General features: G+C 70.9%; 199 protein-coding genes, 3 pseudogenes and 2 riboswitches (2 of these 204 only partly in view). Of the genes and pseudogenes, 113 read left to right on the forward strand and 89 right to left on the reverse strand.

What is annotated here, in order from left to right:
* The 9 genes from ABZT93_RS01740 to ABZT93_RS01780 all read left to right on the forward strand — a co-directional run.
* Positions 1-416, forward strand: partial view of a serine/threonine-protein kinase gene (locus tag ABZT93_RS01740; RefSeq protein WP_356098396.1) — the 3' end only. 1,735 nt of this gene lie to the left of the window's left edge; only the last 416 of its 2,151 coding nucleotides appear in the window; its start codon lies beyond the left edge, outside the window; it ends in the stop codon at positions 414-416.
* A gap of 174 nt (positions 417-590) precedes the next feature.
* Entirely contained in the window at positions 591-3,329 is a 2,739-nt protein-coding gene (locus ABZT93_RS01745; RefSeq protein WP_356097321.1) for a protein kinase, read from the forward strand.
* 152 nt (positions 3,330-3,481) lie between these two features.
* The gene (locus ABZT93_RS01750; RefSeq protein WP_356098399.1) at positions 3,482-5,251 is read left to right on the forward strand and encodes a protein kinase; all 1,770 of its coding nucleotides are present in this window, start codon (positions 3,482-3,484) and stop codon (positions 5,249-5,251) included.
* A gap of 275 nt (positions 5,252-5,526) precedes the next feature.
* Positions 5,527-7,185 (forward strand): serine/threonine-protein kinase, encoded by a 1,659-nt coding sequence (locus tag ABZT93_RS01755; RefSeq protein WP_356097324.1) that lies wholly within the window; start codon positions 5,527-5,529, stop codon positions 7,183-7,185.
* 75 nt (positions 7,186-7,260) lie between these two features.
* Positions 7,261-8,832 (forward strand): serine/threonine-protein kinase, encoded by a 1,572-nt coding sequence (locus tag ABZT93_RS01760; RefSeq protein ID WP_356097327.1) that lies wholly within the window; start codon positions 7,261-7,263, stop codon positions 8,830-8,832.
* A gap of 77 nt (positions 8,833-8,909) precedes the next feature.
* On the forward strand, positions 8,910-9,839 hold the full coding sequence (locus ABZT93_RS01765; RefSeq protein ID WP_356097329.1) for a DUF3710 domain-containing protein: 930 nt from the start codon (positions 8,910-8,912) through the stop codon (positions 9,837-9,839).
* A 46-nt stretch (positions 9,840-9,885) separates the two neighbouring features.
* Positions 9,886-10,848: a serine/threonine-protein kinase gene (locus tag ABZT93_RS01770; RefSeq protein WP_356097332.1), complete on the forward strand. Its 963-nt coding sequence runs from the start codon at positions 9,886-9,888 to the stop codon at positions 10,846-10,848.
* 126 nt (positions 10,849-10,974) lie between these two features.
* Positions 10,975-12,588 carry a succinic semialdehyde dehydrogenase gene (locus ABZT93_RS01775; protein ID WP_356097334.1) on the forward strand — a complete coding sequence of 538 codons (1,614 nt, stop codon included), beginning with the start codon at positions 10,975-10,977 and terminating at the stop codon, positions 12,586-12,588.
* Positions 12,589-12,616: 28 nt separating this feature from the next.
* On the forward strand, positions 12,617-14,395 hold the full coding sequence (locus tag ABZT93_RS01780) for a GMC family oxidoreductase (RefSeq protein ID WP_356097336.1): 1,779 nt from the start codon (positions 12,617-12,619) through the stop codon (positions 14,393-14,395).
* Between the two features lie 98 nt (positions 14,396-14,493).
* Here the strand turns inward: ABZT93_RS01780 and ABZT93_RS01785 are convergent, their stop codons facing one another.
* Positions 14,494-15,525: an LPXTG cell wall anchor domain-containing protein gene (locus ABZT93_RS01785; RefSeq protein ID WP_356097338.1), complete on the reverse strand. Its 1,032-nt coding sequence runs from the start codon at positions 15,523-15,525 to the stop codon at positions 14,494-14,496.
* A gap of 214 nt (positions 15,526-15,739) precedes the next feature.
* On the opposite strand from ABZT93_RS01785, the gene ABZT93_RS01790 reads away from it, so the two are divergent.
* On the forward strand, positions 15,740-16,846 hold the full coding sequence (locus ABZT93_RS01790) for a hypothetical protein (protein WP_356097339.1): 1,107 nt from the start codon (positions 15,740-15,742) through the stop codon (positions 16,844-16,846).
* A 607-nt stretch (positions 16,847-17,453) separates the two neighbouring features.
* Here ABZT93_RS01790 and ABZT93_RS01795 read toward each other — a convergent pair.
* Positions 17,454-17,624, reverse strand: a pseudogene (locus tag ABZT93_RS01795) (chorismate mutase); the annotation flags it as partial.
* Between the two features lie 261 nt (positions 17,625-17,885).
* Between ABZT93_RS01795 and guaA the strand changes: the two are divergent.
* Complete coding sequence (guaA, locus tag ABZT93_RS01800; RefSeq protein ID WP_356097341.1) at positions 17,886-19,463, forward strand: glutamine-hydrolyzing GMP synthase; 1,578 nt, start codon at positions 17,886-17,888, stop codon at positions 19,461-19,463.
* 14 nt (positions 19,464-19,477) lie between these two features.
* Here the strand turns inward: guaA and ABZT93_RS01805 are convergent, their stop codons facing one another.
* The gene (locus ABZT93_RS01805) at positions 19,478-19,945 is read right to left on the reverse strand and encodes a pyridoxamine 5'-phosphate oxidase family protein (RefSeq protein WP_356098402.1); all 468 of its coding nucleotides are present in this window, start codon (positions 19,943-19,945) and stop codon (positions 19,478-19,480) included.
* Positions 19,946-20,110: 165 nt separating this feature from the next.
* Here ABZT93_RS01805 and ABZT93_RS01810 point away from each other — a divergent pair, with 165 nt between their 5' ends.
* Complete coding sequence (locus tag ABZT93_RS01810; RefSeq protein ID WP_356097344.1) at positions 20,111-20,917, forward strand: class II aldolase/adducin family protein; 807 nt, start codon at positions 20,111-20,113, stop codon at positions 20,915-20,917.
* Here the strand turns inward: ABZT93_RS01810 and ABZT93_RS01815 are convergent.
* Entirely contained in the window at positions 20,914-21,819 is a 906-nt protein-coding gene (locus tag ABZT93_RS01815; RefSeq protein ID WP_356097347.1) for a DUF4429 domain-containing protein, read from the reverse strand. The two genes, ABZT93_RS01810 and ABZT93_RS01815, sit on opposite strands and share 4 nt — an antisense overlap.
* Before the next feature lie 232 nt (positions 21,820-22,051).
* Between ABZT93_RS01815 and ABZT93_RS01820 the strand changes: the two genes are divergently transcribed.
* Entirely contained in the window at positions 22,052-23,341 is a 1,290-nt protein-coding gene (locus ABZT93_RS01820) for a hypothetical protein (protein WP_356097350.1), read from the forward strand.
* An 82-nt stretch (positions 23,342-23,423) separates the two neighbouring features.
* On the forward strand, positions 23,424-23,954 hold the full coding sequence (locus ABZT93_RS01825; RefSeq protein ID WP_356097353.1) for a DoxX family protein: 531 nt from the start codon (positions 23,424-23,426) through the stop codon (positions 23,952-23,954).
* A 66-nt stretch (positions 23,955-24,020) separates the two neighbouring features.
* Here ABZT93_RS01825 and ABZT93_RS01830 read toward each other — a convergent pair whose 3' ends face one another.
* Complete coding sequence (locus ABZT93_RS01830; protein WP_356097356.1) at positions 24,021-24,281, reverse strand: hypothetical protein; 261 nt, start codon at positions 24,279-24,281, stop codon at positions 24,021-24,023.
* Positions 24,268-25,794, reverse strand: a complete 1,527-nt coding sequence (locus ABZT93_RS01835) for a PspC domain-containing protein (RefSeq protein ID WP_356097359.1) — start codon at positions 25,792-25,794, stop codon at positions 24,268-24,270. The genes ABZT93_RS01830 and ABZT93_RS01835 overlap by 14 nt, the downstream gene beginning before the upstream one ends.
* A 142-nt stretch (positions 25,795-25,936) precedes the next feature.
* Between ABZT93_RS01835 and ABZT93_RS01840 the strand changes: the two genes are divergently transcribed.
* Both ABZT93_RS01840 and ABZT93_RS01845 read left to right on the forward strand, forming a co-directional pair.
* On the forward strand, positions 25,937-27,265 hold the full coding sequence (locus ABZT93_RS01840) for a PspC domain-containing protein (protein ID WP_356097362.1): 1,329 nt from the start codon (positions 25,937-25,939) through the stop codon (positions 27,263-27,265).
* Complete coding sequence (locus tag ABZT93_RS01845) at positions 27,262-27,972, forward strand: response regulator transcription factor (protein ID WP_355741718.1); 711 nt, start codon at positions 27,262-27,264, stop codon at positions 27,970-27,972. Before ABZT93_RS01840 ends, ABZT93_RS01845 begins: the two co-directional genes overlap by 4 nt.
* Before the next feature lie 32 nt (positions 27,973-28,004).
* Here ABZT93_RS01845 and ABZT93_RS01850 read toward each other — a convergent pair whose 3' ends face one another.
* Complete coding sequence (locus ABZT93_RS01850) at positions 28,005-29,066, reverse strand: NlpC/P60 family protein (protein ID WP_356097365.1); 1,062 nt, start codon at positions 29,064-29,066, stop codon at positions 28,005-28,007.
* Positions 29,067-29,520: 454 nt separating this feature from the next.
* Between ABZT93_RS01850 and ABZT93_RS01855 the strand changes: the two genes are divergently transcribed.
* Positions 29,521-29,874: a hypothetical protein gene (locus ABZT93_RS01855; RefSeq protein WP_356097368.1), complete on the forward strand. Its 354-nt coding sequence runs from the start codon at positions 29,521-29,523 to the stop codon at positions 29,872-29,874.
* On the opposite strand, the gene ABZT93_RS01860 is transcribed toward ABZT93_RS01855, so the two are convergent.
* Both ABZT93_RS01860 and ABZT93_RS01865 read right to left on the reverse strand, forming a co-directional pair.
* On the reverse strand, positions 29,852-30,835 hold the full coding sequence (locus ABZT93_RS01860; RefSeq protein WP_356097370.1) for a tellurite resistance/C4-dicarboxylate transporter family protein: 984 nt from the start codon (positions 30,833-30,835) through the stop codon (positions 29,852-29,854). The two genes, ABZT93_RS01855 and ABZT93_RS01860, sit on opposite strands and share 23 nt — an antisense overlap.
* Before the next feature lie 88 nt (positions 30,836-30,923).
* Positions 30,924-32,057 carry an NlpC/P60 family protein gene (locus ABZT93_RS01865; protein ID WP_356097373.1) on the reverse strand — a complete coding sequence of 378 codons (1,134 nt, stop codon included), beginning with the start codon at positions 32,055-32,057 and terminating at the stop codon, positions 30,924-30,926.
* Positions 32,058-32,064: 7 nt separating this feature from the next.
* A riboswitch (cyclic di-AMP (ydaO/yuaA leader) is annotated at positions 32,065-32,226 on the reverse strand.
* A gap of 546 nt (positions 32,227-32,772) precedes the next feature.
* Here ABZT93_RS01865 and pcrA point away from each other — a divergent pair.
* On the forward strand, positions 32,773-35,256 hold the full coding sequence (pcrA, locus tag ABZT93_RS01870) for a DNA helicase PcrA (RefSeq protein ID WP_356097376.1): 2,484 nt from the start codon (positions 32,773-32,775) through the stop codon (positions 35,254-35,256).
* 39 nt (positions 35,257-35,295) lie between these two features.
* Here the strand turns inward: pcrA and ABZT93_RS01875 are convergent, their stop codons facing one another.
* Both ABZT93_RS01875 and ABZT93_RS01880 read right to left on the reverse strand, forming a co-directional pair.
* Positions 35,296-36,837, reverse strand: a complete 1,542-nt coding sequence (locus ABZT93_RS01875; RefSeq protein WP_356098404.1) for a M23 family metallopeptidase — start codon at positions 36,835-36,837, stop codon at positions 35,296-35,298.
* Between the two features lie 292 nt (positions 36,838-37,129).
* Positions 37,130-37,999, reverse strand: coding sequence for an alpha/beta fold hydrolase (locus ABZT93_RS01880; RefSeq protein WP_356097379.1), 870 nt, complete (start codon positions 37,997-37,999; stop codon positions 37,130-37,132).
* A gap of 563 nt (positions 38,000-38,562) precedes the next feature.
* Between ABZT93_RS01880 and ABZT93_RS01885 the strand changes: the two genes are divergently transcribed.
* Complete coding sequence (locus tag ABZT93_RS01885) at positions 38,563-38,979, forward strand: cobalamin B12-binding domain-containing protein (protein ID WP_356097382.1); 417 nt, start codon at positions 38,563-38,565, stop codon at positions 38,977-38,979.
* Between the two features lie 281 nt (positions 38,980-39,260).
* Here ABZT93_RS01885 and ABZT93_RS01890 read toward each other — a convergent pair whose 3' ends face one another.
* Positions 39,261-40,871, reverse strand: coding sequence for a DUF5691 domain-containing protein (locus ABZT93_RS01890; protein ID WP_356097385.1), 1,611 nt, complete (start codon positions 40,869-40,871; stop codon positions 39,261-39,263).
* 107 nt (positions 40,872-40,978) lie between these two features.
* Positions 40,979-42,334, reverse strand: a complete 1,356-nt coding sequence (locus ABZT93_RS01895) for an SWIM zinc finger family protein (RefSeq protein WP_356097388.1) — start codon at positions 42,332-42,334, stop codon at positions 40,979-40,981.
* Between the two features lie 157 nt (positions 42,335-42,491).
* On the opposite strand from ABZT93_RS01895, the gene ABZT93_RS01900 reads away from it, so the two are divergent.
* From ABZT93_RS01900 to sucD, 7 genes are all read left to right on the forward strand, one after another.
* Positions 42,492-43,622, forward strand: a complete 1,131-nt coding sequence (locus ABZT93_RS01900; protein ID WP_356097391.1) for an AAA family ATPase — start codon at positions 42,492-42,494, stop codon at positions 43,620-43,622.
* A gap of 707 nt (positions 43,623-44,329) precedes the next feature.
* Positions 44,330-47,032 (forward strand): DUF5682 family protein, encoded by a 2,703-nt coding sequence (locus ABZT93_RS01905; RefSeq protein WP_356098407.1) that lies wholly within the window; start codon positions 44,330-44,332, stop codon positions 47,030-47,032.
* Complete coding sequence (locus tag ABZT93_RS01910) at positions 47,029-48,321, forward strand: VWA domain-containing protein (protein ID WP_356097393.1); 1,293 nt, start codon at positions 47,029-47,031, stop codon at positions 48,319-48,321. Before ABZT93_RS01905 ends, ABZT93_RS01910 begins: the two co-directional genes overlap by 4 nt.
* Positions 48,322-48,628: 307 nt before the next feature.
* Complete coding sequence (locus ABZT93_RS01915; RefSeq protein ID WP_356097396.1) at positions 48,629-49,609, forward strand: hypothetical protein; 981 nt, start codon at positions 48,629-48,631, stop codon at positions 49,607-49,609.
* Positions 49,610-49,782: 173 nt separating this feature from the next.
* A complete protein-coding gene (locus tag ABZT93_RS01920; RefSeq protein ID WP_356097398.1) occupies positions 49,783-50,010 on the forward strand; it encodes a hypothetical protein in 228 nt (75 codons plus the stop codon).
* A gap of 423 nt (positions 50,011-50,433) precedes the next feature.
* Positions 50,434-51,612: an ADP-forming succinate--CoA ligase subunit beta gene (gene sucC, locus ABZT93_RS01925; RefSeq protein WP_356097401.1), complete on the forward strand. Its 1,179-nt coding sequence runs from the start codon at positions 50,434-50,436 to the stop codon at positions 51,610-51,612.
* Positions 51,613-51,633: 21 nt separating this feature from the next.
* Positions 51,634-52,518, forward strand: a complete 885-nt coding sequence (sucD, locus tag ABZT93_RS01930; protein ID WP_356097404.1) for a succinate--CoA ligase subunit alpha — start codon at positions 51,634-51,636, stop codon at positions 52,516-52,518.
* 206 nt (positions 52,519-52,724) lie between these two features.
* On the opposite strand, the gene ABZT93_RS01935 is transcribed toward sucD, so the two are convergent.
* On the reverse strand, positions 52,725-53,609 hold the full coding sequence (locus ABZT93_RS01935; protein WP_356097407.1) for a sigma factor-like helix-turn-helix DNA-binding protein: 885 nt from the start codon (positions 53,607-53,609) through the stop codon (positions 52,725-52,727).
* A gap of 96 nt (positions 53,610-53,705) precedes the next feature.
* Between ABZT93_RS01935 and ABZT93_RS01940 the strand changes: the two genes are divergently transcribed.
* On the forward strand, positions 53,706-55,397 hold the full coding sequence (locus tag ABZT93_RS01940) for a DUF6350 family protein (RefSeq protein ID WP_356097409.1): 1,692 nt from the start codon (positions 53,706-53,708) through the stop codon (positions 55,395-55,397).
* A gap of 34 nt (positions 55,398-55,431) precedes the next feature.
* Here ABZT93_RS01940 and ABZT93_RS01945 read toward each other — a convergent pair whose 3' ends face one another.
* Positions 55,432-56,253, reverse strand: a complete 822-nt coding sequence (locus ABZT93_RS01945) for a hypothetical protein (protein ID WP_356097412.1) — start codon at positions 56,251-56,253, stop codon at positions 55,432-55,434.
* A gap of 292 nt (positions 56,254-56,545) precedes the next feature.
* Here ABZT93_RS01945 and purN point away from each other — a divergent pair, with 292 nt between their 5' ends.
* Both purN and purH read left to right on the forward strand, forming a co-directional pair.
* Complete coding sequence (purN, locus tag ABZT93_RS01950; protein ID WP_356097415.1) at positions 56,546-57,193, forward strand: phosphoribosylglycinamide formyltransferase; 648 nt, start codon at positions 56,546-56,548, stop codon at positions 57,191-57,193.
* The gene (purH, locus tag ABZT93_RS01955) at positions 57,190-58,755 is read left to right on the forward strand and encodes a bifunctional phosphoribosylaminoimidazolecarboxamide formyltransferase/IMP cyclohydrolase (protein WP_356097418.1); all 1,566 of its coding nucleotides are present in this window, start codon (positions 57,190-57,192) and stop codon (positions 58,753-58,755) included. Before purN ends, purH begins: the two co-directional genes overlap by 4 nt.
* A gap of 22 nt (positions 58,756-58,777) precedes the next feature.
* Here the strand turns inward: purH and ABZT93_RS01960 are convergent, their stop codons facing one another.
* Entirely contained in the window at positions 58,778-60,442 is a 1,665-nt protein-coding gene (locus ABZT93_RS01960; RefSeq protein WP_356097420.1) for a protein kinase, read from the reverse strand.
* A gap of 233 nt (positions 60,443-60,675) precedes the next feature.
* Entirely contained in the window at positions 60,676-61,347 is a 672-nt protein-coding gene (locus ABZT93_RS01965) for an RDD family protein (protein ID WP_356097423.1), read from the reverse strand.
* Positions 61,348-61,586: 239 nt separating this feature from the next.
* On the opposite strand from ABZT93_RS01965, the gene ABZT93_RS01970 reads away from it, so the two are divergent.
* From ABZT93_RS01970 to ABZT93_RS01990, 5 genes are all read left to right on the forward strand, one after another.
* Entirely contained in the window at positions 61,587-62,441 is an 855-nt protein-coding gene (locus ABZT93_RS01970) for a bifunctional methylenetetrahydrofolate dehydrogenase/methenyltetrahydrofolate cyclohydrolase (protein WP_356097425.1), read from the forward strand.
* Between the two features lie 418 nt (positions 62,442-62,859).
* Positions 62,860-63,330: a DUF3017 domain-containing protein gene (locus ABZT93_RS01975; protein ID WP_356098410.1), complete on the forward strand. Its 471-nt coding sequence runs from the start codon at positions 62,860-62,862 to the stop codon at positions 63,328-63,330.
* A gap of 260 nt (positions 63,331-63,590) precedes the next feature.
* Positions 63,591-64,067: a helix-turn-helix transcriptional regulator gene (locus ABZT93_RS01980; RefSeq protein WP_356097428.1), complete on the forward strand. Its 477-nt coding sequence runs from the start codon at positions 63,591-63,593 to the stop codon at positions 64,065-64,067.
* A 217-nt stretch (positions 64,068-64,284) separates the two neighbouring features.
* Positions 64,285-65,520, forward strand: a complete 1,236-nt coding sequence (locus ABZT93_RS01985) for a DUF2690 domain-containing protein (RefSeq protein ID WP_356097431.1) — start codon at positions 64,285-64,287, stop codon at positions 65,518-65,520.
* 391 nt (positions 65,521-65,911) lie between these two features.
* Positions 65,912-66,901 carry a malate dehydrogenase gene (locus tag ABZT93_RS01990; RefSeq protein ID WP_356097432.1) on the forward strand — a complete coding sequence of 330 codons (990 nt, stop codon included), beginning with the start codon at positions 65,912-65,914 and terminating at the stop codon, positions 66,899-66,901.
* A gap of 144 nt (positions 66,902-67,045) precedes the next feature.
* Here ABZT93_RS01990 and ABZT93_RS01995 read toward each other — a convergent pair whose 3' ends face one another.
* The gene (locus ABZT93_RS01995; protein ID WP_356097435.1) at positions 67,046-67,267 is read right to left on the reverse strand and encodes a hypothetical protein; all 222 of its coding nucleotides are present in this window, start codon (positions 67,265-67,267) and stop codon (positions 67,046-67,048) included.
* A gap of 34 nt (positions 67,268-67,301) precedes the next feature.
* Here ABZT93_RS01995 and ABZT93_RS02000 point away from each other — a divergent pair, with 34 nt between their 5' ends.
* Positions 67,302-67,937 carry a hypothetical protein gene (locus tag ABZT93_RS02000; protein WP_356097438.1) on the forward strand — a complete coding sequence of 212 codons (636 nt, stop codon included), beginning with the start codon at positions 67,302-67,304 and terminating at the stop codon, positions 67,935-67,937.
* 453 nt (positions 67,938-68,390) lie between these two features.
* Here ABZT93_RS02000 and ABZT93_RS02005 read toward each other — a convergent pair whose 3' ends face one another.
* Positions 68,391-69,278, reverse strand: a complete 888-nt coding sequence (locus tag ABZT93_RS02005; protein ID WP_356097440.1) for a helix-turn-helix domain-containing GNAT family N-acetyltransferase — start codon at positions 69,276-69,278, stop codon at positions 68,391-68,393.
* A gap of 148 nt (positions 69,279-69,426) precedes the next feature.
* On the opposite strand from ABZT93_RS02005, the gene ABZT93_RS02010 reads away from it, so the two are divergent.
* The 8 genes from ABZT93_RS02010 to ABZT93_RS02045 all read left to right on the forward strand — a co-directional run bounded on the left by ABZT93_RS02010 (position 69,427) and on the right by ABZT93_RS02045 (position 80,122).
* Positions 69,427-71,211: a hypothetical protein gene (locus ABZT93_RS02010; RefSeq protein WP_356097442.1), complete on the forward strand. Its 1,785-nt coding sequence runs from the start codon at positions 69,427-69,429 to the stop codon at positions 71,209-71,211.
* Complete coding sequence (locus ABZT93_RS02015; protein WP_356097446.1) at positions 71,198-71,554, forward strand: hypothetical protein; 357 nt, start codon at positions 71,198-71,200, stop codon at positions 71,552-71,554. The genes ABZT93_RS02010 and ABZT93_RS02015 overlap by 14 nt, the downstream gene beginning before the upstream one ends.
* Positions 71,555-71,650: 96 nt before the next feature.
* Positions 71,651-72,832, forward strand: a complete 1,182-nt coding sequence (locus ABZT93_RS02020) for a hypothetical protein (RefSeq protein WP_356097449.1) — start codon at positions 71,651-71,653, stop codon at positions 72,830-72,832.
* 187 nt (positions 72,833-73,019) lie between these two features.
* Positions 73,020-74,546, forward strand: a complete 1,527-nt coding sequence (locus ABZT93_RS02025) for an aldehyde dehydrogenase family protein (protein ID WP_356097451.1) — start codon at positions 73,020-73,022, stop codon at positions 74,544-74,546.
* A gap of 45 nt (positions 74,547-74,591) precedes the next feature.
* The gene (locus ABZT93_RS02030; protein WP_356097454.1) at positions 74,592-76,121 is read left to right on the forward strand and encodes a GMC oxidoreductase; all 1,530 of its coding nucleotides are present in this window, start codon (positions 74,592-74,594) and stop codon (positions 76,119-76,121) included.
* Positions 76,121-77,227 (forward strand): glycine betaine/L-proline ABC transporter ATP-binding protein, encoded by a 1,107-nt coding sequence (locus tag ABZT93_RS02035; protein ID WP_356097457.1) that lies wholly within the window; start codon positions 76,121-76,123, stop codon positions 77,225-77,227. The genes ABZT93_RS02030 and ABZT93_RS02035 overlap by 1 nt, the downstream gene beginning before the upstream one ends.
* On the forward strand, positions 77,227-79,173 hold the full coding sequence (locus tag ABZT93_RS02040) for an ABC transporter permease subunit (RefSeq protein ID WP_356097459.1): 1,947 nt from the start codon (positions 77,227-77,229) through the stop codon (positions 79,171-79,173). The genes ABZT93_RS02035 and ABZT93_RS02040 overlap by 1 nt, the downstream gene beginning before the upstream one ends.
* Position 79,174: 1 nt before the next feature.
* Positions 79,175-80,122, forward strand: coding sequence for an ABC transporter substrate-binding protein (locus tag ABZT93_RS02045; RefSeq protein ID WP_356097462.1), 948 nt, complete (start codon positions 79,175-79,177; stop codon positions 80,120-80,122).
* On the opposite strand, the pseudogene ABZT93_RS02050 reads toward ABZT93_RS02045, so the two are convergent.
* A pseudogene (locus ABZT93_RS02050) lies at positions 80,123-80,500 on the reverse strand (isocitrate lyase/phosphoenolpyruvate mutase family protein); the annotation flags it as partial. It abuts the gene before it with no gap.
* A gap of 211 nt (positions 80,501-80,711) precedes the next feature.
* Between ABZT93_RS02050 and ABZT93_RS02055 the strand changes: the two are divergent.
* On the forward strand, positions 80,712-81,197 hold the full coding sequence (locus ABZT93_RS02055; RefSeq protein WP_356097465.1) for a carboxymuconolactone decarboxylase family protein: 486 nt from the start codon (positions 80,712-80,714) through the stop codon (positions 81,195-81,197).
* A 52-nt stretch (positions 81,198-81,249) separates the two neighbouring features.
* On the opposite strand, the gene ABZT93_RS02060 is transcribed toward ABZT93_RS02055, so the two are convergent.
* The 7 genes from ABZT93_RS02060 to ABZT93_RS02090 all read right to left on the reverse strand — a co-directional run bounded on the left by ABZT93_RS02060 (position 81,250) and on the right by ABZT93_RS02090 (position 90,282).
* Positions 81,250-82,044, reverse strand: a complete 795-nt coding sequence (locus ABZT93_RS02060; protein WP_356097468.1) for an aminotransferase class IV — start codon at positions 82,042-82,044, stop codon at positions 81,250-81,252.
* A 12-nt stretch (positions 82,045-82,056) separates the two neighbouring features.
* A complete protein-coding gene (locus tag ABZT93_RS02065; RefSeq protein ID WP_356097471.1) occupies positions 82,057-83,226 on the reverse strand; it encodes an FAD-dependent oxidoreductase in 1,170 nt (389 codons plus the stop codon).
* Positions 83,223-84,785, reverse strand: a complete 1,563-nt coding sequence (locus ABZT93_RS02070) for an AMP-binding protein (RefSeq protein ID WP_356097474.1) — start codon at positions 84,783-84,785, stop codon at positions 83,223-83,225. The genes ABZT93_RS02065 and ABZT93_RS02070 overlap by 4 nt, the downstream gene beginning before the upstream one ends.
* 88 nt (positions 84,786-84,873) lie before the next feature.
* Positions 84,874-86,400, reverse strand: a complete 1,527-nt coding sequence (locus tag ABZT93_RS02075; protein ID WP_356097477.1) for an AMP-binding protein — start codon at positions 86,398-86,400, stop codon at positions 84,874-84,876.
* Positions 86,397-88,667 carry an aminodeoxychorismate synthase component I gene (gene pabB, locus ABZT93_RS02080; RefSeq protein ID WP_356097480.1) on the reverse strand — a complete coding sequence of 757 codons (2,271 nt, stop codon included), beginning with the start codon at positions 88,665-88,667 and terminating at the stop codon, positions 86,397-86,399. The genes ABZT93_RS02075 and pabB overlap by 4 nt, the downstream gene beginning before the upstream one ends.
* A gap of 29 nt (positions 88,668-88,696) precedes the next feature.
* Positions 88,697-89,275 (reverse strand): hypothetical protein, encoded by a 579-nt coding sequence (locus tag ABZT93_RS02085; protein WP_356097483.1) that lies wholly within the window; start codon positions 89,273-89,275, stop codon positions 88,697-88,699.
* Between the two features lie 143 nt (positions 89,276-89,418).
* Positions 89,419-90,282, reverse strand: a complete 864-nt coding sequence (locus ABZT93_RS02090; RefSeq protein ID WP_356098413.1) for a hypothetical protein — start codon at positions 90,280-90,282, stop codon at positions 89,419-89,421.
* A gap of 319 nt (positions 90,283-90,601) precedes the next feature.
* A riboswitch (ZMP/ZTP riboswitch) is annotated at positions 90,602-90,691 on the forward strand.
* A 41-nt stretch (positions 90,692-90,732) separates the two neighbouring features.
* On the opposite strand from ABZT93_RS02090, the gene ABZT93_RS02095 reads away from it, so the two are divergent.
* Positions 90,733-92,184: a glycine hydroxymethyltransferase gene (locus ABZT93_RS02095; RefSeq protein ID WP_356097486.1), complete on the forward strand. Its 1,452-nt coding sequence runs from the start codon at positions 90,733-90,735 to the stop codon at positions 92,182-92,184.
* A 38-nt stretch (positions 92,185-92,222) separates the two neighbouring features.
* Here the strand turns inward: ABZT93_RS02095 and ABZT93_RS02100 are convergent, their stop codons facing one another.
* The 3 genes from ABZT93_RS02100 to ABZT93_RS02110 all read right to left on the reverse strand — a co-directional run bounded on the left by ABZT93_RS02100 (position 92,223) and on the right by ABZT93_RS02110 (position 94,724).
* Entirely contained in the window at positions 92,223-92,867 is a 645-nt protein-coding gene (locus ABZT93_RS02100) for a hypothetical protein (protein WP_356098416.1), read from the reverse strand.
* Between the two features lie 389 nt (positions 92,868-93,256).
* Positions 93,257-94,171 (reverse strand): hypothetical protein, encoded by a 915-nt coding sequence (locus tag ABZT93_RS02105; protein WP_356097489.1) that lies wholly within the window; start codon positions 94,169-94,171, stop codon positions 93,257-93,259.
* Complete coding sequence (locus tag ABZT93_RS02110; RefSeq protein ID WP_356097491.1) at positions 94,164-94,724, reverse strand: RNA polymerase sigma factor; 561 nt, start codon at positions 94,722-94,724, stop codon at positions 94,164-94,166. The genes ABZT93_RS02105 and ABZT93_RS02110 overlap by 8 nt, the downstream gene beginning before the upstream one ends.
* Before the next feature lie 142 nt (positions 94,725-94,866).
* Between ABZT93_RS02110 and trpS the strand changes: the two genes are divergently transcribed.
* Complete coding sequence (gene trpS / locus ABZT93_RS02115; RefSeq protein WP_356097493.1) at positions 94,867-95,880, forward strand: tryptophan--tRNA ligase; 1,014 nt, start codon at positions 94,867-94,869, stop codon at positions 95,878-95,880.
* A gap of 187 nt (positions 95,881-96,067) precedes the next feature.
* Positions 96,068-96,652, forward strand: coding sequence for a 2'-5' RNA ligase family protein (locus ABZT93_RS02120; protein ID WP_356097496.1), 585 nt, complete (start codon positions 96,068-96,070; stop codon positions 96,650-96,652).
* A gap of 71 nt (positions 96,653-96,723) precedes the next feature.
* On the opposite strand, the gene ABZT93_RS02125 is transcribed toward ABZT93_RS02120, so the two are convergent.
* Positions 96,724-97,479, reverse strand: coding sequence for a decaprenylphospho-beta-D-erythro-pentofuranosid-2-ulose 2-reductase (locus ABZT93_RS02125; RefSeq protein ID WP_356097499.1), 756 nt, complete (start codon positions 97,477-97,479; stop codon positions 96,724-96,726).
* 250 nt (positions 97,480-97,729) lie between these two features.
* Here ABZT93_RS02125 and ABZT93_RS02130 point away from each other — a divergent pair, with 250 nt between their 5' ends.
* Together ABZT93_RS02130 and ABZT93_RS02135 are read left to right on the forward strand one after the other, a co-directional pair.
* Complete coding sequence (locus tag ABZT93_RS02130) at positions 97,730-97,864, forward strand: hypothetical protein (RefSeq protein WP_356098486.1); 135 nt, start codon at positions 97,730-97,732, stop codon at positions 97,862-97,864.
* Positions 97,865-97,979: 115 nt separating this feature from the next.
* Entirely contained in the window at positions 97,980-98,891 is a 912-nt protein-coding gene (locus ABZT93_RS02135) for a YihY/virulence factor BrkB family protein (protein WP_356097502.1), read from the forward strand.
* Here the strand turns inward: ABZT93_RS02135 and ABZT93_RS02140 are convergent.
* A complete protein-coding gene (locus ABZT93_RS02140; protein ID WP_356097505.1) occupies positions 98,836-100,131 on the reverse strand; it encodes a D-alanyl-D-alanine carboxypeptidase in 1,296 nt (431 codons plus the stop codon). The genes ABZT93_RS02135 and ABZT93_RS02140 overlap by 56 nt on opposite strands.
* Positions 100,132-100,222: 91 nt before the next feature.
* Between ABZT93_RS02140 and ABZT93_RS02145 the strand changes: the two genes are divergently transcribed.
* The 4 genes from ABZT93_RS02145 to ABZT93_RS02160 all read left to right on the forward strand — a co-directional run bounded on the left by ABZT93_RS02145 (position 100,223) and on the right by ABZT93_RS02160 (position 103,961).
* Positions 100,223-100,483 (forward strand): hypothetical protein, encoded by a 261-nt coding sequence (locus tag ABZT93_RS02145; protein WP_356097508.1) that lies wholly within the window; start codon positions 100,223-100,225, stop codon positions 100,481-100,483.
* 6 nt (positions 100,484-100,489) lie between these two features.
* Positions 100,490-101,782, forward strand: a complete 1,293-nt coding sequence (locus ABZT93_RS02150; protein WP_356097510.1) for a metallophosphoesterase — start codon at positions 100,490-100,492, stop codon at positions 101,780-101,782.
* A 196-nt stretch (positions 101,783-101,978) separates the two neighbouring features.
* A complete protein-coding gene (locus ABZT93_RS02155; RefSeq protein WP_356097513.1) occupies positions 101,979-103,535 on the forward strand; it encodes an ABC transporter substrate-binding protein in 1,557 nt (518 codons plus the stop codon).
* 27 nt (positions 103,536-103,562) lie between these two features.
* On the forward strand, positions 103,563-103,961 hold the full coding sequence (locus ABZT93_RS02160; protein ID WP_356097516.1) for an ATP-binding protein: 399 nt from the start codon (positions 103,563-103,565) through the stop codon (positions 103,959-103,961).
* A gap of 61 nt (positions 103,962-104,022) precedes the next feature.
* Here the strand turns inward: ABZT93_RS02160 and ABZT93_RS02165 are convergent, their stop codons facing one another.
* Positions 104,023-105,477: a HAMP domain-containing sensor histidine kinase gene (locus tag ABZT93_RS02165; RefSeq protein ID WP_356097519.1), complete on the reverse strand. Its 1,455-nt coding sequence runs from the start codon at positions 105,475-105,477 to the stop codon at positions 104,023-104,025.
* Positions 105,474-106,175 (reverse strand): response regulator transcription factor, encoded by a 702-nt coding sequence (locus ABZT93_RS02170; RefSeq protein WP_356097522.1) that lies wholly within the window; start codon positions 106,173-106,175, stop codon positions 105,474-105,476. The genes ABZT93_RS02165 and ABZT93_RS02170 overlap by 4 nt, the downstream gene beginning before the upstream one ends.
* Positions 106,176-106,341: 166 nt before the next feature.
* Here ABZT93_RS02170 and ABZT93_RS02175 point away from each other — a divergent pair, with 166 nt between their 5' ends.
* Positions 106,342-108,753 carry an MMPL family transporter gene (locus ABZT93_RS02175; protein WP_356098419.1) on the forward strand — a complete coding sequence of 804 codons (2,412 nt, stop codon included), beginning with the start codon at positions 106,342-106,344 and terminating at the stop codon, positions 108,751-108,753.
* A gap of 10 nt (positions 108,754-108,763) precedes the next feature.
* Here the strand turns inward: ABZT93_RS02175 and ABZT93_RS02180 are convergent, their stop codons facing one another.
* From ABZT93_RS02180 to ABZT93_RS02195, 4 genes are all read right to left on the reverse strand, one after another.
* Positions 108,764-109,501, reverse strand: a complete 738-nt coding sequence (locus ABZT93_RS02180) for a TetR family transcriptional regulator (protein ID WP_356097524.1) — start codon at positions 109,499-109,501, stop codon at positions 108,764-108,766.
* 11 nt (positions 109,502-109,512) lie between these two features.
* A complete protein-coding gene (locus ABZT93_RS02185) occupies positions 109,513-110,031 on the reverse strand; it encodes a DCC1-like thiol-disulfide oxidoreductase family protein (protein ID WP_356097527.1) in 519 nt (172 codons plus the stop codon).
* On the reverse strand, positions 110,028-110,423 hold the full coding sequence (locus ABZT93_RS02190) for a hypothetical protein (RefSeq protein ID WP_356097530.1): 396 nt from the start codon (positions 110,421-110,423) through the stop codon (positions 110,028-110,030). Before ABZT93_RS02190 ends, ABZT93_RS02185 begins: the two co-directional genes overlap by 4 nt.
* 119 nt (positions 110,424-110,542) lie before the next feature.
* Positions 110,543-110,953, reverse strand: a complete 411-nt coding sequence (locus ABZT93_RS02195) for a VOC family protein (protein ID WP_356097533.1) — start codon at positions 110,951-110,953, stop codon at positions 110,543-110,545.
* 126 nt (positions 110,954-111,079) lie between these two features.
* On the opposite strand from ABZT93_RS02195, the gene ABZT93_RS02200 reads away from it, so the two are divergent.
* The 4 genes from ABZT93_RS02200 to ABZT93_RS02215 are packed head-to-tail and all read left to right on the forward strand — an operon-like array spanning position 111,080 to position 114,871.
* Positions 111,080-111,544: a TM2 domain-containing protein gene (locus tag ABZT93_RS02200; protein ID WP_356097536.1), complete on the forward strand. Its 465-nt coding sequence runs from the start codon at positions 111,080-111,082 to the stop codon at positions 111,542-111,544.
* Positions 111,516-111,962 (forward strand): DUF2752 domain-containing protein, encoded by a 447-nt coding sequence (locus ABZT93_RS02205; RefSeq protein WP_356097539.1) that lies wholly within the window; start codon positions 111,516-111,518, stop codon positions 111,960-111,962. The genes ABZT93_RS02200 and ABZT93_RS02205 overlap by 29 nt, the downstream gene beginning before the upstream one ends.
* A gap of 51 nt (positions 111,963-112,013) precedes the next feature.
* On the forward strand, positions 112,014-112,406 hold the full coding sequence (locus ABZT93_RS02210; RefSeq protein ID WP_356097541.1) for a hypothetical protein: 393 nt from the start codon (positions 112,014-112,016) through the stop codon (positions 112,404-112,406).
* Between the two features lie 2 nt (positions 112,407-112,408).
* On the forward strand, positions 112,409-114,871 hold the full coding sequence (locus ABZT93_RS02215; protein ID WP_356097544.1) for a DUF4132 domain-containing protein: 2,463 nt from the start codon (positions 112,409-112,411) through the stop codon (positions 114,869-114,871).
* Between the two features lie 21 nt (positions 114,872-114,892).
* Here the strand turns inward: ABZT93_RS02215 and ABZT93_RS02220 are convergent, their stop codons facing one another.
* The 6 genes from ABZT93_RS02220 to ABZT93_RS02245 all read right to left on the reverse strand — a co-directional run bounded on the left by ABZT93_RS02220 (position 114,893) and on the right by ABZT93_RS02245 (position 119,978).
* Complete coding sequence (locus ABZT93_RS02220; RefSeq protein WP_356097547.1) at positions 114,893-115,678, reverse strand: hypothetical protein; 786 nt, start codon at positions 115,676-115,678, stop codon at positions 114,893-114,895.
* Between the two features lie 111 nt (positions 115,679-115,789).
* On the reverse strand, positions 115,790-116,569 hold the full coding sequence (locus ABZT93_RS02225; protein WP_329266536.1) for a succinate dehydrogenase iron-sulfur subunit: 780 nt from the start codon (positions 116,567-116,569) through the stop codon (positions 115,790-115,792).
* Positions 116,569-118,323, reverse strand: a complete 1,755-nt coding sequence (gene sdhA / locus ABZT93_RS02230) for a succinate dehydrogenase flavoprotein subunit (protein WP_356097550.1) — start codon at positions 118,321-118,323, stop codon at positions 116,569-116,571. The genes ABZT93_RS02225 and sdhA overlap by 1 nt, the downstream gene beginning before the upstream one ends.
* 19 nt (positions 118,324-118,342) lie before the next feature.
* On the reverse strand, positions 118,343-118,825 hold the full coding sequence (locus tag ABZT93_RS02235; RefSeq protein ID WP_037718879.1) for a succinate dehydrogenase hydrophobic membrane anchor subunit: 483 nt from the start codon (positions 118,823-118,825) through the stop codon (positions 118,343-118,345).
* Between the two features lie 5 nt (positions 118,826-118,830).
* The gene (gene sdhC / locus ABZT93_RS02240) at positions 118,831-119,211 is read right to left on the reverse strand and encodes a succinate dehydrogenase, cytochrome b556 subunit (RefSeq protein ID WP_007384241.1); all 381 of its coding nucleotides are present in this window, start codon (positions 119,209-119,211) and stop codon (positions 118,831-118,833) included.
* A 254-nt stretch (positions 119,212-119,465) separates the two neighbouring features.
* Positions 119,466-119,978 carry a 2-oxo-4-hydroxy-4-carboxy-5-ureidoimidazoline decarboxylase gene (locus ABZT93_RS02245; protein ID WP_356097553.1) on the reverse strand — a complete coding sequence of 171 codons (513 nt, stop codon included), beginning with the start codon at positions 119,976-119,978 and terminating at the stop codon, positions 119,466-119,468.
* A gap of 155 nt (positions 119,979-120,133) precedes the next feature.
* Here ABZT93_RS02245 and ABZT93_RS02250 point away from each other — a divergent pair, with 155 nt between their 5' ends.
* The 4 genes from ABZT93_RS02250 to ABZT93_RS02265 all read left to right on the forward strand — a co-directional run bounded on the left by ABZT93_RS02250 (position 120,134) and on the right by ABZT93_RS02265 (position 123,957).
* Positions 120,134-121,789 (forward strand): glycoside hydrolase family 20 protein, encoded by a 1,656-nt coding sequence (locus tag ABZT93_RS02250; RefSeq protein WP_356097556.1) that lies wholly within the window; start codon positions 120,134-120,136, stop codon positions 121,787-121,789.
* Between the two features lie 122 nt (positions 121,790-121,911).
* Positions 121,912-122,676: a DUF4328 domain-containing protein gene (locus tag ABZT93_RS02255; protein WP_356097559.1), complete on the forward strand. Its 765-nt coding sequence runs from the start codon at positions 121,912-121,914 to the stop codon at positions 122,674-122,676.
* Positions 122,677-122,762: 86 nt separating this feature from the next.
* On the forward strand, positions 122,763-123,266 hold the full coding sequence (locus tag ABZT93_RS02260; RefSeq protein ID WP_356097561.1) for a hypothetical protein: 504 nt from the start codon (positions 122,763-122,765) through the stop codon (positions 123,264-123,266).
* A 76-nt stretch (positions 123,267-123,342) separates the two neighbouring features.
* Positions 123,343-123,957, forward strand: coding sequence for a hypothetical protein (locus ABZT93_RS02265; RefSeq protein WP_356097564.1), 615 nt, complete (start codon positions 123,343-123,345; stop codon positions 123,955-123,957).
* A gap of 43 nt (positions 123,958-124,000) precedes the next feature.
* Here the strand turns inward: ABZT93_RS02265 and ABZT93_RS02270 are convergent, their stop codons facing one another.
* Entirely contained in the window at positions 124,001-124,462 is a 462-nt protein-coding gene (locus ABZT93_RS02270) for a DUF1877 domain-containing protein (protein ID WP_356097567.1), read from the reverse strand.
* Between the two features lie 224 nt (positions 124,463-124,686).
* On the opposite strand from ABZT93_RS02270, the gene ABZT93_RS02275 reads away from it, so the two are divergent.
* On the forward strand, positions 124,687-125,079 hold the full coding sequence (locus ABZT93_RS02275; RefSeq protein WP_356097570.1) for a hypothetical protein: 393 nt from the start codon (positions 124,687-124,689) through the stop codon (positions 125,077-125,079).
* Positions 125,080-125,186: 107 nt separating this feature from the next.
* On the opposite strand, the gene ABZT93_RS02280 is transcribed toward ABZT93_RS02275, so the two are convergent.
* On the reverse strand, positions 125,187-127,406 hold the full coding sequence (locus ABZT93_RS02280) for a peptidoglycan recognition protein (protein ID WP_356097572.1): 2,220 nt from the start codon (positions 127,404-127,406) through the stop codon (positions 125,187-125,189).
* Between the two features lie 267 nt (positions 127,407-127,673).
* On the opposite strand from ABZT93_RS02280, the gene ABZT93_RS02285 reads away from it, so the two are divergent.
* The 4 genes from ABZT93_RS02285 (at position 127,674) to ABZT93_RS02300 (ending at position 131,203) form a co-directional block, all read left to right on the forward strand.
* Positions 127,674-128,291 (forward strand): RNA polymerase sigma factor, encoded by a 618-nt coding sequence (locus ABZT93_RS02285; protein ID WP_356097575.1) that lies wholly within the window; start codon positions 127,674-127,676, stop codon positions 128,289-128,291.
* Entirely contained in the window at positions 128,288-129,163 is an 876-nt protein-coding gene (locus tag ABZT93_RS02290; protein ID WP_356097577.1) for a hypothetical protein, read from the forward strand. Before ABZT93_RS02285 ends, ABZT93_RS02290 begins: the two co-directional genes overlap by 4 nt.
* A 325-nt stretch (positions 129,164-129,488) precedes the next feature.
* Positions 129,489-130,151, forward strand: coding sequence for an RNA polymerase sigma factor (locus ABZT93_RS02295; RefSeq protein ID WP_356097580.1), 663 nt, complete (start codon positions 129,489-129,491; stop codon positions 130,149-130,151).
* A complete protein-coding gene (locus ABZT93_RS02300) occupies positions 130,151-131,203 on the forward strand; it encodes a hypothetical protein (protein ID WP_356097582.1) in 1,053 nt (350 codons plus the stop codon). The genes ABZT93_RS02295 and ABZT93_RS02300 overlap by 1 nt, the downstream gene beginning before the upstream one ends.
* 221 nt (positions 131,204-131,424) lie before the next feature.
* On the opposite strand, the gene ABZT93_RS02305 is transcribed toward ABZT93_RS02300, so the two are convergent.
* A complete protein-coding gene (locus ABZT93_RS02305; RefSeq protein ID WP_356097585.1) occupies positions 131,425-132,258 on the reverse strand; it encodes a L,D-transpeptidase family protein in 834 nt (277 codons plus the stop codon).
* Between the two features lie 123 nt (positions 132,259-132,381).
* Here ABZT93_RS02305 and ABZT93_RS02310 point away from each other — a divergent pair, with 123 nt between their 5' ends.
* Complete coding sequence (locus ABZT93_RS02310; protein WP_356097588.1) at positions 132,382-133,962, forward strand: methylmalonyl-CoA mutase family protein; 1,581 nt, start codon at positions 132,382-132,384, stop codon at positions 133,960-133,962.
* 26 nt (positions 133,963-133,988) lie between these two features.
* The gene (gene leuE, locus ABZT93_RS02315; protein WP_356097590.1) at positions 133,989-134,639 is read left to right on the forward strand and encodes a leucine efflux protein LeuE; all 651 of its coding nucleotides are present in this window, start codon (positions 133,989-133,991) and stop codon (positions 134,637-134,639) included.
* Between the two features lie 157 nt (positions 134,640-134,796).
* Here leuE and ABZT93_RS02320 read toward each other — a convergent pair whose 3' ends face one another.
* Positions 134,797-135,669 (reverse strand): class I SAM-dependent methyltransferase, encoded by an 873-nt coding sequence (locus ABZT93_RS02320; protein WP_356097592.1) that lies wholly within the window; start codon positions 135,667-135,669, stop codon positions 134,797-134,799.
* Between the two features lie 63 nt (positions 135,670-135,732).
* Complete coding sequence (locus ABZT93_RS02325) at positions 135,733-136,854, reverse strand: acyltransferase (protein WP_356098422.1); 1,122 nt, start codon at positions 136,852-136,854, stop codon at positions 135,733-135,735.
* A 240-nt stretch (positions 136,855-137,094) separates the two neighbouring features.
* Here ABZT93_RS02325 and ABZT93_RS02330 point away from each other — a divergent pair, with 240 nt between their 5' ends.
* Genes ABZT93_RS02330 through ABZT93_RS02340 form a run of 3 tightly spaced genes read left to right on the forward strand, consistent with a single transcriptional unit; the run spans position 137,095 to position 142,587 of the window.
* A complete protein-coding gene (locus ABZT93_RS02330) occupies positions 137,095-138,558 on the forward strand; it encodes a glycosyltransferase family 29 protein (protein ID WP_356097594.1) in 1,464 nt (487 codons plus the stop codon).
* On the forward strand, positions 138,555-140,888 hold the full coding sequence (locus ABZT93_RS02335) for a glycosyltransferase (RefSeq protein WP_356097597.1): 2,334 nt from the start codon (positions 138,555-138,557) through the stop codon (positions 140,886-140,888). The genes ABZT93_RS02330 and ABZT93_RS02335 overlap by 4 nt, the downstream gene beginning before the upstream one ends.
* A 7-nt stretch (positions 140,889-140,895) precedes the next feature.
* Positions 140,896-142,587: a hypothetical protein gene (locus tag ABZT93_RS02340; protein WP_356097600.1), complete on the forward strand. Its 1,692-nt coding sequence runs from the start codon at positions 140,896-140,898 to the stop codon at positions 142,585-142,587.
* Here ABZT93_RS02340 and ABZT93_RS02345 read toward each other — a convergent pair.
* The 6 genes from ABZT93_RS02345 to ABZT93_RS02370 all read right to left on the reverse strand — a co-directional run bounded on the left by ABZT93_RS02345 (position 142,577) and on the right by ABZT93_RS02370 (position 148,697).
* A complete protein-coding gene (locus ABZT93_RS02345) occupies positions 142,577-143,845 on the reverse strand; it encodes an NAD(P)/FAD-dependent oxidoreductase (protein WP_356097603.1) in 1,269 nt (422 codons plus the stop codon). The genes ABZT93_RS02340 and ABZT93_RS02345 overlap by 11 nt on opposite strands.
* Positions 143,842-144,264: a GtrA family protein gene (locus ABZT93_RS02350; protein ID WP_356097607.1), complete on the reverse strand. Its 423-nt coding sequence runs from the start codon at positions 144,262-144,264 to the stop codon at positions 143,842-143,844. The genes ABZT93_RS02345 and ABZT93_RS02350 overlap by 4 nt, the downstream gene beginning before the upstream one ends.
* Entirely contained in the window at positions 144,254-145,276 is a 1,023-nt protein-coding gene (locus tag ABZT93_RS02355) for a glycosyltransferase family 2 protein (protein WP_356097609.1), read from the reverse strand. Before ABZT93_RS02355 ends, ABZT93_RS02350 begins: the two co-directional genes overlap by 11 nt.
* Positions 145,277-145,378: 102 nt before the next feature.
* Positions 145,379-146,221, reverse strand: a complete 843-nt coding sequence (locus tag ABZT93_RS02360) for an FkbM family methyltransferase (RefSeq protein ID WP_356097612.1) — start codon at positions 146,219-146,221, stop codon at positions 145,379-145,381.
* Between the two features lie 134 nt (positions 146,222-146,355).
* A complete protein-coding gene (locus tag ABZT93_RS02365; protein ID WP_356097615.1) occupies positions 146,356-147,711 on the reverse strand; it encodes an alpha-2,8-polysialyltransferase family protein in 1,356 nt (451 codons plus the stop codon).
* On the reverse strand, positions 147,711-148,697 hold the full coding sequence (locus tag ABZT93_RS02370) for a glycosyltransferase family 2 protein (protein WP_356097618.1): 987 nt from the start codon (positions 148,695-148,697) through the stop codon (positions 147,711-147,713). Before ABZT93_RS02370 ends, ABZT93_RS02365 begins: the two co-directional genes overlap by 1 nt.
* Before the next feature lie 198 nt (positions 148,698-148,895).
* On the opposite strand from ABZT93_RS02370, the gene ABZT93_RS02375 reads away from it, so the two are divergent.
* The 8 genes from ABZT93_RS02375 (at position 148,896) to ABZT93_RS02410 (ending at position 159,735) form a co-directional block, all read left to right on the forward strand.
* Positions 148,896-150,239, forward strand: coding sequence for a DUF6716 putative glycosyltransferase (locus ABZT93_RS02375; protein ID WP_356097621.1), 1,344 nt, complete (start codon positions 148,896-148,898; stop codon positions 150,237-150,239).
* 35 nt (positions 150,240-150,274) lie between these two features.
* Positions 150,275-151,540: an N-acylneuraminate cytidylyltransferase gene (locus ABZT93_RS02380; RefSeq protein ID WP_356097626.1), complete on the forward strand. Its 1,266-nt coding sequence runs from the start codon at positions 150,275-150,277 to the stop codon at positions 151,538-151,540.
* 14 nt (positions 151,541-151,554) lie between these two features.
* Positions 151,555-152,496, forward strand: coding sequence for an N-acetylneuraminate synthase family protein (locus ABZT93_RS02385; RefSeq protein ID WP_356097629.1), 942 nt, complete (start codon positions 151,555-151,557; stop codon positions 152,494-152,496).
* A gap of 104 nt (positions 152,497-152,600) precedes the next feature.
* Positions 152,601-153,674: a hypothetical protein gene (locus ABZT93_RS02390; protein ID WP_356098425.1), complete on the forward strand. Its 1,074-nt coding sequence runs from the start codon at positions 152,601-152,603 to the stop codon at positions 153,672-153,674.
* A gap of 88 nt (positions 153,675-153,762) precedes the next feature.
* Positions 153,763-154,119 (forward strand): SseB family protein, encoded by a 357-nt coding sequence (locus tag ABZT93_RS02395; protein ID WP_356097632.1) that lies wholly within the window; start codon positions 153,763-153,765, stop codon positions 154,117-154,119.
* Positions 154,116-154,712: a hypothetical protein gene (locus ABZT93_RS02400; protein ID WP_356097635.1), complete on the forward strand. Its 597-nt coding sequence runs from the start codon at positions 154,116-154,118 to the stop codon at positions 154,710-154,712. Before ABZT93_RS02395 ends, ABZT93_RS02400 begins: the two co-directional genes overlap by 4 nt.
* Positions 154,712-159,496 (forward strand): putative T7SS-secreted protein, encoded by a 4,785-nt coding sequence (locus tag ABZT93_RS02405; RefSeq protein ID WP_356097638.1) that lies wholly within the window; start codon positions 154,712-154,714, stop codon positions 159,494-159,496. The genes ABZT93_RS02400 and ABZT93_RS02405 overlap by 1 nt, the downstream gene beginning before the upstream one ends.
* Positions 159,497-159,555: 59 nt before the next feature.
* Complete coding sequence (locus tag ABZT93_RS02410) at positions 159,556-159,735, forward strand: hypothetical protein (protein WP_356097641.1); 180 nt, start codon at positions 159,556-159,558, stop codon at positions 159,733-159,735.
* A gap of 531 nt (positions 159,736-160,266) precedes the next feature.
* Here ABZT93_RS02410 and ABZT93_RS02415 read toward each other — a convergent pair.
* From ABZT93_RS02415 to ABZT93_RS02435, 5 genes and pseudogenes are all read right to left on the reverse strand, one after another.
* Positions 160,267-161,643, reverse strand: a pseudogene (locus ABZT93_RS02415) (IS1380 family transposase).
* A 121-nt stretch (positions 161,644-161,764) separates the two neighbouring features.
* Complete coding sequence (locus ABZT93_RS02420) at positions 161,765-162,208, reverse strand: nuclear transport factor 2 family protein (protein ID WP_356098427.1); 444 nt, start codon at positions 162,206-162,208, stop codon at positions 161,765-161,767.
* Positions 162,209-162,517: 309 nt separating this feature from the next.
* On the reverse strand, positions 162,518-163,177 hold the full coding sequence (locus ABZT93_RS02425) for a class I SAM-dependent methyltransferase (RefSeq protein ID WP_356097644.1): 660 nt from the start codon (positions 163,175-163,177) through the stop codon (positions 162,518-162,520).
* Positions 163,178-163,252: 75 nt separating this feature from the next.
* Complete coding sequence (locus ABZT93_RS02430) at positions 163,253-163,453, reverse strand: DUF397 domain-containing protein (RefSeq protein ID WP_356097647.1); 201 nt, start codon at positions 163,451-163,453, stop codon at positions 163,253-163,255.
* Positions 163,454-163,461: 8 nt separating this feature from the next.
* The gene (locus ABZT93_RS02435; protein WP_356097649.1) at positions 163,462-164,313 is read right to left on the reverse strand and encodes a helix-turn-helix transcriptional regulator; all 852 of its coding nucleotides are present in this window, start codon (positions 164,311-164,313) and stop codon (positions 163,462-163,464) included.
* A 195-nt stretch (positions 164,314-164,508) separates the two neighbouring features.
* On the opposite strand from ABZT93_RS02435, the gene ABZT93_RS02440 reads away from it, so the two are divergent.
* The 9 genes from ABZT93_RS02440 (at position 164,509) to ABZT93_RS02480 (ending at position 174,719) form a co-directional block, all read left to right on the forward strand.
* Positions 164,509-164,916 carry an ATP-binding protein gene (locus ABZT93_RS02440; protein ID WP_356097652.1) on the forward strand — a complete coding sequence of 136 codons (408 nt, stop codon included), beginning with the start codon at positions 164,509-164,511 and terminating at the stop codon, positions 164,914-164,916.
* Between the two features lie 678 nt (positions 164,917-165,594).
* A complete protein-coding gene (locus ABZT93_RS02445) occupies positions 165,595-166,815 on the forward strand; it encodes a M20 family metallopeptidase (RefSeq protein WP_356098430.1) in 1,221 nt (406 codons plus the stop codon).
* Positions 166,816-167,102: 287 nt separating this feature from the next.
* Complete coding sequence (locus ABZT93_RS02450) at positions 167,103-168,158, forward strand: BMP family ABC transporter substrate-binding protein (RefSeq protein WP_356097654.1); 1,056 nt, start codon at positions 167,103-167,105, stop codon at positions 168,156-168,158.
* Between the two features lie 166 nt (positions 168,159-168,324).
* Entirely contained in the window at positions 168,325-169,929 is a 1,605-nt protein-coding gene (locus ABZT93_RS02455) for an ABC transporter ATP-binding protein (protein ID WP_356098433.1), read from the forward strand.
* Complete coding sequence (locus tag ABZT93_RS02460) at positions 169,926-171,053, forward strand: ABC transporter permease (RefSeq protein WP_356097657.1); 1,128 nt, start codon at positions 169,926-169,928, stop codon at positions 171,051-171,053. Before ABZT93_RS02455 ends, ABZT93_RS02460 begins: the two co-directional genes overlap by 4 nt.
* Positions 171,053-172,336, forward strand: a complete 1,284-nt coding sequence (locus ABZT93_RS02465; RefSeq protein WP_356097660.1) for an ABC transporter permease — start codon at positions 171,053-171,055, stop codon at positions 172,334-172,336. The genes ABZT93_RS02460 and ABZT93_RS02465 overlap by 1 nt, the downstream gene beginning before the upstream one ends.
* Positions 172,333-172,734 (forward strand): cytidine deaminase, encoded by a 402-nt coding sequence (locus ABZT93_RS02470; protein WP_356097663.1) that lies wholly within the window; start codon positions 172,333-172,335, stop codon positions 172,732-172,734. Before ABZT93_RS02465 ends, ABZT93_RS02470 begins: the two co-directional genes overlap by 4 nt.
* 27 nt (positions 172,735-172,761) lie before the next feature.
* The gene (locus ABZT93_RS02475; protein WP_356098435.1) at positions 172,762-174,039 is read left to right on the forward strand and encodes a thymidine phosphorylase; all 1,278 of its coding nucleotides are present in this window, start codon (positions 172,762-172,764) and stop codon (positions 174,037-174,039) included.
* 95 nt (positions 174,040-174,134) lie between these two features.
* Entirely contained in the window at positions 174,135-174,719 is a 585-nt protein-coding gene (locus ABZT93_RS02480) for a Uma2 family endonuclease (protein ID WP_356097666.1), read from the forward strand.
* 1 nt (position 174,720) lies between these two features.
* Here the strand turns inward: ABZT93_RS02480 and ABZT93_RS02485 are convergent, their stop codons facing one another.
* The gene (locus tag ABZT93_RS02485; protein ID WP_356097669.1) at positions 174,721-175,644 is read right to left on the reverse strand and encodes an AEC family transporter; all 924 of its coding nucleotides are present in this window, start codon (positions 175,642-175,644) and stop codon (positions 174,721-174,723) included.
* Between the two features lie 133 nt (positions 175,645-175,777).
* Between ABZT93_RS02485 and ABZT93_RS02490 the strand changes: the two genes are divergently transcribed.
* Entirely contained in the window at positions 175,778-176,164 is a 387-nt protein-coding gene (locus ABZT93_RS02490; protein WP_356098438.1) for an STAS domain-containing protein, read from the forward strand.
* On the opposite strand, the gene ABZT93_RS02495 is transcribed toward ABZT93_RS02490, so the two are convergent.
* Together ABZT93_RS02495 and ABZT93_RS02500 are read right to left on the reverse strand one after the other, a co-directional pair.
* On the reverse strand, positions 176,048-177,064 hold the full coding sequence (locus tag ABZT93_RS02495; RefSeq protein ID WP_356097672.1) for a sigma-70 family RNA polymerase sigma factor: 1,017 nt from the start codon (positions 177,062-177,064) through the stop codon (positions 176,048-176,050). The two genes, ABZT93_RS02490 and ABZT93_RS02495, sit on opposite strands and share 117 nt — an antisense overlap.
* Before the next feature lie 190 nt (positions 177,065-177,254).
* Positions 177,255-178,523 carry an MFS transporter gene (locus ABZT93_RS02500; RefSeq protein WP_356097673.1) on the reverse strand — a complete coding sequence of 423 codons (1,269 nt, stop codon included), beginning with the start codon at positions 178,521-178,523 and terminating at the stop codon, positions 177,255-177,257.
* A 63-nt stretch (positions 178,524-178,586) separates the two neighbouring features.
* Between ABZT93_RS02500 and ABZT93_RS02505 the strand changes: the two genes are divergently transcribed.
* On the forward strand, positions 178,587-179,537 hold the full coding sequence (locus tag ABZT93_RS02505) for a LysR family transcriptional regulator (RefSeq protein WP_356097676.1): 951 nt from the start codon (positions 178,587-178,589) through the stop codon (positions 179,535-179,537).
* A gap of 1 nt (position 179,538) precedes the next feature.
* Here the strand turns inward: ABZT93_RS02505 and ABZT93_RS02510 are convergent, their stop codons facing one another.
* The gene (locus ABZT93_RS02510; protein ID WP_356097679.1) at positions 179,539-180,294 is read right to left on the reverse strand and encodes an alpha/beta hydrolase; all 756 of its coding nucleotides are present in this window, start codon (positions 180,292-180,294) and stop codon (positions 179,539-179,541) included.
* A gap of 113 nt (positions 180,295-180,407) precedes the next feature.
* On the opposite strand from ABZT93_RS02510, the gene ABZT93_RS02515 reads away from it, so the two are divergent.
* Entirely contained in the window at positions 180,408-181,571 is a 1,164-nt protein-coding gene (locus ABZT93_RS02515; protein WP_356097682.1) for an adenosine deaminase, read from the forward strand.
* A 137-nt stretch (positions 181,572-181,708) separates the two neighbouring features.
* Positions 181,709-182,071, forward strand: a complete 363-nt coding sequence (locus tag ABZT93_RS02520; RefSeq protein ID WP_356097685.1) for an ATP-binding protein — start codon at positions 181,709-181,711, stop codon at positions 182,069-182,071.
* 79 nt (positions 182,072-182,150) lie between these two features.
* Here ABZT93_RS02520 and ABZT93_RS02525 read toward each other — a convergent pair whose 3' ends face one another.
* The 5 genes from ABZT93_RS02525 to afsQ1 form a co-directional block, all read right to left on the reverse strand.
* Positions 182,151-182,351 carry a PspC domain-containing protein gene (locus ABZT93_RS02525; protein ID WP_007384301.1) on the reverse strand — a complete coding sequence of 67 codons (201 nt, stop codon included), beginning with the start codon at positions 182,349-182,351 and terminating at the stop codon, positions 182,151-182,153.
* Positions 182,352-182,444: 93 nt separating this feature from the next.
* Entirely contained in the window at positions 182,445-182,996 is a 552-nt protein-coding gene (locus tag ABZT93_RS02530; protein WP_356097688.1) for a VanZ family protein, read from the reverse strand.
* Between the two features lie 93 nt (positions 182,997-183,089).
* Entirely contained in the window at positions 183,090-183,677 is a 588-nt protein-coding gene (locus ABZT93_RS02535) for a hypothetical protein (protein WP_356098441.1), read from the reverse strand.
* A 62-nt stretch (positions 183,678-183,739) separates the two neighbouring features.
* A complete protein-coding gene (locus ABZT93_RS02540; protein ID WP_356097691.1) occupies positions 183,740-185,317 on the reverse strand; it encodes a HAMP domain-containing sensor histidine kinase in 1,578 nt (525 codons plus the stop codon).
* Positions 185,314-185,991 carry a two-component system response regulator AfsQ1 gene (gene afsQ1, locus ABZT93_RS02545; protein WP_020118753.1) on the reverse strand — a complete coding sequence of 226 codons (678 nt, stop codon included), beginning with the start codon at positions 185,989-185,991 and terminating at the stop codon, positions 185,314-185,316. Before afsQ1 ends, ABZT93_RS02540 begins: the two co-directional genes overlap by 4 nt.
* 229 nt (positions 185,992-186,220) lie before the next feature.
* Here afsQ1 and ABZT93_RS02550 point away from each other — a divergent pair, with 229 nt between their 5' ends.
* The gene (locus tag ABZT93_RS02550) at positions 186,221-186,958 is read left to right on the forward strand and encodes a SigE family RNA polymerase sigma factor (protein WP_356097694.1); all 738 of its coding nucleotides are present in this window, start codon (positions 186,221-186,223) and stop codon (positions 186,956-186,958) included.
* 181 nt (positions 186,959-187,139) lie between these two features.
* Here the strand turns inward: ABZT93_RS02550 and ABZT93_RS02555 are convergent, their stop codons facing one another.
* Positions 187,140-187,844 carry a uridine kinase gene (locus tag ABZT93_RS02555; RefSeq protein ID WP_356097696.1) on the reverse strand — a complete coding sequence of 235 codons (705 nt, stop codon included), beginning with the start codon at positions 187,842-187,844 and terminating at the stop codon, positions 187,140-187,142.
* Positions 187,845-187,904: 60 nt separating this feature from the next.
* On the opposite strand from ABZT93_RS02555, the gene ABZT93_RS02560 reads away from it, so the two are divergent.
* Positions 187,905-188,300: a hypothetical protein gene (locus ABZT93_RS02560; protein ID WP_356097699.1), complete on the forward strand. Its 396-nt coding sequence runs from the start codon at positions 187,905-187,907 to the stop codon at positions 188,298-188,300.
* 140 nt (positions 188,301-188,440) lie between these two features.
* Here ABZT93_RS02560 and ABZT93_RS02565 read toward each other — a convergent pair whose 3' ends face one another.
* From ABZT93_RS02565 to deoC, 3 genes are read right to left on the reverse strand one after another with little or no spacing between them, the layout of a single operon-like run.
* Complete coding sequence (locus ABZT93_RS02565) at positions 188,441-189,343, reverse strand: aldehyde dehydrogenase family protein (RefSeq protein WP_356097702.1); 903 nt, start codon at positions 189,341-189,343, stop codon at positions 188,441-188,443.
* Positions 189,336-190,799, reverse strand: coding sequence for an aldehyde dehydrogenase family protein (locus ABZT93_RS02570; protein ID WP_356097705.1), 1,464 nt, complete (start codon positions 190,797-190,799; stop codon positions 189,336-189,338). Before ABZT93_RS02570 ends, ABZT93_RS02565 begins: the two co-directional genes overlap by 8 nt.
* Positions 190,800-190,804: 5 nt before the next feature.
* The gene (gene deoC, locus ABZT93_RS02575; protein WP_356098444.1) at positions 190,805-191,764 is read right to left on the reverse strand and encodes a deoxyribose-phosphate aldolase; all 960 of its coding nucleotides are present in this window, start codon (positions 191,762-191,764) and stop codon (positions 190,805-190,807) included.
* A gap of 110 nt (positions 191,765-191,874) precedes the next feature.
* Between deoC and ABZT93_RS02580 the strand changes: the two genes are divergently transcribed.
* Positions 191,875-192,546 carry a PH domain-containing protein gene (locus tag ABZT93_RS02580; protein ID WP_356097707.1) on the forward strand — a complete coding sequence of 224 codons (672 nt, stop codon included), beginning with the start codon at positions 191,875-191,877 and terminating at the stop codon, positions 192,544-192,546.
* A gap of 333 nt (positions 192,547-192,879) precedes the next feature.
* Here ABZT93_RS02580 and ABZT93_RS02585 read toward each other — a convergent pair whose 3' ends face one another.
* The 3 genes from ABZT93_RS02585 to ABZT93_RS02595 all read right to left on the reverse strand — a co-directional run bounded on the left by ABZT93_RS02585 (position 192,880) and on the right by ABZT93_RS02595 (position 196,227).
* Entirely contained in the window at positions 192,880-194,511 is a 1,632-nt protein-coding gene (locus ABZT93_RS02585) for a phospho-sugar mutase (RefSeq protein WP_356097710.1), read from the reverse strand.
* A 340-nt stretch (positions 194,512-194,851) separates the two neighbouring features.
* Positions 194,852-195,676, reverse strand: a complete 825-nt coding sequence (locus tag ABZT93_RS02590; RefSeq protein WP_356097712.1) for a purine-nucleoside phosphorylase — start codon at positions 195,674-195,676, stop codon at positions 194,852-194,854.
* A 113-nt stretch (positions 195,677-195,789) separates the two neighbouring features.
* A complete protein-coding gene (locus ABZT93_RS02595; protein ID WP_007384315.1) occupies positions 195,790-196,227 on the reverse strand; it encodes a gamma-glutamylcyclotransferase in 438 nt (145 codons plus the stop codon).
* A 96-nt stretch (positions 196,228-196,323) separates the two neighbouring features.
* On the opposite strand from ABZT93_RS02595, the gene ABZT93_RS02600 reads away from it, so the two are divergent.
* Together ABZT93_RS02600 and ABZT93_RS02605 are read left to right on the forward strand one after the other, a co-directional pair.
* Positions 196,324-197,772, forward strand: coding sequence for an NAD(P)H-quinone dehydrogenase (locus tag ABZT93_RS02600; RefSeq protein ID WP_356097716.1), 1,449 nt, complete (start codon positions 196,324-196,326; stop codon positions 197,770-197,772).
* Between the two features lie 166 nt (positions 197,773-197,938).
* Positions 197,939-198,901: a DeoR/GlpR family DNA-binding transcription regulator gene (locus ABZT93_RS02605; protein WP_356097719.1), complete on the forward strand. Its 963-nt coding sequence runs from the start codon at positions 197,939-197,941 to the stop codon at positions 198,899-198,901.
* Positions 198,902-199,798: 897 nt separating this feature from the next.
* On the opposite strand, the gene ABZT93_RS02610 is transcribed toward ABZT93_RS02605, so the two are convergent.
* Complete coding sequence (locus ABZT93_RS02610; protein ID WP_356097721.1) at positions 199,799-201,571, reverse strand: biotin carboxylase N-terminal domain-containing protein; 1,773 nt, start codon at positions 201,569-201,571, stop codon at positions 199,799-199,801.
* Between the two features lie 364 nt (positions 201,572-201,935).
* Between ABZT93_RS02610 and ABZT93_RS02615 the strand changes: the two genes are divergently transcribed.
* On the forward strand, positions 201,936-202,448 hold the full coding sequence (locus ABZT93_RS02615; protein WP_356097724.1) for a hypothetical protein: 513 nt from the start codon (positions 201,936-201,938) through the stop codon (positions 202,446-202,448).
* Here the strand turns inward: ABZT93_RS02615 and ABZT93_RS02620 are convergent.
* Entirely contained in the window at positions 202,417-203,037 is a 621-nt protein-coding gene (locus ABZT93_RS02620; protein WP_356097727.1) for a nucleoside triphosphate pyrophosphatase, read from the reverse strand. The genes ABZT93_RS02615 and ABZT93_RS02620 overlap by 32 nt on opposite strands.
* An 18-nt stretch (positions 203,038-203,055) precedes the next feature.
* Positions 203,056-203,184, reverse strand: coding sequence for a hypothetical protein (locus ABZT93_RS02625; RefSeq protein WP_356097730.1), 129 nt, complete (start codon positions 203,182-203,184; stop codon positions 203,056-203,058).
* 103 nt (positions 203,185-203,287) lie between these two features.
* On the opposite strand from ABZT93_RS02625, the gene ABZT93_RS02630 reads away from it, so the two are divergent.
* Positions 203,288-204,400: an SGNH/GDSL hydrolase family protein gene (locus tag ABZT93_RS02630; RefSeq protein ID WP_356097732.1), complete on the forward strand. Its 1,113-nt coding sequence runs from the start codon at positions 203,288-203,290 to the stop codon at positions 204,398-204,400.
* Here ABZT93_RS02630 and ABZT93_RS02635 read toward each other — a convergent pair.
* Both ABZT93_RS02635 and ABZT93_RS02640 read right to left on the reverse strand, forming a co-directional pair.
* Positions 204,397-204,606, reverse strand: coding sequence for an acyl-CoA carboxylase subunit epsilon (locus tag ABZT93_RS02635; protein ID WP_356097735.1), 210 nt, complete (start codon positions 204,604-204,606; stop codon positions 204,397-204,399). The genes ABZT93_RS02630 and ABZT93_RS02635 overlap by 4 nt on opposite strands.
* 17 nt (positions 204,607-204,623) lie before the next feature.
* Complete coding sequence (locus tag ABZT93_RS02640) at positions 204,624-206,216, reverse strand: acyl-CoA carboxylase subunit beta (protein ID WP_356097738.1); 1,593 nt, start codon at positions 206,214-206,216, stop codon at positions 204,624-204,626.
* A gap of 111 nt (positions 206,217-206,327) precedes the next feature.
* Here ABZT93_RS02640 and ABZT93_RS02645 point away from each other — a divergent pair, with 111 nt between their 5' ends.
* Positions 206,328-207,191 carry a biotin--[acetyl-CoA-carboxylase] ligase gene (locus ABZT93_RS02645; protein WP_356097739.1) on the forward strand — a complete coding sequence of 288 codons (864 nt, stop codon included), beginning with the start codon at positions 206,328-206,330 and terminating at the stop codon, positions 207,189-207,191.
* Positions 207,192-207,306: 115 nt separating this feature from the next.
* A complete protein-coding gene (locus ABZT93_RS02650) occupies positions 207,307-208,401 on the forward strand; it encodes an adenylate/guanylate cyclase domain-containing protein (protein ID WP_356097742.1) in 1,095 nt (364 codons plus the stop codon).
* On the opposite strand, the gene ABZT93_RS02655 is transcribed toward ABZT93_RS02650, so the two are convergent.
* Positions 208,398-209,069, reverse strand: a complete 672-nt coding sequence (locus tag ABZT93_RS02655) for a hypothetical protein (RefSeq protein ID WP_356097745.1) — start codon at positions 209,067-209,069, stop codon at positions 208,398-208,400. The two genes, ABZT93_RS02650 and ABZT93_RS02655, sit on opposite strands and share 4 nt — an antisense overlap.
* Before the next feature lie 199 nt (positions 209,070-209,268).
* Between ABZT93_RS02655 and ABZT93_RS02660 the strand changes: the two genes are divergently transcribed.
* From ABZT93_RS02660 to hutH, 3 genes are all read left to right on the forward strand, one after another.
* Complete coding sequence (locus tag ABZT93_RS02660) at positions 209,269-210,069, forward strand: enoyl-CoA hydratase-related protein (protein WP_356097748.1); 801 nt, start codon at positions 209,269-209,271, stop codon at positions 210,067-210,069.
* 286 nt (positions 210,070-210,355) lie between these two features.
* Complete coding sequence (locus ABZT93_RS02665) at positions 210,356-211,504, forward strand: GGDEF domain-containing protein (RefSeq protein ID WP_356097750.1); 1,149 nt, start codon at positions 210,356-210,358, stop codon at positions 211,502-211,504.
* A 110-nt stretch (positions 211,505-211,614) separates the two neighbouring features.
* Complete coding sequence (hutH, locus tag ABZT93_RS02670) at positions 211,615-213,153, forward strand: histidine ammonia-lyase (RefSeq protein ID WP_356098447.1); 1,539 nt, start codon at positions 211,615-211,617, stop codon at positions 213,151-213,153.
* A gap of 113 nt (positions 213,154-213,266) precedes the next feature.
* Here hutH and ABZT93_RS02675 read toward each other — a convergent pair whose 3' ends face one another.
* Positions 213,267-213,548: an LPXTG cell wall anchor domain-containing protein gene (locus ABZT93_RS02675; protein ID WP_356098450.1), complete on the reverse strand. Its 282-nt coding sequence runs from the start codon at positions 213,546-213,548 to the stop codon at positions 213,267-213,269.
* A 130-nt stretch (positions 213,549-213,678) separates the two neighbouring features.
* Between ABZT93_RS02675 and ABZT93_RS02680 the strand changes: the two genes are divergently transcribed.
* From ABZT93_RS02680 to ABZT93_RS02705, 6 genes are all read left to right on the forward strand, one after another.
* Complete coding sequence (locus ABZT93_RS02680; protein ID WP_356097753.1) at positions 213,679-214,023, forward strand: hypothetical protein; 345 nt, start codon at positions 213,679-213,681, stop codon at positions 214,021-214,023.
* 206 nt (positions 214,024-214,229) lie between these two features.
* Positions 214,230-215,495 carry an Ig-like domain-containing protein gene (locus tag ABZT93_RS02685; RefSeq protein WP_356097756.1) on the forward strand — a complete coding sequence of 422 codons (1,266 nt, stop codon included), beginning with the start codon at positions 214,230-214,232 and terminating at the stop codon, positions 215,493-215,495.
* Between the two features lie 173 nt (positions 215,496-215,668).
* Positions 215,669-217,123, forward strand: coding sequence for an ABC transporter permease (locus ABZT93_RS02690; RefSeq protein ID WP_356097759.1), 1,455 nt, complete (start codon positions 215,669-215,671; stop codon positions 217,121-217,123).
* Positions 217,124-217,358: 235 nt separating this feature from the next.
* Complete coding sequence (locus ABZT93_RS02695) at positions 217,359-218,042, forward strand: ABC transporter ATP-binding protein (RefSeq protein WP_356097762.1); 684 nt, start codon at positions 217,359-217,361, stop codon at positions 218,040-218,042.
* Positions 218,043-218,242: 200 nt separating this feature from the next.
* A complete protein-coding gene (locus tag ABZT93_RS02700; protein ID WP_356098453.1) occupies positions 218,243-221,578 on the forward strand; it encodes a S8 family peptidase in 3,336 nt (1,111 codons plus the stop codon).
* Between the two features lie 119 nt (positions 221,579-221,697).
* Positions 221,698-222,468, forward strand: a complete 771-nt coding sequence (locus ABZT93_RS02705; RefSeq protein WP_356097765.1) for an antibiotic biosynthesis monooxygenase — start codon at positions 221,698-221,700, stop codon at positions 222,466-222,468.
* Positions 222,469-222,474: 6 nt separating this feature from the next.
* Here the strand turns inward: ABZT93_RS02705 and ABZT93_RS02710 are convergent, their stop codons facing one another.
* A complete protein-coding gene (locus ABZT93_RS02710; RefSeq protein ID WP_356097768.1) occupies positions 222,475-223,377 on the reverse strand; it encodes a helix-turn-helix transcriptional regulator in 903 nt (300 codons plus the stop codon).
* 180 nt (positions 223,378-223,557) lie between these two features.
* Between ABZT93_RS02710 and ABZT93_RS02715 the strand changes: the two genes are divergently transcribed.
* Positions 223,558-224,598, forward strand: a complete 1,041-nt coding sequence (locus tag ABZT93_RS02715) for an NAD(P)-dependent alcohol dehydrogenase (RefSeq protein ID WP_356097771.1) — start codon at positions 223,558-223,560, stop codon at positions 224,596-224,598.
* 204 nt (positions 224,599-224,802) lie between these two features.
* Here the strand turns inward: ABZT93_RS02715 and ABZT93_RS02720 are convergent, their stop codons facing one another.
* The 3 genes from ABZT93_RS02720 to ABZT93_RS02730 form a co-directional block, all read right to left on the reverse strand.
* A complete protein-coding gene (locus ABZT93_RS02720; RefSeq protein WP_356097774.1) occupies positions 224,803-225,858 on the reverse strand; it encodes an iron ABC transporter permease in 1,056 nt (351 codons plus the stop codon).
* Positions 225,859-225,967: 109 nt separating this feature from the next.
* Positions 225,968-226,954: an iron ABC transporter permease gene (locus tag ABZT93_RS02725; protein ID WP_356097777.1), complete on the reverse strand. Its 987-nt coding sequence runs from the start codon at positions 226,952-226,954 to the stop codon at positions 225,968-225,970.
* A 4-nt stretch (positions 226,955-226,958) separates the two neighbouring features.
* On the reverse strand, positions 226,959-227,999 hold the full coding sequence (locus ABZT93_RS02730) for an iron-siderophore ABC transporter substrate-binding protein (RefSeq protein WP_356097780.1): 1,041 nt from the start codon (positions 227,997-227,999) through the stop codon (positions 226,959-226,961).
* 93 nt (positions 228,000-228,092) lie between these two features.
* Between ABZT93_RS02730 and ABZT93_RS02735 the strand changes: the two genes are divergently transcribed.
* Positions 228,093-228,476: a VOC family protein gene (locus tag ABZT93_RS02735; protein ID WP_356097783.1), complete on the forward strand. Its 384-nt coding sequence runs from the start codon at positions 228,093-228,095 to the stop codon at positions 228,474-228,476.
* Between the two features lie 48 nt (positions 228,477-228,524).
* Here the strand turns inward: ABZT93_RS02735 and ABZT93_RS02740 are convergent, their stop codons facing one another.
* Both ABZT93_RS02740 and ABZT93_RS02745 read right to left on the reverse strand, forming a co-directional pair.
* Positions 228,525-229,115, reverse strand: coding sequence for a hypothetical protein (locus ABZT93_RS02740; RefSeq protein WP_356097785.1), 591 nt, complete (start codon positions 229,113-229,115; stop codon positions 228,525-228,527).
* A protein-coding gene (locus ABZT93_RS02745; RefSeq protein ID WP_356097788.1) for a DUF4291 domain-containing protein crosses the window boundary here: on the reverse strand, positions 229,112-229,493 show its 3' portion. The gene runs 215 nt beyond the window's last position; only the last 382 of its 597 coding nucleotides appear in the window; its start codon lies off the right edge, out of view; the stop codon is at positions 229,112-229,114. Before ABZT93_RS02745 ends, ABZT93_RS02740 begins: the two co-directional genes overlap by 4 nt.

A 229,493-nucleotide genomic window follows, 5' to 3' on the forward strand; every position in this document is an offset into this window, starting at 1 on the left:
ACAAGGGGAGCCAGGGGTACTCGATCGGGCTGCCCGAGGGGTGGAAGTTCCAGACCAGCAGCTCCGCGGGCGACCGGTTCACCGGGCCCGACGGGCAGAAGCTGCTCGTCGCCTGGACCAGCACGCCCAAGGGCGACCCGGTGGCGGACTGGGAGAACCAGGAGCGGGGCATGCGCCGCTCGCAGTACACCAAGATCCGAATAGAGAAGGTGGGCTACCGGAGCTGGAACGCGGCCGACTGGGAGTTCACCTATGTGGATGGCGGGACGAAGTACCGGACGATCGACCGTGGATTCGTCGTCAACGACCATCTCGGATATGCCTTGATGTACACCGCGAAAGCCGCGAACTGGGGCACTGAGCTGCGCAAGGACACATGGCAGACACTCGCTCGCACCTTTGAACCGAAGTCATGAAGCGCTGTGCCGTAAACGGTCATGTGTTTGAGCTCTGATATCTGGAATCCCCTCTTTGCGGGTTGCCTCCGGCACGTATCGTGAGTGTTCGTGGACCGTCCGCATCCAGGTTCGGGTAAGGAACGGGCCGCGAGGCGAACGGAATTGACCAACCGGGCGGCCGGGGGAGGCAACGTGGACGACTATGCGGGTCGGGTACTCGCCGACCGCTACCGCCTGCCGCTGCCTCCGTCCGACGAGTACGAACTCACCGAGACGCGCGCCTTCGACACCTACAGCGGGCAGGAAGTCCTGGTCAGGCAGGTCCCGTTGCCCGAGGTCGTCGAGGCGGAGGTGCTCGACGCGGAGGGGCTGCCCGACGGGTTCACGGCCCGGGACCCCCAGGGGGCGCGGCGGGCCCCCGGGCGGCGCGGCGGACGCCGGCCCACCGAGCCTGCCGTGCGGAGGGCCGTGGAGGCCGCGCAGGCCGCCGCCCGGATCCCCGACCATCCGCGCCTCGACCAGGTCTTCGACGTGTTCGCCGAGGGCGGTTCGCTGTGGGTCGTCAGCGAGTTGGTGCCCGCACGGCCGCTGGCGGCACTGCTCGCCGAGAAGCCGCTCACTCCGTACCGGGCGGCCGAGGTCGCCTCCGACGTACTCATGGCGCTGCGGGTGCTGCACGCGCACGGCTGGGCGCACCGCAACATCACCGCCCGCACGGTGCTGGTCTGCGACGACGGCCGAGTCATGCTGACCGGCCTCGCGGTCGGCGCGGCCGAGGAGGCACTGTGCGGCTATGACCCGGTGCCGCCCGAGGCGGGCGAATGGGGCGCCGGGGGCGGGGAGTTCGGGGCCGGGTCGGACGACGGGCCGGACGGTGGGCCCGACGGGCGTGGGGGAGTTGGCGGACATCACGTCCCCGGGCAGTCGACGGGTCCGGCCGGGGGGTTCGGCGCCGCGGGCAGGGTCGGCGGTGCCGGGGGACCCGGCGGTGCGGGTGGCGCTCGTACGGCTCTCGGGAACGGCGGCGCCGGTGCGGCCTTCGGGCTGGGCGCCCAGAGCGCCGTACCCGGCCCGGGTGGTGCTGTGACCTTCGGTGGAGGTGACCCCGAGGCCGCCCGACGGGCCGCGATCGAGGCGCGGGAGGCCCGCGGGCTGCCCAGCGCAGGAGTGGAGGGGGCGAGCGGCGCCGGGGCGTCGGCCGAGCTCGTCCGCCAGGAGCCCGACGGCGGTACGGACATCCGGGCGGCGCGGGCCGGGGCGATCGCCGCCTACCGCGCGGGCGCACGGGCCGCGGCCCGGGTCCAGGAGGCACAGAACAGCAGGGCCGCCCTGCCCGGAGCCCGCCCGGCACCGGAGGCCGACCCCGCCGCACGGACGCGCGGCGCCGACCCCGCCGTACAGACCAACGGTGGCGTGCCGCAGTCGCCGTATCCCGCGGCCAACGGCCTTGCGCAGTCGCCGTATCCGGCCCCGGGCGGTGTCGAGCAGGCGCCCGGTGGCGGTGCTCCGGGGGGGATCGCCGACCCCTATGGAGTGCGCCCCGCTCCCTGGCACGGTGCGGTGCCGCGTGCTGGAAGCGCGGGGCCCGTGGACGCGGTGCCCGCTTTTGACGCGGTGCCCGCCGTCGATCAGGCATCCGCGCCCACCCGCTGGGAGGACCTCGCGCCCACCGACGCCCCCGCCCGCCGCGGCCCCGCCACCGCGCTGGCCGCCGAGCGGGCGCGGCAGGCGCGGATGGCCGTGGTGGGGCCCGTCACCGAGCGCTGGGCACCCGAGCAGGCCGGTCCGGTGCACGAGAACTGGCAGCTGGCCCCGCCCATCGGGCCCGCGACCGATCTGTGGGCGCTCGGAGCGTTGTTGTTCCGGGCCGTCCAGGGGCATGCGCCCTATCCTGAGGAGTCGACGGCCGAGCTGGTGCAGCTGGTGTGCGCCGAGCCGCCCGCCTTCGCGGAGGAGTGCGGGCCGCTGAGGCCGGTCGTGGAGTCGCTGCTGCGGCAGGACCCGACCGAGCGGCTGGACTTCGAGGAACTGCGCGGCTGGCTGCGGTCGCTGGTGCGGTCCGCGCCCGAGCCGGAGGCCGGTGCCCATGTCGTCGCCGCCCCGCCCGTGGACGCGAGCCGGCTGCCGATCGTGCGGCGCCGGGGCGAGTTGGTGCGCAGGCGGCGTGCCGGGCTGCCCGCGACGCACGGACGGCACAAGCGGGCCCGGGAGGATGCCGCCGCTTCACCGCGCCGCCTCGGCCGCAATCTGCTGCTGCTCATCCTGCTGGTGATGGCAGCGGCGATCGCGTACGCCATGTACTTCATGCCGAAGGCGGACTCCGACGACAAGGGCACCGGCCGGAAGACGGGTTCCACCAGCCAGGCCGGTCCGGCGCAGTCCCCTGAGGCGGGCAGTGAACCCCGGCCCGAGCCGACCTCCCCCGAGCCGTCCCAGTCGAGCGGTGCCGCCGAGACCCAGACCGCCGGGCCCGAGGTCGCCGACGGCTTCACCCTGCGCACGGACGCCGAGGGCTTCAAGGTCGCCGTGGCAAACGGCTGGGACCGCACCCCTCGGAACGGCCGCGGCCAGGTGGTGTACTCGCAGGGCGACTTCGAGCTGATCGTCGTCCCCGGGCGGGACACCTCGGCGGCCAACGGCGGCGATCCGATGGTCTACCAGCGCGAGAAGGAGCCCGAGCTCCAGCCGTACCGCGACTCCAGCTGGGCCACCGCCACCGGGCTGAAGTCGATCCAGGTGGGCACCAGGAGCATGGCCGAGGGGCAGTTCACCTGGACCGACGGCGACGGGCGCGAGCTGTACGTGCGCAATGTCGCGATCCTGATCGGCGGGAAGTACCACGTGGTGCAGGTGCGTGGGCCCGAGGCGGAGCGGGACGAGGTGACCCGGCTGTACGAACAGGCGTCGGCCACGTACCAGGTGACCGGCTGACGGACGCCGTACGGGCGACGCGGGTTCACTCGTCCTTCGCGGAAGCGACAACCGTCACAGTGAGGTCTCCTTGACGCCCCCCTGGTTCCCCTCGGCGCGGGCCGGTCCTTAGTCTGACTGCGTCAAGAGCATTGCGGGGAAACGTGAATCAGATGCAGGGCCTGCTCCTCGCGGGGCGCTACCGGCTCGCCGACCCGATAGGCAAGGGCGGCATGGGCCGGGTCTGGCGTGCCCACGACGAGGTGCTGCACCGGGCCGTGGCGATCAAGGAGCTGACCGCCGCGCTCTACGTTTCCGAGAGCGACCAGGCCGTTCTGCTCGCCCGTACCCGTGCCGAGGCCCGCGCGGCCGCCCGGATCAACCACTCGGCGGTCGTCACCGTGCACGACGTGCTCGACCACGACGGGCGGCCCTGGATCGTGATGGAGCTGGTCGAGGGCCGCTCCCTGGCCGACGCCGTCAAGGAGGACGGCCGGATCGAGGCGCGTGAGGCGGCCCGGATCGGGCTGTGGGTGCTGCGGGCCCTGCGCGCCGCGCACTCCGCCGGGGTCCTGCACAGGGATGTGAAACCCGGCAACGTCCTCCTCGCGCGGGACGGCCGCGTCCTGCTCACCGACTTCGGGATCGCCCAGATCGAGGGCGACACCACCATCACCCGCACCGGAGAGGTCGTCGGCTCGGTCGACTACCTCGCGCCCGAGCGGGTCCGCGGCGCCGACCCCGGCCCGTCCGCCGACCTGTGGGCGCTCGGTGCCACGCTGTACACGGCGGTCGAGGGACGGTCGCCGTTCCGCCGGACGACCCCGCTGACAACGATGCAGGCCGTCGTCGACGAGGAACCCGCCGAGCCGGTGAGCGCCGGTCCGCTCGGGCCCGTCATAGCCGCCCTGCTGCGCAAGGACCCCGCCGTGCGGCCCGGCGCGGCCGCGGCCGAGCAGATGCTCGCCGAGGCGGCGGAGGGACGGCGGCCGAACGCGGCCCAGGCGTATGTGCCGACGCAACATGGGGGTTCCCACCAGGGGCCGGGGGCGCACAGCGGCTCCCGCAGTGGGCTCGGCACACCGACCGCGGGCACACCGGTCGGCGGAACGTCGTACCCGTCAGCCGCGGGACCGTCGTACACCTCGGCCACCGGGCCGTCCTACCCGTCGGCCACGGGACCGTCGTACTCCTCGGGCTCGGGCCCGACGTACCACTCGGGTACGCCGTACGGCCAGGTCGCCACTCCCACGGTCGCCGGCCCGCCGAACCACACCGGCAGGCCCCCGGCCGCGCCGCCCAGGCGCCGTCGGCTGCGTTCCGTCGCGCTCATGATCGCGCTCGCCGCGGTCGTCAGCGCCGGGACCGCGGTCGCCCTGCAGAAGTGGGACGAGGGGCGGGACACCGGCGGTACCTCGGCCTCGTCGAGCACCTCGCCCAGCCCCACGCCGAGCCGGGCCACGGCTGGGGTTCCGGCCGGTTGGGAGCGGCGCAACGACCCCGTGGGGTTCAGTGTCTCCTTGCCCAAGGGGTGGAAGCGGTCCGTCTCCATCGACCAGGACGGCCTTCGGCAGGTCGACTACTCGCCCGACAAGGGCAAGCACCTCGTGCGGATCGCCGTCGACACCGCGCCGGACTTCAGCACCGCGTACGAGCACATGAGCAACTTGGAACAGCGGGTCTCAAAGCTGCAGCATTACAAGCGGCTGAGCCTCAAGGAGGAGCTTTTCCGCGACCTGCCGGGCGTCCGTTGGGAGTACAAGTGGGACGCACTGGCCAAAGACCCGCCGCACTACTTCGCGGGGCCCTACCGTGCGATCGACGTCGGGTACGTGGACGGTGACGGCACCGAGTACGCCATCTACGCGGCTTCGCCGGCCGACGACTGGCCTACCACCAGAAAGCAGTTCGACTGGATCCTGCGGGGTTTCCAGGAGGGGTGATCTGCGTGGAACAGAAGGTTCCGCTGTCGGGTGGAGGGGGCGTCAAACGTCTCTGTCCGCCCGGCCCGACGGGTCACGCATGCCGACGAACCGACCGCACGGCGGCGGGCGTCGTGGCGCCGCGCCATTGCGGTGGCCGTGTCGAGCCGGTCCAGCACGGTCCGCGCGCCTGGGCCTGAGTCCCCTGGAGTGTGCATCTGCTGTCCCGGGGCGGAGGCGTACTTGGCCGGTCACCGCCCCGGAAGGCGTCCGTACGTTGCGGCATGATGAGGCGCATGGGGACCGAGGGGGCCAACTTCCTTGTGATCGCGGGGCGTTACCGTCTCGAAGCGAAGCTCGGTCATGGTGGCATGGGTGTCGTGTGGCGGGCCACGGACCAGTTGCTCGGGCGAGGTGTGGCGGTCAAGGCGCTTCCCCTGGACGAGACGTTCTCCGCGGAAGAGGCCAGGTGGCAGCGTGAGCGCACCCTGCGGGAGGCGCGTGCGGTCGTGCAGTTGCGCCACCCGAACATCATCGTCGTCCACGATGTCATCGAGCACGACGAACGCCCCTACATGGTCATGGAGTTGATCGACGGAGGCTCCCTCGCCGACCGTCTCGCGGCGAACGGCCCGGTCGACGCCGCCGAGGCCGCCCGGGTCGGCGGCGACCTGCTGAGCGCGCTGCACACCGCCCACGCGGCCGGGGTTCTGCACCGCGACATCAAGCCGGCGAACGTCCTCATCGAGTCCGGCACCGGCCGGGTCGTCCTCACTGACTTCGGTATCGCTCAAGTCGCAGGCGCCACCACGCTCACCGAAAGCGGATCCTTCGTCGGTTCGCCCGAGTACACCGCCCCCGAGCGGATGACCGGCGTCCGGACCGGACCCGAGTCCGACCTGTGGTCGGTGGGTGCGCTGCTATGTGCGGCGCTGAGTGGGGAGTCGCCGTTCCGCCGCGACTCGTTGGGCGGCACCGTGCACGCCGTCGTCATCGACGAGATCCGGCCGCCCGCGCAGGCCGCGCCCCTGCTTCCGGTCGTACGGGGACTGCTGGAGCGGGATCCCGAGCGCCGGCTGGACGCCGTGGAGGCGGAGCGGATGCTGCGGGCCTTCCTGGAGACGGGCCGCACGCCGCCGCGCCGGGCCCCTGAGCGGGCGTACACGCCGACCCGGCGGGATCTTCCGCTACGGCGTTCCCCCGAGCCGGAGCGGTCGAGGAGCCGGGGGTTCATTGCGCCGGTGCGGTCGAGGCGAGGCGTGCTCACGGCGGCGCTGCTGGTCGCCGTGATGGTGGGAGCGGGGGTGTCGGCGGCGGTGCTGCTGACGGACCGGGGCGGCCGGGACGGGGGTACGACGGCGGGCAGTTCGGCACCCGGTACGCCCGGTACGCCCGGTACGCCCGGGACGGCCGGTGGTCCGGTGCCGGGGACGCCCGGCAGTTCGGCGCCCGGGACGTCCGCGAGCGGCACCACCGGAACGGCGAAGCCCGCACCCACCGCCACCCTGCCCTCCGCCCCCTCCGGCTACCACGTCGCCCGGGACCCCGCCGGGTTCGCGCTCGCCGTGCCCGACGGGTTCACCCGTGAGCCGCAGGGGGAGCGGGTCTTCTACCTGTCCTCCGGCGACACCTTCCGCCTCGGCGTCAAGGTCACCGATCCCCGACCCGGCGGCCCACTGGGTGTGATGCGGCGCGCGGCCGCCAAGGGCCCCGAGGCCAATCCCGGTTACCGCGACGGCCGGGTCACCTCGCTCACGCACCGCGGACACCCCGCCGCGCTCTGGGAGTTCACCTGGGACGGCTTCAGCGCGGCCGAGGGCGCCCGGCACACCTACGACCTGTGCTGGGAGGAGGGCGGGCGGCTGTACGACGTGTGGGTGTCTGCTCCGGTCGGGAAGGTGCGGGAGGCCAAGGAGCACTTCGACGTGGCGGTCGACACCTTCACGGCGCCGTAGGGATACGTCACGGGTGTGTGACCGGAATGCATCACCTCTGGATGCCTGCGTGCCTGGCGCGATATGGATGAACCCATGAGCAGCAGCGGGGGAGTCGGCCACGAGTCCGACGAGACGACGAGTTATGTTCTGCAACCTCCCAGGCCCCCTCAGCAGGAGTCGGGCGTCGGCCGGCTCATCGCGGGCCGGTACCGGCTGCTCGCCAAGCTCGGGCACGGTGGCATGGGTACGGTGTGGCGGGCCAAGGACGAGACGGTGGACCGCGAGGTGGCCGTGAAGGAGCCCCGTGTCCCGGATCATCTTCCTGAACGCGAACGAGGCAACGCCTTCGAGCGCATGCGGCGGGAGGCGCGGGCCGCGGCCCGGCTCGATCACCCCTCGGTCGTGAACGTGCATGACGTGGCCGTCGTGGACGGCCGGCCGTGGATCGTGATGGAGCTGGTGCAGGGCCGTTCGCTGGGCGACGCCTTGCAGGAGGGCACCCTCGGGGCGCGGGAAGCGGCGAGAATCGGCCTCGAGGTGCTCGGCGCGTTGGAGGCCGCGCACGCGGCGGGCATCCTGCACAGGGATGTGAAACCGGACAACGTCCTGCTCGGCCGTTACGACCGGGTCGTCCTCACGGACTTCGGCATCGCGCAGATCGAGGGCGAGACCAACCTGACCGACACCGGCGGCTTCGTCGGCTCGCCCGAGTTCATCGCCCCCGAACGGGTGCTGGGCCAGCGTCCTGGTCCCGCCTCCGATCTCTGGTCCCTCGGCGTGGTCCTGTACGCGGCGACGGAGGGCGTCTCGCCGTTCCGCCGCAGCAACACCCCCGCGACCCTCCAGTCCGTCCTCAACGCCACGCCCGCCCCGCCCGCCTCGGCGCTGGGCCCGCTTGCCGACGCCATCAACGGGCTCCTCCAGAAGGACCCGGCGCGGCGGCCGAACGCGGCGCAGGTCAGGGCGCTCCTGGAGGCCACCGCCAATCCGCCCGTCCCGGAGCCCACCCAGATCGTGCGGACCGTCGAGGTGCCGGGGGGCGGGGGTCTCCGGCTGGGCCGCAAGACGTGGCTGGGGCTCGGCGCCGCGGTCGTCGTGGCAGCGCTGGCGGCGTACCTGGTGATCGCGGACCCCTTCGCGGGACCGCTGCCGGACGGCTGGACGAAGAAGCACACCAAGGACGTGGCCGCGACGGCGGTGGTGCCGAAGGACTACCAGCCCACCACGCCCGACCGGAAGACGGACAAGACCCACTGGATCACGTACTCCGACTACAGCGGCAGCATATGGATCGGCCTGCGCCTGGACCGGAAGGCCGAGGACACCGCGAACAACATCGCGGGCTCCGCGGCGGCCGAGATGTACGACGACGACAGCAGGTTCAAGGAGAGCGGCGACTACGACCTCGGCATGCCGGAGGCGCCGAAGACCCGCCCCGAGGAGAAGACGTACCAGGGCAGGAAGGCCGCCGGGACCACGGTCACGTACACCACCACGGACAGCCAGAACCCCCGCCCGCGCGAAGTCCAGATCTTCTACTACCGGACCACCACCGGCGACATGTACAAGCTCACGGTCAGCTATCCCGGCAAGGGAGACTTCACGGAGAGGGGGCGGGAGGTGGCACGGACGGCCATCGCGAACCTGGGGGTGGACCGCCTCTGACAGGATTCCGATCGATCTGAGCGGTCGCAGAGTTCGTCTCCGCTCGCAGGCCGAGGCAGCGGTTCGGGGGTTGTGCCATGGGCGAGGCAAGTAGCGCGGCACGCGCCGTCGTTGCGCAGTTCCGGCGCGACGGGTTCGTCGGGCCGGAGAGCGCGGAGCGTGCGGAGTTCGACGTCTGGGACCGGATGACCGCGGGCCGGGTCCTGCTCCTCGCCGTTCAACTATTGCTCAAACTGCGTGAGGAGGACGGGCGGAACGATCTCGGCCGTCCGGTGCCCGGACTGGACGAGGAAGAAGCGGGGCTGATGATCAGGGCCCTGCTGAAGGACGCGACGGCCGTTCCAGAGACCTCACGACGTGAGCTGATCACCCTCGACAGGCTGCTGGGGCTGCTGGTCTCCGTGATCGCCGAGGAGTCGCTGTCCGAGGAAGATGTGGACGCCCTGCTGGAGGCCTCGGAGGAGAGCCGGCTTGACGTCGGACCGTGGGACGTGAGTGACGACCGTCGGCCGCAGAGCGGCGAACTGCTGGATCTCGGGGGCCTGTTGGTGCCGACGGAGCCCGGTCTGAAGATCGAGCTCATGTCGTCGCGACGGGACGGCTCCCTCGTCGGCGTCACTCTCATCCGCGGCCGGACCGCGATCCAGCTCCAGGCGTTCCGAGCGCTCGGAGACACCTCCTGGGCGACCGTCCGTGAGGATCTGGCCCGCAAGATCCGCGGCTGGGGCGGCACCGCGGAGGTACGCGTCGGCCCCGCAGGGGCCGAACTCCAGGCCGTCGTGCGGATCCAGGGACCTCCCGGCAAGGACCGTCAGACCGCGCGGGTGCTGGGCCACGACGGTCCGGGGTGGATTCTGCGCGCCTTCGTGACGGGCGTCGGCGCGGAGCCCGACAGCACCGAGGAGTGGCCCTACGACACCCTTCAGGGGACCGTCGTCCGTATGTCCGCCGAGCACCAGGGCACCGACACCCCCATCCGGTTGCGCCGGCCGGAGTCCGGTGTCTGAGCCCGCCGCTTAGACAAGGGCATGACGCGCACGGTACTCATGTGCCATGAGCGAAGACGGCGAACAACCGCCCGACGGACGTCTGGTCGGGGGGCGGTACCGGCTCGCCGAGCGGGTCGGCTCCGGGGTGAACGGCACCGTGTGGCGGGCTTTCGACGAGCAGGGCGAGCGGTACGTCGCCGTCAAGGAGCCCCGTCCGACCGGGGATCCGCAGGACGAGGAAGGGCGGCGGGCCGTGCACCGGGTGGTGCATGAGGCGCGGGCCGCGGCACGGGTCGACCATCCGGCCGCCGTCGCCATCCACGACGTACTCCTCGACGACGAACTGCCCTGGATCGTCATGGAGTTGGTGGAAGGCGAGCCGCTGGACGCGGCTCTGGCGCGGCGTGGGCCGCTGGCGGACGCCGAGGCCGCCCGGATCGGGCTCGCGGTCCTCGGTGCGCTGCACGCCGCCCACGGCGTCGGCATCGTCCATCGCGATCTCAAGCCGTCCAACGTCCTCCTCGAAGCGGTGAGCGGACGCGTCGTCGTCACCGACTTCGGGATCGGCGGTGCCGGGCACGCGGATGGGCGGGAGACCTCTGCCGGGTTCGCCGCCCCGGAGTGCGTGTCGGGGCCCGGCGCCGGGCCCGCTTCTGATCTGTGGTCGCTCGGCGCGGTGCTCCGGACGGCGGTGGCGGACGCGCGGTCCGGTCTGCTGGGGCCGTTACTGGAGCGGCTCCTCGACTCCCGCCCGGAGGGTCGGCCGACGGCTCAGGAGGCCGCCCGGGTGCTGGCCGAGGCCGCCGGGGCGAGCTCGCCGGAGTGGGCCCTGGAAGCGGCCGCGCCCGGTGCCGGACAGGGCTTCGGCGGACGGACCACGACCACGGCCCCCGCAACAAACCCCGCGGTCTCCGCGGCCGACCTCCACGACCCGTCCGGCGATCCGGTGACCGCTCCCGAACCGCGGCGCCTCTCCGCCCTGTCCGCCTTCGCCCTCCTCCTCCAGAAAAAACCCGAACGCGGCTGATCATCCCCACCCAACCCCCTGATCAGCACATTCATCGCCAGCTATCACTGGCAAGGTGTGTGTACGTCGTGAACGCCCGTTACCGACGGGTACCCAAAGGCTCCCGTCCCGAATACCCTGCGGCTCATGACGGACGCGCAGGCCCCGGCCAAGACCGGCACGAACCCCCTCGCCCCCGCCCCGGAGGGCGCCCGTACCGCGGCCGACGTGGTCACCCCGGAGCTGGTCGCCCAGCTCACCAAGGGGGTGACCGGGTCCGGCCGTACCGCCAACCACACGCCGTTCACCGGCGAGAAGCTGGCCGACCTGCCCGAGTCCACCCCCGAGGACGTGGAGAAGGCCTTCGAGGCGGCCCGCCGGGCGCAGGCGGTGTGGGAGCGGACTCCCGTACGGCAGCGCGCGGCCGTCCTGCTCCGCTTCCACGACCTGATCCTGGAGCGCCAGGCGGAGGTCCTCGACCTCATCCAGCTGGAGACCGGCAAGGCCCGCCTGCACGCCCACGAGGAGGTGCAGGCGGTCGCCGTGGCGGCCCGGCACTACGGCCGCAAGGCACCGGCCTATCTGAGGCCGAAGCGGCACACCGGGGCCGTGCCCACCCTCACCAAGGTCACCGAGCTGCGTCACGCGCGCGGTGTCGTCGGCCAGATCGCCCCCTGGAACTACCCGCTGGAGCTGTCCGTCGGCGACGCGCTCCCCGCCTTCGTCGCGGGCAACGCCGTGGTGATGAAGCCGGACACCGAGACCTGCCTGACCGCGCTGTGGGCCCGTGACCTGCTCGTCGAGGCCGGGCTGCCCGCCGAGGTCTTCCAGGTCGTCCTCGGTGAGGGTCCCGTCGTCGGCCCCGAGGTCGTCCGGCACGCCGACTACGTCTCCTTCACCGGCTCCACCCGCACCGGGCGCGAGGTCGCCCAGGGCGCGGCCGCCCGCCTGGTCGGCGTCTCCCTCGAACTCGGCGGCAAGAACGCCATGCTGGTCCTGGAGGACGCCGACATCGAGAAGGCCGCCGCCGGTGCCGTCCGCGCCTGCTTCTCCTCGGCCGGCCAGCTCTGCATCTCCATCGAGCGGTTGTACGTCCACGAGTCGATCGCGGACGCGTTCGTCGAGCGTTTCGCCACCCGTACCAAGGCCATGCGGCTCGGTACCTCCCTCGCCTACGGCGCCGACATGGGCTCCCTGGTCGGGGAGCGGCAGCTGGAGACCGTCACCCGGCATGTCGAGGAGGCCGTCTCCAAGGGGGCGAAGGTCGTCGCCGGTGGGGTCGCCCGCCCGGACGTCGGCCCGTACTTCTTCGAGCCGACCATCCTCGACGGCGTCACCGAGCCGATGGCCGTGTGCGCCGAGGAGACCTTCGGGCCGGTCGTCTCCATCTACCGGTTCAAGACCGAGGATGAGGCGGTCGAGCTCGCCAACTCCACGCCGTACGGGCTGAATTCGTCGGTGTGGACGAAGGACGGCAAGCGGGGCCGTGAGATCGCCTCCCGGGTGCGGGCCGGCACCGTCAACGTCAACGAGGGATACGCCTCCGCCTACGGCAGCGTCCAGTCCCCGATGGGCGGCATGAAGGACTCCGGCCTCGGCCGCCGGCACGGCTCCGAGGGCATCCTCAAGTACACCGAGGCCCAGACGGTCGCCCAGCAGCGGCTGCTGCCGATGGCGCCCTCGCTCGGGATGGACGACGAGAAGTACGCGCAGTTCATGAGCCGGAGCCTGAAGGTGATGAAGGCCCTCCGTTTCAAGTAGAAACCTCCGTTCTCGACGAGGAGAGCACGTGCCACAGGACACCTACGACTACGACGTCATCGTCGTCGGCTCCGGCTTCGGCGGCAGTGTCACCGCCCTTCGCCTGACCGAGAAGGGCTACCGCGTAGGTGTCCTGGAAGCCGGTCGCCGTTTCACCCGCGAGACCCTCCCCAGGAACTCCTGGGACCTGAAGAACTACCTCTGGGCGCCGAAACTCGGCATGTTCGGTATCCAGCGCATCCATCTGCTGGGCAACGTCATGGTCCTCGCGGGGGCGGGCGTCGGCGGCGGCTCCCTCAACTACGCCAACACCCTTTACGTCCCCCCGAAGCCCTTCTTCGAGGACCCGCAGTGGCGTGACATCACGGACTGGCAGGAGGAGCTCAAGCCGTACTACGACCAGGCCCGCCGCATGCTCGGGGTACGGCTCAACCCGACGATGACCCCCTCCGACGTCCACCTGAAGGCGGCCGCCGAACGGATGGGCGTCGGCGACACCTTCCACATGGCCCCGGTCGGCGTGTTCTTCGGGGACGGCGAGGACGCGGACGGCACCGCCAAGGCCACCCCCGGTGAGCAGGTGAACGACCCCTACTTCGGCGGCGCGGGCCCGGCCCGCAAGGCCTGCATCGAGTGCGGCGAGTGCATGACCGGCTGCCGGCACGGCGCCAAGAACACCCTGAACGAGAACTACCTCTACCTCGCCGAGAAGGCGGGCGCGGTCGTCCACCCCCTCACCACCGTCGTGTCGGTCACCGACGACTCCCAGGGCGGCTACGCGATCGCGACCCTGCCCACCGACGACCGCCGCAAGGCGGAGGGCCGCACCTTCAAGGCCCGCAAGGTCGTCATCGCAGCCGGCACCTACGGCACCCAGACCCTCCTGCACCGCATGAAGGAGGGCCGCCAACTGCCGTACATCTCGGACCGGTTGGGCGAGCTCACCCGCACCAACTCCGAGGCCCTGGTCGGCGCCCAGACCGACAACCGCCGCTACCGCAGGGCGACCGGCGTGCCGAAGGTCGACTTCACCCAGGGCGTCGCCATCACCTCGTCCATCCATCCGGACGAGAACACCCACATCGAGCCGGTCCGCTACGGCAAGGGCTCCAACTCGATGGGCGGCCTCTCCATCCTCCAAGTGCCCTACGCCGAGGGCTCGTCGAGGGTCATGGCCTGGCTGGCGAACGCCGCGAAGCACCCGCTGCTCGTGCTGCGCTCCCTGTCCAACCGCCGCTGGTCGGAGCGGACCATCATCGGACTGGTCATGCAGTCGCTGGACAACTCCCTGACGACGTACCTGAAACCGGACGGCGTCGGCAAGGGCCTGCTCACCGCACGGCAGGGCCACGGCGCCCCCAACCCCAAGCAGATCAGGGCGGCTTCGGAGAGCGCCTCCGTGATCGCCGCCGACATCAACGGCTTCGCCGGCTCGAACGTCGGCGAGCTGATGGGCACCCCGCTCACCGCCCACTTCCTCGGCGGCTGCCCCATCGGCTCCTCCCGCGACACCGGCGTCATCGACCCGTACCACCGGCTCTACGGCCACCCCGGGATCTCGGTCGTCGACGGCGCCGCGGTCTCCGCGAACCTCGGCGTGAACCCCTCGCTGACGATCACCGCGCAGGCCGAGCGGGCGATGTCGTACTGGCCCAACAAGGGCGAGGAAGACCCGCGTCCGGCGCAGGGCGAGGCGTACGTCCGTCTCGGCGCCGTCGAGCCCAAGTCGCCGGCGGTCCCTGCGGAGGCCTTCGGCGCGCTGAAGCTGCCGTTCCTGGGGATGCCGGCGGTCCCGAAGAAGTCGTAGCGCCGAAAGGGCGGAGGAAAAGGAGAAGGACCCGCACCCCCCTCCGAGTGCGGGTCCTTCTCCTTTCCTGCGTCAGGCCGTGCTCACCGCGCTACGACTCAGGCGTGGGCGCCGGCCGCACCCTTGCGCCGCTTCACCGCGAAGACCACACCGGTGCCGGCGACGACGGCGAATCCGCCGACGAGGCCGAGGACCGGCAGGGCCGAGCTCGAACCGGTCTCGGCGAGCTGGCCGTCCACGTCGACGTCGTTGACGTCGGAGATGGGGCTCTTGCCGCCGGTCTGCGGCTTGGCGTCGCCCGGCTTGCCGGCGTCGGAGCCGGCCGGCAGGACCTCGAAGTAGTAGATGCCCATGTTCTCGTCGTCGGAGATCCAGCAGCCCTGGTCGTCCGAGTACTCGGCGAGACCGATGGCGATGCCGATCGCGCTCGGAACCTCACGGTCGACCTTCACCCGCAGCTGGTAGCTGAGGGAGTCGCCGCCGTCGAGGTCGAAGGCGTTGAACGAGCCGCCCTCGCCGAACTGCGTGGCCACGTCGACCCAGGCACCGCCCTGCTTCACCTGCACGGTGACCAGGTCGCTGTAGTCCTTCTCGAAGTCCCAGTCGACCGCCCCGACACCGACGATGGGCTGAATGTCCTTGATCGTCTCGTCGCCGGAGTTGCTGACGTTGAACTTGAAGTTCGTCCAGCCGCTGCCCGCCACGATGCTGTCGGGCAGCCCGGTCAGCGAGCTGTGCAGCACGTCGCTGTCGTTGATGACCGGGGCGTCCTCCTCGTCGTCGATCTCGCACTCGTCGATCGGCTCGCCGCTCTCGCTCGCGGAAGGGCTGGCGCTGGTGGTGGGCGAGCCGGACGCGGTGGTGGACGGGCTGCTGCTGGCGGTGGCCGAGCTGGACGCGCTGGTCGTCGGGCTGCTGTCGGCGGGCGTGGTCGCCGGGTCCGCCGGGGTCGACGCCGGGTCCGCCGGAGTGCTCGCCGGGTCCGTCGGCGTGTTCTCGCCGGCGGGCGTGCTCTCGGTCGCGGTCGGCGTGGGGGACTCGTCCGCGAAGGCGCTCGGCGCGGCGAACAGGGCCAGCGGCGCTATCGCGGCGGTCGCGGCCGCGGCGGCCAGTGCACGACGAAGCTTCATGAAGACCTCGGAAGTCAGGTGTGCCGCACTGTCCGCGGCACGCGTCAGGGAGAGGCCTCCGCGTGTGGGGCGCGGGTGGGGCCCGTTGTTCGTGAGGTTTGATCCACGACACCTGTGAAAGGTTGTGCAGGCATTCACAGAAAACTTATGTGGGCTGAGTCACACATGGGTTCTCCTTGTGAACGGGCTTTCCCAGGCCCTAGAACTGACCGACGTGTCAGAAGACCCCAAGATCCCCGACGACGTCTGGGAACAGTTCGCCCGTGACTCCGAGCGGGACATCCGAGCCTCCGCCCCCAAGGAACCCTCGGCGCGGGCCCGTGAGGTGACGGAGCGTCTGCGGCGACAGGAAGCGCGCGGCGAACTGCCGGAGGGCTGGCGTACCGGGCCGGCCCGGCAGGAGAAGAAGAGCCGAAGGGGTCTGTGGGGGGTCCTCGGGGTCGCCGTCGCGGTCGTGGTCGCCGTCGTCGCGGTGAAGCCCTCGCTGGTGCCGGGCGACCCCTTCGGTGGGGGGACCTCCTCCGAGGCCGCGTCCTCCCCGTTGCCGCAGGAGACGGCGGCGCCGACCGTCGCGCCCTCCGCCGAGCCGTCCCAGGTCCCCACCCTGGACGACCCGTTCGCCGGCTCGCCCGCCAAGCGCTGGGCCGACGGTGCCGCCGGGATCGCCGTACCGAAGGCGAAGGCCGTCGGCGGCCGGTCCGAGGCGACGGTCGAACAGGCGCTGAAGCTGACCAGGAAGCTCCTCGTCGAGTCCAACCTCGACCCGGCGACCCTGCGCGGCGCACGCCCCGAGGCGGCGCTCGATGTGCTGGACCCGCTGCAGAAGGACGTCCGCGGACTCCTGGAGGCCGGTCTGCGCAAGCCGGACGACAAGCACGATCCGCTGTGGATGTTCAGCCGCTTCGACCCCAAGGAGGTCCGGCCGGTCGGTGACGTGGTGAAGACCCGGGGCCGTATGACCTTCAAGGCCGGCGAGCACTCCTCGGTCGCCGTGCACGCCGACTACACCTTCGTCTACCCGGTCGTGCAGACCAACGGCTCCCCCGAGGTCACCCGCGCCATCATCCGACGCGTTCTCGACGTCGAGCTCCCCGACCCGGCCAAGTACCAGGTCACCCCGGGCAAACTCAGCGTCGTGCACTGGGACCAGGACATCAACAACTCGGCCTGCGAGGTGTACGACGGCTATCTGCACCCGTCGTTCAGCTCGGCCGAACCCTCGGGACCGGACCCCACCGGACCGACCTCGGACCCGTACGACCGCAGCAAGCCCCTCGACGCGACCCGCGACAAGAGCTGCGGAACGGTCTCCCGGCTCTGACCGTTCCTGGGCGTGTGTGCTCCTCGGCGAGCAGTTGCGACCCCTGGATCCGGGCGTGCGAAGGGCCCCGCGGGACGGATCCGCGGGGCCCTTCTTTCGTCAGCACCGACGTCAGGGCAGCGCCGGTGCCTGGGAGCGGCGCCGGGGGGTTGCGCCGCTTGCTCTGTGTGCCGTTGCCACCCGATGTGCCCTCGGTCGGCGCCCCGGCGCACAAGGGGCGCACGGTTGGTCTGGACCTCTGGCAGTACGGTGACGCAGGACGAATGCGGTTGTCTGCGGAGGGACTTGGGGGCTTTCTAGGCATCGTGCTGGATGGACGCGGCCTCCGCAACCGTTTGACCCAGCCTTGTGCCGGTACTTGCCCCGCCGGTCGGCCCCGGGCGTCCCCGGAGCCGGCCGTCTCTTGGGTGACCGGGCTGCTGTCCCCTGCCGTCCGGTCACTTCCTGGAGCGAGGTCCCACGGCGCACGGCGTGATCCGTACGCCTCATCGCTCCAGCGAGCCACGCGTGGTTCTGTCGGGCCCGCCCCTGGCTGGCACGGACACCACCACCAACGAGGCGGTGCGCGACGCGGTCACGCGCCGTACGGGTGAGGTGTGGTCCGAACTCAGATGCGACCGCGGCACAGTTCGAGCAGCGTCATGGCGAGGGAGGTGCCGGGCCTGCCGAGGGCCTCGCGGTAGCGGCCGAGGATCTCCATCTCGCGGGCGAGGTGGACCCGTCGGCCGCCGGAGCCGATACGGGTCCGCTGGACGACGGACGAGACGGCCATCCGTTCAGGCGCCCCGGACCTTGTCGGCCCGGGGCGCCTGGGAAGTCGCTTGTCAGTTGCTCAAGCAGCACGACCATGGCAGCCGGCGGGCCGGGTGCCATAGGTAAACAGGAAGGTCGTCTGCGGAAGCATGGCAGCAGTATGCCGGGCCTGCGGGGGCTGTCCAAGCGGGTTCGTATCCTGAGACGCGCTCGGCCCCGAACCGGCCCCGCGGCTCCCGGTAGACTCGGCAGCACACACACCTTGCTCACCGCCGGAAGGCAACCCGTGTCATCAGCGAACCCCGCCGCCGCCCCCGACACCGTCCTGGTCGTCGACTTCGGTGCGCAGTACGCCCAGCTCATCGCCCGTCGTGTCCGCGAGGCCCGGGTCTACAGCGAGATCGTGCCGAGCACCATGCCGGTCGCGGAGATGCTCGCCAAGAACCCGGCGGCGATCATCCTCTCCGGCGGTCCCTCGTCGGTGTACGCGGAGGGCGCCCCGCGCCTGGACCGCGAGCTGTTCGAGGCCGGCGTCCCGGTCTTCGGCATGTGCTACGGCTTCCAGCTGATGGCCACCACCCTCGGCGGCACCGTCGACAACACCGGCGCGCGTGAGTACGGCCGTACGCCCCTGCACGTCTCGAAGTCCGGCTCCACCCTGTTCGAGGGCACCCCGGACGAGCAGTCGGTGTGGATGTCCCACGGCGACGCCTGCTCCGCCGCCCCCGAGGGCTTCACCGTGACCGCCTCCACGGACGTCGTCCCGGTCGCCGCCTTCGAGAACGACGAGAAGAAGCTCTACGGCGTCCAGTACCACCCCGAGGTCATGCACTCCACGCACGGCCAGCAGGTCCTGGAGCACTTCCTGTACCGCGGTGCCGGTCTGAAACCGGACTGGACCACCGGCAACGTCATCGAGGAGCAGGTCGCCGAGATCCGCTCGCGCGTCGGCGACAAGCGCGCGATCTGCGGTCTCTCCGGCGGTGTGGACTCCGCGGTGGCCGCGGCCCTCGTCGCACGCGCCATCGGCGACCAGCTGACCTGCGTGTACGTCGACCACGGCCTGATGCGCAAGGGCGAGACCGAGCAGGTCGAGAAGGACTTCGTGGCCGCGACCGGCGTGAAGCTGGTCGTCGTCGACGCGGAGGAACGCTTCCTGACCGCGCTCAAGGGCGTCTCCGACCCCGAGCAGAAGCGGAAGATCATCGGCCGGGAGTTCATCCGGGTCTTCGAGCAGGCCCAGGCCGAGATCATCGCGGACGAGGGTCCGGCGGTGGAGTTCCTCGTCCAGGGCACGCTCTACCCCGACGTCGTCGAGTCCGGCGGCGGCACCGGCACCGCCAACATCAAGTCCCACCACAACGTGGGCGGCCTTCCCGAGGACCTCGAGTTCCAGCTCATCGAGCCACTGCGGAAGCTGTTCAAGGACGAGGTGCGGATGGTCGGCCAGGAGCTCGGGCTCCCCGACGAGATCGTCCAGCGCCAGCCGTTCCCCGGTCCCGGCCTCGGTATCCGCATCGTCGGCGAGGTCACCAAGGAGCGCCTGGACCTGCTGCGCGACGCCGACGCCATCGCCCGCGAGGAGCTCACCGCGGCCGGGCTCGACCGCGACATCTGGCAGTGCCCGGTGGTCCTGCTCGCGGACGTCCGCAGCGTCGGCGTCCAGGGCGACGGCCGCACCTACGGCCACCCGATCGTCCTTCGCCCGGTGTCGAGCGAGGACGCCATGACGGCCGACTGGTCGCGACTGCCGTACGACGTCCTCGCGAAGATCTCGACGCGGATCACCAACGAGGTGGCCGACGTCAACCGCGTGGTGCTCGACGTGACGTCGAAGCCGCCGGGGACGATCGAGTGGGAGTGAGCCCGCTGTGAGGCTCAGGCGCGTTTGATCGTGCGCAGGGGCTGACCGGGCTTCCAGACCCGGAGGACCAGGTACTTCTCGTCCTCGACGTAGGTCCGCACGACCTCCGTCAGCTCGGCACGGAAGAGGTGGAACGGCTCCGGCGGTTCCACCTCTGTCGTGTACGCCCCCTTGGTGTCGGCGTCCTCGACCTCGATCGCCCGCCCGGCGATCCGTACATCGCCCCCGCCCATGGACTGCCCCTCCCCGGGGTTCGCCTGGAGCGCGAACCGCGGATCTCTGCGCAGGTCCAGGGCCTTGAGCGAGTCCGGCATCATGCCGAACCACAGCTCACCGTTCAGGAAGCGGACCTCCAGGCCGGTGGTGCGGGGGGAGCCGTCCTTGCGGAGCGTGGCGAGGACGTGATGGGTGAAGGCGCCGAAGCGTGCCTCGACGGTCTTGGCCAGGTCGGGTTCCGTGGAGCTGAAAGCCGCCCAGTTCATGCCGGTGTTCATGCCGGTGTTCATGCCGATCAGTCTTCCGTCGATACCCGACATCTGCTGTCTGGTATCGACTGCGTGCGCCATCTTTACAAACCAACCCTGTTCTCTGGCGCTGACCGACGGTAACTTCCGCCCCGTAAAGCAACCCCAGTGCTGGAGGAGCACATGCACGAGACGCCCCTCGGGCCCACTCCGCCGATGCCGCTGCCCACCGACAAGCTGCAGTTCGCGATGCCGCCGATGCACGACTCCGTCGAGGAGGAACGCCGGCACCGCAAGGAGCGGCTCGCCGGCGCGCTGCGGATCTTCGGCCGGCTCGGCTTCGAGGACGGGGTGTCCGGGCACATCACCGCACGCGACCCGGAGTTCACCGACTGCTTCTGGGTCAACCCCTTCGGCATGCCGTTCAAGCACGTCACCGTGAGCGACCTCGTGCTCGCCAACTCCGACGGTCAGGTGCTCGACGGCCGCTACCACGTCAACCAGGCGGCCTTCACCGTGCACTCCCAGGTGCACGCCGCCCGCCCCGACGTCGTCGCCGTCGCCCACTGCCACTCGGTGCACGGGCGGGCACTGTCCGCCCTCGGTGAGCTCCTCGACCCGATCACCCAGGAGAGCTGCGCCTTCTACGAGGACCACGCCCTGTACGAGGCCTACACCGGCGTCGCCGTCGACGCCGAGGAGGGCCGCCGGATCGCCGCCGCACTCGGATCCCGGAAGGCGCTGGTGCTGCGCAACCACGGGCTGCTGACCGTCGGGGACTCGGTGGACGCGGCGGCCTGGTGGTTCCTGTCGATGGAACGGTCCAGCAAGGTGCAGCTGCTGGCCCGGGCGGCGGGACGGCCCGTGCTCATCGACCACCGGGCGGCCGTGGCGACCCGGGAGCAACTGGGCGGGGACCTGGTGGCGTGGATCAACTACCAGCCGATGTGGCAGGACATCAGCCGCAGCGAGCCGGACCTGTTGACCTAGAGCTGGAAACCCCGCAGCACCGCGGCCTTCGTCATCGCGAACTCCTCGTCCGTGAGCACTCCGTCCCGGTGCAGCTCGCCCAGCTCCCGCAGCCTGCGCAGGAGCACGTCGTGATGGTCGGCCGAAGGGGGAACGGCGGCCGCGGTGAGCCGGCGGCGGTGGGCGCGTTCGTCGTCGTAGGAGATGTCCCCGCGGGTGGACGGGTGCGGCAGCCGGGCCGTGACCGCCGTCGCGACTAGGGCCGTGAGCAGGTCGCGGCGGGTGCTGCCCCACAGGTCGAGGGCGTACGGGTCCTTCCCCGGCGGAAGTTTCGAGAAGGACGTCTCGCGGGTCACGAACCGCATGAAACCGTCCTCGTAACCCGAGTTGGGCAGCCACTCCACCTGGACGAGGTCACCGACATCGATGATCCGCGGGCCCGTCGCCCGCTTGACGCGGTCGGAGGTCTCCGCCCAGTCGATGCGGACCTGGCTGCCGTCGAAGGAGACCGTGCCGTCGGAGGAGCGCACCGAGACCGGGACCGGTGGGCCGGACAGCAGATATGTCTTCGTCGGCTCCTTCGGGATCTGGTCGAGGAGGAGGGCACGGCGGATCTCCTCGGCCACGTACTCGGCGACCCCGGCGCGGTCGACGTCCACGATCAGGCGGTACGGATCGGCCGGGTCCGGCAGGCGTCCGCCGGTCGCGTGCAGCAGCGGGTCCGCGCCCTCACGCAGCCGCATCCGCAGCCGGCCGCGCCTGCGTTCCGGCTCGAACGCCACGCCCGAAATGGCCTCCAAGGGCACGGCGACCTCGCCGTACGTCTGCCGGAACAGCGGCACGGAGCGGTGGAGTCCCGGCGTGATTCTGACCGTTGTGCCGTCGAAGACCCAGGTCCCGTCACGCTGGATGATCTCGGCCATACGGAAATTCTCGCAGCCGGGTCAACACGGCGGGCCCCCCTTCACCCGCGCTGACCACACCTGCCGGACGCGGGTGGTGTGCCGTAGGGCACAATTCGCTGTCATCGTGGGGGAGTTGTCCGGGGTTCTTCGTGGGGCGCGGGGCGCGGGAGCTTGAAGGTCCTGCGGTCAGTCGGCCGTGCGGTCATATGGGGCCAGAGGGCCAAGGATTGTGGGAAGGCAGGCGTCGGTCGTGGCGGTGCAGGAAGCGAGACAGAGCGCGGCCGGGGGCGTGCCCGGAGGTGTGCACGAGGGCGGCTGCACCTGTGGGGACTGCCCGCACGGGGCGCGGGCCGGACATCGGCGGGCGGTAGCCGAATTCCTGCTGAAACGGGACGAGTTCGCCGCCGGGCAGGGCCTGCCCGCGGCCGTGGCGCACTCCGCGTCGGCCTCCCGGCAATGGGTCTCGGAGGAACTGACCCAGTCCGCGGAAGCCGTGGCCGAGCGGGGGCGGGCGGAAGGCGCCGCCTGGCTCGCACGGCTGTGGCGTCGTACCGCGTACGCGGTGTGGGCCGCCGTCGTGGTGCTGCTCCTCGTCCAGGCGCTGACGGCCATCGGGGCGGGGTGGACCGCGGCGCGTACGGCCGGGCTGGTGGCCGCGCTCGTGGTCGCGGGTTCGCTGACCGCGGCGTCCTGGTTCCACCGGGCCCGGGGCGGGGTGCTCGCGCCGGTCATCGGCGAGGACAACCGGCTGTCCACCTCGCGGGCCGTCGCGGTGGCGTGGGTGCTGTTCGTCGCCTACGCGGTGCTGGTACTCGTGGGCCGGCTGGCCGCGGCCTCCGACAGCCGTGAGCGGGACACGCTGATCTCCGGGCTCGAACTGGCCCGGGGCGCGGGCGTCGTGACCGTCCTGGCCGTGGTGTGCGGGATCGCGGTGCTGGTGCGGCGGGTGATCGGGCTGCGGGTGCTCGGACAGCGGCTGCAGAAGGTACGGGCGGACCGGCCTCGCGCCGCCGACCTGCTGACGGACGACTCCGGGCGCGGAGCCTTCGCCGATATTCAGTACGTCGTGATCGGCGGGGTCGCCCTGCTGTTCGCGGGTGTGCGGCTGGCCCGGCGGCCGGATCAGCTGCCGGATCTGCCGTGGGGGCTGGCGGTGGTGGTGCTGGTGTCCGCGGCCACCTATGTGGCGGGGAAGTACGCGGAGGGCGGGCGGCCGGTGATCCTGTCCGTGGTGCGGTCACGGGAGGCCGGAGACCTGGACGGGCCCATCCGCACCGGCGACGACATCGAGATCCGGGGTGCCGGGTTCGTGCCCCCCGGGGCGCAGCGGGCGGACCGGCTGTCCCGGATGGTGGTGCGGATCGGGCCGGTGAACGTGCATGTGCCGTTGGTGCCGGTCGCCGGGGGCTTCAGCAACCCCACGGACGAGGTGCTGACCGTGCCGGTACCGGCGGATGTGGAGCCGGGACGGGTGGAGGTGCAGGTGGTGACGGCCGCCGGGGTGGAGACGAACCGGTACGCGATCGACGTGACGGATTGACATCGCATTGAGCCCCGCCGCCCTGCCGTACGTATCGTCTTGTGAGGGGTCTCGGCACGCTGTTGAGAGGCGGCTCGAAGCGATGACTCACAGTTTTCGTACAGACACGCACGCCCCCTACTACGACGAAGAACCGTCCTGGCGGGACAACATCAGCCAGTACGCCCTGCTGCCGTTGCGCATCTTCCTAGGTGTCACCTTCATCTACGCCGGCCTGGACAAGCTGACCGACAGTGCCTTCATGAAGGGCTCCGGCTCGGGCTCCATCGGCGACATGATGCGCAGCGTCCGGGACTCCTCGGCCATCCCCGCACTGGTCGACCTGTCCCTGAAGAACCCCGTCGGCTTCGGCTACGCCATCGCCTTCGGTGAACTCGCCGTCGGTATCGGCACCCTGCTGGGCATCCTCGCCCGCCTTGCCGCACTCGGCGGTGCGCTGATCTCGCTCAGCCTGTGGCTGACCGTGAGCTGGGCGTCCGACCCCTACTACTACGGCAACGATCTCGCCTACCTGATGGCCTGGCTGCCCCTCGTCCTCGCGGGTGCGTCCGTGTTCTCCGTGGACGCCGCCCTGCGCGCCCGACGACGGCAGCGGGCGGGGGGTTACCGGTAGCGCCGGTCGGCAGAGCTAGCGGAGGGGGAGCGGCCGTGGTCCGGTGCGGGCTGCCCCCCTCGGTGATCAGTGGGGCACGGGCGGCCGGGGCGCCTGGTCGTCGACCTCCGGTGGTGTCCCCGTACGTCGGCCGGCGCGGCGGTTGCGTACGGTCCTGGCCAGCAGGCCCACCGCGCCCGCGAGGCAGAGGCCGCCGACGACCATGGGGATCACCGCGAACCACGGGGTCTCCCAGGCGCCGCCCGCGTCACCGGCGTAGGTGATGCCCGCGACGGTCACGAAGAAGCCGGCGACCAGTTTTCCCGGTCGGAACTCATGACGCAGCACGGCTCACCTCCGCCTGGCCGATGCCGACCCGCAGGTCGAGGTCGAGGGTGGCGGTGTTCTTGGTGCCCGGAGCCGGTTTCAGGGTGATCTCCTTGCGCTTGCCCGGTGCCACGTCCACGTCGGCCTGGTCGTCGCCCGGCAACTGGATGTCACCCACTCCCACGTCGATGACGGCTTTCACGGTCACGTCCGAAGGCACGATCACCACCAGCCGGCCCACCCCCACCTCGGCCTCGGCCGTCACCGGCCGGCCCTTGGTGAAGTCGACGCCGGACAGGTCCAAGGTGCCTACTCCGGTGCCGAGTTCGTAGTGCTCGCGGATGTTCTGTGTCGCCGCCGGTGTCCAGTTCGTGCGGACCCAACGGGTGGTGATGTCCTTCGGCAGTGCGGCCGAGGTGGCGAGCAGGCCGGCCGTGATGATCGCCAGGAGGATCGAGCCCGCTCCGGTGCGGCCCAGGAAGGAGCTGATCGCTATGCCCAGGCCCAGGACGATCAGCGCGCAGGACAGACCGGTCTGCAGGCTGGTGCCCAGGGCGTGGTCCTGCCAGGTCGCCCCGGTGCCGAGGCCGCCCGCCAGCAGTGCGAGCAGGAAGACCCAGCCGCCGATCCAGCGGGGGCCGCGGGGCTTCGGTGGCTGGGTCCGGGCCGCCTGGAGGTCCTCGCGTCGGCTCCAGGAGGTGCCCCGGCCGATGTTGACGGCCGCCGCGATGTCACGGTCGCGGGAGTCGCTCGGGCCCCACAGATAGCCCGTGCCGCCGACGTGGGTGCCGTCCTTGACGATGGGGTCGCGCCACCAGGACGGGTAGCCGGCGGCCACCGGCGGGGCCTGTGCCTCCGGCGGAGCGTCGGCGACGGCCTGCGCGGAGAGCGGGTCGGGGTCGGGGGTGCCGCGGTTGCGCGACCAGTACCCGGCGCCCGCGAGGAGCAGGGAGAGGACCACGGCGAAGGTCAGCACGCTGGTGTTGCTCAGCATGGTGAGGAAGACCCCGCAGCCCACCAGGGCGAAGAGGACGCCGGTCAGGGCCTGGCCGTCCACCCGGCCGGTGAGCAGCTTGCGCACCTCGTTCTCGTCCTCGTCCTCGTACGGGACGAAGAGCCAGGCGAAGCCGTAGAAGATCAGGCCGATGCCGCCGGTCGCCGACAGCACGGTGAGCGTGATCCGGAAGATCACCGGGTCCATGTCGCACTGCCGCCCGAGTCCGGTGCACACCCCGGCGAGCAGCTTGTGCCGTCGGTCGCGCCGGAAGCGCAGGGGGGCCGGGGACGTGCCCTCGTCGGGGGTCGTGTCCCGGGGTGTGACGGGCGGGTCGGAGGGCGCGGTCGTCGTCCGGTGCCCGAGGGGCTCGGTGTGCGTGTCCGCCGGTGTGCCTCCTTCTTCACGCGTGCCCGCCCGCCCGTGCGCGCGCGAGGCCTCGCCGGCGTCGGCGGACGCGCCCGCGCCGGGCCCGGGGCCGGTGCCCGGGTCCGGGCCTCCGCCGGGTCCGGCGCCCGCGGCGTGCTGGTGATCTGTCATGGGTCCATGGTGACGGGCGCGAGGGCGGGACGGGAGTCGGAACGACCCTGGCCGGACCCTGATATCGGCCCTGAGAGGGCGGAGGGAAGCGTTCGGGAGGCGCGCCGTTCGAAGATCAGGGGAGTCTCGGGGGCCAACCCTGATGCCCCCGCATCCTGGCCGTGTGACCATCGATGGCATGCCGGAAGCCGCAGCAGCGCCACTCGTCGAACCGCGGCCGCCGCGCAAGCTCTACCGCAGCAGTGACGGACGCTGGCTGGGTGGTGTGGCGCGGGGGCTCGCCGGGCATCTCGGGCTGCCCGTGATCTGGGTGCGGCTGGTCTTCGTCGGCCTGTTCATGGCGGACGGCCTCGGCGCGTTGCTGTACGCCGCGTTCTGGTTCTTCGTGCCGCTCGGCGTCGGCGGGGTCGGCGGGCAGAAGCCCCCCTCCCTGGTCACCACCGAGACCTCGCCCGACGGCCGCCGCAGACTGGTCGCCCGCCGCCCGGACCGGGGCCAGATCGTGGCCCTGCTGCTCATGGTCGTCGTGGCCATGGTCTTCGTCGGTAATGTCAACGTGGGCAATGGAGCCAAGGCCTACCTCTGGCCCGCCGTGCTGGTCGGCGCGGGCGTCGCCCTGGTCTGGCGCCAGGCGGACAACGCCCGCCGGGCCCGCTGGATGGAGGTGGGCCGCCGTCGGCGCACCCTGACGCTGCTGCGAGCCGCGGGCGGCGTCCTCCTCGTCACCGCCGGTGTCTCCGGGGTCTTCGTCCTCCAGGGCTCCGCCGCCCACCTAGGCTCCGTTCTCCAGGCGGCTCTCGCGGTCCTCGTCGGGATAACGCTCCTCGCGGGGCCGTATCTCGTCCGCATGACCCAGGACCTCTCCGAGGAGCGCCTGATGCGCATCCGTGCCCAGGAGCGCGCGGAGGTCGCGGCCCACGTCCACGACTCGGTGCTGCACACCCTGACCCTGATCCAGCGCAATGCGGAGAACGCGTCCGAGGTGCGCCGCCTCGCCCGCGCCCAGGAGCGCGACCTGCGCACCTGGCTGTACAAACCCGAGGGCACCGGCAAGGACGAGGCCGACGAACCCACCGACCTCGCCGACGCCGTCCGGCGCAACGCGGCCGAGGTCGAGGACAAGCACGGCGTCCCCATAGAGGTGGTCGTCGTCGGAGACTGCCCGCTCGACGAGAGAACCGGCGCGCAGATGCAGGCCGCGCGTGAGGCGATGGTCAACGCCGCCAAGTACGGTGGCGAGGGCGGCGCCGTACAGGTCTACGCCGAAGTCGAGGGCAGGACGGTCTTCGTGTCCGTCCGGGACCGCGGCCCCGGCTTCGACCTCGACTCGATACCCGCCGACCGGATGGGTGTCAGAGAATCGATCATCGGCCGCATGGAGCGCCATGGCGGCACGGCCCGGCTGCGTGCGGTGCCGGGCGGCGGCACGGAGGTCGAGCTGGAGATGGAGAGGGCGGAGAAGACGTCATGAGCGACGAGGCGAACGGCACGGCGGAGGTCACGGGGGGCGCGGACGGGCGCCGGGTGCGTGTGGTCCTCGTCGACGACCACCGCATGTTCCGTACGGGCGTCCAGGCCGAGATCGGCCGGACCGAGGAGACCGGCGTCGAGGTGGTCGGGGAGGCCGCGGACGTCGACCAGGCCGTCACCGTCATCACCGCGACCCGTCCCGAGGTCGTTCTCCTCGACGTCCATCTCCCGGGCGGCGGTGGGGTCGAGGTCCTGCGCCGGTGCGCCCCGTTGATGGCCGACGCCGAACAGCCCGTCCGCTTCCTGGCCCTGTCCGTCTCGGACGCGGCCGAGGACGTGATCGGAGTGATCCGGGGCGGTGCGCGCGGCTATGTGACGAAGACGATCACCGGCACGGACCTCGTCGACTCCGTCTTCCGGGTCCAGGAGGGCGACGCGGTCTTCTCGCCGCGCCTGGCCGGCTTCGTCCTGGACGCCTTCGCCTCCACCGACGCCCCGCCGGTCGACGAGGACATGGACCGCCTCACCCAGCGCGAGCGCGAGGTGCTGAGGCTCATCGCGCGCGGTTACGCGTACAAGGAGATCGCCAAGCAGCTGTTCATCTCGGTGAAGACGGTCGAGTCCCATGTCTCGGCGGTGCTGCGGAAGCTGCAGCTGTCGAACCGTCACGAGCTGACGCGGTGGGCGACGGCGCGACGGCTGGTCTGACGCACGCCCTCGCCCGCTCACACCCCGCCCGCTCACACCACGCGCGTGGCCCCCGCGAACGGCATCTCGTCGATCGGTGCCACCCGCACCGGTGCCGAGGGGTTCGGGGCGTGGATCATCTGCCCGTTGCCGATGTAGAGGCCGACGTGGCTGATGCCCGAGTAGAAGAACACCAGGTCGCCGGGGAGGAGTTCGGAGCGGGAGACCCGCCGGCCGGCGTCGATCTGGGCGTAGGTCGTGCGGGGCAGGGAGACACCGGAGGAGCGGTACGCGGCCTGGATGAGGCCCGAGCAGTCGAAGGCGTCCGGCCCGGTGGCACCCCAGACGTAGGGGCTGCCCAGCTTGGCGTAGGCGTACGAAACGGCAGCCGCGGCACGGGAGTCGGGGGCTCCCGTGGCGGCCGCTCCGGGGCCCGTCAGTTCCTCGCGTGCGCCCGTCGTGGCCCGTGAGGCGCGATCCTGGCCGCTCCCGAGCACCGACCGTTCCTCGGCCGACAGCTGGGACATCAGTCGGCGGACCGCGCCCAGTTTGCCGGTGATCGTCTTCTTGTGCCGTTTCAGCTCCGTCTGACGCGACTTCAGCGAGGCCAGCTCGATGTGCGCGGCCCCGCGCAGCTGCTCGATCTCCCGCAACTGCCGGCGTACGTCCGCCACGGAGGCGGCCTGGCGCGTACCGGCTCGCTCGACGAACTCGGCGCTGTCCAGGTACCGGTCGGGGTCGTCCGTCAACGCGAGCTGCATCGCGGGGTCGAGGCCGCCGCCCCGGTACTGGGCCGCGGCGATCGTGCCCAGCGTGTCCCGCGCCTCGTTGAGCTGCTCCGTCCTGCGGGCCGCCTCGTCCCGCAGGGTGTCCAGCCGGGTCTCGGCCGCCTCCGCCTTCTCCTTCGCCCCGTTGTACTTCTCCGTGGCGGCCTCGGCCTCCTGGTACAGCCGGTCCACCTTCGCCTTGACCTGCTCCGGAGTGAGCTGCGGCTCGGCGTGTCCGATCCCGTTGAACCCCGTCGCGCTCGCGGCCCCCGCGAGGGCGATCGTCGCTGCCGTACGGACCGTGTGACCGCCGGCCGAGCGGCTGTGGGGCTTGCGGTGTGCTGCCAAGTGGACTGCACGTCCCTTCCTACGATCGGCCGCCCCGGGGCTCACGGACGTACGAACGCCAGGGGGAGCGGCCGTACGACCGCCCGGGGCGGTGTGCGCGTCCGGCGACGGCCTGCACAGGGGGAGCGGGCCGCCGCCGGACCTTCTCGGCGGTGGTGGCCGACTGCCGCCCCTGGCCCGGGCGGCGGTGGGGAGCCGGTCACCTGGTGGAGGACGCTAAACCGACCGTGTCCGGGAGGTAACGCGTTGTGCGGAAGTGCCGCCAGGGGACCGCCGGGTGACCGAAGGTGACCGTGATCCCGGGGTGGCATCGTCGACTTCGCGCGGTGCGCTGACCGAAGTAAGGATTCCGGGACCCGTGACCGGCGGGGAGTGCTATGGGTCGCATATATGCAACATCTGCTCAAGGGGCCGGTGCGAGTGTCCCTCGCGCCCCGGCATAGGCTCCGGCCCCATGGACGTACTCATCCATCTCTTCGTCGGCCTGCACATCATCGGTATCGCCTCGCTCCTCGGAGGCTTCCTCACCCAGATGAAGGCGATGGGCCAGGGCGCCGCCCGGTTCGTTCCCGCGATGCTGCACGGCGCCGCGACGATGCTGGTCACCGGGGTGATCCTGGTCGGCCTCAACCAGGCCGACGACCAGCACGTCAACAACATCAAGATCGGCGTGAAGCTGGCCCTGCTGATCGTGATCCTCGGTCTCGTCTATGTGAAGCGGGACGACGAGAAGGTGGACAAGAGCCTGTTCGGCCTGGTCGGAGCGCTGACCACGGCCAATGTCTTCATCGCGGTGCTGTGGACCTGACGGCGGCACGAGCGGAGTCGGCCGCCCCGGCCGCGACGGCCAGCCAGGCCGCCACGGAGATCCACAGCAGCACCTCACCCGGTGTCCGGAGCGACGGGACGTCCACGGCGGCGGAGACCGACAGAGCCGCCACCGCGGCCATGCCCATGGGGAACACGGTGGCCCAGCGGCGCACGTCGTAGCGCAGACGCGGCCGTACGAACTCGGCCGCCAGCAGGACGGCGTACCAGGCCAGGTCGAGCACCAGCAGGGCGACGGTCACCGCGCGCAGGACGCCGAGGTCGTCATCGTTCCACAGGTACAGGCTTGCGCTGTCCGCGGCGATCAGCTTCGAGCCGGCGAGCGCCGAGATGGCGAGCGCGCCGCCCGCGATCCACTGGTCGCCCGGTCCCTCCAGCACCTGGCGCAGATCGAAGCGGAAGAGCGCGACAACGTAGAGGACCAGGCCGAGCCAGAACAGCACGAGCGCCGCGTGCGCGAGCCAGGCCGCTGACTCTGCCGGGGCGAGCGTGGCGCCGAGGACCGCGAGGCCCTGGGTGGCGACACAGCAGAGGAACACCCCGCCGGGCATCCGCCGCGTCCAGCGCCCCACGACGAGCACGAGCAGCACCGGCCACAGCAGCGCGGACAGGGCCAGCAGCGCCTCGGCGAGGGTCTGCCGGCCGAGTGCCGAGAACCGGGTGCCGAGGACGGTGGTCGCCGCCACGGCCGTCAGGGCGCCCGGTGTTCCGGCGTCCACGGCCCATCGCGAGCGCTCCCGCAGCAGTAGTACGGCGAACTCGGCGGCCAGCCCGAGCCAGGCCGCGCAACCGAGCACCAGGGCGATCCGGGACAGCGTCTCGTGCCCGGTCAGACCGAGCCCGAGCGACACGATGCCGGTCGCCATCACCGCCGCCCCGGCCGCGGGCGGGCGCCGCGTCCACCAGGCGCGCAGGGGGGAGTGGGGGGAGGTACCGGACATGTGCCGATGCTAGGAAGTTCCCCGTGCCGTGCGGACGGGGCGCGCACGCGCGCGTGCGGAAATGCACGCGAGTGCGGGCTGTGCGACCTCAGGCCGGGCGGACCACGCTGTGGATCCCCGACTCGCCGTCGTAGTAGATCGACTCCTCGCGGACGTACGCGCCCGGCTTGGGGGCGTGGATCATCATGCCGTTGCCGATGTAGAGGCCGACGTGGCTGATGTCGTCGTAGAAGAAGACCAGGTCACCGGGTTGGGCGTCGGCCAGGGAGACCGTGGTGCCGGCGTTGACCTGGTCGTAGGTGACGCGGGGGAGGTCTACGCCCGCCGCCTTCCAGGCGGCCTGGGTGAGCCCCGAGCAGTCGTAGGAGTCGGGGCCGGTGGCGCCCCAGACGTACGGCTTGCCGATCTGCGCGCGGGCGAAGGCGAGGGCCTTGGCGGCCTTGGTGGCGTACGAGGAGTCGGGCGCCGTCGACGTGCTCTGCTGCGGGGCGGCGGTCTCCTGTGCGGCCTTCTCGGCCGCCGCCTGCTGCTGCGCCAGCTCCGCCGCCTTGCGGGCCGCCTCCTGCTGCTTGCGCTGCTCGATCGCCGCGAGCCGCGCCTTCTCCTGGGCGGTCAGCTCCGACAGCAGCTCGCGCGCGTCGGCGAGCTTCTTCTGGACGGTCGCCTTGGCGGTCTTCAGGTCGCTCTGCGTCTCGCTGAGCGACTGAAGGCTCTGCGAGGCCTCCTGGCGCTTCTTCATCGTCGCGGACTGCTCGGAGACGAAGTCGTCGACCGCGCCCTTCTGGCGGCTCGTCAAGCGGCCCATGAGCTGTGTCTGGTCGAAGTAGTCCTGCGGGGTGTCGGCGAGCAGGAAGGTCGCCGTGTCGGGCGCGGAGGCACCGGTGCGGTACTGGGCCGCGGCGAAGGACCCGAGTTCCTCGCGTGCCTTGTTGAGCTTCTGGGTGCGCTGGGCGACGTCGTCGAGGAGCGTGTCGACCTGCTTGCGCTGCTTGGCCGTCTTCTCCTTCGCCGCGTTGTAGCCGTCGGTCGCCGACTCGGCCTGGCGGTAGAGGTCGTCGACCTTCTTCTCGACCTCTTCGAGACTCGGCTTGTCATCGGCCGGCGCGGCGTTCGCCGACTGGGACAGCAGGGCCACGGAGGTGAGGGCGGCCGTCGCGAGGGCCGGGGTCCGTATGCCTGCCATGCGCGTACCGACGGGACGCGACTTGCGGTGCGACGCCAAGGGAGGCGACTCCTTCCGATGCTCCGCCTACCGGGTTAGCTGTCGGGTTCGGGCGGGAAGGGTTGCCCTACGGCGCTCCCCTGCGCGGGAGTCGGCCGATTCACCCCGGGTTCGGTGGGTCCCCGGCTCCGGGCGCGCGGCGGCGCTGCGGACTCGGCGGAGGCCGTGCGGCCCGGCGAGGTTCGCCGGAGGGGGTCGTACGGCCTGTCCGGAACGGTAACCAACTGGTGTGGCCCCTGTGAAGGTTGATGTTCGATATGCCCGATACATTTTCGTGACCTTCGTCCCAGGGGGCGCTTCGCCTCGCGAATTCGCGGCGATCTGGGATGCCTTGGGGCTATTTTCGGTGGCGCGATGCCGTCTGCTCGCCTTTTGGGGCTGGTTTCAGGGGCCGGTTTCAGGGGCCGCCGTAGCCGGGGGCGGGTTGGTCTTCACCTGGCGGTCGGCCGGGCCTGTGCCTGTGCCGTGACGAAGGTCTCGCACGGCAGGCGCAGGGACGTGAGGGTGGCCGGTCCCGGCGGGCGTGGCCGTCGGCCAGGAGGCCAGGAGGCCAGGAGGCCAGGAAGCCAGGAAGCCAGGAAGTCCGGAGGTCCGGAGGTCCGGAGCCCAGGAGGGCGCCAGGAGGTCCGGTCGGAAGATCATCGGGTTCTGGTACGGGTGGATGTTCTCGGGGCGGCGGCGGGCTGTCAGTGGGGAGCCCTAGACTCGGAGAGCGATGAGCAGCCTCTTTGACGACAGCTTCCTGGCGGACCTCCAGGCCCCTCGCGGGCATGGGGAGGAACCCCCGCCGCCGCCCGAGGACGAGCACGGACCGGAGCAGGTTCCGGACGACCTGTTCGGTGGGAAGTTCGACGTGCCCCCCGACCGGGACGCCTACTACCGCGACGGCGCCCCGCGCCCGGTGGTGGACCCGGCCACGCTCCTGGAGGGGCTGAACGAGAACCAGCGCGCGGCCGTCGTGCACTCCGGCTCCCCGCTGCTCATCGTGGCCGGTGCCGGCTCCGGCAAGACCCGGGTGCTCACCCACCGCATCGCCCACCTCCTCGGCGAGCGCAATGTCCACCCGGGCCAGATCCTCGCGATCACCTTCACCAACAAGGCCGCGGGCGAGATGAAGGAGCGCGTCGAGCAGCTCGTCGGCCCGCGCGCGAACGCGATGTGGGTCATGACCTTCCACAGCGCGTGCGTGCGGATCCTGCGCAGGGAGTCGAAGAAGCTCGGGTTCACCTCCTCCTTCTCGATCTACGACGCCGCCGACTCCAAGCGGCTCATGGCGCTGGTCTGCCGTGACCTGGACCTCGACCCCAAGAAATTCCCGCCGAAGTCCTTCAGCGCCAAGATCAGCAACCTGAAGAACGAGCTGATCGACGAGGAGGACTTCGCCGCCCAGGCCACCGACGGCTTCGAGAAGACCCTCGCCCAGGCCTACGCGATGTACCAGTCGCGCCTCCGCGAGGCGAACGCTCTCGACTTCGACGACCTGATCATGACGACGGTCAACCTGCTCCGGGCGTTCCCCGATGTCTCCGAGCACTACCGCCGCCGCTTCCGGCATGTCCTCGTCGACGAGTACCAGGACACCAACCATGCGCAGTACGCGCTGGTCAGGGAGCTGGTAGGGACCTCCGAGCATCCGGTGGACGTACCGCCGAGCGAGCACGACCTGCCGCCCGCCGAGCTCTGTGTCGTCGGTGACGCCGACCAGTCGATCTACGCCTTCCGCGGCGCGACCATCCGCAACATCCTCCAGTTCGAGGAGGACTACCCCAACGCGACCACGATCCTGCTGGAGCAGAACTACCGCTCCACCCAGACGATCCTCACCGCCGCCAACGCCGTCATCGAGCGCAACGAGTCCCGCCGCCCCAAGAACCTGTGGACCAACGCGGGCGCGGGTGCGCGCATCACCGGCTATGTCGCCGACACCGAGCACGACGAGGCGCAGTTCGTCGCCGACGAGATAGACCGCCTCACGGACGCGGGCGACGCGAAGGCCGGCGATGTCGCCGTCTTCTACCGCACCAACGCCCAGTCCCGTGTCTTCGAAGAGGTCTTCATCCGTGTCGGCCTGCCCTACAAGGTCGTCGGCGGCGTCCGCTTCTACGAGCGCAAGGAGGTCCGGGACGTCCTGGCCTACCTGCGCGTCCTCGCCAACCCCGAGGACTCGGTGCCCCTGCGCCGGATCCTCAACGTCCCCAAGCGCGGCATCGGTGACCGTGCCGAGGCGATGATCGACGCCCTGTCCCAGCGCGAGAAGATCAGCTTCCCGCAGGCCCTCAAGCGCGTCGACGAGGCGTACGGCATGGCCGCGCGCTCCACCAACGCCGTGAAGCGGTTCAACGTGCTGATGGAGGAGCTCCGTACGATCGTCGAGTCCGGCGCGGGCCCGGCGACCGTCCTGGAAGCGGTGCTCGAACGCACCGGCTACCTCGCCGAGTTGCAGGCCTCCACCGACCCGCAGGACGAGACCCGTATCGAGAACCTTCAGGAACTCGCCGCCGTGGCCCTGGAGTTCGAGCAGGAGTCGGGCGAGGGCGAGGAGCCCGGCTCGCTCTCCGACTTCCTGGAGCGGGTCGCGCTCGTCGCCGACTCCGACCAGATCCCCGACGAGGACGAGGACGGCTCCGGAGTCATCACCCTGATGACCCTGCACACCGCCAAGGGCCTGGAGTTCCCGGTCGTCTTCCTCACCGGCATGGAGGACGGCGTCTTCCCGCACATGCGCGCCCTCGGCCAGACCAAGGAGCTGGAGGAGGAGCGGCGCCTGGCGTACGTCGGGATCACGCGCGCGCGTGAGCGGCTGTATCTGACCCGGTCCTCCCTGCGCAGCGCGTGGGGGCAGCCGTCGTACAACCCGCCCTCCCGCTTCCTCGAGGAGATCCCGGCGCAGCACGTCGACTGGAAGCGCACGGGCGCGGTCGGTTCTCCCGCGGGGCCGGTCTCCGGGGTCGCCGCGTCGCTGTCGTCGTCCCGTTCCCGCTCCTCGGCGTCGGGCGCGTCCGGCTTCGCGACGCGCCGGACCTCGGAGAAGCCGGTGGTGGCCCTGGCCGTCGGCGACCGTGTCACCCACGACCAGTTCGGTCTCGGCACGGTGGTCGGGGTGAAGGGCACGGGCGCGAACGCCGAGGCGACCATCGACTTCGGGGAAGCGAAGCCGAAGCGGCTGCTGCTGCGGTACGCGCCGGTGGAGAAGCTGTAGCTGAAGCTGTAGCCGAGAAAGGGGGCTGGTCCCGAGGGGTTACGTCGGGTCCAGCCCGTGGCTGCGCAGCCACGGCAAGGGGTCTATGGCCGAACCGCCCGCCGGGTGCACCTCCAGGTGCAGGTGCGGGCCGGTCGAGTTGCCCGAGTTGCCGGAGTACGCGATCGGGTCGCCGGCCTTGACCGTCGTACCGGAGGCGACGCGGTAGCTGGAGAGGTGGCAGTACCACGTCTCCGTGCCGTCCTTCGCCGTCACGACCAGCATGTTGCCGTACGCGCTGTTCCACTGCGTCCGGACGGTGCCGTCGGTCACGGCCATCACTGTCGTGCCGTACGACACCGGGAAGTCGATGCCGGTGTGGACGGACATCCAGTTGACGCCGGACTGGCCGAAGTAGGCGCTGAGACCGCGCTGCGCGACCGGAAGAGCGAACTTCGGGCGCAACCGCTCCTTGCGGGCCGCCTCCTCCGCCGCCTTCCTCTTCTCGGCCACCTGCTGCGCCTTGAGGTCGATGCGTTCCTGCGTACGGCTGGCCCGGTCGGCGAAGTCGTCGGCACCGGCCGAAAGGCTCTCGAGCTGGGTGTCCAGCTTGTTGTTCGCGATGGCAGGGTGGACGGCGGTCGTGTCCGCGAGGGTCGTCGAGGTGTCCTTGTCGTCGCCGGTCAGCGTGCCCACCGAGGCGGCGGCGATCCCGGCGACACCCATGACACACGCCGAGGGGACGGCGATCGTCAGCAGCGCGGAGCGCTTGGCGGGCATACGGCGGCGGGAGCGGTTGGCGTTGCGCGCGGCGACGCGGGACCCGGGAGCGGCGGCCGGGGCCGCGGGGGCCTCTTCCTGGTCGTCCAGGAGCGGGGCGTCGGCGTCGTGGACGGCGGGCAGCTCGCCGGTGGCGGTGGCGGTAGCGTCCGGCTCACCGTCGTGCGAGAGGCGTTCGGCGTAGGCGTCGCCGTAAGGATTCGCCTCGTCGTACGTGTGGCCCTGGCCCTCGTCGTACGCGTGGTTCTCGTCGAACGGGTGGTTCTCGTCGTACCCGACCTGCTCGAAGCCGGCCGTCGGCTGCGGGTCGGCCGCCGTGCCGTCGGAGTTCCACTGCGTGGCGTCGTACGCCCCGGTGTCGAAGGTCTGCGTGCCCCATTCCCAGTGCTGGGTCTGGTCGGCCGGGCCCGCGGACCGGTCCGGCTGGTGCCAGGAACTCGTGTCCCACTGGCCGCTGTGGTCGGGGCTGCCGGCCTGCGGCGGGATCGCGGCGAGCTGCTGGTGGTCGGCGCCCCACTGCGTGGCGTCGTACGCGCCGGTGTCGTAGGCGGCGTGGTGCTGGGCCGCGTACATGTCGTAGTTCAGGGTCTGGTGGCCACCCGTGGTCCACGTCGAGGCGTCGTACGAACCGGTGGCGTCGCCCGGCATGTCGCCGAAGAGCGGGTCGGTCGCGAAGGTGCCGGTGGTGTGCGCGCCGGTGGCGTCGAAACCGGTGGCGTCATAGCCGCCGTACGTGGTGAGGTCTCCGTACTGGGCCTCCTGGGTGCCGTACGGCGCACAGTGCGACGAGTCGGCGTCAGAAGCCGGAGCCGGGGTGGTCATGGTCCCCGACGGGTGACGGTCGTTCACCAACTTCTCTTTCGCCTCGACAACAGGGGCTGCCAGAGCAGTGCGGCGACTGTACCCGGCGGTATGCGGGCGCGACAATCTTCAACTGGTTTCGAGCGCGAAGGAAACGGGCATTCGGCCGTGTTTCGGGGGACTGCGGGCGGGAGTTTGGCTCTGTGTTCGAAGGTTGTTCGACGTCGATCCGTGCTCCGGTGACTGTCGAGGTGCTGTCGGCGGCCTGTGGGACGAGGTGTCGGCGACTCGGATCCGGTGGGTGATATGACCGTTATGCCACGGTAAGCCCGCTCGCGCGGTCGGCCGTCTCCTCCCCGGGTCGCGCGGTGTCGAGCACCTGCCGTATGCCGGTGGCGACAGCGGGGTGCACGGGCAGCGCGAGATGTCCGACCCCGCTCACCTGGACGTTCTCCGCCATCAGGTCCGCATGGTCGATACAGGCGGCCTCCAGCGGGTCCATCAGGTGGTCGAGGTCGCTCCAGAAGCTGACGAAGTACGTACGGCAGCCCGGGGCCGGCTGAGTGAGCTCCTCGAGCAATTCCGAGCCGGGGCGCATCTGGCGCACGATCGGGTGCGCGTTCGCCAGCGGTACCACCCGGGTGCCGGAGTGCGGGGTGCCGAGTGTCACCAGCGTGCGGACCCGCGTGTCGCCGGCGAGGCGTTGTACGTAGTACCGCGCTATCAGGCCGCCGAGGCTGTGCCCGACGACGTCGACCCGCTCACTGCCCGTGCGCTCGCAGATTCCCTCTATGTGCCGGCCGAGCAGCTCCGCCGCGGCGCGGATGTCGCAGGTCAACGGGGAGTAATTGAGCGACTCGATCTGCTGCCTGCCGTGCTGGGCGAGGCTGCGGCGCAGGAGTACGAAGACCGAGCGGTTGTCGATGAAGCCGTGCAGCAGGACGACCGGGGGCTTGGCCTCCGTCGGCAGCTGCGCGGCCCCGTCCTCCGGTGCGGGGAGCGAGGGCAGGGGGGAGCGGCGCTCCTGGGTGATGCCGGACGGGTACAGGAGGAGATGTCCCGCGAGGATCGCGATCTCGAGCGCGGTCGCCTTCAGGAGGGCCAGGGACAGTCCCGCCAGCCGGGCGGGGAGCAGACGCTGACACAGCGGGAGCAAGGGCAGCGCCGCCTTGGTGACCTTCATGGCCGACCTCCTGTCGGCACACGGGAGGACTGCTCCGTCCCCCGTGTGCGCTCATGGGGAGGCGCGGCGAAGGTCGTCGTCGACACCGACGTGGCGCGAATGGGGCGCGGGGGACGGGTGCGGCGGTCGGCGCTCGGTTCCGGGGCCGCCGGGTGGGTCGGCGGAGCTGACGGAACCGGTGGTGCGGGCGATGCCGACGGTGCCGGTGTTTGTCCCGGTCGTATCGGTGGTGCCGATGGTGCTCGCAGTGCTGGTGGTGCGCCGGTGACGTGAGGAGTGGCCTTGTCGGTGTGGCGACGAGGCTCCCCGCGGTCGTGCCTTGCCTGTCCTACGTGCCCTTCGTGCCGTCGCCGGCGCGCCGCACCGCCGTGACGCGCGTCCTGCGGCGCGACGGTGCGGCGACCTCGTTGCGGCTCCCGAACGTGTCCCACCATGTAATTTCCCCCTCGGCGACGATTGTGAAACTGCGCGGTGCGAGATGGTGGCGATAACGTCCGTTCACATTCCCGGTCTGTGCGGTACTAGTCGGTAGGAATGGACGCAGTCGCTTCATGGAGGCAGTGATGGGTGTGACAGCCGGTCCGATCCGCGTGGTGGTGGCCAAGCCGGGGCTCGACGGCCACGATCGCGGAGCCAAGGTGATCGCGAGGGCGCTGCGTGACGCGGGCATGGAGGTCATCTACACCGGCCTCCACCAGACGCCCGAGCAGATCGTCGGCACGGCGATCCAGGAGGACGCCGACGCGATCGGTCTCTCCATCCTCTCCGGCGCCCACAACACGCTGTTCGCCGCGGTGATCGACCTGCTCAAGGAGCGGGATGCCGAGGACATCCTGGTGTTCGGCGGCGGGATCATCCCGGAGTCGGACATCCCTCCGCTGAAGGAGAAGGGGGTCGCGGAGATCTTCACGCCGGGGGCGACGACCCAGTCGATCGTGGACTGGGTCCGGGAGAACGTGCGCCAGCCGGCCGGGGCGTAGGGGCGACCTGGATCCCGGATTTCGGATCCCGGGTGCGGGGCGGGGGGCCGGGTGCAGTTTCCCCGCGCCTCCTGGGGGTGGGGGTCAGGTCGGGTATGCGGGTACGCCGGTACGCCGGTATGCGGATCTGCGGATCTGCCGGGCGGCCTCGGGCTCGGGGGGCGCGGGCCGTGACATCAGCGGCTCCGGCGCGGGGCGTGGCCAGCCGCAACGCGGCGCGCCCGCTGGACGGCGCGCCCGCTGGACGGCGCGCCCGCTGGACGGCACGGCCCGGCACATGTCTACGCGCCCCCCAGCTCCTCCGCCATCGCCGCCCGCAACCGCAACGTCGTCACCAAGCGCTGGAACGCCTCGGCCCAGTAACCCCCCGCCCCGGGACTCGCGTCCTCCCCCTCGTCCGGCACCGCCATCAGCCCCTCCAGCCGCCCCGCCTCGGCCGGATCGAGACACCGCTCCGCCAGCCCCATCACCCCACTGAAACTCCACGGATAACTCCCCGCGTCCCGAGCGATGTTCAGCGCGTCGACCACCGCTCGCCCGAGCGGCGCGGCCCACGGCACCCCGCACACCCCCAACAGCTGAAACGCCTCGGACAACCCGTGCGTCGCGATGAACCCGGCGACCCACTCCGCCCGTTCGACGGAGCCCAGCGTGCCCAGCAGCTTGGCCCGCTCCGCCAGTGACACCGCGCCCGGGCCTCCGGCCTCCGGCGCCGCGGGCGTCCCGAGCAGCGCCCGCGCCCACTCGGCGTCCCGCTGCCGTACGGCAGCCCGGCACCATGCCGCGTGCAGTTCGTTCCGCCAGTCGTCCGCCACCGGGAGCGCCACGATCTCCGCCGGCGTTCGACCGCCGAGCCGCCCCGGCCACACCCCCAGTGGCGCGGCCTCCACCAACTGCCCGAGCCACCAGGACCGTTCCCCCCGTCCCGAGGGCGCCTTGGCCACGACACCGTCTCGCTCCATGCCCGGGTCGCACTCGTGCGGCGCCTCGACGAGGATCGTCGGCGTGTCCTGGGTGTGGTCCAAGGCCACGCACGCCCCGGCCCTGACCGCCATCCGCGCCGCCAGCGCCGAACCGGGCAGCGCCGACAGCAACTCCGCCGCCGTGGCCCGTACGTTGCGGCTCCGGTCGGCCAGCGCCTGCTCCAGAAACGGCTCGTCGTCCGGCCCCAGACCCGTCCGCAGCGAGTCGAGGAACATCAGCCGGTCCTCGGCCCGCTCGGTCGCCCATGTCGACGTGAGCAGCTCGCGCGCGGCGGCGGGCTCCCGGGCGCGTATCGCCGCCAGGAGGGCCACTCGCTCGGCGAACAGGCCCTCTTCCCATAGCAGTTGGATGCCTGCGGTGTCCTGCGGTGGCGGCAGCGCTGCTCCACCACCGGGTGTCGCACGCAGGGCGAACCGCCAGTCCGGGTTCAAACGGGCGAGCCAGGTGGCACGCGAGCCCGCGAACGCCAGTGCCGCCGGCCGCAGATCCGTACGCCCCCGAGCCGCGTCCAGCAACGCGGGCAGCAGCTGCGGGGGCGCCGTGTAACCGCGGGTGTTCGCCGCCGCGAGCCACTGCGGGAGCAGCTCCATCAGATCCGGTGCCGTGCCCCTGCGACCGCCGCTACCCGTGCCGGGCCGGTCGGCGAGCAGCATCGAGAGCCGGCGGGCCGCCGCCGCGGGCAACGGTGGGCGCGGGTCCTCGGGCGCCGGCTGCGGCCGCTGCGCCGCACGCGCGGGCCTGAGCCCGGCCCGCCGCCGCACGGTCTCCAAGGCTGCCGCGTCCAGCAACGCCACCGGCGCCTCGGGGCCGGGGGCGACGCCGGGTGGCGTGCGGCGGGCGGTGCCGAGCAGGGCCGAGGTGACGAGCTCCTCCCAGACGTCCGGTGCGGGAGCGGAGGTCTTGTCCATGCAGTTCCTTTCCGTCCCGTCGGGTGGTGGGTCGGTTCTGTTCAGCAGCCGACCGGGAGCTGAGTCGGTTCCGTTCAGCGTCCGGCCGGGAGTTCGGTCGGTTCCGTTCAGCACAGTCGCACCGCCTCGCCCTCGCTCTCCGGCCACGCCGTCAGCGGGGTGAAGCCGCGGTGGCCGCACTCGCCGAAGACCTTCACCGGGGCCCCGCCCGACAGCGAGACAAGGCGCCACAGCCCCGGACGGGAGCGGGCGGAGGCGGTCAGCGGCAGGGCTGAGTCGCCCTCGGCGTCGGCCAGTTGCCAGGAGTCCCCGTCCGGGGCCGGTATGACCCGGTCCAGAGTCACCGGGACGGAGTCGAGCCACGGGTCGTCCCGCAGCGCCTCGCCGTAGCGGGCGGCCGCCTGTTCGGTCGTCACTCCCGGCGGGCGGGTCGCCGAGGGCGCGGGCGGTGCGAACTGCTCGCCGAGGGCCGCCCGCAGCTGACCGGCACCGGGGTAGGCGGCCACCTCCGCGTCCAGCTCCAGCCCCACCGGCAAGGCCAGTTCGGGGGCGCGGCCGGCGGCACCGTAGGAGAGGAGCAGGGCAGTGCGGCCCGAGTCCGTGCCGTGCAGCCAGATCCGGCGGGTCGTCAGACGGGCGTCCGCCGTGTCGTACTGGGCGAGGACGAGCCAGCGGTCCCGTATCGCGGGGCCGTCCGCCGACGAGGGCAGGCCGATCCGGGAACGGACCGTCGACGCGAGGCCGTCCGCCAGCCGCTCGCGGCGCAGCCAGCCCTGGTCGAGAAGGTGGATGAGGGCGCACTCCTCCAGCAGCCGCACCGGCCAGCCCTGACCGGACGACGGAATCGACCCCAACTCCCGTACCCGTGCGGCGAGTCCCGGCGCCTGGGCGTCGACCATGCGGGCGGCCGTCTCCTCCCACATGCCGTATCCCGCCTGCTCGGCCCCCGCCAGACCGCCGCGCAGCAGATCCGCCAGCCGCTGCTCCAGCTCCGTCGCGCCCGCCGTGATCCGCACGGCCCGGCGCTCCGCCCGGCGCCGCGCCGCCTCCGGATCACCGGAAACGGCGGCGGAACCGGCCGCGCCCGCCTCCTGCCTCTCCTGCGCCCGTTGTCTTCTGCCCGCTATCCACTGCTCCGCCCAGCCCGGCGGCGCCCCCGGCGGCGTCGCGCCCTCCCCGCCTGCCCAGAGCAGCAGCAGCCCGAGCGCGTGCTTGCACGGGAACTTGCGGCTCGGGCAGCTGCACTTGTACGCCGGACCCGCGGCGTCCGCGACGTCGATGACCGTCTGATACGGCTTGCTGCCACTGCCCTTGCACAGCCCCCATACCGCCCCCTCCTCGGAACTCCCCGCCTCGGACCATGGCCCGGCCGCGCCGAGTTTGCTTCCCGCTTTGCGTGAGGCGGCGTCAGGAGCCAGTGCCAGCACCTGATCCGCCGTCCAGCGCACCCCCTGCTGAGTCATGTCATCGAAGGTAGATCCCCCCACTGACAATCGGCCCCGGGGCGACCGCCGCTCCGGCCTCCGCGAGCATGTTTCCGCAGGTCGGATCGCATTGTCAGTGGCGTGGTGCACGGTTGGTGACAGATTCGAACCGGCCGAGCTGGAGGGGGCCTCAGCCATGTCTGTGTCCGTTGAACCGACGACCGTGGAACCGAAGCAGGGCGGGCAGGGGGAGGCGTTGCGGCCGCATGCCGAGGACGCCTTCGCCGGTGAACTCGCCGCGCTGGCCGCACAGGACGACCGCCCGCGCCCGGCCCGCTGGAAGCTGTCACCGTGGGCGGTGGCGACGTACCTCCTCGGCGGCACCCTGCCGGACGGCACGGTGATCACTCCGAAGTACGTGGGCCCACGGCGCCTCGTCGAGGTCGCCGTCACCACCCTGGCCACGGACCGCGCCCTGCTCCTGCTCGGTGTGCCCGGCACCGCGAAGACCTGGGTCTCCGAGCACCTCGCCGCCGCGGTCAGCGGCGACTCGACGCTGCTCGTGCAGGGCACGGCGGGCACGCCGGAAGAGGCGATCCGGTACGGCTGGAACTACGCGCAGCTGCTCGCCAACGGCCCGAGCCGCGACGCCCTGGTGCCCAGCCCGGTGATGCGGGCCATGGCTGAGGGGATGACGGCACGGGTGGAGGAGCTGACCCGTATCCCGGCCGATGTGCAGGACTCGCTCATCACGATCCTGTCCGAGAAGACGCTGCCGATACCGGAGTTGGGCTCGGAGGTGCAGGCGGTGCGCGGCTTCAACCTCATCGCCACGGCCAACGACCGCGACCGCGGGGTCAACGACCTCTCCAGCGCCCTGCGCCGCCGTTTCAACACGGTCGTGCTGCCGCTGCCGGAGAGCGTCGAGGCCGAGGTCGACATCGTCTCGCGCCGCGTCGACCAGATCGGCCGCTCCCTCGACCTGCCGGCCGCGCCCGACGGCATCGCCGAGATCCGCCGTGTCGTGACGGTCTTCCGCGAGCTGCGCGACGGGATGACGTCCGACGGCCGTACGAAGCTCAAGTCGCCCAGCGGCACGCTGTCGACGGCCGAGGCCATCTCGGTCGTCACCAACGGTCTCGCCCTCGCCTCGCACTTCGGCGACGGCGTCCTGCGGGCCGGAGACGTCGCCGCGGGCATCCTCGGCGCCGTCGTCCGCGATCCGGCGGCCGACCGGGTCATCTGGCAGGAGTACCTGGAGGCGGTCGTCCGCGAACGGGACGGCTGGAAGGACTTCTACCGAGCCTGCCGGGAGGTCAGTGCGTGAGGGACGGCCAGGACGGATCCGCACGGAGTCCACGGGGCGGCGAAGGTGCGGGCGGCGGCTCGTCGTTCGGGGACGCACGGGCCGCCGGGATGGTCGCCGGGATGGTCACGGGGGTCGGGTGCGCGGGCTCCCGAGGGACACGGGGAGAAGGGGGACGGCTGTGACGGACCTTGAGCGGTACGACGACGGGGACAGGGCCGCGATTCTCGGCGGGGACGACTCCAAGTGGCCTCGGAGGGGAGGGGGACGGTGTGACGGCCGTGGGTGAGGACGGGACCGGGGGGACTGGTGGCGCCGGTGGTTCGGGGAATGACGTGGCCAGTGGTTTCGGAGGGGAGGGGGACGGTGTGACGGCCGTGGGTGAGGACGGGACCGGGGGGATGGGCGGCGCCGGAGGCTCGGGGAGTGACGTGGCCGGTGGTTGCGGGGGTTCCCTGGGGGCGGGGATGTCTGGGGTCGGTGGGTCGGGTCGTTGGGGTGTGGTTCGGGGCGGCGGGTCGGGGAGTGGCGCGGCCGGTGGCTTCGGAGGGGCTGAGGGCAGGGGGAGGACTGGGGATGGCGGGGGTGTGGCTGGGGACGGTGTGGCCGGGAGCGGAGCGGCGGGCGGCTCGTCAGCCGGAGAGGGAGCGAGGGGAGGCGGGGTGTCCGGGAGCGGGGGCGCGGTCGGCGTAGGTGGTCACGGGGGCCGGGAGTCCGGTGTGGGGCCGTTGCTGCTCGGGGTGCGGCATCACGGACCCGGGTCGGCCCGGGCCGTGCGGGCGGCGTTGGACGCGGCCCGGCCCCGGGTCGTGCTGATCGAGGGGCCGCCCGAGGCCGACGCGTTGATTCCGCTGGCCGCCGAGGAGGACATGCGGCCGCCGGTGGCGCTGCTCGCCCATGCCGTGGACGAGCCCGGCCGTTCGGCGTTCTGGCCGCTGGCCGAGTTCTCCCCGGAGTGGGTGGCGATCCGCTGGGCGCTGGAACACGAGGTCCCGGCCCGTTTCATCGACCTGCCGACCACCCACACCTTGGCGTGGCGGAAGGAAGAGGGGGACGAAGGGCCCGCGGACCGACCGGACGGACCCGCCACCGAGCCGCCGGACGCGAGCGGGGCCGGGACTGGGGCCGGTGCTACCGCAGGACCGGGTGCACAGGGCACCCCGGCGTCCGGGGCGAGCGGGGTCGGGACCCCGGACGCGCACGGCACCGGCCCGTCCGGTGTGTGTTCTGCCCCAGCCGAGGAGAACACCGCCCCGGGAGGCGTGGCGACCTCACCCGCCGGTGGGGATACCGCTCCGGGCGACGGGCCCGCCGTTCACGACACCGTCCGTGTCGATCCGCTCGGTGCACTGGCCGAGGCTGCCGGATACGACGACCCCGAGCGGTGGTGGGAGGACGTCGTCGAGCACCGGGGAGCGGGGCAGGGGGATGTGTTCGAGCCGTTCACCGTCCTGGAAGAGGCGATGGGGGCGCTGCGGGAGACGTACGGGACCGGCGGACATGACCGGGACCTCGTACGAGAGGCGTACATGCGGCTCCAGGTGCGGGCGGCGCAGCGGGAGTTCGGGGACGACGTGGCCGTGGTGTGCGGGGCCTGGCATGTGCCCGCGCTGCGGCGGAAGAGCACGGTCGCCGCGGACAAGGCGCTGCTGAAGGGGCTCCCCAAGGTCAAGGCGGACATGACGTGGGTGCCGTGGACGTACCGCAGGCTCTCGCGCCACAGCGGCTACGGCGCCGGGATCGACTCGCCCGGGTGGTACGGGCACCTGTTCGGCGCGCCGGCCCGGCCCGTCGAGCGGTGGCTGACCAAGGTGGCGGGGCTGCTGCGGGACGAGGACCGGATCGTGTCCCCGGCGCACGTCATCGAGGCCGTACGGCTGGCCGAGACGCTCGCCGCGATGCGCGGCCGCCCCCTGCCCGGTCTGAGCGAGACGACCGACGCGGTGCGGGCGGTGATGTGCGAGGGCTCGGACGTGCCGTTGGCGCTGGTGCACGACCGGCTGGTGGTCGGGGACGTCCTGGGGGAGGTGCCGCAGACGGCGCCCGCGGTGCCGTTGCAGCGGGACCTCGACCGGATCCAGCGGCGGCTGCGGCTCAAACCGGAGGCGCTGGAACGCGAGTTGGAGCTGGACCTGCGCAAGGAGAACGACGCCGAGCGCAGCAGGCTCCTGCACCGGCTCCGGCTTCTGGGCGTGGCGTGGGGTGAGCCGACGGCCGCGCGGGGAAGCACCGGTACGTTCCGGGAGCCGTGGCGACTGCGGTGGGAGCCGGAGCTGTCGGTGCGGGTCGCCGAGGCGGGGGTGTGGGGCACGACCGTGCTCGCCGCAGCGACGGCCAAGGCGGAGGCGGACGCTGTCTCCGCGCCCGGGCTCGCCGATGTCACCGCCCTCGCCGAGCGCTGTCTGCTGGCCGAACTGCCGGACGCCCTGCCCACGGTGATGCAGATCCTCGCCGACCGCGCGGCGCTGGACGCGGACGTCGGCCACCTCGCCCAGGCTTTGCCGGCCCTCGTCCGGTCCCTGCGCTACGGCGATGTGCGCGGCACCGACACCGGCGCGCTGACGGAGGTCGCCGCGGGCCTCGCCGAGCGGGTCTTCGTCGGCCTGCCGCCGGCCTGTGCCGCGCTGGACGCGGAGGCGGCGGAGGAGATGCGGCGTCATGTGGACGCGGTCCACGGCGCGGTGGGGCTGCTGGACGAAGCGGAGGCCCCGGGAGACGCGGCCCTCGTTTCGGGCCAGGGGACGAGTGACCCGAGCGCTTCCCCGGTGGCCGAACCGGGGCAGAGTGGCATGGGTGATGCGCGGGCGCCGACTCACCGTGGTCTCCGTGGCCGTTGGCAGGCCGTGCTCAAGGTGGTGTCCCTGCGGGACACCGTGCCCGGAGTCATCCGGGGGCGGGCTGTGCGACTGCTGCTGGACGACGGAGAGTTGGCGCAGGAAGAGGCGGCGCGGCTCATGGGGCTCGTGCTGTCGCCGGGGACGGAGCCGGGGGACGCGGCCGCGTGGATCGAGGGCTTCGTCGGGGGCGGGTCCGGCGGCGGGATGCTTCTCGTGCACGACGAGCGACTGCTCGGACTCGTCGACGCCTGGCTGACCGGGGTGTCGGCGGAGGCGTTCACCGATGTGCTGCCGTTGCTGCGGCGCACCTTCTCGGCCTACGAGCCCGGAGTGCGCCGCACCCTGGGCGAACTGGTCCGGCGGGGCCCGGGACAGCGGGGGAGCACGGCGGGAGCCGGTTCCGGGATACCGGGCTTCGGGGCCGACCTCGACAGCGGCCGGGCCGACGCCGTGCTGCCGGTGGTGCGGCTGCTGCTCGGCCTGGGCGACGACCACGACGGCCTGGGCGACGACCACGACGGCCTCGACGACCACGACGACCACGACGACTCGGCGCAGGCCGAGGACAACGACCTTGCGGAGGTGGCGGGATGACGACCGGGGTATCGCAGACACCGAGGAGCGGGGCCGACAGGACGGGCGCAGCGCGGGGCCCGGCCGGCGCTCCCATCCCCTCTGATTCCCCCACCACCACCGTTTCCCCCACCGCCCCTGTCTCCCCCACCACCCCCGTTTCCCCCACCGACGAGCGGCTGCGGCGTTGGCGGCTGGTGCTGGGCGGGGAGGCGGCCGACGGGACCGGGTGCGTGCTCAGTGGGCAGGATGCCGCGATGGACGGCGCGTTGAGCGCGCTCTACGGCAGAGGAGAGGGGAAGGGCCAGGCCGGGAGGGATCGTTCGGCGGGGCTCGGGGCCTCGGCACCGTCCGTGGCGAGGTGGCTGGGGGACATCCGGACGTACTTCCCCTCCTCCGTCGTCCAGGTCATGCAACGGGACGCCATCGACCGGCTCGGGCTGTCCACCCTGCTTCTCGAACCGGAGATGCTGGAGGCCGTCGAGGCCGACGTCCACCTGGTCGGCACGCTGCTCTCACTCAACAAGGCGATGCCGGAGACGACCAAGGAGACGGCACGGGCGGTCGTGCGCAAGGTCGTCGAGGATCTGGAGAGGCGGCTCGCCACCCGCACTCGCGCCACGCTCACCGGCGCCCTCGACCGCAGTGCCCGGATCAGCCGACCGCGTCACCACGACATCGACTGGAACCGCACGATCTCGGCCAACCTCAAGCACTATCTCCCGGAGTACCGGACGATCGTGCCGGAGCGGCTCATCGGATACGGCCGGGCCTCCCGGTCGGTGAAGAAGGAGGTCGTCCTCTGCATCGACCAGTCGGGGTCGATGGCGGCGTCCGTCGTCTACGCGTCCGTGTTCGGGGCGGTGCTGGCGTCCATGCGGTCGATCGACACGCGGCTCGTCGTCTTCGACACGGCGGTCGTCGACCTCACCGACCAGCTCGACGACCCGGTGGACGTGCTCTTCGGCACACAGCTCGGTGGCGGCACGGACATCAACCGGGCGCTGGCGTACTGCCAGTCGCAGATCACCCGGCCCGCGGAGACGGTGATGGTGCTGATCAGCGACCTCTACGAGGGCGGCATACGCAACGAGATGCTCAAGCGGGTCGCGGCGATGAAGGCGTCCGGGGTGCAGTTCGTGACGCTGCTCGCGCTCTCGGACGAGGGGGCGCCCGCCTACGACCGGGAGCACGCGGCCGCCCTCGCCGCGTTGGGCGCACCGGCCTTCGCCTGCACTCCCGACCTGTTCCCCGAGGTGATGGCGGCGGCCATCGAGAAGCGCCCGCTTCCGGTGCCGGATCCGGTGTGAACCCGGCCCGTCCGTTGGTGATTTGTCGACTCGGTGACCTGTGGTTGCGTCCAGCAAAACGGACATGACCAGGCATCGGTAACAGGGGACTTGCGCGACCTCGGGCACCCCGTGCGAGGATCGGTTTCCCCACAGTCTTCACCCTTCCCTTCCGTTTCCCTTTCGTGTTCATTCCGTTTCGCGCCGTTCCGTTTCGCTCTTCTCCGTTCAGCTTCGTCCGCTCAGCTTCGTTCGGTTCAGCTTCGTTCCGCCGCCCGGAAGGACCCGACCCCTCTTGACCTGGTCAGCAGCCTCTCCCGGAGCCACTGTGCGCGTACTGCGCGCGGTGGCCGGGCGGCGAGCGCTGCAACTGGGGCTGCTGGTGATCGGGTTGTTCGTGCTCGGCTTCCTCTGCGGGGAGCAGGCACACGCGGCGGACGGCATCGGGGCGCTGCCGGGCAAGACGGTCGGCCGACTGGTGAAGCCCGCGGCCGAGCCGGACGCCACGCATCCGGCCGCAGCCGCAGTCACGGCCGTAGTCACGGGGACGGGCAGCGACTCGGATACGGACATGGACACGGCAAAGGGCGGCGCCCCTGAGCCGGCTGCTCCCGAACCCGGCACCGACCTGCTCACTCACCCGGCCGACGACAAGGTTCTCCGCCCGGTGACCGAGGCCGTCGTCGGGGCCGTGGCCCACCGGGTCGTGCAGCCGGTCGGGGACCTGGTCGAGACAGTGACCACGGGGTTGACCGAGACGGTCGGCATACCGGCGCAGCCCACGCTGCCGGGGTGGCCGACATTGCCGTCGCTCCCGCAGTCCCCGACATGGCCGACCCTGCCTACGGTGCCGGGTCTCCCCACGGTGCCAGGTCTGCCCGGGACCCCCGGCCAGACGCTGCCCGCGCCCGCGCCGGTCACCTCGGTGCCGCAGCCCCAGGCGGGTGAGCACGCGGCGAGGAAGCCGACCGGTGTCGAGGGCGCCGCGGAGATCGGTGCCGGGTTCGGGCCGTGGTTCACCGGTGAAGGCACCGGGATCGAGCCCGTCGCTCATCCCGTCACCCGCCGCACCACCTCCACCGCTCACGCGCCCGCGGATGCCCCCGCCCCCCAGGCGCCCTCCGACAACCGGGGCGGAGCCCTGGGCGGCAAGGCGGCAGTGGACAACGGCTCGTCGCGCCACGGCGACGCGCATGCCATCACCCTCGACCACCGGGCGCCGCTGCGGCTCGTGCCCGGTGCCGCCGCGAGCGTCGACGCGGCCGGGACCCGGCACAGGCACCGGGACATCCCCCTCTTCCCCGGCTAGGGCTGGTCTTCCCCCCTCGCGGACCTTCCGCGCGGGGTGGAACAGGTCTGCCCCGGCCGTTCGGACACCGCCCTGATCGCGTAGATCTCCGGACGGATCCCGCTGGAGCCCCTGTGGCACCGGATGCCCCCATGTCTCTCCAGGCCCCCAAGATCCAGGGATCTGACGCACTCATGAACAAGAACATCCGCCGTTCCGTCGTCATGACCGCCGGCATCACCGGCGCCCTCGGCGAGGCCGCCCCCGCCGCCGGTCAGGCCGCCCCCTTCGCCGACGCCCCGGCCGGGACCGTCCAGGGCACCGCGGGACCGCTCGCCGCCGGGCACGCCGGCACCTGTGCCCAGGGCGTGGCCGGGGCCCTCACCCCGGGTCGCGCGCAGGACCTCCGGTACCGCGCCTGACCGTCCCCCACCACAGACTCCGTGAGGCGAAGGGCCCCGGACGGCCGAAAGCCGTCGGTCTGTCCTGCCGGAGCCTCACGGTCGGGGCGAAGAGGTCCCCATTGGGGTGGGGATCGACCGCCCTGAGCCCCTCACAGGGCTGTTCCAGGGGCCTCACCGGGCCAACCCCAGCCCGGTGAGGCCCTTCACCTGCGGCACGCCGTGCCAGTGAGTGCGGCATCATGTGACAGGTATCACCGCTCAGGTGTGACCCTCGATTTAGGGGCCCCCGGCAAGCAGCGATAACCTGCGAGACGGACATGCCGCGCGCTCGGACACCGTGTGCGCCTCCCTTGTGACAGACAGCGGTCGGACGTCACGTTGCCCTCGCGGCACGCCCACGCAGACAACGAACCGCGAGATCACTGATAGGGACGGAAGCGCGTGGACCTGTTCGAGTACCAGGCGAGGGACCTCTTCGCCAAGCACGATGTACCGGTGCTGGCCGGTGAAGTCATCGACACGCCTGAGGCGGCCCGCGCAGCCACCGAGCGCCTCGGTGGCAAGTCCGTCGTCAAGGCCCAGGTGAAGGTCGGCGGCCGTGGCAAGGCCGGTGGCGTCAAGCTCGCCGCCTCCGCCGACGAGGCGGTCGAGCACGCGACCAACATCCTCGGCATGGACATCAAGGGCCACACGGTCCACAAGGTGATGATCGCCGAGACGGCCCCGGAGATCGTGGAGGAGTACTACGTCTCCTTCCTCCTGGACCGGGCCAACCGCACCTTCCTCTCCATCGCGTCCGTCGAGGGCGGCATGGAGATCGAGGAGGTGGCGGAGACCCGCCCCGAGGCCGTCGCCAAGACGCCGATCGACGCCAACGTCGGTGTGACCCCCGAGGTCGCCCGCCAGATCGTCGAGGCCGCGAACTTCCCGGCCGAGGTCGCCGACAAGGTCGAGAACGTCCTGGTCACCCTGTGGAAGACCTTCATCGAGGAGGACGCCCTCCTCGTCGAGGTCAACCCGCTGGCCAAGGTCGCCTCCGGTGACGTCATCGCCCTAGACGGCAAGGTCTCCCTCGACGAGAACGCCGAGTTCCGTCAGCCGGGACACGAGGCCCTCCAGGACAAGGACGCGGCCAACCCCCTCGAGGCGGCCGCCAAGGAGAAGAACCTCAACTACGTCAAGCTCGACGGCGAGGTCGGCATCATCGGCAACGGCGCGGGTCTCGTCATGAGCACCCTGGACGTCGTCGCGTACGCCGGTGAGGCGCACGGTGGCGTCAAGCCCGCCAACTTCCTCGACATCGGCGGCGGCGCGTCCGCGGCCGTGATGGCGAACGGCCTGGAGATCATCCTGGGCGACCCCGACGTCAAGTCGGTCTTCGTCAACGTCTTCGGCGGCATCACCGCGTGCGACGAGGTCGCCAACGGCATCGTGCAGGCGCTGCAGCTGCTCGCGGACAAGGGCGAGGAAGTCACCAAGCCCCTCGTCGTCCGCCTCGACGGCAACAACGCCGAGCTGGGTCGCAAGATCCTCTCCGACGCCAACCACCCGCTGGTCCAGCGCGTGGACACCATGGACGGCGCGGCCGACAAGGCCGCCGAGCTCGCGGCTGCGAAGTAAGGAAGAGGGACAGACACAGCCATGGCTATCTTCCTCAACAAGGACAGCAAGGTCATCGTCCAGGGCATGACCGGCTCCACGGGCATGAAGCACACCAAGCTCATGCTCGCCGACGGCACGAACATCGTCGGTGGCGTCAACCCGCGCAAGGCGGGCACGACCGTGGACGTCGACGGCACCGAGATCCCGGTCTTCGGCACCGTCGCCGAGGCGATCGAGAAGACGGGCGCCAACGTATCCGTCCTCTTCGTGCCGCCGGCGTTCGCCAAGGCCGCCGTCGTCGAGGCGATCGACGCGGAGATCCCCCTCGCGGTCGTCATCACCGAGGGCATCGCGGTCCACGACTCGGCCGCGTTCTACGCGTACGCCGTGTCGCAGGGCAACAAGACCCGGATCATCGGCCCCAACTGCCCCGGTCTCATCACGCCGGGCCAGTCGAACGCCGGCATCATCCCGGGCGACATCACCAAGCCGGGCCGCATCGGTCTGGTCTCGAAGTCCGGCACGCTGACGTACCAGATGATGTACGAGCTGCGTGACATCGGCTTCTCCTCCGCCGTCGGCATCGGTGGCGACCCGATCATCGGCACCACGCACATCGACGCGCTCGCCGCGTTCGAGGCCGACCCCGACACCGACCTGATCGTCATGATCGGTGAGATCGGCGGCGACGCCGAGGAGCGGGCGGCCGCGTTCATCGCGGAGAACGTGAAGAAGCCGGTCGTCGGCTACGTCGCGGGCTTCACCGCGCCCGAGGGCAAGACCATGGGCCACGCCGGCGCCATCGTCTCCGGCTCCTCCGGCACGGCCGCCGCGAAGAAGGAGGCCCTCGAGGCCGCCGGCGTCAAGGTCGGCAAGACGCCGACCGAGACGGCGAAGCTGGCGCGGGAGATCCTCGCCGGCTGAACAGGTACGTAGGTGAACGTCGATGGGCTTGCTCCGTGCGTCGGGGCGGGCCCATCGGCGCGTCACGGGGCGCCGGGTTTCGGTCGTCGGGCGGCTGCGGGCGCGTCGTGGCCGAGCGGTCAGTCCCCGCGTCCCTGAAAGAGCTCCACCGGACCCACCTTCAAGGGTCGCGGGGAACCGCGCGACCAGCCCCCACCGGCCCGCGGTCAACGACCGAGCGGTACCAGCCTCTCCGGCCCCTTCGCCGCCGATTCGCGCAACTTCTTCCGCAGTTGCGCCTCCGCCGCCGACAGCGGACCCTGCCCCACCTTCGGCGGCACCCCCTGGATCTCCGCCCCCGGCGGGACCGGTGGCTCGTAATGCGTCGGAGCCGTCCGCAGCGAGAGCGCCGTCGTGCCGATCAGCGCCACCGTGAACGCGATCGCCGCCCGGGTCCAGAAGCGTGCCCGGCGCTCACTCCCGGTCCGCACCGCGGGCGGCTGCGCGGCCCGCAGTCCTTCCGTGGAGGCCAGCAAGGTCAGGCCATCGTGGAGGTCGGACGGGTCAGCCAGATCGGGAAGCCGAGCCGCGATCGCCGCACGCGCGTTCATCAACCGGTACGCCGTCGCCGGTGTGCTCGCCTCCGTCTCCGCCGCCGTCTCCGGAAGGTCGAGGCCCACCCCGTCGTACAGCAGGAGCGTGCGCCGCTGCGTCGGCGGGAGTTGCAGGAGTACGGCCATCAGCGCGCGGGCCGACGGGTCGGCGGGGAGGTCCTCGGGGCGGCGGTGACGGGGACGGAGACGGTGCCAGGGCGAGAGGGCGTACTCGTACGCCATGATCCGTACCCAGCCCGCCGGATCCCGGTCCACCGCGACCTCGGGCCAGCGCTGCCAGGCGAGTTGGAAGGCCCGCTCGACCGACTCGCGGGCGAGTTCGCGGCGGCCGGTGAGCAGGTAGGTCTGCCGGACGAGGGCGGGCGCGCAGAACGTGTACAGCGCGTCGAAGGCCTGAGCGGGTGTCAGGGAACCGGCCGGGAGCTCCTCGTGCCCCTGCTGAGAAGCCGTTGTCCCGCCCGTGGCGCCAACCGGGTTCGCGACCTGATCCTGTGTCACCGGGCGCCCCTTCGTGCGGAAAAGTACATAGTCGTATATTGAGCGACACATCGGTCATTGGCCTGTTACGACGGAAAAGCGCGTGTCGTTGGGAGCATGGCCGTCGTGATCCAGCTGACCGCTCGTCGAACGTCGTTGTCCCCCCTGCTCACCCGGTTGCGCGACCGGACGCCCGGCCTGGGCACCAGCCTCCTGGGTGGTGCGGTGGCCGCCGGGCTGGGGCTCGGTACGTTCGCCGTGCTCGTGATCGCGCTGTGGATCAGTTCGCCGTATCCCGACAGCGGTCCGGGGGGCGCGCTGCACGTGGCCGCGGCACTGTGGCTGCTCGCGCACGGGGCGGAGCTGGTCCGGACCGACACGCTCTCCGGTGTTCCGGCGCCCGTCGGTGTCACCCCGCTGCTGCTGCTCGCGCTGCCGTTGTGGCTGGTGCACCGGGCGGCGCGGGATCTGGCCGCCGGTGAGGAGGAGCCGCCGCAGGCGTCCGGGCGGACGGCGTGGACGGGGGTCGTGCTCGGGTACCTAGCCGTCGGCGCGGCCGTCACCCTGTACGCGTCCGGCGGGGCGCTGCGGCCTTCGTGGACATGGACCTGCGTATGTCTGCCGGCCGTCGTCATGGGCGCGGCCGGCGCAGGGGTGTGGACGGCGTACGGCCGTCCCGCCGAGGCGTTGGACGGAGTACTGGTGCTGCTGCCCGCCGGGGTGCGGCGACTCGTCCTCGGAGCCGCGGCGCGGGCACGGCTCGCCGGGGCGGTACGAGCCGCGGGGGCCGGGGTCTGCGTACTCGCCGGGGGCGGGGCGGTGTTGCTGGGGGTGTCGCTGGTGGCGCACGGCGGCGCGACGCGGGAGTCGTTCCTCCAGCTGACGGAGGGCGGATCGGGGCGGTTCGCCGTCCTGCTGCTGTGTCTGACGCTGGTCCCGAACGCGGCGGTGTGGGCGGTGGGATACGCGGCCGGACCCGGGTTCGTCCTCGGCGCGGGACATGTCGTCGGGCCGCTGTCGTCGGATCCCGCGCCGATGCTGCCGCCGTTCCCGCTGCTGGCGGCGGTACCGGACGCGGGGGCCGGGGGACCGGTGCACTGGGCGGCGGGGGCGGTGCCGGTGGTGGCCGGAGCGGTCGTGGGGTGGTTCGTGGGGCGGGACGCGGGCGCGGGACGGCCGTCGCGGCGGACGGCGGGCGCGGTGGTGCGGGCGGCGGTGCTGTGCGCGGGGGCGGTCGCCGTGCTGACCGCGCTGGCCGGCGGATCGCTCGGGGTGGGGGCGCTGGCGCGGTTCGGGCCGGTGTGGTGGCAGGTCGGCGCGGCGGTGGCGGGGTGGATCACGGTCGTGGGGGTGCCGGTGGCGTGGACGGTACGGGTCTGGCGGGGCCGCTCACGGGGCGGGGCGTGGACGTGGGTGCCGTCGGTGAGGGGCCGCTTCTCGTGGCGCAAGCGCAAGGAGGCGGGTGGGGCCGGGACCGCTCCCGGGGCCGTTCTCGGGGCCGTTTCCGCGAGCGCTCCGGGAACCGTCGGGGTGGCGACCAGTGGCCGAAACGCCCCCCACAGCCAGGACTCCCCTCATCGTCAGGACTCCCCTCACGGCAAGGAGTCCTCCTACGACCCCGACGTGGCTCACGGCCAGGACGACAGCTACGAGCCCTACGACTTCCTGCCCGCCGAGCCTCGGACGGAGTCGGTGCCTCCGCCGACGCCCTGGTACGACGACGCCTCGGGGGAGTCCCGCTGGGCGGTCCTGATGGAGGCGGCCACGCCGCTGGAGGAGTCCCCGGAGAAGCCTTTGCCCACCGACTGACCGCCCGGGCCGCGAGGCCCCTGCACGCCAGGCGTCAGCTGTTCGTGCTCAGCAGACCCCGGAGCTCCTTCGGCAGGAGGTCCGAGCAGGACTGCTGGGCCTGGTTGGTGAGGGCGTCGTTCATGCAGGTGTAGTAGTCGTCGTAGACGAGTCTCGCGGTGAAGCTCGCCGCCACGAAGACGATGGCCAGGGAAGCCGTGACCACGCCACTCACCGCTGCCGTGGTCTGCGGGCGGGCCGACTGCGGTGGGGCCGGGGTGTCGGGGTCCGGATCGCGGGGCTTGGTGCGCAGGGCGCTGATGCCCCAGTAGAGGGCCGGCGCCCCCAGCAGCAGGCTCACGTACGGCCAGCCGAAGAGGACGAAGAAGACGGCCCACATGCCGCAGAGCAGGGCGTAACGGGCGCGGCGCTGGGAAGGGTCCGTCGGGTCCCAGCGCAGACCGGGTCCCGCGCCGCCCTGGCCCTGCGGACCGCCACCGGGGTTCGCGCCGGGGCGCTCGCCGAAACCGCCGTCGGAGCGGCCCGGCTGGCGGTCGCTCCACTGGCTGCCCCATGGGGTGCGGCCGCCGCCGTCGCCCCGGCCGCCATCCGAGTCCTCGGGGCGGCGCGGCTGCCACGGGCGGTCCGGGGTGCCCTCCGGCGGCGGGGCGAAGGGGTTGTCGCCCTCTGTCGTGCCGCCCTGCTCCCCGCCGTTCGTCCTGCCGGACTTCTTGCCGGACCCCTCGTCGGACTTCTTGTCGGAGGAAGGGGCGTCCGGCGGCGAGGCGGGCTGCTCCCGCAGCAGCATGCCGCTGCGCTCCCCTTCCTGCACCGACTGCTGGGGGAGCGTGAGGAGTCGCAGACTGCGGTCCGACATCAAGTGAGCGTCTTCCCCTTGAAGGATGTGACTGGCCATGGCGTACGTGGATCGAACGGTTCGGCGGGCCCGTCGGCGCGAGCCTCACCCCGTGAACGCACCGCGCATCACCCGCGTTCCCGGACCGGTCCCTCCCAGACGCTACCTTCCGGCCACGCCCCCGTCCCGTGGGGGCCTTCCGATGTGCCGGTATCGTTGCTGACGTTCGGCCGCTTCGTAGACTTCCCCGTATCCCGGGGCTCGAAGCATTCGTACGACCGTACAAACGCTCCCCCGAGAAAGGGCCCCCGCCGTGGCCGCCAAGCCCGTGGCCGAGCAGGCCAGGCCGGTCAAGCGCCTGGTCGTGCTGGTCTCCGGATCCGGTACGAACCTCCAAGCGCTGCTGGACGCTATCGCGGCGACCGGCACCGAGGCCTACGGCGCCGAGATCGTGGCCGTCGGGGCCGACCGCGGGAACATCGAGGGGCTCGCGCGGGCCGAGCGGGCCGGGTTGCCGACCTTCGTGTGCAAGGTCAAGGACTTCGGGACCCGTGAGGAGTGGGACGCCGCCCTCGCCGAGGCCGTCTCCGCGTACGAACCCGACCTCGTGGTGTCCGCCGGGTTCATGAAGATCGTGGGCAAGGAGTTCCTCGCGCGCTTCGGCGGGCGGTTCGTGAACACCCACCCCGCCCTGCTGCCCAGTTTTCCGGGGGCCCACGGAGTGCGCGACGCGCTCGCGTACGGAGCCAGGGTCACCGGCTGCACCGTCCACTTCGTCGACGACGGCGTCGACACCGGACCGATCATCGCCCAGGGCGTGGTGGAGATCCGGGACGAGGACGACGAGAGCGCTCTGCACGAGCGCATCAAGGAAGTCGAGCGAAGGCTGCTCGTCGAGGTCGTGGGGCGGCTCGCCCGCAACGGCTATCGCATTGAGGGACGAAAGGTAGTTATCCAGTGACCGCCGAGAGCAACAAGCGGGCCCTTCGCAGGGCGCTCATCAGCGTCTACGACAAGACCGGCCTCGAAGACCTCGCGCGCGGCCTGCACGAGGCGGGCGTGGAGCTCGTCTCGACCGGGTCGACCGCCGGGCGCATCGCCGCCGCCGGTGTCCCCGTCACCAAGGTCGAGGAGCTCACCGGCTTCCCCGAGTGCCTGGACGGCCGCGTCAAGACGCTGCACCCGCGCGTGCACGCCGGCATCCTCGCCGACCTGCGCCTCGACAGCCACCGCGAGCAGCTCGCGGAGCTGGGCGTGGAGCCGTTCGACCTCGTCGTCGTCAACCTCTACCCGTTCCGCGAGACCGTCGCCTCCGGCGCCAGCCCCGACGAGTGCGTCGAGCAGATCGACATCGGCGGGCCTTCCATGGTGCGCGCCGCCGCCAAGAACCACCCCTCGGTCGCCGTCGTCACCAGCCCCGAGCGGTACGCCGACGTCCTCGCCGCGGTCAAGGACGGCGGCTTCGACCTCGCCACCCGCAAGCGCCTGGCCGCCGAGGCCTTCCGGCACACCGCCGAGTACGACATCGCGGTGGCGAGCTGGTTCGCCAGCGCCTACGCTCCCGCGGACGACTCCCCGTTCCCCGAGTTCATCGCCGCGGCCCTGGAGCGCAAGAGCACCCTGCGCTACGGCGAGAACCCGCACCAGCCCGCCGCCCTCTACGTCGACGGCACCCGTGTCGGTCTCGCCGAGGCCGAGCAGCTGCACGGCAAGGAGATGTCGTACAACAACTACACCGACACGGATGCCGCCCGCCGTGCCGCGTACGACCACGCCGATCCGGCCGTCGCGATCATCAAGCACGCCAACCCCTGCGGCATCGCGGTCGGCGCGGACGTCGCCGAGGCGCACCGCAAGGCACACGCGTGTGACCCGCTGTCGGCGTTCGGCGGTGTGATCGCGGTGAACCGTCCGGTCTCCAAGGAGATGGCGGAGCAGGTCGCCGAGATCTTCACCGAGGTCATCGTCGCGCCCGACTACGAGGATGGCGCCCTCGAAGCCCTCGCCAAGAAGAAGAACATCCGCGTCCTCAAGGCCCCGGCCGCGCCCGCGCACCCCGCCGAGGTCAAGCCCATCGACGGCGGCGCGCTCCTCCAGGTCACCGACCGCCTCCAGGCCGAGGGCGACGACCCGGCGAACTGGACCCTGGCGGCCGGCGAGGCCCTGAGCGCGGACGAGCTCGCCGAGCTGGCCTTCGCCTGGCGGGCCTGCCGGGCCGTCAAGTCCAACGCCATCCTTCTCGCCAAGGACGGCGCCTCGGTCGGCGTCGGCATGGGGCAGGTCAACCGCGTCGACTCGGCGAAGCTGGCCGTCGAGCGGGCCGGTGCCGAGCGCGCGCAGGGCTCGTACGCCGCCTCGGACGCCTTCTTCCCCTTCCCGGACGGCCTGGAGGTCCTCCTGGAGGCCGGTGTGAAGGCGGTCGTCCAGCCGGGCGGCTCGGTCCGTGACGAACTCGTCGTCGAGGCCGCCAAGAAGGCGGGCGTCACGATGTACTTCACGGGCACGCGGCACTTCTTCCACTGACGGAACACCGACCTGGGCGGCGCTACGTCGAACTGCGCAGCGCCGCCCAGGTGTGGGGCCCCACCTGGCCGTCCACCTCCAGCCCCTTCGCGCTCTGGAACTGCTTGACCGCCGCCTGGGTGTCCTTGCCGAACTCGCCGTCCACCCCCGAACCGCCCACGCTGTAGCCGCGCTTGGTGAGCATGCACTGCACCTGGACGACCCGCTGGCCCTTGTCGCCGTATTCGGTTTGTTCGGTGCCCGAGTAGTAGGTGCAGCCGGAGATCCACGCGGGGGTGGCCGGGGGCGCGGCCGTCTTCGTCACGGTGGCGGTGGGGGTGGGGGCGGTGCTGTTCACGCCACCCGTCCTGCCGCTGTTCCGGGTGGCCGTCGCGGACGGAGTGGTGTCCGGCGTGCTGCTGCTCTCCTCGGGGGCGGCCGTCTGCGCCTCGCTTCTGACCTTCTTCTTGCCGGCGTCCGTGGCGGAGGGCGAGGCGGAGGCGCCGGTCCCGGAAGAGGCCGGTGCGGCGGCTTCGCTGACGCTGCCGGATTGCTTCGGTGCGGCGGCAGCCGGGGAGTCGAGGCCCGGACGCGTGAGCAGGAAGGCACCGACGGCCACGGCTCCGACGGCGAGGCCCGCGACGGCGGCCAGTAGGGGCCTTCGCCGGCCACCGGTTCCGGTGGCCGGTCCGGGCGCCGGCGAGAGCGCCGGCTCCACGGGTGTGCGGAAGTGGGCGGACTGCCGTACCGGCCCGCCCTCCAGCACCGCGCACCCCTGCTGCCGCTCGCGGAGCCGGGCGGCCAGCGGTTCGTGCCAGTCGGACGCGCGCCCGTGCCCGGCGGCCGTGGCCGCGTCGATCAGCTGCCGCGGGGCCGGGCGCCCGGCGGGGTCCTTGGCCAGACAGGCGGACAGCAGCGCGGCCAACGCGGAATCCCTTTGCGCGAGTTCGGCCATGACCTCGGTGTCGGGTGCCTCGAACGCCACCCGGTGCATCACGTCCACGCCGGTCCCGTCGCCGAAGGGGGCGTGCCCCGTGGCGGCGTACACGATGGTGCAGCCGAGGGAGAAGACGTCGGAGGCGGCGTCGCAGCGGCCCTCACGCAGATACTCGGGCGCCATGTACGCGGCCGTACCGACCCGGTTGCCGGTGGTGGTGATCGCGCTGCTGTCGGCCGCCCGGGAGATGCCGAAGTCGATGACGTGCGCGCCCCGGGGGGAGAGGATCACGTTGGAGGGCTTGAGATCCCGGTGTACGACCCCGGCGGCGGCCAGCGCCGACAGGGCCTCCCCGAGTTCCGCCACCAGCCGCCACACCCCGGCCGGTGCCGGCAGCCCGCACTCGCGGACGGCCTCGGCGAGGTTGAGGCCGGGCAGGTACTCGGTGGCCATCCACAGCAGCGCGTCGTCGAACCCGGTACCGAGGAGGTGCGGCGCGCGCGGGGTGCGCACCCGCCCGTGCACGGCGGCCTCCCGCTCGAACCGCCGCCGGAAGTCCGGGCCCTCGGCGTACTCGGGCCGGATCACCTTCACGGCGGCGAGCCCTGGGCTGTCGTCGGCGCGCCGGGCCAGATAGACCCGGCCCATGCCACCGCTGCCGAGCAGCCCGAGCGGGACGTAAGGTCCGATACGCCCGGGATCGGCGGGCAGCAGCGGCACCGCGCCCGCCTGCCGCAGCGCGGTCCCACCGGCCGCCGATATGTCTGTCACGGTCCCCCCGACCTGCCTCTTCGTTCCTCAACGTGCTCTCACGTCACACCAGTTGGCTGAGGAGAGGCTAGCGCCCCGTCGGCGGGGAGCGCCGGGATACGGGGGGAACGCGGGCGCGGGTCACAGCTGGGTGGGAGACGCCCCGGGGCCGTGTCACGGTGTGACACGGCCCCGGAGGAAGTATGGCGAGAGGGCGACGTTGGGGATCCGCCCTCGATCGTGGTGAGCGGTGCTCAGTTCGTACGGATGACGATGGACGAGCAGACCTTGTCGGCGAAGGTCTGGCGCTTGGCGTCCCAGGCCGGCCACAGCCAGCCGAGGTAGCACGCGAGGCTGTCCAGGAAGTGCGCGAGACGGCGCACGAAGGCCATGCCGACACCGAGGGGCTGACCGTCGCTCTCCCGGACCAGGCGGATGCCGAGGGCCTTCTTGCCGAGCGTCTGGCCGTTCTTGCCCTCGATGATCAGCTGGTAGATCGCGAGGCCGAGGAGCGCGAGGCCGCCGAGCAGCGACAGGAACGCCGTCTTGGCGTTGGCGCCCACGATGACGAGGATGTACGGGACCGCGAAGACCAGCATGTCCACCAGGGTGCCGAGGAAGCGCTGGCCCCAGTTGGCGTACGGCGGCTGGGCGCCGTAGCCCGGCTGCTGCGGGTAGCCGTAGGCGGAGGCCGGGACCTGGGGCGCCTGCGGGTAGCCGTAACCGGGCTGCTGCGGGTAGCCCTGCTGCTGGGGGTACCCCTGCTGCGGCGGCACGCCCGGGGGGGCCTGCTGGGGGTAGCCGTAACCCGGCTGCTGCTGCTGCTGCGGCTGCTGCTGGGGGTAGCCGTAACCGGGCTGCTGCGGCGGCTGCTGCTGGGGGTTCTGCGGCTTTTCGTACGGGTTGTTGGGCGAGCCGAAACTCATGGTGATCCTCCGTCGGCCAAGCTGGGGACAATGCGGACTGCGCGGAGGAACGTCATGTTTGAGCGGTCTGCCCCCCGAACATCAACCGCGATACTGCGCCAGACATCGTTCTAGGCAGGTGTGTTGTTGTCCAGACCCATTCGATATGTGTTGTGCAAGTGCAACCTCGTCGATCTTGGGCGGGGCCACGGGGGAACCCGGATTGGAACCGGGACCGGGTCATCCGGGAGGATGGGGTCATGACCGCCCAGATTCTCGATGGCAAGGCCACCGCAGCCGCGATCAAGTCCGATCTGACCGCCCGCGTGGCGGCGCTGAAGGAGAAGGGCGTCACGCCCGGCCTCGGCACGATCCTCGTCGGGAGCGACCCCGGCAGCCAGAAGTACGTCGCGGGCAAGCACCGCGACTGCGCGGAGGTCGGCATCGCCTCCATCCAGCGTGAACTGCCGGAGACGGCCACGCAGGAGGAGATCGAGACCGTCGTCCGCGAACTGAACGACGACCCGACGTGCACCGGTTACATCGTCCAGCTGCCGCTGCCCAAGGGCATCGACGAGAACCGCATCCTGGAGCTCATGGACCCGGACAAGGACGCGGACGGCCTGCACCCGATGAACCTCGGCCGCCTCGTCCTGAACGAGCCCGCGCCGCTGCCCTGCACCCCCAACGGCGTCCTCACCCTGCTGCGTCGCTACGGCGTCGAGATCAAGGGCGCCGAGGTCGTGGTCGTCGGACGCGGCGTGACCATCGGCCGCCCGATGCCCCTGCTGCTCACGCGCCGCAGCGAGAACGCGACCGTGACCCAGTGCCACACCGGCACCCGTGACCTGTCCTCGCACCTCAAGCGCGCGGACATCATCGTCGCCGCGGCCGGTTCCGCCCACCTGATCCGTCCCGAGGACGTGAAGCCGGGCGCCGCCGTCCTCGACGTCGGCGTCTCCCGCAACGCCGAGGGGAAGATCGTGGGCGACGTCCACCCCGGCGTCGCCGAGATCGCCGGCTTCATCTCCCCGAACCCCGGCGGTGTCGGCCCGATGACCCGCGCCCAGCTGCTCGTCAACGTGGTCGAGGCGGCGGAGCGCAGTGTCGGCTGAGGCACGGGGCCCCGAGAAGCGGGGAGCGACGACAACGGGGGCGACGGCGGCGCGGGGCTCCCAGAAGACGGACGGGGCGTCCGAGACGGGCGCGGAGTCGACCGAGTCGGGCAGGTTGCGGACGGCGGGCGCGGGTCCGGCCGAGGCGCGAGGGCGCCGCAAGCCGGGTGCCGAAGGTGCCGAGGCTGCCGGGTCCCAGGAGCCGGTGGCTGAGGCGCCCGGGGCCGAGAGGCGGGCGTCCGGCGAGTCCCGGGCGACGGATGCCGGCGAGGCCGCGTCCGGTCGGGAGCCGGGTGCCGGGGCTGCTGAGGCGGGGCCCGTCCGTGAGGGCGGCGCCGTGGACGGGGCGGCCGGGGAGTCCGGGGGTGCCGACGGGGCGGCTCGGGAGCCCGGTGGTGTCGATGTCGGGTCGGACGAGGTGCCGGATCCCGAGGAGCAGGCCGAGATCCTCGTACGGGACGCGATCAGCGCGCCCGACGCCGAAGGTCGGCCGCGGCGGGCGACACGGCGGTTTCCGCTGTTCACCAGGGACACCGCGCCGCCCGAGGGCGCCGGCCGCGCCGCGCCGCGGGACGCTCCGGCGCCCGCCCGGCAGTGGCCGGTGCTCGCCGTGCTGGCCGTGGTGGGGCTCGGGCTGCTGCTGACCGCCCTCGACCGGTTCCGCCTCGGCACGCTGCTCATCGGTGTCGCCCTGCTCGCCGGTGCCGTGCTGCGCTGGCTGCTGCCGGACGTCGGCATGCTCGCCGTCCGCTCCCGCTTCACCGACATCGCCACCTACGGCGTGCTCGGCACCGTCATCGTCCTGCTGGCGATGATGGTGCAACCGGACCCGTGGCTGGTGATTCCCTTCCTGAAGGACACCCTGCACTTCACCGTCAGCAGCAGCTGACCCGGAGCAGGCCGGCGGTCCGCCCCCACCCCCGACGAGGGACGGACCGCCGTCACGCCCCAGCCTCCCGCGCCGCGAACAGCCTGTTCAACAGCTGTCAGTTCGCTGTGGCACAGCGGTGACGGTTCCGGCACGGTGTGCGTGACCTGCCACAGCGGACCCCGGATCAGGAACCGATCAGCCCTGTGACGTCGTCAATTGCCTGGAAGCAGGTCTGGACGCAGGTCTGCAAGCAGGTGAGGACGCCGCGGAGGTGGGCGATGAGTGGCTGGCAGGCGCTGCCCGACGATCTGCCGCCGGAGGTACGGCACTTCGTGGCGCAGCTCAGACAGCTCAAGGACCGTACGGGGCTCAGTCTCGTCGCGCTCGGCGCCCGCACCGCGTACAGCAAGTCCTCCTGGCACCGATACCTCAACGCCACCCAGCCGCCGCCCCGCCAGGCCGTCGCCGCCCTGTGCCGGATCGCGGGCCTCGACACCACCGACGCCGAGCGCTTCGGTGTGCGCTGGGAACTGGCGGTCCAGGCCTGGCCCCGCCCGGCGACGGCACCCGCGACGGCCGCCGGCGGCGAGAACGGGGAGAACGGTGCAGGGTACGAGGACGAACCCACGCTGCCCTGGTGGGACGAGCCTCCCAGGAGGCGCGCGAGCGGCCCGAACCGCCTGCTGCTGGCCGCCGCGCTGCTGCTCGTGCTCGTCCTGCTGCTCGGAGTGGCCGGTGCCGTTGCGTCTGGGTGATCCGGGTACTTCCGTGACGGCCGTTATTTCCGGTGTGGTCCACCTGTGACGATGTATCAACAAGTTTGCGTATTTGATATGGGGCTGTTCGATCGCACGGCTAACGTGTCGAACTTGCGGATGCGCCCGTGCGCCCCCGCCCGGGGAGCTGAGATCCTTGCGGCACGGGGAAGAGCGGGGAACAGCCAGCACCGACCGGGGGGAAAGAGGGGGAGCAATGCCTCGTTGGAGGGCCTTGCCTGATGAACTGGATCCGCAGGTCAGGGAGTTCGCGAGCCAGCTGCGGCGGCTCGTGGACCGCAGCGGCCTGAGCATCGCGGCCGTCGCCGACCGCACGGGTTACAGCAAGACGTCCTGGGACCGCTATCTCAACGGCCGGCTGCTCGCGCCGAAGGGCGCGATCGTCGCCCTGGCCGAGGTAACCGGCACCAATCCCATTCACCTGACCACGATGTGGGAGCTCGCCGAACGCGCCTGGAGCCGTTCGGAGATGCGCCACGACATGACCATGGAGGCCATCCGGATCTCCCAGGCGCGGGCCGCGCTCGGTGAGTTCGGGGCACCGCCCGCGAACGCCAAGGGTGCCAAGACGGCCCGCAAGAGCGGCAGCGCGACGGCGACGCCGGGGGTGGCGGGACCGGCGGGGGTCGCCCCCACGGTGCCGGCGCAGCCGACCGCGGCGGAAGCGGACGGTGGTTCGGGCGGTAACTCCTGGGGCGTGGCCGGGTACCAGGGGCCGTCGCATGCCTCCTCGGGGCGTACGCCGACGGCGGCCCCCGTCTCCACCGGCGGTCCGGGGCGGACGCCGGGGGCGCCCGGCCCGTACGACCAGCCGCAGGACGCGCGTCCCGGGAACGGGGCCGTCGGGGGCCCGGGTGCCTCCGGGAGTACCAGCCGTTCCGACGGTTCCGACCGCTCCGGTGGCGTCGGCGGCTCCGGCGGTTCCGGTGGCTCCGGGGGTGGGAAGCGGCGGCTGACGATGTTCCTCGCGGGGGTCGTCGGGGTGCTGGTCGTGGTCGCCGCCGTGTTCTTCCTGACCGACCCGGGCGGGGACAAGAAGAAGGCGGCCGAGAAGTCGCCGTCGCCGTCCGCCAGTTCGACCGTCTCGCTGCCCGCCGGGGTGAAGTGCAGTGGTCAGGGGTGCACCGGGAAGGACGCCGAGGCCATGGGGTGCAGCGGGAACCTGGTGACGACCGCCAAGACCGCGACGGTGGGGGCGACCGTGGTGGAGGTGCGTTACAGCGAGACCTGCGGGGCGGCCTGGGGCCGGGTCACCCAGGCCGGTCAGGGCGACAAGGTCGAGGTGAGCGCGGGCAAGGTGGCCGAGCAGAGCGGGAGCATCACCGAGGCGGGGGACACGATCGCCTACACGCCGATGGTCGCCGTGAAGGACGCCGGCGAGGCGAAGGCGTGCGTCACCCTGGCTTCCGGGCAGAAGGGGTGCACCGGCTGAGCGGATGCCGGGGGTTGTCCGCGGTCGGCCGGGAGTCCGTTGTGGCTGGTCGCGCCCAGGTACCGGCCCCCATGTGGATACGGCTCCGTGCCCCGGGTGGGTGAATCTGCGCGGAGTGTGCATGGGCGCCTGAATCCTGGGCACGCGAACCGTACCCCCACGGGAGTCCGGAAACGGTACCCCCATACGGCGGCCGCCTCCGTCCCCCTCTCCCGGACGGGCGGCCGCCTTTTCCGTCAGGCAGCGGTTTGTGGGCTGGGCCACACGGGGCCGGACGTCCGGGATCCCGGATGCGCGATAGCCTGACCGCTGGAGATCTCTTGACGCCGAGAGATCGATCAAACGTCCGGGGCAGGGACGCCCCACCGCCAGCTGTCATACGGAGAACGCCATGACCCGCACTCCCGTGAACGTCACCGTCACCGGCGCGGCCGGCCAGATCGGTTACGCCCTGCTCTTCCGCATCGCCTCCGGCCAGCTGCTCGGCGCGGACGTGCCGGTCAAGCTCCGCCTCCTGGAGATCACCCCCGCGCTCAAGGCCGCCGAGGGCACCGCCATGGAGCTCGACGACTGTGCCTTCCCGCTGCTCCAGGGCATCGACATCACGGACGACCCCAACGTCGCCTTCGACGGCACCAACGTCGCCCTCCTCGTCGGCGCCCGCCCCCGCACCAAGGGCATGGAGCGCGGTGACCTCCTGGAGGCCAACGGCGGCATCTTCAAGCCGCAGGGCAAGGCCATCAACGACCACGCCGCGGACGACATCAAGGTCCTCGTCGTCGGCAACCCGGCCAACACCAACGCGCTGATCGCCCAGGCCGCCGCCCCGGACGTACCGGCCGAGCGCTTCACCGCGATGACCCGCCTCGACCACAACCGCGCGCTGACCCAGCTCGCGAAGAAGACGGGCTCGACGGTCGCCGACATCAAGCGCCTGACCATCTGGGGCAACCACTCCGCCACCCAGTACCCGGACATCTTCCACGCCACGGTCGCCGGCAAGAACGCCGCCGAGACCGTGAACGACGAGAAGTGGCTGGCCGAGGACTTCATCCCGACCGTCGCCAAGCGCGGCGCCGCGATCATCGAGGCCCGGGGCGCGTCCTCCGCCGCGTCGGCCGCCAACGCCGCCATCGACCACGTGTACACGTGGGTCAACGGCACCGCGGACGGCGACTGGGCCTCCATGGGCATCCCGTCGGACGGCTCCTACGGCGTCCCGGAGGGCCTGATCTCCTCCTTCCCCGTCACCACCAAGGACGGCGTCTACGAGATCGTCCAGGGCCTGGAGATCAACGAGTTCTCCCGTGCCCGTATCGACGCGTCCGTGAAGGAGCTGGAGGAGGAGCGCGAGGCGGTCCGCGCGCTCGGCCTCATCTGAGTTTTCTCCACAGCTCTGTCACGAGCCTGCACGGGCCCTGTTCCGGTTCCCTCCGGAACAGGGCCCGTGGCCGTTTTCCGCCCTACGGTCGAAGTCTTACCCGGTGGGGTGATTCGGGGGGTTCGCGATGAACGGCTGGAACGGCTACAGCTCCGGTTCCGGAGCGGGACACGAGCCGAGCGAGGAGAGGGGCCGCTCGGCCTGGAACTCGGGGGAGACGGGGACCGCTCCGCCGTGGGCGTCCGCGCAGACGCAGACCTCGTTCGCGCCGCCCTGGACGACGGACAGGACCCAGGCCTCGCCGGCGCCGCCCTGGACCCAGGCCTCGCCCGTCCCGCCCTGGACCCAGGCGACGCGGGCCCCCACGGCTCCCGCACACGCGCCCCATCGGGTCCGGCGGGTGCTCGCCGCCCTCGCGGTGGCCGTCCTGGTCGGGGTCTCGGTCGGGGTCGGTGTCTGGTGGCTCCTGCGCGGCACTTCCCTCGGTACCGGTACCGGTCACGACACGGGCGCCGGTCCGGCCCCGAGTGTCACGGCCCCCTCGTCCCCGTCCCTGTCCCCGTCGCCTTCCCCTTCCACCGCCTCCGGATACCGCCGTCTCCAGGACCCCGTCGGCTACACCGTCGACGTCCCACGGGGCTGGACCCGCAGCGAGAAGCAGGGCCGGTCCGCTCCGGTCGTCGTCTACGACGCCCCCGCCGACGGCCGCCGGCTCCAGGTCTTCCGGATCGCGGAGGACACCCCGGCCCAGTCCCTCGACCTGGCCGAGAACGACCCCGGCTACGGCTTCGCGCGCCAGCCCGGCTACCGGGTCCTCGACCGCTCCTCCGGCACCACCTGGGCCGAACTCGCCTACCGCTACGACGACACGGACCTCGGCGCCCGCCAGGTCGTCGACCACCGCTTCCAGGCCGCCGACGGGACGCTGTACGCGATCCGCGCGACCGGGCCCGCCGCCCTCACCCCCGCCCTGGTGCGCGAGCCGCTCACCAGGGCGCTGACCTCCTTCTGCCCGGCGGACACGGAGTGCCGCTGAGCGGGCTCACCGCGCAGGACAGGGCGGCCGCTGTCGGACGGACCGTGGACGGACCCCCCGGGCCCGCCCAGCCGCACCCACCGGCCCACCGCGACTCCGCGCGCCGCCGCCGCTCCCGGCCCGGCGTGGACGCACACCTCGACCGCACCGTACGGCTCGCGGCCCTGCACCGCGCGTACGTACGAGGGGCCGGGCCGGGCCGTTCCTCGGCACCGGCGAGGGTGTCGTCCTCGACGCGCATGCGGAGCATCAGCAGGCCGACGACCGGGTTCAGGAGGGAGGGCACGGCGGCTCCTCGGGTCAACTGGGGCACGGGCTGGGGTCGTTGGACCGCCGGTTCGACCACGGTCCGAACGCGACAGTACTCGTTTCCCGGCAAACGCGATAGTGCGTGAATCTCCGGGTGTCATCACCGGCAGCGCGACCGCGCGCAGGGCCGGGCCCCGACGGGGGTCACCTCGCCGGGCCGTGCAGCCGCTTCTCGAACCAGTGGTCGCCGTAGATGTGATCGGTGTAGGGCGGGATCTCCGTGTAGCCGCACGACCGGTACATCGCCTGGGCCTCGCTGAGCGACGCGTGGGTGTCGAGCCGTAGGACGGTGAGGCCGCGGGCGGTGGCCTCCGTCTCCAGGGCGGAGAGGATCCGGCGGGCGAGGCCGAGGCGGCGGGCGTCCGGGTGGACCCACACATGGCGGAGCTCGCCGACCCGCGGCTCCAGCCGTCGCAGCGCCCCGCAGCCCACCGGGCGGCCCTCCTCGTACGCCACGAAGAACGCGCCCGCGTACCCGGAGACCTCCTCGGGGCGCACCAGGTCGGACCTGTCGAAGCCCTCGGGGAAGCGCGCGTCGATGTCGGTGGCGTAGGCGTCGAGGCAGGCGCGGGCGTCGGGGGCGGCGCCGTCGACCGGGGCCACGGTGATGCCGGCCAGGCGCAGCAGCCGCTGGGCGGTGCTCATCGCCTCGGTGAGCCGGTCGCGCTGGGCCGGGGTGAGTCCGTCGAGCAGACCGGCGGCGAGGGCGTCGGCCCGGCGGTTCTGCTCCTTGAGTTCGGTCAGTCCGGCGCGGGTCAGCTCGACCACCCGCAGCCGGCTGTCGTCCGGGTGGACGCTGATCCGGACCAGGCCCTGCGCCTGGAGGGTCTTCGCCATCCGGCTCAGATACCCGGCGTCCAGTCCGAGCCGGGTCCTGAGCTCGCGCAGTGAGACCCCCTCGCCGATCTCGAACAGCAGCCGCGCCTCGCCGAGCGGGCGGTCCTGGCCGAGGTAGTGGTCGTCCAGGGCGCCGATGCGGCGGGTGAAGTAGCGGTTGAACCGGCGGAACTCCGCCACGTGCTGGGTCGACACCGGGCCATAATCTTTGACTTTAGTCAAAGGACCGTCGTGGCGTCCAGGGACCTGAGATTCCGGTTCCTTGTACCCACCCGCCCCTCTATGCTGATGGTTTGTCAACAACTGACTTGAGCAAGGTCTTTGCACGCATCGGGGGAGTCGCGTGACAACTACATCTGTGCCCCGGCAACCGCAGGCGGCCCCGCCGGGCCCCACCACGCCGCCGCACGCCAGTGAGGCGACCCGGCTGCTGTGCGCGGGCACCTACCTGGATTCCGGTTACCGGGACCAGGTCATCGAGCAGCTCCACCTGAACGAGCAGCGGATCGTGGCGCCCTCGCTCGGCCTCGACGCGGCCCGGGTGCTCGCGCACGCGCTGCGGGCCCGGCGCCAGGAGCTGCTGTGGGCCGGCCTGATCCTGGGCCTGTGGGTGATCGGGCTGCCCCTGACCGGCGGGCTGCTGTTCGCGTTCCTCGGCCCGAGCCTGCTGCTCGCGGCCGCCTCCTGGGTCCGCGGCAAGGGTGCGAACCCGCCGCTGTACCGACGGCTGCCGGCCTTCGCCATGCGCTGGTGGGGGCGTCTGCTCTTCGCGATGTTCCTCATCCTGGCCCTCGTCGTCGCGTTCGGCGGGGGCGACGGCGACTCGTCGTCCTACGGCGACTCAGGATCCTTCGGCGACTCGTACGGCTACGGCGACTCCTACGGCTCCAGCGGCGGCTCGTCCGACCTGTCCGGTCTGCTGTTCCCCGACTTCGACGGGGTCAGCGGGCTGGTCGGGCCGCTGCAGGCCTGGATGGTGATCGTCGTCTTCGCGCTGATCGCGGTGTGCGTGGCCGCGCAGCGCGGCCAGTTCGCCAGGGCGGTCGGCGCCGAACTGTCCCCGCAGCGCTTCCCGGACGCGGCCGGCGACCCCGCGGAGCGCGCCGAGGGGCAGCGCTTCCAGCGCCTGAAGCAGCGCATCCGGATCGAGCAGCACGCCCCGCTGGTCATGTACCACGAGAAGCGGCCCTTCTGCGGTGCCGGGTTCGCCTACGAGACCTGGGTGCTCGCCGTCGAACTGCGGCCCGACGAGATGAAGAAGGAGCAGCTGCCGCTGAACAACCGCGCGGTCCTGGAGAAGATCCGCCCGCTGCTCGAACAGCTGCGGCTGCCCTCGGAGTTCGCCGGGCACACGGTCCGCGACCGGCTGCGCTGGCTGGAGATCGACGAGTGCGTGTTCCTGCCCGCGGAGGGGCTGCGCCGCCGGGACGAGGCGCCGTACCACCCGCAGGCCTTCGAGGACCACCGGGCGCGCGCGGTCGAGGAGGGCGCCGAGAAGCGGCGGCACTTCCTGCGGATCCGGGTCGGTGGCTGGGAGGAGGAGCTGGTCGTCACGGTCTTCGTGCGCGTCCACACCCAGGGCCGGATGCTCATGCTGGAGATCGCCCCGCATGTGCTGCTGCCGGTGCGCGAGGACTTCAAGGACGCCGACCGCGCCGCCCACACCTACCGGCACAACAACGCGCTCGGCAAGGCGGCCTGGGCGGTGGCCCGGGTGCCGGGTTCCGCGGCCCGTTCCCTCGCCACCCTCGGCCGGGGCCTGGGGTACGCGTGGAAGCTGCTGACCGGCGGGTACGCGGGCGCGCTGCCCGACGGTCCGGCGCTGTCGGTGCGGGAGCTCGGCTCGACGGACGAGGGGTCCCGCTTCCAGGAGATGGACGCCTACCGCTATCTCAGGAGCGTGCAGGACCGGGTGGCCCACGGTGTGCTGACCGCGCTGGCCGAATCCGGCTACCAGACCGGAGAGTTCGTCCAGAAGATCGTCAACATCAGCAGCGGCGGCGTGCACGTCGAGGGCGGCGTCCACGGCAGCACCTTCGCGGTGGGCAAGAACGCCGCCGCGTCCTCCACCACCGGCGGCGCGGGGCCTGCGCCGCAGAAGGGAAGCAGCGGCAATGGCAACGGATGAGCCGGGCGTCAGCATCAGCGGCGGCGTCCACGGCAGCACCTTCGCGATCGGCAGCCACGCGCATGCCGAGAGCCACCACGGCACGGCGCCCCAGCGGGACGAGACCGCCGAGGCGCTCCTGACCGCCGTACGGGAACTGCGCGAGGACCTCACGCGCCTCAGGGCCACCGACGAGACGGCCGCGCTGGACAGCGCGCTGGCCGAGACGGAGGAGGAGATCGTCACGACCGGGCAGGCGGGGCCGACCCGTCGGGAGCGCCTGCGGGCGCTGCTGGACGACTCGCAGGCGCTGGTCGGCCTGGTCGCGTCGGCGGGAGCGGTGGCCGGGCTGCTGGGGCTGTGAGCGCAGGCGTACGGTTCCGGTCTGTGAGGGGCGCGGCGAGTCGGCCTTCACGGCGTGGGTGTGGACGGGGGACGCGGTGAACGGGAAGGGGACGCCATGAGCGGGGGCGTGCGGTACTGGAACGAGGAGACGCAGCGGTGGGAGGACGGGGACGGGCGCGAGTCCGCGACCGGTCCGGTCACCCCGCCGCCACCGGTCCGGCCCGACGCTGTGCCGTCGGCCGGCGCGACCGCCGCGTCCTCCGCGGGACCGGCCGCGCCCGTGTGGCCCCCGGCGGCCGGCTCGGACGGGATGAAGGCAGACCCCAGCCCGACCGCGGAGTCCGCCTCCGCGGAACCGCCGACGTCCTCCGTCCCCTCCCCGCCGCCTCCGCCTTCCCCTCCCGTCGGCTGGCCCGGTACCGGTGACGGCAGTACCTGGCACGGTCCCGGCGCTCCCGATGCCCCCGGCGCCGGCTGGTCCTCGGTCGAGCAGATCGGTGGCGGATCGGTCCCGTCGGCAGAGTGGTCGGGCGCCGCCTGGTCGACCGCCGGTCAGACGGCCGTCCCCGAGCCTTCCGCTGGGACGAACCGCCGGCTCCTGTGGTCCGCGCTCGTCGGTGTCGCCGCCGTCGGGGTCGTCGTGACCCTGGTGCTCACCCTCGTCGTCGGCGGCGGGGACGAGGACGACAAGGCCGGTGACGCGAGCCCGACGCCCACGGAGGTCGTCTCGCAGCAGAGCGGTCCCGACGAGTCGCCGACCCCTTCGCCGACCGAGGACACCGCGTCCCCGCTCGCCTCGACGCCCGTACTCCCCGCCGGATACGAGCTGGTGGAGGACAAGGAGGGCTTCCGGATCGCACGGCCGACGGGCTGGTCCCGCACCACCGTGGCGTCCCAGTTCGGCATCGACGTGGTCAACTACCGCAGCGCGGACGGCGAACGAAGGCTCCAGGTGTACCAGGTCGCGGAGGAGTCCCCGGAGGCGTCCTTCGAGCTGTACCTCTCCGCCGACACCCGCAAGCCCGCCGGCTTCGAGAAGCTGGACCTCAAGCCCGTCGAGGAGGACGGGTTCACCGGCGAACGCCTGGAGTACCGGGCCGACACCCTCGGTGGCGAGCCGGACGTCGGCCCCTGGCACGTCTACGACGAGCGGTTCGTCGCCCAGGACGGCCTCATCTACGCGATCGCCGCGTACGGCCTGGAGGACGACGGCGGCCAGGACGAACTGGAACTCCTGACCACCGCCCTCTCCGGCTTCTGCGCGCCCTACGCCTGCGACGCGGCGTCGATCGACTGAACCGGCGCCGGGCCACGCCACCGGCCGTGCTTTTTGTTCAGTTTTGTCCGCATGTTCCGTGAGTCAGCACACTTTCGGCCACCGATTGCGCATGCAATCGAGGCGCGGGGGCATGCGACGACGGTCCCCGTCAGTGACACCCGTGTGACACAGGGGAACCGAACAGGAACGGAAGGCAACACCGATCATGGCCGGACAGCACGCGCGGCAGGAGCCGCACACCATCCACGCGGGCGGCGAGTGGCGCGCAGCCGTCTCCGGAGCCACCCGCGAGATCCTCGACCCCGCCGACGCGCGGCCGTTCGCCGTGGTCGCCGAGGGTGACGAGAAGGACACCGACCTGGCGGTCGCCGCCGCCCGCCAGGCCTTCGACTCAGGGCAGGGCCCCTGGCCGCTCACCCCCGTCGCCGAACGCGCCGCACTGCTGCGTCGCGTCGCCGATCTTCTTGTACGCGACCGCGAAGAGCTCGGCCTTCTGGAGAGCCGGGACGCGGGCAAGACGGTGGAGGAGGGCCGGGTCGACATCGACTGTGTCGCCGACGCCTTCCGCTACTTCGCCGACCTGGTCGCCGGTGAGGCGCCCGGCCGGGTCGTCGACGCCGGCTCGACCGACATCCACAGTGTCGTCGTCCACGAACCCGTCGGCGTGTGCGCGCTGATCACCCCCTGGAACTACCCGCTCCTCCAGGCCAGTTGGAAGATCGCCCCGGCGCTCGCGGCCGGCAACACCTTCGTGGTCAAGCCGAGCGAGATCACCCCGATGACGACGATCGCGCTCATCGAGCTGCTGGTCGAGGCCGGTCTGCCGGAAGGCGTGGCCAATATCGTCACCGGGCCCGGCCACACGGTCGGCGCCCGGCTCGCCGAGCACCCCGACGTCGATCTGGTCTCCTTCACCGGCGGCCTGGTCAGCGGTACCAAGGTCGCGCAGGCGGCCGCCGTCTCGGTGAAGAAGGTCGCCCTCGAACTCGGCGGCAAGAACCCCAACGTGGTCTTCGCCGACGCCTGCGCCACCCCCGAGGGCTTCGACACCGCCGTCGACCAGGCCCTCAACGCCGCCTTCATCCACAGCGGCCAGGTCTGTTCCGCCGGTGGCCGCCTCATCGTCGAGGAGTCCGTCCGGGACCGTTTCGTCGCCGAACTCGCCCGCCGGGCCTCGAAGATCCGCCTCGGCCGCGGCACCGAGGACGGTGTCGAGTGCGGGCCGCTGGTCTCCGAGCAGCAGCGCGCCAAGGTCGAGTCCTACGTCGCCTCCGCGCTCGCCGAGGGCGCCGTGCTGCGCTCCGGCGGACAGCGCCCCGAGCCGTCGCCCGAGCGTCCCGCCGACGGCTACTTCTACGAGCCGACCGTCCTCGACCGCTGTCACCGCGAGATGCGGGTCGTGCGGGAGGAGGTCTTCGGACCGGTACTCACCGTCGAGACCTTCCGCACCGAGGCCGAGGCCATCGCCCTGGCCAACGACACCGAGTACGGCCTCGCCGGCGCCGTCTGGACCACCGACGCCGGCCGTGCCCGCCGGGTCGCCGGCCGGCTGCGCCACGGCACCGTCTGGATCAACGACTTCCACCCCTACCTCCCGCAGGCGGAGTGGGGCGGCTTCGGCAAGAGCGGAGTGGGCCGCGAGCTCGGCCCCGCCGGACTCGCCGAGTACCGCGAGAGCAAGCACGTCTACCAGAACCTCGCGCCGAAGCCCGTGCGCTGGTTCGCAGGCTGAGACCACTCGCCCTCCCCTCTCTCAAGACCTCCCTGGAGTACCCCCATGTCCGAGATCAAACAGGAGTACGACTACGTCGTCATCGGCGGCGGAACAGCAGGCTCCGTCATAGCCTCCCGCCTCACCGAGAACCCCGACGTCACGGTCGCCGTCATCGAGGGCGGCCCCAGCGACGTCGGCCGGGACGACGTCCTCACCCTGCGCCGCTGGATGGGCCTGCTCGGCGGCGAACTCGACTACGACTACCCGACCACCGAACAGCCGCGCGGCAACTCCCACATCCGGCACAGCCGCGCCCGGGTCCTCGGCGGCTGCTCCTCCCACAACACCCTGATCGCCTTCAAGCCGCTGCCGTCCGACTGGGACGAGTGGGAGCAGGCCGGCGCCAAGGGCTGGGGCGCGGTCCCGATGGAGGCGTACTACGCCCGGCTGAAGAACAACATCGTCCCGGTCGACGAGAAGGACCGCAACGCCATTGCCCGCGACTTCGTCGACGCGGCCCAGAAGGCCCTCGAGGTCCCCCGGGTCGAGGGCTTCAACAAGAAGCCCTTCGACGACGGCGTCGGCTTCTTCGACCTGGCCTACCACCCCGAGAACAACAAGCGCTCCTCCGCGTCGGTGGCGTATCTGCACCCGGTGATGGACGAACGGCCCAACCTCACGATCCTGCTGGAGACCTGGGCGTACAGGCTGGAGCTGGACGGCACACGCGCGCAGGGCGTGCACGTACGGTCCAAGGACGGCCAGGAGACCCTGATCACGGCCCGCCGTGAAGTGGTCCTCTGCGCGGGCGCCGTCGACTCGCCCCGCCTGCTGCTCCACTCCGGCATAGGCCCCCGCGAGGACCTCGAAGCCCTCGGCATCCCGGTCGTCCACGACCTGCCGGGCGTCGGCGAGAACCTCCTCGACCACCCCGAGTCGGTGATCGTCTGGGAGACGAACGGCCCGATCCCCGAGAACTCCGCGATGGACTCCGACGCAGGGCTCTTCGTGCGCCGCGACCCCGAACACCCGGGCCCGGACCTGATGTTCCACTTCTACCAGGTCCCCTTCACCGACAACCCGGAGCGCCTCGGCTACGAACGCCCGGCGTACGGCGTCTCGATGACCCCGAACATCCCCAAGCCCAAGAGCCGCGGCCGCCTGTACCTGACCAGCGCGGACCCGGAGGTCAAGCCCGCCCTCGACTTCCGGTACTTCACCGACGAGGACGACTACGACGGCCGCACCCTCGTCGACGGGATCAGGATCGCCCGCGAGATCGCGGCGACCGAACCCCTCGCCGGCTGGCTGAAGCGGGAGGTGTGCCCCGGCCCCGACGTCACCGGTGACGAGGAGCTGAGCGAGTACGCCCGCAAGGTCGCACACACCGTGTACCACCCGGCGGGCACCTGCCGTATGGGTGCCGCCGACGACGAACTGGCCGTGGTCGACCCCGAGTTGAGGATCCGCGGCCTGGACGGTATCCGTATCGCGGACGCGTCCGTGTTCCCGACCATGACCGCCGTGAACCCCATGATCGGGGTGCTCATGGTCGGTGAGAAAGCCGTGGACCTGCTGGGAGGTGGTGCGTGATGAGTACGACCGCGACCATGGAGAAGCCGCCGACGACGGACAATCCGGTGTTCTCCGTCGACGGCCTGTGGAAAGTCTTCGGCCCCAAGGCGGAACGCGTCCCCGAGGACGCCGAGCTGTCGGCCCTCGCCCCCGCCGAACTGCGCGCGCAGACGGGCTGTACGGCCGCCGTGCGCGACGTGAGCTTCGACGTGCGCAGGGGCGAGGTCTTCGTCGTCATGGGCCTGTCCGGTTCCGGCAAGTCCACGCTGGTGCGCTGTCTGACCCGGCTGATCGAGCCGACCGCCGGCACGATCTGCATCGACGGCGAGGACGTCCGCGCGATGGACAAGTCCCGGCTGCGCGAACTGCGCCGCCACCGCGCCGCGATGGTCTTCCAGCACTTCGGCCTTCTCCCGCACCGCACGGTCCTCGACAACGTGGCCTACGGCCTGGAGATCCAGGGCGTCGGCAAGGCCGAGCGCCGGGCCCGGGCCGCCGAGGTCGTCAGCAAGGTCGGCCTGGAGGGCATGGAACACCGCAGGCCCTCCCAGCTCTCCGGCGGCCAGCAGCAGCGCGTCGGCCTCGCACGGGCGCTCGCGGTGGACCCGCAGGCCCTTCTCTTCGACGAGCCGTTCAGCGCGCTCGACCCGCTGATCCGGCGGGACATGCAGGAGGAGGTCGTCCGACTGCACCGCGAGGAGGGCCGCACGATGGTCTTCATCACGCACGACCTGAGCGAGGCGTTGAAGCTCGGCGACCGTATCGCCCTGATGCGCGACGGCAAGGTCGTCCAGCTCGGCACCCCGGAGGAGATCGTCGGCTCCCCGGCCGACGGCTATGTCCGCGAGTTCGTCCGGGACGTGCCGCGCGAACAGGTGATGACGGTCCGCCGGGCCATGAAGCCGGGCGACTGCGCGGGCCCGACCCACCCGGGCGCCCTCGCACCCGACGCCGTGGTCGCCGACGCGATCAAGGTCGTCGCGGGCAGCGGCCGACCGGCCTGCGTCGTGGAGAACGGACGGTGCCTCGGCGTCGTCGACCACGAGCGGCTGCTCGACGTGGTCGCCGGAACGGAACTCCGCGGAGGGGTGGCCGGAACGGAGCCCCGCAAGGAGGCCGTCTGATGGCTACCGTCACCGCGTCCGCGCCCCGCGCGCTGCCCACCGGTCTGCTCAAGCACCGGGCGGTCCACAAACTCCTGCTCATCGCCCTCGCCGCCGCGGTCCTCGTCCCCCTCGCCAACGCCCGCTGGGCCAGCGGCAGCTGGCCGACCGCCCTCACCGTCGACCTCACCAAGCCGCTGACCAGCGCGAGTGACTGGATCATCGACAACCGCGACAGCCACCCGCTGTTCCTCTACTTCTTCGGCTACGTCAGCAACGCCGTCGTGATCTCCGTACACGCCGTGTACGTCGTCCTGCTCGGCGCGGGCTGGGCCGGTGTCACCGTGCTCGGCGCCCTCGTGGCCTGGCGGGTCGCCGGCGTCCGGCTCGCCCTGGGCACGACAGCGGCGTTCCTCGCCTGCGGTCTGCTCGGCATGTGGGTCCCCACCATGCAGACCCTCGCCCTGATGGTCGTCGCCGTCCTCGCCTCGGTCGTCGTCGGCGTCCTGCTGGGCCTCGCCGCCGGGCTGTCCCGCCGGATGGACAAGACCCTGCGCCCGGTCCTGGACACCATGCAGGTCATGCCCGCCTACGCCTACCTCCTCCCGGTGGTCCTGGTCTTCGGCATGGGCGTGCCCGCCGCCGTCCTCGCGACCGTCGTCTACGCCGCCCCGCCCATGGCCCGCCTCACCGCACTCGGCCTCCAGGGCGCCGACAAGGAGGTGCTGGAGGCGGTCGAGTCGCTCGGCACCACCGCGCGCCAGCGGCTGCTGACCGCCCGTATCCCGCTGGCCCGCAAGGAACTCCTCCTCGGCCTCAACCAGACGATCATGATGGCGCTGTCGATGGCCGTCATCGCCTCCGTGATCGGCGCCGCCGGTCTCGGTGACCGCGTCTACCAGGCGCTGGCCTCGGTCGACGTGGGCGCGGCCCTCGCGGCCGGCATCCCGATCGTGCTGCTGGCCGTCGTCCTCGACCGGGTCACCGGCGCCGCGGGCGCGGCGGCGGACGGTGCCGATCGCCCGGCGCGCGCGGGATGGGCGTACGCCCTCGCCGGGGTCGTCGTCGCGGCGGTCGCCGGGCGGCTGCTGGGCCGTCTCGACTGGCCCGACGCCTGGACCCTGAACATCGCCGAGCCCGTCAACCGGGCCGTCGACTGGATGACCGACCACCTCTACTCCGGTGTCCCCGTCCTCGGCGGCACCGCCGACTGGGCGGGCCACTTCACCACCTGGGTCCTCGACCCCGTCCGCGACGGACTCCAGGGGCTGCCCTGGTGGTCCGTGCTGCTCATCGTCGCCACCCTGGCCTGGCTGATCGGCACCTGGCGCACCGCGCTCACCGCGGTCCTCGCCATGGCCGCGATCGGCGTCCTCGGCGTGTGGACACCCGCGCTGGACACCCTGTCGCAGGTCCTCGCGGCCGTCGCCGTCACCCTGGTCCTGGGCTTCGCGACCGCCATCGCGGCGGCCCGCAGCGACCGCGTCGAACGCATGCTCCGGCCCGTCCTGGACGTCTTCCAGACCATGCCGCAGTTCGTGTACCTGATTCCGGTCGTCGCGCTGTTCGGCGTCGGCCGCGCGCCCGCCGCCGCGGCGGCCGTCGTCTACGCGCTGCCCGCCGTCGTTCGCATCACCACACAGGGCCTGCGCCAGGTCGACCCGGCCGCGATGGAGTCCTCACGCTCGCTCGGCGCGACCAGCTGGCAGCAGCTGCGGCAGGTCCAGCTCCCGCTGGCCCGGCCCGCGTTGCTGCTCGCCGTCAACCAGGGCGTGGTCCTCGTCCTCGCCGTCGTCGTCATCGGCGGCCTGGTCGGCGGTGGCGCGCTCGGCTACGACACCGTCTTCGGCCTGGCCCAGGGCGACCTGGCGACCGGTCTGGTCGCGGGCGCCGCCATCGTCTGCCTCGGCCTGATGCTCGACCGGGTCACCCAGCCGACGGAACGCCGCACGGGGAAGGGAGCCTGACATGCGAGTACGTGCGATCGCGGGCGTCGGCGCCCTGCTGCTGCTCACCGGCTGCGGTGCCGCCGACATGACCAAGCAGGCCTCGCCCTTCGCCAACGCCCAGGGTGCCAAGTCGCTGACCCTGTCCGTCCAGTCCTGGGTCGGCGCGCAGGCCAACGTGGCCGTCGCCCAGTACCTGCTCGAACACAAGCTCGGCTACCGCGTCGACACCGTCCAGGTCGACGAGGTCCCGGCCTGGGACGCGCTCAGCCAGGGCCGGGTCGACGCCATCCTGGAGGACTGGGGACACCCCGAGCAGGAACAGCGGTACGTCAAGGACAAGAAGACGATCACGCCGGGCGGCGGACTCGGCGTGACCGGGCACATCGGCTGGTACGTCCCGACGTACTTCGCCAAGCAGCACCCGGACGTCACCAACTGGAAGAACCTCAACAAGTACGCCTCCCAGCTGCGCACCGCCGAGAGCGGCGGCAAGGGCCAGCTGATGGACGGCTCCCCGTCCTACGTCACCAACGACAAGGCGCTGGTGAAGAACCTGGACCTGGACTACCAGGTGGTGTTCGCCGGTTCGGAGGCCGCGCAGATCACCCAGATGAGGCAGTTCGCCAAGGAGAAGAAGCCCTTCCTGACCTACTGGTACGCCCCCCAGTGGCTGTTCGAGAAGGTCCCCATGACCGAGGTGAAGCTGCCCGCCTACAAGGAGGGCTGCGACGCGGACCCGGCGAAGGTCGCCTGCGCCTATCCGCACACCCCGCTCCAGAAGTACCTCAACACGGACTTCGCCAAGTCGGGCGGCAAGGCGGCGGCCTTCCTGAAGAAGTTCAAGTGGACGACCGAGGACCAGAACCAGGTCTCCCTGATGATCGCCGACCAGAAGCTGACCCCGGAGGAGGCGGCGAAGAAGTGGGTGGATGGCCACGAGTCCACGTGGAAGGCGTGGCTGTCCTGATCACTGTTCTCGCAGTTCGGCGGCCATCCCCCGCAGCGCCAGGACAGCCTGGTGCTGCAGCCCCGGCCCGAACGTGACGCGAGTGGCCCCGAGTTCACCGAGAGCGGTGGGTGAGGGGCCCTCGCCGTCCAGGTGCCCGAACATATTGATGGGCTCATGGATCCCGGACTGCTGCAACGGCAGTACGCCCGTCGGGGCGCCGATCGGACAGACGCAGTCGGCGCCCGCGGCGACGTACGGCGCGGCCCGCTCGATGGCCCGTTCGGGATGGCCGTCACCGTAGGAGAAGGTGTCCACGCGGGCGTTGACGAACAACCGGCCCCCGGCCGCGTACCGCACCTCGGCGAGCCGATCGGCGTGCTCGTCGCCGAGCTCGCCCTGCGGGCCCCGCGGGTCCACGCCCGCACCGCTGCCGACACCCCGAGGCCGTCGTCGAGCGGCACGACGCGCTCGTCGTGGGCTACGGGACACCGCCGGACCACGCCTGGTCGGGAGCGCTGGAGGCACTGTGCGCGGTGCTGCCCGAGTAGCGTCGCCGAATTCGACTGTTCACCATTCCTGAATAAGTTCGCGCGGATAGAGTCGCCCCATGAACAACAGCTCACCCATATCCCGTGTGGCCCTGAAGAAAATCACCCCCGACGTGTCCGCGGCGATGGGCTCCCTGCATGCCGCCGCCGTTTCCGCGGCCCAGGACGCCAAAGTCGAACCGGAACTCCTCGAACTGATCCGGATCCGCGCCTCGCAGATCAACGGCTGTGCCTTCTGCCTCGACATGCACACCAAGGACGCCCGCGCGGCCGGTGAGACCGAACAGCGCGTTTACGCCCTGAACGCCTGGCGGGAGACCCCCTTCTTCACGGCACGCGAGCGCGCCGCACTGGCGTTGACCGAGGCCGTGACCCTGGTGCACGACGGCCGGGTGCCGGACGCGGTGTACGCCGAGGCCGCGGAGGTCTTCGACGAGACACAGGTCGCGGCCCTGATCTGGGCCGCGACCGTCATCAACGCCTACAACCGGATCGCCATTGCCACACGGATGGCGCCGGGAGGTTATCAGCCGGCCAAGAAATAACGCCGAATACGGGTATCGGCAATTCCTGCCGATACCCGTCCGTGCGTCCGGTCTATCTATCCGGCAGTGGCTCCATGATGCCGTCCAGCCAGGCACGCCATTCCGGTGCGCGGGCCGCCGGTGCCGCTTTCAGTGACCCGCCCGTCCACCCCGTCACCGGCCGGATTCCGTGCAGCGCGTTCACCAGCCACACCTCCAGGCCGTCCAGCTCGGCCACGGTCCGCTCGCGGTGGGCGACGGGGATGCCCTCCCTCGCGGCCCGCTCCTGAACGAGAGCGACCGTCACCCCGGGCAGGACCGGAAGCCGGGGCGGAGGCAGGCACAGGGTGTCGTCCTCCCACCACAGCACGCCGGCGGTGGTCGCCTCCAGCACGCTGCCGGAGGGCGCGACCAGCACCGCCTCCTCCGCACCCGCACCGGACGCCCGCTCGCGCACCCGGGCGAGCGCGGCGAGGTCGGGCCCCTTGCGGCGGGGCACGCTCCGCGGGTCGTACTGGCCGGTCGCCCAGACCCGTACGGCGGCCCGGAGCGGGGGAGCCTGTCGCAGCAGCAGCCGCAACTCCTTCGCACCGCCCGCGAGTTCGACACGCGGGAACCACTCGCCCGTGCGGGGCAGCGCGTCGGTCAGGTCCCGCCAGAACTCCAGCAGTCTGCGCAACGGAGGTCCGTCCACCTCACCGCAGGCCCGCAGGAACCGCTCCCGGTGCCGTTCGAGCCCGCGCACCCGGCCGTCCCGCACCAGCCAGGAGTCCGCGACGAGGAGCGCTGCCGTCGTCTCCCCGGCCGGGGTCAGCCCACGGGCCGGTGACCACGCCGACAGCCCCTCCGCGATGACCGGTTGTGTCACAGCCGTCCCCCCTCAGTACTTGAGCCCGGCGTTCACCGGCGCCCCGTGCCGCGGCCCGTACGGCGCGTGCTCCAGCCAGGCGCCGCACCACGGCAGCACCGGAGCGAGCGCCGCCGCGGCCCGCTGACGGGCCCGGACGATCCGGCGCCGGGGCCGCAGATGGTCCAGCGCGGCACCGGCGGCGGCACTGTTGAACAGCGCCGCGGACCGCCGTACGGCAGAGAAGTCCTCGACCGTCCCGTCGGTGATGGCCTTCGCCGCGGCCGCCGCGTCCGCGATGCCGCTGTTCATGCCGCGCGCCCCGAACGGCGGGAAGAGATGCGCCGCCTCCCCGACCAGCAGCACCCGCCGGTGCGGATCGGTGAACGAGGCGGCCACCTTGCGCAGGAAGCGGTACGTCGACACCCACAGGACGCGCCCCCCGTACCCCTCGCCCACAACCCCCGGCAGCCAGCGCCGTACGGCCTCCTCGGTCCCCAACTCCTCCTCCAGGTCGTCGTCCCGGCACTGGAGGTCGACCTGAAAGCCGCCGGCGAACGGCACCCGCATCACGCTGCGGCCACCGACACCCGGATGCTCGTAGTGGAAGATCCGCTCGGGCGGCGACTCGGCACCCGGGGTGTGGGCCACATCGACGACCACATGGAAGCCCTCGCCCCGCTCGCCCTCCATGGCGATGCCCAGGGCGCCCCGCACGGTGGACCGGGCGCCGTCGGCGGCGACGGCGTACTCGCAGCTCCACTCCCGGCCGTCCCCGCAGCCCAGCCACACCCCGGTCGCGCTCGTGCGGACGCCCAGCACCCGTGCGCCCCATGCGAACTCCACGCCCGCCCGCTCGCACGCGGCCCGCAGAAAGCGCTCGGTGTCCACCTGGCGCAGGCTGGTGAAGGGCGGCGGGCCTTCACCCGGCGGATAGGTGCGGGAGTACACCTCGCGCCCCCGGTACAGCGTCCTCCTGGTCCGCCAGGTCTGCCCGAACGCGGTGATCTCGCCGGCCAGTCCCGGCCGCATCGCGTCGAGCAGGGCGAGGGTCTCCCGATGCACGAACAGGGCCCGGCTGCCGGGCCGTTCACGGTCCTTCGGGTCCGCCTCCAGCAGCACGACCTCCCGCCCGCGCGCCCGCAGCGCGAGCGCCGCCGACAGACCCACGGGCCCGGCGCCGACCACCACGACCGGTGTCACGCGCGTGCACCCTCCGCCAGCATCCGGGTGATCTCGACCCGCTTCACCTTCCAGGTCGCCGTCATCGGCAGTTCCTCGAACCGCCACTGCCGAGGCTCGGCCATCACCGGCAGATCCGCCGTCGCCTCCCGCCAGCGCTCGGGGTCCAGCGGCCGCTCCCCGCGCACGCACACCACCGGTACCGGCTCCCGGTCCGCACCCGGCACGATGACGACCTCACGCAGCTCCTCCAGGCGTTCCATCAGGGTGTCCTCGACCTCCAGATTGCTGGGCACGGAGTCGATCCGGTCGATCTCCCGGTCGGTCAGATGCAGGGTGCCGAGGCGGCTGCGGTAGCCCATGTCGCCCATCTCCCACCAGCCGTCGTGGAGTTGACGGTCGTAGCGGTCCTGCGAGCCGAGGTAGGTGAGGATGCGGCCCCTGGTCCGGGCCTCGATACGGCCGCTCGTCCCGGCGGCGACCCGCTCCCCGTCCGGCCCCGTCACCCGCACGCGCGTGAAGCCGGGTATGCCGATCCCGACCCGCCGCCCGTCCGCGCGTGCCGCACTGCGCCGCGTGAACCACTGGAAGGCCACCGGCCCCGTCTCACTCTGCCCGTACAGCTGGATCAGCCAGGGCGTACGGCGCTTCGAGGCGTTCAGCAGGCGCCGTACCGTACGCGGATGGATCGCGTCGAACGTCGAGCCGTACGACCGCACCCGCGACAGCGGAGCGCCCGGCGCGTCGGCCAACTCCTCCCACAGCACGAAGGTGTTGGGATGCGTCTCCACGATGCCGGGCCGGTGCCGGGTGAAAAGCGGCCCCACGGCGGCCGGGTCCGGGTCGGTGATCAGCACCAGCGGGCTGCCGAAGTGCAGCAGGACGCCGAGCAGGTGGTAGAAGCGCGAGTGCACGAACGACATGTGCAGCGCCGCGGTCTCCCCGCGCGTCGGCCAGCCCATCGCCTTCTGCGGTACGAGCCGGTTCCACATGGTGTTCGCGCAGTGCACGGCGAGCTTGGGCAGGCCCGTGGTGCCCGAACTGTGGGTGATCAGCGCCGGTTCGCGGGGGTGCAGCCGGACGGGGGGAGGCGGCTCGGTACCGGCGTACCGCTCAAGGGGCTCGGCCCCCGGCGCGTCGTCCACGGCGAGGACCTGCCGCACCCGGAGTCCGACCCCCTTCAGGGGTCCCTCCAGCTTGGCCCGGTCGGTGACCAGCCACGGCTGCCTGAGCCGCTCGATCAACTCCCCGACCACCTCACCGGCCAGGCCGGGGGAGAGCAGCACGGGCACGGCGCCGATACGGGAGACCGCGCAGGTCAGCAGCACGATGTCGACGTTGTCCGTCTTGTGCACGACCACCTGCTCGGAGGGCCGCACCCCTGCCTCCCACAGGCGTCCGGACAGTTCCTCCACGACCTCCGCCAGCGCCGGGTAGCTCAGATCGACACCGAGGGCGGGGTGGGTGTCCAGCGGCCGGTCCAGGGTGACGAAGACGGCGCCGTGCCGGTCGGCCGCCCGGCGGAACACCGGGCCCAGGTAGAACCCCCGGTCGGTGAAGGGGGGTTGCTGATCTCGCATGGGGCCGTTCCTCTCTGCGGTGCCTTTACTGTGCTGGTGCTGGTGCTGGTGCTGGTGCTGGTGCTCGTGCGGTGTGTGCGAGACGTGGTCACCAGGCGCCCTGGCGCACCAGATGCCGGCGGAGCTTGCCGGTCGGGGTGCGGGGGAGCGACGGGACGAGGCTCACGCTTCTGGGCACCTTGAAGGCGGCCAACTTCTCGCGGGCCAGCCGGAGGAGGTCCTCCTGGAGGCTCCCGTCGGGGACCGGCGCCGCGGGGACGACGAACGCCCGCAGCCGACTGGCCCCGCTCCCGTCGGTGACGGCCACGACCGCGATCTCCCGCACCGCCGGGTGGGCACGCAGGACGGCCTCCACCTCCAGCGGGGAGACGGTGATGCCGCCGACCATCTCCATGTCGTCGGCGCGACCCAGATGCCGGTAACTGCCGTCCGGCTCGCGGACCGCCCGGTCGTGGGTGGCCAGCCAGCCGCGCACCAGGGCGCGCCCGGTCTCCTCGGGCCGGTTGAGATAGCCGGGGGTCACCGTCGGGCCGCGCACCCACAGCTCGCCCTCCGTGCCGTCCGGGACCGGCTCCCCCGCGCGATCGCGCAGCTCCACCTCGAAGCCGGGCACGGGGCGGCCGACGGTGCCCGGGTGGTTGTGCTCGAAACTGTTGGCGCAGAAGGCGTGCCCTGCCTCGGTGGAGCCGATCTGTTCCAGCACCGGCGCGCCGAGCAGTTCCGCGACCCGTCTCCCCAGCTCCTCCGGCAGCCCCTCACCCGCCGACACCGCGGCCCGCACCGAGGCGAAGCACGCCCCGTGCTCGCTGCCCCGGTCGGCCACCAGCGCGGCGTACGCCGACGGCACCGAGTAGAGCAGGGTCACCCGGTGCCGGACGACGAGTTCGTCGACGGCGGCCGGGGTCGGGCGCCGGTCCACCAGGACCGCGGAGGAACCGGAGAACAGGGGGAAGACGAACGCGTTCCCGAAGCCGTACGCGAAGTACAGCTTCGACACCGAGAGGGTCACGTCGTCCGCGGTCACCCTGAGCAGCCGCCGCCCGATCAGATCGTGGTACGCCTTCGGGTCGCCGTGCGTGTGCACGACCCCCTTGGGGCGGCCTGTCGTCCCCGACGTGTACTGCACGTACAACGGCGTGTGCGCGTCGACCGGGTGGGCGGGCGCCGGCTCGGCGCAGGCGGTGAGCGCGAGCAGCTGGTCGGCGCCGAGCCGGGGACGTTCGGCGAACCGGTCCTCCAGGCCCGGCCCCGTCAGACACAGCGCGGCCTCGGCGTCCGCGGCCATGAACGCGTGCTCGGCCGCGGGGAGTTCGGGGTTCACCAGGACGGCTACGGCGCCGAGCCGCGCGACGGCGAGAAAGGCTGTGACCCAGGCGATCCCGTCCGGCAACGCCAGCACCACCCGGTCACCCGGCCCGGTGCCGTGACCGGCGAGCACGGTCGCCGCCCGGGCCGCGAGCGCGTGCACCTCACCGTGTGTCCAGGCCCGGTGGCCCTGGTGGAAGGCGGGCCGGCCCACCCAGCCGCGCCGCTCGGCGAGATCGGCGAGCTGGGCCGCGAGATTACCGGGGGCGCCGAAGCCGGCCGGGGACAGCACGTTCTGCGCGGTCGTCATCGGGCCGGCTCCTCGGTGACGGTGTGCCCTTGGCGGGCATCCGCGCGGACCGTCGCGTGCCGTCGCGGCTCCGCCGTCCGTTCCGCGGTGTGCAGGTGCAGGGCTCTCATCTGGGCCGCCGTCTTCAGCAGCATCTCGTCGTACTCGGCCACCGGATCGGAGTCGAGGACGATCGCGCCCCCGGCACCCAGCTGCATCAGCCCGTCGGCGAACACGGCCGTACGGATCACGATGTTGAGATCAGCGCCCCCACTGCACCCCAGGTAGCCGAGAGCGCCGGAGTAGACCCCGCGGGCCTCGGTCTCCAGGGAGCCGATGATCTCCATGGTGCGCAGCTTCGGCGCCCCGGTCATCGAGCCGCCCGGAAAGCAGGCCCGCACGCACTGCACCGCGTCGATCCCCTCCCGCAGCCGCCCCTCCACGGTGGACACGAGCTGGTGCACGGTCGCGTACGTCTCCGTGGCCATCAGCCGGGTCACCCGCACCGACCCGGTCCGGCACACTCGCCCCAGGTCGTTGCGGAGCAGGTCGACGATCATCAGGTTCTCGGCGCGCGTCTTGGCGTCCGCCGCCAGCGCTTCCCGCAGCCGGGCGTCCTCCTCCGGTCCGGCCCCGCGCGGGGCGGTGCCCTTGATGGGCCGGGCTTCGGCGATCCCGTCCCGCGTGATCCGCAGGAACCGCTCGGGCGAGGAACCGGCCACGTCGACGTCCTCGAACCTCAGGAACGCGGCGTAGGGGGCCGGGTTGACCCGGCGCAGCACCCGGTAGAACTCGTACGCGTCCGGCGGGGCGGGTAACCGGGCCGCGTTCGTCAGGCAGACCTCATAGCTGGTGCCGGCCCGCAGCTCACGTGCGCAGGACTCGATGTCGGCGAGATAGTCCTCCCGGTCCCGCACCAGCCACGGCTCGGCGGCGCCGAGATCGGGATCGGTCCTCGCGGCGGGCAGAGTGAGCGCGTTGGGCGTGATGGGCGCGTTGGGCGCGTTGGGCGCCGACAGCGCCGGTGCCGCCGCCCGGTCCGGCTCGGTGGCGACGAAGGTCAACTCGGCCAGCGCCCTCTCCAGCCAGTCCTCCGCCTCCCGGGCGGCCTGCGGGGTGTCCTCGGCGAGGCAGACCGCGTAGGTGAACCTTTTCAGATGGTCCACGGCTATCAGCCGGTCGGCGAACAGCCAGCAGGCGTCCGGGACGTCGGAGTTGTGCCGGTTCGGCGATCCGCAGTCGGCCTTCGTCTCGTAGCCGAAGTAGCCGACATAGCCGCCGGTGAAGTCGAAGGGCAGACCGCCGCCGTCCACCCGGCGGCTCGTCAACTGCCGTCCCAGATAGTCGAAGACGCTCGCCGCGACCTTTCGCGTCGGCCGCCCGGCCCGCTCGATCTCGCACCGGCCGCTCTCGACGTCGTACCGGACGAACTCCGCGAGCGGACCGCTGTCGTCGCCGAAGAACGAGAACCGCGACCGCCCCTCCTCGACCAGTGCGCCGTCCAGCCAGAACGCCCGCCGCGATGCCGCGTACATCCGGGTGAAGGCGGCCTCCGTGTCGACTGCGCCGGCGATGCGCCGAGTGTGCAGCCGATAGGCGGGAGCGGCGGCCCGGCGGGGGCGCGGGACGACCCGTGCGGGCCGGGGGATCACGGCCTCGGGCGGGGGCACCGCCGTGTTCTTCGTACGCGTCCTGCGGGCCAGTTCCGCCGTGAGGTTGCGGAAGTTGACGAGCATGCGGTGGCCGTACTCGGTGAGCACGGACTCCGGATGGAACTGCACGCCCCACAGTGGCCGATTGCGGTGTCTGAGCCCCATCAGCACACCGTCCTCGGCCCAGGCGGTGGCCTCCAGCGTCGGGGGGAGCGGCTCGGCCACGGCCAGCGAGTGGTAGCGGACCGCGGTGAAGTCCTGCGGCAGACCCCGGAACAGGTCCCGTCCGTCGTGCCGGACCGCCGACAGATACCCGTGTCGTGGCTCCGGGGCGGGCTCCACCCGAGCACCCTCCCCGAGCGCGATGCCCTGATGCCCCAGACAGACGCCCAGCACCGGGATCGACGACTCGGCGAGCACGGCGGTACTCAGTCCGAAGTCCCGCGGTTCGGCCGGGTGCCCTGGTCCGGGCGAGATCACGACATTGTCGAACCGCGCGAGGTATTCCCCGAGATCGGGAAGGCTGCCGAACGCGTCGTTGAAGACGACATGCGGTTCCTCACCGTTGACCTCGGCGACCAGCTGGAACAGGTTGTACGTGTACGAGTCGTAATTGTCGATGAGCAGGGTCTTCACCCGCCCACCTCCCTCGGTTCGTGCCGGACCTATGCGGTCCGTCTTTTGTGCCGTCCGCGAAGTGCCTGGAGCGGCGGATACAGCCATTTCCTGAGGAAACGCTGAAGCCGGGGCATGAGAATCCAGGTGACGAGAGCCGTCACACACAGGCACAACAACAGCGTGCGGACGAGCGGATTGAGTCCGCCGAGATAAGGAAGAACGATCAGATTGAACAGGAGCACCGGCGGAAATACCGCGCTCATGTTCACGAACCACAGTTTCCATTTCGCCGGCGGGGCGGGCGCCTGCGGTGTGGTGGTCTGGGAGTCGAACCACGTCTTGGAGCCCCGCACGCTTCTGCGCTCGGTCTGCTGGGCGAAGCCGACCGTCCGGCCGTCCCACTGGGTCCCGGCGGTCGAATCCTCCCAGGCCCGGGCCGTTCCCTCGCTGGCGAAGCGATAGACCACATGCCACTCCGCCTCTCGGTCGACAAGGACGCCACCCCCAAGGAAGCCCGGCTGCTGTGAACTCGCGGCCAGCATGGCCCACCCCCAGGAGTGGAAGTCGGCCTCACGGCCCGGCACCACGTGATAGGCCACGGTGACGGTGACGGGATTGCTACTCACGCCGTCGTATACGCAATGCCTTCACATCACGTTCAAATATTCAACGAAGCTTTTTCGGCTGTCCGGATCGTGACTCTTTATCGCCCTTTCGGTCGGCATGGCTCACTCTGTCGAGCTGTACCGCCAGTAACTCAAGCAATCCTTTACGGAATTCGGGAAGTTGATTGCGGCACGGAATCCGCCGGCGCCTCCCCGAACCTGGCCAGCGCCAACGCCCCCGCGACAGCCACCGCGAAACCCAGCACCGCCACCCACGCCAGCCCCTCCCGGGTACGGTCCCCGAGCCACACCACCCCCACCAGCGCCGGCCCGATCGTCTCCCCGATCACCATCCCGGCGGTCGCCGTGGTCACCGACCCCCGCTGCAGCGCCGAAGTGAGCGACACAAAGGCCGCGCCACCGCCGACGAGGAGCGCGTACGCCGCCGGATCGGCCACCAATGCCGACGGCGCCAGCGAGTCGATCAGCCGCACGGCCACCTCGACCACCCCGAACCCGAGCCCGGCTCCCAGCCCGAGCGCCAACGCCCGCCCGCGGTCCGGCAGTCGCCCGCCCAGCAGCGCGAGCGCCAGCACCGCGAGTGCCGTCGCGAGCATCACGTACTTCAAGGCCGCAGGGCCGTCCCGGTCGCCCTCCGTCCCGGACGCGATCCCCAACAGCGCCATACCCGCGCACACCACCCCGACCGCGCCCCACTCACCCCCGTTCAGCCGGACCCGCAGCAGCCGCGCCGACACCACCGCGGTCACCGCGAGACTCGACGCGAGCGCCGCGCCGACCGCGTAGATCGGAATCGAACGCAACGCGGCGATCTGCAACAGGAACCCCACCCCGTCCAGGGCCAGCCCCGCCAGATACCGCCACTGCCGCACCGCCCGCAGGAACAGCGTCACCGCGAACGCCGTCCCCTCGCCGTCACCGCCGCCCGCGTCCGCCGCCCGGGCCGCCATCGCCTGCAGCACGGTCGCCGTCCCGAAGCAGACCGAGGCACCAAGAGCACACACCATTCCAAAGAGCACGAAGTGACCCTAGGGGAGGAGGTGAGAAGCGGGTTGCCTCCGGACCGGCTCTTACCAGAACCCCAACACCGTTCGGGGCGTTCGGCTGAACATGAATGCTGGCGACAGGACTCACTCCCGCTCAGTCTTCAGGAACGGTTCGGCGGTGGACCTCCGACCCCGACCAGATCGACCACCTCGCCGACGGCCTGTTCCGACGTCCATCGCCGCCACCGCCCCGAGGCACGGAACCCGCGGCCCGGCCCCGATTCCGTCGCTCGCATGGTGGACGCCGCACAGGTGTCCTGCGACGTGCCCGGTAGGCTGGCCGACAGGCCGTGACTGGCGCGCTGGGATGGGACGGACCATCGGGGAGCGGCCTGTGAGTGACCAAGTGCCGTGCGCCTGGGCCGAACCGTGATCCGTGACCGCTTCAAGCCACGCAGCCCGGAGGCCGCCATGTCAGAGCAGCAGCCCCTGTCCACCGAGTCCACGGCCTTCCGCGCCGCCCTCGACGTGATCCGCGCCGTCGAGCCGCGCGTCGCCGACGCCATCGGCCAGGAGGTCCACGACCAGCGCGAGATGCTCAAGCTGATCGCCTCCGAGAACTACGCCTCCCCGGCCACCCTCCTCGCGATGGGCAACTGGTTCAGCGACAAGTACGCCGAGGGCACCATCGGCCGCCGCTTCTACGCCGGCTGCCGCAACGTCGACACGGTCGAGTCCCTCGCCGCCGAACACGCCAAGGAGCTCTTCGGCGCCCGCCACGCCTACGTCCAGCCGCACTCCGGCATCGACGCCAACCTCGTCGCCTTCTGGTCCGTCCTCGCCCAGCGCGTCGAGGTCCCCGCCCTGGAGAAGGCCGGCGTCCGCCAGGTCAACGACCTCTCCGACGCCGACTGGGCCGAACTGCGCCAGGCCTTCGGCAACCAGCGCATGCTCGGCATGTCCCTGGACGCCGGCGGCCACCTCACCCACGGCTTCCGCCCCAACATCTCCGGCAAGATGTTCGACCAGCGCTCCTACGGCACCGACCCCGCCACCGGCCTCGTCGACTACGACGCCCTGCGCGCCTCGGCCCGTGAGTTCAAGCCGCTGATCATCGTCGCCGGCTACTCGGCCTACCCGCGGCTCGTGAACTTCCGGATCATGCGCGAGATCGCCGACGAGGTCGGCGCCACACTCATGGTCGACATGGCCCACTTCGCCGGTCTCGTCGCCGGAAAGGTTCTCACCGGCGACTTCGACCCCGTCCCGCACGCCCAGATCGTCACCACCACCACCCACAAGTCCCTGCGTGGCCCGCGCGGCGGAATGGTGCTGTGCGACGACTCTCTCAAGGACCAGGTCGACCGCGGCTGCCCGATGGTCCTCGGCGGGCCGCTCCCGCATGTCATGGCCGCCAAGGCCGTCGCCCTCGCCGAGGCCCGGCAGCCCTCCTTCCAGGACTACGCCCAGCGGATCGTCGACAACTCCCGCGCCCTGGCGGAGGGCCTGATGCGCCGCGGCGCCACCCTGGTCACCGGCGGCACCGACAACCACCTCAACCTGATCGACGTCACCTCCTCCTACGGCCTCACCGGCCGCCAGGCCGAGGCCGCGCTGCTCGAGTCGGGCATCGTCACCAACCGCAACGCCATCCCGGCCGACCCCAACGGCGCCTGGTACACCTCCGGCATCCGCATCGGCACCCCCGCCCTGACCACCCGTGGTCTCGGCACCGCCGAGATGGACGAGGTCGCCGGCCTCATCGACCGTGTCCTGACCACGACGGAGCCGGGCACCACCAAGTCGGGCGCCCCGTCCAAGGCCCAGCACATCCTGGACCCGAAGGTCGCGGACGAGATCTCCCACCGGGCCACCGACCTCGTGGCGGGCTTCCCGCTGTACCCGGAGGTCGACCTCGGCTGACACACGTCCTCTCTTGAGTTGTCAAAGACCGGCGATTCCTAGAGATCGATGAGTTCCTGTCGTGGCTCATCCCGCGGCGGCCCGGCTCCCGGCCCGGCCGCCGCGCGGCGTATCAGCCGCGTGCCACCGACTCCCGCCGCGAATCCCACGACGAGCCCCGGCACCGCCCACCACACGCCACGCTCCGGGCCCGTCGAACGCCTCGAGCCGTCGTCCCGCTCCTCGACGGCACCGCCCGCTAGGCCCGCCCGGTCCAGCCGGTCGAAAACCGCCCGGGGCGCCCGGTGCCAGCGGATGTCGTCGTCCTCCCGCTCCGGCGCCGGATCCGAGCGCACCCACGGCGTGCCGTCCCCGGCCAGGAACAGCTGGTCCTCCCGCGTCACCGCCACATCACCACCCGGCGCCGAATCCGTCCGAGGCCAGCCCCCGACCCCTGTCAGCCCCCAGAAGACGGTGAACCGCACCGGCGGATAGCGGCCCTCCTCCCAGGTGTCCGAGATCCGCTCTGTGCCTGTGTACGTCGGCTGCAGCAGCTGCCACAGGCGGGTGAAGTACGGTTCGTCGGCCCGTACGGTCTGCGCCCGGCTGGAGCCGCCGGTGACGACCATCGCCAGGTCGGGCCTGTCCAGGCCCGCCTCCCGCGTCGGCGGTGCCGCCGCGTCGGCCGCAGGTGCGGCGAGCACGGTCACCACCGCAGCTAATGGTGCGAGCGCCGCGAGCGCCCTGCACGGCCCGCGCCGCAGTCTTGCGAGTCTGTTCCGCACTGCCATCCCCCTCGATCGACTCAGCCTCGCTTCCTCAAGCTCGCGAGCACCTCCTTTCGTCACACATCGCGTATTTCCTGGCGCGTCCCCGGCTCTCCGCGCAAGCGGTCCCGCGGCTTCCGCGCCGCGAACGGAACTGCCTTCAACGCACCCAATCCCGCAGCCAGTTCACGGCAGCGGCCCCTCCGCCCGCCCACACTCCGCTTCATACCGAACCCCCACCGGACGATCCCCGCGCTGCCCGTCCGCGAGCCGCGTGTCACTTCTGGTACACCGCCCGGCCCGACGGGGTTCCCACCCCGCCCGCACTAATCCGAGGACCTCTGGTCGCCCTCGCTCCTGGGCTCGCCGAGGGACTTCGCGATCTCCACAGCCCGCGCCTTCGACCCGACCCCCTCCAGCCGCAGCGTCACATCCGGAACGTCCAGGGCGCCCGACCGGTGCATCCACAGCAGCGTCGGCCCGGCGGTCCGCCGCTCGCGGGTGTAGTGGGAGCCGGCCGCGTCCACCAGCCAGAAGCTCAGCAGGTGCGGCCGCGGAAACCACAGAGCGGTGTCATCGACCGCCCGGAGGTCCGAGGGGCCTCCGTCCAGCGAGAGCCATTCCGGCTGCTCTCTCACAGTCTTGGTGAAGCCGATGTCCAGACGGGCCCGGTACTCGTCCAGCCGGACGGTCCTCCCTCGCTCACGCCAGCACAGGGTCGCCAGGGACCGCGCCCGCGGTTCGGCCGTCACCGTCACCACGTCCGGAGCGCCGAGCGCCGTCGGCACCAGCGGCTCGAACCCCGCCCGCCGCTCGGCCTGAGCGAGTGACACCGAGCGCCCGCAACCGGGCACCTCGGTCCCCGGCGAGGGCACCGCCGACGGGTCATAGCGCACCTCGACCCCGCCGAAGTGGAACCAGTCCAGGACCGCCGCCCGCACCGGAGGCGTGAGCGCGAGGACCGCCAGCAGCCCGCACAGGGCCGCGATCAGCGAACGCCACCGCGCCCGCGTCCACCGCCGCACCGCCCGCAGCCGCTCACCGGGACCCGCTGCCTGGGCCACCGGGACCGGCAGCCGCTCGGCGAGTATCTGCTCCAGCACCCGCTCCACCATCGACTCGGCCCCGCCCGCACCCGGCGTGTCCAGCGAACGCCCGAGCGCCCGCAGCTCCTCGGGCAGCCGGGACGCCCGCTCACGCGGGCTGTCGGCTGCGCCGTCGTCGCCGTAGGACTCACTCACGCTCATCACCCCCTTCCCGAGGCTCGAAATCAGGCAGCAGCTTGCCGAGCTTGCGCAGCGCGCGGTTCAGCCGGGACTTCACCGTGCCCCGGGGCCAGCCCAGGGCCTGGGCCGTCTCGGACTCGTCCAGCTCCAGCAGATAGCGGTAGGTGACGACCAGACGGTGCTCCACGCTCAGCCTCTCCAGCGCGGACTCCAGTGCGGCGCGGCGCTCTATCTGCACGGCCGCGACCGCCGGGTCCGCCGACTCCGGTATCAGCGGCTCGGCCCCGGTGAGAGCCGCCTCGCGGCCGACGAGCGTGCGCTGGCGCGCCGCCGTCCGCACGGTGTTCCTCGTCTCATTGGCCACGATCGACATGAACCACGGCTTGAACGCCGAGCCCTCCTTGAAGCGGCCCAGCGAGCAGTACGCCTTGACGAAGGCCTGCTGCACCACGTCCTCCGCGTCCGCACCCGCCCCGAGCGCGGCGGCCGCTCGCAGCGCCAGGCCCGTATGCGCCCGCACCAGCTCCGCGTACGCCTCCGGGTCTCCGGCGCGTACGCGTGCGATCACCGCGGCCTCATCGACGATGCGGCCCCCCTCCCGCGTCCTCACACGATGGGTACACCGCCCGGACCGAATCGGTTCCCACCCGTGGCGCATCTGTTTCCGACTGGTTCCGGATCGGCCCCCGACACCTGAGAGAATGGTGAGCATGGCCTCTGACCGACCCCGCGTGCTCTCCGGAATCCAGCCCACCGCAGGCTCGTTCCACCTCGGCAACTACCTCGGCGCCGTCCGCCAGTGGGTGGCTTTGCAGGAATCCCACGACGCGTTCTACATGGTCGTCGACCTGCACGCGATCACGATTCCGCAGGACCCGAAGGAGCTCACGGCCAACACCCGCCTGGCCGCGGCCCAGCTCCTCGCCGCGGGCCTCGACCCCGAGCGCTGCACGCTCTTCGTCCAGAGCCACGTCCCCGAGCACGCCCAGCTCGCCTGGGTCATGAACTGCCTCACCGGCTTCGGCGAGGCCTCCCGCATGACCCAGTTCAAGGACAAGTCCGCCCGGCAGGGCGCCGACAGCGCGAGCGTCGGCCTGTTCACGTACCCGATCCTCCAGGTCGCGGACATCCTGCTCTACCAGGCCAACGAGGTCCCCGTGGGCGAGGACCAGCGTCAGCACGTCGAGCTGACCCGCGACCTCGCCACGCGCTTCAACGGCCGCTTCGGCGAGACCTTCACGATCCCGAAGCCGTACATCCTCAAGGAGACGGCGAAGATCTACGACCTCCAGGACCCGTCGATCAAGATGAGCAAGTCGGCGTCCACGCCGAAGGGTCTCATCAACCTCCTCGACGAGCCGAAGGCCACCGCCAAGAAGGTCAAGAGCGCGGTCACGGACACCGACACCGTCATCCGCTACGACGCCGAGAACAAGCCGGGCGTCAGCAACCTGCTCACCATCTACTCGACCCTGACCGGCACCGGTGTCCCGGAGCTGGAGCAGCAGTACGAGGGCAAGCTCTACGGCGCGCTCAAGACGGACCTCGCCGAGGTCGTCGTCGAGTTCGTCACGCCGTTCCGGGAGCGGACCCAGCAGTACCTGGACGACCCGGAGACGCTGGACTCGATCCTGGCCAAGGGCGCGGAGAAGGCCCGCGCGGTCGCCGCGGAGACCCTCTCCCAGACGTACGAGAAGGTGGGCTTCCTGCCCGCCAAGCACTGACCGCCGCCGCAGCCCGTCGGCACCGCCCGCCGGGCATGGGGCGTACCACCGCACACCAGCACCACCGGGCAGAGCGCTGCACATCACTATGCCTGCGCCTGCCCACAGCACAGCCGTGGCCGTACAGTCGATAGCCGGACGGCTGGGAACGAATCCGACAGGACGACAGGGACGAACAGGAGACGACGTGGGGACCGTAACGATCGGTGTGTCGATCGCGGTCCCGGAGCCTCACGGCAGCCTGCTCCAGGAGCGGCGCGCGGGCTTCGGCGACGCCGCGGCTCACGGCATCCCCACCCATGTCACCCTGCTGCCGCCCACAGAGGTCGCGGACACCGCGCTGACCGCCATCGAGGCGCACCTCACCGAGGTCGCCGCGGCGGGTCGGCCGTTCCCGATGAAGCTGTCCGGCACGGGCACCTTCCGGCCGCTGTCACCCGTCGTCTTCGTCCAGGTCGTCCAGGGCGCCGACGCCTGCACCTGGCTCCAGAAGCAGGTCCGTGACGCCTCGGGGCCGGTCTCACGGGAACTCCAGTTCCCCTACCACCCGCACGTCACGGTGGCCCACGGCATCGACGAGGCGGCCATGGACCGCGCCTTCGAGGAGCTCGCCGACTTCGAGGCCGAGTGGCCGTGCACCGGCTTCGCGCTCTACGAGCAGGGCGCCGACGGGGTGTGGCGCAAGCTGCGCGAGTTCACCTTCGGGGGATCGGTCGTGCCGCCCCAGGCCGGCCATGTGGAGCGTGGCTCCCAGCCCACGAGTCAGCTGTAACTCCTGGTACAGCCGCTGTAACCGCGGTTCCACCGGCCGTACCCGCAGCTCCACCACCCCCGTACCTGTAGTTACAGCGGCAGCCGTCGGAACACCGCCCGCGGCACATGCCGCAACGCCGTCATCACCACCCGCAGCGCTCCCGGCACCCACACCGTCTCCGAGCGGCGCCTCAGACCCAGCTCGATCGCCGTCGCGACGGCCTCCGGAGTGGTCGCGAGGGGTGCTTCCTCGAGACCGGCCGTCATCCTCGACCGCACGAACCCAGGGCGTACGACCATGACGTGGACGCCCGTGCCGTGCAGGGCGTCGCCCAGCCCCTGTGTGAAGACGTCGAGGCCGGCCTTGCTGGAACCGTAGATGAAGTCGGCCCGGCGGGCACGCTCGCCGGCGACGGAGGAGAGCACGACGAGCGAGCCGTGCCCCTGGGCCTGCAACGCGCGCGCGGACACCAGGCCGGCCGAGACGGCGCCCGTGTAGTTGGTCTGCACCACCCGCACCGCGGCGACCGGGTCACGCTCGTCGTGGGCCTGGTCGCCGAGGATCCCGAAGGCGAGCAGCACCATGTCGATGTCGCCCTCGGCGAACACCTTGCCGAGCACCGCCTCGTGGGACTCGGGGTCCAGCGCGTCGAAGGCGACCGTGCGCACCTCGGCCCCCAGGGTGCGCAGTTCCGTGGCGGCCGACTCCAGGCCGGGCGAGGGGCGCCCGGCCAGCCACACCGTGCGGGTGCGACGGACGACGAGACGGCGGACGGTGGCCAGGGCGATCTCGGACGTACCGCCGAGGACGAGCAGGGACTGGGGGATGCCGAAGGCGTCCTTCACGAACAGCTCCTTGGGAGGGCCTGGGATCTTCAGTGGCTTCAGAGGGCTCAGAGGCTCAGAGGGCCGCGGTGGGGGCGGTGCGGCCCCATCCCGTGACGGGAACGGTGTCGGCAGACATGCCGTGACCGTATCGCCGCTATAGCGGCAATTCGCCCGTAAACCTCGCCTCTCTCCCCGAAATGGGTGATTAGTGGGATGTCGCTCGATATTGCCGGAGTTCCGGCTGCGGTGACGTGAACAGTGAGTACCCATGGATCGCAAGGACCACCGGCCTCCCGGCGCTCCGGGCCCACGGCGACGACAGGTGGTGCTGCACGATCGCGCCCTCGCCGTCATCGCCCTGATCTGGCTCGCGATGTACGGTCTGGCGGTGGCCAAGTGGTAGTCGGCTGACACCGCTCCACCGCACGGCATGCGCTCCACCGCACGGCATGCGCTGCCCGCACGCGTTTTCGGGGTACTCACACATCGGTCTTCCACACGGAGGGCAAGATCCGGTCATGGACTGGCTGAAGAGACTCCCCGTCGTCGGGCCGCTCTGGGTGCGCCTGACGGCCACGCACGCGTGGCGGTCGTACGAGCGGCTGGACCGGGTGAAGTGGACCCGGCTGGCCGCGGCGATGACGTTCACCAGCTTCGTCGCGCTGTTCCCGCTGCTCACCGTGGCCGCCGCGATCGCCGCCGCCACGCTCAGCACGAAGCAGCAGGACGACCTCCAGAACAAGATCGCAGACCAGGTGCCCGGCATCTCCGACCAGCTGAACATCGACGACCTGGTGCAGAACGCCGGCACCGTCGGCCTCATCGCCGCGGCCGCCCTGCTGTTCACCGGCATCGGCTGGGCCGGCTCGATGCGCGAGTGTCTGCGCGCGGTGTGGGAGTTGCCCGACGAGGACGAGAACGCGATCCTGCGCAAGGGCAAGGACCTGGGCATCCTGGTCGGGCTCGGCGGCGCGGTCCTGGTCACGCTCGCCATCTCCACCGTCGCCTCGGCGCTGGTCGACCGGATCGGTGAGGAACTCGGCCTCCAGGAGGGCAGCGCGGGCCGGGTCCTGCTGCGGATCGCCGCGTTCGGCATCGCCGTACTCGCCGACTTCCTGCTCCTGCTGTACGTCCTGACCCTGCTGCCCGGCGTCGAGCCGAGGCGCCGCCGGCTGCTCGTCGCCGCGCTGACCGGCGCGGTCGGCTTCGAGCTGCTGAAGCTGCTGCTGAGCGGCTATATGCAGGGCGTGGCGACGAAGAGCATGTACGGCGCGTTCGGCGTCCCCGTCGCCCTGCTGCTGTGGATCAACTTCACGGCGAAACTGGTGCTGTTCTGCGCCGCGTGGACGGCGACGGGGAGCAAGGAGCAGGAGCTCACGGACGGGGCGAGCGACGACGTACCAGATCCGGCAGCGGCCAGCGGCGGTTGACCAGGAACGCGGCGCCCGCGAGCAGCACGACGAGGCCGCCGGCGATCGCGAAGGCGGTCTCCATGCCCCGGGAGCCGCCGTCGGCCGTGGCGGACGCGACGGGCTTCGCCGAGGCCCCTGGGCCCGCCGACTGACCGGAGCCGCCGGAACCCCCGCCGGCCTCACCGGCGGTCCCCGACTGTGCGGCACCCTTCGGCGGCACCAGCTCACCCACCGGCTCCACCTTGCCGGCCGCGCTGAAGCCCCAGTCGAAGAGCTTCGCGGTCTCCTTGTAGACCTCGTTGTGCCCTTCTTTGGACGGGTTCATGACGGTGACGAGCAGCACCCTGCCATTGCGCTCGGCGACCCCGGTGAAGGTGGCGCCGGCGTTGGTGGTGTTGCCGTTCTTCACACCTGCGATGCCCTGGTACTGCGAGATGTCGTAGTCGCCGCTCAGCAGCCGGTTGGTGTTCTGGATCTCGAAGGGCTTGCGGACGACCTTGCCCTTCTTGTCCTTCTTCGTCTCGCCCGGGAACTTCGCGGTGACCGTGGAGCAGTACTCGCGGAAGTCCTTCTTCTGCAGGCCGGAGCGGGCGAACAGGGTCAGGTCGTAGGCGGAGGAGACCTGGCCGGGGGCGTCGTAGCCGTCGGGGCTGACCACGTGCGTGTCGAGGGCCTGGAGCTCCTCGGCGTGCTCGTTCATCTCCGTGACGGTCTTGGCGACGCCCATGTTCATCGCCGACAGGACGTGCACCGCGTCGTTGCCGGAGCGAAGGAAGACGCCGAGCCACAGGTCGTGGACCGTGTACGTCTCGCCCTCCTTTATCCCCACCAGGCTGGATCCGGCCCCCATGCCCGCGAGGTCGGAGGGGACGACCTTGTGCTGCTCGGTCTTGGCGAACTTCGGCAGCAGGGTGTCGGCGAAGAGCATCTTCATGGTGCTCGCCGGGGGCAGCCGCCAATGCGCGTTGTGTGCGGCGAGCACATCGCCGGACTCGGCGTCGGTGACGATCCAGGACCGAGCGGTGATGTCCTTCGGCAGCACCGGGACCCCGCTCGCGAGATTGACCTGCGTGCCCGCGCGCCCGAGCCGTGCCCCGCCCACGGTCGACATCTTCGCCGGGGGAGTGGCGCTCGGGGAGGTGCTCGGTGACGGGCTGGGAGCCGCGAGGGCGAGAGGCGCGGTCAGCGCGAGGGACGACAGGGCGGCGGAGGTGACCAGCAGGGATCGCCCGGCGGTCTTCTTCAGGGGAGCGGACACGCTCAGGAACGTACATGCCGCGGACCGTGAAGTCCCGTTGCCCTCCCCACCCCGGCCACCCGACCGGGTGGCGGCCCGCGATACTGGACCCATGAAGCTCAGCCGCCCCGTCTCCTGGTTCCTGCTCGCCTTCGGGGTGTGGAGCTGGATCATCTGGATCACTTTCGTCAAGAACCTCGTCAAGGACGCCAGCGGGCTCGCGTTCGACGACGCGGGCGACCCCACGGGGTACTTCTGGGTGCACCTGCTGCTGGCCGTCGTCTCCTTCGTATTGGGGACGGGCGTCGGGCTCATCGGGTTGCGTGGAGTGCGCGCACTGCGCCGGAACTCACAGCCGACCCCCGAGAGTTAGCAGACCGTGGTCATCGTCTTCGCACTGCTCGCCCTGACCGTCCTCGTGACGGCCAACTGGTACCTGTGGCGCCGCCTGTTCCGCGACACCACCAGCGGCCCCGGCCGGGCCCGCCGCGTGGGGGCGGTGCTGATCGGCGGTGGCTGGCTGCTGGCGATCGGTGCCCTGGTCGCGGAGCGCACAGGTGCCCCCTTCTGGCTCCAGAGGGTGCTCGCGTGGCCCGGCTTCCTGTGGCTGGCGCTGTCGATCTACCTGCTGCTCGCGGTCGTGGCGGGAGAGCTCGTACGGCCCCTGCTGGGGCGTTTCCTCGAACGCCGGGACCGGCGCGGGGAGCCGGCCGCGGCCGCCGTACCTCATCCGGAGCGGGTGCCGGCGGGTGCGCCCGCCGAGAAACCGCGGGAGGCCGTCCGCCCGTCCGAGGAGCCGGGAGCCGAGGAGCAGCGGGAACCCGGCCCGGCCGCCCTCGGCACCGCCCCCTCCCGCCGCCTGTTCGTCTCCCGGGTGGTCGCCGGAGCCGCCGCCGCGGCCGCCGTGGGGACCGTCGGTCAGGGCACCTACGGCGTTCTGCGCGGGCCGAGGGTCAAGCGGGTCACCGTGCCGCTGGCGAAGCTCCCGCGCGCGGCGCACGGCTACCGGATCGCGGTGGTCAGCGACATCCATCTGAGCCCGGTGCTGGGCCGCGGGTTCGCCCAGAAGGTCGTCGACACCATCAACTCCACCAGCCCCGACCTGATCGCGGTCGTCGGCGACCTGGTCGACGGCAGCGTGAAGGACCTCGGCCCGGCGGCCGCCCCCCTCGCCGGGCTCGAGGCACGGCACGGCTCGTTCTTCGTCACCGGCAACCACGAGTACTTCTCCGGCGCCGAGCAGTGGGTCGAGGAGGTACGGCGGCTCGGTCTGCGCCCCCTGGAGAACGACCGCACGGAACTGGCGTGGTTCGACCTCGCCGGCGTCAACGACATCGCGGGCGAGAGCGAGGGCCAGGGCCCCGACTTCGCCAAGGCACTCGGCGACCGGGACACGGCACGCGCGTGCGTGCTCCTCGCCCACCAGCCGGTCCAGATCCACGACGCGGTCGACCACGGCGTCGACCTCCAGCTCTCCGGCCACACCCACGGCGGCCAGCTCTGGCCCGGCAATCTCCTGGCCGAGGCCGCGAACCCGACGGTCGCCGGCCTGGAGCGCTACGGCGACACACAGCTCTACGTCAGCCGCGGCGCCGGCGCCTGGGGGCCGCCCACGCGCGTGGGCGCCCCGTCGGACATCACGGTGATCGAACTGGCGTCCAAGCAGGCATGAAACGAGGCCGGGAGGATCTTCGCAAGGGGAGGCTGTGAGAGACCTGTGAAACATGGCTGAAACCCCTTGCGGTAACGTCTTGCCCAACTCGACAAATCCCTCTTCCCCCAGGTGAAACACCTGTGATTAGGTGATCCGCGCCACTAGGGGGTGGCATGTGCACTGGGACCCACAGGGGTCCGGGGAGGGCAAACCGATGCGGTCGGTTCGCACGCGGGTTCTCGCGACGCTGCTGGTTCTGGGGGTTGTGGGAGTAGGCGGCTGGCAGTTGCTCCCGTCCGAAGGCGGGACGGGCAGGACGATCAAGGTGGGGACGACCGACGAGGTCACCTCACTCGATCCGGCCGGGGCCTATGACGCCGGTTCCTGGGCGCTGTTCAACAACGTCTTCCAGTCACTGCTGGCCTTCGAGCCGGGCAGTGTCACACCCGTGCCCGACGCGGCCGAGAGCTGTGCCTTCGAGGGCAGTGACCTTCGGACCTACCGCTGTGTGCTGCGCGAGGGCCTCAAGTTCCCGAGCGGCCGCGAGATGACGGCCAAGGACGTCAAGTACTCCTTCGACCGGGTCAAGAGGATCAACTCCGACGTGGGCCCGGCCGCCCTGCTGGACACCCTGGAATCGGTCGGCGCCAGTGGCCGGACGGTCACCTTCCGGTTGTCCTCGCCCGACGCCACCTTCCCGTTCAAGGTGGCCACAGGGGCCGGCGCCATCGTCGACAGCACCAAGTACCCCGCCAACTCCCTGCGCACCGACAACGGCGTGGACGGCACCGGGCCGTACGAGCTGGAGACGTACACGAAGGGCAAGAAGGCGGTCCTCGCGCCCAACGGCGACTACCAGGGCGAGATCAAGGGCACCGGCCGCCCGGTCGAACTCGACTACTACGGCGACTCGGACAAGCTGAACAGCGCCTGGAAGGCCAAGCAGCTCGACGTCGCCTACCGCCAGCTGCCGCCGAACGTCCTCGCCGGACTCAACCCCAGCGACCCCGGCCAGCGTGTCTCGGAGGCCGACAGCTCCGAGGTCCGCAACCTCTACCTCAACACCCGCGCGGGCAAGCCGCTGCACGCCGTCAAGGTGCGTCAGGCCATGGCCTGGCTGATCAACCGCGAGCAGCTGGCCGCCTCGGTGTACGAGGGGACCGTCGACCCGCTCTACTCGCTGATCCCGGCCGGCATCAACGGCCACACCACGTCGTTCTTCGACGCCTACCCGGAGCCGAGCGTCAAGAAGGCGCGCGCTCTGCTCACCGAGGCGGGCGTGACCACGCCGGTCAGCTTCACCTACGGCTACGGCCTGAACAGCGGATCCGCCGCCGCGGAGGCCAAGGAGCTCAAGAAGCAGCTGGAGGCGAGCGGCCTGTTCAAGGTGACGCTCAAGGGCTACGAGTGGACCGACTTCCAAAAGCGCTGGGCGACCGGGAAGCTCGACGCCTACGCGGTCGGCTGGGTGGCCGACTACCCCGACCCGGACACCTACGGTTCTCCGCTGGTCGGCACCCACGGCACCATGAACACCGGCTACAGCAGCAACGAGGTCGACCATCTGATCCAGGACAGCCAGCGCTACGCCGACCGCGGTGAGGCCGAGCAGGACTTCCGCGACCTGCAGACGTCGGTGGCCCACGATGTGCCGGCCATCCCGCTGTGGCAGGCCAAGGAATACGTCGTGACCACGGAGGACGTCGGCGGCGGCCAGTACCTCTCGGACGGCACGGGAGTCTTCCGGCTCTGGCGCCTCGACTGGATCTGATCCCGACGAGATCGCGCCGGAGCGAACGTGTTGAGGCGCAACTCCTTCCGGCTGCCCCGGCACCCGGCTTCCGTCGGTCTCGCCCGGCGCCGGGTCCGGGAGCATCTGGCGGACTGGGGCCACGGACCGGCTGATCCGGTGGCGGCCGACGCAGTCCTGCTGGTGTCGGAACTGGCCACCAACGTGGTGCGCCACGGTCCGCTCCTGGAGCGGGAGTTCGAGGTCGCGGTGACCGCCCTCGCGGACGGCTCCTGCCTCATAGAGGTCTCCGACGAGGGCCGGCTGGAGCCCCGGCCGCGGGTGGCCGGCCAGCTCGAGGAGACCGGCCGCGGACTGCACGTGGTGGAGAACGTCGCCGCCGCGTGGGGGGTGTGGAGCCGGGGCCGGCACGGCAAGACGGTGTGGGCCCTGGTGGTGGCCGACTGAGCGGGCGTACGCGGCGGACTGTGCGCAGGCTCGCCGAGCACGTCCGGGCGGGCGGTCGACATCACTGCCCCGCGCATGCCCGCACCGGCAGGGTGACCGTCACCGCCAGCCCCTCGCCCGGCGCCGTGCGCACGGCCACCTCGCCGCCGTGGGCCCGCACCACACCCTGCACGATCGCCAGGCCGAGGCCGCTGCCCGCCCCGCCGCCGACCCGGAAGAACCGGTCGAAGACACGGGCCGCGTCGTCCGCGGACAGCCCCGGTCCCTCGTCCGCGACACACAGCCGTACGACCCCGTCCGCGCGCTCCACCCCCAGCCGCACCGGCACATCGGCGGGTGTGTGGGTGCGTACGTTGCCCATCAGGTTGCCCAGGACCTGTCTGAGCCCCGACTCGTCGGCCTGCACCAGCAGGGCGCCCTCGGCGGCGACCTCGACGGGCCGGTCGGGCTGCTGCACCCGCAGATCCTCCGCCGCGTCCCGCACCAACCGGCTCAGGTCGACGTTCCTGAGCCGCAGTTCGGGCTGCTGGTCGAGGCGGGCGAGGGTGAGCAGTTCGTCCACCAGCCGCCCCATGCGGTCCGTCTCCGCGAGGACCCGGGTCCAGGCCCGCTTTCGCTCGTCCGGGTCGGAGAGCATGCCCTTGTCGTACAGCTGGAGGTAGCCGCGTATCGCGGACAGCGGGGTGCGCAGCTCGTGCGAGGCGTCGGCGACGAAGCTACGCAGCTGGGCCGCGCTGCGCTCGCGCGTGCGGTACGCCGACTCCACCTGGTGGAGCATGGAGTTGAGGGCGACCCGCAGCTGCTCGACCTCCAGGGTGGCCTCGCCGCTGGAGGGGATGCGCCGGGTCAGATCGCCCTCCGCGATCGCCGAGGAGGTCTCCACCATGTCCTCCAGCGGCCGCATCCGGCGGCGGACGCTGAACATCGTCAGACAGGCCAGCAGCGCGAGCAGCAGGCTGCCGATGGCGAGGTCGAGCCGGACGGCCTTGGCGACGCCCTCGTGCAGGACGTCGGTGGGCGCGGCGAGCAGCGCGTACGTGCCGTCGCCGAGCCGGGCCGCCGTGGCTCGGTAGGTGGAGCCGTCCAGGGTGACGTCGTGCGGCTCGGAGTCGGCGGCGAGCGGGCGCGGGTCGCCCACCGCCTTCGCCAGGTTCCGCTGGGACCGGCTCGGATCGAAGCCGAGGATCCCGATCGGCTCGCCCTTGCTGTCGACGGCCGCGAAGACGGTCCCCGCCGAGCGCTCCTCGTCGTCGCGCGGGGGGATGAGCCGGTCGCGGACGAAGCTCAGCATGCTCAGCGAGTCGATCTCCCGCAGCGTGAGCTGCGATCCGCCCAGCGAGTCCCGGGTCTTGATGAGCTGGCTGTCGATCTGGTCGAGCAGGTAGTACCGCATGCCCATCACGCTCACCGCGGTCGCCGCGACGATGCCGATCGCGAGCAGCACCACATTGGCCAGTGTCAGCTTGCCGCGCAGGGAGTGGATGCCGGGTCGGCGACGAGGCAGGGGCAACCTCATGCGAGCCCGTATCCGACACCGCGCCGGGTGGTGATCACCGGCGGCCCCAGGACGTCCAGCTTGCGCCGCAGATAGCTGATGTAGGTCTCGACGACGGTCGACTCGGGCGGGGTGTGCTCGTACTGCCAGACGTGGCGCAGGAGTTGCTCCTTGGGGACGATCCGGCCGCCGTTGCGCACCAGGAAGCGCAGCAGCGCGTACTCCGTCGGGGTGAGCTGGACCGTGCGGCCGTCGCGGTGCACCGAGTACGTCGTCTCGTCCAGTTCCAGGTCGCCGTAGCGCAGGGGCGGGCGCTGCGGAAGGACGTCGGCGGGCCGGGTGCGGCGCAGGACGGCGGTGATCCTGGCGACGACCTCGTCGATGTTGAACGGCTTGGTGATGTAGTCGTCGCCGAAGCCGAGGGCGCCGACGATCTCGGCGGGGGAGTCCCGCGCGGTGAGGAAGACCAGGGCCAGGTCGGGTCGCCGCTCGCGCAGTTCACGGCCGAGGGCGCGGCCGTCGCCGTCGGGCAGCATGACGTCGAGCAGGGCCACGTCCGGGCGGGTGCGGTCGGTGAGCGCGAGCGCCTCGCGGACGGAGCCCGCGACCATCACCTCGAAGCGGTGGTAGCGCAGGGCGATGGCGAGGACGTCGGCGATGCTCTCCTCGTCCTCCACCACCAGCACGGTGCCCGGACTTCTCGTCTCTCCCCCAGTCATGCCCCCAGTATCGGCCGGGCCACTGACAGTCGGACCGGTTCGCCCTTTGGAGTTCCTTGAGAGTCATGGGTGTCTCATGTCCACGCGTGTGTGCCGCCGCCGATCCTGTTGCCAGGACCTGGGGGACCGACCGACGACCGACAGGGGAGTGTGGAGCGTGGCGGTATTGGCACGCTGGTGCTATAGGCACCGGCTGGTGGTCCTGTTGCTGTGGGTGGGGGCGTTGTTCGGGCTCGGCTTCTCGGCCTCGACGGCGGGCACGAACTACGCGAACGTGTTCTCCCTCCCCGACACGGACTCCAAAAGCGCGTACGACCTGATGGAGAAGGCCTTCCCGAACACCTCCGGCGACACCGACACGGTGGTCTGGAAGGTCGCCGACGGCTCGGTGCGGGACCAGGCGGTGCGGGACCGGATCCGGCCCGCGCTGGACGACATCGCGAAGATGCCGGGCGTCGGGGCGGTGACAAGTCCCTACGACGCCCGGGGCGCCGCGCAGGTCAGCCGGGACGGCACGATCGCGTACGCCGAGGTGACCTTCGCCAAGCGGGCGAACGAGGTGCCCAAGGAACTCGTCCAGGACGTCGTCGACACCGCGCAGGGCGCCGAGCGGGCCGGTCTCCAGGTGGAACTGGGCGGCCAGGCGATCCAGCGTGTGCAGGAGCCGCCGCAGGGCCTGTCGGAGGGGGTCGGTATCGTCGCGGCGGCGATCGTGCTGTTCCTGGCGTTCGGCTCGTTCTTCGCCATGACGCTGCCGATCGCGATCGCGATCTTCGGCGTGGGCACGGGCCTGTTCGCCACCCAGCTGCTCAGCCACACCACCGACGTCCCCGACATCGCCCCGCTGCTGGCCTCGTTGATCGGCCTCGGCGTCGGCATCGACTACGCGCTGTTCATCGTCACCCGGCACCGACGCGGCATCCAGCGGGGCCTGGAGCCCGAGGAGGCGGCGGCCACCGCCCTCAACACCTCGGGCCGGGCGGTGCTGTTCGCGGGCGGCACGGTCTGCATCGCGCTCGCCGGCATGCTGGTGACGCAACTGCGCTTCCTGGACGGCGTCGTGATCGGCACCTCGCTGACCGTGGTGCTGAGCGTCCTGGCCGCCACGACCCTCCTGCCGGCCCTGCTCGGCTTCCTCGGCCCGCGGGTGCTCAGCCGCCGCCAGCGGCGCAGGCTGGCCGCTCAGGGACCCGAGACGGAGGGCGCCTCGGGTCTCGCCGCCCGCTGGTCGACGGCCCTTGAGAAGCGCCCGCGCAGGACCGCCGCGCTCGCCCTGGTCTTCATGGCCGTGCTGGCCGTTCCGGTGCTGTCGCTCCGCCTCGGCGCCACCGACCAGGGCAACGACGACGCCTCGACGACCACCAGGAAGGCATACGACCTGCTCGCCGAGGGCTTCGGACCGGGCTTCAACGGACCGCTCCAGGTGGTCACCGAGGGCGGCGACACGACCGCCCTGGTCAAGGGCCTCCAGGACGCGCCCGGGGTCGCGCGGGTCGCCGCGCTGCCGCCCGCCCAGGGGGTCACCGTCATCCAGGTCGTGCCGACGACCTCACCGCAGTCCGTGGAGACGGACCGGCTCATCGACCGGCTGCGGGACGACGTCATCCCCTCGGCCGGGGTGGAGGCGCACGTCGGAGGGGTGACGGCCGTCTCGAAGGACTTCTCGACCGTCACCGGCGACCGTCTCCCGCTGTTCATCGCGACGATCATCGGACTCGGCTTCCTGCTCCTGCTGGTCGCCTTCCGCTCGCTGGTGGTGCCGCTGACGGCCGCCCTGATGAACCTGATCGCCGCAGCGGCGTCCTTCGGCGTCCTGGTCGCGGTCTTCCAGTGGGGTTGGGGCCTGGAACTGCTCGGTCTCGGCAAGGAGGGCCCGATCAACGCCTTCCTGCCGGTCATCATGCTGTCCCTGCTGTTCGGGCTCTCGATGGACTACCAGGTCTTCCTGGTGAGCCGCATGCACGAGGAATGGGTGCACACACGCGACAACGCGCGCGCGGTGCGCGTCGGCCTCGCCGAGACCAGCCGGGTCATCAACTCCGCCGCCCTGATCATGGTCTGCGTGTTCATGGCGTTCGTCCTCAGCGGCGACTCGGGCGCCGCCATGGCGGGCGTCGGACTCGCCGCCGCGGTCGCCCTGGACGCCTTCATCCTGCGCACGGCCCTGGTACCGGCCGCGATGCATCTGCTCGGCGACTCCAACTGGTGGCTGCCCAAGGGGCTGGAGAAGCGGCTGCCGCACCTGGCGGTGGAGCCGAAGGAGGAAGCGGCACCTCCGGCCGGGCCCCGCGGGGACAGTGGCCCGGCATCGGCCGTCCACGGCTTCGTCCGTACGGCGGAGGGGGAACCCATAGCGGGTGCGGCCGTCATGCTCCTGTCGGGCGGAGGGCGTCAGCTGGACCGAGTGGAGTCGCTGGCCGACGGCTCGTACATCGTCTCGGTCCCGGCGCCGGGGACGTATCTGCTGTCGGCCACGGCCGCGTCGTACGGCTCGCGCGCACGGCACGTCGACGTGGGTGAGGGACCGCTGGTGTACGACGTCGAACTGGTCGAGGGCGAGGTCGACGCCGTCAACTGACGTGACATGACTACGTCTTCCTGCCGGGGTCCGGCATCACCTTCGTCATCCCCGGCAGGAAGTCCGTGAACAGCTCGTGGACCTCTCGTACAAGAGGCCTGAGCACCCGGAAACGGGCCAGCGACACACCTCTCGCGGTGAGCCGGGCACCGCGCTCCGCGAGCCGGTAACTGCGCTCACGGCCCTCCGTGCGGTCGAAGATCCAGTACAGGACGAGCCCCATCTGGGACAGCCACATCAACTCGGGCAGGATGTCCCGCAGTTCCTCGGGCACCTTGGTCCTCGTCGCGCCCCGCAGCACCTCGCGATGCACGGCGATCGCCTCCACGCGCGCGTGCTCCGACTCGGGCGAGAAGGGGCTGAGCGGACTGTCGGGATCGGCGGCGTTCTTGAAGAACTGCACCGCGAACTCGTGATACGGCTGCGCGATGTCCAGCCAGACCTTCAGAACCCCGGCGAGACGCGCCTCCAGGTCGCTCTCCCGGGCCAGGACCTCGCGGACCGCCACCTGGTGCTCGGCGGCGATCCGGTCGTAGAAGCCCTGGATCAGGTGTTCCTTGCCGGCGAAGTAGTAGTACGCGTTGCCGACGGAGACGCCTGCCTCCTGGGCGATGGCCCGCATGGTGGTCTTGTCGTACCCCCGCTCCTGGAACAGCCGCATGGCCGTCTCCAGGATCAGCGCGCGAGTCTGTTCGGACTTGGTGGACGGCGCGGAGCCCTCTTCGGGGCCTTCGTTCTTGGCGGGCACAACAAGAGAGCCTAGCCAGTGGCGCAGGTGCCGCTGTCGCACCCCGGTGGAGTGCGGGTCCAGCCCAGACTCGGGTCGTACGACCACCCGTCCGTCCGCCGGTACACCTGCCCGCCCCACCCCGCGCCCCCTGGACGCGTCCCGCCCCACTGCGCCCCGCGCCACTTGGCCGCGGCGAGCACGGCCCCCCTGGCGAACCGCGCACCCGACGGTGTGCTGAAGCGATGCGCGAGTCCCCTTTGCTCGCGCAGCGCCCACAGCGTGACGATCCAGGCGGCCGTGGAGCGGTAGATCTGTCCGGAGTCGCCGATCACGGTGATCTCGTCGAGGGTGGCGCGGTGATCGAGCCCCGGGAACCGCCGCCGGGCCTCCTCCGACCCGGCCGGCACCAACTCCAGCGGCACCAGCTGCGGCTGCCGTACGAGCCAGTCGCGCAGGAAGGCGCACAGCGAGCACTCGGCGTCGTACAGGACGGTGAGCCGGCGGACCGGGGTGCGGTCCGCCGTGCTGCCGGTGGCTGCGCCTGTCATGCCCGGACCCAGTCCTGCGGCGCGACCGGCGGCACCTGCTCCCGCTCCATGGCGCCCCGCCTGCGGATCCGGTTGAGGACGTACACATTGGCCAGGTGCATCACGCCGAGCACCAGCAGCACCACGCCCAGTTTCGTGGACAGGGCCTCGAAGACGCCGCGCGTGTCCTCGATCGTGCCGTCGCCGCTGAGGTACAGCGCGACGAACCCGAGGTTCACGAGGTAGAAGCCGACCACCAGGAGGTGGTTTACGGCCTCGGCGAGCTTCTCGTTGCCGCGCAGCACGTCGGCGAGGAAGATCCGTCCGTTCCTGCTGAGCGTGCGGGCCACCCAGACGGTCAGGGCGATGCTGACGATGAGGTAGATGACGTAGGCGACGACCGTGCGGTCCATGCGCCTCCCCCTTCTTGAACGCGTTCAAAACGCTGACAGGGGAGACACTAGACCTCCTTTTGAACGTGTTCAACTCGCTGGCGAAGAGGTCTGCGTCACGTGTGCGCGTGCCGCAGATCTCAGGCGCGCCGGCCGAGCTCCGGGCGCTTGGTGTAGTCGGTGAACCCGAGGACGTTCCCCCAGGGGTCGGCGATCTCGGTGGTCCAGCCGGTGGCCACGGAGAAGGGCTCGTCGAGCAGTTCGACGCCGGACGCGCGCAGCTCCCGGGCGGCGGTCCTGGCGTCCGGCACCTCCAGCCACACGCGTGTGGCGGGCCATGGCGGCGGCCGGTGTCCCAGTCCTTCCTCCTGTCGGAGCAGGATCCCGGGCGTCTCGCCGCCGACCTTCAACAGGGCGATACCTGCCTCGTCGAGCCGGAAGTCCACCGTGAAGCCCGCGCGCTCGTAGAAGGAGACGGCCTCGCCGAGGTCCCCGACGGGCAGCAGCACGTTGTCGAAACCGAGCAGTTCGTACGACTCGTCATCTGACATGTCGTCAGATTAAGCCGCGGGTGACGGAACGGGCTTCTGCGACGCGGTGTCCGTCGGGCATGATGACCGGGCGCATTGTCGTCTTTTCGCGGGTCCTCCCGCTTCGGTCCCCAGGAGCAGTCCCCCTTGAGTGAACAGCAGGGTCACGAACAGCAGGACCCCGAGCAGGGCCCCCAGCCGGGATATCAGCAGCAGGGCCCGCAGCCGGGTCACCCGCCGCCGGGCCCGCAGCCCGGATATCAGCAGCCGGGCCCCCAGCCGGGGTACCCGCCCCCGGGTTACCCGCCCCCCGGCTTCCCGCCGCCGGGCTACTACCCGCCCCCGGGGACGTACACCGGAGACCCCAACGCCCCCTACGGCTACGACCCGTACGGGCGGCCGTACTCCGACAAGTCGAAGGTCATCGCGGGCATCCTCCAGCTCACCCTCGGCGGCTTCGGCGTCGGACGCTTCTACCTGGGCAACGTGGGGATGGGGCTCGCCCAGCTCTTCACCTGCGGCGGCCTGGGCATCTGGTCGCTGATCGACGGGATCCTCCTGCTCACCGGGAACGACCACACCGATGAACAGGGCCGGATCCTCCGCGGCTAGGGCGCGGGGGACCGAGCCCTTGGTGTCCCCGCGACGCTCCCTCCTCCGGCACCCCGCGACGGCACCCTCGGCGGTGCTCGTCGCGGGTGCCGCCGGTGCGGTGTACCTCTACCGCACCGACCCGCACGAGCCCGGCCACGTACTGCCGCAGTGCCCGTTCCGCATGCTCACCGGCCTGCTCTGCCCGGCCTGCGGCGGCACCCGCATGGTGTACGACCTGATGCACGGCCACTTCGGCGAAGCGTGGCTGGACAACCGGGCCCTGCTGCTCGCCTCGCCGTACGCCCTGGTCCTGCTGGGCCGCTGGGCGTGGGCGGGCCTGCACGGCCGCCGTTGGCGTCCCACGCTGAGCCCCCGGGCGCAGGTGGTCGTCCTCGCGGTGGCCCTGGCCTGGACGGTGGCCCGCAACGTCGTCTGACCCACTGCCGTCCGGGGCCCGTTGTCAGTGCCGCCTCGTACTGTCTTCGGCATGGGAATCGTGACGTTCGTCGACGAGACGACAAGCGGGAGCCGTAGCGACGGCTGGGGGCTGGAGATCGCCGAGGAGCGGCTCGCCGTGCGCGAGTTGATCCGCCGCCGGGTCTTCCAGGAGGTCGCCGAGTACAACGCGCGCACACCCGCCGTCTTCCAGGGCCTGGTCCAGCCCGAGAACACCGAACGCGTGCTGAACGGCTACGCGTTGCGCACGCCCCGCCGTATAGACCCCGAGACCCAGACCGAGCTCGCCCTCAAGGCCTTCTCGGGCAACGGCTTCCTGGTGCTGGTCGGCGATCGTCAGGTGACCGAGCTCGACGAGGAGATCGACCTCGTGCTCGGCACCGAGGTGACGTTCCTGAAGCTCGTCCCGCTGGTGGGTGGCTGACCATGAGCCGGATCCAGAAGTACAAGGACCTGATCGCCCGCCGCGTCGCCGACGACGAGCCGGAGGAGCTCGCCGCCGACCTGCTAAAGGCCGCGATCGCCAACAACGGCAACTGGACCGGCCTGTGGGACGGCGTCCTCGCCCGGCTGCACGAACTGCCGTCGGAGGCGCGGTCGCGGGTCGCCGACGGCCTCGTCACCCAGTACCACTCCGAACAGGCGGGCCCGAACGCCCGGGAGAACGCGCTGATCCTGCTGGGCATCGTCTCCCGCGACCTGCCGCCCCACGACCGCCTGACGGCGGAACGCCTGGCCCTGCTCGACACGATCTCCCGGCAGCACTCCTTCTGGTACGGCGCCCGCTACGAGAACCTCATCGAGGCAGAGCTGGCCGCGGGCCGCCCGATCGCACCCGCCGTCGTCGCCACCGTCCGCCGCGCCGTCCTGCACGCCTACCAGAACGAGGACCTGCCGAGGACGGCGAAGAAGCTGACCGAGCCGCCCCTCAACGTCGGCGAGGAGTGGGCCGAGGAAGCCCTGCGGGAGACCGACCCCGCCTGGCGGGAGCTGCTGGCGCACGCGGCGAGCGCCACCGCGGCCAAGCCCTCCGCCAAGTGGGACAAGCAGGCGACCGCCCTGGTCGACACGCTCGGCCCCGAGCGCGTCCGCGAGGCGGTGGTCCGCTGGCTCGCCCTCGTCGGCCGCCCCCGCACCTTCGAGCTGGACCGCGGGCGCTACGAACCGGACGTCAACAGCGCCTACGACCCCTACAACGCGAACGCTCTGCGTGGCCTCGCCTGGCTGCTCTCCCTCCTCCCGCCGCACCCCGACACCGCCCGCGCCCTCGGTGCCCTCGTCGAGACCTCCCTCAAGAAGGTCGCCGGCCTCGGCCCGCGCAACCCGAAGGTCGCCAACGCCGGGGTCAACGCCCTCGCCCGCGTCGACAGCGAGGCCGCCCTCGCCGAACTGGCCCGGCTGGCCACCAGGGTGACGTACAAGAACACCGCCAAACTGCTCGACGCGGCTCTGGAGGCCCGCGCCGTCGCCCTCGGCCTCAGCCGCGAGGAGATCGAGGAACTGGCCGTACCGGCGTACGGCCTGACCGGGGTCGGACACGCGGAGCACCGGCTCGGCGAGGCCACCGCGGTGCTCCAAGTCCAGGGCACCAAGGCCGTGTTGACCTGGCTCAACGCGAGTGGCAAGCCGGTGAAGACCGTGCCCGCCGCCGTACGACGGGACCACGCCGAGGAGTTGAAGGAGCTCAAGGCGACCGTCAAGGACATCGACAGGATGCTCTCGGCGCAGAGCGAGCGACTGGACCGCCAGTTCCTGGCCGACCGCACCTGGTCGTACGCCACCTGGCGCGAGCGCTACCTGGACCATCCGCTGGTCGGCACCCTGGCCCGCCGCCTGCTGTGGACGGTGGACGGCACGACGGTCGGTCACGCCGAAGGCGCCCTGCGCACGGTCACGGACGCCCCGGTCACCGACGGCACGGACGTCCGCCTCTGGCACCCGGTGGACCACACTCCCGCGCAGATCGTCGCCTGGCGCGACTGGCTGGAACGCCACGGAGTGACCCAACCCTTCAAGCAGGCCCACCGAGAGGTCTACCTGCTGACGGACGCCGAGCGCACCACCGGCACCTACTCCAACCGCTTCGCGGCCCACGTCCTGCGCCAGCACCAGTTCCACTCCCTGGCGGCGGCGCGGGGCTGGCGCAACAAACTCCGCCTGGCCGTCGACGACGAGGCCCCGCCGCCCGTCCGCGAACTCCCGCGCTGGGGCCTGCGCGCCGAGTACTGGATCGAGGGCGAGGGCGGCGAGGACTACACGGACATCACCGACTCCGGCACCTTCCTGCGCCTGCGCACCGACCAGGTCCGCTTCTACCCGATCGACGCCCCGGAGAACTCGGCCCACTGCGCGGGCGGCGTCTACCACATGTGGCTGCGCGACGGCGAGGACCCGGTGGAGCCCCTGCCGCTGACGCAGATCCCGCCCCTGGTCCTCTCCGAAGTCCTGCGCGACGTCGACCTGTTCGTCGGCGTGGCCAGCATCGGCAACGACCCCACCTGGCAGGACGGCGGCCCCGGCGGCCGCTTCCAGGAGTACTGGACGTCGTACGGCTTCGGAGAGCTCAACCAGAGCGCCGAGACCCGCCGCCTCCTCCTGGACCGCCTGATCCCGAGGCTCGCGATAGCCGACCGCTGCACCCTGGAGGGCCGCTTCCTGCACGTCAAGGGCGACCGCCACACCTACAAGATCCACCTCGGCTCGGGCAACATCCTGCGCACCCCGAACGACCAGTACCTCTGCATCGTCCCGAAGTCCAACGCGTCCGCTCCGCAGGCCGGTTACCTCCCCTACGAGGGCGACCGCATGCTCGCGGTCATCCTCAGCAAGGCGATGATGCTGGCGGACGACACACGGATCACGGACCCGACGATCCTGAGCCAGCTGTGACCAGCCCGGCGTCCCGCCGCTTCAGCTCCCGTCCCCGCAACCGCCCACGCGCCGGGTGCTGAGGGCGATGTCGTCCATGCGGACGTCGTACGCCGAAGGCGATGGGTCGGCCTGATAGAGCTGCCAGCCCAGCTTCAGCTTGTCGAAGGCCGGGAAGACGAAGTCGTCAGCGGTCCCCCCGTGGTTCTTCGTGGACACGCTCAGGCCGGACTGCTCCACGCCGTCGAGGTACACGCTGACACGGTTGTCGCGGGCGTCGAGATGGAACTCCACGCACTGCCATTTCCCCGCGACGGCCGGCGAGGAGGTCTTCCAGGAGGTCCAGTCCCCGGTGGGCCCGAGATCGGAGCCGACCCCCCAGAAGTTGCCGCCGTCGGTCGGGGCGTACTGCCCGCCCAACGGCCGCACGAGCGTCGGAGAGTCCGCCCCGGACGCCTCGGCGATGGTCCAGTGGGCCCAGTCGGGCGCCGTGGGGAAGTCCCCGACCCGCAGCCGGAGCCGCCCCCAGAAGCTGTTGCCGGGCGGGGAGAACCCATCGAACACGAGGAAGGCCCGGCCGTTGCCCTCGGTGTGAAGGAGAAGCTCATGCCCGTGCCCCGTGGAGCTGGGAACGACGGTCAACGTGCCGTCCTTCGAGTCGGTGCTCCACCCACGTCCCTCGGTGACCGGTCCGAGGGGAAGCCGGTCGAAGTTCTCCCTCGCCGGCGTTCCGTGGATGGCGGGGGTCGCGGAGGCAGTGGGGGGTATCGCGAGCAGTACCGCGGCGGCGGCGCAGAGCGCGGCGGCGGATTTCCTCAGGAGTGCCATGAGGCCAGTCTGCGACCAGAACCCCACAAGTCACAGTGGCCACACAGAGGAAGGGCCCCGACCCGGCGCGAACCGGGGAACGGGGCCCAACTCACCGTAGGGGAACGGAGATCAGAAGCGGCGCGTGATCAGCGCTCGCTTCACCTCCTGGATCGCCTTCGTGACCTCGATGCCGCGCGGGCAGGCGTCCGTGCAGTTGAAGGTCGTGCGGCAGCGCCACACGCCGTCGCGGTCGTTGAGGATCTCCAGGCGCTGCTCGCCCGCCTCGTCACGCGAGTCGAAGATGAAGCGGTGCGCGTTGACGATGGCCGCCGGTCCGAAGTACTGGCCGTCGTTCCAGAAGACCGGGCACGAGGACGTGCAGGCCGCGCACAGGATGCACTTCGTGGTGTCGTCGAAGCGCTCGCGGTCCTCGGCCGTCTGGAGACGCTCACGCGTCGGCTCGTTGGTGTCCTTCGTGATCAGGAAGGGCATCACATCGCGGTACGCCTGGAAGAACGGCTCCATGTCGACCACGAGGTCCTTCAGGACCGTCAGGCCCTTGATGGGCTCGACCGTGATCGGCTTCGACGGGTTGAGGTCCTTGATCAGCGTCTTGCACGCCAGACGGTTCTTGCCGTTGATCCGCATCGCGTCCGAACCGCAGATGCCGTGCGCGCAGGAGCGGCGGAAGGTGAGCGTGCCGTCCTGTTCCCACTTGATCTTGTGGAGGGCGTCGAGGACACGCTCCTTCGGGTCGATCTCCAGCTGGAAGTCTTCCCAGGTCGCCTCCGCCGAGACTTCGGAGTTGAAGCGGCGGATGCGGAAGGTGGCCGTGATGTACGGGGAGTCGGCGAAGCCGGGCTCGGGCGTGCCGGCCGCGTCCGCCTTGTCCAGGGTCGGGGTTGCCATCAGTACTTACGCTCCATCGGCTGGTAGCGGGTCTGGACGACCGGCTTGTAGTCGAGACGGATGGACTCGGTGCCGTCGTCGCCCACCTCGCGGTACGCCATGGTGTGGCGCATGAAGTTGACGTCGTCGCGGTTCGGGTAGTCCTCGCGGTAGTGACCGCCGCGGGACTCCTTGCGGGCCAGCGCGGAGACCGCCATGACCTCGGCGAGGTCCAGCAGGTTGCCGAGCTCGACCGCCTCCAGCAGGTCCGTGTTGAAACGCCGGCCCTTGTCCTGGATCGAGACGTTCTTGTAGCGCTCGCGCAGCTCCGCGATCTTCTCGACCGCCGTCTTGATCGTCTGCTCGGTGCGGAACACCATGACGTTCGCGTCCATGGTCTCCTGCAGCTCGCGGCGCAGGACCGACACGCGCTCGGTACCGGTCGCGTTCCGCAGGCGCTCGACCTGTGCGACGACCAGCTCCGCCGGGTTGTCCGGCAGCTCGACGAAGTCGGCCTTCTGGGAGTACTCGGCGGCCGCGATGCCCGCCCGCTTGCCGAACACGTTGATGTCGAGCAGCGAGTTCGTGCCCAGACGGTTCGCTCCGTGCACCGAGACGCACGCGACCTCGCCGGCCGCGTACAGGCCCGGGACGACGGTGGTGTTGTCGCTGAGGACCTCACCCTCGACGTTCGTCGGGATGCCGCCCATCGCGTAGTGCGCGGTGGGCTGGATCGGGATCGGGTCCGTGTACGGCTCGATACCCAGGTAGGTGCGGGCGAACTCGGTGATGTCCGGCAGCTTGGCGTCCAGCTGCTCCGGCGGGAGGTGCGTGAGGTCGAGGTAGACGTGGTCGCCCTCGGGACCGCAGCCGCGGCCCTCACGGATCTCCGTGTAGATGGAGCGGGACACGACGTCACGGGACGCGAGGTCCTTCATGACCGGCGCGTACTTCTCCATGAAGCGCTCGCCGTCCTTGTTGCGCAGGATGCCGCCCTCACCGCGGGCGCCCTCCGTCAGCAGGATGCCCATGCGCCAGATGCCGGTCGGGTGGAACTGGAAGAACTCCATGTCCTCCAGCGGCAGCCCGCGACGGTAGACGGCCGCCTGACCGTCACCGGTCAGCGTGTGCGCGTTCGACGTCACCTTGAAGAACTTGCCGCAGCCGCCGGACGCGTAGATCACGGCCTTCGCCTGGAAGACGTGGATCTCGCCGGTCGCGAGCTCGTACGCCACCACACCGGCCGAGCGCTTCACGCCGTCGACCTCGGTGATCAGCTGGTCCAGGACGTAGAACTCGTTGAAGAACTCCACGCCCTCCTTCACGCAGTTCTGGTACAGCGTCTGAAGGATCATGTGACCGGTGCGGTCGGCCGCGTAGCAGGAGCGGCGGACGGGCGCCTCACCGTGGTTGCGCGAGTGACCGCCGAAGCGGCGCTGGTCGATCGTGCCGTTCGGCGTGCGGTTGAACGGCAGACCCATCTTCTCCAGGTCGAGGACCGAGTCGATGGCCTCCTTCGCCAGGATCTCGGCGGCGTCCTGGTCGACCAGGTAGTCACCGCCCTTGACCGTGTCGAAGGTGTGCCACTCCCAGTTGTCCTCCTCCACGTTGGCGAGCGCGGCGGCCATACCGCCCTGCGCGGCGCCCGTGTGGGAGCGGGTGGGGTAGAGCTTGGTCAGGACCGCGGTGCGGCTGCGCTTCGTCGACTCGATGGCCGCGCGCATGCCCGCGCCACCGGCGCCGACGATGACGGTGTCGTACTTGTGGATCTTCATGATTCTCGCAGCCCCGTGCCTAGCGGATGTTCGGGTCGAAGGTGAAGATCACCAGCGTGCCCAGCAGGATGGTGAACACCGTGGCGGTGTAGAGCAGGCCCTTGAGCCACAGCCGGGTGTTCGGGCGCTCCGCGTAGTCGTTGATGATCGTGCGCAGGCCGTTGGCGCCGTGCAGCATCGCGAGCCACAGCATCATCAGGTCCCAGACCTGCCAGAACGGGGACGCCCAGCGGCCGGCCACGAAGGCGAAGCCGATCTTCGAGACACCGCCGTCCAGCACCAGCTGGATCAGCAGGTGCCCGATGACCAGGACGACCAGCACGACACCCGACAGGCGCATGAACAGCCAGGCGGCCATCTCGAAGTTGCCACGGGTCGAGCGAGGGGTCTTCTTGGTGCGCTTGCGCGGGGCCTCGATGAGGGGGGCCGGGTTGTCGACGCCGTAGCCGGAGTCGCCCTCGACGGGGCCGATACCGGAAGCGGTGGTTTCAGTGGTCGCCATCGGTATCAGCTCCCGAACAGTTCACGAGCGGCGTGGCCGAGGACGGGGTAGATCGCCCCGATCATGAGCACGACCCACAGGCCCACGACGGACCAGAGCATCTGCTTCTGGTAGCGCGGGCCCTTCGACCAGAAGTCGACGGCGATGACGCGCAGGCCGTTGAGCGCGTGGAAGAGGATGGCGGCCACGAGGCCGTATTCCAGACACGCGACGAGCGGGGTCTTGTACGTGGCTACGACCTTGTCGTAGTCCTCGGGGGAGACACGGACGAGAGCGGTGTCCAGCACGTGAACGAACAGGAAGAAGAAGATGAGGACGCCAGTGACTCGATGAGCCACCCAGGACCACATTCCTTCCCGGCCGCGGTACAGCGTTCCAGCCGGCACGGAAGTCCCTCCGGGAGCGGGGTGTCGGGGCCAGCCGGCTTGTGCTGTCGGTCGGGCCCGGCCGGGTACGGTCCACCGGCCCCCAGCATCGTAGCGATGCGCTGCCGCTGGGCTCAGCCGGGGCCTACCTGTGTGATCAAAGTGGCACGCAGATGGCGGAACTCGGCGGCTAATGGGGTGGTCTCGGCTGTTATGTGCCCGGTGCGGTGCGGTGGTGGCCGGTCGCGCCCGTGCTGGCGGTAGCCGGATATCGCCTACAGACCCGCGCCCCGGAGGTGAGACACCAGACGGCCCCTTGCCGTACGGCGGAGTTCCTCTGCCGCCACCACCCGTTCTTCCTCCGGATCGTTTGCCAATCGTGACCGGATGCCCGCCAGGACGTGGTTGAGGACCTCGTTCGGGGGCAACCCGTCCAGGCAGATGACGAAGGCATGGCCGAATCGGGACTCATAGGCCGCGTGGGCCGCGTCCATGGCCATGTGGGCTGCCGAGTAGATCCCGTCCGGCAGTGCCGGCAGGGTCTCGGCGGCCAGCGCCTCGGAGAGATCCGACACGGTCAGGTCGTACGCCGCCTCGTCCGCGGCCGCGAGCAGTGCGTCCACGGTCGGGTAGGGGCGGTGGGCCACGACCCGCTCCGCCCAGCGCAGGCTGCGCAGACACTCCAGGAGCAGGGGCCGTGCCTCGTCGGCGGGAGCGTTGTTGAAGGCGTCCAGGACGGTGGGCAGGGACGGTATGGCCAGTCGGCCGGGAGAATGTGTGGGCGTCACGTGTGTTTCGGCAGAGGAAGCTGTGAGCGGTGTGACATCACGTTATCGAGTGTGGACATGACCTGTCCGACGGATGCCCGAATTTCACCCGCACGGGAGAGTTTCGGAGCGTGTGGTGGACATGGGCTCCGCCCTCAAGGCCCTAGGTTGACGATGTGAGCCAGCACAGGAAGCGACCGGAGAAGCAGGAGAAGCAGGCGCGCGGGCTGATCGCCGGGGCGGTCGCCGTCACCGTCGTGGCCGGGGTGGGTATCGGGCTGTGGGCGGGCGGCGACAGCGAGCCGGCCGGATCGGCCCGGTCCCAGGCCCAGGCACCCTCGGGCGGCAGCGCGGAAGGCTCCCCGACCCCGGCGAGAGCCCCGAGCCCGACCCCCACCCGGTCCTACGCCCTGTCCACCACCCCCCGCACCATCCCCGCCGTCCGCGCCCACACCCCGGCGCGCGGCCCCGGCTGGCGCCCCGCCTCCGGCCGGCGCGTGGTCGTGAACGACTCCGACCTCGCCGACGAGGGGCGCCTTCTCGCCGGTGAGCTGGGGCTGACGTACGCCGGGCAGAAGGACGACGTACGCGCCGGGGAAGTGCGCCTCGCGCTCAACGACGACGAAGGCGCCAACCCGGAGTCGTACCGCATGACCGTGCGTGGCGGGCGGGTCGCCATCAGCGCGCCGGACGACGCGGGCGTGTTCTACGGCACTCGCACGCTCAAGCAGGAGGTGCACGGCGGCGGTACGGCACCGGAGGGCGTCGTGCGCGACCAGCCCGCCAAACCGGTGCGCGGGTTCTCGCTGGACATCGCGCGCAAGACCTTCACGGCCCGCTGGATCGAGGACCGGGTCCGGGAGCTGGGGGACCTGAAGTTCAACCAGCTCCAGCTGCACTTCTCCGACGACCAGGCGTTCCGGATCGAGTCCGACTCGCACCCGGAGATCGTGTCCGCGCAGCACCTGACCAAGGCGCAGGTGAAGAGGATCGTCGCCCTCGCGGCCCAGCGGCACATCACCGTCGTACCGGAGATCGACTCGCCCGGGCATCTGGGCGCGGTGATCGCCGCGCATCCCGAGCTGCAGTTGCGCAGCGCGGCGGGGAGCACCCCGCAGGGCACCGTCGACATCTCCAATCCCGCCTCCGCCAAGATCGTCGACGACCTGCTCAACGAGTACGCCGGGCTCTTCCCCGGGGCCTACTGGCACCTCGGCGGGGACGAGTACCGCGCGCTGATGGTCTCCGACCCGGCGGCGACCTACCCCCAGCTCGCCACCGCCGCCAGGAAGGCCTACGGTGCCGGGGCCACCGTCGAGGACCTGACCACCGGCTGGCTCAACGACCGCGCCGCCACCGTCCGCAAGCACGGCAAGACCCCGCTCGCGTGGAACGACGGCTTCTTCCGCGGTACGTCCGTCCAGCCGGACAAGGACATCCAGGTCGGTTACTGGACGGGCAAGGAGATCGGCGCCCGGCAGCCGGTGGCGTACCTGAGCACGGGGCGCAAGCTCGTCAACTACAACGACGAGTTCCTCTACTACGTCCTCGGCCAGCCCAACCGGTTCTTCTATCCGACCGGACAGCGGATCTACGAGCAGTGGACCCCGCGGGTCGTCCGCGGCACGACAGCCGTCCCCGCGAAGTACGACGGCCAGATCCTCGGCGGGTACTTCGCGGTGTGGTGCGACTTCCCGAACGCGCAGACCCAGGACCAGGTCGCGACGGGCATCCGGATGCCGCTGCGGGCGACCGTGCAGAAGCTGTGGGATCCGGGGAAGCCCGCCCTGACCTGGACGCGGTTCAAGGCGCTGGCGGACCGGCTGGGCTGAGGAACCAGGGATTCCCTGTGGACGCGCGGGGCTGACGAACCGTATGTTCCGGATGCCGCGCGTGAGGCTCTGGGGAGAACCGGCGCGGTCTTCTGATCATCCGCACCTCGGGGGACCTCGCCATGCTCTGCACCCGCTGCCATCACCTCGAAGCCGCACCGGACGGCGTCCTGTGCACCCAGTGCACCGCCCTGCCCGGGTTCCAGGCCCCGCCGGCCGGCACCCCGAAGGCCTGGCTGCGCTCTCCGGTCGGGCTCGGGCGGGCCACCGCGGTGCTGCTGGGGGTGGCCGCGGCCGTCGACGTCTTCGCCCTCGGGGCGGACGTGTTCATGTACGACGTCACGGGCGACCTCGCCGGGAACACCTCCTGGGACTCCGCACTGGACCGGGCCGACCTGGCGGACACGCTCACCGCCGTGGCCACCTCCGCGCAGGTCGCCGCACTGCTGGTCTGTGCCGTCGTCTTCGTGATCTGGCTCTGGCGGGTGCGGGTCAACGCCGAGGTGTTCGCCCCGGACGGGCACGCCAAGGCGCGCGGCTGGGTGATCGCCGGTTGGGTCGTGCCGTTCGTGAGCCTCTGGTACCCGCGCCGGGTCGTGCTGGACGTCTGGGACGCGAGCAGCCCGGAGACAAAGCCCAGGGGGCATGCGCTGATCAACGTCTGGTGGGCGTCGTGGCTCCTGACGAACGTCGCCGGGCGGTTCCTGGCCAACTTGGCCGGGGAGGCCGACACCTCCCAGGAGATCCACGACACGATGGGCGGGATGATGTTCGCGGACGGCGTCGACCTCGTGGCCGCCCTGCTCGCCGCCGCCGTCGTGCTGCGGCTGACCCGGATGCAGGACGAGAAGGCCCGCCGGGGGCCCGCGGTAGCCGTCCCCGTGTGACGGATTTGGTCCGTCCTGCTGCAAACTGCCGTACGAATGTGGTGTATTCGGGCCCGAGCCGTACCGAGCAGCCAGGGGGACCGGCAATGGGCTACTGGGGTTACTTCGTCGTGGGTCGCGGGGAGCGGCCACTCGCCGAGCTGGACGCGCTGGCCGGCGCCGAGGGCATGGTCCTGCGCGAGTCGGCGCCCGGCGGATGGCAGGTGTGGGAGTACGCGAACGGCGAGGGCGACGTCGGGAACATGAACGCCCTCGCCCTGGAGAGCGGTTCGCCCGCGCTGTTCGGATACGTGATGGACAGCGCGTCGGTGGTGGTGGAGGCGGCGGGCCCGGAGAGCGGGGCCTGGACGACCTGTCTGGCCCGGACCGCCATGGCCGGGTACCTCGGGGCCGGTGCGGAGGGTCTGACCGTGGAGGACTACTTCCTCGAACCCGGGGACGCGGCCGCGCGGGCCGTCGCCTGGGCCGCGGAGGCGGGGCACGAGGTGGCCGAGGAGCCACTGATCGACGTACTGAGCGCCGAGCCTGATCCATTGGCCGAAAACCTCTTCTTCCGTATGCTCGACCGGCTCGGTGTGGTGCCCCTGTGACACTCCCGGGCCGTTGCGCGCAGTAAGGGGAAGTGCGGGTTCCGTCAGGGGATGCCGCTCGGCGAGGGAGGCGTGGATGAGTCTGGTGGAGCTGATCGGCCAGGCCGACGAACGCGGACTGGCCGCCAGCGGGTTGGCTTGTTTGGATCGGTGCGTACCGCTGCTCGGCGGCGACGACGAGGTCCTGCGGCCCCTGTGGGCGGGGCTCGCGGACGACGCCGGGGCCGAGGAGTGGGCCGAACGGCTGGAGCAGGTGCGGGGCAAGCTGGGCGGGGACGGGGAGTTCGGGGCGACCGACGGGGAGCCGGGTCAGGCGGGCACCGGCGACCTCTCCGGCTCCGCCGAGGACGAGGCCGTGCTGCTGGCCCGCCGGATGCTCGCCGCCGCTCCGGAGCAACCGTCGGACGGCGCGTTGCGGGTGTGGGCCGACGCCTGCTCCGTCGCCGCGCTGCGGATCCATCGGCTGCTCGACCCCCTGAAGGACGTCGGCGACTCCGTCGACGCCCGCCGCGAGGGCCGTACGGAGGGCATGTCCCCCCTTGTCGCCGCCGAACTGCGCCGCCAGATCACCGTCCTTGAACTCCTCGCCGGCCACGGTCAGGCGGGCCTGCGCCCGGCTCTGGAGGTGTCGACGGAGGGCCGCCGGGTGCTGCGCGCGGTGGTGTCCCGGAGGAGCCGGCGACGGGGCTGAGAGCGGGTCGCCAAGTGGTCGAGCGGCCAAGTGGCCGAGCGGCTCAGTGGATGAGCCATTTGACCACCGCGTCCCCGTACTGCGCCGTCTGCCCGTAGAACGCCGTCAGGTCCCGGTGTGCCGCCGCGAACACCCCTCGCGCCTCCCGTTCCGCGTCCGCCCCGCCGTACTTCGGCAGCAGTTCCTCGCGGGCGACCAGCCACAGGGCCTCGAAGTCGGCCGCACCCAGGTATGCCGAGACGCGGTTCGCCCGGGCCGCCGTCAGGAGCAGGAACGGCGGTTTGTCGTGGTCGCCCGGGTAGACCGGCAGGCCGCCGAGGACCACCTCGGCGCCGGCGTAGAGGAGTTCGTGGTCCAGGTAGGACTTGCTCAGTATCTCCTCCCGGTGTCGTCCGATGCGTTCGCGTACGGCGTCCCAGTCGTCCTCGAACAGCCGTTGCATCCAGTTCGCGCTGTTGCGCAGGGCCGAGGGCGGCACCGCGCGGAGATGGAAGTAGTCGCTCATCAGAGAGAGGAGCGCAGGGGAGGGACGAATCGTCACACCGGCGTCAACCTCGCTACCGAGAGGGTCCTGTGACCGTCCGGGGAGGGTTGCGGCGAAGGTGCGTCGGTCCTGCACCGGTCCCGCCGAGACCCCTGGATCCGGGTGACGAAAGACCCCGCCCGAACGCTTTCACCCTTGTGACGACTGATGTGACGGCTCAGGCAACTGCCCCTACGACGGCTGATGTGACCACCCGCCGGACCAGCCGCCCCGCCGCCGCCGCCAGACCCGTGCGGTGGGCCGCCGACGCGGTGTCGGCCCTGCGCGAGGGCGCCCGCGTCCGGCTCGACTACTCGGCGCAGAGCCTGTGGCGCGTCGACCGGCTGATCGAGGAGATACGGCGGGAGGGGGCGCCGTACGCCGCCGTGGAGACCGTGCTGCGCGGGCTCGGTGCCTACGCCGGTGAGGTCGTCGTCCACCAGACCGGTGCCGAGTGGTGGACGAGCGGCGGCGAGCACTGGGTCCGTACACCCGACGGACGGCTGTGGGACCCGGTGGACGAGGCCCGCCGCTGCTTCGCCGGAGACGGCTCGCTGCGGCTGCTGTGCCGCGATGCGACAGGTACCGTACGGCGCTGATCGCGCGCGTCGTGGTGAACGCGGAACGGGCGTCCGCTCCCCCGGAGTTACGGGGAAGCGGACGCCCGAGCCGTTGGAGCCGGCGCTGCGGAAGGCGGTCCGGAGGGCTACTTGACGTAGACCAGGCCGTCCGTCGTGATCGTCGGGCGGCCGCTGGTGCCGACCACCACGATCTTCACGGTGTGCTTGGCGCTGCTGGACCAGGACTTGGTCCAGATCGCGTCGCGGTACTTCGTGGTCGAGGACTTCAGGTCCACGGTCGCGACCTTGGTGCCGTCCACGTACACGTACGCCTGCCCGGAGGTGGACGCCCGCGAGACCACCCAGGAGGCGGACCGGCCGGTGAACGTCCAGCTCAGGCTCGCGCCCTTGGAGCCGCTTGAGTACGACTTCCCGCCGAGGTAGCTCGTGGACGAACGGGCCGTCCAGCTGCCCGACTTGGTGGCCGAGGTCTCCTGAAGGATCATCGGCGTGTAGGAGGGCGACGAGGTGCGGGTGTTGCCCGCCACGTCGTCCGCCTTCATCGACCAGGTGCTCGCGCTACCGGGCTTGGCGGTACGGCTGGAGCTGGTCGTGGTCGGGCCGAAGGTGGCCGTCGTCGGGGACAGCAGGCTCACCGACTTCAGGGCCTGGGGATCGGTGGCCTTCCAGCCGAGGGTGACCGGGACGGCGGTGGTGCTGACCGTGCCGGTGCGCAGGGTGATCGTCGGGGTGGTGGAGAAGGTCGGCGCGGTGGTGTCGGCGACGACGGTCAGCGCGGTGGTGGTCGACGCCGAGTCGGTCTTGCCGGACTGGTGCACCGCTCGTACGGCGACCTTGTGGCTGCCCGCCGCCAGGGTCGTGCTCGCCGAGGTGGCGGTACCGGACGTGGTGGCGACGACCTTGCCGTCGGCCAGCAGCTCGAACTTCGAGATCAGCGAACCCGGCGTGGTGGCCGACCACTTCGCCGTGATCGCGCCCTTCGTGTAGTACGTCGACCCGGACAGGGTCGCCCCGGTCAGCGAGGTGACCTTCAGGCCCTGCACCGGGCCGGCCGCCCAGGTGCGGATGGTCGGCAGCTGGGCGTAGAGGGAGTTGCCCGGGCACTCGGTGGCGTAGCCGTCGCGGTGGCCGGAGACCCGGTTGAAGGTGTAGAGGCTGCCCGCGGTGAAGCTCGTACCGGCGAGGTTCTTCTGGGTCGCGCCCGCCTTCAGCTGGACGGTGGAGTTGGGGTCGACGCCGTACTGGCCGAGCTTCCAGGCCGCGATCCGGGCGACCGAGGTGAGGGCGGCGTTCGAGGCCCCCGTTGCGGTGTACTCGCCGAGGACCGCGATGCCGGTGGACTCACGGTTCCACCCGTAGGTGTGGGCGCCCAGGACCGGCTTGTCGACGCCGCCCTTGCGGCCCTCGAAGATCGTGCCGCACTTGTCGACCAGGAAGTTGTAGCCGAGGTCGTTCCAGCCGTTGCCGCTGGGGGTCGGGGCGGTGTGGTACGCGTAGATGGCCCGCACGATCGACGCCGATTCGGCGCAGGTGTAGTCGTTCGACCCGGCCGTGTGATGGACGAAGACGGCCTTCACATCGGCGTTGTACTCCGACGGGTCGGGGCTGAGCGACTCGTCGGCGCCCCAGCCGGCGCGGGAGACGATCGGCGGCTCGGGGACCGTCGACGGGGGCGCGGTGGGGGTGGTGGCGGTCGGGGTCGGCGTGGGTGTCGCCGTCGCGGTCGCCGTCGCGGTCGCCGTCGCCGTCGGGGAGGCGGTGGACGTGGCCGTGTCGGTCGGGGTCGGGCTCGGCGTCACGTCCTCGGCGTACACCGCCGGGTCCGTGTCGTCGCCCGTGTCCCGCTGCTCCGCGGCGGTCGCGATGCCCGGGTCGACCAGGTTGACCTTCAGACCCGAGGGCAGTCCTGCGCTGGTGGTGCCGTCCTCGTGGACGACCTGGACCTCGACACCGTCCGAGGGGCCCACCCACAGCGGTTCGGACGCGCCGCGTGCCCCGGCCCGCTCGTCGGCGTCCTCCACCGGGTCCGCGTCCGTCTCCAGGTCCTGCCAGGACGTCCACGCGCCGGTGTCGATGCTCCGGGTGCGCACCTGCGCCTTGCCGTCGAGCCGCTTGGTCGCCCCCGTCCAGGAGATACCGAGCAGCGAGAACTGCTTGGTCTCGGTGCGCGGCAGCTCGCGCTCGCCGGTCTCGGGAGCCTTCAGCGCGAGGTTGTACACCTTCACCGGCCGCTTGGGCTGCAGATCCCCCGCGGTGTCGGTCGACGGACTGGCGGCGGCGTAGGTCACGATGCCGCCGCCCCCCAGAACCACCGCACCGAGCGTCAGCCAGGCCCGCCGCTTCATGCTGAGCGGTCTGTACGCACGGCTTTTACGACTCACTACCCCACCCCTGAGTTTGGTCACAGAAACACCACCTGTCACACAGGTGGCATCTACACAGCGTACGAACACTGCCAGGTGTCACAGGTGTTCGAGGCTCGGTGCCCGGGATGTCCCACCTGCTGTGACACTTCTGTGAGGTCCGGCGCTGTTGACCGTGGGGGACATGGGCAAGGGCGACCGTGCCGGACGGTGCGGAATCGCCACGAACCGGTACGGACGGGAAAGTTCTTGGGCCAGGGAGGGGAACCCCGCCGCGTGCAGGCGTACGACGGGGAACTGGGCGCGGCCGTCGCGCAAGCCCAGGAGGGTGACGAGGCCGCCTTCGCGGTCGCCTACCGGCTGGTGCAGCCCGGACTGCTCGGGTATCTGCGCGGTCTGGTCGGGGAGGACGCGGAGGACGTGGCATCGGACGCCTGGCTCGAGATCGCCCGGGACCTGGGCAGGTTCAGGGGGGACGGGGCGGGCTTCCGCGGCTGGACCGCGACCATCGCCCGGCACCGGGCCCTGGACCATCTGCGCCGGCAGAAGGTGCGGCCCCGGTCGGCGGCGCTGGAGCAGGACATGCTGGACCTGGCAGGGCCGTACAGCACCCATGACCAGGCGCTGGAGTCCCTCTCCACGGAGTACGCCCTGGAACTGGTCCGGGGGCTGCCGCGCGACCAGGCCGAGGCGGTGCTGCTGCGGGTGGTGGTCGGACTGGACGGCCCCGCCGCCGCCCGTGTCCTCGGCAAGCGCCCCGGCGCGGTGCGTACGGCCGCGTACCGGGGGTTGAAGCGACTGGCGCAGCAACTGGGCGTCGAGAGTGTGACGGATGACGGCCCCCGGACGCTGGGGGAGTCGACATGACAGGTGACGACGCCACGTCGGACAGGGACGGACACGGCATGGGTGACGAGCGGAGCGGCGACGACTCCGGCCGCCGGCATGCCCGCCCGGACGAGACCGCGCGGGGCCGGGAACGGCATGGCGGCCCCACGCCCGGCCAGGAGCAGTCCTACGACGACGACTCGCTCTACGACCACGAGTCCCTCTACGACGGCAGCCCGCTGGAAGCGCTGCTCGCCGCGGCCGTCCGTGGGGGGAAGTCCGAGGGCGAGGCGGAGCGGCGGGCCGTGGACGCGTTCCGGGCGGCGAGGGACGCCGGGGCGCATCGGGCGAGGACGCGGCGGCGGGACGACTGGCGGCCCCGCGCGCAGCGGCGCCGGGCACGTTCGTTGCGGGCGACGCTCTCCGTGCTCCTCGCGAGCCTCACCCTCGGCGGTGTCGCCTACGCGGCGATCGGCTCGGCGGGCGGCGGTCCGGACAGGGGCGCGGCAGCCGACAAGGACGTCCGCGCGAGCGTCCCGGCGAGCACCCCGGCGGAGGCGAGCAGCAGCGGGCGCCCCTCCCCGTCGGCCTCCGCAGAGCGCCCGCCCACCGCGAAGGACACCCTGGCCCACTGCCGTGCGTACGAGAAGCTCCAGGGCCGCGGCAAGGCGCTGGACTCCACGGCGTTCCAGCGGCTGGTCTCGGCGGCCGGCGGCGAGGCGAACGTGAGCGCTTACTGCGCGGAGCTGACGGGCCCGTCCGCAGCGAAGGGCGCGAGCAACGGGAAAGGGGCGGGCAACGCGAACGGCGGGGGCAACGCCGACGACGCGGGCCTCGCGACCCCGGGGAAGCAGAAGGACAAGGCGAACGGCGGTCAGAACGCGGACAAGAACAAGTCCGAGAAGCAGTGACCCGGCGCGCGGCCGAGGCGACGGCCGGGGCCGCCACCCCCCACAGGAGAGGCCCCGGCCGTCGCGCGGCACGGGCCGCGCAGCGGCCCGTACTTCCTTCAGCGTCGTGAGTGCGGTTTCTGTCACACCCCGCCGGACCGGCTCCGGATCACGAGGTCGTTGCATTTTGTACGGACATGGACGAGCAGCGGTTTCAGGTCGTAACGTGCCTTTCGCGCCGGGCGCGGAAGTTGAATGATCAACGCGACTCTCGAACGATCACCACAACCCCTCGACGGCTCGAAGCGGCGACCATCGATCGCGACCACGTATTGAGGATTCACGGGTGCTGGGGGACGACGCGGAGTTGACTGCCGCGGTGCTTGCGGCACAGGACGGGGACGAGACCGCGTTCCGGACTGTGTACCGCGCGGTGCACCCGCGGCTGCTCGGATACGTCCGGACGCTGGTCGGTGATCCGGACGCCGAGGACGTGGCCTCCGAGGCCTGGCTCCAGATAGCCCGTGACCTGGACCGTTTCGACGGGGACGCGGACCGTTTCCGCGGCTGGGCCGCCCGGATAGCCCGCAACCGCGCCCTCGACCACATCCGGATGCGCGGCCGCCGTCCCGCCATCGGCGGCGACGAGACCGAGCTGACCGGAAAGCCCGCCGAGTCGGACACCGCGGGCGAGGCCATCGAGGCGCTGGCCACCGGCACCACCCTCTCGCTCATCGCCCGGCTGCCCCAGGACCAGGCCGAGGCCGTGGTGCTGCGCGTGGTGGTCGGCCTGGACGCCAAGACCGCCGCCCAGACCCTCGGCAAGCGTCCCGGCGCGGTACGGACGGCCGCGCACCGGGGTCTGAAACGGCTCGCGGAGCTCCTGGGCGAGGATCCGGAATCGGCCGGCGTGCTCGATGCCCTGCCGCCGCAGCGAGAACCACAGGACAGTGCGGTGACGTCCGCGAGTGTGACGCATATGCGTCCGCGGACGCAGAAGGACATGTGATGGCCGACGAGAGCTACAGGTGGCTGGACCTCGAGACAGCGGAACGACTGCTGCGCGGCGAGTCCCTGGAAGCCGTCGACGAGGCCGCCCGCGAGCAGGCCGAGCGACTCGCGAAAACGCTGGACGCGCTGCCCGGTAAACCCGCCCCGACCAGCGGCGAACTCCCCGGTGAGGAGGCCGCCCTCGCCGCGTTCCGCAAGGTGCGCGCGGAGCGTGCGGACGACTGGGTGAGCCCGCCCGTCCAGGGTCGGCACCGGACCGGAACCGGTTCCGCCGACGCCGGTCTCGTGCGGATCGGCGCCCCGGACACGGGGGCCGGCCGTCCCCGCCGACGGCGGCCCACGCACCTCGCGCTGGCCGCCGTACTGGCCGTCGGGATGGTGGGCGGAGTGGCCGTCGCGGCCGGAATCGGCGTCCTTCCGCATCTCGGGGACGGCGAACCGGAACCCGCGGCATCGGTGTCGGCCGCCGCCACCCCGGACCGCCCCCTCGACTCACCGTCTGCCCCGGCCCCGCAGGTCGTGCCCTCGCCCGAAGGCTCCCCCTCCGGAGGGACGGGCTCCCGGGACGCGGCACGCGGCGACACCGGAACCACGCCCGACAAGGGTTCCGAAGGGCTGGGTGTACGGCCCCGCGGCGACTGGAACGGCGCCGCCTCGGCCTGCCGGGACATCCGCGCCGGCAAGAAACTCGACCCCGCCCGCAAGCGCTCCCTGGAGGGCGCGGCGGGCGGCACCTCACAGGTCTGGAAGTACTGCAAGGGCGTCATGTCCGGCACCGGCACCCGGGGAGACACCCGGTCCGCCCCCGACGGCCACAAAGGCGACGGCAAGGGCGAGGACACCGGTGCCCACGAGGACAACGACAAGAGCGGCCCCGGCGACGGGTACGGCCGGGGCGACGGGCACGGTCACCACGGCAACCAGTTCACGTCCCCCCGCAAGAACCACCACGGCCCCGACGGCGACACCGTCTCCGACGCCCCGCTCGCCACGACCGGGGCAACGATGTCACCGGATCCGGCCCCGAGCCCGTCGTACAGCGCACTCTGACCGCGCACCACGCCGCTGACCTGCATTTTCTCGCCGACTCCGAATTATTTCGCGGTGGGTGTGACGTTTTCGGGGGCCGGAGCGCAGTACTGAGTGAGCCGACTGGTCATCGGCCGTCGCACAGAGCCGGGGTTCCCCCCGTACCTACGGCTCGTGCACCTGGCGCGGGCGGGACACGTTCCCCCGGTCCCGTCCGCGCCCCTAACGCCTCCTCGCGAAAGTCACCAGTGGACGACGACCTTGTCGCCGTTCCTCACCTGGGCGAACAGGTCCGCGATCGCCGCCTCGTCCCGGACGTTGACACAGCCGTGTGAGCCACCCGCGTAGCCGTGGGCGGCGAAGTCGGCCGAGTAGTGCACCGCCTGGCCGCCGCTGAAGAACATGGCGTACGGCATCGGGGAGTCATAGAGCGTCGACACATGGTGCCGTGACTTCCAGTAGATGCTGAACACGCCCTCACGGGTCGGGGTGCCCACCGAGCCGAAGCGGACCGGCACGGTCATGACCGTCCGCCCGTCGATCATCCAGCGCAGGGTCCGGCTCGTCTTGCTGATGCACAGCACCCGCCCGGTCAGACAGCGCGCGTCCGGCGCGTCGGCCGGCTGGCCGCCCATCAGGTACAGCTCCCACTTGCCCGGCTCGCGCGTCATGTCCTTCAGCCGCTTCCAGGTGACCGTGTCGGTCCTCCCGGTCCTCGGCAGCCCGCGCTTGCCCTGGAACCCCTTCACCGCCCGCTCGGTGAGATCGTCGTACGAGCCCGTCGGACCGTCGTAGAGCCAGGCGACCTGACGCAGCCGGGCCTGCAACTCCCTTACGTCCGGCCCGGAGTCGCCCCGCGACCACAGCACCGCGGGCGCGGCGGCCCCGGCGGACGGTGTCGTCGCACTCGGGCTCGGGTCGTCGGACGTCGGCGGTGTGCTGTGGCCCGGCGGTGTGCTGTGCTCCGGCACCTCGATCCGCACGGGCAGACGCCGCTTGCCGTCCCCGTCGGCGGTCTGCACCGTGCAGCCGCAGGCCAGCGCCAGGACCAGCAGCGCGGCGAACGATCTCCCCATGCCCGTACTACGCATCCGGATCCCCTGTCGTCTCACCGGCATCCCCTGAGATGTCTCCCCCCGGACGGCCGGTCGCGAACGACCCGGCGGCGCTTCGCCCGAGACCGCAATACGGTGGTGGGCATGACGCGTGAGTCGGAGTCCGGACTGCCCATCGAACCCGTCTACGGCCCCGAGGCCCTCCAGGACTGGAGCCCGGAGGAGAAGCTCGGCGAGCCGGGCGGGTACCCCTTCACGCGCGGTGTGTACCCGTCGATGTACACCGGCCGCCCCTGGACCATGCGCCAATATGCCGGTTTCGGTACGGCGACGGAGTCCAACGCCCGCTACCGACAGCTGATCGCCCACGGCACGACGGGCCTGTCGGTCGCCTTCGACCTGCCCACCCAGATGGGCCACGACTCCGACGCGCCGATCGCCCACGGCGAGGTCGGCAAGGTCGGTGTCGCCATCGACTCGATCGACGACATGCGGGTGCTGTTCGGCGGGATCCCGCTGGACCAGGTCTCCACGTCGATGACGATCAACGCCCCGGCCGCCCTCCTGCTCCTGCTGTACCAACTGGTCGCCGAGGAGCAGGGCGTCGGCGCCGACCGCCTCACCGGCACGATCCAGAACGACGTGCTGAAGGAGTACATCGCGCGGGGCACGTACATCTTCCCGCCGAAGCCATCGCTCCGGCTGATCGCCGACATCTTCAGGTACTGCAGGACCGAGATCCCGAGGTGGAACACGATCTCGATCTCCGGCTACCACATGGCCGAGGCGGGTGCCTCGCCCGCGCAGGAGATCGCGTTCACGCTCGCCGACGGCATCGAGTACGTCCGCACGGCGGTCGCGGCCGGCATGGACGTCGACGAATTCGCCCCCCGCCTCTCCTTCTTCTTCGTCGCGCGCACGACGATCCTGGAGGAGGTCGCCAAGTTCCGTGCGGCCAGGCGCATCTGGGCGCGCGTGATGCGCGAGGAGTTCGGTGCGCGCAATCCCAAGTCCCTGATGCTGCGCTTCCACACGCAGACGGCCGGCGTCCAGCTGACGGCCCAGCAGCCGGAGGTCAACCTGGTCCGGGTCGCCGTGCAGGGCCTGGCGGCGGTTCTGGGAGGCACCCAGTCGCTGCACACCAACTCCTTCGACGAGGCCATCGCGCTTCCCACCGACAAATCGGCGCGGCTCGCCCTGCGCACCCAGCAGGTGCTGGCCTACGAGACCGACGTGACGGCGACGGTCGACCCGTTCGCCGGCTCGTACGTGATCGAGAAGATGACCGACGACGTCGAGGCGGCCGCGCTGGACCTGATGCGGAAGGTGGAGGACCTCGGTGGCGCGGTCGCGGCCATCGAGCACGGCTTCCAGAAGAACGAGATCGAGCACAACGCCTACCGCATCGCCCAGGAGACCGACTCCGGCGAGCGGGTGGTCGTGGGCGTCAACCGCTTCCGGCTCGATGAGGAGGAGCCGTACGAGCCCCTTCGCGTCGACCCCGCCATCGAGGCCCAGCAGGCCGAACGGCTGGCTCGGCTCCGCGCCGAACGGGACCGGTCAGCGGTGGACTCGGCCCTCTCCGCCCTCAAGAAGGCCGCGCAGGGCGAGGACAACGTCCTCTACCCGATGAAGGACGCGCTGAGGGCCCGGGCGACGGTGGGCGAGGTGTGCGACGCGCTGCGCGAGGTGTGGGGCACGTATGTCCCCTCGGACGCGTTCTGAGTGTTCCGAGTGCGACACTCGTGCCTATGTTCGGTGTCATAGACCTCCCCACCTACCTGGCGGGCCTCGTCCTGATCGTCCTGCTGCCCGGCCCCAACTCGCTGTACGTCGTCTCCGTCGCCGCGCGGCGGGGAGTGCGGGCCGGATACACCGCCGCGGCCGGGGTGTGGTGCGGGGACGCCGTGCTGATGACCCTGTCCGCGGCCGGGGTCGCCTCGCTGCTCCAGGCCAACGCCGTGCTGTTCGGGATCGTGAAGTACGCGGGAGCCGGGTATCTGTCGTGGCTCGCGGTGGGGATGCTGCGGGCCGCGTGGGGGTTGTGGCGGTCGCGGCGCCCGCCGGTGGCCGACGCGGAGGTCCCCGACGCGGGTCCGGGTGAGCGGCCGTACCGCAGGGCCCTCGTCATCAGCCTGTTCAATCCCAAGGCGATCCTGTTCTTCGTCGCCTTCTTCGTGCAGTTCGTGGATCCCGGATACGCGTACCCGGCGCTGTCCTTCGTCGTCCTCGGGGCGTTCGCGCAGGCGGCCAGCTTCCTGTACCTCACCGCGCTGATCTTCGGCGGGACGAGGCTGGCGGCCGCGTTCCGCAGGCGGCGGCGGTTGTCCGCGGGGGTGACGTCGGCGGCGGGGGCGCTGTTCCTCGGGTTCGCGGTGAAGCTGTCGCTCGCCAGCGCGTGATCCGCAGGCCGGCACAGCCCGCCGGCTTCGAGGCGTCCTCGCCCGCCCAGCCTCCGTGACGAAGCCGAGGCGGGCGCGGAGAGCTTCCAGGACTTCGGCCGGCACTACGAGGAAAGGTCGGCGCTGGTGCCGGCCGGGATCGAGCAGCAGTACCGGCCTACCGGGCCCTGACCTTGCGCACCGCGCGCGTGACCACGGGCGGCAGCAGGTCCACGGCGATCCGGCGGGCCGGAGAGCGCCGCGGCCGAGGAGCGGGGGCCGGCGCGGCCACGGGCGCCACATAGTGCCGGGAGCGCGGGAACGGCGGCGCCTGCATCTTCTGCGCCCGCGCCCGCACCAACCGGTGACCGGCCGCGTCCTGCACGCTCAGCCCGATGTCCGTGCGCTCCCGGAGCATGGCCAGCAGCTCCTCCTGCACCGGCTCCGGGTCCCCCCACGTGCCGTACAGCTTCTGCGTGCTGATGCAGATCGGTCGCAGATCGCGGTTGAGCACGGCCTCCCACACGGCGACCGAGACGCCCGGGGTGTGCTCGGAGCGGAAGTCGTCCAGGACGACGATCCCGTCGGGCAGCAGGATCTCGCGGGCGGCGCCGATGTCGCCGTACACGTGCTCGTACAGGTGTGAGGCGTCGATGTGGACGAACCGGCAGGTGCCCGGCGCCACTTCGCCGGGGACGACCGAGGTGGGGCCCTCGATCACCCTCGGCAGGACGTCGTGGAAGGAGAGGTAGTTCCGCTCGAAGGCCTGCCGGGTGAGGGAGGCGTACGACTTCGTGGTCTCCGCGCGGTTGGCGCCGTCCGGTGCCTCGCCACCGAACAGGTCGCACACCGTGAACCGCTCGCCGTCCCGCAGGTGCTGCCCGAGCAGGATCGCGCTCTTGCCCATGTACGCGCCCAGTTCCAGCAGGTCACCCGGTTTCTCCTGGCGCTGCAGGAACCAGCTGAACAGCATCTGGTCGAGCGGCGGGAACCACCCGGGCACGTCACGGAGTTCACCGGGATACCTGTACGTCTGCTGTGCGTCACCCATGGGAACAGTGTGCTCATCCAGCGGCGGCGGAGCGGTCGGCGAAACGAACGTCAGGTGAACAGCTCAGCGCGTGTTGTTGAGCGCCGTGCGCAGCCGCGGGGTCAGCCGGTTCTCCACGAAGCGGTTCAGCAGCCAGGCCAGGATCAGCATCGAGGCGATCGTCAGCGCGAAGGTCACCGACGAAGGCAGGCCCAGACTCCGGTGCAGGGCGCGGATGACCACCCAGCCCAGGTGCTCGTGCACCAGGTAGAAGGGGTACGTCAGCGCCCCCGCCACCGTCAGCCAGCGCCAGTTGGCCCACCTCAGCCAGCCCACCGCGATCGCCGCGACCGCGACGAAGCCGAAGGCGACCACCAGCACGATGCCCAGCGAGGTGCGGTGGGCGAAGGCGTTGGGGTCGGACGCGTTCCACAGCGACTGGACCGCGTAGTGCTGCCCGATCAGGAAGCTGACCACCACGATGCCCCACGCGTACACGTCCCGCCGGTCGCGGTGGACGAGGTAGAGGCCGACGCCGCCGATGAAGAAGGAGGCGTACTCGGGCATGAACACCACGTCGAGCAGCGGCTGGTGCGCCGCCTGGGTGATGGCCGCCGCCAGTGTCCAGCCGGCGCAGAACATGATCACCCGGCGCCGGGAGGCCCCGGGCAGGACCACGCACAGCGCGAACAGGACGTAGAAGCGGACCTCCGCCCACAGGGTCCAGCAGACGCCGAGCACCCGGTCGACGCCCAGCGGCATCTGAAGCATCGTCATGTTCACCAGGACGTCGCTGGGCGACAGCGCCTTGTAGGCGACCGCGGGCAGCGCGAACACGGCGGTGACCAGGAGAACCGCCGCCCAATAGGCGGGCAGCAGTCGGGAGGCGCGGGAGGCGAAGAACGACTTCAGGGGCCTGCCCCAGCCGCTCATGCAGATCACGAATCCGCTGATCACGAAAAAGACCTGGACGCCGAGGCAGCCGTAGGAGAAATAGGTGTGCAGCATCGGGAACTGGCGTTGTGCGGAGCTTCCCCAGGACTGGGTGATCTCGCCGCCGCGGCCGCCGTAGTGGTACGCGGCCACCATCAGCGCGGCCACCAGCCGCAACCCGTCCAGGGCGCGCAACCGGTTCTCCCGGGGGCGCGGTGTGGGCTGTGGCTCGTCCGGCCGCCGGGGCAGGTCGGGTGCCGGCCGGACGGTCATGCTGGTCACGGAAATCCCCTTCGCAAGCTCTGAAGAGCCTAAGTCACTCCTGTGGATGCGCCTCAGCACGTTAGTCCGAATCACGGCGATGTCTTACTCACCGGATCAACGATTGGCCTTCTGGTCCCGGTGAGTTCACCTGAATGTCGTTTTGACTTCCTAAGTTCGCCCGGAATCCCCCCACGTCGCAGTAAACCCAAGAACTTGCCTTTGCTTCGGCAAGAAAACAACAGGAGTGCCATGACGACGGTCCAGAAGAGGCGTGCACGCGCGCGTGGAGGGGAGCTGGACGACTGCCTGCGCGCCTGCGCTGCGCACAGCGGCAAGGTGGTCGGCAGCATCGACCGCCGCCGTGTCGAACTCGGCGAACAGTTGCGCAAACTGCTCGTCGTCTGGGGCACCACCGCCACGGCCACCCCGGCGGCACCCGCCCCGTCCGGCGCGACCGCCCTGCTGAAGCGCGCCGTCAAGGGTGCCGCGAGCCCCTCGTCGGACATCCCGGCCGAACTGCTCGACGCCCTGCTGGCCGTCGCCAACAAGGCCCTGGAGTGCGGCTACGACGACGAGCTGAACCTCGCCCTGGTCATCAGCGACACCGTCCTCGCCCAGCGCAGGAACTCCCGCGCCGGCTGGCGGCTGCGCGCCCGGCTCCTGGAGGCCCTCGGCGAGGAGGCCGAGGCGCTGGAGGCGTACGAGAAGTACCTGAGCCTCACCGACGACGACGGATTCGGCGTCCGGGCCCGGATCGCGGGCCTGCGCCTCGCGGGGGAGAAGGAGCGCGAACTCCTCGCACTCCTCGGACGCCAGGTCCCCGGCGCCCGCGCCTTCGCCGGCCGCCCCGCCACCGACGTGTGGGCCGAGGGTCTCGCCGCGCACGCCGTCGGCGACTGGGCCGAGGCCGAGCCCCGGCTGGTGGGAGCGCTCCTCTCGCTGGCCGGCGAGAACGCCCCCGTGCAGGAGCGGCAGGAACTGCTCAGTCAGTACCTCGACCTGCGCTCCACCGAGGACACCGACGGCGCGGCGCTCACCCGGGCGGTCGAGCTCTACGCCGAGCAGCGCCGCAACCGCATGCGAGGTCCGGTCGACGACCCCACCATCGGCGGCGTGCAGTGGATCACCCTCGGCGAGTTCCGCAACCAGATCGCCGGCAAGTCGATCTGCCTGGTAGCCAACTCCGGGCGCGTGGGCGCGAGTTCGATGGGCGCCGAGATCGACGCGTACGACCTCGTCGTCCGCTTCAACTCCTACCGGATCGACCCCAGGCACACCGGCGGCCGGACCGACATCCACGTCACGATCCACAAGCACGGCTTCAACTGGGACCAGCAGGTCACCACCCGCCTCGTCTTCGGCGGCGTCTCCGGCGACTGGAAGTACTCGCTGCGCAACCGCCTGGTGCCAGGCGCCCAGACCTACCTCGGCGACGAGTCGCTGCGCTGGCCCCTGCGCAACATAGGCAAGGTCGGAACCGACGTCTGGACCGGCATCCCGACCTCCGGCTTCAACATGCTGTGGCTGCTGGACTTCCTCGACGTGAGCCCGAAGCTCGACCTGATCGGCTTCGACTTCTACGAGAGCGGCGCCTACCGGGTCCAGGAAGCGATGAAGCTCGCCATCACCTCCGTGCACGAGTACACCAGCGAGAAGGCATGGGTCATGGAGCGGGCCCAGAGCGTGACCGACATGAGGATATCCCTGCGATGACCATCAACTCCCTTACCGGGACCGCCGCCCCCTTGGCCCCGGTGACCGACGCGCACGCGCTCACGGGCAAGCGGAAGATCGCCTTCGCCAGCTTCGTCGACGAGAACTACCTGCCCGGCTTCCTCGTCCTGCTGCGCAGCCTCGCCCTGTCCAACCCGGGCGTGTGCGAGGACTTCGTCGTCCTCTACGACGACCTGCGCCCCGGCTCGATCGCCCGGATCCGCGCACTGCACCCGAGGATCGTCCTCAAGCGGGTCGACGCCGACCGCTACGACTCGTACAAGAAGGGGGACCAGGACAACTACCTGGTCCGCAAGGCGTACTTCATCCTGGACGTCTTCAGGATCCGCGAGTACGACACCGTCATCACGCTCGACACCGACATGGTCGTCCTCGGCGACCTCGGTGAACTGCTGCGGCTGCGCGAAGGCCTCGCGGCCGTCCCGCAGTTCTTCTACGGGCAGCACAAGCTCAACTCCGGTCTGCTGGTCATCCAGCGCGAGTACCTGAGCGACTCCTTCTGCGCGAAGCTCGACAAGTGCGGCCGCTCCGGCGACTACGAGCTCGACAAGCACGACCAGGGCATCCTCAACGCCGTCCTGGACGGCGACTTCGTCCGCCTCGACGCCCGCTACAACTTCGTCAAGCGGCGGCTGTCCGGCGACCTCCCCGTCCCCGACGACACCGCGATCCTGCACTTCACCGGCCGCCACAAGCCCTGGCAGGGCGGCGAGGCGGGCTACAGCCGGGCCGAGGAGCGCTGGCGCGAGTTCGATCTGACCGACGCCGAGTTCCAGGCCGCCTACATGGAGCAGCAGGGCGGGCTGCACCACGACCTGATCGTGCACTACGGCACCCCGCACGTGGCTCGCACCGGAGACGTCGAAACCGCCCGCAAGGTGGCCGCCGCCCACATCTCCTCCGGCGACTACCAGGACGCCGTCGACGTCCTCAGCGGCGTCCGTATCCCGCTCGACGAGGCCTGGCCGCACGAGGTCCTCGGCCACGCCCTGATGAGCGTCTCCCGCTACGACGAGGCGAAGACACAGCTCCTGCTGGCCGCCGCCGCCCCCAACCGGGCCGCCACCGCCTACGCCCGCCTCGCCCAGATGGCCTGGGTGCACGGCGACAACACCGAGGCCCTGCGCTACGCCACGGCCGGCATGTCCGTCGACCCGACCCACCGCTCCAGCCGGCTCTGGGCACAGCGCGCGTCCGCCGTACCGCCGCAGGAACTGGGCGCCCCCGAGGACCAGTTGGCGCACGTCGCCTTCTACATGGACCGGCAGGGCAACGCGGGCGACAAGCTCCTCCCGGAGAGCGTCCGCTCCGCCTTCGGCCCCGACACCACCTCCCGCCGCTGGCACTCGGTGCACGCCCACCGCCTCTTCGACGAGGGCGCCCTCCAGCGCGTCAACCGCCGTCGCGGCCTGGTCATCGGAGGCGGCGGCCTGTTCATCCCGGACACCATGCCCAACGGCAACAGCGCCTGGCAGTGGAACGTCCCGGACGAGCTCCTCCGGTCCATCGACGTGCCCATCGCGGTCTTCGCGGTCGGCTTCAACGCCTTCGACGGCCAGTCCTACCGGGCCAACCGCTTCCGCGACTCGCTCCGGCTCCTCGTCGAGCAGTCCTCCTTCTTCGGGCTGCGCAACCACGGCTCGATCGAGAAGGTCCGGGCCATGGTCCCCTCCCACCTGCACGACAAGATCCGCTTCCAGCCCTGCCCCACGACGGTCACCCGCCAGCTGGTCCCCGGCTGGCAGGACCCGGCCAAGCGCGACGACACGATCCTGATCAACGCCGCCTACGACCGGGCCGGTCTGCGCTTCGGCCACGACTACGGCTACTTCCTGGCTCAGATGGCCAAGGCCGTTCGTGACCTGGGCGAGCTGGCCGAGGTCCAGTGCGTGGCGCACTCCCTGGACGACGAGAAGATCGTCTTCGACCTGCGGCGCGAGCACGGCATCTCGCTGCCGGTCATCCCGATGTACGACTTCGAGAACAAGGAGATCCTCGACCTCTACGCCCGCACCAAGCTGGTCATCGGCATGCGCGGCCACGCGGGCATGATCCCCTTCGGCTGCGGCACCCCGATCATCAGCCTCATCTCGCACCCGAAGATGGCGTACTTCCTGCGGGACATCGAGCGGCCCGAGTGGGGCGTCTCGGTCCACGACCGCCACCTCGCCGCCCGTCTGGTGGAGCGCTCGAAGGAACTGCTCGCCGACCACGACAGGACGGTCGCCGACGTCCACGGCCGCCAGCAGGAGCTGTGGAAGGTCACCGAGGCCAACGCGGCCGACCTACGGGTCCTGCTGGGCGGCTGAGCACACCATGACCACGACCCTGGCCGACGACACCGCCGTACGGCCCACCTCGCCCGGCGGCCGCCGCTCACCCCTCAGGTGGGCGGCGGTCGCCGTGCCGTCCGCGGCCGCCGTGGTGTACACCGTGCTCACCCGCGGTCTCACCGGCGACCTCCACTACGTCCTGGCCGCCCTGCGCACCGGCCGGGCGGCCGGCTACTCCCCGTCGGAGGTCTTCACCCACCGCCCGTTCTTCTACCGGTGGTTCGTCGCCCTCCTGGACCGGCTCGCCTTCTTCGGGAGCACGGCCGTGCGCGAGACGGTGATGAACGCGGCGGGCGTCCTGCTCGCCGCCGCCGCGGCCTACGCCCTGTACGTGGCACTGCTGCGCCGGACCACGCCTCGCGAGGCCGCGGTGACGGCAGGTGCCACCGGGCTCGTCCTCGCTCTCGCCCCCCGCAACGACTTCCTCCAGCCGGAGTGGACGGCCGTCGTCCTCACGGTGTTCGCCGTCGCCGCCGCCCTCGGCCCCCGACGGCCCTGGCCCGCGGCCCTGCTCGCCGCGCTCCCGCTCGGCCTCGCGGTGATGATGAAGTACTCCACCGCCGCGACCGCCGCGATCGGGGTGCTCCTCGTCTACGCGGTCGACCGGGGCCGGGCGGTACGCATCACCCTGGTCGGCATACCGGCCGCACTGGCCCTGTTCGGGCTGAGCGTCCTCGCGGGCACCCGCGAGTGGCAGTGGACCGAGGACATGCCGCAGATCAACCAGTCCGCGCTCAGCAGGACCGGCATCCGCCCGCACTTCATCCTCGAACGCACGGTGGACTTCCTCGCCGACCGCGCGGTCACCAGCCCCGTGCTGCTGCTCCTGCCGGGCGCGCTGCTGCTCGTCCTGACCCGGGTGCGCGGCCGGCTGCGCCGCACCGAACTCCTCGTGATCGCCGCGCTCATCGGCCTCGCCGCACAGGCGGTCGTGGTCGTGCAGGGCAACTGGTTCCTGTACCACGGAGCGCAGATGCCCGTGGTGGCCGCGGTCGTCTGGGGGGTCGCGGTGGGCGGCGCGCGCAGGTCCCCGCCGTGGTGCTTCGGGGCCGTGTCCCTGCTGTACGGCGTGCTGCCCGTGGTGTACGCCCAGTTGCCCGGGAGGTTCCAGCGGCCGTGGGAGGTCTGGGCCGCCGGGCTGGTCGCGCTGCTCGCGGCCGGGGTGGACGTCATGTGCGAGAAGCGGCTGCGGAACCGCTCGGCCGTCCTGGTCGCCCTGTCCGGCGTCGTCCTGCTGGCCGCGAGCAGCTGGCCCGGCTCCCCGCACCTGGTGCTGCACGGCAAGGTCACCGTCACCGGCGCGGGGTACCTGGAGCAGCAGCGGCGCACGGCCGACGAGGTCGACAAGATCGCCGCCGAACTGCCCGCCGGCGCCCCGGTGCTGTACCTGGCCTTCGGCGAGACGGCGTACGACCTCGACCACCCGGCCCAGTGCCGGTACCCGATCGCGACCTTCCTCCAGCGCACCCGCTATCTGCCGGACGTGGCCGAGCTGAAGTCGTTCAAGGAGAACGCCGACTGCGTCGACCACGACCCGGCCCCGTACGCGGTGCTGGAGCGGCCCTGGTTCCAGCCGGGCCACGTCGACCCGGAACTGTGGCGCCGGGTCACCGCCGTGTACGACTGCCCTCCCGGGAGCCCGGGGGAGCGACTGGTGCTGTGCGTCAGGCGTTGAGCCCGAGCGCGGCGGTCACCTCGCGGGCCATCGCCACCGAGTAGCTCTGCCCGCGGTCCTGGGGGTAGATCTGCGCCATCGTGGCCAGCGTGACCCGGCTCATGGGCGTCTCGTGGGCCGGGATCAGCGCCCGGTACTCGGGCGTCACGACCGGCTGGGCGAACCCGGCCTTGGAGAAGTGCCAGTCCTGGATCCAGGACTTCTCGAAGGCCGGGTTGATCCGCCGCAGATACGGCACGAACGCGTCGAGCAGCTCGCCCGGGTCCGTGGTGAACCGCCAGTCCTCGCGCTCCACGTAGTTGCCGACGTAGAGGATGTGCCGGCCGCCGTACACGGACGGGTCGATCATCTTCGTGTGCTCGACCACCGCGAGGAACGGGAAGTCCGGCTCGTTGATGTTGAGCCAGTAGTACGGGATCGCGCTGCGGTCCAGCTCCAGGACGAAGCAGGTGGCGCCCAGGTACTGGTTCTTCCACAGCGTGCTGTCGTCGGGCAGCCCGGCCGCCTTCGCGAACGCCGGCTGCGGGGTCGTCACGATCAGCCGGTCGAAGGTGTACGACGACCCGTCCGCGCACGTCACTACGGCCTCGTCGGCCCCGTCCTGCCGGATCGACTCGACCGCCTTGCCGAACTCCACCTTCCCGCCGCGGTCCTCGACCCCGTCCCTGAGCGCCGCGTACACCCGCTCGAACCCGCCGTCCACATAGCCGAGTTCGAAGGTCCGGCAGTGGATCCGCGCCCACAGCCACGCCATCGACACCTGTTCGGCACGGTCGCCGAACTTGCCGCGCAGCAGCGGCTCCCAGACCGCGGCGGTGGCCTTCTTCCCGGCCCACTTGCGAAGCCACGCCAGTGCGGTGAGGTCGTTGTAGCGGTCGCCCTTGCGGACCGCCTTCAGCACCGCCGACGAACCGGCGAAGCGCACGGCGTCGACCGGCCCGAACTCCGGGTGGCGCAGCATGTCGAAGGGCGTGGTGAAGTCGATCAGCTTCCCGCCCCGGTAGATGCCGGTGGTCGGCTTGTGGAACCGCAGCGCGTCACCGAGCCCCAGCTCCTCGATGAGCGCGATCATCGCCTTGTCGCTGCGGAAGATGTGGTGGTAGTAGCGCTCCAGCGGAACCCCGCCGACCTCCAACGAGGCGGCCAGACCGCCGAGTTCGTCGGCCGCCTCCAGGACGGTGACCTGGTGGCCGGCGCGTACGGCGTCCCAGGCGGCGGTGAGGCCGGTGGCGCCCGCGCCGATGATGCCGAGGTTCATGCGAAGCTCCACTTTCTGTTGAGCACGAACTGGAGCGCCAGGACCAGCGGCAGCGAACCCGCCTTGATCAGGTTGGCGTCGATCCCCAGACCGTCGGTGAAGGCGAAAAAGAGCAGGTTCGTCAGGACGATGCCGGTCAGGCCGACGGCGTAGAACCGCAGGAAGCGCACGACGAGGCGGTCGCGGCGCTCGAAGGTGAACCGTGCGTTCAGCACGAAGTTGTTGGCGATGCCGAGCGTGGTGCTGATCGCGTTGGCGATCTGCTCGTTCATCCCGGCCGCGTTGTGCAGCAGCAGGAAGACGACGAGATCCAGGGCGACCCCGCTGCCGCCGATCAGGGTGTAGCTGAGCAGCTGCCGGGAGAGCCGCCGCCGGCCGGGAGCGGTGGTGGTTCCGGGAGCCTTGGTGTCAGCGCTCACCGTCGCCGCCGATCACATCGCGCACCAGATACAGCGGCCGGCCCTGCGCCTCGCTGTAGATGCGCCCCACGTACGCGCCGATGACGCCCAGCGACAGCATCTGTGTGCCGCCCAGGAACAGCACGACGCACATCATCATCGTCCAGCCGGAGACGGTGATGTCGGGGCGGAAGAACTTCATCGCGAGCGCGTAGAGAATGCCGAGCAGCGACAGCGCGAGGACCACGAAGCCGAGCCGGGTGATCATCTTGAGCGGGGCGGTGGAGAAGCTGGTCATGCCGTCGATCGCGAGGCGGGCCATCTTGCGCAGCGGGTACTTCGTCTCGCCCGCGAACCGCTCGTCGCGGTCGAAGGCCACCTCGGTCTGCCGGTAGCCCATCGAGGCGACGATCCCGCGCACGAACCGGCTGCGCTCCCGGTACTTGCGCAGCTCGTCCGCGACCCGCCGGTCCAGCAGCCGGAAGTCCCCGGTGTCCAGCGGGATGTCCACGTCGGTCGAGGAGCGCAGCACCCGGTAGTAGAGGTGGGCGGTGGCCCGCTTGAACGCCGTGTCCTGCCGGGAGCGCCGACGGGCGTGCACGATCTCGGCGCCCTCCCGCCAGGCGTCCACCAGCTCCAGGCTGACCCGCGGCGGGTCCTGCAGATCGGTGTCCATCACGATCACCGCGTCGCCCCGGGCGACGTCGAGACCGGCGGTGATGGCGATCTGGTGCCCGAAGTTACGGGCGAAGTCGACGACCCGGACCCGCTGGTCGTCGCGTGCGAGCTCCTTGAGGATCGCCAGGGAACCGTCGCCGGAGCCGTCGTTGACGTACACCAGCTCGTAGTCGAGGTCGGGGCGTTCGCCGAGCGCCTTGGTCAGCTCGGCGTGGAACGCCGCGATGCCGTCCTCCTCGTTGTAGACCGGGAGGACGTACGAGACGAGGGAGCGGCGCACGGGCTGCTGTCGCGGCGGCGTCGGCTGCGCCGGGACGACGTCGGGTATTCGCGGTCGAATGTCCTGCTGGGGCATTGGGAGAAGCTATGGAAGCTCTGTGAACGTCCGTCGAACTGGCCGTGGCCGGAAGCCGTCCGCCCTGTCTCACTTCCCTTTCGCCCCCGGCCGGCCGGTGTGTCAGTCGTGCGGCGTGAACAGCAGGTTCCGTGTCTTGGGCGGCCGGGGCGCGTACCACGGGACGAGCGTGCCGTCGTGCTCGGTGACCCAGTGGCAGTCGTAGCCGAGGGGATCGAACTCGGCGAGGAGGATCTGCATGTCCGCGTCCCGCAGCGCTTCGAGCAGCACGGTGGGCCGGTCGCGCTTGAGGACCTGGCGGGCTCCCTTGAGAACCGACATCTCATGTCCCTCGACGTCGATCTTCATGAGGTCCAGCCTGGTCTCGGCGAACACCTCGTCGAGGCACACCAGCCGGATCCGCTTCTGCTCGGCGTCGGCCGCACCGCCCTCCAGGGTCGAGCCCGTGGACAGGAGGTTGCCCGCGAAGCGGACGCTGATCTCGGCCCAACCCGCCTCGCCGGACACGCCCGCCTGGTGGAGCCTGATGTTCTGGGCACCGTTCGACCGGACGTTCACCGACAGCCGGGCGTGTATCTGGTCCACGGGTTCGAAGGAGTGCACCTTAGCCTTCGGGTTGGCGAGGGCGGCGATCATCGAGAAGTAGCCGACGTGCGCCCCGACATCGGCGATCGTCGTGCTCTTCGCGGCAAGCCGGGACCAGATGGCGAGGCTGCCGGGCTCATAGCCGAACCGGCCGTTCCACAGCGTGTCCAGCGCGACCGCGTCGTCATTCACGCAGAACATCACGAAGGGCGGGCAATAAGGGGAGTCGATCTCCACATAGCCGCGAAAGGGGAACTTCTTCCGATGGGTGCGGATGATGTCGCTGGTGGCGACCGGCCGGACGGATGGTGCGTGCGCCAGCATGCGGGCGTTGGCTTCTTCGAGCTGGGGAATACGCATCTCGCGATCGTAGGGGCGCCGTGTGGACTTGTCACAGGTTCCACACCTTGCGAAAAGGCCAGGTCATGAGCGTATGACCTGGCCTTTCAGGAAAGCTCGCCCACGAGATTCCCGCGGTTCACCCAGTGTTTCGCCTAGCGTTTCACAGCCTTCTTCAGCGCCCTCGCCCGCCGCACCACACGGCGTGCGGTGGCACTGCGCGGCAGGAATGTCAGCCGTTCCGGGATACCGCCCGGCAGCCCCAACGACGTCAGGCGCTTCCGCCGGAAGTAGCGCCGGGTGCGCGGGCCGAAGTGCTGGGAGAGATAGCGCTCGGCGGCCGGGCGCAGCGAGGAATGGATCTGCGCCTGCATCGTGAAACTCAGCGCGGTGACCAGGTCGTTGAGCGTATCGGCGGCCACCGCCTCCTCGCCCCCGCGCCCCTCCAGGTCCGGCAGCACCGCATCGGCAAGGACCACCGGCACCCGGTTGCTGTTCTGGTACGGCGTCAGCCGCTCCAGGAGCAGTTCGGTGCCGACACGAGCGGCCGGGAGGTCGTACAGGGCGGAGGCCGTGAACAGGGCGGTGGAGAAGCAGCCGACGACCAGTGCGGGCCGGGCCTTCTCGAACAGCACCTCGGCGAGCACCGGTGTGCCCAGGACGGTCAGGTCCACGCCGAGCTTCTCCGCCTCGGCCTCCAGGGCGCGGCTGAAGCGGGCCGGCGCGCTGGGGTGCGGCTTGAAGACGACCGAGCGGTGCCCCTTGGCGACCGCGCCCTTCAGCATCCGTACGTGCAGGTCCTCCTCCTCGGCGGGGGAGAGGATGTCCAGCGCGGAGAGGTACTGACCGAGCAGCAGCGCCGCGTTCTCCGGCAGCGGCGGCAACTCCTCGACAGAGGCGCTCAGCTCACCCATCGCCTTCAGGAACGCCGACGTCGGCACCACCACCGGCGGAACGTCGAACTCGGTCAGCAGCATCGGCGTGAGGCCCTCGACCAGGTCCAGGTGGAGCAGGCGGCGCACCCGCGTGCCGACCAGCGGGTCGAGCTTGTTGCGGGTGGGGCCGTAACTCATCAGGCCGTCGGCGTAGACATCGACGGGTGCGCCGGTGAAGATCTGGGCGACGGTGAGGGCGGGGGCGACCTGGAGGGACTCCAGGACCAGTTCGACACGGTTGTCGCCGAGTCCCCACAGCAGCCGCAGATAGCGCTCGAAGAGGGGAATGTCGTCGGGGCGGGGCGTCCAGGACCCGGGGTGGAAGGGGCGGATCGCCTCGTTCCAGGACAGCACCTCGTCGAAGTGGTCGCGCAGCGGCGCGAAGCCCGGCATCTCGTCCAGCGGCGTCGAGGTCTCCGGGGTCGCCGTGTTGTTGAAGACGAGCAGGACCCGGCGCTCGGGCTCCTCGAAGAGGTCGGAGTCGATCGCGGCGGCCAGCGTGACCGCGCCGTACAGCGTGGAGGCGCAGAAGATCTGAGTCGTACGAGGGCTGGTGCGGGAGCTGGTTGTGGACATCACGCGGCCGCCTTCGCAGTGGTGACCCGCCGCCGCAGCCGCCGCAGCTTGGCGGAGCGGCGCAGGTCCATGGTGTCGAGCACGTCACCGAGCATGTCCTGAGGCATCCGCCTTATGGCCGCCGCGCTCATCGCCCGCAGCTGCTTGGCCACGGACGGCTCCCACTTGGACTCGTCGGAGAGATGGTGGGCGATGATCGCGCAGTAGGTGCGCATCGCCTTGGGCAGCAGCCGGTCGGCGTCCCGGTCCGCCGCCGTCTCCTCGATGACCTGGTCGAAGGCGCGGATGAAGTCGAGCTGGCGGGCGTCGCCGATCTGGGTGAGGGAGGAGGCCACCCCGCGCCGGTAGAACACGCCCAGCAGGCTCACCACGGCGAAGGACTCGGCCTCGCGATGCAGCTTCCAGATCCACGGCCGGTCCTCGGCGGTGCGCAGACCGTCGGTGAAATGCAGCAGGCCCTTGTCGAGCAGACGGCGGTGGTAGGCACCGGCCCACGCGTACGCGTAGTCGACGGAGGTCGAGCGGTCGGCGGGCAGGATCGCCTCCCTCGGGTTCAGCACCTCGTTCCGGCGCCCGATCGGGACCCGGTGCACGGTCCGGGCCCGCGCCACTGCCTGCACATGGTCGGTGCGGACGAAGTCGCAGCCCAACCCCTCGATGGCGGCGACCAGTTCCGAGAGGTAACCCGGCGCGAGCCAGTCGTCGCCGTCGAGGAAGGTCAGATACTCGCCGCGCGCGGCGTCCAGGCCGGTGTTGCGCGCGGTGGCGAGCCCTCCGTTCGTCTCGTGGTGGAGGACCCGCACCTCGGCGACATCCGAGAGCTCCTCGGCCGCACGGTCGAGAATCGCCGGGGTTTCGTCCTTGGATTTGTCGTTCACCAGCACGAACTCGAAATCTCGCCGCGCATTCATGCGAAGACTTCGGAGGGTGTCCGGGGCGTATTGCTGCACGTTGTAGAACGGCACGATGACGGAGAGCTTAGGCACCCGCGAAACGCTAGAAGGCGGCCCGGCAGCGGAACTTTCCGGCAAGGGGACTGCGGGTGAACTCGATGTGTCGGAACGGTGCATCCCGTGTACTTCCAGGTCTTCGGCGGGCCAGTTCGGCTCTCGGTGGGCTGTTGTTAACTTTTCGTTGATTCGCGGTTGGGCCGCACCTAGAAATTGCTTCCTAGCGTCGTCGTCGTGCCGCCAAGTACAACGAAGTCCCTTCGAATCGCCGTCCTCGCGGACTCCGACACCCGCTGGAAATGGGGTGCGCTGACCGCCGACCGCATCGCCCCGGGCCCGTCCATGGAAGCCGGACCCCGAGGCGGGGCGCAAGTCGGCCTCGCGCTGGACGGATACCTGCTGCGCGGCCGGGCCACGCCCACCGCACGCCAGCTCGAAGAGGTCGGCGTGCGCGCGGACTCCCTGCGCGAGGTCACGGCCGTGGAGTTCCTGCGCGCCATGGCCGAGACGTCGTACGACATCGTCGTACTGGCCCTGGTCGGCGGTGGTGTCCAGGCGATGCTGCACGGCCTGGCGCGGGTCTGGGACGGCCTGGAGAAGCGTCCCGTCGTCGTCACCGGCTATGTCGGCGTCGTCTACGAGAAGCTCGCCGACGGCCTGCTCCTGCGGCACGGGGCCGACCTGGTCCTCGCCAACTCCCGCCAGGACGCCGAGCGTTTCCGCGCGGTGTACGAGGGAGTGGGCGCGGACGCCTCCTCGGTCACGGAGGTGGCGCTGCCGTTCCTCGGCGGTGCCGCCTATGAGGGGGAGCACGACCCGTACACCGTGGTGTTCGCGGTCCAGCCCTCGGTGCCGGACAACCGCAGGGACCGCGTGTACCTGCTGAACCGGCTCATCCAGCACGCCCGGCTGCACCCCGAGCGCGAGGTGCTGCTCAAGCTGCGCTCCCGGCCCGGCGAACACACCACGCACATCGAGGAGTTGCCGTACCAGAAGCTGATCCAGCGGCTCGATCCGCCGGCCAACTTCCGTCTGGTCTACGGCAACATGGGTGAGGTCCTCGACCGGACCGACCTGCTGGTCACCATCAGCTCCACGGCGGCACTGGAGTCGCTGCACCGCCGTATCCCGACGGTGATCCTCACCGACCTTGGCATCCGCGAGGTCCTCGGCAACCACCACTTCGTGGGCTCCGGCTGCCTCGCCTCCTGGGACCAGCTGGACGCAGGGCACCGGCCGGTGCCCGACGAGGAGTGGGTGGCCCGGCAGGGTGTCGTCGCCGACGGCTCGTACGCGCACGCCTTCGACGCGGCCCGTGAGCGCATCACCAAGCTGCTGGCCGCGCCCGAACGGCCCCCGCTCACCCCGTACTACACACCCGTCACCGCCCCCGGATACCTCCCCGGCATCCTCGCCCGCCACCACCTCGGCCCCGACGGCACACCTCTGCCCGGCGCCCCCGCCCACGACAAGGAGCCGGGCCCGGTGCGGCAGATCGTGCGCCGCGCGGCCCGGGGCGCCTACCGGCACGGGGTGCAGCGGGTGGCCCCGGTGATCCGGCGGATGGGGGAGCTGTGAACACCTTCCGAAGCCCTTTCCAAGGAGCTGAACCCATGTCCAACCCGCAAGCGGGCCAAGGCGTCTCCATGCGCCGCGTGCTCGCGGTGATTCCCGCGCGCGGCGGCTCCAAGGGCGTGCCCGCGAAGAACCTCGCCCCGGTCGGCGGTGTGCCGCTGGTGGCGCGAGCCGTGCGCGAGTGCCGCGCCTCCCGCCTGGTGACCGACGTGGTGGTCTCCACCGACGACCAGGCCATCGCCGCGGCGGCCCGCTCGGCCGGTGCCGAGGTCGTGCTGCGGCCCGCCGCCATCGCGGGCGACACCGCCACCTCCGAGGCCGCCGTACTGCACGCCATGGACGCCCATGAGGCGCTGCACGGCGCCACCGTCGACGTGGTGCTCCTCGTGCAGTGCACCAGCCCGTTCATCATCCGCGAGGACGTGGACGGGGTGGTCGGCGCCCTCGTCGACAACGGCGCGGACTCCGCGATGACCGTGGCCCCCTTCCACGGCTTCGTGTGGCGCGACGCCGACGACGAGGCCCGCGCGGGCACCGTGGGCGAGGCCGACGCGGCCGCTGGAGGCGGCTACGGCGTCAACCACGACAAGTCCTTCCGCCCGCGCCGCCAGGACCGCCCCCAGGACTTCCTGGAGACCGGCGCCGTCTACGGCATGGACGCGGTCGGCTTCCGCAAGCACCAGCACCGCTTCTTCGGCCGCACCGAACTGGTCCGCACGGACCCCGCGCGCGTGCTGGAGATCGACGACCACCACGAGCTGGCCCGCGCCCGGGCGCTGGCCCCCCTCTTCGACGCGGACCGCCCTGGTTCGCTGCCTTCCTTCGAGGACGTGGACGCGGTCGTCCTGGACTTCGACGGCACCCAGACCGACGACCGGGTGCTGATCGACGCCGATGGAAAGGAGTTCGTCTCCGTGCACCGCGGCGACGGACTCGGCATCGCCGCCCTGCGCAAGTCGGGCCTGAAGATGCTGATCCTCTCCACGGAGCAGAACCCGGTCGTCGCCGCCCGCGCACGGAAGCTGAAGATCCCCGTGCTGCACGGCATCGACCGGAAGGACCTCGCACTGAAGCAGTGGTGCGAGGAGCAGGGCATCGCGCCCGAGCGCGTGCTCTACGTCGGCAACGACGTCAACGACCTCCCGTGCTTCGCCCTCGTGGGCTGGCCCGTGGCGGTCGCGAGCGCCCACGACGTGGTACGCGGCGCCGCCCGTGCGGTCACCACCGTCCCCGGTGGCGACGGCGCGATCCGAGAGATCGCCAGCTGGATCCTCGGCCCCTCTCTCGACTCCCTCGACAAGTAAGGAACGTTCCTCGAATGTCTTCCAACTCCCGCCTCCGCACCTTCGGCACCGAGCGCATCGCCGGCCCCGGCCAGCCCGTATACATCTGCGGCGAGATCGGCATCAACCACAACGGCGAGCTGGAGAACGCCTTCAAGCTCATCGACGTGGCCGCCGAGGCCGGCTGTGACGCCGTGAAGTTCCAGAAGCGCACCCCCGAGATCTGCACCCCGCGCGACCAGTGGGACATCGAGCGCGACACCCCCTGGGGCCGGATGACCTACATCGACTACCGCCACCGCGTGGAGTTCGGCGAGGACGAGTACCGCCAGATCGACGAGTACTGCAAGGAGAAGGGGATCGCCTGGTTCGCCTCCCCGTGGGACACCGAGGCCGTCGCCTTCCTGGAGAAGTTCGACGTCCCGGCCCACAAGGTGGCGAGCGCCTCCCTCACGGACGACGAGCTGCTGCGCGCCCTCCGCGCGACCGGCCGCACGATCATCCTGTCCTCCGGCATGTCGACCCCGAAGCAGATCCGCCACGCGGTCGAGGTCCTCGGCTCGGAGAACATCCTGCTCTGCCACGCCACTTCGACCTACCCGGCCAAGGCCGAGGAGCTCAACCTGCGCGTGATCAACACGCTCCAGGAGGAGTACCCCAACGTCCCGATCGGCTACTCCGGCCACGAGACGGGCCTGCAGACCACCCTCGCCGCGGTCGCCCTCGGCGCCACCTTCGTCGAGCGCCACATCACCCTGGACCGCGCCATGTGGGGCTCCGACCAGGCCGCGTCGGTGGAGCCGCAGGGCCTTCAGAGGCTCGTGAGGGACATCCGCACCATCGAGGCCTCCCTGGGCGACGGCGTCAAGAAGGTCTACGACTCCGAGCTCGGCCCCATGAAGAAGCTGCGCCGTGTCTCCGGCGTGGTCGCCGAGGCGGAGATCGCCGCCGCCGCAGGCGAGCCGGTCTCGGTCTGAGCCACCAGGTGCCGGGTCCTCGGGCGTCCGCCGCCTGAGGACCCGGCACGTCTACTGCCTACGAGCGCCGCATGAGCGCCTTACGACGGGACGGTCGTACGTCGATGAGCCCCCGCGCCGGGAACACCGGTACCCATACCCTCGCGTTCGTCGAGAGCCCGGTCCAGCTGCTGAACGTGCTGGAGTGGGCGCACGGCCACGCGCCCGGCGCGGAGCTCACCCTCGTCGTGCTGTCCCCGACCGACCCCATGACCCGCGGCCAGCTGCGCCGGATGGCGGAACTCGCCCGCGAGGAGGGCCACGAGGTCCGCTGGGAGGAGGCGAGGGGCGGCCCCGCGGCCCCCTTCCAGACCATCGGCGGTCTCGCGGGCATGCTCCGCAGGGCGGACCGCGTGGTCCTGGGCGACCCGTTCTCCCGCTATGTGCAACTCCTGCTGACCATCACCCGCGCCACCGACCTGGTCGTGGTCGACGACGGCACGGCGACGATGGAGTTCGTGTCCCAGCTGGCCCGCGGTGAACGCCTGGTGCGCTGGCACCGCAAGGGCGGCCGCCCGAGCCCCCGCGACCTCGCCTTCGCCCCGATCTCGGCGGCGGCCCGCAGACGCCTGACGCCGGGGGACGGCAGGGGAGTCGACATATTCTCCTCGATGCCGATGGAGGAGACCCCGGCAGGCGTGACGGTCTCGTCCAACACCTTCGCCTGGACCCGCGCCCGCTTCGGGCCGCCGCGCATCACCAAGGGCGCCGACATGGTGGGCACTTCACTCGTCGAGACGGGCGTGGTGGACGCCGACCGCTATGTGGAGGCCGTGACCCGCCTGGCCAAGACTCACGGCGCGACCCGCTACTTCGCCCACCGCCGCGAGTCGACGGAGAAGCTCCACCGGCTGGCCGTGGAGACGGGGCTGGAGATCGTCCGCCCGGACCTCCCCCTGGAGCTGATCGCCCGCCGCGGCCCGATCGGCCGCACGATCCTCAGCTTCCCGTCGACCGTGGTCCACACCCTGCCGCTCGCCCTCGCCGGCACGGAGGTCCGCGTGGCGGTCTGCGACATCGACCCGGACTGGCTGACGGAGACGGCGTCGCCCCGGGCCCAGGGGTTCCTGTCGGGGGTCACGGGGACGGCACGGGACGTACATCGCCTCTCGGCGGTGGCGGTCGTACCGGCTGTCTGAAACACCGAGGGCGGCTCTCAGCCGAATCGTCTAGCATCGTCGTTCACTTGTGCGACGTTCGATGAGGTCTACGACGGGGGCGGCTGGCGTGCGTGCCGAGGCGTTGCGGGAACGGCGGGCGGAGATCGGGGAGTTCCGGCGCAGGGAGGTCCTGGTGCCGGTGGTCGACGGCTCGCTGCTGTCGGCGCAGGCGGGCGGCATTCGCTGGTTGTTTGCGTTCACGTCGGTCTCCGCGCTGGAACGGTTCGTCGAGGCGCGGGGTGAGGCCGTGCCCGACTGGGTGCCGGTGCACGGGGCGCGGCTGCTGGACCGGGTGGTCCCGGCCGTGGACGGCCCGGTCGGCATCGCGGTGGACGCGGGCAGCCCGGCGGGATGGGTCCTGCCTCCGGTGACGGGGATCGTGCCGGACTCGGTGGCTGTCGACGCGGGGGAGTCGGTGGCATGAGCGACGGCTACCAGGTCGATCCGGAGGCGATGGCACGGATCACCCGCGGCATCAACCAGGCGATGGCCGAACTGAAGGACTTCGGCTTCGACATCGAGGCGAACCTGGGACGCGGCTTCGACGACCTTTCCATGACCGGCCTGGAGGCGGGCGACGACGGCCTCCAGCAGGTCTTCGCGGACTTCTGCGACCGCTGGGGCTGGGGCGTGCGCTCGCTGATGCAGGACGCGAACGAGTTTGCGGGCCGGCTGGGGTTGTCGGCGGGGATCTACCACGAGCAGGAGCAGTACGTCTCCGACACCTTGAAGTCGGTGTGGACGGCGGGCACGGGCAACCCGTACCTCTCCCCGGACGAGGTGAAGGAACGTTCCTGGTCACAGACGCTGAAGGACAACCCGGTCTCCCAGGTGGCGAACGCGGACTACAGCGCGGAGTCCTTCACGTCCGGTCGGGACGAGGTGAACGCGGCCTGGTCGCAGGCGGCGGAGGACGTTTCGACCTCGACGGTGACGCCGGACGCGCTCTTCGATCCCCGCACGGACTGGCAGTGGAGCGGGCCTCCCACCGCGGATTCCCCGGAGGGTGAGGGCTGATGGGCTTCGGGGATCTGGTCAACGAGTTCGGCGATGGTCTGGAGAGCGCGGCCGACGGCCTGAACAAGGGGGTCGGCGAGGCGGTCGACTGGGGCACGGACAAGACGGCGGGCCTGCTGTCGGACGTGGGCGCGGACGGCGCGGCCGAGAAGGTCCGCGACTTCGGCGAGAGCGTGAACAACCGCCTGGGCGGCACGGTCGCCGAACGCGCCCTGGGCGAGACCGACGACCCGAGGGAACTGGTCCACGGCAGCGAGCCGGCCCTCCGCGAACGTGCCGGACATCTACGGAAGTTCGCGGCCGCCTTCGAGAACGTCGGCCAGGGCATGCGCTCGCTGGACCCGGGCGAGTGGCGGGGCCAGGCGGCGGACGCCTTCCGCGCGAAGTTCGACGTACAGCCCAAGCAGTGGCTCACGGCGGCGGACGCCTGCACGTCGGCGGCGGCCGCGCTGGAGGCGTACGCGGACATGGTGCGCTGGGCGCAGGAGCAGGCGCGGCTGGCGATCGAGAAGTACCGGGCCGGGCAGGACGCCTCCCGGCGGGCGGCGGACGCGTACGAAGGGCGGGTGTCGGCGTACAACCAGGCCGCCGGGCGCTACAACGCGATCGCCGAGGCGGGCGGCGACCCGGGCGCGAAGCCGACGAAGCCCGGCGACTTCGCCGACCCCGGTACGGCGGCCCGCAAGGAGGCGCAGGAGATCCTGTCCCATGCCCGCCGCGAACGCACCGGCGTGGCCGAGGACGCCCGCCGCAAGATCGCCACGGCCCTGGAAACGGCCCCGCCGAAGCCGGAGTTCACCGACCGCCTGGGCGCGGGCGCGGCGGACCTGTTCGTCGGCACCCAGCTCAACTCGGTCCACGTCCTGGGCGGCCTCCTGCGCGGCGGCACGGACGTTCTGAAACTGGCCCGCACGGTCAACCCCCTGGACCCGTACAACCTGACCCACCCCGGCGAGTGGTCCAAGAACTCCCAGCTGCTGCTCGCGGGCCTGGTGGGCACGGCTGCCCACCCCGAGCGGCTGCCGATGTCGTTGCTGGGGACGGGGTGGTCGAGCGACCCGGGGGACTCGGCGGGATACCTGCTCTCGAACCTGATCGGCGGGAAGGGTGCGGGGGGTGTGGGGCGGGCCGCGCTGAAGGATGGGCTGCGGGGGATGGTCGCGAAGGATGCGGCCAAGGGCGCGGCGCGCGACGGGGTGCGCCAGGGAGGCCTGGGGGCCACCGCCCGGAAGCTGTGGTGCAAAGTCTTCGGCAGCGACCCGATCGACATGGCCACCGGCCGTATGTCCCTGCCGCAGACGGACGTGTCGCTCCCCGCCCGACTCCCGCTGGTGTTCTCCCGCCAGTTCGAGTCGTCGTACCGGGCGGGCCGCTGGTTCGGCCCGTGCTGGACGTCGACGGCCGACCAGCGCCTGGAGATCGACGCCGAGGGAGTGGTCTTCGTCCGCGAGGACGGTTCGTTGCTGGCGTATCCGCACCCCGCTCCCGGTGTGCCGGTATTGCCCCTGGCGGGCGAGGGCCATCCCCTGACCATCGACGAGTACGGCGACTACACGGTCACCGACCCCGCCGCAGGGCGTGTGTGGGACTTCGCCGGACCGGGCGGCGACGGCGACGGCATCGCCCTGCTCTCCCAGATCATCGACCGCTCCGGCCAGTGGCTGACCTTCGAGTACGACGACGAGGGCGCCCCGACCGGGATCGTGCACTCGGCCGGCTACGACCTGCGGATCGAGCGGTCCGGGGACCGGATCACGGCCCTGCGCCTGGCCTCCGGCGAGGACACCGAACTGGTCCGCTTCGGTTACGACGCCGAAGGCCACCTGTCGACGGTCACGAAGTCCTCCGGCCTGCCGACCCGCTTCACCAACGACGTACTCGGCCGCATCACCGCCTGGACGGACACGAACAACTCCTCGTACCACTACGCCTACGACGACGAGGACCGCTGCATCTCCCAGGGCGGCGAGGCAGGCCACCTGAGCTACACCTACAGCTACGGCGCCCCGGACCCGACGACCGGCAACCGGATCGTCACGGCGGTCGACTCCCTGGGCCACAGCACTCTGTACGAGATCAACAGCGACGTACAGGTGGCGGCGGTGACCACCCCGGACGGCGCCACGACCCGCACCACCCACGACCGCGCCCACCGCCCCCTCGCGGTCACCGACCCCCTGGGCCGCACGGTGAGCTACGCCTACGACGAGGCGGGCCGCACGGTCCTGGCGGTCCGCCCGGACGGCCGCTACACCAGCGTCGCGTACAACGACCAAGGTCTACCGATCGCGGTGGCCGGCGCGGACGGCACCCATGTCGTGCAGCACTTCGACGAGTTCGGCAACCGCACGGCGGTGACCGACGCCTCGGGCACGACGACCCGGTTCACGTACGACGACCGGGGCCACCTGGAGTCCGTCACCAACGCCCTCGGGGACACCACAAGGGTGCGCTGCGACGCGGCGGGCCTGCCCTTGGAGATCACCGACCCCTTGGGCGCGGTGACCCGCTACTCACGCGACGCCTTCGGCCGCCCGGTGACGATCACCGACCCCACGGGCGCGGTGACGGCCCTGGAATGGACGGTGGAGGGCCGACTGTCCCGCCGTACGGCGGCGGACGGCACAACGGAGTCCTGGGCGTACGACGGAGAGGGCAACTGTGTCGCCCACACGGACGCGTCGGGCGCGATCTCCCGCTTCGAGTACACCCACTTCGACCTGCTGGCCGCCCGCACGGGCCCGGACGGCGTGCGCTACGAGTTCGCCCACGACACGGAACTGCGCCTGACGAGAGTCACCAACCCGCAGGGCCTGACGTGGAGTTACGAGTACGACCCGATGGGCCGCCTGATCGCGGAGACGGACTTCGACGACCGCACGCTGACCTACGAACACGACCCGGCAGGCCAACTGAGCGCCAGCACCACGGCATCCGGCGACCCGATCACCTTCTCCCGTGACGTCCTGGGCCGGGTGATCCGCAAGGAGGCGGCCGGGGCGGTCACGACCTACGCCTACGACCTGTCGGGCGCCCTGGCGGAGGCGACCGGCCCGGACGCGGTCCTGAGGCTGCACCGGGACGAGGCGGGCCGAGTGCTCTCGGAGACGGTGAACGACCGCACGCTCACCTACACCTACGACGTGCTGGGCCGCAGAACGGGCCGCACCACGCCAACCGGCGCGGCGACGACCTGGTCGTACGACGCGTCGGGCAACCGCACGGGCATGGTGGCGTCGGGCCGCACCCTCACCTTCACTCACGACGAGGCGGGCCGCGAACTGACCCGCCACATAGGCGAGTCGGTCACCCTGACCCAGTCCTTCGACCCGCTGGGCCGTCTGACAAAACAGGACCTGGTAGGCCCCGGCGGCAACCGCCTCCAGCACCGTGCGTACACCTACCGCCCCGACGGCAACCTCACGGCCGTCGACGACCACCTGAACGGCACGCGCCACTTCGACCTGGACGCGGCGGGCCGTGTGACGGCGGTCCACGCGACGAACTGGACGGAGACGTACGCGTACGACGAGGCGGGCAACCAGACTTCAGCCTCCTGGCCGACCGAGCACCCGAGCAGCGAATCGACCGGTAGCCGGGAGTATGTGGGCACCCGCATCACCCGCGCGGGGAGGGTCCGCTACGAACACGACGAAGCGGGCCGCATCACCCTCCGCCAGAAACCCCGCCTGTCCGGCAAGCCGGACACCTGGCGCTACGAGTGGGACGCGGAGGACCGCCTGACGTCGGTGACGACCCCCGACGGCACCCGCTGGCGCTATCGCTACGACCCGCTGGGCCGCAGGATCGCGAAGCAACGCCTGGCGCCGGACGGCGAATCAGTCCTGGAACAGGTGGACTTCACCTGGGACGGCACGACCCTCTGCGAACAGACGACGAGCTCCCCGTCCCACCCGAACCCGGTCACCCTGACCTGGGACCACCAGGGCCTGCACCCGCTGTCCCAAACGGAACGCATCACCGCGACCGACGCCCCCCAGGACGAGATCGACTCCCGCTTCTTCGCCATAGTCACGGACCTGGTCGGTACTCCGACGGAACTCATCGACGAGGCCGGGGACGTAGCGTGGCGCACGCGCAGCACCCTGTGGGGCACGACAGCCTGGGCCGCGGACAGCACCGCCTACACCCCACTCCGCTTCCCGGGCCAGTACTTCGACCCCGAAACCGGCCTGCACTATAACTGCTTCCGCCATTACGATCCCGAGACTGCCCGCTACCTCACGCCTGATCCCCTAGGCCTGGCTCCCGACCCAAACCCTACGACTTACGTTGCCAACCCTCATGCGCGAGTGGACCCATTGGGTCTCACACCATGCGAGATAGAGGGGACCAAGAGCGCGAAGGAACTCCGGAACTCTCCCGGTGCGGTGACAGGGGGAAGTTCGCTGCCAGACGTCGATGGTCAATGGCTCAAGGGGTCGGAAGGGAATGCCGGAAGAATCCCGGGGCAAGTAGCGAGAGAGCTCCAAGGAAGGGAGTTCGAAAGTTTTGACAAGTTCCGGCAAGCCTTCTGGAAGGAGGTCTCCCGACATGAGGAGCTTGCTGGGCAATTCGATAAATCGGGACAGACTTCCATGGCGGACGGCAAGTCTCCCTTCGCTCCGACAGCGCAACATCATGGTCAGGGGCGGTATGTCCTGCATCACGTGCAGCCCATCCAGCGTGGAGGAGGCGTATACGATCTCGATAACCTGGTCGTGGTCACGCCTCGATATCACGCGGAGATACTCGACGGCGGGTACCATTTCGGTAGCGGCTAGAAATTCCTACTAGGAGGTTGAGGATAGTGGTAGGGAAATCTCGAGAAGAATTGGTTCGAATGGTTCAGTTGCTTATCGATGCGCGCCTTCCCGAGGAGGAGGAAGACCGAATTGTTAATGAGCTGAAGTCGAGCGTTTTGCATCCACGGGTTACTGACCTGATCTACTACAACACCCCCAAACTGACGGCCGAAGAAGTGGTGGACAGAGCTCTCGCCTACCGTCCCATCGAGTTGTAGGCCTCCCTGCGCTTTGATTGGGCAGGCCGAGAGCTGGTGAGGCGGCCTCGGCGGAGGATGTTCGGACGCGGTCGCTGTCACTGGCGGGATCGGTCGCGAAGCTGGACAGCAGTGCTAGCTGGTGCGGTCACAGGAGGTGACGCAGCCGTACTTGACGGCTTGCTCATTACCTTCGACGCGTGCACATCCGACAGGGCTGCCTGCGGCGCAGGCTCCGGTCGAGCGCGAGGTCGCACGACCGAAGTCGCGACGGATCTACCACCCGATGGAGTACGAATCGGCTGAGGTCAAGCGCCGCAGCCGTCGTCGCTCTAGAACTAAGTCAGATTCAATCTTACGTAGATTGAGTCTTGCTTTAGCCTCGATCTTGCATGAGGGTCCGTCAGCTTGCTGACGGACCCTTTCTGGCGAGTGTTGGTGCGGAATTCCGGAGTCTGGGCAGGTTGAGTGCCCGGCTGTCGCGTCGGGTATGCGCCGAGTTCCACGGCTCCGGTGGGGCTGGTGCTGCTCGCAGGGGCGGGAATGTACTGGTCAGCCAGGGTTCGGTAGGGCCTGGAGCCGGTCCAGGGCATCGGTGACCACGTCAGTCCAGGGCCAGTGCCTGGCCAGGCGGAGGTAGCGGCGGCGGCCGGTGGTGACGAGCTGGGCGGCGGTGGAGAACAGCCGAAGCCGCAGGCGGCGGGGCTCCCAGAGTCGGGCTTGGCCGGTCAGGGCGAGCAGGGGCATCCAGGCCAGCAGGCCGAAGGCGATCTGGACGATCTCCAGCCAGATCTGGTTCTGCGCGGTGTCGTGGAGAGGGAGATTGCGCAGACCGGTGGCACGGGCGGCGCGGATGCGGTCCTCGGCGCGGGCCCGCTGCCGGTGGCGCAGTTCGAGGGCGGCGATCGCCTCGCTGGCCGTGTTGGTGGCGAAGCAGGTCAACCGCATGCCGTCGGCGTCGGTGAAACGCAACTGGGCACCGGGGTGCGGCCGTTCCTTGCGCACGATCAGCCGCAGGCCCTTCGGTCAGCCCGTCAGGCAGTCGCCGGCGAGTTCGGCCACCCAGGCGCCGTCGCGGATGTCGCCGTCGGGTTCCACGGCCGGCGTCCAGGCCGAGGCCGGGACTTTCAGGAGGGCCTGGTGGACGGCGTCGGTGATGGTCATCCCGACCGAGTACGACAGCCAGCGCCCGCGCCGGGCGAGCCAGGCGACGAACTCGTGGGTGCCGCCGCCGGAGTCGGTACGGATCAGCGTCTGACGCCCGCGCCGGAGCCGTTTCGGCAGCTGGGCCAGGGCCAATTTCGTGGCTTCGATGTGGTCGGCGGCGGTGTTGGAGCCAGCGTTGCCGGGCCTCAGCAGGCCCACGACCGGCTCGCCAGACCCGCCGCGGCCGTGGTCGACGAACCCCATCAGCGGGTGGTGCCCGAACGTCTTCTTCCAGGTCGCGGCGGCGTCCTGCTTCTCGGAGTGCGCCAGGACGAGGACCCCGTCGATGTCCACGATCACCTGCCCGCCCGCATCCGGCGCCGCGTCACCGGCCAACCGCCAGACGTGTTCACGCACTTCGGCACAGGCGGTGCGCAGCGCGGCCAGGACCCGCTTGCCGCCCGAGGCCAACTGTCCGACCAGGCGAGAGACCGTCGGGTCGGAGGCCACCGACCCGAACACGGCCGGCTCAGCCCGCAACAGGGCCACGTCGGCTAGGCAGTCCCCGCCCAGCGCGAGGGCAAGCGCCACATCGAGCAGGATCTCTCCCGGATCGTGCACCGCCCGCGGCTTGCGCCACGGCTCAAGCGCCGCCGACATCGCCGCATCCAGATCCGCCTTGCGGGCCGTCTCGACCAGCAGCACCGCACCGGCCTGCGAAACCACGCCGCGACCACCGCCCTCCGCGCGGACACGCGGATAGAACCCGATACGCTTCTTCAGCTGGAAAGTGCCTCCGGCGGTGGCGGGAACAAGGACCTCAGCAATCCTCATTCTCGCTGGTCAGAGGCACTTTTTACGTTCATCATCAACAGATGGACAGCCCACCTCGGAAAGCGGGAGGTTAGGAAACGCCCTTGCGCAACGACGCGAGGAGGCGGTCGAGGTCCCCGCGTGCCGTGTACGTACGGATCGGGTCGATGTAATCGCGAGACTCGATGATCTGACCGTCCCGCACACGCATGACGAAGACGCAGGGCACCTTGGGCCTGGAGTCGTCCAGCAACGTGAACTCGTAGGCGAACTCGGCGACGATCACTTCAGGATCGGCGGTCTCGTGGACGACGACATCGACGACACTCCTCTTCGGCAAGGACTCCCGCATTTCCGGCGGCACCGTGAAGTGCTCCCGGAGCGCACGCCGACTCGTCAACGGCTCGGACTCCGGCGTCGCCATCGGATGCCGAACATCCGTAACCTCGCCGTACAGGTCAGGCAACTCGCTTGAGTTCCCGTCGGCGACCCCATGAACAAGGCGGAGAAACACTTCACGCGGACTCAGACTCACAAGACCCCCCAAGTGATACGCACAGGCAGCTGATCATTATCGCCTGATACGAGCCGGTGTTGCGGACTGTCTCGACCAGCAGCACCTCACCCGTCTGATCCCACGGCCGACGCGCTGGACGCGACCTGCAGATACAGGTCAGCACTCTTCATCTGAGAAGTGCGCTTCCGCAGCAACGTCCAGGACCCTCCACAGGTCCCATCTGCGCAGGTCATGAGTGCTCCTCGCATCTCTGATCAAGCGGTAGACGGCACTGCTCGTGAAAGCCCGAGGTTAGCTCGTGCTGTCTTCCGGCACGTCGAGGCCGTCCTACGTCGGTTTCCTCGCTACGAGGTACGCCCGGGACAGCTTCTCCTCGTCGAGGGGCTCCCTGAGGACTCGGACGATCACCTGCAAGCCCGCCTTGGCGAGGGGCTCGGCCACCGCCTCCGGGGTGCGCAGCCAGTAGTCGAGGGAGATCTTGTGGCCGAAGCGTTCGTCGAGGTGCATGTGGGTGCCGCCGGGCTCGTACTGGAAGCCGATCAGGGCGTGGGCGCCGGGGGCGAGGACGCGGTGGAACTCTGCGAAGGCCGTGGGGAGGTGGTCGTCCGGGACGTGGATGATCGAGTAGAGGGCCGTGATGCCGCCCAGGGTCTCGGACGGTAGGTCCAGGGAGGTCATCGAGCCCACGTGGAAGCGGAGGGCGGGGTGGGCTCTGCGGGCCAGTTCCACCATTTTCGGGGAGACGTCCACGCCGAAGACCGGGATGCCGAGGTTGTGGAGTGCTGCGGTCACGTGGCCCGGGCCGCTGCCGATGTCTGCCACCGGGCCCTTGCCCTGCTCCTTCACCAGCTCCGCGAAGCCCGTGATCTGGGCTCTGTCCAGCGTGGGGATGCCGGCCCAGTCGGAGAACTGCTGGGTGTAGGGCTCGGCGATCGTGTCGTACGCGGTTCGGGTGGCCCGTATGAAGTCGGGGGTGTCGGCGTTCACGGGCTGCACCCTAGTGGGGCGGCTCCGGGCGGCGGATGGGAAGTCGCGGCGCGCCGTGTGGAGTTTGCCTGGCGGTCATCGGGGGCTGGGGTGCGGGGACTTCAGGGCTTCGAGGAAGGTCGTGAAGGCGGCGGGCGGGAAGGTGAGGGTGGCCCTGGTCGGGGCCTTCGAGTCGCGTACGGCTATGCGGGAGCGCAGGTCAGCCACCTCCACGCAATCGTTGCCCTCGCCTCCACCGGAAAAGGACGACTTCTTCCACTGAGCGGCGGCGGTCATGGTGGTCCTCACAGTTCTTTGGCCAACCGGTGGATGAGGTCACGCGACTGGTTCGGAGTGAGTGACCCCTCCTTCACCTTACGGAAGAGCGTTCGAAAGTGCGCGAGTTGGGCTGCGGAGTCCAGGAAGGCCGTGCCGTGCGGGGCGTCGCGGACCACGGTGTCCAGGGCGGGGACCGTTCCACCCAAGTGCACCATGGCGCTTCCGGCTCCGGCGAAGTCGTCCAGCCCGAAGGGGATGACCCGAACGGTGACGTGGTCGGCCTCGCACATCTCCAGGATGCGGGCCAGCTGGGTTCGCATCGCGGTACGTCCGGCAACCTTGATGCGGAGTGCTGCCTCGTGGATCACGGCGTCGTACGGCATCGCTGAGGCGTCTTCGATCACGACCTTCCGCCTCATCCGGTGATCTACGCGGAGCTCCACCTCGCTCTCCGGGAACTCTGGATTCATGTAGGCGAAGAGGGCCCGGGCGTAGTCCTCGGTCTGGAACAGCCCTGGTACGTGGATGACGGCCACGTCGTGGCGGAACGTGGCGTGGTGATCCAGCTCGGCGAGGTCCAAGTAGGCGGCGGGAAGAACTCCTCGGTACTCCTCCCACCAGCCCTGGGTCCGGTCGGTCGCCATTACCACCAGTGCCTCGATCAATTCCGCATCCGCGCACGTGTAGTTGGCGGCGATCCGGCGCAGGCGCTTCTCGCTCACGCCGGCGAGTCCGTATTCGATCTGGCTGATCTGTGCGGTGCTCACCCCAAGTAGATCCGCAGCCTGGCGGTTCGTCAGACCCGCTGCTTCGCGGAGCCTGCGGAGTTCGACCGCCAGGCGCAACTGACGTGCGGTCGGTTCGCGCCTCAGCGCCATCGCCTGCTCCTCCCAACGCGCCTGGAGGCGCGGCTCGTTCGGATGCAGATTACGGGATCAGCTCGCGAAACCTAAACGCTAATCCCTGCTGTCGGTGACGCAACGCACACTCTGCGGAAGTGCACCACTCCGTCCTGCCCTGGCGGTTGCGGCGATGCCACTGCCCGAAAGCCCCACCAGAACCGGAGCTGACGCATGCCCGAAACCGACCCCTGGGAATACACCCTCTACATCCCGAACGACCTCCGAGCTGTCACCGTCGCCCGCCGCACCCTCCGCCTGATCCTCACGATGCACGGCCTGATCCGCCTCGCCGACACCGCGGAGCTCCTCGCGGCCGAGCTGGTCTCCAATGCCGTACGGCATACGAAGGGGCCTGCGGCTCTGCGGGTGCGTTGGTCGGCGGGGGTACTGCGCATCGGGGCGTGGGATGCGGACCCTGGGCCTCCCGAGCCGCCGGGTGAGTTGGATCTTTTGGGGGAGGCGGAGGAGGGGAGAGGGCTGGCGTTGGTCAAGGCATGTGCGGATCCGTGGGGGTGGCAGCCGTTGGCCAGGCATGGCAACCGGGGGAAGTTCGTGTGGTGCGAGCTCGCCGCCGCCTGATACGGGCCGTGGGGTCGCCCGCTTCTCTTGCGGTGTCGCGCTTCCGCGAGCCGGGTCAAGGGCGCTCCGCCGCCGGCCCACCCCTGACGCGGCTCAATCCAGCGTGGTGAGCGGGCGGCCTGGGGAGAGCGGGGGCCGAGTGGGCGGGGCGGGGTCGGCAGCGCCGCGGGCCGGGGTGGCGGGACACGGTCAGGTCTCACAGGCGCACCGGGTGGAATGGCCCTTGAGTCCGACAAGCGGGTAGCGCACAGGGGTCGGCGAGTGCTCCAGGGGGCGGGGTGAGTAACCCGGGTGCGGCCTACGCCCCCGCGTCTCGGCCCGTGAAGTGAATCTCCTCCGTGGACTCCGTCACGCCCGGCCCCTATGGGCGACACGGCCCTCGCCGATCTCGCCCCGTCGACCCAGACGGCCCCGTCCACCACCCGCGATCACTCAAGGTGACGCCCCCGCACCCCACCGTGCCCGTCCCCACCGTGTCCCAATGCCGTTTCGACAGATGAACAGAGCCGCCGACCGCAAGCCCAGCGTGGTATGTGTGGGAAAAGAGGTTCCTACCCACCTCAAATATCGTCCATGCGTCGAGCGGCCAGATTTTCCTCCCACAGCGGGTTGAAGTTTTGTTGATCGCGGGTCGGTTGGTCGCCCCGGCGTCCTACCCTTTAGAGGGTGAAGCAACTGATGTCACTGGAGTCCGAGGTCGATCTGCCCGGGGAAGCGGCGCTTCCCGGCGTGCTGAGCGAGGAACTGCACGCCGAACTCGTACTGTTCCGACGCGACTTGCACATGCACCCGGAGCTCGGCAACCAGGAGTTCCGAACCACCGCGGCGATCAAGGAGCGGCTGGAGAGGGCCGGGCTGAAGCCGCGGGTGCTCGCCATGGGGACCGGGCTCGTGTGTGACATCGGGGAGTGGGACGGCGGGCGGCCCATGCTCGCCCTGCGCGCCGACATCGACGGTCTGCCCATCCCGGACATGAAGACCGAGTGCTCGTACCGGTCGACCGTGCCCGATCGGGCCCATGCCTGCGGGCACGATGTGCACACCGCCGTGGTGCTCGGCGCCGGGCTCGTCCTCGCCGAGCTCGACAAGAAGGGCCTGCTGCCGCGGCCCGTGCGGCTGATCTTCCAGCCCGCCGAGGAAGTGCTGCCCGGCGGTGCCGCCGACGCCATCGACTGCGGGGTGCTGGAGGGCGTCGGCAAGATGCTCGCCGTGCACTGCGACCCGCGGGTCGACGCCGGGAAGATCGGGCTGCGGACCGGTGCCATCACCTCCGCCTGCGACCGGCTGGAGATCGCGCTCGACGGGCCCGGCGGCCACACCGCCCGACCGCACCTCACCACCGACCTCGTCACCGCCGCCGCCCGCGTGATCACCGACGTGCCCGCGATCGTCGGCCGGCGCGTCGACACCCGCGCCGGGCTCGCCGTGACCTGGGGGCGGATCGAGTCGGGGCACGCCCCGAACGTCATTCCGCAGCACGCCGAGCTCTCCGGGACCGTGCGCTGCCTGGACATCGACGCCTGGCGGCAGGCCCCGGACATCGTCGTGGCCGCGATCGACGAGGTCGCCAATCTGCACGGGGCCAAGTCCGAGATCAACTATGTGCGTGGTGTTCCGCCCGTCGTCAACGACGCGGATGTCACCGAGCTGATCCGCGAGGCCATGGCCGCCCGGCGCGGCGCCGACTCGGTGGAGAACACCGAGCAGAGCCTCGGCGGCGAGGACTTCTCCTGGTACCTGCAGCACCTCCCCGGTGCCATGGCCCGCCTCGGGGTGCGGACACCGGGGGAGCGGACCGTGCGCGATCTCCACCAGGGCGACTTCGACGCCGACGAGTCCGCGATCACCGTAGGCGTGGAGTTGTTCACGGCCGCGGCCCTGCTGGACGCCGCGCAGTGACCGCAGCGTGACGGACGGCCCCCTCGGGGCCGTTCCGCCGCTCGGCGCAACATGCTCGTAAGCCAATTGTGCGCTCATCGCAATCCGGGCGTGCGAAGGCTCTAGAGCCTCAGTTCAGACGCTGTTTGCCTCGAATCGATAACGGCTTCGGAGTAGGTCTGTTTCCGACATCTACGCGCGTTACGATGCCGCGAAGCCAACGCCGCAGGGGCGTACAGGCCCGAGCACTGGCATGGTGCTCACATGAAGCGCCGACAAGGCGCTCAGGTCAGGTGAAGGAGCCTCCCGTGCGCCGGGTAGCCAAGCTTTCCGCTGCGTGTATCGCCACCGCAGCTCTCGCACTGACTGCCACCGCGTGTGGCAGTACCTCGTCCGACTCCAGCAGCTCGTCCTCGTCCTCGGGCAGCTCCAAGGGCGGCATCAAGATCGGTCTCGCCTACGACGTCGGCGGCCGTGGTGACCGCTCCTTCAACGACTCCGCCGCCCGCGGCGCCGACAAGGCCGCGAAGGAGTTCGGCGGCTCCCTCAAGGAGCTGACCGCCAAGAGCTCCGACACGGAGGCCGACCGCGAGCAGCGCCTGACCGACCTGGCGGACGCCGGCTACAACCCGATCGTGGCCGTCGGCTTCTCCTACGCCACCTCGGTCGACAAGGTCGCCCCCAAGTACCCGAAGGTCAACTTCGGCCTCATCGACTCGGTCGCGAAGGCCCCGAACGTCGACAGCATCACCTTCACCGAGGAGCAGGGCTCCTACCTCGCCGGTGTCGCCGCGGCGCTGAAGACCAAGAAGGACCACGTCGGCTTCATCGGCGGCGTGGACACCCCGCTGATCAAGAAGTTCGAGGCGGGCTACACCCAGGGCGTCAAGGACACCAACCCCAAGGTCAAGGTCGACGTCCAGTACCTGACCCACGGCTCGGACTTCTCCGGCTTCGCCGACCCCGCCAAGGGCAAGGAGGCCGCGTCCGGCATGCTCGACAACGGCGTCGACGTGATCTACGCCGCGGCCGGCTCCTCCGGCAACGGCTCCATCGAGGCCGTCTCCGGCGTCAAGGGCGCCTGGGCCATCGGCGTGGACTCGGACCAGTACAACATCCCGGGCCTGGCCAAGTACAAGAACTCGATCCTGACCTCGATGGTCAAGAACGTCGACGTCGGCGTCTACGACTTCATCAAGTCCGTCCACGAGGGCAAGCCGCTGACCGGCAACCAGCTCTACTCGCTCGCCAAGGGCGGTGTCGGCCTGGCCACCAGTGGTGGCTTCATCGACGACATCCAGCCCCAGCTGGACGCCGCGAAGAAGAAGATCGTCGACGGCACCATCAAGGTCAAGACCAGCTGACCTGACGGTTCCCGCCGGAACCCGGGCTCGACGAGGGGGCCTCGACAACCCCCTCGTCGAGCCATAACAATGTGTCAACTCTACGCGTGTAGCGCGGAGTTGCCGCGCTAGCGTCGCCGACGCCTGCCCTCCCCTACGCAGCCCCTTTCCCCCAGGAGAGTGCGCCATCAACGCGTCCAGCCCTCCCGCTGCCGTCGAACTGCGCGGCATCACCAAGCGATTCCCAGGCGTCGTCGCCAACAAGGACATCGACATCACCGTCCGCACGGGCACCGTGCACGCCCTGTGCGGTGAGAACGGTGCCGGCAAGTCCACCCTGATGAAGATCCTCTACGGCATGCAGCAGCCGGACGAGGGCACCATCACGGTGGGCGGCGAGACGGTCACCTTCCACACCCCCGCCGACGCCATCGCCCGCGGCATCGGCATGGTGCACCAGCACTTCATGCTCGCCGACAACCTCACCGTCCTGGAGAACGTCGTCCTGGGCGCGGAGAAGCTGTACGGCATCGGCGCCAAGGCCCGCGCGAAGATCAGGGAGATCTCCGACGCGTACAACCTGAACGTCCGCCCCGACGTCCTCCTGGAGGAGCTCGGCGTCGCCGACCGCCAGCGCGTGGAGATCCTCAAGGTCCTCTACCGCGGCGCCAAGACCCTGATCCTCGACGAGCCCACCGCCGTCCTCGTGCCCCAGGAGGTCGACGCCCTCTTCGACAACCTGCGCGAGCTCAAGGCCGAGGGCCTCACCGTCATCTTCATCTCCCACAAGCTCGGCGAAGTCCTCTCGGTTGCCGACGAGATCACCGTCATCCGCCGCGGCACCACCGTCGGCACCGTCGAGCCCGCCGGCACCACCTCCAAGCAGCTCGCCGAGCTGATGGTCGGCAGCGAACTGCCCACCCCGGAGACCGAGGAGTCCACGGTCACCGACGTGGCGCTGCTCAAGCTGGACGGCCTGCGGCTCGCCCAGACCGACCTCGACGGCGTCGAGCGGATCATCCTCGACGACATCTCCTTCACCATCCACAAGGGCGAAGTCCTCGGCATCGCCGGCGTGGAGGGCAACGGCCAGTCCGAGCTGGTCGAGGCCATCATGGGCATCCGCACCCCCGACTCGGGCACGGTCACCCTCGACGGCACCGACATCTCCCACGTCCCCACCCGCCACCGCCGCGAGTCCGGCGTCGGCTACATCCCCGAGGACCGGCACCGCCACGGTCTGCTCCTCGAGGCCCCGCTGTGGGAGAACCGCATCCTCGGCCATGTCACCGAGAAGCCCAACTCCCGCGGCCAGCTCCTCGACATCAAGGGCGCCCGCACCGACACCGAGCGCATCATCCAGGCGTACGACGTCCGCACCCCCGGCATCGACGTCACCGCCGCCTCGCTGTCCGGCGGCAACCAGCAGAAGCTGATCGTCGGCCGCGAGATGAGCCACGCGCCCAAGCTGCTCATCGCCGCCCACCCCACCCGCGGTGTGGACGTCGGCGCGCAGGCCGCGATCTGGGACCACATCCGCGAGGCCCGCCGCGAGGGCCTGGCCGTGCTGCTGATCTCCGCCGACCTGGACGAGCTCATCGGCCTGTCCGACACCCTGCGGGTGATGTACCGCGGCCGACTGGTCGCCGACGCCGACCCCGCCACCATCACCCCCGAGGAGCTGGGCTCCGCCATGACCGGTGCGGCCACCGGCCACCTGGAGCACGCAGAAGGCTCCGCAGGGGACTCCGCAGCGGTCTCCGCCGAGGACGACGAGGACGACTCCCGATGAACAAGCTGACCCAACGCATCGACAAGGAGCGGCTGCTCCTCGGCATCGCGGCCCCGCTGCTCGCGGTCGTCGCCGCGCTCGTCGTCACCACCCTGGTGATCCTGGCCACCGGCAAGAACCCGGGCGCCGCCTTCAGCGACATGCTGACCTACGGCTCCGCCAGCGACAGCCAGGTCTACATCCTCAACAAGGCGACGACGTACTACCTGGCGGGCGTCTCGGTGGCCATCGGCTTCCGGATGAACCTGTTCAACATCGGCGTCGACGGCCAGTACCGCATCGCCGCGTTCTTCGCCGCGGTCCTCGGCGGCGCGCTGACCACGCCGGGCTGGATCTCCATCCCGCTGATCATCCTGTGCGCCATGGGTACCGGCGCCGTGTGGGCGGGCATCGCGGGCGTGCTGAAGGTGACCCGCGGCGTCAGCGAGGTCATCTCGACGATCATGCTCAACGCGATCGCCACCGCGATCATCGCCTACCTCCTCCAGCCCGGAAAGCTCGCCGAGCTCCAGGCAGGCGGCACGGTCGTCTCCACCAAGCCGCTGCCGGAGTCGTCGTACTTCTTCCAGATCGACACCGGCGCCGCGGGCGAGCTGTGGGGCTTCATCGTGATCGCCGTGCTCGTCGGCGTCGCGTACTGGTTCGTGCTCGGCCGCACCCGGTTCGGCTTCGACCTGCGCACCGTCGGCCAGTCCGAGAGCGCCGCCGCCGCGAGCGGTGTGTCCGTGAAGAAGATGATCGCGACCAGCATGCTCATCTCCGGCGCGATCGCCGGTCTGATCGGCATGCCGACCCTCCTCAACGACAGCCACCAGTTCAGCAACGACTTCCCCGTGGGCATCGGCTTCACCGGTATCGCCATCGCCCTGCTCGGCCGCAACAACCCGGTCGGCATCGCGCTGGGCGCCCTGCTCTGGGGCTTCCTGGAGCGCACCACCAACCACCTGGAGTTCGAGGGCTACGACAAGGAGATCCTCGGCGTGATCCAGGGCGTCATCGTCCTGTGCGTCGTCATCGCCTACGAGCTCGTACGCCGTTACGGACTCAAGCGCCAGCAGCAGCGTGTCGGCGCCGAGCTCGCCGCCCAGGCCGCAGCCCCGACCCAGAAGCAGGAGGTGGCGTGATGACTGCCACGATGACCGACACGCCGCCCCCCGCGGCACCCAAGGCGGACACCGCCACCCGGTCGGGCCGCTCGCTCGGCCAGATCCTCATGATCGTCGCCGGTGCGCTGCTGCTCGTCGCTGCCGTCCGCGTCATCTCCGGCTCCGACCAGCTCACCTCCGACGGCCAGGTCTCCGCCGCGCTCAGCCTCGCCGTGCCGATCGGCCTCGCGGGTCTCGCCGGTCTGTGGTCCGAGCGCTCCGGGGTGGTCAACATCGGCCTCGAAGGCATGATGATCCTCGGCACCTTCGCCGCCGGCTGGATCGGCTGGCAGTCCAGCCCCTGGCTCGGCCTGCTGTGCGGTGTCGCCTTCGGCGTCCTCGGCGGCCTGCTGCACGCGGTCGCGACCGTCACCTTCGGCGTCGACCACATCGTCTCCGGTGTCGCGATCAACCTGCTCGCGCTCGGCACCACCCAGTACCTCGCCAAGCTCTTCTTCGTGGACGGCAAGGCGGCGGACGCGGGCGGCAACCCCAAGCAGTCCCCGCCCGTGGACTCGCTGCCCAGCTTCGACGTCCCGGGCCTGTCCAGCGGGCTGCACTCCATCGAGAACCACCACTGGTTCCTGATCTCGGACATCGCCGGCATCCTCGGCGGCCTGTTCACCAACCTGTCGGTGGTGACGGTTTTCGCGGCCGTGCTGTTCATCGGCAGCTGGTGGCTGCTGTGGCGCACCCCGTTCGGCCTGCGCCTGCGCTCCTGCGGCGAGAACCCGATCGCCGCCGAGTCCCTCGGCGTCAACGTCTACAAGTACAAGTACATCGCCGTGGCCGTCTCCGGCGGCCTCGCCGGCCTCGGTGGCGCCTTCCTCGCGCTGGTCACCTCGCACAGCTACCTGGAGGGCCAGACCGGCGGACGCGGTTACATCGGTCTCGCCGCGATGATCTTCGGCAACTGGCGTCCGGGCGGCCTCGCCATGGGCGCGGGCCTGTTCGGCTACTCCGACGCCCTCCAACTGCGCAACGGCGGCGAGACCGTCCACGCGCTGCTGCTCCTGCTGTTCGTGCTGCTCCTGGCGATGGCGGGCTGGAAGCTGTACAAGAAGGCACACTGGCAGGGCGGCATCAGCCTCCTGGTGGCCGCGGGCGTCCTGGTCTGGTACCTGGTCACGGACGAGGTACCGAGCGACTTCGTGGGCGCCACGCCGTACGTCGTCACGCTGCTGGTGCTGTCGCTGTCCGCGCAGCGCCTGCGGATGCCCAAGGCGGACGGCATGCGCTACCGGAAGGGCCAGGGCAAGTGACATCCCCCGCCGTCATCGACTGGGACGCTCTCAGGTCGGCCGCCCGGGACGCCATGTCCCGGGCGTACGCCCCCTACTCCGGCTACCCGGTCGGCGTCGCCGCCCTGGTCGACGACGGCCGTACGATCACCGGCTGCAACGTCGAGAACGCCTCCTACGGCCTCGGCCTGTGCGCCGAGTGCGGTCTGGTCTCGGAGCTGCACAACACGGGGGGCGGCCGACTCACGCACTTCACGTGCGTGGACGGCAAGGGCGCGGTGCTCGTCCCGTGCGGCCGCTGTCGCCAGCTGCTCTACGAGTTCGGCGGGCCGGACCTGCTCCTGGAGACCCCGGCGGGCATCCTGCCGCTGTCCGAGATGCTTCCGCAGGCCTTCGGGCCGGACCATCTCACCAAGTAATTCCCGGAAGGAAAGCCCTGCATGGCCATGGACGCCATCTCCGTCATCCGCACCAAGCGGGACCGCGGTGAACTCAGCGACGAGCAGATCGACTGGGTCATCGACGCGTACACCCGCGGGGAGGTCGCCGACGAGCAGATGTCCGCGCTCGCGATGGCGATCCTGCTCAACGGCATGAACCGCGGCGAGATCGCCCGCTGGACGGCCGCGATGATCGCCTCCGGCGAGCGCATGGACTTCTCGTCCCTGTCCCGCCCGACGGCGGACAAGCACTCCACGGGCGGCGTCGGCGACAAGATCACGCTCCCGCTGGCGCCCCTGGTGGCGGCCTGCGGCGCGGCCGTGCCCCAGCTCTCGGGCCGCGGCCTCGGCCACACCGGCGGCACGCTCGACAAGCTGGAGTCGATCCCCGGCTGGCGCGCCCTGCTGTCGAACGAGGAGATGCTGAACGTTCTCGACACCACCGGCGCGGTGATCTGCGCGGCGGGCGACGGCCTGGCTCCCGCCGACAAGAAGCTGTACGCCCTGCGTGACGTCACCGGCACGGTCGAGGCGATCCCGCTGATCGCCTCGTCGATCATGTCGAAGAAGATCGCGGAGGGCACGGGCTCGCTCGTGCTCGACGTCAAGGTCGGCACCGGCGCCTTCATGAAGACCATCGAGGACGCGCGGGAACTGGCGTCCACGATGGTGGGCCTGGGCACCGACCACGGCGTCAGGACCGTCGCGCTCCTGACGGACATGTCGACCCCGCTGGGCCTCACGGCAGGCAACGCCCTCGAAGTCCGCGAGTCGGTGGAGGTCCTGGCGGGCGGCGGCCCCTCGGACGTCGTGGAACTCACGATCGCCCTGGCCCACGAGATGCTGGCCGCGGCCGGCATCCGTGACGCCGACCCGGCGAAGGCGCTGGCGGACGGCTCCGCGATGGACGTGTGGCGCCGGATGATCGCGGCCCAGGGCGGCGACCCGGACGCGGAGCTGCCGGTGGCGCGCGAGCAGCACGTCATCAAGGCGCCGTCCTCCGGCGTCCTGACCCGCCTCGACGCCTACGGCATCGGTGTCGCCGCCTGGCGCCTCGGCGCGGGGCGTGCCCGCAAGGAGGACCCGGTGCAGGCGGGCGCGGGCGTGGAACTCCACGCCAAGCCCGGCGACACGGTCACCGAGGGCCAGCCCCTGCTGACCCTGCACACGGACACCCCGGAACGCTTCGAGTACGCGTTGGAGGCGGTGCAGGGCTCCTACGACATCGAGGCGGCCGGAACGGCGTTCACGGCTTCGCCGGTGGTGCTGGAACGTATTGCCTGACCTGGATGTTCCTCATTCGGGTGAACGGGATCGGTGGACCGCCACCGGTCCCGTTCGGCATGCTGGGATCGGTGACGCACCGATAGGAGACCGCCATGAGCGCACTCACCGTGGGCCACGATCCCGGGCAGAGCTGGGACGACCTCGTCCAGCTCTGGGACGAGATGGAATGGCCTGAGGGCAGCAAGGTGGAGATCATTGAGGGGATCATCACCGTGTCACCTGCTCCCGCGTCTCGCCACAACGTGATTGCGGCCCGCATCCAGCGTCGCCTGTACTCGGTGATCCCTGAGGATTGGGAGATCTTCCAGACCCAGGCCATCGCCATCCCGTCGCGGCTGGGCATGCTCATCCCGGACATCCTCGTCGCGCCCGTCCAGGAGTGCACAGAGGCGGACTTCTATCTGCCGGCTGCCGTCGCCGAGCTCGTCGTCGAGGTCACCTCCAGGAAGAACGCCCGTCACGACCGTGTGAGCAAACCGGCCGCGTACGCCTCCGCCGGCATCCCCCTTTACCTCCTCGTCGACCGCTGGGCCCCCGAAGGCCCCACCGCGACCCTCTACGGAGAGCCCCAGGGAGACGTCTACCGTCCTCTGGCCGTCGCCAAGTTCGGTGAGCTGCTCACCCTCCCCGCGCCCTTCGACCTCGTCATCGACACCGGCGAGTTCCCCGAGACGTGACTCACCCCAACAGCGCCGCCACGACCACCAGCACCGGCACCGACAGCACCGTCGACACCAGGATCGAGTCCCGGGCCAGTCGCTCGCCCACGCCGTAGGTCGACGCGTAGGTGTACAGGTTCTGCGCGGCCGGGAGGGCCGACGTGACCACCACGTCGAGGAGTTGGGCTCCGTGGAGGCCGAAGACGCCGGCCGCCAGCACCCACGCCGCCGCCGGCTGCCCCACCGACTTCAGCGCGACCGAGAGCAGGACGAGCTGCCGGTCCGGGCCCCGGCCGGGCATCGTGCTGCCGCACAGGGAGATGCCGAAGGCGAGGAGGACGGCCGGGACCGACATGCCGCCGATCAGGGTCAAGGGGTCCATGACGGGGGCCGGGACCTTCAGACCGGCCGCCGAGACCGCCACCCCGGCCAGCGAGCCCACCGCGATCGGATTGCGGAGCGGGGTCAGCAGCCTCCGCCACAGCGGGCCCTTCTCCCCTTCGCCCGACGCCAGGTCCAGCACCGTCAGCGCGACCGGCGTCACCCCCACCAACTGGAACAGCAGCACCGGCGCCACCAGCGAGGCGTCGCCCAGGACGTACACCGCGATCGGGATGCCGAGGTTGCCGGAGTTGACGTAGGACGAGCACAGCGCGCCGATCGTCGTACGGCCCAGTCCCCAGCCGCGTACGACCCCCACCGCCACGAAGACGCCCGCTGCCGCTGCCGTGCTGAGCGCGGTCACCAGCAGGCGGCTGGAGAAGATCACCGACAGGTCGGCCCGGGCCAGCGTGGTGAACAGCAGGGCGGGGGAGGCGACATGGAAGGCGAGCTTGGTCAGCACCTCCCGGCCCTGCTCACCGAGGTAACCGCGCAGACCGATGAGATAGCCGACCCCGATGACCACCGCGATCACCGCGAAGCCGGTCAGCACTCCCTGCACGGGGACTCCTCAGGGGTGAGGAGGGCGTGGCGTATCCAGGGAGGTGCTGATGGGTGGCGCATACAGGTAACCCTCGGGGGCAGAAGGCACCCAGGTCAACGTGATCCTGCCCGCGCTGTCGGGGCGTCGGCCGATGAGTTGTGCCCGCCCGCCGGGTCTACCGATCGTGGACGCCATGACACCCGCTGTACTCGTGCTGGCCGGCCCCGTCACCCGGGACGAGGTGACGGGGCTGAGCGACGAGGTCCGGGCGCTGTTGCGGACGACCCGGGCCGGGGTCGTGGTGTGCGATGTCGCCGGGCTCGGGCCGCCGGGCCTCGGCACCGTCGACCTGCTCGCCCGGCTCCAGCTCGCGGCCCGGCGAGCCGGGGGCCGGATCAGACTGCGCGACCCGGACCCCGGGCTACACGCCCTCCTTGACCTCGTCGGCCTCCGCTTCGAGGTGGAGGGGCAGGCCGAACAGAGGGAACCAGCGCTGGGTGTCGAGGAAGAAGTGGAACCCGGTGAGCCGGCCGTCTGAGATCTCCAGCACCTGGACCGCCCACGGGCTGTGACCGCCCTTCTCCGGGTCCGGCTTGTACTGGGCGAACCCCGGCAGGCCATTGACCTGCACCGGCACCAGACGGGAGCCCTCGCAGGCCGAGCCCAGGGTCGTCATGAAGCCCGTGATGTCGTCGTGGCCCGTCAGCCACAGGTCGAACGGCGGCATCGTCATGATGGCGTCCTCGTGGAGGAGCGCCGTCAGCGCCGTCATGTCATACCCCTCGAACGCCTTCACATAGCGGTCCAGGAGTTTCTGCTGCTCCTCGTCCAGCGGGTCGGACACGGCCGCGTCGGCGCCGTGCTCCTCCCGCTCGGCGAGGGTGGCGCGGGCCCGCTGGAGGGCGCTGTTGACCGAGGCGACGGAGGTGTCGAGCAGTTCGGCGACCTCGCTCGCCTTCCAGGCCAGCACCTCGCGCAGGATCAGCACCGCGCGCTGCTTGGGCGGCAGTTGCTGGAGGGCGGCCATGAAGGCGAGCCGCACGGTCTCCTTGGCGACCGCGGCCTCCGCCGGGTCCTCGACCGTGGGCAGGATGCGGTTGTCCGGCATCGGCTCCAGCCAGGTGTGGTCGGGGCGGGGGGAGAGGGCGGCCTGGGAGAGGGGGGTCGACTCAGTGAGGTCCATGGGGCGGGCGCGCTTGTTGCCCGCCGTCAGCATGTCCAGGCAGACGTTCGTCGCGATGCGGTAGAGCCAGGAGCGGAGGCTGGAACGGCCCTCGAACTTCTCGTAGCTCCGCCAGGCCCGCACCATCGTGTCCTGCACCGCGTCCTCGGCCTCGAAGGAGGAGCCGAGCATGCGGTAGCAGTACCCCGTCAGCTCCGTGCGGTGCTTCTCGAGCCTGACGTCGAGGTCCGTCGTCGTGGCCGTAGTGTCCGTCATCGTCCACCCACCCCTGTGGCCGTGCTGTGTCGCGCCTTTGCGCCCAGTACTCGGAAACTACCGCAGCCCACTGACAACGGCCCCTGGAGCGAACGAACACCCAGGTGGGGGGCTGTGTGCAGCAACCCCTCCGGACAAACCGATCCCCCCGGTCGACCGACCTCGACCGGGGGGAGGCAGAACGTGCGGCTCAGGCCGTCGCGAGCCGCTGCTGGGCCCGGGCCGCACGTGTTCCGAGGACGGTGATCGACACCACGCCGAGCACCGCCAGCAGTCCGACCCCGACCGTCCCGGCCCAGCCGCCCGCGTGGAAGGCGAGCGCGCCGACCGTGCTGCCCGCGCTGGAGCCGATGTAGTAGGCGGACTGGTACAGGGCCGAGGCCTGGGCGCGGCCGTGGGTGGCCGTCTTGCTGACCGCCGAGGACGCCACCGCGTGGCCCGCGAAGAAGCCGCCGGTGATCAGGACCAGGCCCAGCAGGACCAGGGGGAGCGAGTCCGAGAGGGACAGGACCAGGCCCGCCGCCGTCGTACCGCCCGCCGCGTACAGCGCGCCCCTGCGGCCCAGGCGGCCGACAAGGCGGCCCGCCGTCGACGCGGACACCGTGCCCACCAGGTAGACCAGGAAGATCGATCCGACGATGCCCTGGGGCAGTGAGAAGGGCGCCTCGGTCAGCCGGTAGCCGATCACCGTGTAGACGCCGCCGAAGACCGTCATGAACAGGGCGCCGATGGCGTAGAGGCGGCGCAGCAGCGGGTCGGCCAGGTGTCCACGGACCGTGCCGAGCAGCACGCGCGGCCGCAGCGAGCCCGCCACGAAGTGCTTCGGCGCCGGGAGCAGCAGGCGGAAGGCCACGGCACAGGCCACCGCGATCGCGCCGATGACCCCCACGGCCACCCGCCAGCCCCACTCCTGCGCGACCCAGCCGGTGATGACCCGGCCGCTCATCCCGCCGACGCTGTTGCCGGCGACGAACAGGCCGATCGCCGTGACCAGCGCCTTCGGGCGGACCTCCTCGGCGAGATACGCCGTCGCGGAGGCGGGCAGCCCGGCCAGCGCCGCACCCTGCACCGCCCGCAGCACGACCAGCGCGGTCAGCGAGGGCGCGAAGGGGACGAGGATCCCGACGGTCACCGCGACCGCCAGCGAGGCCGTCATGACCGTACGGCGTCCGAAGCGCTCGGAGAGGGCGCTCATCGGCAGCACGAACAGCGCCAGTCCGCCGGTCGCCGCCGCCACCGTCCAGCTCGCCTCGCTCGCCGCGACCCCGAACTCGCCCGAGATCAGCGGGAGAAGGGCCTGCGTGGAGTACAGCAGCGCGAAGGTCGCGACGCCGGCGAGGAAGAGGGCGAAGCTCATCCGGCGGTAGCCGGGACCGCCCGGGGTGAGACGGGAGTCGACGGCGGCAGAGGCGGGGAGTGCGGCGTCCACGCGGGTGGACGCCTCGGTACTGGCAGGCATGCCTCGAAGTTACGTACGACTTTGCTCATCCGTCCAATGCATGGATTCGCCATAATCGTTCCCATGGAGCATCAGCAGAGGTCACAGCCGCGCCTGTCACCGTCCAGTGACACAGAAGACATGGTGATGTCGTTGGCGCCGCGGCTCGCGTACTTCGCCGGCGTGGCCCGTACCGAGCACGTCACCCGCGCCGCCCAGGAGATGGACGTACCCCAGTCGACGCTGTCCCGGGCCATGGTCCGCCTCGAACAGGACCTCGGCGTCGACCTCTTCGCCCGTATCGGCCGCACCGTCTCCCTCACCCCCGCCGGCAGAACCTTCCTCGCCTCCGTCGAACGGGCCCTCGCCGAGATCCGGCGGGCCGCCGACGAGGTCCGTGCCGACGCCGACCCGGCCACCGGCAAGGTCGCCTTCGGCTTCCTGCACACCATGGGCTCCGAGACCGTCCCCGGCCTCATCCGGGCCTTCCGCGCCGACCACCCCCGCGTCCGCTTCAGCCTGGTCCAGAACTACGGCGAGGCGATGATCGAGCGCCTCCGCGCGGGCGAGCTGGACCTGTGCCTGACCTCCCCGGTCCCGGACGCCCCCGACCTCGTCGCCCGTCGCCTCGACGAACAGAAACTGCGGCTCGTGGTCCCCGCCGACCACCCCCTCGCCGCCCGCAAGCGGGTACGCCTCGCCGAGGCCGCCGAGGAGTCCTTCGTCACCCTGGAACCCGGCTACGGCCTACGCCGCATCACCGACGACCTCTGCCAGGAGGCCGGCTTCAAGCCGAGGATCGCCTTCGAGGGGGAGGAGGCGGAGACGCTGCGGGGGCTGGTGGCGGCGGGACTGGGGGTCGCCCTGCTGCCGCCGCCCGCCTTTCCCCGCCCGGGAGTCGTGGAACTGACGGTCACAGCGCCACGAGCCGCCCGCGAGATCGGGGTCGCCTGGCTCGACGGCCACCCGGACACCCCGCCGGTGGCCGCCTTCAAGAAGTTCCTGCTGTCGAGAAGGGGGAACCTGCTGCCCTGACCTACCGGCGACGCCCGAACCCGGAGGCGAGCGGCATGCGCAGCCCCAGTGGCGGCGGAGCGGCAAGAGCATCCTGCACCGGGCGCGACAGCACCCGTCCGAACAGCGCCCCCATCACGAAGTCCTCGGTCAGGGCCTGGACTTCGGCCCGGTACTGGTGCAGTCCGTGCCCGTCGGAGTGCACCTCGAACCGGCACACCTCCCGGTTCGCCTTCTTCGCCCTGGACGCGAGCCGGAACGACAACTCGGGGTCCGCCTGCTCGTCGTTGGTCCCGTGCACGATCAACACCCGCCGCCCCACGAGCTGCTTGACCGGTTCGGGCGTCGCCGCCACATCCTCCTCCGGCAGCCAAGGAGCCACGGCCACAACGGAGTTGACGGCCTCGTGACCGCCCGCACGCAGCGCCGCCCGGGCCCCCATGTCGACCCCGACCAGGGACACGGGAACATCGCCATAGCGCCGTACGACCTCGTCGGCGGCCCAGGTCGCGTCGTGCGCGAGATGTGCCTCGCTGCCGTTCCAGCCGCGATAGCGGTAGTGCACCAGGTGTGCCACGAGCCCGTCGGCGTGCCCCGCACGGGCGAGTCGTCGTCCCAACGCCCGCACGGGGGAGGTCAGTCGCATCGAGGCGGGTCTGCGCAGAGAGGTCTCGTCGCCGCCCGGGAGGAGCAGCACCACCCCGCTCACCGCCGCCGGCTCCGGGCCGAGGGTCCTGCCCAGTCGGGCGCTGCGCACCGGCGTCGCTTGCTGTGCCATGACAGAACAGTGTCAGAAGCGCGGGTGGACGACACGGGGCGGGGCGGTCACCGTTACGTATCGGCGGATTCGTACAGCGGGCGCTCTACGCGCGTAGGAGTTAGAGTGCCAGGATGACGAGCCAGACTGACCGGATGGGGAACGCCCCGAGCTCGGACCAGATCCGCCGGGCGCCCAAGGTTCTGCTGCACGATCACCTCGACGGCGGGCTGCGCCCCGGCACGGTCGTCGACCTCGCCCGGGACACCGGGTACACCCAGCTCCCCGAGACCGACGCGGACCGGCTGGGCGACTGGTTCCGCGAGGCCGCCGACTCCGGTTCGCTGGAGCGGTACTTGGAGACCTTCTCGCACACCGTCGGGGTCATGCAGACCCGTGAGGCACTGGTGCGGGTGGCCACCGAGTGTGCCGAGGACCTCGCCGAGGACGGCGTCGTCTATGCCGAGGTGCGGTACGCCCCCGAGCAGCACCTGGAGAAGGGCCTGACCCTCGAAGAGGTCGTCGAGGCCGTCAACGAGGGGTTCCGGGAAGGCGAACGCCGGGCCAGGGAGAACGGCCACCGCATCCGCGTCGGCGCCCTGCTCACCGCCATGCGGCACGCGGCCCGTGCCCTGGAGATCGCCGAACTCGCCAACCGCCACCGGGACCTGGGCGTCGTCGGGTTCGACATCGCGGGCGCGGAGGCCGGTTACCCGCCCACCCGCCACCTCGACGCCTTCGAGTACCTGAAGCGCGAGAACAACCACTTCACCATCCACGCCGGCGAGGCCTTCGGGCTGCCGTCCATCTGGCAGGCCCTGCAATGGTGCGGCGCCGACCGGCTCGGGCACGGCGTGCGCATCATCGACGACATCCAGGTCCACGAGGACGGCACGGTTGAGCTCGGGCGGCTCGCCTCCTACGTCCGGGACAAGCGGATCCCGCTGGAGCTGTGCCCCAGCTCCAATCTGCAGACCGGGGCCGCCTCGTCGTACGCCGAGCACCCGATCGGGCTGCTGCGACGGCTGCACTTCCGGGCGACCGTGAACACCGACAACCGGCTGATGTCCGGGACCAGCATGAGTCGGGAATTCGAGCACCTTGTCGAAGCGTTCGGTTACTCGCTCGACGACATGCAGTGGTTCTCCGTCAATGCGATGAAATCAGCGTTCATTCCTTTCGACGAACGACTCGCGATGATCAATGACGTCATCAAGCCCGGATATGCCGAGCTGAAGTCCGAATGGCTGTTCCGGCAGACCGCCTCCACCAGCGGTTCTGTGGTCGAGGAGGGCTGACCGGAGGAATTCTTGGGTGTGGAGTGCGGGAGGGCGTTCACAATCCGTCCGTATTTCGATGTTTGCCGCGGACGGGTTCCCGTGTTTACGGTCATGGACCGCTGACATCCCGCAACCCCGTTTCGAGGACGCATTTCATGAAGCAGTCTGCTGCCAAGACCCTCGGTGTCGCCGCCCTCGGTGCCGCCTTCGCCGCCGCCGGCGCGGGTGCCGCGAACGCCGCTCCGGCGGTCCCGGACGCCACCCAGGCGCTCGGCTCCGTCTCCAAGGGGCTGCCCACCGAGAAGGTCACCAAGATGCTGCCGGGTGCCGGCGAAGCGCTGGCACAGGCACAGCCGACGGTCGGCACCGGCCTCGCGGTCGCACAGCCCGCCGTCCAGAGGGCCCTCGCCGACGGTCCCACCAGCCCCCTCGCCGGTCTCCTCGGCGGCCTGCCGATCGGCGAGCTCCTGCCCGGCAACGGCGACGGCAACGGCCTCAACGGCCTGCCGGTCGGCTGAGTCCCGCCGTTCCTCGCACGCGCCGGTGGGGCGCACCCGAGATCACGGGGTGCGCCCCACCGGCGTACGCGCAGGGGTGTCACCAGGCGGTCTGCGCCTTGTCCTCCGAGGGGAACAGGATCCACAGCGCTATGTAGAGCAGGAACTGCGGACCCGGCAGCAGACAGGACACCAGGAAGATCACGCGCATCGTGGTCGCGGAGGTGCCGAAGCGCCGTGCCAGCGCGGCACACACTCCGCCGATCATGCGGCCGTCGGTGGGGCGGGCGAGGCGGGACATTGCGGCTCCTTCGTGAGCGTCGGGTGGTCGGGTCCGGGTGACCCGTTCCAGCTGTCTTCAACGCTACGGAGACGAACGGCACAAAACGTCGCCCTACGGTGCGACCCCGACCCTGGGAATCGTCGGGGTCCTACCCTGAGCCGGCTCCTCCTGGCGGACGGCGGTGAGCCGGCGCCGCTCGGTCCTGCGGCGGAGCGCGTGGCGTACCGGCGGCACGAGGACGAGGTGCGCGAGGGCGACGCCCGCGGTGTTCAGGAACAGGGAGTCGATGTCGACGACCTGGCCGGGGACACCGGTCTGGAGCAGCTCTATGCCCAGGGAGATCAGCGCGCCCGCGGCACAGGTGCGGATCAGGGAACCCACGGGGGACGCCCACAGGCGGCCGTGCACCATCGGGAGCAGGAAGCCGAGCGGGGCCAGCAGCGCGAACCCCTCGCCGATCCGGCGGGCCGCCACCTGCCCGCCGAGGGCCAGATCGGCACGGATGCCGGCGAACGGGTGCAGATTGGCGGGGACGACCCAGGGCACGTCCAGCGGACGCAGCGTGAACCAGGCGACGAACGCGAGGTGTGCGACCAGGAGGGCACCTCCTGCCACACGGACGCGAAGGGCGGCATTGCCGCCGACGAAGCCTTGACGCTGCACGACCCCCAAGACGCCCCGCTCGGCACGATCGGTTCCGGAACACCACGAGGTACCTGGGTGAGGTCTGCGCCACATGTGGTGGCCGGCCCCGCGTCAGCCGCCCGTCACCTCGGTCGACGGGGGTTGCCGGCTGCCCGGCCGGGTACGGACCTCGTCCGTGCAGTCGTAGCGGCGCGGGGGCGTGGTCGTGGGGCCGCCGAGGATGACGGAGCCGTCGCCCTCGGCCGCGGCCGAGTCGGAGAACGTGCACACGACCTGGGCGAGGGCGTAGGCGGAGAGCTGGGTGGGCGGGGTGCTCAGCCGGAGCGTGTCCTCGGGGTCCTTGGGACGCGGACCGCCGACGGTCATGCCGCCGCGCACGTACGTCTGGTACCCGGCGTCCCGCTCGGCCGCCGACGGTGTCTGGGCGAGCTGGTCGAGGAGCCCCTGCGCGACCAGTACCCGCCGCTCGGAGTCCGCGGTCCCGTCCGGGACGGTGAGGCTGCGGTCGACGGCCACCAGCGACGACCCGCACAGCAGGAACACCTGTACGGCCAGTCCGTGCGAGGCCGGCTCCGCGGCGCCCGGCTCGGACAGCGAACACCGCACCCGTGAGGGCGCCGGCCCGAAGTCGGTGGGCACCTCGGTGGGCCGGATCCCGCACCCGGCGACCAGCAGACCGAGCAGGGGGAGCGCCAGCAGCCGCCGTGTGTTCCGCCCGGCGCGCGGCGAGTCGGCTCCCCGGGTACGTCCCCTTGTGGGCTTCACGCCTCCCCCTTCTTTGCCCCGCTGTCGTCCTTCTTGGCCTCCATGAGCTGTTCCGCAAGCGCCGAGGCGTCCCGGGGAAGCCGCAGCGTGAAGACGGCACCCCCGTCAGGGGAGTTCGCCGCGGTGATCTCACCGCCGTGGATGTGGGCGTTCTCCAGGGCGATCGAGAGGCCGAGGCCACTGCCCTCGGAGCGGGGGCGGGAAGCGCTGGCCTTGTAGAAGCGGTCGAAGACATGCGGCAGGACGTCCTCGGGGATGCCGGGACCGTGGTCACGCACCCCGATGACGACCTCGTCCGCCGCGGCACGCACCGAGACCCGCACCGGGGAGCCGCCGTGCTTGAGGGCGTTGCCGATCAGGTTGGCCAGGATCACGTCGAGGCGCCGCGGGTCGAGACGGGCGTGGATGCCGCGCTCGGCGTCCAGGTCCACGGCGTCCAGCCACGCCCGCGCGTCGATGCACGCGGTGATCTGGTCGGCCAGGTCCACGTCGTCCAGCACCAGCCGGGCCGTGCCCGCGTCGAAGCGGGTGACCTCCATGAGGTTCTCGACGAGGTCGTTCAGCCTGCGGGTCTCGCTGACCACCAGGCGCACGGCCGGTTCGATCATCGGGTCCATCGAGCCGGACTCGGCCTCCAGCTCCTCCTCCAGGATCTCCGTCACGGCGGTGATCGCGGTGAGCGGCGTCCGCAGTTCATGGCTCATGTCGGCCACGAACCGCCGGGACGCGTCGTCGCGCGCGGACATGTCCTCGACCCGCTTCTCCAGCGCCTCGGCCGCGTAGTTGAACGTCCTTGACAGATCGGCGAGTTCGTCGGTGCCCGACACCCTGAGGCGGGTGTCCAGCTTGCCCTCGCCGAGCCGCCGGGCCGCGACTCCCAGCCGGTGCACCGGCTTGAGTACGGTCGTAGCGGCGGCCTGCGCGAGCAGCGCGGAGCCGATCAGGGCCAGCCCGGTGGCGATACCCAGCGACCAGGCGAGGGAGTTGAGGTCCTTGGCCTCCGGTTCGAGGGACTTGAGCATGTACCCGGTCGGGCCACCGCCGATCACTCGCGTACCGGCGACCAGATACGGGGTGTCGTGGTCGACGGTCCGCTGCCAGTACAGGTGGTAGGCGTACTTGTTGGCGGAGTCGACCTTCTGCTTCTCGTTCACCGCCTCGCGCAGCGAAACGGGTACGTCCTGGAGCGTGAAGCCGTCCAGGGCGCCCGAATTGCCGTACACCGTCCGGCCTTTGGCGTCGGACGACACCAGCAGCACGCTGAAGCGCTGGCTGCTGCCCGCCATCTGACCGGCCGCCTGCTGGAGTTCGTCCTGGGTGGGGTCCTCGGGCAGGGCGCCCGCGCGGTTCTGCATCTCCTGCTGGAAGTCCCGCAGGACCGCGTCCTGGGCGCGGGTGAGCACCGCCTCGCGGTTGAGCCAGTAGGCGATCCCGGACGCGGACACGGCGGCGGTGAGCGCCACCAGGCCGAACACGACGACGAGACGCAGCCGCAGGCTGGTGAAACGCAGCCGTGACCACACACCCTTGCGCGCCGCGAACCAGTCGCGGAGCCCCCCTTGTGCTTCGGTCACTGAGGCGTGTCCAGCCGGTAGCCCACGCCCCGCACGGTCCGGATCAGCGTCGGGGACGACGGGACGTCCTCGACCTTGGCACGCAGCCGCTGCACACAGGCGTCCACCAGGCGTGAGTCACCGAGGTAGTCGTGCTCCCACACGAGCCGCAGCAACTGCTGGCGGGACAGCGCCTGGCCGGGCCGCCGGCTCAGCTCCAACAGCAGCCTGAGCTCGGTGGGGGTGAGCTGGAGGTCCTCGCCGTTCTTCGTCACGGTCATGGCCGCGCGGTCGATGACCAGGGAGCCGAAGCTCGCCGCGTCGGTCGACTCGCGTTCACCGCGGCGCAGCACCGCCCGGATCCGGGCGTCCAGGACCCGCCCCTGGATCGGCTTGACGACATAGTCGTCGGCGCCGGACTCCAGGCCGACGACCACGTCGATGTCGTCATTGCGGGCGGTCAGCAGGATGATCGGCAGCTGGTCCGTGCGCCGGATGCGCCGGCACACCTCGAACCCGTCGATGCCGGGCAGCATCACATCCAGCACGATCAGGTCCGGCCGCTGCTCACGCAGCAGTTTGAGGCCGTCCTCACCGGTGGCAGCGGTGGCAACCCGGTGGCCCTGGCGCGTGAGGCTCAGCTCCAGGGCCGTACGGATGGCGTCGTCGTCCTCGATCAGCAACAGGGAAGGCACGGGCTCATTCTGGCCCATGGAGGGGGTGCGGTACGACCTGTGGGGACACGCAGTCCGTACGGCACCCGTCCGTGGGTCCGCTGTGCAATTCCTGAGACGGGCCCCTGTGACAGGTCTGTGACAGTCGACGGACACGGCCATGAAGGTGCCAGGGCAAGCTTTTCGGCATCGGGCAAGGCGACACCGCCCGAGCAGACCGAACACCGGAAGTCCACGACGGGGGCGCGAGATGAACACGCTGCACAGCATCAGCACCAGCGCAGTGGTCACGCGGCTGCACGACGTGACTCCGGGTAGTGAGAAGTCCGGTGTGGTGAGCGGGCGGGGGTGCGCTCGCCCCACCGGGCGTCAGCACACCGCGTACATGTCGGTGGTTGACACCAGCACGGGGGAATCGCACGGGGGATCGTCGTACAGGGAGGGCACGGGGGAGCGGCATTCGCTGTCGGAGGCGGAGTTCACCGCCTACGTCCAGGAGCGCCGCGCCTCCCTGTACGCCACCGCCTACCACCTGACCGGTGACCGCTTCGAGGCCGAGGACCTGCTGCAGAGCGCGCTGTTCTCGACGTACAAGGCGTGGGACCGGATCAGCGACAAGGCCGCGGTCGGGGGCTACCTCCGCCGCACCATGACCAACCTGCACATCAGCGCGTGGCGCCGCCGCAAGCTGAACGAATACCCGACCGAGGAACTGCCGGAGACGCCCGGCGACACGGACGCGATGCGCGGCACGGAACTGCGCGCGGTCCTGTGGCAGGCGCTCGCCCGGCTCCCCGAACTCCAGCGCACGATGCTGGTCCTTCGTTACTACGAGGGCCGCACCGACCCGGAGATCGCGGAGATCCTCGACATCAGTGTCGGCACGGTGAAGTCCAGCATCTGGCGGTCCCTGCGCCGCCTGCGTGAGGACGAGGTCCTCAGCTTCGGCCGTGACGAGGAGAACGCCTTCGGGGAGCTCGTCGCCTGAGGGTTGGGGGGATGGCAAGGGAACGGGGGACCAGGGGTACCGGCTGGGGGGCCGGTACCCGTGGGGGGGATCAACGGGGATCACGGGGGAAGTACCGAGAAGCGGGACTGGAGGGCCGGGGGGTCCGTCCAGTCCCGCTTTTCGGTGTGCGCTCAGTGCTGGACCTCCATGAGCCGACCGCTCAGGCCGCCGGAGTCGCCGCCGGGCGGCGGCCCGCCGCCGCGGCGGCGAGGCGGCCGAGGGCCTCGTCCTTGTCGCAGCGGTGGGCGCCCAGCGCGGTCTGGCGGGCGACGATCGAGCGCTCCAGGCGCATCAGCCGCCAGCCCCGGCGCAGCAGGAACGGCACCGACTTGCGGCCCTCGCGCAGATCCCGCAGGAACCGGCGGCGGAACGTGCGCACCGGACCCCGGCTCAGGCACAGCGCGTCGGCCAGCACGCCGAGTTCCCGGCAGCGGGTGACGATCTCGGCGGCGAAGATGCCCTCCGCGATGAACAGCGGGGGCCGGCCCATCTCGACCGCCTCCTCGCCGGTGCGGGCGCTCAGCGAGATGTCGTAGACCGGGATCTTCGTACGGCCCGTGTGGCACAGGTCGACGATCGCCGCCACCGCGGTGTCCGCGTCCCACGAAAGAGGGTGGTCCCAGTCGATGTCGGAGCTCCCCGCCACCAGCGGCAGTGTCGGGTCGTCGCCCTCCTTGTAGAAGTCGTCGAGCCTGAGGACCGGAAGACCGGACCGGGCCGAGAGAAGGGACTTGCCGGAGCCGGAGGGGCCGCAGAGCAGCACGACTCGCGTCGGTATGGGCGGTTGGGAACTCACGGGACACCAGTGTGAGGCATTCACCTGCCGTTCATCGACCCCGCGGGTTGGCTTTGAAGCGCGCGTCACACCTCAACTACCCTTCGTGTCGACACGCTTACCCAGTGCACGGAAAAGGTGGCAGAAACGATGGCCCGACACGCGAACCCGACAGTCCAGCGCACGCTCACCGCCCTCGCGACCGCGGGCGTCGCACTCGGCGCAGGCGCCGGGGCGGCCGCCGCGGACTCCGAGCCGGTTGCCGACGTGCTGCACACCCGGCCCGCCTCGCTCGGCAACGTCGACCCCCAGGCCGGGATTCGTTCCCTCACCGGCACGGTCGGCTACGCCACCGGCCCGATCGCCGGCCTCAAGCCGAACCCGCTGGCGGGGACGGGGGTGGACCCGCTGGACAACGGGGTGGGAACCCAAGTGGCGGACTTCAAGCCGCTGACCTCACAGGCGTTGACCCGGCCGGTCGCGCAGGCGCAGTCGGTCGGGAGCATGCCGGTGGTGGGGCAGACGGCGGGGGTGTTCAACGGCTGACGATGCGGCCGCGGCTCCCGGGTCCGGTCAGGCGGTTCGGCCGAGCCGGGTGACCGGCATGTGGATCACGTCCTCGTCGACGAGTCGCGCCTCTCCCGGACGGAGGGGAGGCGCGACTCGCCCGAAGTGGGGGGCTGACGTCAGTACGCGGAGCCCGACGCGCCCAGCGACCCCGTCGGGTGCCAGACCGTCTTCGTCTCCAGGAACGCCGTCAGGCGGTCGATGCCCGGAGTGGCCGTCCAGTCGTCCACAGGCTGTGGACGCAGGACCCGCTTCAGGTTGTCCGCGGCCGCGATCTCCAGCTCCTTGGCGAGGACCTCGTCCGCGCCCGCCAGGTCGATCGCGTTGACGTCCTGGTGGGAGGCGAGGGGGGTCGCGATCTCCGCCGTGCGGCCGGAGAGGACGTTGACCACGCCTCCGGGGACGTCGGAGGTGGCCAGGACCTCGCCGAGCGACAGCGCCGGGAGCGGGGACTCCTCGCTCGCCACCACGACAGCGGTGTTGCCGGTCGCGATCACCGGGGCCAGCACCGAGACCAGGCCCAGGAACGACGACTCCTGCGGGGCCAGCACGGCCACCACACCCGTCGGCTCGGGCGAGGACAGGTTGAAGTACGGGCCCGCCACCGGGTTGCCGCCGCCGACCACCTGGGCGATCTTGTCGGTCCAGCCCGCGTACCAGACCCAGCGGTCGATCGTCGCCTCGACCTGCTCGGCCGCCTTCGACTTGGACAGGCCCTCGGCGTCGGCCACCTCGTGGACGAACTGCGCCCTGCGGCCCTCCAGCATCTCCGCGACGCGGTAGAGGATCTGGCCGCGGTTGTACGCCGTCGCGCCGGACCAGCCGCCGAACGCCTTGCGCGCGGCCACGACCGCGTCACGGGCGTCCTTGCGGCTCGACTGCGGCGCGTTCGCCAGCCACTTGCCCTTCGAGTCCGTCACCTCGTACACCCGGCCGCTCTCGGAACGCGGGAACTTCCCGCCGACGTACAGCTTGTAGGTCTTGAAGACAGACAGACGCTGCTGCTCGGACTTCTCAGACATCGAGGTACGCCTCCAGGCCGTGGCGACCGCCCTCGCGGCCGAAGCCCGACTCCTTGTAACCGCCGAACGGCGACGTCGGGTCGAACTTGTTGAACGTGTTGGACCAGACGACCCCGGCCCGCAGCTTGTTGGCGACGGCCAGGATCCGCGAACCCTTCTCGGTCCAGATGCCCGCCGAGAGGCCGTACTGGGTGTTGTTGGCCTTGGCGACGGCCTCGTCCGGAGTGCGGAAGGTGAGGACCGACAGGACCGGGCCGAAGATCTCGTCGCGGGCGATGGTGTGCGCCTGGGTGACGTTCGTGAAGAGCGTCGGGGCGAACCAGTAGCCGGAGGAGGGGAGTTCGCACTCCGGGGACCAGGGCTCGGCGCCCTCGGCCGCGCCCTTCTCGACGAGCGAGGTGATCCGCGAGAGCTGCTCGGCGGAGTTGATCGCGCCGATGTCGGTGTTCTTGTCCAGCGGGTCGCCGAGACGCAGGGTGGACAGCCGGCGCTTGAGCGAGTCCAGCAGCTCGTCCTGGATCGACTCCTGGACCAGCAGCCGGGAGCCCGCGCAGCAGACCTGGCCCTGGTTGAAGAAGATGCCGTTGACGATCCCCTCGACGGCCTGGTCGATGGGGGCGTCGTCGAAGACGATGTTGGCGCCCTTGCCGCCCAGTTCGAGCGTGAGCTTCTTGCGGGTACCGGCGACCGTGCGCGCGATCTCCTTGCCGACGGCCGTCGAGCCGGTGAAGGCCACCTTGTTGACGTCCGGGTGCGCGACGAGCGCGGCGCCCGTGTCGCCGTAGCCCGGAAGGATGTTGACGACACCCCTGGGCAGGCCGGCCTGGCGGCAGACGTCCGCGAAGAACAACGCCGACAGCGGGGTGGTCTCGGCGGGCTTCAACACCACCGTGTTGCCGGTGGCGAGGGCGGGTGCGATCTTCCACGCCAGCATCAGGAGGGGGAAGTTCCACGGGATGACCTGGCCGGCCACGCCGAGGGGCTTCGGGGAAGCGCCGCTGTGCCCATTTGTCGTCCTCCGGCCGAACCCGGCGTGCTCCAGCTTGTCGGCCCAGCCCGCGTAGTAGAAGAAGTGCGCGGCGACCAGGGGGAGGTCGGCGTCGCGGGTCTCCTTGATGGGCTTGCCGTTGTCCAGCGTCTCCAGGACGGCGAGCTCGCGGCTGCGCTCCTGGATGATCCGGGCGATGCGGAACAGGTACTTGGCGCGCTCCGACCCGGGCAGCGCCGACCACTTCTCGAAGGCCCTGCGGGCGGCCTTCACCGCGCGGTCGACGTCCTCGGAACCGGCCTGGGCGACCTCGGAGAGGACCTCCTCGGTGGACGGCGAGACGGTCTTGAAGACCTTGCCGTCGGCCGCCTCCACGAACTCGCCGTCGATGAACAGGCCGTAGGAGGGGGCGATGTCGACGACCGAGCGGGACTCGGGCGCCGGGGCGTACTCAAAAACGGAAGCCATGGTGATCAGTCCACCGTCACGTAGTCGGGGCCGGAGTAGCGGCCGGTGGCCAGCTTCTGACGCTGCATCAGCAGGTCGTTCAGGAGCGAGGAGGCGCCGAAGCGGAACCAGTGGTTGTCCAGCCAGTCCTCGCCGACGGTCTCGTTGACCAGTACGAGAAACTTGATCGCGTCCTTGGTCGTACGGATGCCGCCGGCCGGCTTCACGCCCACCTGGACGCCGGTCTGCGCACGGAAGTCACGCACCGCCTCCAGCATGAGCAGGGTGTTCGCAGGGGTGGCGTTGACCGCGACCTTGCCGGTGGACGTCTTGATGAAGTCCGCGCCCGCCAGCATGCCGAGCCAGCTCGCGCGGCGGATGTTGTCGTACGTCGACAGCTCGCCGGTCTCGAAGATGACCTTGAGCCGGGCGGCCGTACCGCAGACCTCGCGCACGGCGACGATCTCGTCGTACACCTTCATGTACCGGCCCGCGAGGAACGCCCCGCGGTCGATGACCATGTCGACCTCGTCGGCACCGGCGGCCACGGCGTCGCGCACGTCGGCCAGCTTCACGTCGAGGGCGGCGCGGCCGGCCGGGAAGGCGGTGGCCACCGAGGCGACCTTCACGCCGGAACCGGCGACGGCCTCCTTGGCGACGGCCACCATGTCGGGATAGACGCAGACCGCGGCCGCGGCGGGGGTCGTCCGGTCGGTCGGGTCGGGGCGGACCGCCTTGGCGCCGAGCGCCCGGACCTTGCCCGGGGTGTCCGCGCCTTCCAGCGTCGTGAGGTCGACCATCGAGATGGCGAGGTCGATGGCGTACGCCTTCGCGGTCGTCTTGATGGAACGCGTACCGAGTGAGGCGGCACGCGCCTCCAGGCCGACCGCGTCCACGCCGGGCAGCCCGTGAAGGAACCGGCGCAGCGTGCTGTCGGACGCGGTCACGTCCGTGAGCGGGTGTGCGGCTGATGCAGTGGTGGGCATGGTCACCAGACGAGCATATCTACGCGCGTAGCGGCTGTACACCCCGGGCAGCGGTTTCTGAGGGCACCCGGACACGGTCGCGAAGCCGGACGGCGCTTAGGATCGGCCTCATGACGACCGCACCCCCCGAGTCCAGGGACCGCACCTACCGCTCACCCATGGCGCTGGTCGGCGGTTGCCTGCTCCTCGTCATCATCGGCTGGCTCGGCATCGACGCCGTCGTCTCCGGCACCGGCCGCACACCGTGGCTCGCCCTCGCCGTCCTGATCCTCGTCGTGCCGCTGGTGATCGCGTTCACCCTGCGACCGGCCGTCTTCGCGAACGAGGACCGGCTGCGCATCCGCAACCCCTTCCGCGTGATCGTGGTGCCGTGGGGCGAGGTGGAGATGTTCCGCTCCGGCTACTCGAACGAGCTGTTCGTCAAGCCCGGCGGCAAGTACCAGTTGTGGGCGATCCCGGTCTCCCTGCGCGGTCGCAAGAAGGCGGCACGGCAGACGGCCCGGCAGGCGGCCCGGCCGTCCGACGCCCGCGGTTCCGGCCGGGGCCTCGGCCTGTTCGGCGGCGGAATGCAGGTGGACGGCTTCGGCGGGCGTACGCCCGTCACGGAGGGACCCACCCGGGCCGAGACCGACAAGATCATGGACGAACTGCGCGAGATGCAGGAGGCCCGGGGGCAGGCGAAGGCCTCCCAGGGCGAGGTTTCCGTGCGGTGGGCGTACGAGATCGTGGGCCCGGCGGTGGCCGGCGCGGTGCTGCTGACGATCCTGGCGGCGGTGGGGTAACGCGCTCCGGGGCGCCACGCGGGTGTTGCGTGGCGTCTGCCGCGCCGTGAGTGAGGGCTGGTCGCGCAGTTCCCCGCGCCCCTGAGGGCGCTGCAGGGGACCTCGAAGGGGTGCTGCGGCGGGACCCGTCCACACCAGTGCCATGCCCGCGCCCCAGTACGCCGAGCCCAGCACCGCCGCCGTCACCGCGAGCGCGCGGTAACGGCGGGTGGCCCGGGTCAGGTGCGGGGGAGGGGTGTCGCGGACGGGAGAGGGGCGGCCCGGACGGGGGCCGCCCCTCGGCTCTCTGTCGGAGCCCCTACTGGCTCGGCTCGGGGGCCGTCGGCGGCGGGGTCAGATGCCGGCCGCCTCCGACAGGTCTCGCTTGATGGTGGTCAGGAGGTGGGTCGCCTCGGTGCGGGCCGCCGGGAGGTCGGCGTGGGTGGCGACCGGGACGACCACTTCCAGGTAGCACTTCAGCTTGGGCTCGGTGCCGCTCGGGCGGACGATGACCCGGGCGCCGTCCAGCGTGTAGCGCAGGCCGTCGGTGGGCGGGAGCCTGTCCGTGCCGAGGGTGAGGTCCTCGGCCTTCGTGATGGCCAGGCCCGCGAGCTGGGTCGGCGGCTGCTCGCGGAGCCGCTTCATCGCCCGGGCGATGACCGACAGGTCCTCCACGCGGACCGCGAGCTGGTCCGTGGCGTGCAGGCCGTGGGTCACGGCGAGGTCGTCGAGGAGGTCGGGGAGCGAGCGGTTGTGTTCCTTCAGCTCGGAGGCGAGCTCCGTGATGAGAAGGGCCGCGGTGATGCCGTCCTTGTCCCGTACGCCCTCGGGGTCCACGCAGTAGCCGAGGGCCTCCTCGTAGCCGTAGCGCAGGCCCTCCACGCGGGCGATCCACTTGAAGCCGGTGAGGGTCTCCTCGTAGGGGAGGCCCGCCTTCTCGGCGATCCTGCCGAGGAGGGAGGAGGAGACGATCGACTCGGCGAAGGTGCCCTGAGCTCCCCGGGCCACCAGGTGGGCGGCGAGGAGTGCGCCCACCTCGTCGCCCCTGAGCATGCGCCAGGCGCCGTCCTCCTTGACCGCCACCGCACAGCGGTCCGCGTCGGGGTCGTTCGCGATGATCAGGTCCGGGTCCGTCTCCCTGGCCTTCGCGAAGGCCAGGTCCATCGCGCCGGGCTCCTCCGGGTTGGGGAAGGCGACGGTCGGGAAGTCGGGGTCCGGGTCGGCCTGTTCGGCGACGAGTTCCGGGGCGGGGAAGCCGGCGCGGGCGAAGGCGGCGAGGAGGGTGTCCTTGCCCACGCCGTGCATCGCCGTGTAGACGGTGCGGGCCGTGCGGGGGGAGCCGGCGGCGAGTACGGCGTCCGTGCGCGCGAGGTAGGCGTCCAGGACGCTGTCGTCGAGGGTCTCCCAGCCGGTGTCGGGGCGCGGGACGTCGTCGAGGGAGCGGATGGCGTGGATCTCGGCGGCGATCTCCGCGTCGGCGGGCGGGACGATCTGGGAGCCGTCGCCGAGGTAGACCTTGTAGCCGTTGTCGCGGGGCGGGTTGTGGCTGGCCGTGACCTCCACGCCGGCCACCGCGCCGAGGTGCCTTATCGCGTACGCGAGGACGGGGGTGGGGAGGGGGCGGGGCAGGACCGCCGCCCTGAGGCCCGCGCCCGTCATCACGGCGGCGGTGTCGCGCGCGAAGTCCTCGGACTTGTGGCGGGCGTCGTAGCCGATGACCACGAGACCGTCCGTGCTGCCGTGCTTCTTGAGGTACGCCGCGAGACCGGCGGCGGCCCGGATCACGACCGCGCGGTTCATGCGCATCGGCCCCGCGCCGAGTTCGCCGCGGAGGCCGGCGGTGCCGAACTGGAGGGTGCCGCTGAAGCGGGCGGTGAGTTCGGTGACGTCTCCGGCCTCGATGAGCCCGGCGAGCTCGTCGCGGGTGTCCGGGTCGGGGTCCTCGGCGAGCCAGGTTTCGGCCCGGGCGATGAGATCGTCTCGCACGGTTCGGTCAGCCTCTCGGTTGTCGGTCGTCTGCGGGTCCGGTGGGGGCGGGCGTTGTGCGCAGTTCCCCGCGCCCCTGAAAAGCCTGCGGCGCAGCTGCCGCCCCGGTGGGGGCTTGTGCAGCGCGTTCGGTTCGGGGGTGGGTCGGGGCCGGGGTGGAGGGTATCCGTCCTCGGTCCGGCGGCTCGGTCCCTGGAGCAGGGGCTCGGTAACGGACGCCGGCCGCTGCGGGCGGACACCCCCCACCCCGTCCCCTGCGCGCCGTACGCGGCCAACGGGTTGTCGTGGCGGGCGCTCACTGCCACTCCCCAGGGGTGCGGGGAACTGCGCGACCGGTCTCTCAGATGCGGCCGAGGACCTGCGCCAGCAGTGACCCCATTCGAGTCGCGCTGTCACGGCCCGCCTGCAGAACCTCCTCGTGGTTCAACGGCTCACCCGTCATCCCCGCGGCGAGGTTCGTCACCAGCGAGATACCCAGGACCTCCGCCCCCGCCTCGCGCGCGGCGATCGCTTCGAGGACCGTCGACATGCCCACCAGGTCCGCGCCGATCACGCGGGCCATGCGGATCTCGGCCGGGGTCTCGTAGTGCGGGCCGGGGAACTGGGCGTAGACGCCCTCCTCGAGGCTGGGGTCGATCTCCTTGCACAGGGCGCGCAGACGGGGGGAGTAGAGGTCGGTCAGGTCGACGAAGTTCGCGCCGATGATCGGGGACGTCGCCGTGAGGTTGATGTGGTCGCTGATCAGGACCGGCTGGCCGGGGCGCATGCCCTCACGCAGGCCGCCGCAGCCGTTGGTCAGGACGATCGTCTTGCAGCCCGCCGCGACCGCGGTGCGCACGCCGTGGGCCACGGACGCGACGCCCCGGCCCTCGTAGTAGTGGGTGCGGCCGAGGAAGACCAGGGCACGCTTCTCACCGATCCTGTACGAGCGGATCTTGCCGCCGTGTCCCTCCACCGCCGGGGGCGGGAAACCGGGCAGCTCGGTGACCTGGAACTCGGCGTCGGGGGCACCGAGGGCGTCCACCGCCGGTGCCCAGCCGGAGCCCATCACGAGGGCGACGTCGTGGGTCTCGGCGCCGGTCAGTTCGCGCAGGCGCGCGGCGGCGGCGTCGGCGGCGGCGTGCGGGTCGCCCTGGATGTCGTCCGGAAGAAGAGATGCGTTCACGCGCATGAGGGTAGCCGGTCCGGGCCTACGCGCGTAGATGACAGAGCTGACGGGATGGCGATCGTTGTCTTGTCGTTTCCAACCAACCGGGTGACCCGGGTGACGTGTCCAGCTCAGCAGGGGCGCTTGCGGAGTTCCATGACGTAGTCGTGGGGCGCGCCCGCGGACTCCGCCGCGTCCGCGATCTCCCCCAGGTAGCGGGCGGAGGGCAGACCGCCCTCGTAGCCGTTCAGGACGTACGTCCAGGCGTGTTCCTCACCCTCCAGGGTGTGGACACGCATGCGCGTGCGGCGGTAGATGTCCAGGCCGACGCCTTCCCAGCGGTCCATCGACTCGTCGTCGGCGGGGGCGATCTCGTAGAGCGCCACGAACACCTGGGACAGAGGGTCCTCGACGATCGTCGCGAGGGCGCCCTCCCAGCCCATGTGCTCGCCCCCGAAGGTCAGCCGCCATCCGTTCAGCCACCCCGTGGCGCGCATCGGCGAGTGCGGGGCGCGGCGGGTCATCAGCCGCGCGTCGAGGTTGCCGGCGTAAGCGGCGTAGAGCGACATGGGTCGAGGGTACGGCAGCCTTCCCCGGTGTCTCTCCCGTAACAGTGGCGTCTCGGGGAGCCCCCAGGGCCGTGGCACCCCCGGTCGTGCGGGACAATGGAGTACGTGACTCGGATCGTGATCATCGGTGGCGGACCCGGCGGATACGAGGCGGCCCTGGTGGCCGCCCAGCTCGGCGCGGAGGTGACCGTCGTCGACTGCGACGGTCTGGGCGGAGCGTCGGTGCTGACCGACTGCGTGCCGTCGAAGACCCTTATCGCTACGGCCGAGGTCATGACGACCTTCGATTCGTCGTACGAAGAGCTCGGCATCATCGTCGCCGACGACACCCCGCCGCTGGAGCAGGCGGCGCGGGTGGTGGGCGTCGACCTGGGGAAGGTCAACCGGCGTGTGAAGCGGCTCGCCCTCGCCCAGTCGCACGACATCACGGCCTCCGTGACGCGGGCCGGTGCCCGGGTGCTGCGCGGGCGCGGTCGTCTCGAGGGCATGCAGGCCCTCGACGGGTCGCGCAAGGTCGTGGTGCGGGCCGTCGACGGGAGCGAGGAGACGCTCGTCGCGGACGCCGTGCTGATCGCCACGGGCGGTCATCCTCGTGAGCTTCCCGACGCCCAGCCCGACGGTGAGCGCATCCTCAACTGGACCCAGGTCTACGACCTCACCGAACTGCCGGATGAGCTGATCGTGGTCGGGTCCGGTGTCACCGGCGCCGAGTTCGCCGGTGCCTACCAGGCGCTCGGCTCCAAGGTGACGCTGGTGTCGTCCCGTGACCGCGTGCTGCCGGGTGAGGACCCGGATGCCGCCGCCGTGCTGGAGGACGTGTTCCGTCGCCGCGGCATGAACGTCATGGCGCGCTCCCGTGCCCAGTCCGCCAAGCGGGTCGGGGACCGGGTCGAGGTCACGCTGGCGGACGGGCGGGTCATCACCGGGTCGCACTGTCTGATGGCCGTGGGTGCCATTCCGAACAGCGCCGGGATGGGCCTGGAGGAGGCGGGCGTCAAGCTGCGCGAGTCCGGGCACATCTGGACCGACAAGGTCTCCAGGACCACGGCTCCCGGTGTGTATGCCGCCGGTGACGTGACGGGCGTCTTCGCGCTGGCCTCCGTGGCCGCCATGCAGGGGCGTATCGCCATGTACCACTTCCTCGGCGACGCGGTGGCCCCGCTGAACCTGAAGACGGTCTCGTCGAACGTCTTCACCGACCCCGAGATCGCCACCGTCGGGTACTCGCAGTCGGACGTGGACGGCGGGAAGATCGACGCCCGGGTCGTGAAGCTCCCGCTGCTGCGCAACCCGCGCGCCAAGATGCAGGGCATCCGCGACGGCTTCGTCAAGATCTTCTGCCGGCCGGGCACCGGGATCGTCGTCGGCGGTGTCGTCGTCGCGCCCCGCGCCTCGGAACTGATCCATCCCATCTCGATCGCGGTCGACAACAATCTGACGGTCGAACAGATCGCGAACGCGTTCACCGTTTACCCCTCACTTTCGGGCTCGATCGCCGAGGTGGCACGGCAGTTGCACACACGCAAGGAGACCGGCGGGGCCTGACGGCCGAAAGCGATTCCTGCCTGGTCACAGGGAGTTGCCGACCATTCGCGCGGCATAGGCGGGGCGATTAGGCCCTATACCACTTCCTGCCCTGCCCTGCGAACATCTTCTGCTATTCGGCGCAAACAGCTGAAAGCAGACGGTCGTTGGCGTTACTGTCAGTTTCGTGTTCGCTGCAGAACGTCGCCAATTGATCCTCGAAATGGTGCGAGCCAATGGGGCCGTGTCGCTCCGTGAGCTCGCCCGCGTCGTCCAGACCTCCGAAGTGACCGTACGGCGGGACGTGCGCGCACTGGAGGCAGAAGGACTCCTCGACCGCCGACATGGCGGTGCGGTATTGCCGGGCGGGTTCACGCGGGAGTCCGGCTTTCCGCAGAAATCACATCTCGCGACCGCCGAGAAGACGGCCATCGCCGATCTCGCCGCGGGTCTCGTCGAAGAAGGCGAGGCCATTGTGGTGGGGGCGGGCACCACGACACAGGAGCTGGCGCGCCGTCTCGCCCGGGTTCCCGGGCTGACCGTCGTGACCAATTCACTGCTGGTGGCCCAGGCGCTCGCCCATGCCAACCGGGTGGAGGTCGTGATGACCGGCGGCACCCTGCGCGGTTCCAACTACGCCCTGGTGGGTTCGGGGGCGGAACAGTCGCTCCAGGGGCTCAGGGTCTCGCGGGCCTTCCTCTCCGGGAGCGGCCTCACCGCCGAGCGCGGCCTCTCCACGTCCAACATGCTGTCGGCGTCCGTGGACCGGGCGCTGGTGCAGGCCGCCGCGGAGGTCGTGGTCCTCGCAGACCACACCAAGCTCGGCACCGACACGATGTTCCAGACCGTGCCGACGGACCTCATCACCCGCCTCGTCACCGACGAGCCTCCGGCCCACGACGACCGGGCCGCCACGGAACTCCAGGCGCTCGCCGACCAGGGGGTGCAGATCGCCGTGGCCGGCGCGTCGGGAGCACCGGGGGGTGATCAGGTCCCGGCGCGGCAGCAACAGCGCCGGGACGTGCCCGTGCCGGGCCCCCGCCGCGGTCAGGTCCCGTCGGCGGGCCCTTCTCTCCGAACGGCCACGGCCCTGGGCGAGCCGACTCCGGGGACGGAGCGGGCCCGGGTGGCGGACCTGCGTCGCCGCTGAGGTCCCTCGACGGGGCGAGGTCCTCGGGGACTTGCGGGACAGGGCGGGGAGGCGGGGCCGCGCGGGGGTGCGGGACTGCTTCAGCCGGGCTGCTCGGAGGTGCGGCACTGCTTGGGCCAGGGCGGCTTCAGGCGGTGCGAGTGTGCGGTACGGGGTTGCTCCGGCCGGGTGTTGAGGGGCCGCGTTGTTGAGGGGCGGGGTTGCTCCGGTCGCGTTGGTGGGGGTGAGGCCGGTCGGGTGGGTGGGACTGCTCCGGCCGGGTTGGTTGAGGTGCGGGGTTGCTCCAGCCGGGTCGGTAGAGGTGCGGCCGGTTGAGCGGGTGGGGCTGTCCTCCGGGCCGGTCGAGGTGCGGCCGGTTGAGGTGCGGGAACGCGTCGGCCGGAGTCGGTCGAGTTGGTGTGGATGTTCCGGCCGGGGGCCGCGGAACCGCCGCCGTCATCACCGCGGCCGAGCTGCTACGAAGCCCACCGGCTACTGGATGACCAGGCGCTCCAGCGCTGTCGCAGGATGCGCGGGTCTGCCGGCTGTGGGCTGTCCGCGAGGTGGGCTGTCGTGCGGTCGATCGCCGCAGGACCCTCCGGTCGTAGCCGGTGAGGAGATCGTTCGGGGCGTCGCCACGAACCCAGGGCCACGGAACCGTCCCTATGGCTGACGGTGCTGTGCCTGTCGGGTCTGGTCCGCGTGGCGCCGCTCAAGGGTGCTGCGTGAACGGCTCAATCCTCAGCTTCGTCGGGACCTTGCCCACTGCCGTGTGGGCCCCTGGCTGCCGATGCTGTGAAACCCGCCCAGCACCTGACCGCGCCCTACTCCGTCACGTCCCGCCCTCTTACCGCCGCGGTACGAAAGCGAGGCGCCCCGCGGACCGGCTGTTCCGGTCAGCGGGGCACCTCGTGCGGTTCAGTCCTTGATCTCGCAGATCGCGGCGCCGGAGGTGATGGAGGCGCCGATCTGGGCGGCGAGGCCCTTGACGGTGCCGGTCTTGTGGGCGTTGAGGGGCTGTTCCATCTTCATGGCTTCGAGGACGACGATCAGGTCGCCTTCCTTGACTTCCTGGCCTTCCTCGACGGCGATCTTGACGATGGTGCCCTGCATGGGGGAGGCGAGGGTGTCGCCGGAGGCCGCGGGGCCGGACTTCTTGGCGGCGCGGCGTTTGGGCTTGGCACCGGCGGCGAGGCCGGTGCGGGCCAGCGACATACCCAGCGAGGAGGGCAGGGAGACCTCCAGGCGTTTGCCGCCGACCTCGACGACGATCGTCTCGCGGTCCGCGTCGTCCTCGGCGTCGGTGTCGGTCGGGGCGGTGAAGGGCTTGATGTCGTTGACGAACTCGGTCTCGATCCAGCGGGTGTGGACCGTGAACGGGTCGCCGGAGCCGGTCAGTTCCGGGGCGAAGGCGGGGTCGGTGACCACCTTGCGGTGGAAGGGGATGGCGGTGGCCATGCCCTCGACCTGGAACTCGGCCAGGGCGCGGGCGGCACGCTGCAGGGCCTGTTCGCGGGTGGCGCCGGTGACGATCAGCTTGGCCAGCAGGGAGTCCCAGGCCGGCCCGATCACGCTGCCGGACTCCACGCCCGCGTCCAGACGCACGCCGGGGCCGGAGGGTGCCTGGAAGCGGGTGACGGTGCCGGGGGCGGGCAGGAAGCCCCGGCCCGGGTCCTCGCCGTTGATGCGGAACTCGAAGGAGTGGCCGCGCAGTGCGGGATCGCCGTAGCCCAGTTCCTCGCCGTCGGCGATGCGGAACATCTCGCGCACCAGGTCGATGCCGGCGACCTCCTCGGTGACCGGGTGCTCGACCTGCAGGCGGGTGTTGACCTCCAGGAAGGAGATCGTGCCGTCCTGGCCGACCAGGAACTCCACCGTGCCGGCGCCGACGTAGCCGGCCTCCTTCAGGATCGCCTTGGAGGCGCGGTACAGCTCGGCGACCTGCTCGTCGGACAGGAACGGCGCGGGGGCTTCCTCGACCAGCTTCTGGTGGCGGCGCTGGAGGGAGCAGTCACGGGTGGAGACCACGACGACGTTGCCGTGGGTGTCGGCCAGGCACTGGGTCTCCACATGCCGGGGACGGTCCAGGTAGCGCTCGACGAAGCACTCGCCGCGGCCGAACGCGGCCACCGCCTCGCGCACCGCCGAGTCGTACAGCTCGGGGACCTCTTCCAGGGTGCGGGCGACCTTCAGGCCGCGCCCGCCGCCGCCGAAGGCGGCCTTGATGGCGATCGGCAGACCGTGCTCCTGGGCGAAGGCCACGACCTCGTCGGCGCCGGAGACCGGGTCCGGGGTGCCGGCCACCAGCGGGGCACCGGCCCGCTGCGCGATGTGCCGGGCCGCGACCTTGTCCCCCAGGTCGCGGATGGCCTGCGGGGGCGGGCCGATCCAGATCAGGCCCGCGTCCAGGACCGCCTGGGCGAACTCGGCGTTCTCCGACAGGAACCCGTAACCGGGATGGACGGCGTCCGCGCCCGACTCCCGCGCGGCGCCCAGCACCTTGCCGATGTCCAGGTAACTGGTGGCCGGGGTGTCACCGCCCAGAGCGAACGCCTCATCCGCGGCGCGGACATGCAGAGCGTCCCGGTCCGGGTCGGCGTACACGGCCACGCTCGCGATACCGGCATCCCGGCAGGCCCGGGCAACGCGGACAGCGATTTCGCCACGGTTGGCGATGAGCACCTTGCGCACGATTGAGGCTCCCTCCTTGAAACAAGCCGAGTTTAGGGACTGCCGACACGTCTCTTCGACCCGTCCCCTGTGGTGACCTTCCCCACACGGAGCGTGATGCGAGCCAGCACGACCCGCGAAATCCCTTGTCGCACCTCGTTACGCAGGACTCCTCCCGGAAACCCTAGCCCTCCTCTGTGGTCAAGGTCTCTGTGAGGGCGTGCTGCGGACCACTCCGATTCTTTGTGGAGTCCCTACGAATGGCCCAATGATTCTTTGCCCACGGCCGAACCCTTGTCCCCTGGTTTACCCGTTAGTAGCGTTCGCGCTGTATTTGAACGTACGTCGGGTGCCAGGAGCACGGCTCGAAAGTGGGTGGGGACCGGTGATACGCAGACCGGTGGCGTGGGTCGTGGCGGTCGTCCTCTTCGTCGAGGCTCTCGGCGTGGCGATGCTGAACTGGATCATGGGCGATCTCGTCGACGCGCAGAACATGTCGCTGGCCGGTCTGGACCCGGATGCGATGTCGATGTCCTCGAAGATCGGCGGAGTCGTCTTCGGCCTCTACTTCGCGCTGTGCGCGCTGGTCGCGCTGCTGGTGGCGGTGCGCGACCGGCAGCCCGCCGGGCTCGGACGGATCCTGCTGATCAGCGCCGCGGTGGTGCACGGCCTGCTGAGCGCGGTCGCCTGGGCGCTGATCGGCTTGCCCCAGTCCTTCTTCATGGCCGTGATGCTCGGGCTGATCGTGCTCGTGCTGGTGACCTACGACGAACGGCGAGGGCCGGTCGCGCCGGAGCCGCACGACACACCGGGCCCGGGTGGCCCCGAGGAGCCGGAGGGCCCCCGGGAGGCCGGTGGCGCGCCGCTCACGTCACCGCCGGCGCCCACAACTCCGTGATGCCGACGCCCAGGTCGGCCAGCAGCCGGCGCAGCAGCGGCAGGCTGAGGCCGATCACGTTGCCGTGGTCGCCGTCGATGCCCTCGATGAACGGGGCCGAACGGCCGTCCAGGGTGAACGCGCCCGCGACATAGAGGGGTTCGCCGGAGGCGACGTACGCGGCGATCTCGGCGTCGGTCGGCTCGCCGAAGCGGACGACGGTGGAGGCGACCGCCGACACATACCGGCCGCTCGTGGTGTCGTAGACGCAGTGGCCGGTCTGCAGGGTGCCCGCGCGTCCGCGCATGGCCTTCCAGCGGGCCGTCGCCTCCTCGGCGTCGGCCGGCTTGCCCAGGGCCTCGCCGTCCAGGTCGAGCACCGAGTCGCAGCCGATCACCAGCGCACCCTTGACCTCGGGCTTCGCGGCCACCACGGAGGCCTTCGCCTCGGCCAGGGCGAGCGCCAGTTCGGCGGGGGTGGGGGCGGTGACGGCGTCCTCGTCGACCCCGCTCACGAGCACCTCGGGGGTGAGGCCGGCCTGCCGCAGCAGGCCCAGCCGGGCGGGGGACTGGGAGGCGAGCACGAGTCGGCGGCGCGGCTGAACGGTCATGCGGTCAGCGTAGTCCGATCAGCGCAACCCGATCACGATCATCGCGAGCACCATGGCCAGTGCCAGAAAGATGCTCAGTCGCCGAAGCATGACCTGCATGTCGCGCAGTTCCTTCGGCGGTTCGTTCTCAGGGTCGGACCACAGCATGGTTTCCAGCGTGCGGCGATTTCGTGGAAGGCGCCTGAGTACGCGTACTCAACTTCTCCAAACGGTACTGTGGTTCCATTAGTGGTCCGTGAGAGGGGTATGTGTGTTCACCACCGCCTGGTCCGCCTCGCCTCAGCTCCCCGCCGAAGGCTTCACCCCCAATTGGTCTCGCGAGGGCTTCTGGCGGCAGTCCGTGCGCCAGGTCGTCCGGCTGTCGGCGGGAGGGAAGCGGGTGCGGATCCGGCTGTCCCACGCGTACGGCACCTCCCCGGTCCGGCTCGCGGGCGCCACGGTCGGTCGTACGGCCGTGGGAGCCGCCGTCGAACCGGGCTCGCTGCGAAGGCTCACGCTCGCGGACGAGATTCCCGCCCGGGGTTCGCTGGTGAGCGAGCCGGTCGAACTCGCCGTGGCGGCGGGGGAGTCGGTGACGGTCACCCTGTACTTCGACGCGGCGACCGGGCCCGCGACCTTCCACGCGCAGGCCTTCACGGCCGGCTACCGGGGGCAGGGCGACCTGCTGGGTGATGTCGACGGAGGGGGCTTCGACGCGGTCAGCGAGTGCTGGTACTTCCTGGCTGCCGTCGAGACGGACTCCGGGCGCACGGACGGTGTCGCGCTGTTCGGGGACTCCATAACCGACGGGTTCGGGTCGACGGTGGGGGCGGACCGGCGGTGGTCGGACGCGCTGGCCCGGCTCACCGGGCGGCCGGTGCTCAACGCCGGGATCGGCGGGAACCTGCTGCTCAACGACTCCGCGTGGTACGGGGAGAAGGGGCTCGCGCGGTTCCGGCGGGATGTGCTGGGGCTTGCCGGGGTGGACACGGTCGTCGTGCTGCTGGGGCTCAACGACATCGGGTTCAGCGAGACCGACGAGCAGCCGACGTACCGGCCCGCGCCGGTGGTGGAGGCAGCCGAACTCATCGCCGGACATCGTGAGTTGATACGGCAGGCGCGGGGGCTGCGGGTGATCGGGTGCACCCTGCTGCCGTTCGGCGGCTCGGACCACTGGGGTGAGCACGCGGCGAAGGTCGCACACGAGGTCAACGAGTGGGTGCGCTGCTCCGGCGAGTACGACGCGGTGGTCGACCTCGCGCGGGAGCCGGCCGATCCGGGAGACCCGGACCGGCTGTGCCCGTCGTACGACTTCGGCGATCACCTGCACCCGAACGATCTCGGGTACGAGGTGATGGCCCGAGCGCTGTCAGCCGTCCTCTAGGACGGCCAGTAGGTGCGCGTCCATGCCGTGGGCCCCGGCTGCGGCAGGCGGCGCCCCGCGATACGGGACGGATCCGACCACGCGGCCCGGGTCTCCTCCGCGCCCGACGGCGGGTCCGTCGCCGCCGCGGCGCGGGCCCGGACCACCGCCAGGGCGGCGGCGAGCTCCTCCGGGGTGGGGTTTCCCCGTACGACCTTGATGTTCATGACGGCTCCCGGCAGGGCTAGAGGGGGATGTTGCCGTGCTTCTTCGGAGGCAGGGACTCACGCTTGGTGCGCAGCTGGCGCAGGCCCCTGACCACATGGCGGCGGGTGTCCGACGGCATGATCACGGAGTCGATGTAGCCGCGCTCGGCCGCGATGTAGGGGTTGAGGAGGGCGTCCTCGTACTCCCGGATCAGACGGGCGCGGGTCGCCTCCAGCTCTCCGGCGGCCTCCGCCTCCGCGATCGTGCGGCGGTGCAGGATGTTGACCGCGCCCTGGGCGCCCATCACGGCGATCTGGGCGGTGGGCCAGGCGAGGTTGATGTCCGCGCCGAGGTGCTTGGAGCCCATGACGTCGTAGGCGCCGCCGAAGGCCTTGCGGGTGATCACCGTGATGAGGGGGACGGTCGCTTCCGCGTAGGCGTAGATCAGCTTGGCACCGCGGCGGATGATGCCGTCGTGCTCCTGGTCGACGCCCGGGAGGAAGCCGGGGACGTCCACGAAGGTGATCACCGGGATGTTGAAGGCGTCGCAGGTGCGGACGAAGCGCGCCGCCTTCTCGGACGCGGTGATGTCGAGGCAGCCGGCGAACTGCATCGGCTGGTTGGCGACGATGCCGACCGGGTGACCCTCGACACGGCCGTACCCGGTGAGGATGTTCGGCGCGTACAGCGGCTGCGTCTCGAAGAACTCGGCGTCGTCCAGGATGTGCTCGATCACCGTGTGCATGTCGTACGGCTGGTTCGCGCTGTCCGGGACGAGCGTGTCCAGCTCGCGGTCCTCGTCGGTGACCCCTAGGTCCGCCTCCTCCGGGTAGACCGGCGGCTCGGACAGGTTGTTGGACGGCAGGTACGACAGCAACTGCTTGACGTACTCGACGGCGTCCTTCTCGTCCCCGGCCATGTGGTGGGCCACGCCGGACACCGAGTTGTGGGTGCGGGCGCCGCCCAGCTCCTCGAAGCCCACGTCCTCGCCGGTGACCGTCTTGATGACGTCCGGGCCGGTGATGAACATGTGCGAGGTCTGGTCGACCATGACCGTGAAGTCGGTGATCGCCGGGGAGTACACGGCTCCGCCCGCGCAGGGACCGACGACCAGGCTGATCTGCGGGATGACACCGCTCGCGTGGGTGTTGCGGCGGAAGATCTCGCCGTAGGCGCCGAGGGAGGCCACTCCCTCCTGGATGCGGGCGCCGCCGGAGTCGTTGATGCCGATGACCGGGCAGCCGGTCTTCAGCGCGAAGTCCATCACCTTGACGATCTTCTGGCCGTACACCTCGCCCAGCGCACCGCCGAAGACGGTGAAGTCCTGGGAGAACACGGCGACGGGGCGGCCGTCGACGGTGCCGTACCCGGTGACGACTCCGTCGCCGTACGGCCGGTTGTTCTCCAGGCCGAAGTTGGTGGAGCGGTGCCGGGCGAACTCGTCCAGCTCGACGAAGGAGCCCTCGTCGAGGAGGAGTTCGATGCGCTCACGGGCCGTCAGTTTGCCCTTGGCGTGTTGCTTCTCGACGGCACGTGCGGAGCCGGCGTGCGTCGCCTCGTCAATACGACGCTGGAGATCCGCGAGCTTGCCCGCGGTGGTGTGGATGTCGATCTCTTCCGGCTCGGACATCGGTCTCGCGGCTCCCTGCCTGCTCAAAAGGGGGGACGGTTACTCATCCGTAGAGTAGTGGTGCCCCTACGAATCAGCAGTGCGGCGTTTCACACACCTAGGGTGGCTTGCATGACTCCGCGAGATGTTTCAGGAGACGACAGCCGTTGGTCGGACCTCGACCGGCCGCCCCTCAACGCCGCCGCGCTGCGCCGCGGGCTGGTGCGCGAGGGCGGGCTGTGGTCCGGGATCGAGGTGGTGGCCGCGACCGGCTCCACCAACTCCGACCTGGTCGCCCGCGCCGCCGCGGGCAAGGCGGCCGAGGGCGCGGTCCTCGTCGCCGAGGAGCAGAGCGCCGGGCGGGGCCGCCTGGACCGCCAGTGGACCGCGCCGCCGCGCTCGGGCCTGTTCTTCTCCGTCCTGCTGACCCCGGGGGACGTCCCGGTGGCCCGCTGGGGCTGGCTGCCGCTGCTGACGGGGGTCGCGGTGGCGACGGGGCTGTCGCGGGCGGCCGGTGTGGACACGGCCCTGAAGTGGCCCAACGACCTGCTGGTGACCGTCGGCGGCGAGGAACGCAAGGCGGGCGGGATCCTCGCCGAGCGCGCGGGCGAGGGCGGCGTCGTCGTGGGTGTCGGCATCAACGTCACCCTCCGGGAGGACGAGCTGCCGGTGCCGACCGCGGGTTCGCTGGCGCTGGCCGGAGCGGTGAGCACGGACCGGGACCCCCTGCTGCGGGCTGTCCTGCGCTCCCTGGAGGAGTGGTACGAGCGGTGGCGCGCGGCGGCGGGCGACCCGACGGTGAGCGGACTCCAGGAGACGTACGCGGCGGGGTGCGCGACGCTGGGGAGAGAGGTGCGGGCGGAGTTGCCCGGTGACCGCTCACTGGTGGGGGAGGCGGTGGCGGTGGACGGCGACGGCCGCCTGGTGATCGCGACGGAGGAGGGCGTACAGGAACCGGTGGGAGCGGGAGACATCGTGCACTTGAGACCGGCGTAGGCCGACACCCCCGTCGGCACCCTTGTCGACGCCCGCGGGAGTGAGCTGTCGCACACCTGCCGTACAGTTGAGGCCGGTCGATACCTGACCGTGACAGATCGGAAGGGCAGCAGGCGTGACCGCAGACGACACGGGCTCCGGCGCGGACGCGACCCCGCACCCGCTCGCCGTGCGTCTCGAACAGCTCATCCTCGGCGCCGAGCGGCGCTACACCCCCTTTCAAGCGGCCCGTACCGCCGGCGTCTCCATGGAGCTGGCCACCCGCTTCTGGCGGGCGATGGGCTTCGCCGACGTCGGCCAGGCCAAGGCGTTCACCGAGGCGGACGTCCTCGCGTTGCGCCGGCTCGCCGGTCTCGTCGAGGCGGGGCTGTTGAGCGAGGCCATGGCCGTGCAGGTGGCGCGGTCCACCGGGCAGACCACCGCCCGGCTCGCCGAGTGGCAGATCGACTCCTTCCTGGAGGGCCTGACCGACCCCCCGGAACCGGGCATGACCCGCACCGAGGTGACGTACCCGATCATCGAGCTGCTCCTTCCGGAGCTGGAGGAGTTCCTCGTCTACGTCTGGCGCCGCCAGCTCTCGGCCTCGGCGGGGCGGGTCGTGCAGGCCGCCGACGACGAGGAGATGGTGGACCGGCGCCTGTGCGTCGGCTTCGCCGACCTCGTCGGGTTCACGCGGCTGACCCGCCGTATGGAGGAGGAGGAGCTCGGCGAACTCGTCGAGGCCTTCGAGACCACCGCCGCGGATCTCGTGGCGGCGCGGGGCGGGCGGCTCATCAAGACCCTCGGCGACGAGGTCCTGTTCGCGGCCGACGACGCGGCCGTCGCCGCCGAGATCGCGCTGCGGTTGATCGAGACCATGGCGAACGACGAGACCATGCCCGAGCTGCGCGTCGGCATCGCCTTCGGCACGGTGACCACCCGTATGGGTGATGTCTTCGGTACGACGGTGAACCTCGCCTCCCGGCTCACCTCGATAGCTCCCCGTGACGCCGTGCTCGTCGACAGCGCCTTCGCGGAGGAGCTGATCCGCAGCGGGGAGGCGCCCGCCTCCGAGGCGGAGGCGGCCGAGGCCGCGGCCGCCGCCGAGAAGGAGGGCGAGGAGCCGCCGACGTACCGGTTCGCGCTCCAGCCCATGTGGCAGCGGCCGGTACGTGGACTCGGCGTCGTCGAGCCCTGGCTGCTGACCCGCAGGGACCTGGCCCCCTCCTAGCCCCCCTGTCGTACGCACAGACCGACGATCGGCACGCACAGGCCGGGCGCGGGCTGTGCCGAGTGCGTGGGCTGGGGGGCCGGTGCCGGTGCCCGTGTCGCTGCCGGTGGGGGCGTGGTCCGGGTGGGTTGCGGGGCGGCGGTCGGCGCCGGTGCGTGGGGCGTGGTGGCCCCGGTCGGCGTCGGTGCCGGTGCCTGTGCCCGCGTGTTCGGTGCGTCCGGGATCGTCGTGGGGGCCGCCGCGAGGGGCAGGGGTACGGCGGTCGCGGACCCTGCGCGGGCCGGGGAGGCGCCCGGCGTGGGGGTCGCGGAGATGCCGCCCATCGCCGTGGTCGCCGACGGGGGTGCCTGCGGGACGGACCCCACGGACCCCACGGTCGCGGCGGCGTTGGTCGCTCGGTCCGTGCCGGTGCCTGTGCTGTTGCCGGTGTCGATGTCCGTGTCCGCGCCCGGGGCGGCCTGGGGATCCGGTTCCGTCGCGCCGAAGCCGCCCACTCCCGCGTCGGGGGTCAGCCGTACGAGGCTCAGGGCGCCGGCGGCCAGGAAGAGGCCGCCCGCCGCGAGCAGGACCTTGCGTGGGCGGGGCTTGCGGTGGCGGCCGCGCGGTGCGAACAGGCGGGTGCCGCCGTCCCCCGACATGCCTGTCGTCGTCATCGTCGTCGCCGTCATGCTTCCTCCCCTGGTGCCTGCGCCCCCTGTGCGCCATGGCGGGGCGCACGTTATGCGCTGTCCTGGGCGGTGGGGGGCGAGTTGGGTGGGATGTCACTCGAACGGGGTGTCGGGTGGGTCGGCGGGAACCTTTCGCGGTGGGGGTGGGGCTGCGATGATCGGAGCGTTCTTGTTAACCGACGTTAACCGGGAGGGTGTCATGGGCGAGGAGCGGTTCGGGGAGTTCGTGCTGGTGAGGCGGCATGGGGAGCAGGGTGTCGCGGAGCTGGTCCTCGATCGCCCCAAGGCGATGAACGCGGTCTCCACGGAGATGGCGCGGTCCGTCGCCGCCGCCTGCGCCTCACTGGGGGGTGATCAGGGCGTACGGGTTGTCGTGCTGACCTCCACGCATGAGCGGGCGTTCTGTGTCGGGGCGGATCTGAAGGAGCGGAACTCTCTCAGCGACGCGGAGCTGCTGCGGCAGCGGCCGGTGGCCCGGGGTGCGTACACGGGGGTGCTGGAGTTGCCGGTGCCTACGATCGCCGCGGTGCACGGGTTCGCGTTGGGCGGGGGGTTCGAACTGGCGCTGTCGTGCGACCTGATCGTGGCGGACCGTACGGCCGTGGTGGGGTTGCCGGAGGTGTCGGTGGGGGTGATCCCCGGGGGTGGGGGGACGCAGCTGCTGCCGCGGCGGGTGGGGGCGGCGCGGGCCGCGGAGCTGATCTTCACGGCGCGGCGGGTGGAGGCGGAGGAGGCGCAGCGGCTGGGGCTCGTGGATCAGCTGGTGGAGGCCGGGGAGGACCGGGAGTCGGCCTTGGCGCTCGCGGATCGGATCGCCGCGAACTCACCCGTGGGGTTGCGGGCGGCGAAGCGGGCGCTGCGGCTCGGGCAGGGGCTGGATCTGCGGGCCGGGCTCGAGGTGGAGGACGCGGCGTGGCGGGCGGTGGCGTTCTCCGGGGACCGGGCGGAGGGGGTGGCGGCCTTCAACGAACGGCGGGCGCCGCGGTGGCCTGGGCAGTGACGGTGCCTCCGGCGGTGGGGCGGGTGTCTGAGGTGGTCGAGCGGCTGCGGGCCGGTGGGGGCTGGTCGCGCGGTTCCCCGCGCCCCTGGATGCCTGCGGCGGCCTGTGCGGATGCGTCGTCGGCGGTCCGTCTTGGCGTGGGTGACTGCAACCCCCTAGGGGCGCGGGGAACTGCGCGACCGGCCACATCGGACCCGCACCCGCCCGGCGCCCCCTGGCACGCCCTGCCTCTCGAACGGCCCAACCACATCCCGGCCCCCACTCGAATCCTCCCTAACCTGGAGTGATGGGTGAGGACATCCGGCTGGCCGCGGTCGTCGCGTTGGCTCAGGGCATGGCGGCGGCCCACGGCTCGCGGGAGGCGTGGCGGGCCGCCGCCGCCGGGGCGTGCCGTGCGCTCGGGGGCAGCTTCGCCGCGTTGTCCGTGTGGGAGCGGGAGCTCGGACGGCTCAGGGTGCTGGTGAACGTGGGGGACCGGGCCGCCGGTGAGGAGGAGTTCCCCGAGAACGAGTCCTACCCCGTGCACCAGTTCCCGGAGATCACCGAGTTCCTGCACGAGCGGTGGGCCGGGGGCGGTGAGCCCAACGCGTGGGTCGAGACGGCGGAGGGGCCGGCGGCCGGAGGGCCGCCCGGATATGTGCATCAGCGCGTTGCCGCGCTCCGCAGGAGGGGTCGCGGGAGCTGTGTCGTGGCCCCCATCGTGCTGAACGGGCGGGCCTGGGGGGAGCTGTATGTCGCCCGGCCCACCGGGGCCCCTGTATTCGGGCGGGAGGACGCCGACTTCGCCACCGTCCTGGCCGCCGTCGTCGCCGCCGGAATCGCCCAGGCGGAGCGGCTGGAGGAGGCGAGACGGCTGGCGTTCACGGACGCGCTGACCGGGCTCGCCAATCGCCGTGCCGTGGACGCGCGGCTCGACGAGGCCGTCGACCGGCACAAGCGGGACGGCGTCGTGGTCAGTCTCGTCGTGTGTGACCTCAACGGGCTCAAGCGGGTCAACGACACCCGTGGCCACGCCGTGGGCGACCGGCTGCTGGAACGTTTCGGGTCGGTGCTGTCGCTGTGCGGGGCCATGCTGCCGGGTGCCCTGGCCGCTCGGCTCGGTGGGGACGAGTTCTGTCTGCTCGCCGTCGGGCCGTCCGCCGACGATGTCGTCAGGGCGGCCGAGGAGCTCTGCCGACGAGCCGGTGAGCTGGAGCTGGGGGAAGGGGTGGCGTGCGGGGTCGCCTCCACCGCGGATCCCATCGGGCCGGTGCGGTCCGCCCGGCGGCTCTTCCGGCTCGCCGACGCCGCGCAGTACCGGGCCAAGGCCGAGCGTGCCGCCAGGCCCGTCGTCGCGGGGCGGGGCGGCCCCGACGATCCGGTCGTACGGTTGGCCGACGCGGCTCCTACCGGGCCGACGGCCGAGCGGCGGACGTTCCGGGGGCGTCAGCCCTGAGAGGTGGTGCCGGTAAGGGGCGTCGCGGGTAGGGGCGTCGCGGTAAGGGGCGTAACCCCGACCCACTAGTGACATCTCGGAATTCAATGCGTACGCTCCTGAATATGGATATGCACACTGTGGTGGTGGGGACGTCCGGGGTCACCGCGTCCGACGTCCTTGCCGTGGCGCGGGACGGTGCCCGTATCGAGCTCTCCGAGGAGGCGCTGGCCGCTCTCGCCGCGGCCCGCGGGATCGTGGACGCCCTCGCGGCCAAGCCCGAGCCCGTCTACGGCGTCAGCACCGGCTTCGGCGCCCTCGCGACCCGGCACATCAGCCAGGAGCTCCGGGCCCAGCTGCAGCGCAACATCGTCCGCTCGCACGCCGCCGGCATGGGGCCGCGAGTCGAGCGGGAGGTCGTACGGGCGCTGATGTTCCTGCGGCTCAAGACCGTCTGCTCGGGACACACGGGAGTACGGCCCGAGGTCGCGCAGACCATGGCCGATGTACTCAACGCCGGGATCACCCCGGTCGTCCACGAGTACGGGTCGCTCGGCTGCTCCGGGGACCTCGCGCCGCTGTCCCACTGTGCCCTCACGCTCATGGGGGAGGGGGACGCCGAGGGACCGGACGGGACCGTGCGGCCCGCCGGTGAGCTGCTCGCCGAGCACGGGATCGCCCCCGTCGAACTGCGGGAGAAGGAAGGGCTCGCCCTTCTCAACGGCACCGACGGCATGCTCGGCATGCTGGTCATGGCGCTCGCCGACCTGGACATGCTCTACAAGTCCGCCGACATCACCGCCGCCCTGTCGCTGGAGGCCCTGCTCGGTACCGACAAGGTGCTCGCGCCCGAGCTGCACGCCATCCGGCCGCATCCGGGGCAGGGGGCGTCCGCCGCCAACATGCTGGCCGTGCTGCGGGGTTCGGAGCTCACCGGGCACCACCAGGACGACGCGCCCCGGGTCCAGGACGCCTACTCCGTGCGCTGCGCGCCGCAGGTCGCCGGGGCCGGGCGGGACACCCTGGCCCACGCACGGCTGGTGGCGGAGAGGGAGTTGGCGTCCGCTGTCGACAACCCCGTCGTCCTGCCCGACGGGCGCGTCGAGTCCAACGGCAACTTCCACGGCGCCCCCGTCGCCTACGTCCTCGACTTCCTCGCCATCGCCGTCGCCGACCTCGCCTCGATCGCCGAGCGGCGCACCGACCGGCTGCTCGACAAGAACCGTTCGCACGGGCTGCCGCCGTTCCTCGCCGACGACGCCGGTGTCGACTCCGGGCTGATGATCGCCCAGTACACACAGGCCGCGCTGGTCAGTGAGTTGAAGCGGCTGGCCGTGCCCGCGTCCGCGGACTCGATCCCCTCGTCCGCGATGCAGGAGGACCACGTCTCGATGGGGTGGTCGGCCGCGCGCAAGCTGCGTACCGCCGTCGACAACCTCGCCCGGGTGCTCGCCGTCGAGCTGTACGCCGCCTCGCGCGCCGTCGAGCTGCGCGAGGGCCTGAGTCCGGCGCCGGCGACGCAGGCCGCCATCACCGCCGTACGCAAGGCGGGTGTCGAGGGCCCCGGTCCGGACCGGTTCCTGGCGCCGGACCTCGCCGCGGCGGACGTGTTCGTGCGGGAGGGGCGGCTGGTGTCGGCGGTTGAGGCCGTCACCGGGTCGCTGCTGTAAGCGGCGGGGCCCTGTTCAGCCGTACGGCGAACAGGGCCCGCGGCGGTTGCTCGAGCTTGGCCGGCCGGGCGTCGCTTCCCCGCGCCGGCGTTGGTGACCTTCGCTCGGCCCGTTCAGAAGCCCAGGCGTTCCCGGCGTACCGAATAGACGACGAAGCCCGCACCCAGCGTGAGGAAGAGGGTGCCGCCGACGACGTACGGGGTGGTGTCGAAGCTGCCGGTGTCGGCGAGCCGGGTGGCGTCCGTGGACGCCTCCGCGCTCGTGGTCGTGACCCGCGCCTGCGTCGTGGCCTGCACGGACGGCTCTGTTCTCGCCGGCTGTTCCTGAGTCGCGTTGGCGGACGGGACGAACCACAGGGCACCCAGCAGGGTCCCCGCGGCGGTGGCGGTCAGCAACGGACGACGAACGGATGACACGGAATATCGATCCCCTTGTGGTGCTGGCGAATTGGCCGTGTGGGGCGATGTTAGTGAAAGTCGCGGGTCACGGGAAAGTCACGGGAGGCATGGGCTTTACGCTCCGGGCATGAGCACTGAAGAGACATCACGTTTTGTACGGCTTCGGGTGGAACTCGTCGTCGAGGTCGACGACCAGGAGGCCGTGACGCGGGCCGCGCTGGCGCGGATCACGGAGGATCCGGACATGCCGGACGACGAGCGGGCGCATGCCGAGAGCGCTGTGACGGAAGACACTGCGGAGGCCCTCGCGTATCTCGTGGACCCGTTCGACCTGGTCGGGGAGGTGTCGGGGGTCGAACTGGCCCAGGCTTCCTGGAGCAGCGAGCACATCGACTACGACCCGGATTCGCCGGACTGGGACCTTGACGAGGATGATGTAGAGGAAGACGAGGAAGAAGAGGTCGTCGGCTGAGCGCGCTGGGGAAGATCGTGACCCCGGGTGGCAACCGCCGTCCGGGGTTTCGTCGTCTCATGGGTCGCACGGACCGACAGACGCACCTGCCGCCACGGCGGACGTGGTGTGCCCCACACCTTCCGAGAAGGTGGAACGGGACGAACCGGTCGTAGCGTTTAGGTTTTATTGACGGGGACTCTCGGGGTTTCTGGGATTCGGCAACGATGGAGAAGCGTGTGATGACGGTCAGTAAGCGGCGCAGGGGCCTGACGGTCGCGTCCGCTCTGCTCGGCGGAGTGCTGGTGCTCTCTGCCTGTTCCGGTGGCGACGACTCTTCGTCGAGCGGCAGCGGCGGCGACACCTCGCAGGCCAAGGCCGACGAGGCGGCGGCGAAGAAGAGCTCACAGGCCGAGATCAGGATCACGCCCAAGGACGGCACGGACAACGCCTCCATCAACAACTCCGCCGCCGTCACCGTGAGCAAGGGCACGCTCACCGACGTGACGATGACGACCTCCGAGGGCACGAAGGTCGCCGGCGAGCTGTCCGCCGACAAGACCAGCTGGAAGCCCGACACCCAGCTGGAGCGCTCCACGACTTACAAGGTCGCCGCGGAGGCCAAGGACTCCGACGGCCTCGTCGCCCACGAGAACGCCTCGTTCACGACGGTCTCGCCGGCCAACAGCTTCATAGGCAACTTCACGCCGGAGGACGGCTCGACCGTCGGCGTGGGCATGCCGGTGTCGATCAACTTCGACAAGGCGATCACCAACAAGGCGGCCGTCCAGAAGGGCATCACCGTCTCCTCCACCAGTGGTCAGGAGGTCGTCGGTCACTGGTTCAACGCCAACCGCATCGACTTCCGCCCCGAGGACTACTGGAAGGAGAACTCCACCGTCACGCTGAAGCTCGCGCTCGACGGTGTCGAGGGTGCCAACGGCGTCTACGGCGTCCAGCAGAAGACGGTCACCTTCAAGATCGGCCGCAACCAGGTCTCGTACGTCGACGCCAAGACCAAGCAGATGAAGGTCACCCACAACGGCACGACGATCAAGACCATCCCGATCTCGGCCGGTTCGCCGGAGAACAAGACGTACGAAGGCGTCATGGTGATGTCCGAGAAGTTCAAGGAGACGCGCATGAACGGCGCGACCGTGGGCTTCACCGACGACGACGGCAAGGGCGAGTACGACATCAAGGACGTGCCGCACGCCATCCGCCTCACCAACTCCGGCACCTTCGTGCACGGCAACTACTGGGGCGCCAAGTCGGTCTTCGGCAACGTGAACACCAGCCACGGGTGCGTGGGCCTGTCCGACACCAAGGGCGCCAACGACACCGGCACGGCGGGCTACTGGTTCTACACCAACTCGATCGTCGGTGACGTGGTGGTCGTCTCCAACACCGGCGACAAGACGGTGGCCCCGGACAACGGCCTCAACGGCTGGAACCTGAACTGGGCCGACTGGAAGGCGGGCTCGGCGGTCTGACGGCCGCCCACCGACTGACGCGAAAAGGCGGTCGTCCCCGCGGGGACGACCGCCTTTTCGTGGTTCAGCCGGACAGCTCCGTCCGGGGTCCCTCCTGGCTCCCGGACAGCCTTCTCATGCAGCTCTTATTCGGGCCTTATGGAGTCATCACGCGCCGTACCTAGCTTGCGGACATGTTCTTCACCTACCTGAGGCGCGAACTGCGCCGCCGCAGAAAGGCGGCCCTCGTCGTCGCCTCCGGGCTCGCGCTCGGGATCGCGCTGGTCATCGTGGTCAGTTCCGTGTCGTCCGGCATGGGGAAGGCCCAGGACAAGGTCCTGCAGTCGCTGTACGGACTGGGCACCGACATGACGGTCACCAAGGCCGCCCAGCCGCAGGCCGGTTCGTCGGACCGGCCGCGTTTCCAGTTCGACGCGCAGGACAACGGCTCCGACTCGGAGCAGAGCAGCGACCGGGTGCTGGTGCAGGGGTTCCAGACCCTGTCCACCTCCACGGTCTCCAAGGTCGGCCGGCAGACCGGGGTCTCGGACGCGGTCGGCGGGCTGAGCCTGCAAGTCATCAAAGTGAGTGGGCAGTTCACCCGTGGCCAGTTCCAGCAGGGCCAGAACGGCGGGAACCCGCAGCGCGGCAACGGCGGCGGCACCGGCCGGCCGCAGGGTGAAGTACAGGGCGGCGGCGCCAACTTCGACGTCAACAACTACTCCGTCTTCGGCACCGACGTCACCAAGGCGGCCCTCGGCCCGCTGACCTCCTCCAAGATCACCAGCGGCCGTACGTTCAAGTCGACCGAGACCGACGCCAAGGTCGCCGTCGTCGACTCCGCGTACGCCAAGGAGAAGAAGCTCAAGGTCGGTTCCACCGTCACCGTCAAGAGCGTCAAGTTCAAGGTGATCGGCGTCGCCACCGCGGACAGCGGGGACGCGGCCGCCAACGTCTACATCCCGCTCACCCAGGCGCAGACCCTCAGCGACTCGAAGAACAAGGTCACCACGATCTACGTCAAGGCGACCGACTCGCAGAAGATCGACTCCGTCAAGTCCACCATCCAGAAGAACATCTCGGGGACGACGGTGACGACCTCGGCGGATCTCGCGGACACGGTGTCGGGTTCGCTGTCCACGGCTTCCTCGCTCGCCACGAACGTCGGCAAGTGGCTGTCGATCGCCGTGCTCGTCGCCGCGTTTCTCGTCGCCGGACTGCTCACCTCGTCCGCGGTGTCGCGCCGGGTGCGGGAGTTCGGCACGCTCAAGGCACTGGGCTGGAAGTCGGGGCGGGTGACCGGTCAGGTCGTCGGCGAGGCCATGGTGAACGGCCTGCTGGGCGGGGCGCTGGGCATCGCGCTCGGTCTCACGGGCGCGTACGTCGTCACGGCCATCAGCCCCACGCTGCAGGCGCAGTTGGGCGGCGGCGGTGGAGCCGGTGGTCCCGGTGGCGGGGGTGGCTTCAGCGGTCCCGGTCGCCGGGTGGCCGCCAAGACGCTGGACGTCGCCCTGACCGCCCCGGTCAGCCTGACGACAGTGGCGATCGCGGTCGGCCTGGCGGTGGCGGGCGGTCTCATCGCGGGAGCGTTCGGCGGCTGGCGCGCGTCCCGGCTGCGGCCGGCGGACGCGTTGCGCCGAGTCGAGTAGCGGGCGTCGGCGCGCGGTTCCGGTGCGCCCACGGATGTGCCTCGCCTCGTGATCTCGCGGGTGCGGGAGCGCCGTGGCCGGTCGCGCAGTTCCCCGAGCCCCTGGGTGGGTGCAGACAAAGCATGCCCAGCCGCACCCGCTCAGGGGCGCGGGGAACTGCGCGACCAGCCCCCACCCAGCCGCAGCCGACCACGCACCGCCCCACCCCCGAACCCCACCACCCCAGGAGCTCACCATGTACGAACTCAGAAGCGTCACCAAGCGCTACACCCGAGGCAAGGACACCATCGACGCGCTCGCCGGTGTCGACCTCACCATCGCCGACGGGGACCGTCTCGTCATCCAGGGGCCCACCGGCGGCGGCAAGTCCACGCTCCTGCAGATGCTGGGCGGACTGGACAAGCCCACGGAGGGCGAAGTCGTGCTGGACGGCACCGACCTGGCGAAACTGTCGGAGGCCAAGCTGACCGAGGTCCGCAGCGAGAACATCGGCTTCGTCTTCCAGTCCTTCAACCTCATCCCGACCCTCACCGCCCAGGAGAACGTCGAGACCGCCCTCGTACCCCTCGGCGTGAAGGTGAAGGAGCGGCGGGAGCGGGCAGCCGAGGCCCTGACCTCCGTCGGGCTCGGGGAGCGGCTCACACACCTGCCCTCCGAGATGTCCGGAGGACAGCAGCAGCGCGTCGCCATCGCCCGTGCCCTCGTCAAGCAGCCGAAGGTGCTCCTCGCCGACGAACCCACCGGCAACCTCGACGAGTCGATGCGCGACGAGATCATGGACCTACTCGAACGCATGTGGAAGGAGCTGGGGTTGACCTTCATCATGGTCACCCACGACTCCGCCATCGCGAAAAAGGCCCCCCGCGTCGCCACCATCCGCAAGGGCAGGATCACCGTGAAGGAGAACGCCGCCACCTGAGCGAGCGGCTTCAACTCCCGCTGAACCCGGCGGTCTTGTAACAGACTTTGCTGTCAGGGAGTTGTCTATTGAGGTCGTGATCACCCCTCGGCATACTTCGAACACCGGGGGGTGCACGTATACGCGTGCGAGTCTGCCCCCGCGCGGGTGAACGGGGAATTCACCCGGACCTTCTGCAAGGGGGAATCTTGCGCAGAGAAGTGAAAAGAGCGTGCGCGGCCACGATCGCCACGGCGGCCGCGGTAGCGCTTGCGGCGGGCATGACCAGCCCGGCCTCGGCGGACGCGAAACCGACATCGAGCGTCTCCCAGTCCGACAAGGTGCAGTCGAACAAGGCGCAGCTCGCGCCCAAGCACCGCATCACCCTGATCACCGGTGACCGCGTCGTCGTGGACGCGAAGGGCCGTGTCGTGGGCCTGGAGCCCGCGAAGGGCCGGGAGCACATACCGGTGCAGCTCCGCAAGACCGACGGCCACACCTATGTGCTGCCGTCCGACGTCGTCCGCCTGGTGTCGAGCGGCAAGCTCGACCAGCGGCTGTTCGACGTCACCGAGCTCAACAAGGCCGCCACCCGCAAGTCCCAGAGCAAGGGACTGAAGGTGATCGTCGGCTACAAGGGCGCGGCGAGCGCCACCAAGGCGGACGTCCGGGACGCGGGCACGCTCCGCCACTCCCTGACCTCTCTGAACGCCGACGCGGTGCAGACGCCGAAGGAGGACACGCCCGAGCTGTGGGACGCGGTCACCAACGGCGACAAGACCGCCTCCGGCATCGCGCACGTGTGGCTCGACGGCGTCCGCAAGGCCAGCCTCGACAAGTCCGTGCCCCAGATCGGTGCCCCGAAGGCCTGGGCCAAGGGCTATGACGGCAAGGGCGTCAAGATCGCCGTCCTGGACACCGGCATCGACGCGACCCACCCGGACCTCAAGGACCAGGTGATCGCGGCCAAGAACTTCTCCACCTCCGCCGACGCGACCGACAAGTTCGGCCACGGCACGCACGTCGCCTCCATCGCGGCCGGTACCGGCGCGAAGTCCGGCGGCAAGTACAAGGGCGTGGCCCCCGGCGCCAAGCTGCTCAACGGCAAGGTGCTCAGCGACGACGGCTACGGCGACGACTCGCAGATCCTGGCCGGCATGGAGTGGGCCGCCGAGCAGGGTGCCAACGTCGTCAACCTCAGCCTGGGCGGCGGCGACACCCCGGAGATCGACCCGCTGGAAGCCGAGGTCAACAAGCTTTCGGAGACCAAGGGCATCCTGTTCGCCATCGCCGCCGGCAACGAGGGTGACTTCGGCGACCAGACCATCGGCTCCCCGGGCAGCGCCGCCTCGGCCCTGACCGTCGGCGCGGTCGACGACAAGGACAAGCTGGCCTCCTTCTCCAGCACCGGCCCCGGCCTCGACGGGCAGATCAAGCCCGACGTGACCGCGCCCGGCGTGGACATCACCGCGGCCGCCGCTCCCGGCAGCCTCATCGACAAGGAGGTCGGCGAGAAGCCGGCCGGCTACCTCACCATCTCCGGTACGTCGATGGCGACCCCGCATGTGGCGGGCGCGGCGGCGATCCTCAAGCAGGAGCACCCCGACTGGGGCTACGCCGAGCTGAAGGGCGCCCTGACGGGCTCCGCCAAGGGCGGCAAGTACACCCCGTTCCAGCAGGGTTCGGGCCGTATCCAGGTCGACAAGGCCATCACGCAGAGCGTGATCGCCGACCCGGTCTCGGTGAGCTTCGGCACGCAGCTGTGGCCGCACACCGACGACAAGCCGGACACCAAGCCGCTGACGTACCACAACCTCGGTACGAAGGACGTCACGCTCAAGCTGTCGGCGACGGCCACCAACCCGAAGGGGCAGGCCGCTCCGGCCGGCTTCTTCAAGCTGGGCGCCACCACGGTGACGGTCCCGGCGGGCGGCAAGGCCTCCGTCGACGTCACCGTCAACACCAAGCTGGGCGGCACGCTCGACGGCGCGTACTCGGCGTACGTGACCGCGACGGGCGGCGGCCAGACCGTCCGCACCGCGGCGGCGGTGCAGCGGGAGGTCGAGTCGTACGCCGTCACGCTGACGGTCCTCGACCGTGACGGTCAGCCGACGAAGAACTACTCCGCCAGCCTGGACGCCCTCACGGGCCTCGGTGTCGGCAAGTGGTACATGCCGTACGACGAGGACGGCACCGTCACCATCCGCGTGCCCAAGGGGACGTACTCCCTCAACTCCTCGGTCTACGTCGACGCGGACGTCCCCGCAAAGGGCGTCGACTGGATCGCCCAGCCGAAGCTGAGCGTCACCAAGGACACCTCGCTCACGCTGGACGCGCGCACGGCCAAGCCGGTGGACATCACCGTCCCGGCCTCGGGCGCCAAGTCCGAGTTCGGCATGACGGGTTACGAAGTCGGCGTGGGTGATTCCTCCTTCGGCTTCGCGCAGCTCCTGGACACCTACGAGGGGTTCCGCACCAAGGGCCTCGGTTCGAAGATCACCGACGGTTCGCTGACCCAGACATGGGACGGCCACTGGAGCAACGGCGCCACCGAGCAGTACGACACCACCGGCGGCGGCGTGGTCCAGCAGCTCGCGACCGGTTACACCAAGCACTACAAGGCGAGCGAGCTCGCCAAGGTGAAGGTCAACCTCGGTGCCGCGGCGGGCGGCAAGAAGGGTTCCATCAGTCCGGTCGGTTGGCTGCCCTTCAGCAGCTTCGGGTCCTCGATCGCCATCCCGCAGACCCTGCCCAGCACCCGCACGCTCTACCTGTCCACGCTCAGCGGCGTGAAGTGGGGAATGGACTTCGAGCAGGACAGCGGCGTGGACCCGGACGGCTTCCCGATCGCCGACGCGTACTACTCGCTCGGTGTCCCGCAGTCCTTCAAGGGCGGCAAGTCGTACGCGAAAACCTTCAACACCGCGGTCTTCGGCCCGCATCTCAACGCCGACTTCGGTCTGTACCGCAACGGCAACGAAATCCTCGGCTCCCTCCCGCTGTTCGCGGACAGCAACGCCCACGCCGGTTCCTCGGCGTTCACCTCGGTCAAGACCACGCTGTACAAGAACGGCGTCAAGGTCGGCTCGAACGACGACCCGCTGTTCGGCGAGAAGACGTTCAAGGTCCCGGCCGGCCAGGCCTCGTACAAGCTGACGACCTCGGTCAAGCGCAGTGTCAAGGTCGCGGCGGCCTCCACCCGGATCGACGCCAGCTGGACGTTCTCGTCGAAGAAGACGACCGACTTCACCAAGCTGCCCGCCTCCATGGTCCGCTTCAACGCGGCCACGGGTCTGGACAGCAGGGTCGAGGCCGGCAAGACGGTCAAGATCCCGCTGACCGTCGAGGGCTCCGCCAAGGGCTCCAACCTGAAGTCCCTCGCGGTGTACGTGTCGTACGACTACGGCCAGACCTGGAAGAAGGTCACGGTCTCGGGCGGCAAGATCACCGTGAAGAACCCGGCGAAGGGGAAGGCCATCTCCTTCCACGCCAAGATCGCCGACAAGAAGGGCAACAAGTCGACGATCTCGATCTACAACGCGTACTACGCGAAGTGATCCGCGGGACGCAGTAGTAGTAAGCAGTAAGCAGTAGTAGTCGAAGGCCCGTCGGGAGCAGCTGCTTCCGACGGGCCTTTCGCGTGCCGTCCGGCCGTCAGCCGTGTTTGAGTGGCCGTATGACCACAGAGACCGTCGAGTACATCCGTTACCGCATCCCGGAAGACCGCTCGGCGGAGTTCCTGTCCGCCTACACGCACGCCGCGACCCAGCTGGCGGCGGCGCCGCAGTGCGTCGACTACGAACTGGCGCGCTGCGAGGAGGACTTCGAGCACTTCGTCCTGCGTATCACCTGGACATCCACCGAGGACCACCTGGAGGGCTTCCGCAAGTCGGAGCTGTTCCCGGACTTCCTCGCCGAGATCCGGCCGTACATCGAGAACATCGAGGAGATGCGCCACTACAAACCCACGACGGTCCGCGGCCGGGGCGCCGCGGTCCCCACCCTGTTCACGTGGGCGGGCGGCGCCGAGGCCTTCGGCCGCCTCACCACGCTGTTCTACGAGAAGGTCCTCGCCGACGACCTCCTGGCCCCGGTGTTCGAGGGACTGGCCCCCGAGCACGCCGAGCACGTCGCCCTGTGGCTCGCGGAGGTCTTCGGCGGCCCGACCGCCTACTCGGAGACCCAGGGCGGCCACGGCCACATGGTCGCCAAGCACCTCGGCCGCGGCATCACCGAGTCGCAGCGCCGCCGCTGGGTGAACCTCATCCAGGACGCCGCCGACGAGGCCGGCCTGCCCACCGACCCGGAGTTCCGCTCGGCGTTCCTCGCCTACGTGGAGTGGGGCACCCGGCTCGCGGTCCACTTCTCGGGACCGGACGCCAAGCCGCCCGTGGAACAGCCGGTGCCGAAGTGGAACTGGGGGGCCGCACCGCCGTACCAGGGCTGAGCCGGGTCAGGACCGCGCGGACTCGCCCGCCCTGGTCGCGTCCGCGCCCCAGCTCGCCAGCAGCCGGAGCGCGTCCGCCGACGGGGAGCCCGGTTCCGCGTGGTAGGTGATCAGGGCCTGCTCGGTGCCGTCGGACAGGGGGAACGACTCGAAGTTCAGGGTCAGTTCGCCCACCAGCGGGTGGCGGAGCTGCTTCACGCCGTAGTTCTTCTCCTTGACGTCGTGCGTGGCCCACAGACGCCTGAACTCCTCGCTCTTGACGGAGAGTTCACCCACCAGGGCGGACAGCTGCGGATCGTCGGGATGACAGCCCGCGTCCATGCGCAGATAGCTGACCACGTCGGTCGCCTTCTGCTGCCACGGCACGAACAGCTCGCGGTACTCCGGCCGCAGGAACACCAGCCGGGCCCAGTTGCGGTCCTGCGCGGGCAGTTCCGACCAGTCCCCGAAGACCGCCGCCGCCATCCGGTTCCAGGCGAGGATGTCCGAGCGCCGCCCCGACACGTACGCCGGGACGTCCATCGCGTCCAGCAGCTGCCGGATCGACCCGCGTACCTGCTCGGTCCGCGCGGCCGGCTTCTTCTTGTGCTGCTTGGGCTTCGCCAGATGTGTGAGGTGCGCGTGCTCGGCGTCGGTCAGCCGCAGCGCGCGGGCGATCGAGCCGAGGACCTCCGCCGAGACGTTCCGCCCGTTGCCCTGCTCCAGGCGCGTGTAGTACGCCACGGAGACGCCCGCCAGCTGGGCCAGCTCCTCGCGGCGCAGTCCCGGCACCCTGCGGTGCCGCCCGAAGTCCGGCAGCCCCACGTCCTCCGGCTTCAGCCGGGCCCGCCGGGTGCGCAGAAACTCGCTGAGCTCGGCACGCCGGTCCAGTGAGCCGCTTCCGGGCAGTTCCTCGGCCATATCGTCCATACGTCAAGTATTCACGGTCGTACGCTCGGCATCCTGTCCCCGCCAGTAGTAGGACCAGCGGACGTACGCAAAGCTGTGGCCTGGGTGGATCGTGATTCGTCGGGCAGGGTGTAGAGCGTGCCCGGACGGATGGACAGAAGGCAGCCGGGCACGAACCCCCTCGCTAGGAGAGACACCGGCATGACCACTGTCGCCGCATACGCCGCCCCCGCAGCGAAGGCTCCCCTGGAGCGCACCACCATCGAGCGCCGGGCGGTCCGCGAGCACGACGTCCTGATCGACATCAAGTTCGCCGGCATCTGCCACTCCGACATCCACCAGGCCCGTGAGGGCTGGGGCGAGGCCATCTTCCCGATGGTCCCGGGCCACGAGATCGCGGGCATCGTCTCCGAGGTCGGCCCCGGAGTCACCAAGTACAAGGTCGGCGACCGCGTCGGCGTCGGCTGCATGGTCGACTCGTGCGGTGAGTGCGAGAACTGCAAGGCCGGCTTCGAGCAGCACTGCGTCAAGGGCAACGTCCCCACGTACAACGGCATCGGCAAGGACGGCGAGCCCACCTACGGCGGCTACTCCGAGAAGGTCGTCGTCGACGAGAACTTCGTCGTCCGCATCCCCGAGGGCCTGTCCCTCGACGTCGCTGCCCCGCTGCTGTGCGCCGGCATCACGACCTACTCCCCGCTCAAGAAGTGGGGCGCCGGCCCCGGCAAGAAGGTCGCCGTGATCGGCCTGGGCGGTCTCGGCCACATGGGCGTCAAGATCGCGCACGCGCTGGGTGCCGAGGTCACGGTCCTCTCCCAGTCGCTGCGCAAGAAGGACGACGGCCTGAAGCTGGGCGCCGACCACTACTACGCGACCAGCGACCCGGCCACCTTCAAGGAGCTGGCGGGCTCCTTCGACCTCATCCTCTCCACGGTCTCGGCGCCTCTCGACTTCGGCGCCTACCTGAGCCTGCTCAAGGCGAACGGCGCCCTCGTGAACGTCGGCGCCCCCGAGGAGCCGATCGCCCTGAACCTCTTCTCCCTCATCGGCGGCAGCAAGACCCTCGCCGGTTCGGCGATCGGCGGCATCCCCGAGACCCAGGAGATGCTGGACTTCTGCGCCGAGCACAGCATCGGCGCCGAGATCGAGCTGATCACCGCGTCGGAGATCAACGAGGCGTACGAGCGGGTCGTCAACAGCGATGTCCGCTACCGGTTCGTGATCGACACGGCGACGATCTGACCCACAAGGTGTGAAGGAGGGGCCCCGGTCGTGCACCGGGGCCTTTCGCCGTACGGCACCGGTGTCCTTTCGGCACGGCCGTCCGGTGAGCCCTTCGGCCACGGCTGTCGGCCGGAGCGCTCCGACGCACGGCCGGCGGCCGACGTCCCATTACGGTTCCTTCGGCCTACGGTTCCTTCGGCCCGCCGCCCTCGGCCGAACCCGTCAGCGTACGGCCGTCCGTCGCCCCAGCAGCCACAGCAGGTACGGTCCCCCGACCAGCGAGGTCAGCGCCCCGACCGGGATCTCCAGGGGTGGCAGCAGTGTCCGTGCGGCGAGATCGGCGGCGACCAGCACCAGCGCGCCGGTCAGCGCCGAGCACAACAGGGGCAGCTGGGGCGTCCGGGTCAGCCGCCGGGCCAGCTGCGGCGAGGTCAGCGCGACGAACCCGATGGGCCCCGCGGCCCCGGTGGCGGTCGCGGCGAGCACCACCCCGAGCACGGTCAGCCCGAGCCGCACCCGGTCCACCCGCACGCCCAGCGCGGCAGCGGTGTCCGCGTCGAACCCGAGCGGCCGCGCGGCCCTGCTCGCCCACATCAGGGCGGGCAGACACAGCAGCAGTACGACGGCCAGGGGCCCCGCCTGCTCCCACCCGCGCCCGTTGAGGCTCCCGGTCAGCCACAGCTTGACCTGCTCGGCGGACTCGAGTTCGGAGTCGGCGAGGTACAGCTGCACGACGGCGGACAGCGCGACGCCGATCCCCACACCGGTGAGCACGAACCGACCCGCCTGCATACCGCGCCGCCAGGCCAGCACGTAGACGAGGGCGGCGGCGGCGAGTCCGCCCCCTGCGGAGACGAGGGGCATGGCGCCGGGGGAGGAGACGGCCCCGGTGGCGAGGGCGATCACGGTTGCCGCGGCCGCCCCGTGCCCTACGCCGATCACATCGGGACTGGCCAGCGGGTTCCGGGTGACGGTCTGGACAAGGGCCCCGGACAGGCCGAGTGCGGCGCCCACGAGAGCTCCGAGCACGATCCGGGGGACACGCAGCTCGTTGACGACGAGGTCGTACGGCCCGGTTCCGGTACGGAGGGTGCGCCAGACCTCGGCGGGGGAGACGTACGTCTGCCCGAGGCAGGCGGAGACGCCCATGACGGCGAGAAGGAGTGCGAGGAGGACGAGCGCCACGGCGGCGGACCTGCGGTGGATGAGGAGCGAGACCCGGGGGTGGGGCCGGAGCACGGCCGTCGTTCGGCCGCGGCCCGCGACGGGTACGGTCACCGTGCCCCCCAGAGGCGCGTGGAACCGCGCGACCGGCAACGACGCTCCCACAGCCGCGGGACCACAGGGCGAGGCACCTCCCCGGGCGCGGCCGCTCGCAGAGCACTCATCACGAGACGGCCCCCCGACGCCGTACAAGAACCACCAGCACCGGCACCCCCACCAGCGCGGTCATGACACCCGCCGGCACCTCCGCGGGCGCCCGCACCACCCGCCCCGCCACATCCGCCCCCACCAACAACGCGGCCCCCAGCAACGCCGACATCGGCAGCACCGCCCGGTGTCCGCCCGACACGAGCCGCCTGGCAAGATGCGGCACCGCCAGTCCGACGAACGCGATGGGCCCCGCCGCGGCCACCGCCGCCGCGGTCAGCAGCGTCGCCCCCAGGGCCGCGGCCCCCCGCACCCACGAGACCCGGTGCCCGAGCGCCCGAGCCGTCTCGTCGCCCAGCGCCAACGCGTCCAGCCCCCGGGCACAGACCAGCACCAGCACCGACCCGGCGACGAGGAACGGCAGCATGCGTACGACCGTCCCCGCGTCCCGCCCGCTCAACGCCCCCACCTGCCAGAACCGGAACTGGTCGAGAGTCGTCGAACTCGATGTCAGGACGACGGTCGTGCCCCCGGCCGTCATCGCCGCCAACGCCGTCCCCGCCAGCGCCAGCTTCACCGGCGACGCCCCGCCCCGCCCGCGGGCCGCGATCCCGTACACGAGACAGGCGGCGAGGACGGCCCCCGCGAAGGCGTACCAGACGTACCCGGAGAACCCGTTCGCGAGCCCGAGCCCGATGGCGACCACGACCCCCGCGGCCGCCCCCTGACTCAGCCCGAGGATGCCGGGATCGGCGAGCGGATTGCGCGTCACGGCCTGCAGCGCGGCCCCCGCGACGCCCAGCGCCGCCCCCGCCGTCAGCCCGATCTCGGTCCGCGGCACCCGCAGCGAGCGTACGACCAGCGCGTCCGGCGATCCGCCACCGTGCAGCAGGGCGTCCACCACGGCGGACAGCGGCACCGCCCGCGTCCCGACCGCGAGGCTGAGCAGCCCTGCGGCGGCCACGGCGAGGGCGGCCGCCGACCAGGTGAGACTGCGTGTCACGCGACTACTTGCCGAGGGTGTCGGCGAGTCCGGAGACGACGAGCCGCGCGGCGGACGGCCCGGCGTTGAGGTACCAGGGATCGTCGTCGACCTTCACGGCGTGCCCGGCCCTGACCGCCTTCATCGACTTCCACAGCGGCCCGGCGACGACACTGGCGGCATCCGTCTTGGACGCGTCGCCCTGCACGGCGTAGAAGATCCAGTCCCCGTCGGCCGTGTCGATGCTCTCCGCGCCGATGTCCTGCGAGATTGCCTTGAACCGCTGGGACTTCGGCCGCGACAGACCCATGTCGACGGCGATGGACCCGGTGAAGGAGGAGACGCCGAACATCCGGGTGCGGTCGGGCGTGAAGCGGACCATGGAGACGGCCGGGTCGCCCTCGATCCCCGCACCCTTCTTCTTGGCGTCGGCGACGATCCCGTCCAGCAGCTTCCGCGCCGCCTCGCCCTTGCCGACCGCGTCGCCGACGAGCAGCAGGTCGCGCTTCCAGTTGATGCCGTTGCCCGCGGTGATCACGGTGGGCGCGATCTTCGACAGCTTGGGGTAGAGGTCGCCGAGGGAGTCGTTGGCGAGGATGAGGTCGGGCTCTGCGGCTGCCAGCGTCTCCAGGTTGGGTGCCTGGCGCGTACCCGCGTCGGTGAGGTCCGCGAGCTGCTTCTCGTACCTCGGGAAGGCGTCCGCGAGATAGCCCGGCACGAGCCCGGCGTTGTCGGCGCGGGTGGTGGCCGTGGGGACGATCCCCAGGGACAGCAGGTCGTCGAGCTGCCCGGTGCTGAGCACGGCGATCCTCTTCGGCGCCGCCTCGATGGCCGTCCTGCCCTCGAAGTGCGTGACCGTACGCGGGAAGGTCCCGTCGCCGGCCCGGTCGGAGCCCATGCCGTCGGCGAGGACGCCGGGCGCGGCGGAAGGGCCCTCGGAGGTGCCCGGCACCGGGTTCCGGTCGGCCTTCTCGGTCGTCCCGCCGGTGTCCGACGACGAGCAGCCGGCGAGCAGCCCTCCGACGACGATCGAGGCCAGGACGGCCCGTACTGCTGCTGTACGCACGACTACTCCGAGGAGGCACTGGGGGCTTGCTGCTTATTAAGGCAAGCCTTACCTTAACTGGTCGCGGAGTAGGGTCTGTACGAGGAGGTAGCGATGACCGTTCAGCTGAACCACACCATCGTCGCCGCACACGACAAGCACGCCTCGGCCCGCTTCCTGGCCGACGTCCTGGGACTGACCGTGAGCCCGCAGTACGGCCCGTTCGTCCCGGTGGAGATCCCCAACGGCGTGACCCTCGACTACATGGACACGACCGACGACATCACTCCGCAGCACTACGCGTTCCTCGTCTCCGAGGACGACTTCGACACGATCTTCGCCCGTGTCCGCGAGGCGGGCCTGACGTACTGGGCTGACCCCTTCCACCACCGCCCCGGCGAGATCAACCACAACGACGGAGGCCGGGGCACGTACTTCGACGACCCGGACGGCCACCGGCTGGAGATCCTCACGCGGCCGTACGGCAGCGGGGGCTGACGGTCCTGGGGGCGTGGGCGTGTGGGGCGTGGGCCCGGGGGGCCTTGGTCACAGGCCGGACGCGTTCGGGGACAGCCACTCGGTGAACCGTCCGCGCAGCCGCTCACGTTCCTCGGGCGAGGTGAGAAGGACATCCGCACCGCCGTCGTAGGGATGGTGGATCCGCCGCATCCCGACGTCGGTGACGAACACCCCGGCCAGTACGTCGTCGGCGACCTCCCGCAGGATGGGGTCGACACAGCCGCGTCGCCAGGGCCGGCGATCCGCGTAGAGATGCGTGTACGTCTCGGCACGGCCGTGGTCGTCCTCGTCGACCAGGGTCAGCCAACGAACCCCTTCCGGGTGCACCTCCCGCCGCCGCTCCGCCGGTTCGCGCCCTCCGCGCTCCCAGGACCACCCCACGGTCACGACGTACACCTCACCTCCGCCGAACAATTCGCCCAGTACGGCGTTGTACCGCTCCAGTACGACGGCGTACTCCTCCTCGGTCACCGGGTAGCGCTTCGACCCGGGCAGGCTGTGCACGCGCACCCAGCGCTCGGGGTGCCGGGTGCGCAACTCGTGGGCGACGGGAGGGCCTTGAGACCACCGCCGCCTCCACAGCGCGGACAGGTGCTCGGGGTCGACGGCGGAGGTCACCGGCGCAGCTGGTCCAGGAGGTCGGGCTCGGTCGGGTAGGGGCGTTCCGGGGGCAGCAGTTGGGTCGCGGAGGCCAGGTCGTCGGCTCGTACGAGGGCGTGGATTTCGTGGGCGAGTGGAGTCACGTCGTCGATGGAGACGATCCATTCGTCCGCGTAGCGCTTGACGGCTTCGCCCGCGAGACCGAGTTGGAGGGACCGGTAGGGAAGCTGCTGGAGACGCAGGTCCCGTTCGGGGTCCCACTGGACGCGGGCCGGCGATCTGCGCAACCGGCGTTTCCAGTCGGCCTGGTCGGCGTGGAGACCGGGGGAGTAGTGGGACAGACATGCGTTGCGCAACGCCCAGGCGAAGCCGTCTCGACTGATCTCGACCGCCAGG

The sequence above is a fragment of the Streptomyces sp. NPDC005303 genome, assembly GCF_040607335.1.
Classification (GTDB): Bacteria; Actinomycetota; Actinomycetes; order Streptomycetales; family Streptomycetaceae; genus Streptomyces.

Coding starts and splice junctions, on each gene's coding strand:
- ABZT93_RS02340 (WP_356097600.1), top strand. CDS start 140,896: ATGACCACGACCCTGGCCGACGACACCGCCGTACGGCCCACCTCGCCC.
- ABZT93_RS02335 (WP_356097597.1), top strand. CDS start 138,555: ATGACCATCAACTCCCTTACCGGGACCGCCGCCCCCTTGGCCCCGGTG.
- ABZT93_RS01965 (WP_356097423.1), bottom strand. CDS start 61,347: ATGAGTTTCGGCTCGCCCAACAACCCGTACGAAAAGCCGCAGAACCCC.
- ABZT93_RS01775 (WP_356097334.1), top strand. CDS start 10,975: ATGACGGACGCGCAGGCCCCGGCCAAGACCGGCACGAACCCCCTCGCC.
- ABZT93_RS02680 (WP_356097753.1), top strand. CDS start 213,679: ATGAGCACTGAAGAGACATCACGTTTTGTACGGCTTCGGGTGGAACTC.
- ABZT93_RS02430 (WP_356097647.1), bottom strand. CDS start 163,453: ATGACCGCCGCCGCTCAGTGGAAGAAGTCGTCCTTTTCCGGTGGAGGC.
- ABZT93_RS02205 (WP_356097539.1), top strand. CDS start 111,516: ATGAACAGGGCCGGATCCTCCGCGGCTAGGGCGCGGGGGACCGAGCCC.
- ABZT93_RS01835 (WP_356097359.1), bottom strand. CDS start 25,794: ATGACAGATCACCAGCACGCCGCGGGCGCCGGACCCGGCGGAGGCCCG.
- deoC (WP_356098444.1), bottom strand. CDS start 191,764: ATGCCCACCACTGCATCAGCCGCACACCCGCTCACGGACGTGACCGCG.
- ABZT93_RS02505 (WP_356097676.1), top strand. CDS start 178,587: ATGGAGCATCAGCAGAGGTCACAGCCGCGCCTGTCACCGTCCAGTGAC.
- ABZT93_RS02625 (WP_356097730.1), bottom strand. CDS start 203,184: ATGCTGTGGTCCGACCCTGAGAACGAACCGCCGAAGGAACTGCGCGAC.
- ABZT93_RS02480 (WP_356097666.1), top strand. CDS start 174,135: ATGAGCGCACTCACCGTGGGCCACGATCCCGGGCAGAGCTGGGACGAC.
- ABZT93_RS01900 (WP_356097391.1), top strand. CDS start 42,492: ATGTCTGTGTCCGTTGAACCGACGACCGTGGAACCGAAGCAGGGCGGG.
- ABZT93_RS02235 (WP_037718879.1), bottom strand. CDS start 118,825: ATGGCGACCACTGAAACCACCGCTTCCGGTATCGGCCCCGTCGAGGGC.
- ABZT93_RS02030 (WP_356097454.1), top strand. CDS start 74,592: ATGTCCGAGATCAAACAGGAGTACGACTACGTCGTCATCGGCGGCGGA.
- ABZT93_RS02255 (WP_356097559.1), top strand. CDS start 121,912: ATGCTCTGCACCCGCTGCCATCACCTCGAAGCCGCACCGGACGGCGTC.
- ABZT93_RS02410 (WP_356097641.1), top strand. CDS start 159,556: ATGGTTCAGTTGCTTATCGATGCGCGCCTTCCCGAGGAGGAGGAAGAC.
- ABZT93_RS01970 (WP_356097425.1), top strand. CDS start 61,587: ATGACCGCCCAGATTCTCGATGGCAAGGCCACCGCAGCCGCGATCAAG.
- ABZT93_RS02550 (WP_356097694.1), top strand. CDS start 186,221: ATGAACACGCTGCACAGCATCAGCACCAGCGCAGTGGTCACGCGGCTG.
- ABZT93_RS02145 (WP_356097508.1), top strand. CDS start 100,223: ATGAAGCTCAGCCGCCCCGTCTCCTGGTTCCTGCTCGCCTTCGGGGTG.
- ABZT93_RS01805 (WP_356098402.1), bottom strand. CDS start 19,945: ATGAACTGGGCGGCTTTCAGCTCCACGGAACCCGACCTGGCCAAGACC.
- ABZT93_RS02035 (WP_356097457.1), top strand. CDS start 76,121: ATGAGTACGACCGCGACCATGGAGAAGCCGCCGACGACGGACAATCCG.
- ABZT93_RS02565 (WP_356097702.1), bottom strand. CDS start 189,343: ATGTCTGAGAAGTCCGAGCAGCAGCGTCTGTCTGTCTTCAAGACCTAC.
- ABZT93_RS02265 (WP_356097564.1), top strand. CDS start 123,343: ATGAGTCTGGTGGAGCTGATCGGCCAGGCCGACGAACGCGGACTGGCC.
- ABZT93_RS02690 (WP_356097759.1), top strand. CDS start 215,669: ATGTTCTTCACCTACCTGAGGCGCGAACTGCGCCGCCGCAGAAAGGCG.
- ABZT93_RS02495 (WP_356097672.1), bottom strand. CDS start 177,064: ATGACGGACACTACGGCCACGACGACGGACCTCGACGTCAGGCTCGAG.
- ABZT93_RS02580 (WP_356097707.1), top strand. CDS start 191,875: ATGACGACCGCACCCCCCGAGTCCAGGGACCGCACCTACCGCTCACCC.
- ABZT93_RS02635 (WP_356097735.1), bottom strand. CDS start 204,606: ATGAACATCAAGGTCGTACGGGGAAACCCCACCCCGGAGGAGCTCGCC.
- ABZT93_RS01750 (WP_356098399.1), top strand. CDS start 3,482: ATGCAGGGCCTGCTCCTCGCGGGGCGCTACCGGCTCGCCGACCCGATA.
- ABZT93_RS02380 (WP_356097626.1), top strand. CDS start 150,275: ATGTCCAACCCGCAAGCGGGCCAAGGCGTCTCCATGCGCCGCGTGCTC.
- ABZT93_RS02330 (WP_356097594.1), top strand. CDS start 137,095: ATGACGACGGTCCAGAAGAGGCGTGCACGCGCGCGTGGAGGGGAGCTG.
- ABZT93_RS02695 (WP_356097762.1), top strand. CDS start 217,359: ATGTACGAACTCAGAAGCGTCACCAAGCGCTACACCCGAGGCAAGGAC.
- ABZT93_RS01755 (WP_356097324.1), top strand. CDS start 5,527: ATGGGGACCGAGGGGGCCAACTTCCTTGTGATCGCGGGGCGTTACCGT.
- ABZT93_RS02325 (WP_356098422.1), bottom strand. CDS start 136,854: ATGACCGTCCGGCCGGCACCCGACCTGCCCCGGCGGCCGGACGAGCCA.
- ABZT93_RS02445 (WP_356098430.1), top strand. CDS start 165,595: ATGTCACTGGAGTCCGAGGTCGATCTGCCCGGGGAAGCGGCGCTTCCC.
- ABZT93_RS02185 (WP_356097527.1), bottom strand. CDS start 110,031: ATGACAGGCGCAGCCACCGGCAGCACGGCGGACCGCACCCCGGTCCGC.
- ABZT93_RS02165 (WP_356097519.1), bottom strand. CDS start 105,477: ATGAGGTTGCCCCTGCCTCGTCGCCGACCCGGCATCCACTCCCTGCGC.
- ABZT93_RS02510 (WP_356097679.1), bottom strand. CDS start 180,294: ATGGCACAGCAAGCGACGCCGGTGCGCAGCGCCCGACTGGGCAGGACC.
- ABZT93_RS02270 (WP_356097567.1), bottom strand. CDS start 124,462: ATGAGCGACTACTTCCATCTCCGCGCGGTGCCGCCCTCGGCCCTGCGC.
- ABZT93_RS02440 (WP_356097652.1), top strand. CDS start 164,509: ATGCCCGAAACCGACCCCTGGGAATACACCCTCTACATCCCGAACGAC.
- ABZT93_RS01815 (WP_356097347.1), bottom strand. CDS start 21,819: ATGGCCGAGATCATCCAGCGTGACGGGACCTGGGTCTTCGACGGCACA.
- ABZT93_RS02260 (WP_356097561.1), top strand. CDS start 122,763: ATGGGCTACTGGGGTTACTTCGTCGTGGGTCGCGGGGAGCGGCCACTC.
- leuE (WP_356097590.1), top strand. CDS start 133,989: ATGTTCGGTGTCATAGACCTCCCCACCTACCTGGCGGGCCTCGTCCTG.
- ABZT93_RS02300 (WP_356097582.1), top strand. CDS start 130,151: ATGGCCGACGAGAGCTACAGGTGGCTGGACCTCGAGACAGCGGAACGA.
- sucD (WP_356097404.1), top strand. CDS start 51,634: ATGGCTATCTTCCTCAACAAGGACAGCAAGGTCATCGTCCAGGGCATG.
- ABZT93_RS01875 (WP_356098404.1), bottom strand. CDS start 36,837: ATGACCACCCCGGCTCCGGCTTCTGACGCCGACTCGTCGCACTGTGCG.
- ABZT93_RS02280 (WP_356097572.1), bottom strand. CDS start 127,406: ATGAAGCGGCGGGCCTGGCTGACGCTCGGTGCGGTGGTTCTGGGGGGC.
- ABZT93_RS02600 (WP_356097716.1), top strand. CDS start 196,324: ATGGAGTACGTGACTCGGATCGTGATCATCGGTGGCGGACCCGGCGGA.
- ABZT93_RS02355 (WP_356097609.1), bottom strand. CDS start 145,276: ATGCCCCAGCAGGACATTCGACCGCGAATACCCGACGTCGTCCCGGCG.
- ABZT93_RS02665 (WP_356097750.1), top strand. CDS start 210,356: ATGGGTGAGGACATCCGGCTGGCCGCGGTCGTCGCGTTGGCTCAGGGC.
- ABZT93_RS02735 (WP_356097783.1), top strand. CDS start 228,093: ATGACCGTTCAGCTGAACCACACCATCGTCGCCGCACACGACAAGCAC.
- ABZT93_RS02465 (WP_356097660.1), top strand. CDS start 171,053: ATGACTGCCACGATGACCGACACGCCGCCCCCCGCGGCACCCAAGGCG.
- ABZT93_RS02055 (WP_356097465.1), top strand. CDS start 80,712: ATGAACAACAGCTCACCCATATCCCGTGTGGCCCTGAAGAAAATCACC.
- ABZT93_RS01845 (WP_355741718.1), top strand. CDS start 27,262: ATGAGCGACGAGGCGAACGGCACGGCGGAGGTCACGGGGGGCGCGGAC.
- ABZT93_RS02135 (WP_356097502.1), top strand. CDS start 97,980: ATGGACTGGCTGAAGAGACTCCCCGTCGTCGGGCCGCTCTGGGTGCGC.
- sdhA (WP_356097550.1), bottom strand. CDS start 118,323: ATGAAGATCCACAAGTACGACACCGTCATCGTCGGCGCCGGTGGCGCG.
- ABZT93_RS01990 (WP_356097432.1), top strand. CDS start 65,912: ATGACCCGCACTCCCGTGAACGTCACCGTCACCGGCGCGGCCGGCCAG.
- ABZT93_RS01785 (WP_356097338.1), bottom strand. CDS start 15,525: ATGAAGCTTCGTCGTGCACTGGCCGCCGCGGCCGCGACCGCCGCGATA.
- ABZT93_RS02595 (WP_007384315.1), bottom strand. CDS start 196,227: ATGTCGCTCTACGCCGCTTACGCCGGCAACCTCGACGCGCGGCTGATG.
- ABZT93_RS01855 (WP_356097368.1), top strand. CDS start 29,521: ATGGACGTACTCATCCATCTCTTCGTCGGCCTGCACATCATCGGTATC.
- ABZT93_RS01890 (WP_356097385.1), bottom strand. CDS start 40,871: ATGGACAAGACCTCCGCTCCCGCACCGGACGTCTGGGAGGAGCTCGTC.
- ABZT93_RS01920 (WP_356097398.1), top strand. CDS start 49,783: ATGAACAAGAACATCCGCCGTTCCGTCGTCATGACCGCCGGCATCACC.
- pcrA (WP_356097376.1), top strand. CDS start 32,773: ATGAGCAGCCTCTTTGACGACAGCTTCCTGGCGGACCTCCAGGCCCCT.
- ABZT93_RS02705 (WP_356097765.1), top strand. CDS start 221,698: ATGACCACAGAGACCGTCGAGTACATCCGTTACCGCATCCCGGAAGAC.
- ABZT93_RS02090 (WP_356098413.1), bottom strand. CDS start 90,282: ATGGTGTGTGCTCTTGGTGCCTCGGTCTGCTTCGGGACGGCGACCGTG.
- ABZT93_RS01985 (WP_356097431.1), top strand. CDS start 64,285: ATGCCTCGTTGGAGGGCCTTGCCTGATGAACTGGATCCGCAGGTCAGG.
- ABZT93_RS01840 (WP_356097362.1), top strand. CDS start 25,937: ATGCCCCCGCATCCTGGCCGTGTGACCATCGATGGCATGCCGGAAGCC.
- ABZT93_RS01765 (WP_356097329.1), top strand. CDS start 8,910: ATGGGCGAGGCAAGTAGCGCGGCACGCGCCGTCGTTGCGCAGTTCCGG.
- ABZT93_RS02490 (WP_356098438.1), top strand. CDS start 175,778: ATGAGTTGTGCCCGCCCGCCGGGTCTACCGATCGTGGACGCCATGACA.
- ABZT93_RS02320 (WP_356097592.1), bottom strand. CDS start 135,669: ATGGGTGACGCACAGCAGACGTACAGGTATCCCGGTGAACTCCGTGAC.
- ABZT93_RS02195 (WP_356097533.1), bottom strand. CDS start 110,953: ATGTCAGATGACGAGTCGTACGAACTGCTCGGTTTCGACAACGTGCTG.
- ABZT93_RS02525 (WP_007384301.1), bottom strand. CDS start 182,351: ATGTCCCGCCTCGCCCGCCCCACCGACGGCCGCATGATCGGCGGAGTG.
- ABZT93_RS02345 (WP_356097603.1), bottom strand. CDS start 143,845: ATGAACCTCGGCATCATCGGCGCGGGCGCCACCGGCCTCACCGCCGCC.
- ABZT93_RS02020 (WP_356097449.1), top strand. CDS start 71,651: ATGAGCGGGGGCGTGCGGTACTGGAACGAGGAGACGCAGCGGTGGGAG.
- ABZT93_RS02655 (WP_356097745.1), bottom strand. CDS start 209,069: ATGACGGCGACGACGATGACGACGACAGGCATGTCGGGGGACGGCGGC.
- ABZT93_RS02475 (WP_356098435.1), top strand. CDS start 172,762: ATGGACGCCATCTCCGTCATCCGCACCAAGCGGGACCGCGGTGAACTC.
- ABZT93_RS02170 (WP_356097522.1), bottom strand. CDS start 106,175: ATGACTGGGGGAGAGACGAGAAGTCCGGGCACCGTGCTGGTGGTGGAG.
- ABZT93_RS01885 (WP_356097382.1), top strand. CDS start 38,563: ATGGGTGTGACAGCCGGTCCGATCCGCGTGGTGGTGGCCAAGCCGGGG.
- ABZT93_RS01880 (WP_356097379.1), bottom strand. CDS start 37,999: ATGAAGGTCACCAAGGCGGCGCTGCCCTTGCTCCCGCTGTGTCAGCGT.
- ABZT93_RS01895 (WP_356097388.1), bottom strand. CDS start 42,334: ATGACTCAGCAGGGGGTGCGCTGGACGGCGGATCAGGTGCTGGCACTG.
- ABZT93_RS02435 (WP_356097649.1), bottom strand. CDS start 164,313: ATGGCGCTGAGGCGCGAACCGACCGCACGTCAGTTGCGCCTGGCGGTC.
- ABZT93_RS02305 (WP_356097585.1), bottom strand. CDS start 132,258: ATGGGGAGATCGTTCGCCGCGCTGCTGGTCCTGGCGCTGGCCTGCGGC.
- ABZT93_RS02220 (WP_356097547.1), bottom strand. CDS start 115,678: ATGGCACTCCTGAGGAAATCCGCCGCCGCGCTCTGCGCCGCCGCCGCG.
- ABZT93_RS02075 (WP_356097477.1), bottom strand. CDS start 86,400: ATGACGACCGCGCAGAACGTGCTGTCCCCGGCCGGCTTCGGCGCCCCC.
- ABZT93_RS01980 (WP_356097428.1), top strand. CDS start 63,591: ATGAGTGGCTGGCAGGCGCTGCCCGACGATCTGCCGCCGGAGGTACGG.
- ABZT93_RS02360 (WP_356097612.1), bottom strand. CDS start 146,221: ATGCGTATTCCCCAGCTCGAAGAAGCCAACGCCCGCATGCTGGCGCAC.
- trpS (WP_356097493.1), top strand. CDS start 94,867: ATGGCCTCTGACCGACCCCGCGTGCTCTCCGGAATCCAGCCCACCGCA.
- ABZT93_RS02215 (WP_356097544.1), top strand. CDS start 112,409: ATGAGCCGGATCCAGAAGTACAAGGACCTGATCGCCCGCCGCGTCGCC.
- ABZT93_RS01770 (WP_356097332.1), top strand. CDS start 9,886: ATGAGCGAAGACGGCGAACAACCGCCCGACGGACGTCTGGTCGGGGGG.
- ABZT93_RS01940 (WP_356097409.1), top strand. CDS start 53,706: ATGGCCGTCGTGATCCAGCTGACCGCTCGTCGAACGTCGTTGTCCCCC.
- ABZT93_RS01910 (WP_356097393.1), top strand. CDS start 47,029: ATGACGACCGGGGTATCGCAGACACCGAGGAGCGGGGCCGACAGGACG.
- ABZT93_RS02400 (WP_356097635.1), top strand. CDS start 154,116: ATGAGCGACGGCTACCAGGTCGATCCGGAGGCGATGGCACGGATCACC.
- ABZT93_RS01825 (WP_356097353.1), top strand. CDS start 23,424: ATGACTCACAGTTTTCGTACAGACACGCACGCCCCCTACTACGACGAA.
- hutH (WP_356098447.1), top strand. CDS start 211,615: ATGCACACTGTGGTGGTGGGGACGTCCGGGGTCACCGCGTCCGACGTC.
- ABZT93_RS02225 (WP_329266536.1), bottom strand. CDS start 116,569: ATGGCAACCCCGACCCTGGACAAGGCGGACGCGGCCGGCACGCCCGAG.
- ABZT93_RS02025 (WP_356097451.1), top strand. CDS start 73,020: ATGGCCGGACAGCACGCGCGGCAGGAGCCGCACACCATCCACGCGGGC.
- ABZT93_RS01810 (WP_356097344.1), top strand. CDS start 20,111: ATGCACGAGACGCCCCTCGGGCCCACTCCGCCGATGCCGCTGCCCACC.
- ABZT93_RS02520 (WP_356097685.1), top strand. CDS start 181,709: ATGAAGCAGTCTGCTGCCAAGACCCTCGGTGTCGCCGCCCTCGGTGCC.
- ABZT93_RS02645 (WP_356097739.1), top strand. CDS start 206,328: ATGACTCCGCGAGATGTTTCAGGAGACGACAGCCGTTGGTCGGACCTC.
- ABZT93_RS02015 (WP_356097446.1), top strand. CDS start 71,198: ATGGCAACGGATGAGCCGGGCGTCAGCATCAGCGGCGGCGTCCACGGC.
- ABZT93_RS02405 (WP_356097638.1), top strand. CDS start 154,712: ATGGGCTTCGGGGATCTGGTCAACGAGTTCGGCGATGGTCTGGAGAGC.
- ABZT93_RS02685 (WP_356097756.1), top strand. CDS start 214,230: ATGGAGAAGCGTGTGATGACGGTCAGTAAGCGGCGCAGGGGCCTGACG.
- ABZT93_RS02390 (WP_356098425.1), top strand. CDS start 152,601: ATGAGCCCCCGCGCCGGGAACACCGGTACCCATACCCTCGCGTTCGTC.
- ABZT93_RS02715 (WP_356097771.1), top strand. CDS start 223,558: ATGACCACTGTCGCCGCATACGCCGCCCCCGCAGCGAAGGCTCCCCTG.
- ABZT93_RS02155 (WP_356097513.1), top strand. CDS start 101,979: ATGCGGTCGGTTCGCACGCGGGTTCTCGCGACGCTGCTGGTTCTGGGG.
- ABZT93_RS02290 (WP_356097577.1), top strand. CDS start 128,288: ATGACAGGTGACGACGCCACGTCGGACAGGGACGGACACGGCATGGGT.
- ABZT93_RS02130 (WP_356098486.1), top strand. CDS start 97,730: ATGGATCGCAAGGACCACCGGCCTCCCGGCGCTCCGGGCCCACGGCGA.
- ABZT93_RS02310 (WP_356097588.1), top strand. CDS start 132,382: ATGACGCGTGAGTCGGAGTCCGGACTGCCCATCGAACCCGTCTACGGC.
- ABZT93_RS02460 (WP_356097657.1), top strand. CDS start 169,926: ATGAACAAGCTGACCCAACGCATCGACAAGGAGCGGCTGCTCCTCGGC.
- ABZT93_RS02560 (WP_356097699.1), top strand. CDS start 187,905: ATGGCCCGACACGCGAACCCGACAGTCCAGCGCACGCTCACCGCCCTC.
- ABZT93_RS02570 (WP_356097705.1), bottom strand. CDS start 190,799: ATGGCTTCCGTTTTTGAGTACGCCCCGGCGCCCGAGTCCCGCTCGGTC.
- ABZT93_RS02045 (WP_356097462.1), top strand. CDS start 79,175: ATGCGAGTACGTGCGATCGCGGGCGTCGGCGCCCTGCTGCTGCTCACC.
- ABZT93_RS02190 (WP_356097530.1), bottom strand. CDS start 110,423: ATGGACCGCACGGTCGTCGCCTACGTCATCTACCTCATCGTCAGCATC.
- ABZT93_RS02070 (WP_356097474.1), bottom strand. CDS start 84,785: ATGCGAGATCAGCAACCCCCCTTCACCGACCGGGGGTTCTACCTGGGC.
- ABZT93_RS01760 (WP_356097327.1), top strand. CDS start 7,261: ATGAGCAGCAGCGGGGGAGTCGGCCACGAGTCCGACGAGACGACGAGT.
- ABZT93_RS02660 (WP_356097748.1), top strand. CDS start 209,269: ATGGGCGAGGAGCGGTTCGGGGAGTTCGTGCTGGTGAGGCGGCATGGG.
- ABZT93_RS02095 (WP_356097486.1), top strand. CDS start 90,733: ATGTCAGAGCAGCAGCCCCTGTCCACCGAGTCCACGGCCTTCCGCGCC.
- ABZT93_RS02500 (WP_356097673.1), bottom strand. CDS start 178,523: ATGCCTGCCAGTACCGAGGCGTCCACCCGCGTGGACGCCGCACTCCCC.
- ABZT93_RS02210 (WP_356097541.1), top strand. CDS start 112,014: ATGGGAATCGTGACGTTCGTCGACGAGACGACAAGCGGGAGCCGTAGC.
- ABZT93_RS02620 (WP_356097727.1), bottom strand. CDS start 203,037: ATGACCGTTCAGCCGCGCCGCCGACTCGTGCTCGCCTCCCAGTCCCCC.
- ABZT93_RS01860 (WP_356097370.1), bottom strand. CDS start 30,835: ATGTCCGGTACCTCCCCCCACTCCCCCCTGCGCGCCTGGTGGACGCGG.
- ABZT93_RS02385 (WP_356097629.1), top strand. CDS start 151,555: ATGTCTTCCAACTCCCGCCTCCGCACCTTCGGCACCGAGCGCATCGCC.
- ABZT93_RS01945 (WP_356097412.1), bottom strand. CDS start 56,253: ATGTCGGACCGCAGTCTGCGACTCCTCACGCTCCCCCAGCAGTCGGTG.
- ABZT93_RS02515 (WP_356097682.1), top strand. CDS start 180,408: ATGACGAGCCAGACTGACCGGATGGGGAACGCCCCGAGCTCGGACCAG.
- ABZT93_RS02640 (WP_356097738.1), bottom strand. CDS start 206,216: ATGTCCGAGCCGGAAGAGATCGACATCCACACCACCGCGGGCAAGCTC.
- ABZT93_RS02365 (WP_356097615.1), bottom strand. CDS start 147,711: ATGTCCACAACCAGCTCCCGCACCAGCCCTCGTACGACTCAGATCTTC.
- ABZT93_RS02040 (WP_356097459.1), top strand. CDS start 77,227: ATGGCTACCGTCACCGCGTCCGCGCCCCGCGCGCTGCCCACCGGTCTG.
- ABZT93_RS02710 (WP_356097768.1), bottom strand. CDS start 223,377: ATGGACGATATGGCCGAGGAACTGCCCGGAAGCGGCTCACTGGACCGG.